Source organism: uncultured Pontibacter sp., from assembly GCF_947499215.1.
GTDB lineage: Bacteria > Bacteroidota > Bacteroidia > Cytophagales > Hymenobacteraceae > Pontibacter.
Genome location: NZ_CANMNI010000002.1, coordinates 687,937 through 918,622 on the forward strand (window position 1 = coordinate 687,937; position 230,686 = coordinate 918,622).

The following is a 230,686-nucleotide window of genomic DNA, read 5'->3' on the forward strand; positions in this document are numbered from 1 at the left end:
CTGTTTGGCATACCGGCCATTTGGGCCACATGTATACCGAAGCTGTGCTCGCTACCGCCCTCTACTAGTTTGCGCATAAACAGGATCTTGCCCCCCGCCTCTTTCACCGACACGTTGAAGTTTTTCACACGCGGAAAGTCCTCGGCCAATTGGTTGAGCTCGTGGTAATGCGTAGCAAAAAGCGTTTTGGACCGGAACTTCGGGTGGTTGTGCAGGTGCTCCACAATGGCCCATGCTATGGAAATGCCGTCGTAGGTACTCGTACCGCGGCCAATTTCGTCCATCAGCACTAGGCTGCGGTCCGAGAGGTTGTTGAGAATGCTTGCCGTCTCTGTCATCTCCACCATAAAGGTCGATTCGCCCTTCGAGAGATTATCCGAAGCGCCCACGCGGGTAAAGATCTTATCGATGATGCCGATATTGGCAGCTTCGGCCGGCACAAAGCAACCGATCTGCGCCATCAGCACGATCAGGGCCGTTTGGCGTAGCAAAGCACTCTTACCGGCCATGTTCGGACCTGTGATGATGATCACCTGCTGCTCTTCGTTGTCGAGGTAGATGTCATTGGGCACGTACTCCTCCCCCAGCGGCAGTTGCTTTTCGATAACCGGGTGGCGGCCTTTCTTGATGTCGAGTACATGACTGTCGCTCACCTCTGGCTTCACATAGTTTCCAGCCACAGCTATACCTGCAAAAGCACTCAGACAGTCAATCACGGCGATGACTTTAGCGTTTTGCTGTATCTGCCCCACGTAGTCCATGGCTTGCAACACTAATTCGTTGAACAGGCTGAACTCAATGGTATAGATGCGCTCCTCCGCATTCAGTATCTTCTCTTCGTAGGTCTTCAACTCCTCGGTGATGTAGCGCTCGGCGTTTACCAGTGTCTGTTTGCGAATCCAGCTGGCCGGCACCTTGTCTTTGTGGGCGTGTGTAACCTCGAGGTAGTAGCCAAACACCTTGTTATAGGCGATTTTCAGAGAGCTAATACCCGTATTCTTTACCTCTCGTTGTTGCAATTGGGCCAGATAGTCTTTACCCGAAAAAGCGATCTGCCGTAGTTCGTCCAGTTCCTCGTTCACGCCGTCGTTGATCATGTTGCCCTGATTGGTGAGCATCGGAGCATCCGGCTTCAGGATGTTCTTGATCTCTTCACGCAGCCCATCGCATGGGGCCAACTGATCAGCCAATTTCACAAGAGCAGGTATACCGCTGGCGGCCAGCATTTTCTTGATCGGCTGGATCGCGTCTAGTGCTTTGGCCAGCTGCATCATCTCCCGCGGGTTCACACGGCGCACGGCTACTTTGGAGATAAGTCGCTCGAGGTCGTTGATTTGCTTCAGGTGCAGATATAGCTCATCGAGCAACTCGCTGTGCTTGGTCAGGGCCTCTACCGTGTCTAGGCGACGCTTGATTTGCACCACATCCTTCAGTGGTAGCACCACCCATTTTTTGAGCAAACGGGCACCCATTGGCGTGGTGGTCTGGTCGAGTATTTGGATCAATGGCACGCCATCCTGATTTTGTGGATATACCAGCTCGAGATTGCGCACGGTGAAGCGATCGAGCCATACGTACTTGTCCTCCTCCAGTCGGGAGATGGTGGCAATGTGGCTGATCTCGTTGTGGTGCGTTTCGGAGAGGTAATGCAGAATCGCACCTGCTGACGTAATCGACTCCTGCATCCCTTCTATACCAAAGCCTTTGAGTGAGGTCGTATTAAAATGCCGTGTCAGCGACTCGTAAGCAAAGTCGTAACTGAACACCCATTCTTCGAGGGCATAGTAACGGAAGTCGGGACCATAGCTCTGAAAGAAAGTCTCTTTCTCACGCTTGCAAAACAGCACTTCCGCAGGCGCAAGACTTTGCAGCAATTTGCCCACGTAGTTCTTGTCACCCTGCGCCGTGATGAATTCGCCTGTGGAGATATCCAGAAAAGAAACCCCAGCCTCGGTTTTGCCGAAATGTATGGCTGCCAAGTAGTTGTTGCTGCGCCGCTCGAGCACTTGGTCATTGAAAGACACGCCAGGTGTTACTAGCTCGGTCACACCACGCTTTACGATGCCTTTCACCGATTTCGGATCTTCGAGCTGGTCACAAATGGCGACACGCTCCCCGGCACGCACCAGTTTAGGCAAGTAGGTATCGAGGGAGTGGTGTGGAAAACCGGCCAGCGCCGTCTCAGAGCTTGAGCCAGCACCACGCTTGGTCAGCACGATGTCCAGTATCTTGCTCGCCCTCACGGCGTCTTCGCCGAAGGTTTCGTAAAAGTCCCCTACCCTGAATAGCAACAGCGCTCCCGGATGTTTCGCCTTAATGGCATTGTACTGTTTCATCAGTGGGGTTACTGTGCCGTTGTCTCCTCCTTTCATACCTGTATATTTTTGGTGGGATATGATCCCGGTTAATCTTTATTGTAATGATATTACCATGGCGCGAGCGTCCACGCTCGTGACTACTATTGTGGGGCCTCTGGCCCCCTTGGGTTTATACCGCAAGTTTAGCGGAAGCGTAACTTGTGGTTATACTAAGGCCAGTTTGCAACTGGCGTAGTGGCGGCTATAGTGTTTGGCAACTACGCTTGTTTTATAGCTTGGCTTGGCCAGCCGGGCTTCACTTTTTTCCTTGATGAAAAAAGTAAGCAAAAAAATCAAGACGATTTTAAACTCGCTGACCGCTCTTGATAGGGGGCCCCTTCCCCCAACACAAAATCGTCGTTGGTGCACCGGGCACAGCTACATGCTTTGTAGGCTCAGTTAGAGTTACTTGACAATGCGTGCAAGTGGTATGTATGGTCTGCGCTACAGGGCTTATACCTATGCAGTGGCAACTATGATTCCCCGCCTAAGACAAGGCGGGGTTAAGGGCGGTTGGACCCAGCATTGCAAAATAATTGTATCAGCTACGGAGCTTTAGACAGAGCAATGACGGAAAGTCCCCTCCTCGGAGGGGCAGGGGTGGGTTAATCGTGCACAAGAATCCTTAAATTCCCAAAATCCTGTAAATCCTGATTCAGACAGCCCTTTCTTTGTACCTTTGCCCCAACACCTATCACCAACATCCCAATGCGCAAACTTTCCATGGACGACCTCAACCGCGACTCGGTTGAAGAATTCAAAAATAAGAAAAAAATACCGTTAGTCTTGGTGCTCGACAATGTGCGCAGCCTCAATAATGTGGGCTCTGTTTTCCGCACAGCCGACTCCTTTATGGTGGAGAAGGTATACCTCTGCGGCATCACCGGCACACCGCCGCACCGCGACATCGAGAAAACGGCCCTTGGTGCTACTGAGTCAGTAGACTGGGAGCATGTACCAGATACACTCGAACTGGTGAAGCAGCTGAGAGCGCAGGGATATAAGGTCGGTTCGGTGGAACAGGCCGAGAATAGCCTTAAACTAAACGAGTTTATACCTGAAGCGAATCAGCATTATGCCTTGGTGCTCGGCAATGAGGTGTTTGGCGTGGAACAGGAAGTCATCAACCACTCTGATTTCGTGCTCGAGATTCCGCAGTATGGCACCAAGCACTCGCTTAACATCTCAGTAGCAACAGGCGTGGTCGTGTGGGATTTCCTGAGTAAAAGTATGTCCTAAATGAGAGGTCTGAAGTACTAAATATACTTGAAGGGGAGCTGATGAACAGTTCCCTTTTCTATTTCATAAAAACCTTCTTGTCCCGATAGTTTCCGCCCCAGAATCTCATTCGTCCCGACACTTTTTCAAAATAATCCACTTCCCTTTTAAACCTTTACGCTCACTGCCTGTCCTACCTTTGGCTAAATTGTTGAAGCCGGGGCGAACTGTGACTTTCCCAGATGGAAGAAACGGCTCCCCCCGGCACAATTTTTCATCGCTCTAATCTGCCGCTTCTCACCCTGAAGCAATTCAGCGCTTTTATCTCTCCGTATATAAAATTATGAGAACTCGTACTTTACTATTTCTAATTCTATTCCTTTTCTCCCTCTCCAGTTCTATTTCAAGCGTTCAGGCACAGGACCAGCCTGCACAAGCTACCACCACCCGCGGTAAGGTTTCCGGCACCGTGCAAGACGCCGACGCTAAAACACCTCTTGGCTTTGCCAACGTTGTTTTGCTCACCGCCCGCGACTCCAGTCTCGTAACCGGCGCCACCTCCGATATGGATGGCAAGTTTGAGCTCGACCGCGTTCCGCAGGGGCAATTTATTTTGCGCATTTCTTCGGTAGGCTATCCAACCCGATTTATACCTAATATCAGAGTGACAGACACTGACAGCAACATCCGCTTGGGTACTATACCTGTCAAAGGCGGTGCCACGCAACTGAAAGAGGTACAGATTGTGACTGAAAGGCCCATGATGGAGTTTGAGCTCGACAAGAAGGTGGTGAACATGGAACAGAACATTGCGGCACAGGGCGGCAGCGTGGCCGATGCCATGCAAAACGTGCCTGCTGTGGATGTGGACATCGACGGTAACGTGAGTTTGCGGGGCAGCTCTAATGTGACCATACTCGTAGACGGCAAGCGTACGGCGCTGTCTAACCTCACCCTCGACCAGATTCCCGCCAGCATGATCGAGAGCGTGGAGCTGATCACTAACCCTTCCTCCAAGTATGACCCAGAGGGTACATCGGGTGTGATCAACCTGATCCTAAAGAAAAACATGAAGCCCGGCTTTAATGGTACGGCCACCGTGAACATCGGTACTTACGAGAACTACAACAGCTCGCTCAACCTGAACTACCGTCACTATAAATGGAACTTCAACGGCGGTTACGATTTCCGCAGAAGCTACCGTCCGGGTGTTCGCAACTCTTTCCTGACCAATATCGAGGAGGGTACATTCCGGAAGGATATCGGTCGCAATCACCGCACCGACATTTCGCACAACTTCCGCTTCGGGGCAGACTATTACCTGAACCCGAAGAACACGCTTTCCGCTTCCATGCTTTACCGCACCGGCGACGAGCGGGGTTTTAACAGCATCCTCAACCGCAACTTGGATAGCGATATGGACCTCACCGGACTTAACCTGCGCGAAACACGCGGCACTGAAGACGATGGCGTGATGGACTACAACCTTGGCTACCGCCGCACCTACGACCAGAAAGGACGCGAGTGGAGCGCCGATCTGATCTATACCGAGCGCTTCAGTGATGAAGTGGATAATATCATGCAGCTCCGCACACTTGATAAAGGGGTACCAGTAAACCGCATGAACCAACAGCGTGTTACATCTGATGACGTTACCCGCCGCATTGTGGCACAGTCAGATTACGTGCACCCTATCAGCGAAGACAGCCAATTTGAGGGAGGCTTCCGCAGCAGCTTTCAGTTGCTCGACAATGACAACAAGTTTTTCAACTTAAACCCCGAGACCAATCAGTGGTTGATTAATGACACCATTACCAACCACTTTGTATATGACGAACAGGTACACGCTCTTTATGGCAACTACAGCAACAAAATAGGCACTGTGAGTTTTCAGGCGGGTTTGCGTGCTGAACAGACCTTTACCAAATCGGACCAACGCGCACAGGAGAGCCCCCCTTTCCGCAACGATTACTTCAGCCTTTTCCCGAGTGTGTTTGTGACCAAGGACTTCTCGCCCGACAGCAAAGTGCAGTTCAGCTACAGTCGCCGCATTAACCGCCCACGCGCTTGGTCTCTTAACCCCTTCATTGACTACTCCGACACGCTCAACATCCGTTTTGGTAACCCGGAGCTGTTACCGGAGTTTATCAACTCCTATGAGCTGGGCTACCTCAAGTACTGGGATAACTCTTCGTTCAACACCACGGTATTCTACCGCCGCACCAACGACCAGATTCAGCGTTTCCGCACCTTCGACGCGGCCTCTGGTGTAACCTCAACCACTTTCCTAAACCTTGCCAGCGGTTCGTCATATGGCGTGGAGCTGGTGGGCACCTACAATCCGTTTAAGTGGTGGCGCCTTAATGCCAGCGTGTCGGGCTTTAGAGTGGAGCTAAACGATGCCGGTGGCGATACCGAGCTCAGCAACGACCAGTGGACTTGGAACTCCAAGCTCAACTCAAACATGACAGTCTGGAAAGACCTTGCCATACAGGTATCGGCGAATTACCGCGCCCCGATGGCTAATATACAAGGGCAGATGCAGGAGATGTACGCCGTAGACCTTGGCCTGAAAAAGGAAGTGCTTAATAAAAGAGGCACCATTACGTTTCGGGTATCTGACATCTTTGATACAAGGGAGTTCAACTTTGAGAGCTTCGGTCCGGGGTTTGAACAAACGCACAACAACAAGCGCCAGACGCGCATCGCCTTCATCGGCTTCACGTACCGCCTCAACAGCGAAGACAGCGAGCGCGAGCGTCGCCAACGCGAAGAGCAAGGTGGCGGCGATGATGGTTTTGATTACTAAGTACTCATCATGTACAAATACAAGCCGGGGAGTAATCTCCGGCTTTTTTTATACCTGCACCGCTCGGGTTGGGAACCGCTATACCTTATCCCACGCTTCTCCGTATCTTAGACCGAACCAAAAACTACTTCAACATGACCGCTCCTGCCCGCCTGCCTATCATAGACCTGCACTGCGACCTCTTGGTATACCTGTCAGACGTACCCGGTTCGGCCATCGACAATGTGGCCGAGATTGGTTGTTCGCTGCCCGCGCTCACACAGGGCAACGTCAGGCTGCAGACGATGGCTATTTACTGCGCCACCGCGCCGGGCAGCACCAAATACGCCCATTTGCAGGCCGAAATTTTCCATAAACTGGCCACTGACGAGCGCAGCTGCTTAACAGCGGTAAAGGATGTCGAGTCTCTACACAATGCTCTGAGCGGCAAGGGCGATATTGGCATGATCGCCTCCATCGAAAACGCCTCTGGCTTTTGCGAGGAGGACGAGCCGTTGGAAGACGGCTTTAAGAAACTCGAGAAGATCATCGAAGCGGTAGAGCGGCTTTTGTACATTAGCTTCACGCATCACTTAGGCAACCGTTTCGGGGGTGGCAACTCGACGGACCAAGGCATTACCCGCGACGGCAAAATGCTACTCGACTACATGCACGGCCGCCGCATCGCCGTAGACCTTTCCCACACCAGCGACGCCCTTGCCTTCGACATCCTCGAGCACATCGACCGCGAGAGGCTGGATATCCCCATCATAGCCAGTCATTCTAATTTCAGACCGGTATGGGAGCATAACCGCAACCTGCCTGACGAACTGGTGCAGGAAATCATTCGCCGAAAGGGACTGATCGGCATGAACTTTCTACGCGCCTTCGTGAACACGGGCGAACCGGACGCACTCTTGCAGCACATCCGCTACGGCTTCGAGAAAGGCGCAGAAGATGCCATCTGTTTCGGAGCAGATTACTTCTATACCTCCGACTTCCCCGACCCGACCCGAGTGCCTTTTTACTTCCCTGAGCACGAACAGGCCGGCACCAGCTACACCTATTTGCTGGAGCGCCTTCTAGAGCACCTAACGCCGCAACAGCTTGAGAAACTTGCCTACCGAAACGTACAGCATTTTATAGAGCGGATTTGGGCTTAACCACTGCTCTCATAGCACTGATTTTACAGCTCCTCGCAATGCTTTCTTGGCGAAAATCTTGCGCTAAAAATTATATTTATTATATTTAAAGTGGGCTATATAATTGTTGCTGAAAAGGGTATTTGTTGTTATAACATACCTCTCTTTTCGATAAGCCTGTCACCTTATAAGCATTTTATTATGAAATTCATTGGACTCTTTCTATTAATCATCGGCTTGGCATCGGTCGTGCTCGGCTTTTTAGACTATAATTCTCTGTTGCTCAACTGGGTAGACAACTGGGGAGAGAGCATTGGGTGGGGTATCAGAATAGGTGCAACAGCACTTGGGGGCCTTCTATACTTTGTTTACCGACACCAAGATTAGGGTCCTTCACCCACTTTCTATATAGAAAGTTTGCCATGTGCCGAAAAACTGCGTATACGCAAAAGCAGCGACTGACTGAACCATAACAAAAGCCGACCACGCCATGGACACTCCGCAGTACTCTCCATATTATATACAAATAAACGAGCTCTACATCGACTCGGTCGTGACAGACGATACGGAGTTTATCACCCTCTGGTGTTTTACGGTGCTCGACGATGAGTATAAGTTCATCTACCTCGGCTGTGACTTCACGCAGTTTAACCAGATTCTGATTGGGGCTGGCGACAAAGGCAAGGAGATCGCGCTGCACATGGCCAACGTGCTCAACAGCGAGCATGAAGCCCCTACACTGGTTCCTATAAAAGAGCAATTCGGCGATTACCTCGAGCTAACCGGTTTCGACCTGATTGTGTATGAGCCGATGGCTGTGGATGATGAACTGGAAGATGAGTACGACGATGATGATGACTTGCCGCTGGAGCAACTCTTGGGCGGAGGAAGCAAGCGCTCTGATAACACCTCGCAGAAGTACCTGATCTACCAGCTCGACAAGCTATACCCTTCCAAGATCTTTGAGCCCGAGAAGCTGCAGCGCGAGAACCTGACCGAACAGTTTGAAGACGATTCACTAGAACTCGCACAGCTGTATTACGACTACCTCAATGCCTCCGAAAACGGCTACAGCGAGTGCGAAGCCCGACAGGTGGCCGGACTGGAACGTGACCTCTTCTTTAGGATGGCGCGCAAAGCCGCCGACCTCTGGAGCTAGTTTATACCTACCCTTTAGTTTTCCCCTCGCGCAGAGTCATACTGACCGGCCAACTGCAGGCGTGCCCGCAATTGTAGCTGCATTTCGTTTACCCAGTTTCTGATTTCCGCCTCTTCTGAACGCAAAAGCATTTCTTGGTAGTGATCAAGCTGCGACTGGTGCGACGAACTGATGTATTGTCGATAGCGCTCGTCGAACTCCACATCAGGCAGTTTCCTGAATTCCTCAATTGTAGTCCTGTCAGCTGCCCCTAGTGAGTCGGGCAGACTGTTTTGCAGCCCTTCGGCGCTGGCAACTTGCCGCAAGTTTTGCTGCGCTTCCTCATAAAAGGTTAGCATTTGATTTGCCAGTGCTTTCACATCCTCGTTTTGCGCACGCGCCACAGCCAATTTGGCTAATTCCGCTTGCAGCATGTTAGTGCTGGCGGCATAGTCTACAAAGGCTGCGCTGCGGCTCATCTCCTGCACAACAGGGGGTTTGCCGTCTTGTAGTTTCGTATCCGTTTCGGCATTGTCGCTGCAGGCAATCATCATCAGGAAAAGTAATCCGCAGACAAGGGTTAGTACTTTGTCGGTGAGCATAGGCAAGGGCGCGTAAGGTGTTCGTAGATAGCTATACCGTACACCCCACCCCACAAGTTATGCCATACCTGTAAAAACATTTAAAAGTGCAGCAATGCCTTTGTCCGTTGCAAAAAGATTTAAAAGCGATAGGACTTGCGCACCAGCGTAAGGTTGCTTTCGCGGCCTTGCTCCGGCACCACATGGGCAGGCATGGGCTCGCTGATGAGTTGCTGTGGCAGGCCGATGCTCACATCATACAGGTATAGCTGCAGGCCACTACTCTGTTTCAGCCGCACCTCTAACTCTACCTCCTTGGAGTCAGGCAACCCATGCACTTTGGCAAAGTATACCGGTCCTTGCGCTGTTTTCATAGGACCCAATGCGAGTTGTTCCCCATTAAGGGTAGCGCCCAACATACCGCCTTCCTCTGTTGGCTGTAGCACCATGTCCAGATGGGCTGCCCCTCTCGGTGAATGCAGGCGCAGGGTCAGTATCCGCTCGCCGGGCGCTATACCTTCGTTTACAAGTCGGGCGACAGGCACTTCCACAGGTAGAAGGGCTGCCTCGTTTTTCAGATACTGCCGTGCTGCCATGGGGTATATTTCGGTAAGGGCCCCTGTGCTTGGCTTCGGGAAAAATTGTTTGTTCCAGTCGTCGGTGCGCTCGTAGGCCGAGGCCCATACCGCCACGCTGTCGTCGGCGTTGAGGTAGTAGCTCACGTGGCTGTGCAGCGGCTGTGTTTCGCTTGGCTTTTCCGCCTCAATAGCCCGGAACAGCTGTATGCCGCCCACAAAAAGCAAGAGGCCCGGCAAGAGCGGCAGTGCGCGCCAACCAAAGCTGCGCTCCACTACGATCAGTACAGGTATGGCCAGTCCGGCAAGCAACAGCAGCATCCCCACCATCGCCACCGGCATCTGCAACGCGAACACCACGAAGAGAAAACGGACAAGCGGCATCAGCATAAAAATGGCGGGCACTATACCTGCCAGCAAAACCAGCACATATGCCCAACCAACAGGTTGGTGGTGCAGCTCTTTGAGGAAAATAAAAAGCAAAGCCACCAGACAGAAAAGCAGCGGAAACATGAACAGGTAGGCTGCCGCCGGCACCAGTACAAACGCGACAGCCATCAGCAAAAACCAGTGCAGGCAGACACCCACAGCCAGCGCAAACACCGACATCCAGCGCAACAAAAGCCAACAAAGCAAAAGAAATAAGCCGAGCGCCAGCAACAGGTAGCCCATAAAAAAATGGCCATCGCCGTATACTCCGTTCATCTCATGGCTGTAAGGCAGCATGCCTTTCACAAAGTTGTTGAGCGGAAAGAACAGGCCTGAGATTATAGCTGCCACCAGTAAAAAGCCCATGAAACCACCGAGCAGCTGCAGCGCGGAGAAGGCTTTCTTGCGCAAGCCCATCACGATACTGGCCAGCAGGAGCACAGTGGTAAGCCCCGCCCAAAGGATGTTCATGCCGGTCGGGTACTGCACCAGCCAACTGCCTGCCGGATTGAAGAAAATCTTGTCCTGCGCCTTGGTGTTGTCGAGTGATACATTGCCCAGATGCCGCACCAGCCCCAGCATGTTGCTGCCGTGGTGCTGCAGGCTGTTGCGGTCCAAGTTCTCGGGCGAGTCGGTCATTTTGTGGTAGTGCACAAAGCCGTCAATAAAGGCCGAGTTCACACCCATATACCCGGCATCGCGGAACACAGTAAAGTCGGTATTGTTGGGCAGGTTGCGGTATACCTCGTACATCATGGAGCTGGCAAAAGGGTATGGAGCTGCCTCCGCAAATTGCTCCACAATCCAGCCGTTTTCGGGGCTTATCTCGAAGGTCATGCTCGGTCCAGCGTTGCCGCGCGCCTCCACATTCACGACCACACCCACCTCCTGCGCCCACGGGTGTTTCAGAAAAGCCTTAGCCCCATACAGGCCATACTCCTCGCCGTCGGTCATCAGAAAAATAACGTCGTGCTGCAGCGGCTCGCCCATCTGCAGGGCACGGGCCGTTTCGAGCATGGCGGCTATACCTGCGGCATCATCGCCGGCACCGGGGGTGTTGGGTTGCGAGTCGTAGTGCGCCATCACCAGCACGGCCTTTCCGCCCGGCTGTGCGCCTTTGAGTCGTCCCAACAGGTTATAGACATAGCCCACGTTGCTGGCATCACCCACCGGGTTCACGACTACCGCTTCCTGTACCTCGGGCTGTAGCCCGAGTATCTCCATCTGTTTCAGCAAATACCGCCGCGCTTCCGCATGGCCCGGTGTGCCCATCGCGTGGGGATGGTTAGCCACTTTTCGCACATGCGCCATGGCCCGTTCCGCTGAAAATTCCGTGTCGGGCGCATCGGCTGGCAGGGCCTCGGGAGGGCTCATCAAACTAATGCTGTACATACTCAGGCCCACAAGGGCTACCAGCAAAAACAGGGCTATGACATAAGGACGATTGGACATGGCAGGGGCTAGCGTGATTCTGTAGGGTAATATAGTAAATTCCTATATCTATTTTCCTTTTGCCTATTTTCTCTAAAAGTTCAGGCGAGAAAAACTAGTTATATAGGTCCATTTCAAATAACATTGAAACATCATGATTACTTTTTAGCAAAGTGCGGCAAAACCTATAGGCTAGCAAAACAAAAGCCCCGGCAGGTGTACCTGCCGGGGCTTTTGCATAGAAATTAATAAGTTGATTTAGCGAGAAGGGTCACCCTCGGGCAGCACTTCGTTCTGGCGAAGGTGCACTGGGTCGGTTTTCTTGCGCAGTTTCAGGTTGAGCATTTCCACCATGAGCGAGAAGAACATCGCGAAGTAGATGTAACCTTTCGGGATGTGCTGGTGCAACGCCTCCACCACCAGCATAAAGCCGATGAGGAGCAAGAAGGAAAGCGCCAGCATTTTCACGGTAGGGTGCTTGTTCACAAAGTCGCTCACGTACTTTGCGAAGATCAGCATAATTCCCATGGCAATAATCACAGCAATAACCATCACAATAATCTCCTGTGCCAAACCAACTGCCGTCAGGATGGAGTCGAATGAGAACACGATGTCGATAAGGATAATTTGCACGAGCACTTTGCTCATCGTCATAGTACCTTTCCCTGCATTGTGCCCCTCTTCTTCGCCCTCGAGCTTATTGTGTATCTCGGTTACAGATTTAGCCAGCAAGAATAGACCTCCGGCAAACAGAATGATATCGCGCCACGATACCGGGAAGTCCTCCTCGGTCAACGGCAGGTTGATAGAGAAAATCGGGTCACTGGCACTCACTATCCAAGCGATGAACATCAGTAGGATAATGCGGAAAACCAGCGCGAGTGTTATGCCGATGTTGCGCCCTTTAGCCTGTTGCTCTTTGGGTAGCCGGCTTACAATAATAGAGATGAATACGATGTTGTCGATGCCGAGCACGACCTCCATAAAGGTCAGCGTCAGCAAACTTATCCAAGTATCTGGATTAGCGAATATATCAAGCATAAGGTATAAGGTGAGTTAGGTGAGGGCATTACGACTTCATATTGACGTACTGAAGGGGCATGCCTATTTCTTCGGCGTTTGTACGCAAAAGAGCGATCACTTGCTGCAGATCATCGATTTTTTTGGCAGTCACCCGGATGGTTTCATCCATCATGGCAGCTGACACTTTCATCTTGCTGTCTTTGATCAGCTTCATGATTTTTTTGGAAGTCTCCTTGTCTATGCCAGCTTTCACTTTAATGTCTTTTTTCACCATCGCACCAGAAGCATAAGCCTCTTTGGAGAAGTCGAGGGCGGTAGCGTCAAGACCCTGTTTCACCATTTTGCCGATGAGCACGTCCTCGGTGTGCTGCAGGCGCATGTCGTTCTCCATGGAGATTTTCACTTCGTTATTTTTCTTGTCGAACTCCAGCGAGCCTTTGGTGTCGCGGAAGTCATAGCGGTTCATAATCTCCTTGCGGGCCACATTCACCGCATTGTCCATAATCTGCGGATCTACTTTGCTGACGATATCGAAAGATGCCATAGTTTGTCGGGTTAGGTTTAATGATAAGGTTTACACGATTTATAACCTGCAAAGTTATTTATTGAATCGTTGATTGCTAATTGTTGGTTGTTTTTGTTGGATTCGCTGAATAGTTGAATTGTTAAATAGTTGATTGTTCATCAGTAAATTGTTGCTTGTTGATTGATAATTGCTGGTGACTGGTTACTAAATTGCCTCGCTGAAGCGCCTACAGATTTTTATTGGCAATCTGTCTCAAACGATGCACTCAAAATCTCCTCTTCAGAGGGGCAGGGGTGTGTTTTCATGCTACCCTATTTAACAGTCACCAACCAGCAATTAATAACTTAAATGCAAGTCATAGAACCCGCTACTCCGGAACAATTCAAACAGTACTACCAATTGCGTTACGATACCCTGCGCAAGCCTTGGGACCAGCCTGAAGGCAGTGAGCGTGCCGAAGACGATGAGCAGGCCATCCACGCCATGCTGGTAGACGACAACAACGAAGCACTTGGCGTATGCCGCCTGCACCTGAACACACCACAGGAAGGGCAGATCCGGTTTATGGGGGTACGGGCCGACAAACAGGGCAAGCGCCTTGGCGACCAATTGATCAGCTACCTCGAAGACCGCGCCCGCAAGTTAGGCGCTACCTCCATGACCTTGCAGGCCCGCGAGAATGCCGTAAACTTTTACCGCCGCAATGGGTATGAAGTAGTAGAAAAAACATACCTGTTGTTTGGCTCCATTCAGCACTACAAAATGGCCAAGCAACTGTAACACGTTGCAAAAATGGCTTTCACGAAAAAGAAAAAACTTGTACTAACTGCAGGCGCGGTGTTGTTCGGCGCTTTTATCATCAGCAGTTGCAGCAGCACGAATGCCCCACTTGAGACAGTGCCGACCGTGGATCTGGAACGCTACATGGGCAAGTGGTACGAGATCGCCTCCATCCCGCAGCGCTTCACCAAAGGCTGCCAATGCACCACGGCCGAGTATAAACTCAACGCCAAAGAGGGTTATGTGGAGGTATATAACTCCTGCCTGAAAGAAGGCAAAATAAGCGATGTGAGCGGAAAGGCTTTTCCGGTGGAGGGGAGTAACAACAGCAAGCTCAAGGTGCAGTTTTTCTGGCCCTTTAAAGGCGACTACTGGATTCTGGAACTCGACCCGGATTACCGCTACGTGATGGTAGGTTCACCCGATCGCGAAAGCCTCTGGTTTCTTTCCCGCGCCCCGACCATGGATGATGCTACTTATGCCAGATTAGAGCAGTTGGCCAACACCAAGGGTTTTCCGGTGGAGCAATTGCAAATGACGGAACAGCGTTGTGATTAATAGCCGCGCCACAGACCCGTCGTATCCTCTGCATCAGCTCTTTCGGCAGGTATAGGCGACTCTTGCAGCACCGGGTCATCCTCTTTATTAAACCTCTCTGTCCTGAATAGGAAAGCGACCAAACCCAGCACGAACAGAAAAGCGAAGGGCACGACTAGGTTGCGGTAGAAGAAATCGCGGAGGGGCTCGTGCAGTTTTCGGTAGCGCCTGAGGTATAGGAACAGGAGTACCCCCACCAGAATATACATGGGCAGCGCCACAAAAAAGACAAGTTGCCAGCCATACCAGTTTTGGTAGCGGAAAATAAGCGCCACAAAACTCATCACCAGCGAGAGGCTACTGATAGCGCCCAGCAGGGCCAGCCAAATATTGGAGATAATGTAGAAAAAGGACAGCCCCACCTGCACCAAGAAGAGCAGCAAAAGTACGGCCATCGAAAACACAAACACAAAGCTGCCCCCCGTGATGCCGAAAAACTTCATGACCACGCCCACCACCGCCAGTCCCATGGCCACATAAAGCACCATGGTGAAGGACTGGATAAAGGCTGTGAGCTGGTCACGCACATTGGCAACCAACGATGGTCTATTATCTTGATGAAGGGCTTGGCGCTCAAATGTCATGGGGCTACATAGTATAGATGTCTTTTATTCTTGTTTACGCATTTCCTGCCGCCGCATGGGCATTTGGTCGATTATTTTGAATATCTCCTCCATGGGCACAGGCTGCTGGCTGCGGTACTTCTCCAAGCCGTCTTTTCCCAGCAAGATCAAGGTATAGGCACTGTCTTCTACATCGAATTTTGCTAGTAATTCCTTTCGTTGTCCGGCATGTTTACCGAGTGGAGTGAGCTCCAGCACCATCAAATCCCGCTCTCGCATACCTTGCATGTTTCTGCCTATTTCACCACTCTGCTCGCTTAAGTGTGCATTATTTTGATCAGGTGCGAAGATCAACAGCACGCGGTTTTTCCATTTGTATTCTTCTATTCGCAAAGTTTCTTGTGTTTGTGCATGAGCTATAACAGGTACTAAAAGTACTAGACAAAATCCAGTGATATACAATTTTAGATGTCGCATATTCTTAATACGTAGCGCCAGTATTACAGGGTATAATTAGGCGTTAATCGACCTTATTAAACAATTCATCTATTTTTTTGAATATACTTTGGATCGCATGAGATGAATCTAAAAATAATTCCACTACCTTTGCGCCCTGAAAAGTACACGCAACCACACCCACACAAAATAAAACCATGAAATACAGAGCGTTAACCGCTTACACAGCCTTATTTTGGCTACTTTTTTGCGCTGCCCCACTCACAGCCTTGGGTCAGCAGCTTTCTCAAACCATCCGTGGCAAAATCATCGACAAGGAGTCTCAAGAACCCCTCATTGGGGCCACGGTTGCCATCCTCACCACCGACCCACCGATGGGTACTACCACCGATGTAAGCGGCAGCTTTCGCCTCGACAAAGTACCAGTGGGCCGCCATACCCTGCGCATCAGTTACCTCGGCTACGAAGAGCAGGTGCTACCCGAGTTGCTGCTCGGTTCTGGCAAGGAATTGGTGCTAAACATCGGCCTGAGCGAATCCTTCAAAAAACTGCAAGAAGTGGTCATCAACGCCGAGCAGCAAAGTAAGGGAAATCCGCTCAACGAGATGGCCATGATCTCTTCCCGCTCTATTTCGGTGGAGGAAACCAAGCGCTACGCCGCTAGTGTAAACGACCCGGCCCGTGCCGCCCAGAACTACGCCGGCGTGGGCATCAGTCAGGACATGAGCAACGAGATTGTGGTGCGGGGCAACTCGCCGCGTGGTGTGCTCTGGCGCGTGGAAGGAATTGAAGTGCCCAATCCGAGCCACTTTGCAGAAGAAGGTGCGGCCGGTGGTGCCGTGAGTATCCTGAGCGTGAACATGCTCGATAACTCCGACTTCAACACAGGCGCTTTTCCTGCCGAGTATGGCAACGCCCTTTCTGGTATATTCGACATCCGTCTACGCAACGGTAACAATGAGAAACGCGAGTATGCGCTGCAGGCAGGTATACTGGGCGTAGACTTTGCCGCCGAAGGCCCTTTCAAGGCAGGTTCCAAAGCCTCCTATCTAGCCAACTACCGCTACTCTACCCTCGCCATGCTCAATAAGATTGGCGTAAAAATTTCGGGTGATGCCGTTCCGGTTTTCCAAGATTTCTCCTTCAAGCTATACCTGCCAACGGCCAAAGCCGGCTACTTCTCTTTCTGGGGATTGGGAGGACTGAGCGAGCAGAATGTGAAAGCAGAGCGTGACACTGAGCAGTGGGAAGGCTACCTTGACCGCTTCGACGACCGCTTTCAGGCGCGCATGGCTTCTTCGGGACTCACGCACATCCTGTTCTTGGGCAAAGACGACTACATCGAGTCCACACTCTCTTTCTCCACGAGTGGCAACAAGGTATGGGTCGACTCGCTACAGGCAGACTACACGGCTATCCCTTTTTACCGACATGATTTCGCGCAGCAGGCTACCCGTTTCTCGTCGCTCTACAACCGTAAGTTTAACAACCGCCATACCTTGCGCACAGGCTTTATCCTGAGCCAACTGGGTTACGACTCCTATGCAGGCGGGCGCAACATTGAGTATGAAGAAGGCGAATTTGTGAACCAGCGCGGCAGCACGCAAATGGCACAGGCCTATGCGCAGTGGAAGTACCGATTCACCGAGCAACTCACACTCAACACCGGCCTGCACAGCCTGTACTTTGGTTTAAACGGCAACACCGTAATAGAGCCACGCATGGGTTTGAGATATCAGGTAAACGCCGCCAAGTCTTTTAGCGCCGCCTTTGGTCTGCACAGCCGCCACGACGCCCTGACCTCCTACTTTGCACAGCAGCGACAGGAGGACGGCAGCTATACCCAACCCAACCGCAAACTGGGCTTTACCCGCGCTGCGCACTATGTGCTGGGCTATGACCAGATGCTGCGCGAAGACCTCCGCCTGAAAGTGGAGACCTATTACCAGCACCTTTTCAACGTGCCGGTGAGCGCTGCCGAAAACGGCACCTACTCTGCCCTGAACTACGAGCGAAGTATCAGCCGCGAGACCTTGGTGAACGAAGGTACTGGTCGCAACTATGGCGTGGAGATGACACTGGAGAAATTTTTCACGAACAACTACTACTTCCTACTCACTTCATCGCTTTACGACTCTAAGTATACCGTGAACGACGGTATCGAGCGAAGCACCCGCTTCAACGGCAACCACATTGTGAACCTGCTAGCCGGCAAGGAATTTAAGGTTGGCCGCAACAAGCAAAACTTGATTAGCCTGAACGGAAAAGTGATGTGGGCCGGCGGCAACCGCTATACCCCGATTGATCTGGAAAAATCGAAAGAACTGAAGTATGAGGTGCTCGACGTGGCCAACCGTTTCGGGATACAGACACCTGACTATTTCCGCTCCGACATCCGGGTGAGCTACCGCAAAAACAAACCGAAGGCCAGCTACATTCTGTCGCTCGACATCCAGAACTTCACCAACCGCCAGAATGTGTTCGGCGTGCAGTACGACCGCATGAAAGAAGAAGTGGTCACCCGCTACATGGTGGGTATGCTGCCGATCCTGAATTACCGGGTAGAGTTTTAGTGCCTATCTAAGCTGTGAAAACAGGGGTCAGGTGTATAACCTGACCCTTTTCATTTTCTTCCAGCATAAAAGGAGTCGACTGCCTGATACAATAAGGTATCGCCAACTTCATTGTGTAGCAACAAAGCTTTCTTTTGCTTGTCAATTATAAATGTTTCAGAGGCCATTGGTTCGCCGGTGTCGCGCTTAATAGCCCCATTCAGGATAATCAGTTTAAAGAAGAGAATGAAACTGACAACGGCAATGGCATGGACCAAGAGCGCTCCTTTGTTATGCGTATCGCTTGGTTTTACAAATACACCGATCAACCGCCTGATCAGCAGCACAGCGCCTATCACCAAAACCAACAACCCCACCAAGTGATGAGCCGCAGGTGCGTGTGCGTACTCCCAGCCAAAAAGTAGGTAGGTGACCCAGACCAGCGCAAAACCGCCTGCATAGTAAGCGAGTCCACGTGCTATACCTGTTGCAAACTGCTTTTCGATGCGCATATGCTTTCTATCACTAAATTTTTATCTCGGACAGGTCGCGCAGTTCTGCCTGCAGGTCTTGTGCTATCTGTTGCATCTCTTGCATAGCCTGCTCTTGTGTTTTGCGTTGCAGCAGGTGCAGTTTCACGTTATCCGAGAGTTTGATGTAGCCATCGTATTTCACAAACTGAAAGGTGCTCATCGACCCCCTCGACTCGCTGACTTGCCTGTAGTTGTTCTTCTTCAGAAAAAGGAAATCGATACCGGGCAGCGGTAGCATCTTACCGATAGTTATACCTGCAAAGCGCACTCCTTCCCGATAGCGCATGCGCTCCAGATCAAACTCTGTGCGATAGTGCGTAAAATGTGTGATAAGGGCAGTCGGGAGAAAAACATAGGCAGCTACCGAGCCGTTTACAATCATGGTTATCGCTAATACAGTTGTGATCCAGCCAAAAGCCCGGGCGCTTGTGCTGAAATAATGACCTGTATTATAGCTATGTAGAGTTGCTGCCATAGGCTTCTGAAATGATAGTCAAGATAGGGCTTATTTCTGAGATACCCGCTCCCGCTTCGGCACAATTAACTCTCTGTCTTCGTCATACAATCCCACCAGTACGCTGTTGCCTTTGTCATCTACTCTAAGCCCACCATACTCCGCTTTTTCAAAAGTCTCGGCTTGGCCTTCTTCAAAAAAGTAAGACTCTGCACCTAGGTTGAGCGACCAGTTTCCTTTGCTATACCTGAGCAGTATCTCGTCAGGGTGCAGCGGTTCTTTTTCGCTTTGGTAACGCACCAGTTGTGCAACGTTCTGGGAGTCGAGCTGCACGACGGCATAGCCGCGATTGGGCAACTTCTCCTGTTCCTGCGTCTGGCTAATGGCGTAGCTGAGCACCATGTAGTCGCCCTGCATCAGCGAGCGCGGATCTACCGGGGCCAATTCGAGCAGCACCAGTTGGCCCTCTTCCAAGATCTCTTCCTTTTCCACCACCGACAGGTTAAAAAATGCCAGCACCGCCACTAGGTTGACCAGCACGACAATGCTTTTGAGGTTACGCTTCATGGCTTCGCAGATAACGGTTCAACAGGTATAGGCCACCTAAAAACAAGGCACCCGTGAGCACCAAGACCCCTGACTTAGCCAAAAGTGTCATGTTCAGGTCATAATAGTAGAGCACTAGAAAGTAGGCCAACGCTAGCAGCCCCACCCAAAAGCCTGTTTTATGACCGATGTAAAAACTGGATAGCACCACCAGCAAAGCGCCCGGCACCGACGGCGCCAGCACAGTCGGCAGTAACACCACCGTGCAGCAGGTATAGAAAATAGCCAGCGTCTTCTGATCCTTCACTCCACTTTCGCGCAGCACACGGTGTAACAACAGCAGCAAACAGCCGATCAAAAACAAGCCCGACAGCCAGAAATGGGTAATGCTGGTGGAGAGCAATTTCTGATGCACAAACAGCACCAACGTGTTGATTAGGGAGAAGATCAGCCCCATGCGAACCGGCCCGAAAACCAGCGCAAAGCGCCGCAACAAGGCCAGCAGCTTTGCTTCGAAGAGACTGATGAAGGTGAGCATACCTGCCAGCACCACGATCAGGGCATGCGACAGGTTGTATATCTTGTGTATAAAAATCAGGCTCAGCAGACTGCCGTTGAGCACCAGCACCGAAATGAACACAAAGAGGCTGCTCTTGGAAAAGACCAGAACGAGCGTTGAAGCTATACCTAAGACCACTGCCACAGCTGTCGTGTTTTCGGACAGTACTCCGGTACCGATTGCCAGTAACACGTAGCCGGCAATGTTTAGCGACACGCCAATGGCCTCTGCCGTAAATGTCTTCTCGATACGCACAAGCGCCTCTGCCCCTACCAGAAAACCAAGGCCAAAAATAAGCATGCCTATACCTGAGCTGTAGAGTCCGGCTGTCATCAGGAAACCTAGCAAGGTAGACAAGGCCAGCATGCCGCCCAAAATGGTAAGTAATTTAACAGGCCAGCGCTTGAGCAGCGAAGTCGAATGGGCTACTTCCGTGGTGATGGCAGCTTCGTCGTAGCTGAAGTCCGGTTGCTCCTGCGCGATCTCCTGCAGCAGGGTTTCGAGTTGAAGTGGTTCTTTATCGGCCATGCCACTGTCGGTTAAGTTTGCCCAAATACTGAATCAGTAAGGTAATGCTGCCCACCACAAAGAGTGTGGCCAGCAACAGCATAATCTCCGGCACGTTCTCCCCGATCCGCACTAGGATGGCCGTCACCACCGCTATCCCGCTAAAGGGCAGGGCCGTTAGATAAAAGATATCGCGCACCTTTAGGCCGTAGGCGATACCTGCGCCATACATAGCCACGCCGAGCAGATAAGCCAAGCCGTAGTCGTAATCTATACTTTCGAAAAGTGCTGAGACCATGCTGATGGTGATGACGGTGATTGCCGCCAGCCCCACCAAGCGCGGGAACCAGCGATGCTGTATACCTACGCGCCCTTTAGTCGCTAGGACTTCCCAAATAACAACTGCCGCTGCATTAAGGATGAACAGAATATCCATCACCACCGCAAAGGACCAGTGTGTGGCGACCTGCTGGGTATAGAGCACGAAAGTGGTGTTGAGTAGCACGAGGAAAATGAACCAGAGCGGTTGAAACCTTGCCACAACAACCCACAGCACCACGCACATCGTCCACCCCAAGAAAAAGTCATAGGCATTGGCACCGGTCTGGTAGATCTGGCCGAACACGGCAAAGAGCACGCCGACCAGCATGGTGCTGGCCGTAAGTAGCACATTCTTCACCGTGCCGCTGAGTTTGGTAAACACAGCCGCAAACGTCACCGCCAGTATCAGCAACTCGATCATACCCAACTTCACGAACTTGTGCATGTCGGCCCAGTTGTAGGCGAAGAAGAATATAATGCCCGAGATCAGAAAGCTGCCCCCTAGCGCCAACAGAAACAGCCGGACAAACTTCACCCAGTCCTGCGGCCCGGCGTATACCTGCTCTTTTCGGAGCCAGTCGGCTATACCTTCCTCGCCCCAGTTGCTGTGCCTAGCGATGCTATAGATGATTTCGCGTGAGAGGTGTGGTTTCATAGAATCAATTGAAAAGATGCTGTCATTCCAGAATGGAGGCCGATACGTGTTGAGTCTGTTGTAAAGCGGTTTTAATAATACAGCTCTGCATCTTGCTTTGCAGGTAGTTCTCTGCCTAAACTGTCACGGGTATTTTTCTGCACCGCAATCGCAGCGAAAAGGCTTAGTAAAAACGACATGCCGTAGAAGCCTTTTTCGCTCAGGAGCAAGTCTGCATTCCAAAGCCCCACTGTCAGCAGCACGATCGCCAACATGGTAGAAAACCAGCTAAGTCCGTAATAGATGTTGGTAACTGGTATACCCTCCAGTTGGTCGCGCACGCTTTTCTGAAGCGAGATAGCTGAGAATAAACCAAACATTAAGATGGCAAAATAATAGCCCTTTTCGTTCAGCAGCATATAGGCGTTCCACAGTCCGATGAGGTAGGCCGTAATACCAGTAAGTAAGGTAGCCCAAGAGGCTGCTACAAATGCGTTTGATGGTTTCTGATTCATTTTTCTTTCTTGTTAAGTTATGAATCAAAGGTATTGCAGCCCCTAAAACTTTCTTTTGACAATTGTCAAAAAAGGAAGTCTATCAAACCTGACTTCGAATCCTGCTCAGCGTTTCCTGGCTTATACCCAAGTAGGAAGCAATTTGCCCGAGCGGGATTCGCTGCAGAATATGGGGCGAGGTTTCCATGAGCTGTTCATACCGCTCCCGGGCCGTCTTGAACTGCATGGCCATCAACCGCTCTTCCAGTCTGATGTAATACTGCTCGTTTATAATCCGCACAAGGCGCTCCAAGTCATGGTGCTGATCGAACAGCTGGTGTAGAGCTTCAGAGCTAATTCCCCACATGGTGGAGTCTTCTAGGACCTGTATGTTTTCTATACCCGGCTTTCGGGAAATGAAACTGTAAAAAGAAGTAATGAAATTGTTTTCGAAGCCAAACCAATACGTCACTTCCTTCCCATCCAGATTATAATAACCGCGCAAACAACCCCGCTCTAGGAAGTACAGCTTATTGCATATCATACCTTCCCGTACCAAAAACGAATTTCTTGGAATTTCAACCCGCGTTAATGCCTTGGAAAGAGCCTCCCATGCTCCTGAAGAAATAGGGTGGTACTGCGATATGCAATTATACAATGTGTTCATTTCGAGGCTCTTTTACTTTGGTGTGGAGTTAGATTTTTTTTGTTAAAATGCTACCTTACAATCGTAACAGTACCTCTGTACCGATCCTTCGCGAAGGGATGCTCTAGCATATAAAAGTATACTCCTTCCACCAGCCCCCAGCCGTCCCAGTCGTTGCTGTATCCATCCGAATGATAGACCTGCTTCCCCCATCTGTTATAGACCTGTAATTTCCACAGATCTGTAGTGAGCCCCTTTATGTGAAACGAGTCATTGAGGCCGTCCCCGTTTGGTGTGAAGATATTCGGCACTACCAGTTCCGGCAGCGGCTCTACGAAAACATCATCTACAAAATAATAAGCTCGATAAAAGAAGGTATTCCCCTTCTCCCTTACCACTTCGGCTGTGGTGGAGGCCGCATCATAGAAGTTGCCGATAATGAGGTACCTTGCCGGGGACTGCGCCACAAACACTCCCTGCACCAGTACCCACTCTTCCTTATTTTTTATAACTCTTGTTTCGTTCACCTGCGGCACAAAGGGAAGAACGCTACTGGTGGGCTCATTCACAAAAGTGTCCGAGAAATACATGCCCAGGTTATTGATAGCTACCCGGGAGCTGTCGGCCAGGGAAACCCACATGCCGGTGAAGTAGCGCTGCCCAGGCACCAAAGGCTCAGAGAGCGGCACCTGCAGGTATTCACGGGCATTAGGATGTGAACCAGAAGACTCCTGTGCGTATAGGATATAACCTGCCATAGAGGTGCCGGTGCGGGGCATCTGAGAGCCCTTCGAGAGCCAAAAAGTACTTGACGTAGCGTGGTTGGCACAACTGGTTGGAATCTGTGTGCTGAAGACATCAGAAGTACCAAATGTCGGCAGCGTCCAGTGCTTCAGGATTTCAGGCATCATTGCTTGGCTGGAGACTATGCCGCAAAACAGGCTCTCGTACTCCTCAAAGCTGGGGTTAAGCACTAGGTTCTGAGCTGTGAGAGAAAATCCCGGTGTGCCCCACATTAGTAATAGTACTAATAGGTTATGCAAGCACCATTTTCTCAGTAACTCTTTCATGACAAGCAATTTCTAATACATGAGGAAATATTTTATCCCCTTGTAAGTTTGCAATAAATATGACTATGTTTTTAAAATGAAGCTTTCCCTAATACTGAACTAACTATAAAAAAATGTTTCTGCAGGCTTTAAGTTTGGAAATTATAGTAAATGGAATTTAGCTGAGCACTTAACTCATTCAAAATCTATTTCGATTTTGAACTTTAGCATAACGGACTTGGCTTTGCGGTGGCGCAGTTAACTTATAGAATTTGTTGGGCATTTGTTTTTATTCTTTCTGTACCCACTTATTCTGGATAAAACCCTAACTTCTGAAAATACGAAGTAGTACATCAGGCCCTATTACAAGAAAGCTTTTCTCCTTGTATTTAAAAACTGCTATACAAGAGAACTGACAAAGTACAGGATAGAATAACCAGCAGTTAATTTTCACAATTATAACTATAGCTAAAGGTATCCGTCGTGCTCTTGTCAAGTCTTGTGCTGGTCTCTCGAGTAGTGTAGCCGTCTGAGTTGTATTCAAATATGGAAGTATAGGAATTTTGTTTAGAAACAGAGCCATCTGGTCTGGTTTTAGTGAGCTTTGTAATATTGCGGTAGTAAGGATATCCAAGGCTTTCCCCAAACACAACATCATTAATAAAAGGCAGGGCCTCAATAAAAGCACGGTTTCTACTATCGTATTCCAGCGAAATTGACTCAACAAACGTTCCTGCTGGTCTATAGTGCCTAGCTGTGTGCATCAGTCCATTGCTGTATTCATACAACCAAACTTCAGTCGTAGCAGCTGGTTCAGTAATGGTTACGCTTCTTAGTTCTGTTGGGGAGCTATATTCATATGTTTTGGTCTGCAACTCCTTTGTAAGACGATTACTTCCCTCCTCTTTCCCAAATGTAGTAACTCTTGTAAGTAATCCTATAGCGTTATACTCATAAGTAGTATAACTATCTAATTTGTCATAAACGTAATAAGTCCTTCGGGATATTTTGTTTTGCGAGTTAAACTCAAACGACTCCTTAATGTAAACTCCTCCATCAGTAAAGGATGTTTCCATTCCAAGCAGCGTTCCATTTTCATCATAAAGGAACTCTTGAAACCTCCCTCCGCCATTATTTCTGACATCAAAAGTGACCATTCTGCAGACATCGTTATTTAGAAACACCGGCTTCACATCTTCCTTGGAGTCACATGAAACAAAAGCCAAGAGTAGGCATAAGAGTAGTAACGTCTTCATTTATTGAATATTAATATTTTATGAAATTTTATACGTATTATTTCAATATATTCAATATGTTCTACTAAAGAATTTTATAAAGCACATCATTTGCTTGCTTAGTGAAAATTAAATATTAGCTAATACATTTTCAGGAAATACTGACAGCCTGAGGGTAAACTTAGATTTGATATAGTGTCGCTCCTTATTCTGACTGTTCTCTGTCCATTTTACGACTATCCGATAGCTTCTTTCTCCAATGAGGTAATGTTTTTGCTTTATACCCATCAGCTTAATGTGGCATCCCCAACAATTACTCTGCCTCAATCTCAGAGGTACTGTTAGACATGCAGCGGCCACCTCCTATTCAAGTTGGTAGTCGATTGAAATCTTTCTGTAAACAATGTCTATCATTTTCACAGCTTCCATATTTAAATTATGTCCAACACTACCTCGAAAGCGTAAACATACGCTTATCTGTATATTATCAAACATAGCGAAATCCATTTATTTATCAACCTTACTATCTAGCATTTTAAGCACTACTACCTTGACTTTTAATCAGGCAGCTATACCTTTGACCTAGCCAAACCCGGCGCTATACCTGTGGAAACGAAACAGCAAATAAAAACCCGCATCGCCCCGACCCCCAGCGGCTATCTGCATCTGGGCAATGCGCTGTCGTTTGCTATTACGTGGGCGCTGGCACGCAAGCAGCAAGGCATCGTATTGCTGCGCATCGACGACCTCGACAATGCCCGCTTCCGCCCAGAGTACCTGCAGGACATCTTCGACATGCTCGACTTCATGGGCCTTGACTACGACGAAGGGCCGCGTAATCCACAGGATTTTCAGGAGAACTACTCCCAGCTTCTAAAGCTACCGGCTTACCAGGCGCAACTCGATAAACTGGTGCAGCAAGGGATGGTGTATACCTGCCCGTGCTCCCGTACTCAGATAGCGGCCTTGTCGCCGCAGGGGCTATACCCGCTCACCTGCCGCGAGGAACAGTTGCCGCTCGATACGCCCAATGCCGCTTGGCGCGTCCGTATACCGGAGGGCACAGTCATCTCGTTCAAAGATCAGTTGCTCGGCAATTGCACCGTCGCATTGGCCCTCGAAATGCCCGACTTCGTGGTGCGCCGCAAAGACGGTATACCTGCCTACCAGATTGCCTCGATCGTAGATGACTTGGCTATGGGCGTGAACCTGATCGTGCGGGGCGAGGACCTCATGCTCTCCACGGCGGCACAGCTTTTCTTGGCGGAGCACACCGGCGCCACCGCCTTCACCAATGCAGCTTTTGTGCACCACCCACTCATCGTAAGTGAGGGCAACAAGCTCTCCAAATCGCACGATGCCCTCTCGCTCACCGAAATGCGCAAAGCGGGGCTTACCTCTCAACAACTCTGGCAAAAGCTGGCTGAGCTGCTCGGTTGGCAAGACGCAGGTGTAACAGACGCCCAAACTTTCCTCAGGAGGTTCCATCTCAAAGACCTGCCACGGCACATCGCACAGGTATAGCAAGCGCCTCTTTGTAGCGCCTCGGCTTTTCTTTCGTATAGAGAGAAAACTGCTCAAAAAGAGAAAGCCGCGAACCCTATGCCTTCCTATAATCGAAACAGAAGAACTTCCTCACGAAATTTACGCGTCTCCACAACAGGTGGTGCCAGCACACAGGGCGCCGGTCAGCCAAAAGGCTATACCTCCACTGTCACCCGCAGAAACCTGCGAACCAAAACCCGCAGAAGAAGAAAGCCCGCACGGGGTTCGGCTGTGAAGGGAGCCCAGAACCGACTTCGCAATTTCCGACAGGCCTCAATCCTAGCTGTGGCCATTACCGGTTTTATTTTGATGATGTTTGCGCCAAGCGAAGCAGGTCTTGCGCAGGACAATGGCCCAGACTCCGTGGCCGTGGTGGAGGAAGTGGCGGTTGAGGAACTGGTGCCCGGCGATACTGCTTCAGAGGCTGTTGTCCAGAACGGCTCCACCAAGGAAGCTACCGTGGAAGCCATTGGCGCGCTGCAGGGCCTATGGGACAGCTTCATGTTCAACCTGCCCAAACTGCTAATAGCCTTTATCACACTAGTCCTAGCTTGGCTAGTCGTACGCATGGTGCGATCTATCCTGCAGCGTTACATCGGCAAATGGCAAAGCTCGAGCGCAATCATTTCGCTCGTTTCTATTGCAGTATGGCTACTGGCTATTGGCGTAGCCCTCAGTGTTGTGGCTGGCGACATTAGGGCATTGGTCGGATCTTTTGGTCTTATTGGTTTGGCCCTATCATGGTCGCTGCAAACGCCCATCGAGAGCTTTACGGGCTGGCTTATGAACTCCTACCAAGGCTACTACCGCGTAGGAGACCGCATCCGGGTGGGCGAGGTCTTCGGCGACGTATACCGCATCGACTTCCTCACCACGACCGTTTGGGAGATCGGGGCACCCTACCAACCGGGCTTCGTGCAGGCAGAGCAGCCCACCGGCCGCTTGGTGACTTTCCCAAACAACGAGGTGCTAACAGGTACGATCATCAACCTTACCGGCGACTTCCCTTATGTTTGGGACGAGCTGGATGTAGGCGTGGCCAACGAGTCGGATGTACCGCTTTCCATGGAAGTGCTGGAAAGCGTAGCGCTGGGTTTGCTCGGCGACTACATGAAGGCGCCCGCCGCCTCCTACTCCCATCTCCTGCAGCGGGCCGGGCTGGACGATGCCGTGCCGGACAAGCCGCAGGTGTTCGTCTCCATGACTGAATCTTGGACAAACGTGACCATCCGCTACTTGGTGGGAGCACGCGAGCGGCGCAAGTGGAAAAGCGAACTCACACTGCGCATCACCAACGAACTGAACAAGCCGGAGTACATTGGCAAAATCATTCCGGTATACCCTCGGCAGCAGGTGCAGTTCATCAATCCCCAAGGTGTGCCTGTTCAGGCAGATCTAACTGACAAAGACAGATCGAAAGAATAACCCATGCGCGTACTCTGGAACTACCTGCAGCCCCATCGCGGACTGGTTGTACTCTCGCTTTTGCTGGCCGGCATCAGTCAGGTGCTGGCGCTTGTCGACCCGATCATTTTCGGAAAGATCATCGACGACTACGCCACACCGCCCTTCACCATGAGCAGCGAGGAGCGTGTGGAGGGAGCGCTTTGGCTGATGCTGCTGGCTGTGGGGGTCGCGCTGCTCTCCCGTTTGGCCAAGGCTTTTCAGGAGTATTTCACCAATCTGGTCGTGCAGAAGTTTGGTGTGCAGATCTTCAACGACGGTCTCAAGCAAACACTCAAACTCTCTTATCAGGAATACGCCGACCAGAACAGCGGCGAAACGCTTTCTATTTTGCAGCGGGTGCGCCGCGACACCGAGCGCTTTATCAACTCCTTTATCAACATCCTGTTTTCTTCTTTGGTCGGTGTGGGTTTCTTGATCTGGTATGCCATCACGAAGCACTGGGCGCTGGTGCCGATTTTCATCATCGGGATGGTCGTGCTCGGCGGACTCACCAGTTTGCTCAGCGCCAAAATCAAAACCATGCAGCGCTCGATTAACAGAGCTACAAACAAAATGTCGGGTGTGATCACGGAGTCGCTGCGCAACATTGAGCTGGTAAAAAGCCTCGGACTGACTTACCCGGAGATACGCCGCCTGCGCGAGCATACCGAACGGATCTTCACGCTGGAGATGGCCAAGGTAAAGCGAGTCCGCACCCTTTCTTTTCTGCAAGGCGCAGCGCTCAATCTGCTTAAACAGTCCATCCTTTTCACGCTGCTTTGGCTAATTTTTCGGGATGTGCTCACCACAGGCGAACTGATTTCCATGCAATTTATCTCGGTGAGCATTTTTGGGCCGCTGCAGGACATGGGCACCATCATCCTGACCTACCGCGAAGCCGAGGCCTCGCTCCACAACTTCGATGAGCTCATGAACAAACCCGTGGAGACCCGACCCGAATCGGCGATTGACGTGGGGCCGCTGCAGCAACTGCGTTTCGAGGATGTGGTGTTCCGGCACAAGGGTGCTCCGCAAAACTCCGTGGACGGTATTTCCTTTGAGGCCAACACCGGTGATACCATTGCCTTTGTGGGGCCGTCGGGCTCGGGCAAATCCACCTTGGTCAAGCTGCTCGTGGGGCTCTATGTACCCGTGAGCGGCGAGATATACTTTAACGGCACTCCTGTACGGGAAATTTGGCTAAACGAAGCACGACGGCAGCTGGGCTTTGTGACACAGGAGACCAACTTGTTTTCGGGCACCATCAAGGAGAACCTGCAGTATGTGAAACCGGACGCAACTGACGAAGAAGTAATCCGGGCCATGGAAAAGGCATCGGCCACCACTCTGCTCAGCCGTTCCGAGCAAGGCATCCATACCCAGATCGGGGAAGGCGGACTGAAGATGTCAGGTGGCGAGAAGCAGCGACTTTCCATCGCCCGCGCCCTCATCCGTAACCCGCGTCTGCTCATTTTCGACGAAGCCACCTCCGCTCTCGATTCCCTCACGGAAGAGGAAATTACGGCCACGGTAAAAGAGATTTCAGCCCTTCGGGAGCAGATTACCATTCTGATTGCTCACCGCCTCAGCACGATCATGCACGCCGATACTATCTATGTGCTGGAAAAAGGAAAGATCGTAGAGCAGGGCAACCACGCTGAACTGGTCGAGCAAAAAGGGCTTTACTACGCCATGTGGCGTCAGCAGATTGGGGAGCGCAAGGTGGAGTTGATCCGGTAGAGGTATAGCCTGCAACCTTCCTGCTGCGTGCACGGTATGCAAAGCAACACACTAAAACAGAACATTATACCTATGAAACTATACCTACCTGCAATCGCCGCCTTACTGGCCCTCGCTTCCTGCGGCTCCGACTCCGCCGACGGTAACTATAACCGCGCTGCCGATGATGAACTGATCGAAAGTCAGGTCGACTCTGACACCAAAGCCTCAATCGACAGTGTGGCCCGCGCCACCGACGAGGGCGCCATCCTGCACCCGCTACCCGATACGCTTACCAGCCTATTGCAACAACGGCAGCCGCAAGCAGAAGTGGCAGTCCTCACCGACAATGCCATGTCGAACAGAACAGCACAGGTAGACAATCCCGTATATCTGCGCGGCAACCTGAACGGCAATCGTAATCCCGACTATGCCGTGCAGGTGCTTCAAAACGACTCCATCCACATCTTGGCTTTTCTGGACTACGGCACCCCGCAGGTCCGCGAAATGAAAGTGGCGGCCTACCCATCGCAGCAGTTGAACGACCGCAGGTATAGCTCCCTGCAGCTTAAACTCGCGCCGCAGGACTCACTGGTACGCAACCCGCGTCAGCAGCAGTTTACTAATCTTAAAACCGACGGTGTGTCCGTAATAGACGGCAATCGTACCACGCTCTACCTGTTGCAGAACAACCGATTTATACCTTTCGACGCACGCCAGTAAGGTATAGCGCTGGCTTATTCGTAAATTGCCGGCGCTATACCTTTCTTTTGAACCTGTTACTAGTTTATGCCTGCTCCTAAGTCCGACAAACCTGTTCCATCGCTTACACCGCAAATCGCCACTCCAGACCAGCGCAGGCTAAGTCAACTGCAGCAGGAGTTTAACAAGAAAGTAGCACAGATAGAGCAGCTGAAGCAGGAGCTGGCCACACGGCGCGACAGCATGGATATCGCCCAAAAGCGTATCGAGAAGGAACTGCGGCCCATCATCATGCAACAGGTAGCACAACGGGCGGAGTTGGCCCATCTGTTGGACGATGCGTTTGCATTGCCGCTGTTTAGTTTCAGGGAAAAAGAGAAGCTTGCCCTGCTGATTGTCGATATCGCCCTAGACCTGATCCAGAACTACGAGCGCAAAGACTTGATAACCCTGCACGACAGGTATGCTGAGGTTGCCTACGCCGAGCGCGCGGCTTTTGTAGCAGAAGAAGAGGATTTAGCTGAAGAAGGTATAGCTAGCGAGGAAGAAGAAGCTATACCTGACAACTGGGATGACCTCGATGACTTTGAGCGCATACAGGCCCAACTGGACCGTGAGGAGGAAGAACGTGAGCGGGCCAAGCAAAACCGCCAGAAGGGCCGCAAAACCAAAGCTCAAAAGGAAAAGGAGGCCAAAGCAAAAGCCGAGCTCAGCAGTATCAGCAAGGCCAGCCGCCGCGTGTATACCGACCTCGCCAAGCAACTGCACCCCGACAAAGAGCGTGACGAAACCAAGCGTGCTTGGAAAGAAGAGGCCATGAAGCGCGTGACGCAAGCCTACCACCACGACGACTTCTTCGAGCTGCTGCGCCTGCAAATGGAGTTCCTGCAGGAGCAAGGCCAAGCACTCGACAAATTGCCTGACGAGCAGCTACAGTATTATATCAAAATCCTGAACGACCAGCTAAGCGACTTGCAGGCTGATCTCAATGGTTTCATCTTTGGCCCTAACGCCATCTTTTTTGACCGCTTCTGCGGTAGCCCGAAGCAGATGAACCAGAAGTTTAAACAGGCGAAGGAAAGCTTAACCTACGAACTGGAACAGCTGAAACAGAATTTGCGCGTGCTGCAGGACCCCGTACAGATAAAGGTTATTCTAAAATAAAACAGCCGCTCACTTGTCTCTATGACCTATGAGCGGCTGTTTTATTTTACTTTACCTGCTATTTAAAAGACACTACGGCCAAGTCAGCCAGCTCCATCCTCGACTGCAGTAGTATACCGTATTTCGTTTTTAAGTCTTCCTTTGCTTGGATAAAATCGCCTTTGGGAAGTTTGAAGTTATACTTGCCCGACTCTAAGAGTTTTCTTTCCGACACAAGCATCACCTCAAAATCTGTTTCGATCGCGCTTACTAACTCTCCTAACGTTACGTTTTCGAACGTGATATCCTCAGGATTGCGCATAACAGTAGACTTACCAATGTCTGCCACAGCATTGGCCGCCAGCAGGCTGGTGTCGGCAATCGCCACATCCCAAGCATCCATTTGCTGAGAGCGGTAGGTTACATCAAACTTGTACACCTCTTGCAGCTGCTCTAGCACCAGCTGTTTGTTTTGCTTTATGTCTTCGGCAGCATTATGGGCTTTAAACTTCAAGTTTATCGCCGTGTGCTGATGTCTGGTTTTGTCAAACTCCACTAATGACTCTTCTTTATCCAGCAAGGCCAGAATAACATTATGCAGCTTCTGATTCTCAAAACCCAACGAGTCTTTACCTATATGTTTAGAGGAAACTGCGTTTTGGTCATGAAGCGCGTGCTCCTCTACTTGTAGGGTATAGGTTTCGTTTTGGATATGCAGTTTTTCATCTAATATGCCCATCGTCGCTAGCGCCAACCCAAAGAACAGTGCGTTGTGACCCGCATGCAGGAAATAGCCCCAGCGAAAACCGTGCTTTACACGCATATACCCCAGCAGCACACCTGCAATTATCTGAGGCGCAATTAAAATTGGGATAAGTAACACAGCCGCCGATGCGTAGTCAAAATCAGTATAATTGGTAATGTGAATAAGCCCAAAGACAAAGGCCATCAGGTAAAAGAAAACGCCGTATACCTTACCCCATGCCTTCTTCAAGAAGCCCGCTATTGCGTCGGCGTTTAGCGCGTACAGCACCAGCGCCATACCCAACACGACCCATACACCAATGGCTCCTTCTAAAGGCAGCAGCGAGTAGGCCAATACGCCAAGTGCAATGGCCGCCACGAAAGCCAGCAGGGCCATGTAGCCGCTTTTAAACCGCAGGCCGTAGCGGAAAACTAGCTCTTCCAGCAAAGGTATCGCCAGTACGCCCAATAGGAGAAAGGCCCAGATCGGAAGTGACCGCATCATTTCTATCACGGCATGGTTATTACTCGTGTGCCAGCCCAGCCACTCTACCAGCTGTATTACACCCATTATAGCAAAGGTGAGCACCACATCTATCAGGAGCACATACAGCAGAATGCGCAGTTTGTAGGAGTTACTATTTACAGCAGCGGGCTGGTCCTTTGGGTTCTTTAGGAATAGCCAAATGTCGGAGGCAGTTTGTTTTAACTGAAGCTTAAATGAAGGAAGCATAACTAAATATTAACAACGATAGACTAACTAAAGTCTAAATATATAAAAATATAGCAATATCCTTTTTTTCATTTATAAACTTTTGTTTTAGCGATAGCTATACCTTCAAGTAGTCTTCCATCACATCAATTACCTCTAGGGGTGAACTTAGGTTGGGGCAATGGCCTGTCGCTTTCAAGTTGACAAGTGTTGAGTTTTTGATTGTCCTGTGCACATAGGCACCTACTTCGGCTGGGGCAATTACATCCTCGGCACACTGCATGATCAGCGATTCGGTTTGTAGATTTGGCAAGTCGGGTCGGTTGTCTGACAGGAAAGTAACCTGCGCGAAGTGTTTTGCAATGTCAGAGTCCGTATCGCAGAAGCTTTTGGCCAGTTCTTCTCCCAGCGAAGGATTGTTTGGGTGCCCCATGATCAAAGGGGCAAAAGATTCTGCCCAACCCACATAATCCTGTTTCATGTAGTCTAGCATGGTGAGCACATCTGCACGGTCGAAGCCTCCGATGTAATTCCCGTCGTTGATATAGCAGGGAGAAGGTCCGATTAGAATCAGCTTTTTGAAGAGTGTCGGATCTTTGATGGAGCTGAGCACTCCCATCATGGCGCTAACAGAGTGCCCCACGAATATGACGTCATGCAGATCTAGTTCTCGGCATATTTCCACAATATCGGCCGCATAGCCCTCCAACGTATCATACTTATTTCTATCGTAAGCGGATAGGTCAGAATCACCGGCTCCTACATGGTCAAAGAGCACAATTTTGTATTTCTGTTGAAAAGCGGGTGTAACAAAGCGCCACATGTTCTGATCGCAGCCAAAGCCATGCCCGAACATGATCGTCTCCTCCCCTTTCCCAAAGACCTTTATATTATTTCGCTTGATCACATCCATCACATCCTGCTATAAGTATTCCGGCATTACTCCGCTCCATCGGTATAGCCAAAATCCCCTATTTTAGCCAACCTAGTATACTTATACGAATTTTTAATGTGATTAATTCAAACTAATTTGTTCAAGTCAGTAGTTGAAAGGGTGCTAAACGTGTGAAAGGGGAACTGTCAGATCTTTTATCTCGGTCTGCAATTCCTGTGCAAGAGGCTCTATTCTTAGCACTGCGGTCTCTTTCTTGCCATCACATGAAAGTAAGATCTTGGCACCGTCCTCTAACCACAAGTAGCTATCGAACGAAGTAGAAACGGTGGGTCGCCAAGAACGGTTTACATCAGAAGTAGTGGTTCTGTTCTTCTTTAGAAAGATGCACTTCGTGCCGGAGTATGGCTCTCTGGTGCCAACAGTATGCCCTAGTATATTCACTCCTATGCAATAAGTGCTGTTGTACAAATCGATTTCAAGGCACTTATACTGGACCAGTGGAAAAATCCCGAACAGAATCATGAGGACACCAACCACGGGATAGATTGAGAATATCCATACGCCCCCAGCGATGATGATGATAGCATAAACTTTCGTGCTGAAGCCAGCGGGGTCAGTTAGTTTATAGCGTAGTAAAGGTGTTTCCATCGTTACATAAGGTATAGGTTTTGTATGAGAGAATTAACTAGCATGCAGTTTGAATGAAGCCTGACCATATCACCATTTTCCGCTTTTCTCAAACTGGAGGTGTTATTAGGCACGATGTGCTATTTATAGCCTATAACTCGTATAGATAAAACTGCCAATACAGAACAGCCATATACCTGCTACAACAATAAAGGATAGCCACGCAGACTTTTGCTTTTCCGCCACAGACATTCTTTCGAATTTTTTGAAATACCATAGGTATCTATCATTTCGGAACAGGATAAAATACCCGCACCCTAGCGCTACAAAAAACATAAGCATGAAGTGCTCTATCTCTAAGTAGAACTCTTGCCTTAAAAACCCAGAAATAAAATTGATAGACCCATAAGTCAACAGGAAAAATATAATATACATGTGCCCCCCAGAAAGAATGCTATTTGGTCCTTTCTTTGGATCATTTAAAGCTTTTAGCACAGCACCTTTCGAATCTGCAACCCCTCTCTTCCTGTAACTCTCTTTTACCTTCTCATTTTTTAGAACTAAAAGTAGAGGGTAGTTAAAAAAGGATTGCGTACTCCGCTCAAATCTGAAAAGATTGTAAAATATTAAATTCCAGAACCTTGTCATTTCAATTCAATTTGAAAAGATTAATATGAGAGTTATGCGCAGTATTCTTTATAAGTAAATTAAAATTAATCAGTTTGCAAAATTCTTCCCCCAACCTGCCTCTGCTAGTGCGAGCTTGCAGCTTGTGCTTTATTCAGCAGTTTAGAAACACGGGCTGAAAGCTCGCGTTAGCCAGTAGATTATAGAACCTCCCCGCAACCTTCTCCCCTCTCTCCCAGTTCTGATAAGACGTTAACTTGTTTATCTTTGTAAAATAACAACCAGCAGAACACGACTATCGAAAAGTCCTGTGTTCTGCCTTTGCTGTTTTGTGACGTTTTGAACTGAATGAAAGTAACTGATTTTTTAGAGCTGTACCGACTCGATGGCGTGGTGCAGACCATTGCCGAGCGACTTAAAGCCGATAAACCCTACCGCTTGCAGCTCAAAGGCATGGCCGGTAGTCTGGATGCCGTGATGGCCTCGGCAGTCTATACCTTACACCCGCAGCACCAGCTTTTCGTTTTGCACGACAAAGAGGAGGCGGCCTATTTCTATACCGACCTCAAAAACCTGCTCGGTGACGAAAAGGAGGTCATGCTGTTCCCGACGTCCTACAAGCGGCCCTACAGCTTCGACGACACCGAGAACGCCAACATCCTCATGCGGGCCGAGGTGCTCAACCGCCTCAACACTAAGTCCGAAAAGGGCGAGTTGATCGTGACCTACCCCGAGGCGCTCACCGAAAAAGTGATTAACAAAAAGTCACTGGTGGAAAACACGCTGGGAGCCAAGGTAGGCGAAAAGCTTGATGTGAATTTCCTGAGTGATATGCTGGCCGAGTATGGCTTCGAGCGGACGGAGTTTGTGTATGAGGCGGGCCAGTACGCCGTGCGCGGTGGCATTGTGGACGTATTCTCTTACGCCAACGACCTGCCGTACCGCATCGAGCTTTTCGGCGATGAGATAGAAAGTATACGCTCCTTTGACCCCGATACACAGCTGTCCGTGGAGACGAAGAAAAGCATCTCGATTATACCAAACGTGCAGACTAAACTGCTGCAGGAAACACGCGAAGCTTTCCTCGAATTCGTGCCGAAGAACACCGCCATCTGGTTCAAGGATGTACGCCAGACACTGGATGTGGTCGACGAGTATTTCGACAAGGCTTCTCAGGCTTTTGACAAACTGATGGCGGGCAGCGGTGGTACTCAGATCGTATCAGATCCGGAACAACTTTTCCAGACGCAGAAGCAGTTCAAGAAGCTGCTAGAGAAGTTCAGCATCGTGGAGTTTGGAAAACGCTTCAACTACAAGGACACGGAGGTGTTGCAGCTGCAATCCAAGCCACAGCCTTCATTTAACAAAGATTTCAACCGACTGGTAAAAGACCTGCACGAGCAGCAAAGCAAGGGCTTTGTGAACATCATCGCCACAGACTCTCCACGCCAAATCAACCGCCTCACTACCATCTTCGACGAGCTCGACCACGACATGCGTTTCCAGCATTTAGGAATTTCGTTGCGCGAGGGCTTCATTGACGAGCAGCTCAAGATCACCTGCTATACCGACCACCAGCTATTCGATCGCTTCTACCAGCACAAAGCCAAAGAGGGCCGCTCCAAAACCAAGGCGATGACGCTTAAAGAGCTGCGCACCCTGCAGCCCGGCGACTACATCACGCACATGGACTACGGTGTGGGCCGCTTTGCCGGTTTGGAGAAAGTGGAAGTTGGAGGACGCTTACAGGAAGCCATCCGATTGGTATACCGCGACGACGATTTGCTCTATGTGTCCATCCACTCGCTGCACAAGATCAGCAAGTATAGCGGCAAAGAGGGCGGTCCGCCGACCATGAGCAAACTGGGCTCGCCGGAGTGGGAGAACAAGAAAAAGAAAGTAAAGAGCAAGGTAAAGGATATCGCCGCCGAACTCATTCAGCTGTACGCCAAACGCAAGGCAGCGCCGGGCTATGCCTATACCCGCGACGGCTTCCTGCAGGCCGAATTGGAGTCTTCGTTCATTTACGAAGACACGCCCGACCAAGGCAAAGCCACCGAGGACGTAAAAGCAGACATGGAGCAGCCACACCCAATGGACCGTCTTGTGTGCGGCGACGTGGGCTTCGGCAAAACCGAAGTAGCGATACGGGCTGCCTTCAAAGCGGCCTGCGACGGCAAGCAAGTGGCTGTGCTCGTTCCGACCACGGTATTGGCCATGCAGCACTTCAAAACCTTCCGCGACCGACTGGAACAATTCCCAATCACGGTAGATTATATTAACCGTTTCAAAACTGCAAAAGACATTAAAAACACTTTGCAGCGCGTGGCTGAAGGTAAAGTGGACATCCTGATTGGCACGCACCGCATCGCCAGTAAGGATGTGAAGTTCAAAGACCTCGGCTTGCTGGTGATAGACGAAGAACAGAAGTTTGGGGTGAAGACGAAGGAGAAACTGAAAGAGATGCGCGTGAATGTGGATACCCTTACGCTCACCGCTACCCCTATACCTCGTACCCTGCACTTCTCCCTGATGGGTGCCCGCGACTTGAGTGTAATCGCCACACCGCCGCCGAACAGACAGCCAGTGAAAACCGAATTGCATGTGTTTGATGAGGTTTTAATCCGGGACGCTGTGGCTGCTGAGTTGAAGCGGGGCGGGCAGGTGTTTTTTGTGCACAACCGCGTAAAAGATATCGAGGAAATCGCCAACATGATTCTGAAACTCGTACCCGACGCCCGTATCACGTATGCCCACGGACAGATGGACGGCGAGACGCTGGAAAAGCGCATGATGAAATTCGTGGAGGGCGAGTACGACGTACTCGTGTCAACCAACATCATCGAGTCGGGTCTGGATATACCGAACGCCAACACCATCATTATCAACCGGGCGCACATGTTCGGTTTGTCAGATTTGCACCAGATGCGTGGCCGAGTGGGCCGCTCCAACAAGAAGGCCTACTGCTACCTGCTCACACCACCAGTGGCTGGTCTACCGACCGACGCCCGCAAGCGACTGAGCGTGCTGGAGGAGTTCTCTGATCTGGGTGAAGGTTTCAAAATCGCGATGCGCGACCTCGACATACGGGGGGCCGGCAACCTGCTAGGCGGTGAACAGAGCGGTTTCATAAATGACCTCGGTTTTGAGATGTACCACCAAGTGCTCGACGATGCCATCAAGGAGCTCAAAGAAACCGAATTCCGCGACCTGTTCCTGAAAGACAATCTGGCTGAGTTTGTGGAGCCCGTGCGCGACTGTAACATCGAGACGGATATGGAGGTGCTTATACCTGACTGGTATGTGGGCAACATTTCGGAGCGCCTCAGCCTTTACAGCAAACTCGACAGTACCAAAGACTTGCAGGACTTAGAGAAACTTCGTACCAGTATCGTGGACCGCTTCGGGCCATTGCCGGAAGAGGTACAGAAGCTGGTGGAGATCGTGAAGCTGCGCTGGCAGGCACAGCAGTTGGGCTTCGAGAAACTCACCATCAAAAAAGAAGTGATGAAAGGCTACTTGCCAAGTGAGAACAACGACGCCTACTTCCAGTCTGAGACCTTCGGCAACATCCTCAAGTATGTGCAGCAACACTCGCGCCGCTCCCGCCTGAAGGAGGCCAAGGATAAACTCATCGTAATTGTGGAGGACATCCAGAGTATAGCGGATGCCCGCGAGGTGTTTGAAGGATTTGGTGTGAAAGCAACGGCTACTGCCTGAGAAATAAGTAGTTCTTTTTAAATCAAAAAGCACGGGATACGCAACAGGTTGTATCCCGTGCTTTCTTTATTATCCCCGACACCAGTCTTACGACCCGCGAAAAGGAATATAGCCATAGTCCGAAACATTTATCTCTCGGAAATTAATAACAAAGGAAGGATTTTGATATAATTTTGCTATTTTAGAAGCTTTCCTCGCTACGAAGACTCAACTTAGACTTAATTCATTCCTGTGCATCCCAAAATCGCCACACCCCCTCCTATGCTTGAGCCAATTTTCCGGGCATTGCCGGGGCTATACCTTGTCCTGTCGCCTGAACTTATCATCTTGGAGGCAACGGATGCTTTTCTGAAACAGACATTCATCAGCCGCGACTATGCTATCGGACAGCACCTGTTCACTGTGTTTCCCAATAATCCGGATAACCCACAGTTAGACTCCGAGGCAGCGGTGTTCAAGGCACTGCGTCATGCATTGGAGCAAAAGGAACCCTACAGCATTGAGGTGCTGCGATACGACTTGCCTTCGTCACTTGAACAGAAAGATGGCTTTGAGGAGCGCTATTGGGGTTCTACCAGTGTACCTATTCTTGATGAGCAGGGCGAGGTGCAGTACCTAGTACATGAGGTGCATGACATCACCGAGAAAGTACTGAGCAAGCGCATGCGGCAGCAAAGCCAAGAGCAGTTAAACCTGCTTACAAGCGCTACCAAGGCTGTAGCTTGGGAATACGACATTGTGCTTAACCGCATGACTTGGGGCGAAGGGCTGCAAGAGATATTCGGCTATACGCCACAGGAAATGGGGCCCGGCGGTGAGTCATGGGACTCGCGTGTGCATCCCGAGGATTTTGAACGCGTACAGAAAAGCATACAGCAGGCCTTAGACCAGCAACATGCCACTTGGACAGGCGAGTACCGCTTCCAGAAAGCTGACGGCACTTATGCCCACATTCTAGACCAAGGTTATACTGTTTATGATACCGAGGGCAAGCCGATGCGCACGATTGGCTCTATCATCGACATCACCCAGAGCAAGGACACCGAAAAGGCGCTAAAGGAAAGCGGTGCGCGCTTTCGTCACCTGCTGGAGGTACTACCCCACATGGCTTGGACGGCCTCTCCGCAAGGTAAAGTCCTGTTTTTTAACCAGCACTGGTACGCCTACACCGGTATGCGACAAGGGCAGACAGAAGGCTGGATAAACGCGATCCACCCGGAAGATTCCGCCATGGCCCTTACTTGCTGGCATCAGGCAGTGGCCGGTGGCGAAAGTTTTGAGATTGAATACCGCGTCCGCAACCATTTCGACGGCACATACCGCTGGTTCTTGGAGCGTGGCCTGCCTATGCGTGACGCCGCAGGCAACATCACACTCTGGATCGGTACGTACACAGACATCGAAGATCAAAAACAGCAAAGCGAAAGCCGCGAAGATGAGCGCCTCGAGAATTTGCTGCGTCTCTCACCCGTGCACCTGTGCGTGCTGCATGGCCCCAACCACGTATGCCAGTATGTTACGCCGGGAGTATACAAACTGTATGGCAACCGAAACTACGTAGGCCGCACCGCCCGCCAGCTCTGGCCAGAACTAGAACCGCTTGGCTTCTTCCACATGCTGCAGGAGGTATATACCAAAGGCCGCGCCGTATACATCAATGAGTTTAAAGCAACTATTGATCACAAATTGAATGGTAATCCGAGCGATGCCTACTTTAACTTTAAGTACCAGCCTATATTCGACAGTATAAACCAAGTCGAAGGCATCATGATTTCGGCGATAGAGGTGACAAATCTCGTAAAAGCTAGGCTACGGGCCGAAGCGCTCGCCAGAGGTAAATCCTGATACGACTTGTATTTTGTCTTTTCTTTAAAACAAAAAAAGGCCTAATTTGTAAAAGAACACAAACCACAAACTATGAAATCTGTAAAGACCATACTGCTGATAGACGACGACGACACCACCAATTACCTGAATCAACGCCTGCTGTCTCGCATGGAGGCGGCGGATGACATACGGGTCGTTACCAACGGTGAGGAGGCGCTAGACTACCTGAATAAGGCTTTTAGCGGAGTGGAGAACTACCCGAAGCCCGACCTTATCTTTGTGGATATCAAAATGTCGGTAATGGACGGATTCGAGTTTCTGGATGAGTACCAGCGTTTTGAAGAAGAGAAAAAGCTGCGCACTGTCATGCTGATGCTCACCTCTTCGGCTAGTTTTTACGACCTCGAGCGCCTCAAAAAATATCCTGAGGTACGCAAGCACTACTCCAAGCCGCTGGCAGAGGCCGATGTGCGCGAAATCATGGAACAGTACTTCTAATCCCAAACAGGAAATGCAAGTAGAGGAGACGCCTTATGACAGGGCGTCTCTTTTTTTATACCTGTGCCCCAGCAAACTATAGCCTCTGTAACCCGTAAAAAATAACGCCGCCGCATGCGGTCATTTTAACAGAGTATAACAGAACAAAAAATAAAACCATGGAAAAAAGAGAAGAAAACTATGGCAGGCCTGGGGATGAAAACCAGCGCATTGGCCGTGAGCTATACAACAAAGACAGAAACAGTGAAGAGCAGCACCCGACTCAGCGCTACGCCTACAGAGGCGAAAATGAGAGAAAGTGGGACGAAGGCAATTACTTCCATACTGGACCAAGCCCGAGAGGAGCGCAGGATCGCGACCGTCAGGCTGAAAGCGGCCGCCACTACACCGGCAACAGACCGGCCCCTTACCAGAGCGACCGCGGCTCCTACCAGAGCGGCCACTATGGCAACCGCAGCGAAAGTCCCTACCGCAATGAGAGCCATTACCTAAATCATGGTTCCAGAGGGCAGGGAAGCGGAAGTCAGCAAGCCTACCGTCCGTCAATGGGCAGCGGTTCGCAGCCGGGCAACTACAACGAGCCCCCTACCTCGCAGGACAGCCTGTGGCGTGAAGGCCCGGGATCACGCAGCCGCTACAAGGAAACCGACTACCGCTACGGTAGCGGATCGCACAACTGGTATAGCGAAGGCCGTTACTCTCCTGACCAAGAGCCGGAGAGCCAAGACAAGCGCGGGTTCTTTGAGCGTGTACGCAACACTTGGGACGACATCATGCACTCTGATGATCCGGAATACCAGCCACACAACCGCTACGACTCTGAGCGCCGCGCCGAACAACTGAGCAGTCGCCACCGCTATGGCTCTGAGCCATACCAAGACAGAAATTTTGACCGCGGCTATGAGGGCGGTCCGCGCTGGGCAGACGAGACAGACTCCGGTCACGATAATTATTACAAAGATTCTGACAGAAACCAACGCAACCGCAGATAATGCGTATAGCAGTCTGATTAGGTTACTTTGGTAGTAGATTAGTAATTGAGGGCAGCCCACCAGCTTTGGTGGGCTGCCTTTTTTATTTGGGGAAAAGCCATTTTTTCTGTATCTTCTGCCTTCACAAGTTATTACTGGCCAATCCATTGGCAATTTACTTCGCTTCGTCCGCACCTATGTCGGCACGCTGTCAGCGCCCTTGCGCCCGGCCAACATGTGTATAAAGCAGAGGACGGTTTTTGTCAGTTTCTTTATACCTGACGACCAACATCAGCCCTTTGCTCCCGTACATTAAAACCCGACATGCTGGGCAAGACTTCGTTACCGGGCCTGCTGCGGCATGAAGCTTTAGTTTTTCACTTAACAGGAGGAAAAAAGAAATGCATCACGAGGAAGAAGAAAGACACCACGATAGAACACGTCGCCGTCACCCACGCCACGAAGAGCAGCAGCAAAACTTCAGAAGCCGTTGGGAAGAGCCGAGGCCTTTTATGCATGACCGGGAAAGGATGCAGTACGAAGAGGAAATGCGAGAACGCGCAGAGCGGGAGCGGCACGAATACAGGCACCAACAACAGGAACGGCAGCATACAGAGGACATCAACCGTCACCAGCACGGCTTCTCCGACGAACATCATGCCATGCGCAGAAGAGATGAGCAGCGCGAGTGGCGCGATGGCAATGATCGCTACTCACCGGAAAACCAGCATGCACGTGACCGTTGGCAGCAGCCAGAGCACCAGCCGCCCTTACGGGAGCAGCGCCGCCGGCAGCAAAGCCGACGCGATGAAGACTGGGAAGAGCGCGGCTGGTAGCCCGCTTTCCCATTTAAAATCGTTTGCGGAATCCGGCCCCGAACGACACCAACTCCGGTATGCCGGGAACCAGATTGAGTGACAGGTCGTATTGCCCGGTAAGCTGGTAGTTGTATTCGAACTCACCTCCATACCAGTAAAATTTGTATTGCCAGTCGCCGCTGCGGTTGAAGTAGCCATCGTCTTCGTAGCCTTGCAGCCGGTTCCAGTCGCGGCGATACACCAGCGTAGGCCCGAAGCCACCGTTAAGCGAGTGCCGTCCGGCTTTAAAGATCTGCCCCCGCCAGCCCAAGTGCGTGAAGCCCGCCAGCGAAGAGGCACAATCCGAGTACAGTCCCTGCTCTACTCTAATGCTGATGACATCGCGCACCACAAAGCGGTCATATCCGACTATACCTCCAAAATTCATCACGAAAATACCTCTCTCATCGAGCCTGTTTTTGAACAGCTCCGGGTAAGGCGTAGCGCGCAAATGCGCTGACAGGCCGAAGAACTTCACAGTAAAAGCATTCTTGTAAAGCGGGTTATCCTGTGCTCTTCCTGAGAAAGAGAGGCACAGACAGCAGATGAGTAAAAGTATAATTCGTAAACAGTGCGTCATATACTTACCTATATACAGCTGAAAGCGCATTTGGTTAAACTCTTGTATCTTTGTGACTTCATGATTGATTCCCTTGACACCTTACTGGAGCAAGTGCGCGCCTGCCAGATATGCGCCGACCAGCTGCCGCTTGGCCCCCGGCCCGTGCTGCGGGCGACCCCATCGGCGCGGCTACTCATCGTGGGGCAGGCACCCGGCACCAAGGTGCACGCCAGCGGCATACCATGGGATGACCAGAGCGGAAAACGCCTGCGCCAGTGGATGGGGATAGCACCGGAGGTTTTCTATGACGAGCGCCAAGTGGCTATTATCCCGATGGGTTTTTGCTACCCCGGCAAAGGCAAAAGCGGTGATTTGCCGCCCCGCCCTGAATGTGCCCAGCACTGGCACCAGCAGTTGCTCCCGCTACTTCCCAACATTCAACTTACCTTGTTGGTGGGCAAATATGCGCAGGACTACTTTCTGGGGCCTACTGCCAAACCCACATTAACCGAAACCGTAACGCATTGGACGGACTACCTGCCCAAGTACATGCCCTTGCCACACCCCTCGCCGCGCAACCAGTTTTGGCTGCGTCGCAACCCTTGGTTTGAGCAGGAGGCCATCCCTGAATTGCAGCAGTTGGTGGCGCAGGCGCTTCACTAAATTATACTTGCCGTCTTCCTCATAAATGCTATCTTCGTTTCTTAGCCCAACCCTTACGCTATGATCAACTACCCAAGCAGCAAACTCCCTGATGTCGGCACAAGCATATTTGCCGTGATGTCGGGTCTGGCCAATGAGCACCAAGCCATCAACCTCTCGCAGGGCTTCCCGGACTTTAACTGCCCGGAAGAGCTGATTGCCCTCGTGACCAAGTATATGCAGGAAGGCTTTAACCAGTATGCCCCTATGCCCGGCATGCCGGTGCTGCGCCACAAGATCAGCGAGAAAACGGAGAAGGTATACGGTTACCGTCCCGACCCCGATCAGGAAGTGACGGTGACCTCCGGTGCTACCGAGGCCCTGTTTGCCGCGATTATGGCGGTGGTGAAGTCAGGCGACGAAGTGGTGGTGCTGGAACCGTGCTACGACAGCTATGCGCCTGCCATTCGGTTGGCCGGGGGCATCCCGATTTATGTGCCGCTTGCCCTGCCGGACTTCCACATCGACTGGGATTTGCTCAAGAAGAACATCTCGCGCCGCACCCGCATGATTATCATCAACACGCCGCACAACCCGACCGGTGCTGTGATTCCGCGCGAGGATCTGGAGAAGCTGGCCAGCCTCACAGACGGCACCGACATCCTCATCATGAGCGACGAGGTATACGAGCACATGGTGTTTGACGGGCAGGAGCATGTGAGCGCTTTGCAAATCGAGTCGCTGCGGCAGCGGGCCTTTGTGATCTCCTCTTTCGGAAAAACCTACCATACCACCGGTTGGAAGATCGGTTACGTGGTGGCGCCTCCGGCCCTGACTGCCGAGCTCCGCAAAATGCACCAGTTCATCACTTTCTGCTCCGTTACGCCGCTGCAACTGGCTATCGCCGACTACATGGACAACGAGGAGCACTACCGCTCCCTCCCCAACTTCTACCAAGCCAAGCGCGACTTGTTCTGCGAGTTGGTAAAGCCGTCGCGCTTCGAGCTCATCCCCTCAGCCGGCACCTATTTCCAGCTATTGAAATACGACGCCATCTCGCAAGAGCACGACCTCGATTTCGCCAAGCGACTGACCAAAGAAATCGGCGTAGCTTCTGTGCCGGTATCGGCTTTCTACCATAACAAAACCGACCACCGCTATCTGAGATTTTGCTTCGCCAAGAGCGAGGAGACGTTGAGGCAGGCGGCGGAGCGGTTGGTTAAGTTGTAGCGTCGTTGTTCGTTAAGCGTTGTTCGTTTTAATCATTCATCATTATTCACTGATCATTACTCCTTCATCAGCACATCACCACATTAAAAAATTAGCACATTAAGAAAATGGATCTCCGCGTTACCATCATCCAAACCACCCTGCACTGGCAAGACGCTGAGGCGAACCGCCAGATGTTCTCTGAGAAACTGGCGGCGACCCAACCTGCGACAGACCTGATCGTGCTGCCGGAAATGTTCACGACTGGTTTCAGCATGGACGCTGCCGGACTGGCGGAAGAGGCAGACGGCCCTACGCTGCAATGGATGAAGAAGGAAGCGGCAAGGCACCAAGCTGTGCTAACCGGCAGCGTGATCGTGAAAGAGGGGGAGAGTTATTACAACAGGCTCTATTGGGTACTCCCTGACGCCACGTACGAGCACTACAACAAGCGCCACTTGTTCCGGATGGCAAAGGAGCACCATACCTATACCGCTGGCAAAGAAAAGCTGTTAGTGGATTTGAAGGGTTGGAACATCTGTCCTTTGGTGTGCTACGATTTACGTTTTCCGGTTTGGAGCCGCAATACCCATAGCCAGTACGATCTCTTGCTCTACGTGGCAAACTGGCCGAAGCCCCGCGCCAATGCTTGGAGCACCTTACTACAAGCCCGTGCCATTGAAAACCTGAGCTATGTAGTGGGCGTGAACCGGGTGGGCACTGACGGAAACGGGCACCCTTATTCCGGCGATTCAGCCATTATCCATCCCAAAGGATATCACTTACTGCAGACGCATGAGGTCGAAGGTGTACATACCATCACGCTCAGCAAACAGGGGCTTACTGATTTCAGAGAGGCTTTCCCGGCGCACCTCGACGCCGACGACTTCACCCTAAACTAATTTAGAAAGGAACTGCCGCAGCGCTTCTTCGTCGGATAGCAAGGTATAGGCTATACCGGTGCGGGCCTGCAGCATGCGGAGCAAACGCGGCTGTTCGCCCAACAACAAGATGTGGCGCTGTGCCTGCGGCTGTAGCAACTCTTCAAGCACAGGCATCAGGCGGTTCAGTTCTCCCTCCCCTGCCTTTACACACACTACCGTATCCGGGTTTTCCTGCAGCAAGCGTACAGCATATTGCTGCAGCACGGCGTCCGACTGCGTGTCCACATCAAAAACAGATATAGCCGGGAAGCGCTGTCGCACCTGTGTCAGGATGGGTTGCTCGAAAATGCTCGCCTCTGACAAGTCGATCAACAAAAAAGCCTGCATTACTGAATGACCAATTTGCGGGTTTCGTGCTGCCCGTCGCGGGAAGTGGCGCGGAGCAGGTATACGCCGGCTTTGAGGTGGCGCAGCGATAAGGTATGACGGCGGTTAAAGCTGCCTGTCTCTTGGTATACCTTCCGGCCGATCATGTCGTGTATCACCAAAATAACCGGCTCATCGGCCCGTACCTGCACCGGTTCCTGCGAACCGGCCGCTGGGTTCGGGTATACCTTGAGCCCCAGTTTATCCTGCCCTGTATTTGGATTGGCAGCGTTGCCGCCTGTTTGCTCCAACAGGTATAACCCGCCGCCTTGCGTACCCACGGCAAGGTATAGCTGATTCGGGCCTCCCATTTCCGCCACGGCCAGACTCAGTCCGCGACCTAGGCGTGTGGCCTGCACTTGTTTGGTCAGCTCATTCTCCAGCAACTCAGTGGTGGCTGTAAAGTCGCCGTTCAGGTTGTCCTGAAAATCAGGGTATACACGCAGTGTGCCGCTATCATCTACAGTGAGCAAATCAGCTTTGCCGTTGCCATCGAGGTCAGCCACGGCAGGCGACAAATTGCGGCGCAAGAAGTTGAAGTTGATTCCTCCCAAAGCCTGTTTCTCCAGTTCGAAGGTATTGTTACCTGTGTTTCGGAAATACTCCAGTGCCCCGCTTGACTTGCCGACCAGTATATCCAGCAGACCATCGCCGCTTACATCAAACAAAACAGGCGTATCGCCATCGGCCAAGGTATGGAGCACTTGCAGGTCTAATTGCAGGTTGGCACCTCTAAAGTCGTAGGGCTGGCCGGCAGCCGCGGTGTTGAGCACATAACTGATTCGGTTCGTGCCACCCTGTGCTAAGCGGTAGGTGAGCACGAGGTCAGGTATACCATCGCGGTTAATGTCGGCGAAGGCAGGTTTAAGGGCCTGCATACCTTGAAAGGAGAGCGTCAGGTAGTCATCGGTGACAAGATAGAAAGCAGGCTCAGTGGCGGTGCCCACATTGCGGTAGTAGCTGAGGCTGGCCACAAAGCGGCCATTGTGGTGCGAACGGTTGTTACCGACCAGCATATCCAGCAAACCATCCCCGCTGATATCGGCAAAAACGGGAAAAGCGCCCTCACCCAAGTCGATCATCTGCGCTTGCAGGAAATCATCCTGTACAAAATCAAAGGCGGGATTGTCAGCCGTGCCGGTGTTGCGGTATAGCCAAACCGAGCGCTGCAGCTCCAGATCGCCTTCGTTTTCGTTGCTGTTCGGGGCCACGAGCAGATCAGGTATGCCATCGAAAGTCACATCCTCATAATAAGCAGCCGGGAAAAGTTTGAAGCTAGTAGCCTTGGTGCCAGTCGGGAAAAGCGGATCGAAACTCTCCATGCGGGCCAAGGTTTTGGTGCCTTTGTTTTCCATCTGCACGAGGTTTTCGCAGGCCACCCCGCCCATCACGAGGTCTTTCACGCCGTTACCATTCAGGTCGATGGCCAGTAGCGAAGAGCCGTCGTGACCCGTGTGCAGCGGCGCGGCCAGACGGCACTGTATCCCGAAGCCGTAGTTGTTGCAGCCATCGCACTCAGTGATCTGCCCCCACCAGTCAGAGCCGAGCGAGAAGCGCAGCGTACCGCAAGCGAGTCCTTCCTCTATCTGCATGTTCTGGTAGTACTCCAAGGTATAGCCGCCCGAAAATTCTGTGAGCAGTACGTCTAAGTCACCGTCTCCATCCATGTCCACAATGGCGGGTATGTCGGCGCTGTTCACCTGCATGTTGATGTTGCTGTTCCCATTGCGACTGCGGTAAAAAAGGGCGTCCTCGGCCAGCGTGAATTTCGGAAACTTGTCATTGCTCGCCTCCTGCCGGTATACCCGTATACCCAGCGAGGTGCTGGTGAAAATATCTTTCAGCCCGTCGCAGTTGTAGTCGCGCAGGAGCACCCAGTTTTCCAACTCCTCCGGAAACATGGCCTCGTACTCCGGCGCATAGGCATAGCGCCACTGGCCTTGCTCCTGCACCGCCAGATAGGTATAGACTTTGCGCAGCATGCGGTCGAAGATGAAGAGGTCCTCGCGGCCATCTTTGTTCAGGTCGATGGTCGAGAACTGGGGCGTGTTGAGTCCGCCGCTCCACGGGTTGAGCAGGGGGCGGGTGGGCGTCACTACCGACACATCGGTGCGCTGCCGAAATCGCAGCGGCTCTTGTGCCAATGCTGCAGTTATGGCAACAAACAGGAAGAATAAGGAAAGCAGGTAACGCATAGGTAGTTTGGCAATCAGGTTGTTGCTTTTGCCGTTTTGGGTGTATATTGCCAAGGCGGCACAAAGCTATACCTTAGCTCTTTTCAAAGCCGTTGATATTCAAACTAAAATTAAGCATTTCATGCCGAACAGCATTGACTTTCTTTACCAAAAATACCTCAAGTGCCGCCATGTGAGCACCGACTCCCGCGCCCCGCAGGACCAGAGCTTATTTTTTGCCCTGAACGGACCTAATTTCAAAGGAGCCAAGTTTGCGCAGGGCGCTTTGGACAAAGGCGCCAAATACGCCGTAGTGGACGACCCGGCGCTGGCTTCTGACAACGTGTTTGTGGTGGAAGACACGCTGCAGACGCTGCAGGACCTCGCCCGCCACCACCGCCGCCAGCTGAGCATACCCGTGATCGGCATTACGGGCAGCAACGGCAAGACTACGACCAAAGAGCTGATCTATGCGGTGCTGAGCCAGCAGTTCAACACGCTCTATACCCAGGGCAACCTCAACAACCACATCGGGGTGCCGCTTACCTTGCTGCGCCTCAAGCCCGAGCACGAAATGGCCATTATTGAGATGGGCGCGAACCACATTGGCGAGATCGCTTTGCTCAGCAGCATTGCCGAGCCCACGCACGGCATGATCACCAACATCGGCAAAGCGCACTTGGAGGGCTTCGGCAGTCTGGAGGGTGTGGCCCGTGGCAAGAGCGAGCTCTACGTGCATTTGCTTGAGCACGGCGGCACCGTGTTTGTGAACACCGGCAACGAGCACCTGATGCGCATGAGCCGCCGCATCGAGCACAAAGTAACCTACCCTGCCCAAGGCGACTATTACCACAGCGAATTGCTGGAGGCCTCGCCTTATGTGGTGTACAAAGACGAAGAAGGCCACGTGGTGAACACGCAACTAGTGGGCAGCTACAACTATGAGAACATGGCCGCGGCCGCCTGTATTGGCAAGTTCTTCGGCGTGCCGCTGGAGAAAGCTAACGCAGCCATCGCCAACTATAGCCCCGTGAACAACCGCTCGCAGGTGATGCAGAAAGGCAGCAACACGTTGATACTGGACGCCTACAATGCCAACCCGACTTCTATGGCGGCGGCTATCCGCAACTTCGGCGGCATGAACGCGCCCCGCAAGGTCGTAATTGTGGGCGATATGCTGGAGATGGGTACCGAAAGTGAGGCAGAGCACAAAGCGATCGGTGAGATTATTGCAGAACAGAACTTTGAGACTGTGTTACTCTGCGGGCCGGAAATGAAACACGCCTTTGAAGTTGACAGCAACTTCCATTACTTCGCTACAAAAGCCGAGCTGCAAAGCTGGCTAGAGGCTAATCCGGTTTCGGAGAGCTATGTGCTCGTGAAAGGCTCAAGAGGTATGGGGTTGGAGACGCTGGTGGAGGTGTTGTAGTCTTTTACTTTTTTGAATTCGATAAGAACCTCGATAGGCAAACAAATTGCCTATCGAGGTTTTTTTGGATCAATATTTGTATATTAAAGTTTTCCTATATAAACTTATTCTAACCCTATCACCCATTTCCTATGAAGATTAAAGCTGTACTCTTTATCCTAATTCCTCTGTGCTTGCCAGTTAGCGTCTGCTCAATCGCAGGATTCTGCTTATTCTCGTCATTCTTTAGGTATAATCACCAGTCCAGTACTTAATAATATTTTCTCCTCTAACAGGGAGTTACCGGTGGGTATAATTTACAAGTATCAACTAACACCTAACTCAGCTATTAGAACAACTATTTTAGGCTCGTTTAATAATTATAAATTCACTTCTAAGTTCGGATCGCCTGATAATTATAATAAAAATTACACCCTCTATTCCCAATTTTCTATTGGATATGAAAGGCACATTCCATTAAAGAGTAGTTGGATGGTCTACTATGGAGCTGAAACAGGTCCTTTAATGCTCCGAGAAGTTAAAAAAGAATTGAGTTTTATACCTTCAGATGTAGGTGACACACAATATACCTTAGACGTAGTTGACGAAACACGCGGTATTTTTCTACGCCCTTTTCTAGGCATCACTTATAAAATTAGTAATCGATTTTTCATAAATACTGAAACGGCCATCGTAGCACAACTCCAGCGCCGTGAATTTAATTCTGTAATAGCGACACGACATATGTCTTCTGGAGAAACACTATCTGGTTATAGTGAAAATGGCATTTGGCACGAGAACTCCCTCAAGTATCAACCGATCTCCAACGTATCACTGCTGTTGAGATTCTAATTATTATACCTCCCTCAAAACGGAGAATTAAAATCCTTTAACAGCGGCAGCACCTCATCTTTAGGTGATACCAGCGGCCCGGCTATACCCCAGTCTATACCCAGTGCCGGGTCGTTCCAGAGGATGCCGCCTTCGGATGGCTGGTGATAATAGTTGGTGCATTTGTAGAGGAAGCTGGTGTTGTCTTCCAAAGCCACAAAGCCGTGGGCGAAGCCTTCCGGAATGTAAAACATATTGTTTAATTCGGCATCCAGCACACAGCTCACGTGCTGCCCGTAAGTAGGCGAGTCTTTGCGAAGGTCTACTGCTACATCCAGCACCTTGCCCGAAGCGACACGCACCAGTTTGCCCTGTGCATAAGGAGGCTTCTGGAAATGCAAGCCGCGCAGCACGCCCTTCTTCGACACCGACTGGTTGTCCTGCACAAACACCGGATTAATACCGAAGGGCTCGAACATCTTGGCGCTGTACGTTTCCATAAACCAGCCCCGCTCGTCGCGGAACATGCGCGGTATAAATTCGATCAGGCCTTCGATGTGATAGGTTTTATGCTCCATGGATGGTATTGGGGGTATGCTATAGCTTGTGAATACGGGCGGCAAGTTAGGTCTTTTCGCCCTTCTTCTGAAATTTTTCACCTAACTTGCACTTGCTCCGCATGCTTCTATTGCGTTATACCTAACGCCTTTCAACCGGGGCCGGGGCCAATTACGTACAAAGACGCAAGCCGAAAATCAGGCTGATAAAACCGCTACGCTTAACATCTGAAAATGGGTAAACAAAAATATTACGAAACCGCCAAGCCGCAGGAAACTGCCATACTGGTGGCCGTGCCCGGTTACAAACAAACCGACGAACAAACCAACGAATACCTCGACGAACTGGCCTTTCTGACCGAGACGGCCGGTGCCGTGAGTATGAAACGCTTCGTGCAGAAACTCGACAAGCCCGACACCCGCACCTTTGTGGGCAGCGGCAAACTCGAAGAAATACAGGCTTATGTGAAAGAGCACAACATCGACATGGTGATCTTCGACGACGACCTGAGCCCCTCGCAGGTGCGCAACATCGAGCGCGAACTGCAGGTGAAAATCGTAGATAGGAGCTTACTGATCCTCGACATCTTCGCGCTAAGGGCGAAAACGGCCCAGGCGCACACGCAGGTAGAGTTGGCCCAGTACCAGTACCTGCTTCCCCGCCTAACCAACCTCTGGACTCACCTTTCCAAACAAAAAGGTGGTATCGGTATGAAGGGTCCGGGTGAAACCGAGATCGAGACTGACCGTCGTATCGTGCGCGACAAAATCTCCTTGCTGCGCGACCGGCTGGAGAAGTTCGAGAAACAGAACTTCGAGCAGCGCAAGTCCCGTGCAGGCATGGTGCGTGTGGCACTGGTAGGGTATACCAACGTGGGCAAATCCACACTCATGAACCTGCTCTCCAAGTCCGACGTGTTTGCAGAGAACAAGCTCTTCGCGACCGTAGACGCAACAGTGCGCAAAGTCGTGCTCGATAATATTCCGTTCCTATTGTCCGACACAGTAGGGTTCATCCGCAAGCTGCCGACCAAACTGATCGAAGCCTTTAAGTCCACGCTCGACGAGATCCGTGAAGCCGACCTATTGGTGCACGTGGTAGATGTATCGCATCCCTCGTTCGAAGACCACATTGCGGTTGTAAACGACACCCTGCTCGACATCAACTCAGCTGACAAACCGGTGTTGCTGGTGTTCAACAAGATTGACCAGTACCTAGAGCAGCGCGAGCAGGAAATGCAGGAAGAAAGCGGAAATGATGAGGAGGGGGAACATAAGGTGCGCCCTTCCATCGAAGACCTGAAAGCCACCTACATGGCGAAAATCCACGCCCCGGCACTCTTCATTTCGGCCACCAACCGTATCAATATCGACGAGTTGCGTGCCGAGCTGCAGCGCCGTGTCGCCGAAATTCATTTCGAGCGCTATCCGAATAACGTATAAACGGCTTTTTGCTGTATCAGAAAGGGAGTGGTCCAATGAGGGCTGCTCCCTTTTTGTTTTGGGCTCCGATTGGGACAGTCCTCCGCTAGTCTCGCTATACCTGCAGTCGTCACCGCTGTACCCACACCACGCAGCAGATCGCTACCTAAACAACCGACGGACACAGTTCCGCGATCCCTTTCAAAACAATTTTGCGCTCCTTTCAGTAAACACCAACCATAGCGACCGCACTATGTAACAAGCGGCCAGCTATGCTTTTCTGAAAGAGAACACCTTATGAAAACCTTGTATATCATGCGTCATGCGAAGTCCAGCTGGAAGTTTGAAGAGCTGAGCGACCATGACCGACCACTGAACAAACGCGGCCGCACTGACGCCCCCCTGATGGGACAGGAACTGGCTGCTAACAATGCCAAACTGCAGCTCATTCTGTCGAGTCCTGCGGTGCGGGCTATTACCACCGCTACGCTCGTGGCGCGTGAGCTGGAATACGATGCTGACGATATTGTAGTGGAGGACAACATGTATGGCGCCAGCGCCGATGAGTTGCTTGAGATAGCCCGCGAAGCACCCGCCGACGTGGACAGCATGCTGATGGTGGGCCACAACGAACCCATCTCGGAGTTTGCCAACATGCTCTCGCCCAAGCACATTTCCAGTATGCCAACCGCCGGCGTGGTGGCCCTGCGCTTCGACTGCGCCAGCTGGCGCGACATCAAGCGCGACAATGCCGTGCTCCTGTTCTACGACACACCAAAAAACCACAAATAACACAGCACAGCGGTGCAGCAAGGTATACCAACATCCGGCTGCACCGCATTACACCTTTATCCCCCCGCGTTCCGCACCGGACGCCACACCAGACCATGGAAACTAATACTGAGAATAAAAAACCAACAGCCACGCCCTTGATCAACCGCGAGCTCAGCTGGTTGGCATTCAACTACCGGGTGCTGCAGGAAGCCAGAGACCGTACCGTACCCTTGCTGGAACGCATCAAGTTTATGGCCATCTTCTCGGCCAACCTCGACGAGTACTTCAAGGTGCGTGTGGCCACGCTCAAGCGCCTGATCAAGCTCAAAAAGAAGACCCGCGATAAACTCTCTGAAGACCCCGCCGACACCTTCGAACAGGTGATGCAGGAGGTAAGACGACAACAGGAAGAATTTGGAGAGGTTTTCAGAGAGGGTATACTGGCCGATCTGCGCCAGCACCACATCAACCTCCTCACCGAAAACGACCTGAACAAGGAGCAACAGAAGTGGGTGCAAGAGTACTTCGCCGAGCACTTACAGCCACACATCCTGCCGCTCTTGCTCGACGATACCGAAACACACTTTTTCCTGAAGGACCAGACGGTATACCTTGGCGTGCACCTGTTTGAACCCAAAAAGAAAGACCTCAAGCCGGAGCGTTTCTCGATGCTCGAGATACCTACCAAAAAGCACGGCGGACGCTTTGTAAAGCTGCCTACCGTGGGGGATGAGCGCTATGTGATGTTTGTGGATGATGTGATCCGTTTCTGCCTGCCGATGCTCTACCCCAACTATACCCGTTTTGAGGCGCATGCCGTGAAAGTATCGCGCGATGCCGAGCTGGATATTGAGGAAGAGGTGTCTGGCAGTCTGATGGCCAAGATCCAGAAGAGTCTGAAGAACCGTGAAACGGGTTATCCGGCCCGCCTCCTCTTCGACCCTGTAACACCCAAACCCACCCTCGATGCGATCATGGCGCATACCGGCATTTCGGAAGATGAGTTGGTGGAGGGCAGCAAGTACCACAACTTCCGCGACTTCTTCCAGTTCCCCGACTTCAACCTGCCGGACCTGAAGTACACGCCGCAGCCCACACTCGTGCATCCGCTTCTGGAGAAGGAAGAGAGCCTGATTGCCGCCATGAAAAAGCAGGACTACATGGTGCACTACCCCTACCAGTCCTTCGATTACGTGCTGCGCCTCTTCGACGAAGCCGCCAAAGACCCTAAGGTGACCGCCATGAGCGCCACCCTGTACCGCGTAGCCGACAACTCGGCCATTGCCAAGTCGCTGGTGAAGGCTGCCAAAAACGGTAAATTAGTAACCGTAGTCGTGGAGCTGAAAGCGCGTTTCGACGAGGAGTCGAACATCTTTTGGGCGGGCAAACTGCAGAAGGCCGGCGCCAACGTGATACTGGGTCTGCCTGACCTTAAGGTGCACACCAAACTAGGCCTGATTACCCGCAACGAAGACGGCAAGCTGGTAAACTACGCTTACCTGAGCACGGGCAATTACAACGAGGACACCTCCAAAATATACGCCGACCACGCCCTCTTTACCTCGCACAAGGAGATTACGCAGGACGTGGAGCAGGTCTTCAACTTCTTCATCGACCGCCAGCACGACAAGAAGTTCAAGCGGCTGCTGATGGCCCCCATTAACATGCGCGACCGATTCGTGGAGCTGATCAACCGCGAGATAAAGCATGCCAAGCAAGGCAAGCCAGCCTCCATGATTCTCAAGATGAATGCCCTACAGGATGAGCGCATCATCAAAAAACTGTACGTCGCCAGTCAGGCTGGTGTGAAGATTGAATTGTTGGTGCGCGGCATTTGCTGTCTGGTACCGGGGGTGGAGGGGCTGAGCGAGAACATCCGGGTACGCAGCATCGTGGACCGCTACTTGGAGCATGCCCGTGTGTACATCTTCCACAACAAGGGCAAAGAAGAGTACTACGTGGCCTCCGCCGACTGGATGACCCGTAACCTGAGCCGCCGCGTGGAAGTGGCTTTCCCACTCCTTCAGAAGGATCTCATTAAGGAAGTGCGCACCATCATCGACCTGCAGCTTGCCGACGATACCAAAGCCCGCGACACCGACAACAACTATGTAGAGCAAGTAGCCCCAACCCATACCCGCTCACAATACGCCACGTACGAGTACCTGCGCGGCTTGATTCCGGGAGGTATGGAACCGGCAAAGCAACCGAAATAGGCTAACCCTTGCATTACATCAAAAAGGCCCGACTCGCTATACCTGCGAGTCGGGCCTTTTTTAATTAGCTATACTTGATCTCTATCTGTTCCGGCTGCGCTCCAGCAGCTTGCGGGGTGGCACGGCATAAAGTTCTATACCTATATAGCCAGCTCCGGCCAAGTTGTTTGTGATGAGCTCGTCGCGTGAGCCTACCACATCGAAGGCGCGGTGGCGGTAGTACTGCCGGAATCCGCCTTCCACGGCAAACCACAGAAAGTCGTAGATCTCCTGCTCAAGCCGCAACAGACCTTTGATGTCGGTGCGGCGCAGTTCGATGTCGTTGAACTGCGAGAGCGGCGGCTCATCGGCAAAGAGGTTGTAGCTGGCGCCTTCTATCCTATACCCGGTGTAGAGCAGCGTTTTCTCAGACACATTGTAGCGCACCCGCAGGTTGGCCGGGAAGATAGACTCCACTCCCCAGCGGTCGTTGAAGGTGCGGTTGTACATAATGCCCGGATAGATGCGCCGCCGCCCGAAGGTATAACCCAACTGCAAGCCTACCCCCCATGCAAAATCAGGGGTTCTTTTCCAGCCATAGGCAAGGTCCATAGTGGTTTTCAGGTAATCGGATATGTTGATGTTTTTGCGGTTGTAATCGCCGTTCAATTCGCCTTTTACCCGCACCAGCATAAACCGCACATCGTCAAAAGAGTGCAGGAAAGCCAACTGCAGGCCCAGACTCGTCAGGTTTTTGTCCGCTAGGTTGCGGTACAGGCTGTAGGATGCCGGTGTGACGTCCTCGAAGTTAAACTCCTCCAGCTTGTGGTCTATACCCAGAATGAGTTTGTTGTTGGGCTTGTTCATTACCGGGGCCAGCGCCCGCACAAAAAACTTATTATGCCGCCGCACACGCGCCCGGCCGTTGCCCACCTCCGGATTGTCGGACTCCGACTCCATGTCGAACTGGGGCAGGCGCTCGTAGCCAATCACAATGCCCCGGCTCCTACCCATGCCCCGCACGCCCGGACTAGCGTAGTCTATCGTTTGCTTTTGTACATCACTTAGGTCTCTTCCGGTTTCCTGAGCCAATGCTTGCTCTCCGATCAGGAGTAGAGGAATTAAAAGTAATTTTGGTATGGTCAATTTCATAGTTTGCAGCAAATTTTAGAGGCGGTAAAAGCAAAAAGTGCCACTCCTCGCGGCACTTTTTGCTATACGTTTTTAGATGCTTTTAGAATAAAAAGCCGAAACTTAAGTTCCAGAGCCGTTCCACATCGCCTTTGGCATAGGTTAGGACGATCACGTTTTTCTGCATGATATCGGCCCACACACCGCCACCCACGCCGGTATGCATGTTACGCAGGAAGCCACTGCGATCATCGCCATCGTAGTACACACGGCCCACGTCATATAGGCCCAGCACGCCCAACTTGCCCGGTGTCAGGTATAGGTTGAAGTCGAAGAGCGCCAGACGGGCCTCGGCGTTGGCGAAGATGTAGCTACGGCCGGCAAAACGGGTACGGCGGTAGCCGCGCATGTTGTCCATGCCACCTAGCGTATTGGCCTGATAGAAGCGGAAATCGCCAAAGTTATGCGCCGCTCCCAGTCGACCCGCCCACGTGAGCTGAAACGGGAAGTTAGGGCTGAGGTAGAAAGCGAATTCAGAACTCACATGGGTATAGCTAAGTCCTTCGCCATCGGTTTGTTTGTTGTAGCTGATGCGGTTGTGCGAGCGCATACCAATGCGTGGGTTTTTCTGATTACCCTCTCCCAGCACATCCAAGTCAGCAAAGGCCCTCACGCCTACATAGTGCTGTGACTCGAATCGGTTTTCCTCAAAATCGTAGGTACCCGGCTCCATGCGTCCGTTCAGCGCCTCGTTTACCAAAAAGGTCTCGCTGTCGGAGTTCACCACCCGGAAGCGGTCGTAGGTAGGCCCTATGCCTATCTTGAAGAAAGGCGCCAAATTGTTGTTGAGCGTTGCGCCCACGTTGACCCGCTTGAAACGCACACGGTAGAAGGAGTCATCGAGTCCGTCCTGTTGGCGGGTATCGTTGCCGTATCCGTAGAAATTACGCTGGTACTGCGGGCCCTGTATGGCGGCATTCACGCCGATGTTCCAGTTGCCGAACACCTGCCGGATATCGCCGGCATAGCGCACATTAAAGGAGTTGGTGAAGAAGGCGTAATTCCCCTCCAGTATGTGCTCTGCCGCATAGGGTGAGTTGCGGAACTTGTGTGTGCGGGCAATCACACCGCCTCCCACAAACAGGCCATCATCCACGTTGTATTCAAACGAAAGCCTTGGGCCCAGATAGGGCAGTTTACGGTTGTCACGGTCGTAAAAGTTCACGTCCGGACTGATGCTGGTGCGGTCTTTTGTTTCAGGCCCGAAGTTGAACACGTTGCCTTCTTCTGTGTCATACACGACGGTATGCTTCTTGATGCCGGCTACACGCGAATTATCCGTGATGACGTCTTCATCGTTGCCACCGATAATGCGCACCACGATACCTTCGTCAACTTCCCCGTTCACTTCGAACATATCTTTGCCACGCTGGCCGTAGAGGCGCAACTCTTTGGTCTCGGAGGTATAGAAGGTGCGTTTGTAAAGTGTGTCACGTAATTCGCCCTCTTTGTTGATCTTGTATACCGTCAGGTGTGTTTCTTCATCATTGATCCGATTCACGACAAAATGCTCATGTTTATCGCTGCCGGCCACATCCACCATTGTAGAGATGTGCTCATAATAGGCTTCGGCTGCCTGTGGCAGCTTGTCGCGGCGTGAGCGGAGCTTGGCTTTGATCTCTTCGCCAGAAATGGCTTGCACTTCTTTTGGCCACTGGTTAATGGCCTCCTCGATGACCTGATCGGTAACACCGGCTTTTATCTCTTCGGCAAGTCGAATCCACTCCTGCCGCGTGATGGCTGGCGTGAAAGTGCGGTCGATGGTGAGGGCACTCAGGTTAAGGCCCACAATGTCGCGGAAGTCGTGGTCGAAGTTCTGGACGTTGCGTACCCCCCACTTTCGGGTGGCCAGCCAAGGTATAAGGCCGTCCGCTTTGAAGAACACTTGGTCGCGGTCTTCCGGAATTGGTAAGTATACCTTGCCGCTGTCGGTCTTTTCTTCTTTCCAGCGCCACTGTCCTTCGTGGCGGTCCCAGTCGCCCACCAGCATGTCGAACAGGCGGGCGCGCACAAACTCCTCTTGGTTTACCTTGTTGTCGTTGTCTTGGCGCAGTTCCTTCAGCACCTTGTCGGTACCTACCAGATTCTCGGCAAAGCCCAGACTCTCTACATCTTCGTGGTTCTCGTCGGCGTCTTCTTCCAAGAAGGCCAGTGTGTTGCTGAACTCATCCATGTACTGGCGCAAGTAGGGCGTCTGTGGGATGTACACCAGCTTCGGGTTTGTGTGAAACACTCCAGCACCATCGGCCAGACGCGGTATAGCCAATGCGCCATAAGGGTGCTGGGCTGATATCTGGTCCTGTAACAGGGCCTTGGCGGCGGTTTGGCGTAAGTACTCTGGCAGAGCCATGGTCGGATCCTTGTCGACAGTGCGCAGGGTATACTCGCGGGCGTCCGGGTTGCGCACTTTCAGAGAGGCTGTTTGTTTGCCACCGCCTTTTTGGTAGGGCGTGAGGCCACCCATTTCATTGCGCATATCCAACAGGGGCACCTCTACGGGTGTGGACCACTCGCGGCGGTAGTGCTCCCCCAGCAAGGAGCGACGAAGCCCCTTAGCGGTGTATTCGTCGTTTGCCGCCACCACGATGGTGCTGTCGGCATAGTTGGTATCATCCACCACAGCCTCTCTTTTGCGGCGCGGTTCTTTGGCGTAAAGCGGCGTCCGGAATGTCATGGTGCCTTCGGAGCCATCTCCTTCCGGCGTCCAGTACTCTACCCAAGCCTCACCGTTTTCATAGTACATCAACTTGGCAAAGCCTTTTACTTCGTGGGTGTACATGGCCGCTCCGCCCGGCTTTACGTGCTGCGTCTTACAGCCCGACCCGCTCACGATGTGGGCTAAGTTGTTGTGCTTGTAGTGTTGCAGGGAGTGCTCGTGCCCGGCGGCATACACGATGTTGTCATACTTATCGAAGACGTTGAGCAGACCCTCGACGTAAGCGGTGTAACGCGGATGCGGAATGTCTTGCAGGATACCGCCGTATTTGCGGGCGAAGGGGTAGATAGAGCCGATGACCGGCAGCGGCAGGTAGATCCAGTCGCGGAGCATGGTAAGCGGGAAAACGTGGTCCTTTAATGTGAAGAAGCCACCATGGTTACCTCTTGTGAACAGGGGGTGGTGTGCCACCACGATTATGTTGGAGCCTTGGTGCTTTTCGATAATGTCTTCCAGCTTTACCAGTAAGTCGGCTTCGGTAGAGGCCCAACAGTTGCTACCGGCTCCATAGGGGCGCTCCCAAGGGTGCAACCACCACTCCGAATCAAGGGCGATGAGAACCACATCGTCGCTTATCTTCACCTCGTAAGGTCCGGGGCATGCATCGCCGGGCACGTAAAAATCACCGCCTACCACAATGCCCTCTTCGGTCAGGTATTCGTTCACGTAGTTCTGCTGGCGTACTACATACTCTACCCCGCCACGGCCACTGTGGTTCCAGTCATGGTTGCCGGGTATCATGTATTTCTCGCCCTGATAACCCCGCAATACGTCCAACTGGGCATTCAGTCGCTTCTCCGATATCTCCCGGTCATAGCGGCCCGGCTCGGGCAGACCATTGTGATACACGTTGTCACCCAGAAAGACAGTGGTACTTTGGGCTCCGGCCTCATTCATCTGCTTTTTCATCAGTTTGAGCGATGGCTCTTGTTGTTCCAGATCGGGGGCGCCTACGTCGCCGATCAGGAACACGGTGTACTGCAGTTTATTGTCAGGCTTGGGCTCGGTTTGCTCCCAGTTTAGTACATCGCGGCTATAGTAGGGTTTTTGGGTAGCGCAGGCTTGCAGGAGCACCAATAAAAAGCCTACGGCAAAGATCCGCAGGATAGAGGGTACTAGGTGAATATGGTTTTTCATAAGGTTGTGGGTACTAGTCGTCCGACTCGGAAAGACAACGGTTACAAGGCAGAGTACATATCAGAAGTTATGGGCGCCGCCCTCAGGACGGAACTGCATCAAAATACGGTAGTGGTTTAGTTTGCTGCATAGTGGTTGGATATCGCCAAAGTCGCAGGAGCGGCCGGGCTGAGAATGATAACGTATAGCGTCTATATTAAGTTATTGCTTTACTCTATAGTACGGCAAGCCCTGCAAACCGGCTCCTTTTAACAAAAAGTGTTTTTAACCGTAACCGCAGATTGAATACTAGCACCACAAATAACAGCCACCACACAGATGCAACCAAACCGCGAAGCCCTGTCCGGCAGGCTAACCACCGATATGGAAGATCAAAACATCGTTAAGCAAGCGAGTGAGTACGTATTCAGGCTTTTTAAGGAACAGCTGTCTAAAAAGCTTGTCTACCACAACTATAAGCATACCTTCGAAACCGCCAACGAAGCCCGGCAACTGGGCGAATTGTACGACCTTAGCCCTGAGGAACTGCAGGACCTCGAACTGGCCGCATGGTTTCACGACACTGGCTACGTAACAGCCTACGACGGCCACGAGGAAGAGAGCGTGCGCTTCGCCACCTCATGGCTGCAGGACAAAAACTACCCACCGGAGCGCATCACCCGCATCACCGATTGCATTATGGCCACTAAGCACGGCACCAAACCGGACACCTTGTTGCAAGAGGTCATCATTGATGCCGACATGGCCAACATCGGCAAGGAGACTTTTTTTGCCACGGCAGAGCTGCTGCGCGTGGAATGGGAAATTTTTAAAGAGAAGTTTTTCACGGATCAGGAGTGGGCGCAGTTTCAGATGGAGTTTCTGCTTTCCACGACCTTTTATACAGCCAAGGCTCAGCACAAGTACGCTGAGCAACTCGGACTGAACATACAGGAGCAGCGCACCCAACTGCAGAAAGAGTCAAAGAAGCTGAAGAAGGAGGAAAAGGAACACCGCGAGACATTGGCACAGCCGAAGCGCGGTATCGAAACCATGTTCCGTAACACCTACCGCACCCACCTCAACCTAAGCGCCATCGCCGACAACAAAGCCAACATGATGATCAGCCTTAATGCCATCATCATGTCCGTCATCATCACTTACCTGAGCACCAAAACCTCCATTACAGGGGCTGAATTTGCGCAGCATCGCTCGTTGCTTATACCTGTCGGTATGCTCCTGCTCACCACACTGGGTTCGGTGATTTTTGCCATTATCTCGGCGCAACCCGAAGTCACAAGTTTCTCTTTCAATAAGAAGAAGATAAACAGCAAAAAGGTGAATCTCCTATTTTTTGGTAACTTCACGAACATCCCTCTGGAGGATTTCCAAAACGGCATGCACGAGATCATGCGAGACAAGAGGTCGCTCTACACCAACATGATTACCGACATCTATTATTTAGGCGAAGTGCTGGACCGCAAGTATAAAATCCTGCGCATTTCCTACTCTATTTTCATGGTGGGGCTAGTGCTCACCGTAATCGCCTTTGGCATATCGATAGCGCTTTATGATGCTCCCCTCGTTGACCCGGCCCCGACCGAGACTTCAAGCCCAGAGGCTTCAAACTTGTAAATAGGGGGAATTAAGTTAAATTTGTGAAGCGTGCCAGTCTGGCTGTACCTGTCAGTGGTTATTCCTGAATACCCGGCCCTGTAGTTCAATGGATAGAATAGGAGTTTCCTAAACTCTAGATTCAGGTTCGATTCCTGACAGGGCCACGATTTAAAGTATGTAAGTTTATATTGGCTTTTTTAAACACCCCCTTATCTATTGGCTTCCCGTAATAATAAGAAACTGAACCACTTCGTTATAGCACTATATTTTCGAAATTATATTTTATTACCTATATTGGAGCTGAAGCCACTCCTGTATACCATGAAAACAACCTTGTCAATTAGCTTATTGGCGATCTTTGCCAGCCTTGCAGCTTGCAATAGTGAGCGGAGCGGCATAGAGGTCGACGGCTCAGAGGCCACCATGGCCAGCGAAACAGGTGCGCCGGCTCCGCTTGGGCCGGATGTGATGTTCGCTACCAAACCCCTAATCGGTGGCGAAGTTTATAAGACGGCCAGCTTTCAGGCCACCAGCCTTGTGCACTTTGATACTGCCCAACTCATTCAGGTGCTCGACACTTCGGATGTGATCTTTGTAAAAGCCCGGGTGCAGCGCGACACGGCCTCCTATACCGGCTTCGTGTCCAAAGCCATTTTACCGGAATAAAGTACCTCCGTATAAAACACAAAAGGCCGCTCTGTTTGCAGAGCGGCCTTTTGTGTAATGCCTATATGATTACTTCACCACAACTCTTCTCACAGAGCTGTAGCCATCAGCTTCAATCTTCACGTAATACAATCCCTTGGCGAGCCTTGTTAGGTCAATCGTCTTGCTTGTCTGAATATCAGAGCGGCTCAGTACTTCATGATAGATTTCATTACCAATCACATTGATGATGCGCAGCTCTACCTGACTGGCCTCCATGTTGGTAAACGAAATGGTAAAAACCCCGTTGTTGGGGTTAGGGTAAATAGCAACCTCCTTATCCTGCTGTTCTAAGGCCTTGATATTGCTCCCAGACTGCGCCGCCGCAGGCTCGCGCACTTGGCCTTGTGCCATCAGGGTGGCCATACAGATAAAAAAGGTAAGTATAAATTGTTTCATATTGAAAATTAGCGTCTTGTTCCTAGTATTATATACAAAAGTTGTTCCATATTGTTAACGTCCTGAACAATAATTTGTTCTTGCATTTTACACCCAAAATGGAATGCTTTCACCAAATATCAGAAAGTTTTTTTGTACTTTAAAAATATAGCCTGTCATTTATGGAGATAGCCGTTATCGGGGGAGGCCTTGCCGGACTGACCAGTGCCATCGCATTGGCCGGAAAAGGACTGTCTGTAACGCTCATCGAAAAAAAATCATACCCCTTTCACCGGGTATGCGGGGAGTATGTTTCCAACGAAGTGCTCCCCTATCTGCAGTCCATCGGAGCTGACCCTGCGCCGCTCCAGCCAGCGACCATCTCGCGTTTTATGCTCACCTCCCCAAAAGGAGTCACGCTCGAATCGCCGCTCGACCTTGGGGGTTTTGGCGTGAGTCGCTATGCCTTGGACCAGCACCTGTACCAGATTGCGCTATCGCGGGGTGTGCAGGTGCGGCAACATACTACGGTGCAGGATGTGCAGTTTACAAATAACCGTTTTGTACTAAAACTCTCGAGTGGCGACAGCATGGAATCGGAGGTGGCGTTGGGGGCTTTTGGCAAGCGCAGCGCACTCGACCGGCAACTCCAACGTTCCTTCTTTGCGAAGCGTTCGCCTTACATCGGGGTGAAGTACCACCTGCGTCTCGACATGCCCACCGACCTGATCGCGCTGCATAATTTTGAAGACGGTTACGCCGGCATTTCGGCTATAGAAAACGGCCGCTACTGTTTCTGTTACCTGACCACCCGCGAGAACCTACGCCGGCACGGCACCATACCTGCCATGGAGCAAGCCGTGCTGCAGAAGAACTCACACCTGCGACGCATTTTCTCAGAAGCGGAATTTCTGTACGAACAGCCGGAGGTCATCAACGAAATCTCATTCGCCACCAAAACCTGCGTGGAGAACCATGTGCTCATGTGCGGCGATGCGGCCGGTATGATCACGCCCCTTTGTGGCAACGGTATGGCGATGGCCATACATGCGGGCAAGCTGGCCGCCGAGCAAGTGTTCGTATACTTTGAGAACGGCCGCGACCGACAGGCCCTAGAAGCCGGCTATACCCACGCATGGAGAACTCAGTTTGAGCGGAGACTACAGGTGGGCCGCACGGTGCAGCGTTTGTTCGGCAGCCCTTTGTTATCGGAAGTGGCGGTGGGCACGCTGCGGCACATGCCGGCTGCCGTGCGGCTGATTATGCGACAGACTCACGGGAAGCCATTCTGATCGCTTATATCTTAAAACGGCCGCATCCGTACTTATTTCCATACCTGTACCGGTGAATCTTTTTTCGGGGATAGGCTAAACTTACAGCACCCCCGCCTGTTGTCGCTATACCCGTCGTGGCAAAGCAAGGCAGGCAAAGGATTTACATGAAACAAACGCTACACACTCCAGCTTATGAAAAGCTATATATGCGGCATCGGCACGGCTAACCCGCCAAACAAAATCCCGCAGATGCAGGTGGCCGACTTTATGGCCGCCGCGCTGCAGATGGATGCACAGGACAGCCGCAAACTCAAGGCCCTTTACCGCGTGTCAGGTATAGGGCAGCGCTACAGCGTGCTCGAAGACTTCACCCGACAGAACGGCGACTATACCTTCTTCCCCAACACCCTCGACCTCGAGCCCTTCCCTACAGTGCAACAGCGCATGGACGTATACCGCAAGCATGCCCTCGACTTGTCGGAACAGGCCGTGCGCAACTGTCTGGAAAACCTGAGTGAAGTAACGCTGCGGGACCTCACGCATCTAATCACGGTGAGCTGTACCGGTATGTATGCGCCGGGCCTCGACATTGAGCTGGTAGAGCGACTCGAGTTGAACTCCTGTGTGCAGCGTACGGCTGTCAATTTCATGGGATGCTACGCGGCTTTCAACGCCATCAAACTGGCCGACGCCATCTGCAAAGCCGACCCGAGCGCAAGGGTGATGCTGGTGTGCACCGAGATCTGCACCATCCACTTCCAGAAGAATCCGGAGCAAGACCACTTGGTGTCGAATGCGCTATTTGGCGACGGCGCGGCGGCAGTGCTCATGCAGGGCCAGCCTTGTCCGGAGGTGAGCCTCGAACTGCAGTCTTTCCACTGCGATCTGGCTCCGGCTGGTAAGCGCGAAATGGCATGGCACATCGGTGACACGGGCTTTGAGATGACGCTTTCCTCCTACGTGCCTGACCTTATCAAAAACGGCATCAAACAACTAACCGAGCGTTTGCTGCAAGGGCTTCGGACCACGGTTTCGGAGATCAAACTGTTCGCCATACACCCCGGCGGGCGCCGCATACTCGAGGTGATAGAACAGGAGCTGGGTATGACGCGCGACGACAATCGTTTCGCCTACAAGGTGCTGCACGAGTTTGGCAACATGTCGTCCGCCACGGTGCTCTTTGTGCTCAAAGACCTGATGGCGAGCCTGACCACACAGGAAAAAAACGAGCCAGTGCTGAGCTTCGCTTTCGGCCCGGGCCTGACACTGGAATCGATGCTACTGAAAGTGCACTATGCTGAAGCGAAGGTCTAACCAGCCCGAACTGATGGATGACCTCAGTTTGTCGGGGGATGAGCTGCGGCGCAACCTCGAAGAGCTCGAAGTAATCAACACATGGCTGGGCGGGTATAAGGTGGTACTCGACGCACTAGAAAAACTCTTGGCTGGGTATACAGGTCCGCCCCTGCACATTGCCGACATTGGCTGCGGAGGCGGCGACACACTGCGGCACATTGCCAAGTGGGCCCGCCGCAAAAACATTCAACTGCAACTCACAGGTATAGACGCCAACGATTTCATGGTACAGTACGCTAGGCAGCGCTGCGGCGGATTTCCTGAGATCAAGCTGAAGCAACATGATGTGTTCTCGGAGCGATTTCAGCAAGAGCAATACGACATTGTGGTTTGCAGCCTGTTCTGCCACCACTTCACCGACGAACAGCTCGTGAGCATGTTTCGGCAGTTGCACCGGCAGGCAGGTATGGCCGTCATCATCAACGACCTGCACCGCCACTGGCTGGCCTATCATTCTATCAAACTGCTCACCCGCTTTTTCTCTGATTCCTACCTTGTTAAAAACGATGCGCCGCTTTCCGTCTGGCGGGCTTTCCGAAGAGAGGAATTACAACGGTTGGTGCAAGAGGCGGGTATAGACAGGTATAGCCTGCGCTGGATGTGGGCTTTTAGGTGGCAGCTCCTTTTGAAAAAAGCCTAACAATTAGTATCTTAACAGGGTATGATTAGTTATGGCTGGCTTTTGGCAGGTATAGCCAAAAGCCCTGAACATAAACCCGATGACATGAACAAAAGCACGCTTAATTTCTGGATTCTCTTTACGGTTTCCATTATCCTTTCAGCGCTTATCATTTCTATTTTCATTAAAGTGCTAAAAGTGGCCCTTTTCGTGATACTGGTGCTCGTTCTGGCCCCGATCATCTATATTGTGCTCAAGCTGCTGCTGCCGGGTGCGAGGGGCAAAAGCGAAGACGATAAGCTGAAGTCCCGACCTTAACCACAGGCTAAAAGAAGAGTTGCTGCGCCAGCCTGAAGGTATTGGCGTGCGCCTCCACGATGTGCGCAATCTGTTTGGAGTAGCCTCCGCCCATGCTCACCGTGACAGGTATACGGTTGCGTGCGCAGGCATCCAGCACCATGCGGTCGCGCTCTTTGCAGCCGGCTATGCTCATCCCCAGTTTCCCCAGCTTGTCAGTTGCCAGCACATCCACCCCCGACTGAAAGAACACGAACTCTGGCTCCTGTTCGTCCATCAGCCGCGGCAAATGTTCCCCGAGCAGTTTCAAATAAGTCTTATCGTCCGTACCCTCAGCCAATGGCACATCCAGATCGGATTTTTCTTTGTGGAATGGGTAATTATGCCCGCCATGCATGCTGAAAGTAAAAACCCGTGGCTCATGCTGGAAAATCTGTGCTGTGCCATTGCCTTGGTGCACATCCAGATCTACGACCAGCACCTTTTTAATGCCCTTGTACTTGAGCAGGTGATTGGCCGCGATAGCGATGTCATTGAGTAAACAGAAGCCCTCTCCCCTGTCCGTAAAGGCGTGGTGCGTACCCCCGGCTATGTTCATTCCGATGCCATACTCCAGCGCAAACAGCGAAGCCTGCAGCGTACCGTTCATGATCACGATCTCCCGCTGCACCAGCTCCTTAGACAGCGGAAAACCTGTTTTTCGGATTTCTGACGGGCTAAGTTCTAGTTGGCGCAGACGGTGCCAATAGATGGCGTCGTGGGTGTCGAGGATGTATTGCTCTTCGAGTGGCTCGGGGGCGAACAGGTTGTCTTGGGTAATAGTGCCCTCGTAGAGTAATTGCTCTGGTAACAGATCGTACTTGGCCATCGGGAAGCGGTGGCCTTCGGGCAGGGAGTGGGCAAATATCTCGGACCAAGCAATTTTAAGCATAGTGCAAAATTAACACTTATACACCTAGTCTGGTTTATCCACGGCAAGATTTCACCCTCAAAAAGACTGCCTTACAAACTCCTGTCTTGGTCTACTCCCCTCCACCTGCAGACCCTATGTTTACACTATTTATACCTGATTTTCAGTGCAATTATCAAAAGACAACATTATGTAAAACGGTCTTTGCACAATGGTGCATAAATTCATGTAACCCTATATTCCAGTAAGCTTTCCCCCATTTTGGATGTGGATAAATGTGGATAACTATGTTGATTGGTGTGAATTATCCACCATTTGCTGTTAACTCCCTGTTAATTTCAGGTAAATTTGTTCACAATTTCATAATGGCACGCTCTAAAATGCAAAAATGAGGCAAATGTTTACCTGCCTCTTTCATAAGAGCAAATCAGGCATTTTCATTGTTTTCTTTTACCACAAGATGGCCACCATCACAAAGCGCTACTTAACCAGTCCTGTTTTCAAGTTAACATTTGAGGCACGCTTGCACCAGAAAAAACTTACAGATGTTACTAAGCTAGGCCTCTGAGAAGTTTATGCAACATTTCTATATGAAAACCGATATATAGAAACTTAATCAGAAGTGGCTAAAAAACTAGTTAGCCTTATTAACTCGACAAAATAAAACCATGAAAAAATCGATACTCATTTTATTATCACTCTTTCTTACGTGGAGCGCCTATGCTCAATCAGACGCATCTGGTCCGTCTGCGGGTCAGCAGAACCACAACCTGTTTAGCGGCACAGGCTCTAACTCTGGATTTGGCATAAAAGGCGGTGTGAACTTTGCTACCCTGCGTGGCAGCGACAAAGATATACTAGGCGACTTTAGCGGTCTGACCACCTTTCATGCCGGCGTCTATACCCAGTTCTCACTGGGCAATACCTTTTCCATTCAGCCCGAGGCATTGTATTCTCGCAAAGGCATCGAGCGCAACGACTCCACTTTCCGCTTCGATTACCTCGAAGTTCCTATTCTGGCTGTATTTAATATCACTGAAAATGTGAGCGTGCACCTCGGTCCGCAGATTGGCATTCTTATGTCGGCCAAGGAAGATGACACGGAGGTGAGCATAGAACCACTGAACACCTTTGCCTATGGTGTAGCGGCTGGTGCCGAAGCGCGACTAAGTATTTTTAGGCTGGGCGCCCGTTATAACCTAGGCATGGAGGATTTGCGCAAAGAGAATAATCTGGGGCAGAGCATCAATCAGGACATCAAGCACGGCGTGTTTCAGGTGTACCTTGGGGTCGGGTTTTAAGGCATTGGCACCAAATACCTTGTAGCATAGAAAGGGCCTCATACAGGCCCTTTTTTTATGCATTAGCCTTACTGGCATTGGATCTTTTTCAGCCCTTTGCCTGATTGGCCCGTATTTTATAGTGCTGAATACCACGCGTGTACCGGACAGGTACATGGCCTATACTTATGAATACGTACAAGAAATATCCGTTTTACTCCCTGCTTTGGGCCTTGCTGGCGCTGACCGGTATGGCTTGCGATACGACTATAAAAACCGATGAAGCCGAAATAGGGGCCGCCGTACGCGCCTTCAGTCCGGGCATTCCTGACCAGATCTATAAAGTGGATACTGCCAAAAGCACCGTGACGTGGATCGGCGCTAAAGTTACCGGTCGGCACAACGGCATAATTGAGATAAAGGAAGGCACAATTACCCTGCACAATGGCGTGGCGCATGGCGGCAAGACGGTGTTCGACATGACCACCGTGCGCTCAGAAGACAAGTCCATTGACGAGGCGGGCAACACGAAACTCACAAAGCACCTGCGCTCCGAGGATTTTTTTAATGTGGAGCAGCACCCGACAGCCACGTTTCAGATCACTTCTGTCGTTCCTTTCGACAGCACTGAGCGACAGGACGCACCCGAACCGGCCGTGAATACCAAAAAGCTGCGCATAAAGGACCCAACGCATAAGGTAACAGGCAACCTGACGATAAAAGGCATAACCAAAAGCATCAGTTTCCCTGCCAAGATCACCCTCGAGGATTCGCTTCTGCGGGCCAAAGCCAATTTCAACATCGACCGCACCCACTGGCGACTTACCTATGGGGCCGACGAATCATTGGGTAATAAGACGATTCGCCCGGCTGTGAATATTGGACTAGACATAGTGGCACAGCGCCAATAACCTAAAAGGCAAACACTTATCCCCATGTTTGCGTTACAGCAATTGTACTGTTCCTGTATTTATTCATCCCTGTTTATGCTAAACCTCACCCGTAATACGTTCCTACACAAACTATTTGTGAGCATATTATGAGAAAATACCTTTGCCTGTTACCTCTATTGCTGCTTTGCCTCTCGGCCAGTGCGCAGGGCAGCGGCACGGAAACGTTTAACTTACGACAGGCAGAGACGCTTAAGTTTGGCATGCTGGCGCTCGGTGCATGGGCGCTAATCAATATCCTGATCAGTAGCATCAAACTCACCAAGTCGTCGCGAAACAAGCGTTACTTTTTCCAGATGAACATCTACTGGAACATTGTAAACATGATCATATCGGGCGGTTCGCTTTACTTCCTTCTTTCGACAGACCCCACAGCCCGCACACTGGCCGAGAGCATCGATTTCCATTACTGGTACCTCAAACTTTTATACCTGAGCATTGGTCTCGATCTGGCTTTCCTGATGCTGGCGGCCTACCTGAAAGAGTTGTCTTTGAGCTCTCCCAAAGCCGAACAGTATTTGGGCTGGGGCCAGTCGATTACGCTGCAGGCACTGTTTCTGCTAGTGCTCGACATTACCTTGGTCGTGTTGCTCGAGGGGCCAAGTGAGGAGCTTCTCAGACTGGTGCAAGGTTAAGGTATAGCCACAAAAAAACCGCCGTGCCATACCTTGTGAGGTACAGCATGGCGGTTTTTATTTTATGTTTGATTAGCGCGGCTCGTGGCGGCCTTCGGCAAATTCCTCTATAATTTTTTTGTTGAAGGCAGGTATGTCGTCCGGGTTGCGGCTCGTCACCAAGCCATTGTCCACCACCACTTCCTGATCCACCCACTCGGCGCCGGCATTTTTCAGGTCGGTCTTCAGGGTGTGGTAGCTGGTTACTTTCTTGCCCTGCAGCTTGCCGGTTTCTATCAGCGTCCAAGGGCCGTGGCAGATGGCGGCTACCGGTTTGCCACTTTCCATGAACCTGCTCACGAAGCTCACCACCTTCTCGTCGGCGCGCAGCTTGTCAGGGCTCATTACGCCGCCGGGCAGCAAAAGGCCGTTGTAATCGTCGGCGTTCACGCTGCCGATGGTTTTGTCGACTTTAAACTTGTCGCCCCAGTCTGTGTGGTTCCAGCCTTTCACCTCCCCTTCTTTCAGGGCGATGATGTGGGTTTCGGCACCAGCCTCTTCCAGTGCTTTTTTCGGCTCAGTGAGCTCTACTTGCTCAAATCCATCTGTTACTACTATCGCTATCTTTTTTCCTTCCAGTTTATTCGCCATTCTAAGTTCGTTTTTATAGTTTAACATTCGTATAGTTGTTTATTCAAAACGATTTAGAAGTCAAATTGTTAGAAAGGAGCAACCGCAATAGGACTGTTCCCCGTTTCGTTATAAATCTATGACCATATACCTGAGACAACTTATCTTACTCTTAGCCCTTGGCTTGCTCACCAGCACGGCGACGCTGGCCCAAGAGGTAAGCACCATCAAATTTGACCAGTTGCAAGAGCTGCGCCAGTCACCGCACGACACACTGTACGTCGTAAACTTCTGGGCCACGTGGTGCAAGCCCTGCATCAAAGAGATGCCTTATTTCGAGGCCGCTCACGCCCAGTACAAAGACCAGCCCGTGCGGGTGATTCTCGTGAGCATGGATGCGGTGCAGGACATGGAGAAGCGCGTGATGCCTTTTGTGCAGAAGCGCAACCTGCAGTCGCGGCTATACCTGCTCGACGAGCCGGACGGCAACACGTGGATAGACCGCATCGAGCCGAAGTGGTCGGGCGCTATACCTGCCACCATGTTCTTTAATAACAAGCGCGGGCAGTACGAGTTTATAGAGCGCGAAATCTCCGAACAGGAATTACAGGAACTGATCACCAAGTATAAACCATAACCTATTACTATGAAGAATAACCGAATACCGTTTCTTTACATGGCCTGCCTGCTGTTGGTGGGCGTGCTGATGGCAGCCATGCCTGCCATTGATAACCCCGGCTACCAAGTCGGTGATACGGCCCGCGACTTTACGCTGAAAAACGTGGATGGCAAGATGATTTCCATGGCTGACTACAAGGACGCCAAAGGTTTTATCGTAACCTTTACCTGCAACACTTGTCCTTACTCAGTGGCCTACGAAGACCGCCTGATCGAGCTGCACAACAAGTATGCGCCACAGGGCTACCCGATCATTGCCATCAATCCGAACGACGTGAAGGTGTCGCCAAAGGATTCTTATAAAGACATGCAGGTACGTGCGAAGGAGAAAAATTTCCCTTTCCCTTATGTGTATGACGAGACACAGGAAATAACCAGAGCCTACGGTGCCACCCGCACGCCGCACCTGTATGTGGTGCAGAAGCAAAAGGACGGCAGCTTTAAGGTAGCCTACATTGGCACGATAGACGACAACTCACGCGAGCCGGAGAAGGTACAGAAGAAGTACGCCGAAGCTGCCCTCGACGAGTTGGTAGCGGGCAAAGCAGTAAGCCAGCCAAACACGAAGGCGATCGGTTGCACTATTAAATGGCGCGAAGCATAAGTTCTAACTTTCTTTTCTGACATCAATAGGTAAGGGCAGCTCGGTCGGTTTGATCGAGCTGTCCGCTTTTTGGGCCACAGGTATGTGCATCTCCCCTTTCAGGCCGGCAATACGGGCCTCCACCTCATACTTGTTGTTGTAGTAGCCCACCCGCATCGACTCCCGCAGGTATAGCCACAGAAAGCGTACATAGCCGTGCTCCTGAAACTGCCGGATGTGACACAGTTCGTGCGCCACCCAGCCTTTGTCGCGTAGAAAAGACTCTCGTCGCACACCGCTCAGGTGGATCGTCTTGCCCAGTACCATGGCCACATTGCTGCTCTTGAGCACCATGCGGGCAATGCGGGCGAAAGGCGAATTCTCAACAATCTTATACTCCATTTTTTGTAATGCTTATCCCTGAGTAATGAGCTGTAAGGGTTACGTTCCAAAGCTCACAATCGGGTGAATATACCTTGCTTAAAAGTGAACCTACCCCCGTTCTCCGTGAGCATCAGCAATTTACTATATTGCCAGTTAAGAAAATTGTAGCTATTTTTGTCACTTCGTTCGGCAGTTTTATACTTGCCAAACAGGTTGCAGGGTATAAAATGCACGACAAAACCCATACCCCTCTACAACCATAAGGTGACAAAGTTTACCACTTCGGTGGTAGTAGAACATGCTAAACCCTATGACAAAAACAATCATACTGAGCGTACTGGCCTTTATATCCATCGCTCTTTCTTTCTTCTACGAAGTAGAAACGCCTGAGTCGCAACCGGCCGAAACAGAAACAGCCGGTCTTTTGCTTTACCCGGTGCAGACAGGCGAAGACATTGCCAAGGCGCTGGAGCTCTCGGTGCCGCTGGACCTCAGCGAACCCATCGATTCCTCGTTTTACAAGCGCTACTCCCGCAAGTTGGGCCTTAAGCTCGACTACAGCGAAGACAAGGACCTGCTCGAAACCGTAACCAAGTGGCTAGGCACACCATACAGCTATGGCAGTAGTTCTAAAAGAGGAACTGACTGCTCTGGCTTCGTAACCCGCATTTACAGCGACGTGTATGGTGTTGACCTGAGCCGCAGCTCCCGTTCTATGTTTGACGATGTTACCCGCATCCGCAAAGACAGTGTGCGCACTGGCGATCTGGTGTTCTTCCGCCGCGGTCCTAAACAGCCGATCTTCCATGTGGGCATCTACCTCAAAGACAACAAGTTTATTCACTCTGCCACAAGCGGCGGCGTAATGGTTAGTTCTTTGAAAGAGCCTTACTACCGCAACTACTACTATGCGGCCGGCCGCGTGGACTAAAACCATACCTTCGAAACATATTTGGAGAACGGGTTGCAGCATATGCGCCCGTTTTTTCGTTTACTATATATAACAAAATTACTTGCGACAAGGTATAGGAAGGTTGTTCGGAGTTGAGCAACTTGCGCCCGGTTTGGCGGGCACTCTCAGCAAGCCGATACCTAAAGCACATACACACCCTATGACAGAGCAGAATACTGAAAACCAGCAACAACAGCGTCCGGACGGGAAAACCATTTCCCAAAGCCCGCTCTTTAAAAACATACTCAAGAAGGCCGAGAAATATTTAGAGCACCCTTCGCAGGTGGTGAAACTTCTGAACGATGCGTTTAAGAAAGCCACCGCCAAGAAAAGCCTCGGCACCATAGCCGCCGAAGTATGGGAGAGCTTCCAAGTACTTTCGCAAATGATCAAGGCGGCCGTAAACGGCGAGTACAAAGGTATACCGAACACGACCCTTGTGGGCGGCATTGCCGTTATCCTATACTTCTTAATGCCGATCGACCTGATTCCGGACTTTATACCTGTGATCGGTCTGTTGGATGATGCTGCTCTGTTGGCTTGGTTCATGTCGAGCATCACGTCTGAGCTCGACCGCTTCAAAGAGTGGGACACCGAACGTCAGGCAAACCAGAAGCCGGTACACATGATGGAGCCGCACCACGCCGACAGTTCCTTCGGTACGCCGAAATACAGCGACCAGCCTGCCGGCACCACCGATGTTCACCATGAAGGCACGGCACATGCTTCGCAGGGGCACGGCGCAGAGGAGACAGGTCACCATGAGCCTATTGTGCGCTCCTCCACCACCGACAGTAGCCGCGTACCAAAAGACCCGCACGACGACATACCGGAAGGCGGCAACATCCGCTAAACCTAACAACAGCAAAGAATATAAGAAAAGCTACCCTCCGGGTAGCTTTTTTGCTTTTAGGAACCTCCTGCAAATGGTCTTAAAACGGCTTTATAAACTGCATAACATAGCTTAAAAAAACACATAACATCTGCACAATATAGTACTATTTAAATACAGAAATTTTAAAAAAATCAGACAAAAGCCGCCTCACTATTAGTTTCTTAAGGAATTTATTTTCTATATTTGGACAGATGATTTTGTATTTTAACTTTTAGCCAAGGTGTCTTCATCATTTCTACGACTAACATCCGTTAATCTTCACATCGACGGAATCGGGAAGGTTCTGATCGAACGAAGCGACAAGGCCAAGCGCCTGAGCATCAGTGTGCGCCCGATCAAAGGTATACGTGTAGCGGTGCCGCCGCATATCAGCTTCGAAAAGGCAGAACAGCTTATTTATACCAAAAGCGACTGGATAAAGGAGCATCAGGCACGCATGAAGCAACAGGAAGCCCGTGTGACCATGTACGATGGCAACACCGACTTCAAAACGCGCAGCCATACCTTGCGCCTGCTCACCCATGCCCAGTACACTATGCGCTGCGTGATCGAGAACGGTTATATCAACGTGTTCTATCCGGCCTACAAAGAGGTGCGCGACAGCGACGTGCAGAAGTTCATTCGCAAATCCATTGAAGAGGCCTACCGCAAAGAAGCCAAGACATATCTTCCGGAGCGCGTGAAGTATTTTGCCGATAAGTTTGGTTTCGACTACCAGAACGTGTTTATCAAAAATGCAAAGTCGCGTTGGGGCAGCTGTTCACACACCAACAACATCAACCTGAACCTGCACCTCATGCGCCTGCCCGACTCGCTCTGCGACTACGTGATCCTGCATGAGTTGGCCCACACCATCGAGAAGAACCACGGACCGGGATTCTGGTCGCTGCTCGACAAAGTTTGTCCGAACTCCAAAATGCTGGACAAGAAACTGAAAGCTTACCGTATCTCCATTTACTAACAGAAACTGCCTATCGACAGAACGCTTACTACCACTGAAAACTTACTGACAATAACATGCGCCACAAGCGCCATCGCTCACACCGCATACGTAAATAAGAAATAAAAAAGCGGCCGAGGTATAAACCCCGGCCGCTTTCATTTTTATGCGTTTTACAAACACTATCAGCTGGCTTCGCGCACCGCATGCGACGCTACAAAGTCCACAAAATCGCCCACGGTATTGATCGGCACCTCATCCGGAATAGTGATCTGGAAGTTTTTCTCCAACTCCAAGATTATATCCACTACATCCACTGTGTCGAAACCGAAATCTTTCTCCAGCCTCGCGTTGGCTTGCAGGCGGGCCGGTCTTATCTCTTTGGTTTTGCTAATGATGCGGATAACCTCGCGCTCAATAGCCTTATCAGCTGTTGCAATCATATATTTATAGGGTGTATTCTCTCACTACTTTTCCATTTACAGGCACCTCAGTTTCTTCCTGAGGTATAATTTTCACGCCTCCTGCGGGCTTTCTCTCTCCTTTTACTTTGGCTCTGATTCTTTCATTGAGCAGGTACATCACCGGCACAATCAAGAGTGTAATGATGGTGGCAAAACCCAGGCCAAAAATGATGGTCCATGCCAGCGGCCCCCAGAAAGCGGCACTATCACCCCCCATAAAGAAGTTCGCTTTGAACTCCGTGAACAGGGTGTAAAAGTTCAGGTTTATACCTAACGCCAGCGGTATCAGGCCTAGTATAGTTGCTGTCGCCGTTAGCAATACCGGGTTCAGACGCGTCTTGCCTGCTTCCACGATCGCCTCTTTCAGGTCGCGGCCTTCTTCTATCAGCATGTCAGTGAATTCCACGATCAGGATACCGTTTTTCACCACAATACCTGCCAGCGCCACAATACCCACACCGGTCATTACCACCGACACGTCCATTCCGAAGATGGAGAAGCCCAACAACACGCCGATGATACTGAACAGCACCTCCGACAGAATGATGAACGGCTTCGAGATGGAGTTAAACTGCGTCACCAGCACCAAGAAGATGATCAGGAAGGCCGCCACCAGTGCGATCATCAGGAAGTTGGCTGTTTCTTCCTGCTCCTCCTGCTCTCCACCCATGCTGATCTCAAAGCCTTCCGGCGTTTCGAAATTCTGCAGCGCGCTTCCGATGCTCTGCACCACTTCGTTTGTGTTATACCCATCCAGCACGTTCGACTCTAGCGTTACCACCCGCTTCAGGTCCTTGCGCTTGATACCACCGTATGAGGTACCGTACTCAATGCTCGCCAGCGACGAGAGCGGGATCTGGCGCACCTGTCCGCTATTCATGTCACGATAGGTGATGCGCATACCCATCAAGGCATCAATATTTTCGCGGTAAGGCTCTGCGTAGCGCACCTGTATGGGGTACTCCTCTTCGTCGAGTTTGAACTTGGAGGCTTCGTCGCCGAAGATGGCCGTGCGCATTTCCATACCTATCTGTCCGGTGCTGATGCCTTCGCGGTTAGCGCGCTCCCGATCGATGTTGATGATGATCTCCGGCTTGCTGTCTTCCAAGTCGCTGCGGAGTTCTTCTATACCGCCAATCTGCTGCTGCTCTATGTAAGTCTGTACTTGCTTCGAAAGCGCCACCAGTTGTTCAAAGTCTTCGCCGGCTATCTCAATGCTGATCGGCTTGCCCACCGGCGGACCATTCTGCTCTTTGTCAACCGTGATGTTGGCGCCCGGTATACCGCGCACCACATCGCGTATTTCGTTCATGTACTCCTGCGTGCTGCGCTCGCCAGACCGGTATTGATACTCAACAAAGGCTACGGTAACCTTCCCTAAGTGAGATTGTGCGGTCACACTGCGGTCGTTTTGGTCGCCGGCACCAATGGCGACATTGGAAATAACCGATTCCACATCAGTGTTCTCATCGCCGATTACCTGATAGATGCGCTTCTCCACCTCCTTCGTAACCGAGTCAGTCACAAGCTGATCGGTACCGACCGGCATACTGATGTAGGTATACACAAAGTTCGGATCGGAACTAGGGAAAAATTCTACTTTAGGCGGAAACAGAACTGTTATCACGACCGAAAAAATCAGTAACAAAATTACTCCTACAAACACGAAAACAGGTCTGAATCCAACCAATGTCCAGCGCAAAAGGCGCTCATAGCCCCGCATAAAACGCGGTAGGGTCGTGTTCTGGAAACCATGAATCATCGGGCGGAACACAAAACGGTTGAGCAGCACCAGCACCACAGCCAGCATGATCAAGTTCGCTGTGCCGTACCAACCAGCCATGTAACCTACTACTGCTACCAGCGCAGCACCACCTATCAGCAACCAGAAGTTACGGCGGGCACGCGGCGCGATATCTGCCTCCTGCTCATGCTCTTTCTTCATGAAAGAAACCGCAAATACCGGGTTTATGATAAAGGCCACCAGCAATGATGCCATTAGCGTTACGATGAGCGTGATCGGTAGGTAGAACATAAACTTGCCCACAATGCCCGGCCAGAAGGCCAGCGGCAGGAAGGGCGCCACCGTGGTAAGCGTACCGGCCAACACAGGCACAAAAACCTCACCGGCTGCCAGTTTAGCCGATTTGAATACTCCTAAGTTGGACTGGTGCAGGATACGGTGCGTGTTCTCGATCACCACAATGGCATCGTCCACCACGATACCCAAAGCCAATAGGAACGAGAAGAGTACGATCATATTGAGTGAGAAACCCAGCACCGGCATCAGCATAAAGGCGATGAACATGGAGATCGGCACCGACAAGCCCACAAAAATGGCGTTAGTCGTACCCATGAAGAACATCAGGATCAGGGTCACCAGCACAAAACCGATGATAATCGTGTTGATCAGGTCGTTCAGGGTATGGCGCGTCTGAGTGGACTGGTCGCCTGTGATGGTAATTTTGAGGTCGGCTGGTAGCACGGAGGCCTGCATTTCCTCTACCATCTCGTGGATGTTGTCTGAGGCCTGTATCAGGTTCTCTCCACTACGCTTGATCACGTTGAGCGTGATAACCGGGGAATTGTCCAGACGGGCAAAGCTTTCCTGCTCTTCAAAACCTTCTCTTACCTCAGCAATTTCTTTTAGCTGTATGTTAGCGCCCGTCAGCGATTTTACCACAATGTCGCCGATCTTGTTTGGGTCAGTATACTGCCCAACCACACGCACCGAGCGTTTTGTTTCGCCTACCGAAATATTGCCGCCTGACACCGTTACGTTTTCAGATGCAATGGCACGACTAATGTCTGCAAAAGTTACCTGCGCCACCTGCATCTTATACAGGTCCACGTCCACCTGCACTTCCTTGTCGAGGGCACCCACCATATCCACGCGGGTAATCTCGGGCTGCGATTCAATGCGGTCCTGTATGTCTTCGGCGTAATTTTTAAGGCGGTCGAGGCTGTAGTTGCCCGACACGTTGAGGTACATGATCGGGAACTCGGAGAAGTTCACCTCCTGCACGTCCGGGTCTTGGTCGAGGTCAGTTGGCAGATCGGTACGGGCTTTGTCCACAGCGTCCTTCACCAACTGCTTCGCCTCCACCACATCCACGTCGGTGTTGAACTCCACCGTGATCATGGAGAAGTCCTGAATGGAGTTGGATGTTACCTCCTTCACCCCAGAAATAGCCTTCAACTGCTTCTCGATGGGGCGTGTAACCAAGTTCTCGATATCGGAGGGCGAGGTGCCCGGGTATACCGTGCCCACAAACACCGTCGGGATGACGATGTCGGGGAAGTTCTCTTTTTGAAGCGTGATGTACGAGAATATACCCCATACCGTGATGATCAGGGTAATGATGTAGATACTCGTCCTATTATCAATGGACCAATTGGTCGGCTTGAAATATTTCATATTCTGCTGCTTAAAAGATTATTGCTGCGCGATACTTTCTTGGTTGAAAACAACCGGCTGCCCCTCGTTCACACTCTGGTATCCTGCTGTAATGATGTAATCCTGCGCTGTTAGGCCTTTCAGCACCTCTACCTGACCTTGGTAGTTCACACCAGTCTCCACCTCTTTGCGGGTAGCCACATAGCGCTCGCCCTGTTTTTGGGCCACGTACACATATTGCGAATTTTCGTCGCGCTGCACCAAGTTGACAGGTATAGTGATGGCGTCTTCTTTGCGATAGTCCTGTATGCGCACCACCGCCACCAAGTTCGGACGGAGCTCAACGTTCACGTTTTTCGGACGGAGCTCGACCATAAACGTGCGGCTGCTTGGGTTGATAAAGCGGCTCACCACATCCACAGTGGCTGTTATTTCCTCATTCAGGTCAGGGAAGCGCACACGGGCCTCGTCGCCTTTGCTGATTTTTGCCAAGTAAGCTTCCGAAACCTCCGCCACGATCTTAGTGCCATTGGTGTTCACCACCCGGATGATGCCCACGCCCGGCGCCACGGCCTCTCCGGCATTCGGGATCACGTTGTCTACCACGCCGCTCACAGGCGCCTTTATATTGTACTGGTCGCGCTGCTGCTGCAGGGTGGCGAGGTTACGCTCCAAAGCCTCTTTGTTATTTTTGGCTGTCAGGAACTGCATCTCCGTGCCGATCTTCTGGTCCCAGAGGTTTTTCTGGCGCTCGTAAGCTACATTAGCCAACTCCATACGGGTGCGTACCTCGGCAATGTTCTGCTCCAGCACCTGCGCGTCTATTGTCGCCATGGTCTGGCCTTTCGTTACTTTGTCGCCGCGCTTCACGCGCATGCTTGTCAGCACACCCGGTACTTTGGCGCTTACCAGCACGTTTTGGTCGAAGTCCACACGGCCCTGCACTTCTAAGTAGTGACGGAACGTGTCCTGCTGCACCTGCGCCACGGTTACCGGCACAGTCTTCTTCTCAACCGGACCACCCTTTCCCTCTGCCTTTAGCTCCGCTTCCAGTTGTGCGATTTGCTCCTGTAGCTCGGTCTGCTGCTTCTTCAGGTCAGCCAGTTGCGCCTCTTTGTCGTTGCCTTGGTTGCAGGCGGCAAGGCTTAGGAACAGGGCCAGCGATGAAACTCCAAATATCTTCTTCATAATAAGTCGTGCGTAAATCTTTTTCGGGTGTTTTATTTTGTCAATAGGGTGCCGGTGGCTTTGTCGAGGTTCACTTTCGCGATGAGTGCGTCGTACATGGCGGCGTAGTAGTTGGTCTGTGCTTGGCGCAGGTCCGTTTCGGCGGTCACAACCTCTAAGTTAGAGCCCACACCCTCCTGAAACTTGATCTTGGCAACGCGGGAAATCTCTTCGGCCAGTTCTAGATTCTCGCGCTGCGATGCCAGCACGTCGAGTGAGTTGGTCAGGTCAGTAGAGGCCTGCTCCAGTTCCAGATCTATACCCTGCTCCAGATTCTCAAAACCAAGTTTGGTGTTTTCGAGCGTCAGGCGGGACTGCTGTACTTGGTAGTGCTTGCGCAGGCCGTCGAAGATCGGTACCTGCAGACCTAGCCCCACATAGGCAAAGTCGAGCCAGTTGCGACTACGGGTCATCTCGCTAAAGTCATTGTTGGCGGCCAAATAGCCGTAACGACCATTCAAAAATAGTTTCGGCAGGTAACCGGAGCGGATGTTTCGCAGGTTCAGCATGGCAAGGTCGCGCTGCGTTTCAAGCATGGAGTATTCGATGCGGTTGCTGTAGTTAAAGCCGTTGCGATCCGTCTTGGCCATATCCACCTGCACTTCGCTCAGGCTGTCTGTCAAGATCAACTCTTCTTTCTGCGGCATACCCATCTGGAACTTGAGCAGGTCTTCGCCCAAAATGAGCAAGCGCTCGGTCTTCTGCTTTTCTACTTTCAGGTTGTTGTAAGTCACCCGCAGACGGTCCACATCCAGTTTTTCGGCCACGCCATTGTCGAACATCACTTGCGTTTGCTTCAAGAGTGTGTCGAGGCGGTAGAGGTTCTGGTTGAGGAGCTCCATGCGCTCCCGGCTAACTAGCACACTGTAATAGGCTTTTGTCACCTGCTCAACTACTTCTATCTCAGTTTGCACCGTTCCTTTTTTGGACAGTTCGGTATAGGTCTTAGCTGCCTTCAGGCCGATCAGGTAGGAGCCGTCGAACAAGAGCTGGCTGGCTGTGATCGCGGCGTTACCGGTATACTGCGGCGTAAACACCACGGGCACGAAGGTGCCCGGCTCCGGCGAGTTTGGGTCGTCCGGATCCTGAAAAAACTCAGCCGGCAGGAAGCTCTTCTGCTGAATAACGTTCTTGCCCAAGTCGGCGGCTGCATTAATCTGGGGTAAGCCCATCGCCCGGATCTCCCCTACTTTGGCTTTGTCAATGTCTTGTTGGTTGCGGGCCATTTTTAGGTTGGCACGGTTCTGCAGGGCATACTCTATACTCTGTTGCAGACTAAATGCCTGCGGCGACCCTTGCGACAGCACCTCTAAAGGGCTTAGCAAGACAAACAGTGCCAGTAACAGGCTGATGTGTTTTTTCATAATTGGAGAGGTGTGAACGATTATTCTTCTTCAGTAATTTGCTTGTAGTCGTTGATCATCTTGTGTCCTTTGAGCGTGGCAATCCCGAGCATAAAGTACTCGAGGCTGGCCGTCTGCACATGCAGCAACTCAAATTGGAAGCGCGGGAAAAGGGTTTCATCAAAAGGCACCTCGATTTGGGCAAGGCGAAGGCGGGCGATCACCTCTACGTCTAGGTCTTGACGGAACAGGCCTTCAGAGATGCCACGCTCGAGGTTATCCTTTATCCGGTGAAGGAAGTCATGGCTCTTGTACTCCTGCCACTTTTGCCAAGCATTGGCATGGTACTTCTGCAGGTCGTAGAAAATGCCGGGGTGAATGCTGGCGAAGACCCGGCGCGTGGTCTTCATGATCGCGAAAAGCTCTTCGATGGCATTGGGCGCCTCTTGCTTGCATCGCTCACAGTCCGCATCCACTGAGGTCAGGTAAGAGTTGATCGCCCAAAACACAATCTCGTCTTTGTTGCTGAACCACTTGTAAATGGTCTTCTTCGACATGGAAAGGTGCTGGGCAATGTCGTCCATAGAGGAACCCTTGATGCCACGGCGACAGAAAAGCTTAAATGCCTCTGCTGCGATCCTGTCTTTTACCGATGGTTGTACTGTCGTTTCCATTTTCATAATTCCGGGGCAAAACTACGGAAACGTTTTTTATCCCGAAAGTTTCCGCAAGTGTTTAACAGAATTATTTAGTAAATGTTCAGACTTTCAGGGCGAGTTAAAATCTGCCTCAAGTGTGGCAAATTTGACAGGTTTTTGTAAGGGAGAAAAACAAATTAGACGAACAGGGCAAAAGCTGATTCAGACGCTTGCATTTTGACTTCAAACAGCTAAAACCATATCCATAATCAGATAAATTCAAATATTTACATAGGGATAAGCGATCAAATGCCCAGCACACCTCGCAAGCGGGTATAGCCGCTCTTGCTCAGAGGAATGCGCTCGCCGTTGCGCAGCAGGGCCACATGGCTGTCTTTCTCAAAGGGCTCAATGCGCGTGAGCTGCGACAGGGCCATTATATATGAGCGATGCACCCGCACGAACTGCTTTGGATCCAGTGCTTTTTCATAATAGCCCATGGTTTTCTTCTTTAGGAACACGCCGTCTCGGGTATGGATCTTCACATAGTCATCGTAGGCTTCTAGGTATAGCACATCTCCTACAGGTATAATCCGGATGTTGTTGCCTGCCCTCACCACAATGCGGTGCTGCTCTTCAGGTTGTTTGCCAGTAGCTTCGTCCAGCGCGGCGCTTGCAGGTATAGCCTTTGCCACTGTCTGGCTCTGCAACCACTTGCGTATGGCCGCATCAAAGCGCTCCTTGCTGAAGGGCTTGAGCAAATAATCCACGGCATTGGCCTCAAAAGCTTTGATAGCATACTCGTCGAATGCGGTGGTGAAGATAACGCCGGGCGCCTGTTCCACCAGCTCCAGCATCTCGAAGCCATTGATCTTGGGCATCTGGATGTCGAGGAAGATCAAGTCGGGCTGGTGCTGCATGATGGCCTTTACGCCCTCGAAACCGTCGCCGCACTCCTGCACCACCTCCAGTTCGGGGTATGCTTGCAGGTACTCGGCCACAATGCTGCGGGCCAGTGGCTCATCATCTATTATCAGGCATTTTTTCATAGTGCTGGGGTATCTGGATGGTGGTAGTGAACTGATGGTCTTGTTGTGAGGTGCGCAGCAGATCCTGTCTGGCATAGAGCAGGTATAGCCTGCGCTGAATCGAGTCGAGCCCGAAGCCGGTGCCTTTGCGGGGCTGGCTCGTGGCGGGGTCGTAAGGGTTTTGAGTGGTGATGGTCAGGTAGCCGTCAGCGGCAGTGGCTTTTACTTTGATGGCCGTCTCCCCTACTGTATCGTAGAGCCCAAACTTGATGGCGTTCTCCACGACCGGCTGCAGCAACAAAACAGGCAGCTTCATGTTTTGGCTCTCCTCTGTGGCCTCTACCTCTACCTGCAGCCTGTGCCCGAAGCGCACCTTCTCAATGTCAAGGTAAAGCTGCAGTTGCTTCAGTTCCTCACCTAGCGGCACCAGTTGGTTGTTGTCCTTGCGCAGGGTGCCGCGCAGAAAATCCGAAAGCTGTTGTACCATCGTGCGGGCCTGTTCGGGCCTGCTCACCGCCAATGCGCTGATGGAGTTGAGGCTGTTGAACAAAAAGTGCGGCTGCAGTTGCTGGCGCAGGTTGTAGAGCTCGGCTTCGCGGGCCAGCTTTTCGGTGGCGGCTTTGCGCTTCTCGGCCTCCTGCAGCTCACGGGTATAGAACCAGAGCCACGTCAGGAGGAGCATCAACAGCAGCATCAGCCAGTTAAAAGCCACCCGAACGGCTAGGGTACTGTTCACGAAACTCAGGTAAGGCGCATTACTTTCGAACAGGGTATGGGCGCTCCAGTAGAAGATGGTGGCGCTTATACCTGCCAGCCCGAGGCTCCAGCCCAACAGGTAGCCTGCCTGCCGTAAGCTAGGTTGGTAGTAGCGCAGACCCGTGCCCATGGCATAGCCACCAATGGCCAGAACCAAATTGGTAAGCAAAGCATCCGTTACAGTGATGCGCCACCCGAAGCCCGTCGGCCACAGTACCAGTGCCTGTACCAAGGACCAGAGCAAAGCCCAGCCGAGGTATAGCAGCCCCAAGCGTACCTGTGACGCCACCCCCTCCATTAGTAGCTCTTAATGCTTAGGCCGCCAAAAAGGGTAGTACCTTTTAGGATCAGCACCTTGTTCGGGTCGTATCCCTGTGGCAAACTAGGGCGCTTGTCGTCGATACCGCCCAGAATGGCCACCATTTCATCGGACTTGATCTGCCAGTGCGGCGGCACGATCAGAGTGGTGCCCCCAAAGATCTGGGTTGCCTCCAGCACAATTGGGTGCTGAATGTCGGCATGCATCAGGTTGAGCTCGGTGCCCCCGAAGACACTCACCACTTCGCCTCCCTTGAAGTTCTTAGAGACGATGTTTTTTTTTATGCCGCCGAGCACCGCTGTGCTGTCGATGTGGTCTTCAGGTCCACCTGCCGTGTAGCCCTGAGCTCCGTCATAGCCACTGGAGGTATAGGTTTCATTGCCGGTGTAGTCGGTATAGCCGCCGGGGTAGGCGCCATTCACAGGATCGGTGTAGTAGCCGGGGGTTTCTTCTGGCCGAGGGTTAGTGCCTGAACCAACTTGGTTTTCCCAAGGGTTGCGCTTTTTAGGTCGCACCATTAGCCATACACCTAAGCTAATAATAAGTGCAGGCCAGAAAAAACGCTTAAGACTGATATTGTCAATATAATAGTAGTCAAGCATGAAAAAGACGCCTATCACTACTAACACCAGCCAACCCGGCTTCCGGAAAGAGTTTTTAATACCCAAGAATATACCCAGCGCGATCAGGAGCATTGGCCACGAGAAGAAGCCCGGCGGAAAGAACATAATATTCAGTTTTGCGACCAATAATAGTAGGCCCACTAGAAGTAGAAAAGTACCGGCCATTTTGCCGGAACCGCCGCTTTTATAATCTTGATTTTTCATGGCTTTATTTCGCTTTAGTTTTAAGATCTGTACCAAAGGTATAGGATGGCTTGGCACAACTCAATGGCTATTAGGCTACCCCCGGACAGAAGTCGGTAAACGACCGTTTTGCGTCGGTAAAGCAAATTAGGATTTTAATTTGAAACATTTACCGACTGTGGTTTATCATCCCCCTGCCCCTTCAAAGATTAATTCTGTTAAGTTTTACCGGAAACTGTCCCCTAGAGGGGACTACAGGGGTGTAAAACCGGTAGCAAAAAGCTTATGCTAAATGCCAACACCCCTCTTCGAGCTTCGCTCGCAAGTTTCGAACTCACTTGTCCTCAAGGAGAGAATTTGCTAGAACAAAACGACCCTGCATTAGGAGGAGCAAGATAGGTGTTGGTTTTTTGATCGATAAATTCGTCACTGGCATTACACCCCTATAATACCCTCAAGGGGATAGTTTTTCCTAGATCTTTTTAGCCCTATCTTCAAATGGAGCACAAGACAGACCTTATTTATCAAATCAAAACATCCGCAGACATTTCGCAAATTATTATCTTTGCATACTATGGTTGAGAATATACAGAGAGTAGCACAAGAGATAGAGGCAGCGCAGCTTGGGAGCGCTGCCGAGTTGGAGCAATTCAGAATCGCTTACATTGGCCGCAAAGGTGCCATCGCCGCCCTTTTCGATGACCTCAAATCAGTGGCGCCAGAGCAGCGCCGTCAGGTGGGTCAGGAACTGAATCAACTCAAGAACCGCGCACAGACCCGCTTTGATGAGGCGCAGGAGCAGTTGGCCAATGCCTCGACTGGTTCTGAAGCCGAAAACGCTTTTGACTTTACGCTACCTCCTATACCAAATACACTTGGCACCCGCCATCCGCTTTCATTGGTGCGTGCCGAGATCGTGCGCATCTTCGAGCGCATTGGCTTCAACGTAGCCGACGGTCCGGAGATCGAGGACGACTGGCACAACTTCACGGCCCTGAACTTCCCGGAGAACCACCCAGCCCGCGAAATGCAGGATACTTTCTTCCTCAGCGAAGATCGTGACAAGCTCCTCCGTACCCATACTTCCAACGTGCAGGTGCGCTTGATGGAAAACAACCAGCCGCCGCTGCGCAGCATCATGCCCGGACGCGTGTACCGTAACGAGGCCATTTCGGCCCGTGCGCACATGGTGTTCCAGCAAGTGGAGGGCCTTTACGTAAACAAAGGCGTAAGCTTCAAAGACCTTAAAGAAACGCTTTATTACTTCGCCAAGGAGATGTTCGGGCAGGAGACCAAGATCCGCTTCCGTCCGTCATTCTTCCCCTTCACAGAGCCAAGCGCCGAGATCGACATTTCGTGCCTCATCTGCAAAGGTGAGGGCTGCAACATCTGCAAGCAGTCCGGTTGGGTAGAGATTGGCGGCGCCGGTATGGTAGACCCGAACGTGCTCAGCAACTGCGGCATCGACCCGGAGGTATACTCCGGATTTGCTTTCGGTATGGGCATCGAGCGCATCACCATGCTCCGCTACCAGATCCGCGACCTGCGCCTGTTCACTGAAAACGACGTGCGCTTCCTTCGCCAGTTTAAAGGGGTTATTTAATTGATGATTGTTTATGGCTGATTGTTTGGCTTCGCCAGCTTCAGCATTCCTCACGATTAGTGAAACAGTTCTGATCTGCGGTTTTTAAACAATCAACTAACTATTAACAATCAAGACTATGAACTTCGAGGATATCAAGACGATCGGTATAGTAGGTGCAGGCACGATGGGCCAAGGCATTGCGCAGATCTGTGCGCAGGCAGGGTATAAGACCATCCTGTTCGACATCAATGCGCAGGTGCTGCAGAAAGCCGAAGCCACCACCGTCAAAAACCTCGACAAGGGGATAGAACGCGGCAAACTGACGGAGGCTGACAAACAAGCTGCCTTAGAGAATTTGTCTTATACCGGCGATACGCTGCAGCTGAGCTGCGACGTTATCATTGAAGCGGTGGTAGAACGCCTCGAAGTGAAGCAGAGCATCTTTAAAGATTTGGATGCGGTGAACACACCGAATACCATCTTTGCTTCCAATACCTCTTCTATACCCATCACCCAGATTGCAGCCGGCATACCAAATCCAGAGCGTGTGGTGGGCATGCACTTCTTCAACCCGGCCCATATCATGAAGCTGGTGGAAGTGATCTCCGGAGCCGCCACCTCGCCGGAAGTGGCCAAAACGATCAGACAGCTGGCTTTGAAACTGGACAAAAAACCGGTAATGGCCAAGGACTCACCGGGCTTTATCGTGAACCGGGTGGCACGTCACTTCTATGTAGAAGGGTTAAAGTTGCTGGAAGAAGGTGTGGCCGACGCAAAAGGCATTGACCGCCTCATGCAGGCCAGTGGCTTTAAGATGGGTCCCTTCGAACTGATGGACCTGATCGGCGTAGACACCAATTACTCTGTTACCTCCTCTATGTTTGAGGCTTTCCATTATGACCCGAAATTCAGACCGAGCCGCATACAGCAGCAGAAAGTGGACGCTGGCCACCATGGCCGCAAATCCGGCAAAGGCTTTTACGATTACCAGTAAGCTCCTGTGCCTGTTGGCCCTGTTGCTGCTTGCCTCCTGCAACGACAACAACCAAGGGCCGGGGATACCCAATGTGCCGGTGAGCGAACAGATCAACGTGAACAGCCAGCTGTATCCACGCTTGCGGCAAGACGGGGGCTACGCTTATCTGGACGGAGGTTACAAAGGCATCATCGTAGTGCGCCAGAATGCCAACCTATACCTTGCTTTTGAGCGGGCCTGTACCTACGACCCGACGGCGGCCTCACCCTGCGGCCGTGTGGAGGTTGACCAGTCCAACCTGTTCATCATAGACTCTTGCTGCGGCTCCCAGTTTAACTTTCAGGGTGGTGTGATGACCGGGCCGGCCGTTTATGGACTTAGGCAATACCGAACCGCACTGGACGGCTCGTTGCTATACATCACAAATTAATTTTTTTAGATTGATTCCCAGAAATTTACGCTTTTAAAGAAGATTTTTTTTGGACAGGACTTGCATAATCTCAAAAAGCACCGTAATATTGCATCATAATTCAACGGCAGCACAACGCCAGCGAACATAACCGAAACACTCTTCCTTAGCTCAGTCGGTTAGAGCATCTGACTGTTAATCAGAGGGTCCCTGGTTCGAGCCCAGGAGGGAGAGCTTGAAAAAAGCCGCTTACAGGTAAAACTGTTAAGCGGCTTTTTTTATTTGCGTACCTCTTCCGCCTCTAGCACATCCTCTACATACAACTCCTGCACGATTACCATCAACACGGCCAATATCGGCGCGGCCAGCAATAGTCCTAATGCTCCCAACAGCAGGCCAAGCAGCACTTGAAAGAACAGCAGCAAGGCTGGCGGCAGGTCAACTGTCCGTTTGAATATGATCGGGGTGAGCACGTAGCTCTCTACCATCTGGATGGCGCCATATATCAGGATTACATATAGCGCCATCTGCCCGCCTTCCATCAGGCCGATGAGCACGGCCGGCACTCCCGCCAGCCAAGGACCAATGTTGGGCACGAATGCGAAAAGAAAGGCGATGAAGGCCAATGCGAATGCCAAGGGAAGTCCTATGAGACTATAGCCAATGGCGGTGCTGACGCCAATCATGGTCATAGCCAGCAGCATGGCCACTAACCATTTCCGTAGGGTGTCATAGCATTTGTGTAGCACTTCCAGTATACGTGTTCGCTTATGGACCGGGAATAGCTTTGTCAGACCATGGGTATAAAGGCTTGGACTCGAGGCTAGGAATAGGGCTGTGATGAGCACTATCACAAAATCGGCAATAAAACCAAGCGTGGTGGAGAAGGCACCGCCAATACTGGAGATGAGGTCCTGCTGCTCTGGGATGGCACTTTTTAAATCTTCAGGCAGTGCCTTCTCAACACGCTCGCCCCAGCCCCGTTCGCCCAGCCAGTCCCGCAACTGCTCAACGGACTTAGGCAGGGCTTCACGCATCTGGCCTACCTGCTCTGTCATGGTAGGCGCTAACAACCAAAAGGCCCCCACAAGCAACCCGAAGAAGAAAATCACTGACAGCAACAGTGCTATCCACCGCTTCATTCCTGTCTTTTTTACCACCCACTCCGCCATGCCGCTGAAGAGCACGGCAAGTAGAATACCCGAAAACACCAGCAGAAAAAAGTACCCTTGGCTTATTAATAGGTAAGCGAGTAGAACGATAAGTACCGCCGCCGCAAAACGCTTGATAAAGGTGTAGAAATCTATCATGAAGTAATTGGTTCGTTATAAACATGAAGACATTTTCATGTGTTTACTCATCTGGAGCACCTTAGGTTAAGGAAGTTGTGTGGATACTCCTCAGCCAACCCACCCCTTACAAGCTAACCTTTTCGCCAAAAAGCAAGTATCTGATATATATGACAATATCGTCATATTAGCCAGTCGGCTTTACTTCCGGAGGGATTTATAGTTGACTACGCTATAACTGATAAATCTATAAACTATGAAAAATATAAGGCTATACCTGCCAATCCTATTCGTATTTATGGCGCTGACAATGACCAGTTGCGACGTCATTGCCGACATCTTTAAAGCCGGTATGTGGACCGCGCTCATCATCATCGTCCTGATTGTGGCCCTTGTAGGCTGGCTGTTCAGCAGATTCAGACGGTAAGCTTAATACCTAACACAAAAGAAAAGGGAGCCAAATGGCTCCCTTTTTGATTTTTTACTTGCTGCTTCGCTTCGGCATGGTCCCCAGTATATAGTCCCAAAGCGGAGATGACACGCCGTAGGCCACGTTGGGGTCTTTGTAGTGGTGAATGCTGTGATGGATCCAGAGTTGCTTCAGAAAGTTTTTAGGTGGTGCATAGGCGTGTACCGCGTAGTGCACGAACAGGTATAGCGCATAGCCAAACAACATACCAGCCACTACACCAAATACAAACTGTCCGAAAATCAGCTTGAACACAAAGAAAAGGAACGAAGCGATGAAAAGGCTCACGATGGGTGGCATGGCTAAGCGCTCTTTGTCTTTTGGATACTCGTGGTGGTTACCGTGGAAAGTATACTGTATGCGTTCCTTCATGGGTGTATCCGTATCCATGTGGAACACGAAACGGTGGGCACTGTACTCCATCAGCGAGAAGATAAGCCAGCCCAGTAGAAAAAAGCCGATCGCCTCCAGCACATTGATGAAACTGTACGTGATGCCATAATAGATCAGACCGATGGCAATAACGATAAAGATGGAAATAGGCAGTGCGATGTGTGTACGCGTCAGTCTTTCCAGCACAGGGTTCTGGAATATCTGGGCTTGTCCTTTGTGATTAGGTTTCATAGTCAGGTTTTGCTAAAAACGGATTTCAACTGCAAAATTAGTTAAAATATTAGGTATAGCGTATGTATTTATCCGCTGCAATACATAAGCGGTAACGAGGAGTTTTTGTTATGGTTTAACTAACGATTCTAATCGTTCAATGTTATACCTTTTTCCCGATACCGTATACCTAGCCTGCTTGTAGAAACCTATGCGTGTAGCTAATGTTTTGACTATGAAATCTTTTAGCTCCGCTTCATTTTTTTGCGCGAGAAGAGGGCGTAGTGTGAGATCTGTTACAATCAAACGCCGCGTGAGTTCCTGCGCCGGCACATCCAGAAAAATGCTCGTACCCTGCTGGTTGATAAAAGTCATGTTGTCGAAGAAGCAGGGGGTGCCGCCGCCAGTAGCGACAACAGCTTTATCAAATTCTCTCACCACTACCTCCAGTGCCTGACGTTCTTTCTGTCGGAAAAACTCCTGCCCACCTTCCTCAAACAACTGCGCAATGCTCCTGCCTTCCCGCTGCTCAATGTACTCGTCGAGGTCCACAAAGGCATAGCCCAGCCGCTCGGCCAACTGTCTACCTAAGGTAGTCTTGCCGGCTCCCATCATACCGATCAGGAAAATGCGCTGTGTGTTCAAAGCCAAGGTATAGAGAGGATTCTTACAGCAAACTCACCAACTCCGACACTTCTGGCGTGTCGTTGTGGTGCCACAAGCCTTTTACGGTACCGTCCTGCAGCAGCATGGTGCCGGGGTTGGAGCGCATCATGGTCTTGAGCACAGTGCCGTCACCGAAAAAATAGGGAGCGGCCAAACCAACTTCGTGGCGGAAGGCCTCAAACTCCTGACGACCCGACGAGGTGATTACCACCGGCGTTATACCTTGCTGCTCGGCCTCCTGCACCAGTTGGTTTATCTGATCGATGTTACTGCGGTCGGCTTTCTCTACGTTATGCACGATCACCAGCAGTTTGTTGCCGCTCAGGATCTCCGACGTGAAGTCGCCCTCATCGTTCCACACGTTGAAGTCGGTGATCTTCGGGCCGTCCTCCGGATTGATGGCAACCATCTCTTTGAAGGTATAGTCATCGCCCATCGGGTACTCCTCAAACTCCTGCTCTTCCCCGTCTTTCACCATCACATACTTATAGCGCAGTGGTGCCGATGGCTTCATTAGCGCAGGTATGTTGTTGCCTATTTTATAAGCGCGGAAGTCGACATAAGGCAGGTGCTCGTAGGCGTACCAACCGATGCCTACCGAAATTAAAGCAGTGAGTGCTGTTACAGCAGCTCCAACTTTCGGCTGTACCAGCGGCTGCAGGTAGCGTTTATTAAGAAGCAGCCAAACGATCATCACCAGCAGCACGATGTCTTTGGTGAACGATTCCCAAGGCGTAAGCTTAATGGCATCGCCGAAGCAGCCACAGTCAGTCACTTTATTGAAGTAGGCTGAGTAAAAGGTCAGGAAGGTGAAGAACACGATCATGGCCAACAGCAGCCACAGCACTTCCTTGAGCTTCCAACGGATAAGCAGCGCCACGCCCAGCACGATTTCGGCCGCACTCAGGAAGATGGACAGAAACAGCGCCGCCGGCACCAGCGACAGGAACACAGGCGAAATGTCATGGGCGAATACCTCGAAGTATTCTTCCAGTTTAATGGCCGTCCCCACCGGGTCGTTGATCTTGATCAGGCCCGAGAAGATGAACAGCACCCCCACAAAAAGCCAGAAAAATTTGGTGATATATCGCATAATTGACCTCCCCCCTGCCCCCTCCTAAAAACAGGAGGGGGAGAAGAATATGTTAGATGATTTATACAGAAATTAAAAACTCAATGCCTTAAACGTGTGCATTGCAATGTCATCCCTAATGCAATAAGAGAGCTGATTGCTTAATCATTCAGATTTCTAGCTTCTCTCGAAATGACAGAAAATATACCTTTCAGCCAATTTACCTTTACCCCCCTCCTGTTTTTAGGAGGGGGCTGGGGGAGGTTACTCCGCAAAGCCTGACTTAATCAGCGCGAACACGGCATAGTTGATCATGTCGCGATAGTTGGCTTCTACGCCTTCTGAGATTAGGGTATGGCCTTCGTTGTCTTCGATCTGCTTGGTGCGGTAGAGCTTCATCAGGATGATATCGGTGATGGAGCTCACGCGCATGTCACGCCACGCCTCGCCGTAGTCATGGTTCTTGGCGTTGAGCAGCTTGATGTTCTCCTCAATGTGGGCGGTGTATAGGCGCTCCACCTCCTCTGCCGAAAGCGTCAGCTCGTCACTCTCCTGCAGTTTGAGCTGCATCAGCGCAATCACGCAGTAATTGATAATGCCCACAAACTCGTCGCGGATATCATCCTCCACCATTTGCTTACCCTTCTCCTGAATGGAGCGGATACGCTGCGCCTTGATAAAGATCTGATCGGTGATGGACGGCAGGCGCAGCACGCGCCAGGCGGTGCCGTAATCTTTGGTCTTCTTGACGAAGGTATCTTTGCAGCGGTTTACTACCTGATTATATTCCTGGAGTGTTTGACTAATCAACTTTTTAGCTTTAATTTTAAACGATTGACAGATACGCCAACATTGGAATCGAAAGATAAGTTTTTTCGAAAGAAAAGTACACTTAACTGCCGCGGAAAAATCCTTTCGCTGGATATGCCGCTAGTCATGGGCATCCTCAATGTTACGCCTGACTCCTTTTATGCGGGCAGCCGCCTCAGCTCTCTTGACGAAGTAGTACACCGTGCCGAAAGCATGCTGGGCAACGGTGCCGACATCCTCGACTTGGGAGGTTATTCCTCCCGCCCGGGCGCTGCGGACGTATCGGTAGCTGAAGAATTGGACCGGGTTATACCTGCTATCGAAGCGATTATACAGCATTTTCCGGAGGCCGTTATTTCAGTTGATACCTTCCGGGCAGATGTGGCCGATGCAAGTATACAGGCAGGCGCCTCTATCATCAACGACATTTCGGGTGGCAACTTAGATGAAGCCATGTTCGAAACCGTGGCGCGAATGCAAGTGCCTTACATCCTCATGCACATGCGCGGCACACCACAGACCATGAACAGCCTGACGGACTATAATGACCTTGTGCTGGATGTAATCGACGAGTTGCAGGCGAAGGTGGCGCAGCTAAAAAATTTGGGTGTGAATGACATCATTCTGGACCCGGGCTTCGGTTTCGCTAAGACCGTAGACCAGAACTTTGAGCTAATGCACCGCCTCGAGGAACTTCGCATACTCGAGCTGCCGTTACTAGTGGGAGTATCCCGCAAGTCCATGACCTACAAGTATCTGGGCATCGACCAATCTGAAGCACTGGCCGGCACAATAGCACTCAACACCATCGCGTTAGGAAAAGGCGCCGACATTTTGCGGGTACACGACGTAAAAGAAACTAAACAGACTATTCAACTATACACGAAAGTAGCGCATTGATTCCTTTATTTACACTGGGTTTTTTGGAGATTGAGTTGCTGGATGTACTCGACATCCTGCTCGTTACGGTATTGCTGTACCAGCTCTACAAGCTCCTGACCGGTAGCGTAGCCCTCAAAATTTTCTTGGGACTTCTCTCCGTATACCTGCTATACCTAGTGGTAAGGGCGGCAGGCATGGAGTTGCTCAGTATCATCCTCGGCCAGTTTATGGGTGTGGGTGTTCTGGCAGCCATCATCGTGTTCCAGCCTGAGATCCGACGCTTTCTTTTGCTCATCGGTAAAACCACCGCCTTTAACAACGACCGCCTGTTCCGTGGCTTTCCGTGGCGCCGTGAGCAAGTGGACAAACTCAGCCTCACTCCTTTTATAGAAGCCGCCAAATCGCTGGCCGCCAAGAACACGGGTGCGCTGATCGTATTTGCCAAAAGCTCTGAATTGAAATATTACGCCGAGTCCGGCGACTTGATCGATGCCGTAATCTCGAAGCGTCTGCTGATGTCGATCTTTAACAAAACGAGTCCGTTGCACGATGGCGCCGTGATCATCTCGGGCAATCGCATCAAAGCGGCACGCTGTATTTTGCCTGTAACAGAGAACAACGAGATACCAGCCTCCATGGGTCTGCGCCACCGCGCCGCCATCGGCCTCACTGAAGTAACCGACAGTGTGGTGCTCGTTGTATCGGAAGAGACCGGCCAGATTGCGCTCGTTCGTAATGCCGAGGTATACCGCAATCTTTCCTCCGCCGACCTTCGCGTAAAACTCAACCAGTTCCTGTTCGACACAGACCAGAAACCAGCCGCCGCTCCGGCTCCTGCCGAGAAGTCGGTGAGTGCAGCCTAAGATATATATCGCACTAACAGCAAAGCCAGCCTTTTGGGGCTGGCTTTTTCATTTACCATCAATACAGGTATAGCCTAAAGCATTTCCTAAAGTTGTTCGGTCTCACCCCAAAGTGTGGAATACATTCCCCATTTACAGTTCCCTTTCCACAGGTTGCATAAAACGAAACAATATTGCAACCACCTTATAATCAACAATTTAAAACAAATGTCAGGTTTTGGCACGGTTATGCCAATAGGGCTTTGCGAAATCAAATAGTTAATCTAAACTAAACTGACATAACATGAAAAAAGCAACTTTTTTAGCAGCCGCCATCGCCCTTCTTGGATTCACATCAATCGATGCCAACGCACAAGCCGCACAGGCTGCTGAGCAAGCTCAGACTCAAACTCAAAACGATAATAAAGAGAAAGTTACCAAAGACCAACTTCCTGAGCCTGTTAAGGCTGTGTTGGATCACGAAGCTTATAAAGAGTGGACTGTAGGTGACATCTACAAAGTGAAGCCAGCTGAAGGTGCAGCCGATGCGAAAGTGCTTTATGAGATCGCTCTGACGAACAAGGAAGGTCAGACTGGTACGATCACCCTTGACGAACAAGGCCAAGACGCCTCTAAAGAACAAGAATAGCCAAAGCGCATTTAAGATAAATACTTAGAACTATGGAAAGGGCCTCTGCTTAGCGGAGGCTTTTTTGCGTCTATACCTTGCTTCTCCTACTCCAAAACACCCAATAGGCCAGCAAGCCAAACACAGGCACTACCCACAGCACAACCATCCAAAGCAGACGCTCCGTCAGGTTATAGTTTGTTTTGAAGATCAGGTGCAGCAGCGAGAGCACCACCAGTACGTAATAGGCGGCCACCAGTAGGAAGATGGAGCCAAAGATGGGATCGTTTCCGATGAAGCAAAATAGCATAGATTTAGCTTGATGTTGAGGAGAAGTTAGCTTACCCAAAAAGAATTTGGCTGACAAACCAAGTCAGATAGGCTAGTGCAGGGGCGCAGAGCAAAAGCACCATGCCCAAGTTCACGCGCACCCACTGCGGGTTAAGCATCATACTTAGGTAAGCTTCCGCTGAAAGCAGTATGGAGAAGTAAAAGGTGATCTGCAATAGGGTACCGGTTAGGTTAACTTCACCCCGTATACCTGCCGTGGCATAAGCCAGAAATGATATAACCAGCCATGCGAGCACGGTACTGAGCAGCAACTGACCAGCTTTTACTTTAATGTTGTTCATAGGTATAGCAGGTATAGGTATCAGTGATGATGACAAGATATAAAAAAAATAGCCGCTCCCATAACAGAAGCGGCTATTTCTATACTAGTATAAAGTTGGGCTTATTTGATAACACCCAGCTCTTTGCCCACTTCTTTGAAAGCGGCGATACACTTGTCTAGGTGTACGCGGTCGTGCACGGCAGAGAGCTGTACACGGATACGAGCCTGTCCTTTTGGAACCACCGGGTAGTAGAAACCGATCACATAGATACCTTTGTCGAGCATGCGGGCTGCGAACTCCTGCGCCAGCGGTGCATCGTAGAGCATAACCGGTACAATCGGGTGGTCGCCTGGCTTGATGTCGAAACCGGCCGCCGTGATCTGCTCACGGAAATACTTGGTGTTCCACTCCAACTTGTCGCGCAGCTCAGTGGTAGAGCTCAGCAAATCCAACACTGCGATGGAAGCGCCCACAATAGACGGAGCCAGCGAGTTGGAGAACAGGTATGGACGCGAGCGCTGACGCAGCATGTCGATGATCTCTTTTTTGCCTGATGTGAAACCACCCATGGCGCCGCCTAGCGCTTTGCCCAGCGTACCTGTGATAATATCGATCTGGCCCATCACGTTATGGTACTCGTGCGTACCGCGACCGGTCTTACCCATAAAGCCCGAACTGTGGCACTCATCCACCATAATCAGGGCCTTATACTTGTCAGCCAGCGCCACGATCTTGTCAAGTTGCGCCACTGTGCCGTCCATGGAGAAGGCGCCGTCAGTTACGATGATGCGGTGCTTGGTGCCGGCATTCATGGCTTCCTGCAGCTTGGCCTCCAAGTCTTCCATGTTGTTGTGCTCGTAGCGGAAACGCTGAGCCTTGCACAGACGGATGCCATCGATGATGGAAGCATGGTTCAGCGCATCCGAAATGATAGCTGACTCAGCGTCGAATAAAGGTTCGAACAGACCGCCGTTCGCGTCGAAAGCCGCTGCATACAGGATGGTGTCTTCAGTACCGAGGAACTCAGAGATTTTACGCTCCAGTTCTTTGTGAATGTCTTGGGTGCCGCAGATAAAGCGCACCGAGCTCATGCCGTAACCGTGGGTGTCGATGGCATGCTTGGCCGCCTCTATCACCTTGGGGTGTGCCGACAGGCCTAGGTAGTTATTGGCGCAGAAGTTCAGCACATGGTGCATCTGTGTGGTATCGATGTCAGCGCCCTGCGGGGTGGTGATGATACGTTCTTGCTTATACAAACCTGCTTCCTTGATCTCGGCAAGCTGCTGTTCTAAGTCTGGTTTTAACGTTTCGTACATGGGTTATCTTCGTTAAGCTGTTACTTGTTCTATAATACGGGGCAGGTATAGCTTCTGCCCACTTTGTTTACTTTTCTGTTTTGGGCGGCGGACGGCGCATGATTGGCCGGGGCCGTGGTGGCTTAGGTTTCTCGTTTTGCTCTTCCGGCAAAGTGGATTCGCCAACTGATGGCTTAGCTGTTAAACCTGCATCTGAAGGAGCTTCCTGATGAGCCTTATTGACCTCCGGTTCCGCTGTCTCTCTCGGCGCTGTTTCCTGCGGAACTGTGAGCGGAGCCGGTCTGCGGATAATTGGCCTCGGACGTGGCGGTTTGGCTGGCTGTTCTATACCTGACTCCCCTGCCGGTGCATTCGCTGGCGTTTTTTCTTCCGCGGGCACCTCTCCTGCTGCTGGTGCTGTCTCAACTCCATCTGATGCAGGTTTTGCCTCTTCCGGTTCAGACGCCGGGGCCGCTGGTTTGGCCAGTGCCGCCGGGCGCTTGATCACAGGCCTAGGCCGTGGTGGTTTTGATGTGTCTGCCGTTGGCTGCGCCGGGTTTTCCGCGTCAGCAGTAGGCTGTGGCGCATCCGGAGCAGGCGGTTTATCACCTGCATCAGATGCGCTTGGCTCCTGCGCTGGTTTCTGCAAAGCCGTTGGCCTTTTTATAATCGGTCGAGGGCGCGGAGGCTTTGGCGCTTCTGCAGGAGCCGCACCGCTCGCTGGTTCTATACCTGTGGTTGGCGCTTCTGCTGGCTTCTCTCCTTCCTGTAGTTTTTCTCCTTCTTGCGACGGCTTTTGCAGCGCTGCGGGGCGTTTGATGACCGGTCTCGGACGAGCAGGCTTCGGCGCTTCCGCTGATGCTTCATTGGCCGCATCGGACTGCTCAGGTATAGCATTCTCTTCCTGCTGCCGGGCGGTTGGCTGTTCGTCTGGCTTTGAAAGCGCAGCCGGACGCTTGATCACCGGTCTGGCTCTTGGCGCGGCAGGCTTGCCAGCTTCTTCGGCCGGCTTCTCTGCAGCAGTCGCTCCCTCTCCTTCCACCGGCGGTTTCAAAGCGGCTGGTCGGCGCACTACCGGTCTTGGTTTAGGTGCTGCAGCAGGCGCAACTGACTTTTCCTCAGTTGTTTCCTGTGGAACATCCGTTGCGGTAGGTACAGCAGTCGGTGCCTCTGGTTCAGTTTTAGGTATAGGAGCGGTGGCGCGTCTTGCGGCTGGTCGCGGGGCGGCCGTGGTAGTCGGCTTTGGCACGTCTTCTTCGCGCAGATGGTATCGCAGTCGCACGTCGTTGAGCATCATTTTCACGGACACATAAAAGCTGTTAGGGTGCATTTGGGCATACATGTTTTCCCAAACCCTGTAACGGGCCGGGTCTTCAGCCGCAAAGGCCTCCCTGTTGATTCGCTTTTTTACCAGATACTCTTCAAACGTCATATAGCGCTGACCGTGTCCTATACCTGCAAAGGTACGGAAACGAGCCTGAATCATTTTCCATATCAGCCTGATCAACCTATGTCGCATACCTGCAACGGCTATCGGCATGACAAATATAAGAAAATCGGACTCCTGAAACAGGTACGCATTATTTCTATTTTACCATTGCATTACTTAATCATTAAATCTGCTCACGCCTATTTCAGTACCCGATCGACCGCCATACCTTTGGCCCAAGGTGAAAATATTAGGTTAAGATTAGATTAGTTGAGAGCGAAGCGCTTGCCATTGGCAGGCGTTTTCTTTTTGAGACAAATGACCAGTTATTCATGCATTGAATCAGGTGAAGCAGCCATGTGGCTGCGCTGAGGCTAATCCTCAGTTGCCAGAGTTGACTCATCCATAGAAGCATTGTGAATCTTGTGCTTATATTTTCAGGATTGCCCTGAAATCGGTTACTTTGTGCAAATAATTTACTCTGACTATGGCAAACACAAGTGACACGGTATTGGTGATTGGCGCCTGCGGACAACTTGGCTCTGAACTCACCCTCGAGCTTCGCAACATGTATGGCGGGTCTAATGTAGTGGCAGCCGATATTACGGCGCCCAAACAGGCTGACCTCCTCGATTCAGGCCCATTCGAGAAAGTGGATGTGCTGGACACAAATGTACTGGCCGAACTGGCTTCTAAATATAAATTCAAGCAAATCTACCACTTGGCGGCTGTGCTGTCGGCCACTGGCGAGAAGAACCCGAAATTCGCTTGGAAACTGAATATGGACGGCCTCTTCAATGTGCTGGACCTAGCCTTGGAGCATAAAGTGGAGAAAGTTTACTGGCCAAGCTCCATTGCCGTATTCGGACCGAACACACCGCGCCAGAACACGCCGCAGCATACCATTATGGACCCGAACACAGTGTATGGCGTAAGCAAGCAGGCCGGTGAGCGCTGGTGTGAGTATTATTTCGAAAAATACGGTCTGGACGTGCGCAGCTTGCGCTACCCTGGCCTGATCGGTTACAAAGCTCTACCGGGCGGCGGCACCACCGACTATGCCGTTGATATCTACCACAAAGCCTTGGAAGGCGAAACCTACGAGTGCTTCCTGAGTGAGAACACTTACCTGCCAATGATGTACATGCCGGATGCCCTGAAGTCTACCTTGGATCTGATGCACGCCCCGGCCGAGCAGGTGAAAGTGCGCAGCTCTTACAACCTAAGCGCGATGAGCTTCTCGCCTGAGGAGATCGCCGCCTCCATCCGTAAGTTTATACCTGACTTCAAGATTACCTACAAACCGGACTACCGTCAGCAAATCGCCGACTCGTGGCCACAGAGCATCGACGATAGCGCCGCCCAGCAGGATTGGGGCTGGAAGCCTTCCTTCGACCTCGACGCGATGACCGAGGACATGCTCCTCAACCTGAAGAAGATGAAGGAAGAGCAGACGCTGGCGTAAAAAAACGTTGCAGAAGTATTCAAAAAAAGGGCTAGCACCAGACAGGTGCTAGCCCTTTCGCTTTCTGTAATTTGGCTTCCGGATAGCCTAATGTAACTATATCTCCTAACCTATGTTTTGCACAAAACGTCTATACCTTACAAGCACCTTGTCGCATACCTGCCAAAGGCTTGCGGATCTCAAAACTATGAAACATGACTGTAACTGATATAACTGACAACCAGCTGCGACAGCTGATATTTGATAAAGAGCGCGTAATCGTAAAATTCACTGATCCGGCCTGCCCTATTTGTAAGGTGCTTTCCCCCTCCTTCCGGAGGCTCTCCCTAGAACCCCAATACCAAGAGATAAGCTTTGTGCGCATGGACGCGAGTGAGAACCCTGTTTCGAGTCAAGAGGTTAAGCTGACTGGTACACCTTTCTTTGCGACTTACCAGAAAGGAACAATTCAGGAGTGCGGTATTGTTGACACCGAAGAAGGCATCCGTGCCATGCTCGTTCGACTTTTGCAACCTGATAAACAAGCTACCTGAGTCCACTGACTAAGCAGGAGGTACAAGCAGACCGCAAAAGCCGTAATTTGCGACAAAATATATAAGGCTATACCTCGTGTTTCGACTCACTACCCTTCAGCTGGTTTTCTTGGTTTTTATTTTAGGAAGTCTGCTCACTTTTCAGGCATGCTCCAGCACAGCCCGGCTCACTACTACCGCTCCTCCGGTAAGTGTCGCCACTGCGCCTGCCTATCAGCCTAAGCTCTCTTCCATCAGCATACCCATCTCCATCCCGCTATCGACTATTGAGGACAAACTGAACCAAGAACTGCAGGGGACGCTCTACAAAGACGACAACTTAGACGATGACAACCTAATGGTAACCGTGCTCAAAAAAGGGCGCATGACCATACAGGCCGATAAGGACAAGCTATACTTCAGTGTGCCGCTGCAAGTATACGCCAAAGGCCGTTGGCAGTGGGAGCCCTGCAAGGCCTGCCCTTCATTCAGCAAATCCGAAGCGACTTCGTTTGATATGGTGGTGAAAGCGGAGAGCCGCTTCGGTCTTTCCGAAGACTACAAAATCAACACGATCACGAGTAGTAACTTTGAGTGGGGCAATACCAAACCCTACATTAATCTAGGACCGCTCAAGATCGGACTGGCTCGTTTTATAGAGCCTGCCATGAAGCAGCAGATGAATGTGATCGCCAGACAGCTGGACAAGGAGATTCAAAGCCGTCTGAATTTGCGGCAGTATGTAGCCGACACATGGGTGCAGATGCAGCAGCCCGTAAAACTGGACGACAACCTGAACGCTTGGCTGAGTGTGGCACCACAAGAAGTGCGCATGGCGCCGCTCTACGCACACAATGGCAGCTTCCATACCCGTTTGGGTATTACCTCTTATATGCAAGTCACAACCGACGGCAAACCGCAAACGCAACTCAACCGCAACCTGCCCAAACTCATCATCGACAACCACCTGCGCGACGACATTCAGATTGGACTCACCGCCACAGTGCCTTATACCCATGCTAGCAGCCTAATGCAGCAACAGGTGGCGAACCAGACATATAAGTTTGACGACGGGAAAAGCCAGATCACTGTGAAAGACGCCGCCATCACACCAAGTGGCAGCCAGCTAGTGCTGATGCTCGATGTGGACGGAAAAACCAAGGCAGGCCTTTTCACTAAAAAACTGGTGGGTAAGGTATACCTGCGCGGCACGCCTTATTACGATACACAAACCGCCTCCATCAAACTCCGTGACATAGACTACGATCTGGAAACGAAAGACATGCTGGTGAGCACGGCCAGTTGGCTGGCTAAAAACAAGTTCAAAGACATGATCCAAAGCCAAGTGAGCATACCTGTACAAACCCAACTGACCGATGTGCGCAACATGCTACAGCATACCCTGAATCAGTCGGGTCGCATGCACGAGGCGGTACTATTGCGCGGGGCTGTCAACGACTTGGAGCTGGAAGATATATACCTGACCCCTACCGGTATAAAAGCCCTTGTAAACGCCCGCGGTAGCCTAACCGCCACCATTGACAAACTGTAGTCAGCTTCACTTTTCTAACCTAACATTTATCGCTGCCGTATCAAAAACCTATCTTGATACTGACAACGCGATATGACGAAATCTATAACCAGTAAAATCCTTCCGCTCACTAAATCGACCTTCAATGGGTTTCTGGAGAGTGGGGCACTATTGCTCGCTGCGGCGCTGGCCTTTAACGCCATCTTTTCCATTCCGCCCCTGTTAATTATCATTATACAGGCAGCGGGATTTTTTTTAGGGGAAAAGGCTGTTTCGGGTGAGCTCTCAGCGCAGATATCAGAAGCTATAGGCCCCAATGCAGCAGAAGAAATTGAGACCATTATTCAGAACGCGGCTGTGAGCGAGGGAGGCGGTATTGCTTTCTGGATCGGTATAGGCACGCTTATTTTTGCCTCCACTACGTTTTTTGCTACGCTGCAGGAGTCGCTTAATCGGGTATGGAACGTGAAGCCGAAGCCAACAAATGGCATTGTGAAGATGTTGAAGGTACGCATGTTCTCATTTGGCATCGTGTTGAGCATCGCTCTGCTGATGCTTGTTTCACTCTTGCTGAGTGCCGTCATCTCTATCTTGAGCGATTACCTCCGCGACATCTTCGACAACTACTTGCAGTTTATTTCTCCTGATGTGCTGTACTTCCTCATCAAGGCGATGGACTTTATACTGTCAGTCGGTATTATTACCGCCTTGTTCGCCCTTATTTTTAAATACCTGCCAGATGCCTTTATAAAGTGGAAAGACGTATGGGTCGGAGCCCTGATCACAGCTTTGCTTTTCACGATCGGTAAGTTTCTCATCAGCTGGTTCATCAGTACCAGTGACCCGGGCTCGGCTTACGGTGCGGCGGGCTCTATGGTCGTTATAATCGTCTGGATCTACTACTCTTCGCTTATCGTACTGTTCGGTGCAGAGTTTACACAGCAGTACGCCAGTGAGTTTGGAGAGGAAATACGTCCGAAAGAGCACGCCGTGCTGTTCAGAGAGCAGGAAATAACCAACAACCCACACGACATTTCGAGCGGAAGGCCAAGGCCTGAGGGCCGGTTTAACAAAGCCGGCTAAACGACAAAATAAGCTAAAGAAAGAAGGGCCTCCGCTATGCTATAGCGGAGGCCCTTTTTTTAGTAAGCTTCTATATTAAGCTGGTTGTTTCTCTTTTACGGCTAGCTGTCCGCAGGCGGCGTCAATGTCTTTGCCACGGCTGCGACGCACGTTCACCTGCACACCACGATCAGCGAGGTAGTAGATGAATTTCTCCAGACGCTCGTCGGCCGTGTTCACGAAGTCAGCGTTCTCAATCGGGTTGTACTCGATCAAATTTACTTTGCAAGGAATGATCTTTGTGAAGCGCAACAGTTCCTCTGCGTCTTGCAGCGAATCGTTGAAGTTATCAAACACGATGTACTCGTACGTCACCTTACGGCCCGTCACTTGGTGGAAGTGCTTCAGTGCATCTGTCAAAGCCTCTAGTGAGTTAGTCTCATTGATCGGCATGATCTGGTTGCGCTTCTCATCATTTGCCGCGTGCAGTGACAAGGCGAGGTTCGCCTTCACACCGTCATCGGCCATCTTCTTGATCATCTTGGCGATGCCTGCCGTGCTCACCGTAATGCGGCGCGCGGCCATACCCAAGCCATCGTGCGCCGTGATGCGCTCAATGCTCTTCATGACATTGGCGTAGTTAAGCATTGGCTCGCCCATACCCATGTACACAATGTTGGTGAGTGGCTGGCCATACTGTTGCATGCTCTGCTCGTTGATGCGCACCACCTGATCGTAGATTTCGGCGGCATCGAGGTTACGCACGCGGTCCATGTAGCCCGTGGCGCAGAACTTACAGGTAAGCGAGCAACCTACTTGGCTACTCACGCAGGCGGTCTTGCGCTCGTCGTGCGGTATCAGCACACCCTCTACAATATTGCTGTCATAGAGCTTGAAAGCAGACTTGATAGTGCCGTCGTTGCTGAGCTGCTTGGTAGCCACCTGCACCGCGTTAATGGCAAAGTGCTGGTCCAGCTTTTCGCGCAAGGCCAAGCTCACGTTGTTCATCTCCTCAAACGACTGGGCCGAGTGTTTCCAGATCCACTCATAGACCTGCTTGGCACGGAAAGCTTTTTCGCCCTGCTCTACCAACCATGCCTTTAAGTCGTCCAGCGACAGCTTACGGATATCCTTCTTGTTCAGTATATTAATGTCTGCAATCAGTGTCATACTGCAAAATTACAAAAATACTTAGGCTTTAGTTTCAATCCGGGCCTTTACTTCGTCGGGCAATGCCATTAATTTTCGCTCTTGGTAGTTGAAGCACAACATACCGGTCTTGGCACGGGCCACTTCCTTGCCATCTTGGTTGAGCACGTGATAGGTAATGTCAAAGCCATACTTGTGTATATCGTCAAAAGCGAGCTTCAGTGTGAGCACGTCGCCATAGAAGCCTTCGCCCTTGTACTCGATTGCCACATCGGCCATGATGAGACTGGCTCCGCCTAAGTCCAGCTCGGTATAGCCGAAGTGGCGCAGCAGCTGCAGGCGGGCTTCGTGCAAAATAGAGAGCAAGGCATCATTACCGAGGTGGGCACCGTAATTAAGATCCGTGATGCGGACAGGTATGGCCGCCTCAAAAGAGACGTGCGCAGGTATAGCTACTTTTATTCGGGGCATACTTAGTTGTTGACTACTAATTGTTGATCGTTGATTGTCGCGAAACCCAGCCTAATCTGAACGGGTATAGCTTTGCTTTCAGTTCTAGTGCTTATCAATTTATCCTTTTAATCAAGAGAGATTATTCATTACTCATCATTCATTAATAATTCATAATTCCTCATTCTTAATTCTTCATTATTGTTGCGGACAGGCCAAAGCATTGCTTACATTTGTAAAGTAAATAAATAATCATGCATCTCGAAATCAGGCAGACCAAAGACGGCTCCAACACCCTGTATGTGCCCGAACTGAACGAGCACTACCACTCGGTGCATGGCGCTTTGCAGGAGTCGCAGCATGTCTTTATTAAGCACGGCTTGGAGCATGTGCTCAATCTCCGCAAAGACATCAAAATACTGGAAGTTGGCTTCGGCACTGGCCTCAACGCCATCCTCACCTACCCTTTTGCCCTCGCTCAGAAAGCATTCATTCAGTACGACACGCTGGAGAAGTTTCCGCTGGGCATAGACGTGGTGGAACAGCTTCATTTCGACAAAGTAATCCTGAACCCCGAACTGCAGGAGGTGTTTATGGAACTGCACAAAGCCCCTTGGAATGAGCCGGTGGATGTGATCCCCTACTTCACACTTCAAAAGATACATGAAACGCTCGAAGAGTTCGTGGCACCGCAAGCCTACTACGACCTGATCTACTTCGACGCCTTCGCGCCGGAAAAGCAGCCGGAGCTTTGGTCAGATGAGATGTTTGCCAAGCTTTATAAAGCGACCCGACCGGGCGGCGTGCTGGTGACTTACTGCGCCAAAGGCTCTTTTAAGCGTAGCTTGCGTGCAGCGGGCTTTGAGGTGGAGGCCCTGCCTGGCCCTCCGGGCAAGCGTGAGATGACGCGCGGCCTTAAGCCTGTCGAGTAAAACCTTTTCCACAGATTTCGGTTGAGGTATAAACCGAACCGATTATACCTCAACAAGAAATACATCATGAGCACAAAAAACAGGGAAAGCGAATTCTATCATCTATCCGCCACATCACTGCAGGGCAAAGAAGTCAATATGGAAGACTTTAAAGGCAAAGTAGTGTTGGTGGTAAACACGGCCAGCAATTGCGGTTTCACACCACAATACGAAGGACTGGAAGAGCTGTACCGAAAGTACAAGGACAATGGTTTGGTAGTGCTGGGATTTCCCTGCAACCAGTTCGGCAACCAAGAGCCGGGCGGCAAAGAAGAAATTGAGCAAGGCTGTATGGTGAACTACGGCGTGAGTTTCCCGATGATGGAGAAAGTGGACGTAAACGGCAACAATGCGCACCCTGTGTTCAGATACCTGAAGTCAGAACTCGGTGGACTACTGGGTAGCCGTGTGAAGTGGAACTTCACCAAATTCCTGATCGATGCCAATGGAAAGCCCGTGAAACGCTTCGCCCCCATCACCAAACCAGAGAAAATAACACCGGATATAGAACGCCTATTAGAAAAGAAATAAGCGTAAAAGGTGCTGCAAAATCATCTGCATAACAAATAGTATATCAACGGGTTATGATTTGCTCACCTTTGCTCCAAAAAACTAATCAGGCTACCTTATACGCTGGATGCCAGCTTTAATTAGTCACAACTTATTTGTACTGAGCGTTTTAAAACAGGACTCTGTATTAATAAAGTATAAACTAGTCGTATATAAGTTATTTTCACTATATTTTTTCATGTCGCAGCCAGAATAATTGTTTTATTTCTGGAATTAAGTCTTATTTTGCATTGTCTATTAGCAATGAAAGCAAATCAACAGGACCACATGAAGAAATTATTACAAAAAGCAGTTAAGCCTTTGGTAACTCCATTTAAGGCGAAGTATGAAGTAGTGTGCACGACGTATCAGGTGATACCTGGCTTGCCGGTAAACAAACATGAGTCGAAGCACAAGTTTGAAAGAGGCGCAGTACTGGAGGCCCGCGAGTTTTACGCCAAGGTGATCTCTTCTGAAATGACACGCACTATGGCTCCTGTAGAGGTGCAGCTGCGTAAGATCTACCTCGGTGGCAGAACCATTGAGCAGGCCGAGTTCGGGCCGGTGACTCATTTAAAGAGTCTCTCTAAAGGAAAGAAAAAGAAGTAATAGCATTTGCAACAATATAAAGCACAGGCCCTCTTGGATGATCCGGGAGGGCCTGTGTTTTTTGCACCTTTGCGTACCCTCCAATTCAATATAGGAAGGCGCTAATAAACATCCCGCACGCAAATGCGTAATGCTGAGCATACAAGATGCTACTATTTAGAATAAACAGATCCGCTGCCATACCTCACTCTTAGCACCCATGAAAGACGCAGCGAAAATAACGCTTCAGGCACTCGGCACCTTTGCCGTGCTGGCCACCGCTCTGCCACTACTAGACGCGCCACAATGGTATGTGCGGGTGTTTGACTATCCGCGCATGCAGTTACTTGTGCTTGCCCTGCTCGTATTCGTACTATACCTATGGCTGGGCACCCGTCACCGTAAGCGAGACAAGTTGTTGCTGGTTTCGCTGGCAGCAGCCATTGTTTACCAAACCTTTCAGATCTACCCCTATACCCGACCGGCGGCTAACCAAGTGAAGCGCGCGGATGTAGACGCGCCAACTGACTCCAGACTAAGTATACTGGTGGCCAATGTGCTGATGGAAAATGAAAGCTATGGCGAACTGATTCGACTTACACAGGAAAAAGAGCCGGATATACTCTTGTTGCTTGAGTCAGATTCGGCTTGGCAACTCGGCATGCAGCCAGCCACACAGGAATATCCATACCGGGTGGAAGTGCCGCTAAGCAACACCTATGGCATGCACCTCTATAGCAAGCTGCCGTTGCGCCAGCAAAAGGTGAGCTACTTGCTGGACGACGACATTCCCTCCATCAAGACTTTTGTGCAGTTGCGCAACGGTATGTGGGTGGAGCTGCATAACGTGCATCCCAAGCCCCCTGTACCCACCGAAGACCCGAACTCAAGAAAACGTGACGCCGAGATTGTGCTGGTTGCCCGTGATATTGAAAGCTCCCAGTACCCGGTAGTAGTGGCAGGTGACTTTAATGACGTGGCTTGGTCACGCACTACCAAGCTGTTCCAAGAAGTAAGCGGCCTGCTTGATCCCCGGATTGGACGTGGATTTTATAACACGTTCAATGCGAAATACCCAGTACTGCGCTGGCCCTTGGACCATATTTTTCACTCAGACCACTTTAAACTGGTACGTATCGAGCGGTTGCGCAATATTGACTCCGATCACTTCCCAATCTACATTGAGTTAAGCTTTGCTCCGGAGAATGAGTATGAGCAGGAGGAACCAAAGGCCGACGATACGACACAGGAGGAAGCAACCGAGACAATTCAGGAAGGCAAGCAGGAAGCTATCGAAGAGAAATGATCACGCTGGCCAAACCCCTTCGGGCATGACGGCATAGTCCAGCGGTACGTCATAAATATTGGGGTCAGCTATGCGCTCCACGGGTGGCTCCAGCGATAGCCCTATCTTGATTACATCGGGGCGGCAGTCAGCCAGAAAGCGATCGTAGAAGCCCTTGCCATACCCTACCCGATGGCCCTGCCTATCAAAAGCCAGCAAAGGAATCAGTACTACGTCTACCTCGTTAGCATGCACAATCTGGGCATCTTTCGGCTCCGGTATACCCCACGCATTTTCCACCAGCACCGACTCTTCGGTCAGGTGGTGATGGGTAAGCACGTTTTGTTCAGCATCGGTCACGGGCACGACCACCCGCACCTCAGGATGCTCCAACCGCAGCCGCTCTATGATGGCCCACGTATTCACTTCGTTGTTTTTGATGATGGGCAAAAACACGTGCACCGTCTGCCCTGCTTTGGGCGGGAAATGCTTGAAAAACAAATCGGCAATGTGCTGGCTCCGAACGGCCACTTCGTCGATGGACAGGGCCCGACGGCGTTGCAGCATGGTTTTGCGCAGCTCGGCTTTATGCATTACTCCTCCTCCAGTATCGTGAACTTGAACTCCAGCGGATCAAAAGCCTCCACCAGCGCAGGTATAAAGTTCGGGTGATTGGTCTGATACGAGAGTAGGTTATCCTGACGCTCCTGCAGACTGCCGTTCGGGAAGAGCTTGTCTTTCAGGTTCTCGAGCTGTTTGAAGGTTTGCTCGTGTTTGCTGTCGCGGGCTTTGGAGAGTTTCTTCTCGAGCATTTGCAGCGAGTTACAAGCTTTTTGCTGTTCGGCCGCCACAGCCCGCATCAGTGTCGGGTCTATACCTTCGGCAAGCTCCTCTACCTGTTTAAATGCCTTGGCCACGGCATCGCGCTGGGTCTCTAGGTTTATTTCGGCATCGTGCAGCTGCGACGAGAGTTGCTTTTTGAGCTCTTGGTAATCCTGAAACAAGTCAAGCGGCTGCAGGCCTAGCTTGTGCATGCGGCTGGCGTTAGGCTTGCTGATGTAAAGCGCCGAATTGCGCAGCATGATGATCGGGAACGTAACTTGATAAGCTTCGAATACTTTGCGCAGCTGGAACCAGTATGCCACCTCGGCACCGCCGCCAATGTAGGCTAGGTTTGGCAACACCATCTCTTCAAAAAGCGGACGCAGAATCACGTTCGGGCTGAAGCGCTCCGGGTGCTGCTGAAGTTCTTGCAGCATTTCCTGTTCTGTAAAGCTGATGTCCGTGTTGAGCACTTTATAGGTATCATCGGCCTGCACAATTCGCCCCCTTATGCCCTCCTGCAAATAAAACAGGTTGATCTCGCGCGAAAACACCTGCGGCTTATACCCCAGTTGCTCCAATTCTGCGTTGGCCTCTTCCACCAGTTTATTCGACAACTGCTCGGCAAGCTCTTTCTCCACCACAGGTATAAGCGCCTTCTTGAGTTCTTTGTGGTCGCCATCGATGCTCACCAAGCCATACTCCCCAAACAGCGCATGCGTGATGGCACGCGTCGCGTCGGCCAGTGTTTTGCTGTTACGGTAAGCCTCTTCAAAAATCGGGAAAGCCTCCGGCAGTTCTTCCAGCACCTTGTCAAGTCCGGCTGTTGAGAAGCGGCCCACGGCCCCAGTTTGCTCCGACTCCCAAGCATAGCGCTTGCCAAATAGATTGAAATGGTTGATCTCCGCGAAATCGTGATCTTCGGTGGCCATCCAGTACACGGGCACAAAATTGTAATCCGGGTAAGCTGCCTGCAACTGCCGGCAGGTGTTAATGGCCGTTACAATCTTATACACAAAGTATAGCGGACCTGTGAAGATATTGAGCTGGTGCCCTGTAGTTACGGTATAGGTGTTGGGCTGCCGCAACAGTTCCAGACTTTGCTGCACTGCGGGATGCACATCGGCTACGGAGCCATATTGCTCCCGCAAAGCCTGATACAAGGTGTGGCGCTGGGCTTCCGTGAATTGCTTCTCTTTGATTTGTTCGCCAAAAGCCTCCAGCGTCGGGAAGCGGTGATAGAAAGTCTGCAGCTTTTCGCTTTGGGACAAGTAATCGGCTATTGTTTGGGAGAAAGCGCCCGTGTCGGCATACGCTACCTTCGTTATTTTCATATCAGTTACTTCCATCTGCTATTCTTTGTGGCCTGCGCTGTGCGGCTATACCTGCACGGTATAACCACGCACCTGCGCCAATGTTGCGTCACAAAGTACGTGTTTTTTATTTTCGATATATAGCTGATACGATAGAAAGCCGATATAAGGGGACGGAATCAAATTTTTAGATCGCATACCCTTGCGCTTTCATAGCCATGCGATGATCTTTGCGTATAAGCACTTGGGCAAATAGCTGCTTATTCGCCGTTATCAATCTACCCCTCCGAGGAGGGGAACAGGCCACTGCTAGAAAAATCCCCTCTTGGGAGGGGCAGGGGTGAGTATACATGCACAGGATAGCTAGCCTGTAAATGCATTAGCTCCGAATTCAGAACTTAAAACTTAACCGTAAATATTGTATGGGATTACTAAACGGATTGATGGGTCATGCCTCGGCGGTGCCTGTAGAGAAACTCACCAAAGAATTTCAACCGATACTGCTCGACGATGAAAACATTGAAAAGGCTTTCCGCCTGATTCGTGACATGCTCGTGTTTACGAACAAGCGGCTGATTGTGGTGAATAAACAGGGTCTTACCGGCTCTAAAATTGAATATCAGAGCGTGCCTTATAGTAGCATCAAGATGTTTTCGAAAGAGAGTGCGGGTATGCTCGACTTCGACGCTGAACTAAAGATCTGGCTGACGGGTGAGGCCACTCCTACCATTAAGCAGGAGTTCCGAAAAGGCGACAACGTGAATGAAGCTTACAAGGTACTGAGCAAATATGTCTTGAAATAATAAGCTACCAGACTTCTAACGCCTGCTTATACTTATTCATTCTGCAAGAGACTAGAGGCTGCTTCGGCTCACATCATTTTACTTTACTAAAGGCTTCACAAAGTAAAAAGCCCCACAGGCTATACCTGTAGGGCTTTCAATATTTCTATCTTTTAGCGCTTAGAGAACTACTTCTCCGTACAGGTCGAAGTCTGAAGCGTCGGTGATTTTCACGTTGGCAAAGTCGCCTAGGCGCACGTACTGACTGTCGGCTGGCACGAGTACCTCGTTGTCTACCTCAGGGGAGTCGTACTGGGTACGGCCCACGAAGTAGCCGCTCTCTTTGCGGTCGAACAGCACTTTGTTGGTCTTGCCCACTTTCTCTTCGTTCAGTTCTACCGATATACCTTGCTGCAACTCCATAATGGCATCGGCACGCTCCTGCTTCACCTCGTCCGGCACATTGTCCTCTAAAGTATGGGAATGCGTGTTTTCTTCGTGCGAGTAAGTGAAAATACCCAAACGCTCAAAGCGGGTTTCTTCTACCCAATCGTATAGCTCTTGAAAATCCTGATCGGTTTCACCTGGGTGGCCGGCGATAAGCGTGGTACGCAAAGCGATGTCTGGCACACGCTGACGAATCTGGTCCACCAACTCGATGGTGCGGCGCTTGCTGATGCCACGGCGCATGGTCTTGAGCATGTTGTCCGATACGTGTTGCAGTGGCATATCCAAGTACTTGCAAATGTTCTCGCGCTCGTTCATCACGTCAAACACCTCCATTGGGAACTGCGAGGGGTAAGCGTACTGCATGCGGATCCAGTCTATACCTTCCACATCCGACAGGTTACGAAGCAAATCCGCCAGCTTGCGCTCGCCGTAGTGCTGCAAGCCATAGTAGGTCAGGTCCTGTGCAATCAGGATCAGTTCTTTCGTACCCATGCTAGCCAGTCGCTTAGCTTCGCGCACCAGATCCTCAATCGGACGGTCCACGTGCTTGCCGCGCATCAAAGGGATGGCACAGAAAGAGCAAGGCCGGTTGCAACCCTCGGCTATTTTGAAGTAAGCGTAATGCGAAGGCGTCGTGATGAGTCGTTCACCGATGAGTTCGTGCTTGTAGTCAGCCTCCAGCTTTTTAAGAAGCTGCGGCATCTCCAGCGTACCAAAATAGGCGTCCACTTGCGGAATCTCTGCTTCCAGAGAGTCTTTGTAGCGTTGCGACAGACAGCCCGTTACGTATAGCTTGTCGATCTGCCCTGCTTCCTTGGCTTCGGCGTAACGCAGTATAGTGTCGATGGACTCCTGCTTGGCATTGTCGATAAAGCCGCAGGTGTTCACGATGATAATATTTGAATCGTCTTTTTCAGACTCGTGCGCCACGTCAAACTCGTTGGCACGCAACTGCCCCATCAGCACTTCCGAATCCACTAGGTTTTTAGAACAACCCAGTGTGATGACGTTTACCTTGTCTTTCTTTAAACTTCTTACTTTCACTTATCTATGTATTAGCGCGATAATTCCCAATCATTCAAAACCAATGCGGCTGCGCATTAGTTCGTTTGGGCAAATGAACTGCAAAAGTACAACATGTTTAGGTAATAAAAGAACGGCACGCTGTAGTGTGGTTGGTTTTGTTTGGGATGGAGGTATGCACGACAGCCAGATGCACCGCTTAGTGGGGTTGATTAGCCGCCATTGAAGCGAACCATTTGGCCGCAGCTGCGCTTCCCTTCATCAATTCAACCGCAATAGGCAGATCGTAATTGCTTATAAGAAGTTTGATTACCTGCAACAGGTTATAATCCCACAGGTAGTCCGTCGATTCCAGAATGGCGATATTACGCAAGGGGGTATTGGGGATGTGTTGAATGAAACGGGAAATGACTTCTTCGGTGAGCACGCCACCGGCCGGGGTTCCCGAGTCCACTATGAGGTTGCTCACGTTCTTCTCCACGATCGTGCTAAACAAAGAAACCATGGTCTCTTGAAACTGGCCTGACTCTACGCTCAGCTCATCCGACCATTTCACACTCATGATACCGGTGTTTTCCTCATACACCATCGTCATCATCTTGTCATCTCTTTCAGCCATAAACATACCTTCATTTAAGAGTAAGCCTTTTTAAGTAAGGTTGTTTATAGCTTTTGCAGATGTAGGTTTACCTCCTGTTCAGTCTTTGTAGACTATACAGATGGTTTTCTGCAGGATAAGGTTTTTTCAAGTGTATTGCAAAGTGGCCAGTAACCGCAGAACAGATTAGTAAAATGCGTTATAGTTAACCAAAAACTCTACGGTAGTTACTTCGTCCTCTTGCACCTCCACCGGAAAGATGTTCATGTCTCCGTCGAAAAGGTTGGCAAACAGTCCGTCTTCCTCTTTTGTGAAGAGGCTATACCTGCCGGGCTCCAGTCGAACAGCAAAATTGCCGTTAGCGTCTGTCTTTACTTGTGTAATCAGCTTGGTCTGAATCGCGGTATGGAAAACACCGTCTTTGGATGTGGTTTGTGAACTGTTAGTCAGTTCGTAAATGTATACCGTGCGCTCCACGCCACGACGGCCGCTGCTAGTTGGGGCGTCCGGGGATGGCATTTGGTTGCCAGCTTCCCAGAGTATTTGCCCCTTTATACCTTGTTTTATCTGCATCTGCTGGCCTGTTTGCGTTTTCAACTCCTGCTGCGTTTCTTGCGCTTCGCCCTCCTGTCCTGACGTACCTTGAGTACCATTACAAACAGTCAGCAACAGCGACATCCCTATCAACAGCAATTTCCCCATACAGATAACAGCAAATATCTATTTGCGGGAGAAGAACGACTCCACGAACTGGTTCTTGTCGAACAACTGCAGGTCTTCAATCTTCTCGCCTACCCCGATGTACTTCACCGGAATCTTAAACTCGTCTGATATACCGATTACCACACCGCCTTTAGCCGTACCGTCCAGCTTTGTAATAGCTAGTGCTGTCACATCGGTAGCTTTGGTGAACTCACGTGCCTGAAGCAGGGCGTTCTGGCCTGTACTGCCATCAAGTACCAGCAACACCTCGTGCGGTGTGTCTACCGTGATCTTCTGCATCACACGCTTGATTTTCGAAAGCTCGTTCATCAGGCCCACTTTATTGTGCAGTCGACCTGCTGTGTCGATGATCACGACATCCGCACCAATATCCACACCTTTCTTTACGGCATCATAGGCCACAGAGGCTGGATCGGTGTTCATACCATGCGAAATCACCGGCACGCCTACACGATCGCCCCAGATGATCAGCTGATCCACGGCGGCGGCACGGAACGTATCAGCGGCTCCCAGCACGACTTTTTTGCCGGCTTTATGAAACTGCGATGCGAGTTTGCCGATAGTCGTGGTTTTACCCACGCCGTTCACACCTACCACCATGATCACGTAAGGCTTTATACCTGCCGGCAGATCAAAGTTAGCGCCGTCACCGGCACGGTTTTCTCCGAGCAAGGCGGCAATCTCTTCACGCAGAATTTTGTCAAGTTCGCTTGTGCTCACGTACTTGTCGCGGGCCACACGCTTCTCAATGCGGTCAATGATCTTCACCGTCGTCTCTACGCCCACGTCCGCATGCACCAGAATTTCCTCCAGTTCGTCGAGCACCTCCACGTCTACCGTGGATTTACCAACGACTGCTTTGCTCAATTGCCCGAAAAAGCTGGTTTTGGTTTTCTCAAGACCTTTATCGAGCGATTCTTTCTTCTGCTCTTTGCTGAAAAAGTCAAAAATTCCCATTTGCGTGTTTTGTAGGGTGAGACTATCTCGGTGTGATACGGTAATATACTAAAAAAGTCCCAGCAAAGGGACTTTTTCATGTATTCTATCTATGTATAGTAGAGTAGGCTTAATTACTTCTTAAGGAACTCCTGTACTTTGTCAACAGGCACCATCTCTTCTTTAAAGCTGTAAGCACCAGTTTTTGGAGACTTAACGGCTTTGATCACTTTTGCCCAATCTTTACCTGTAGCGGTCTTTAGGGTTGCAACTACCTTCTTAGCCATGGTTATTTAATTTCTTTATGTACAGTTACTTTTTTCAACACAGGGTTATACTTCTTAAGCTCTAAACGCTCAGCAGTATTCTTTCTGTTTTTGGTAGTGATGTACCTTGAAGTTCCAGGCATGCCAGTCGCTTTATGCTCTGTGCACTCCATAATTACCTGGATTCTATTACCTTTTGCTTTTTTAGCCATCTCAACAGTAAATTTTTATTTAGGACTGCAAATATACAAGCTTAAATCTCTAATTACAAACAAAGTATAAATTTTTCTGCAGAAGCTTTTTCAAGGCTCTCGCAGACAGGCTTTATACCTTGCCTGTAGACCATTTAATCCAGCCTTGGAAGCTTAAAACCATCCAACGCGCTGGGCTGGGCCATTGTTTTCTCTATTTCCTCTACTGTGCGCGGTGCCTGTTTCGACAGGTTTTCCCATCCCTTTTCGGTAATCAGAATGTCGTCTTCTATACGCACACCAATACCCCACCACTTCTTGTCGCAAGGACTGCCCTCGGGTATGTAAATGCCCGGCTCTACCGTGATTACCGTGTTCGCTTGGAAAGGTCCGAAGCTGCCACGATCGTGCACATCGAGTCCCAGATAATGGGAAGTGCCGTGCGGGAAATAGCGCTGTGCCTCTGCTCTGTTCTTAATGACTCCTAGCTTCACCAATCCTTCGGCTATGACTTCCTGCGCGGCTTGGTGCGGTGCCCCAAAAGCGTTCCCCACCTTGCATTGCTGAAAACCAGCTTCCTGCGCCATTAGCACCAGTTCGTAAATGGCCTTTTGTTCTTTCGTGAACTTGCCGTTGGCAGGTATGGTGCGGGTCACGTCGGCGGTATAGCCCAAATACTCGGCACCCACATCCATCAGCACCAGTTCCTGACCCGGAATGGCTGGTTTGGCGCTGGAAATATAATGCAGCACACAGCCATTGTTGCCGGCCCCTACTATGCTCGGGTAGCCCACGTGCTGGGCGCCGTACTTCTTGAAAACAAACTCGTGTATACCCTGCACTTCCATCTCAGACATGCCCGGCTTCATGGCTTTCATCACCTCGATTTGCCCGATAGCCGACATGCTCACGGCTTTTCTCAGAAGCTTGATCTCCTCCTCGGTTTTTACTTCCCGCAGTTGGTCCAACACTTGGTCTAGCGAGAAAGCGTCAAGCTTTTGCTTAGGTATAGCAGCCACGGCTTTGGTGCGGGCACGCATGTCTTTGGCCTGCAGATAGCCCTGCAAGGCCTTGTCGCTTTGCAAAGCAGGCTCCCGTTGTGTGGCTTCCTGTATATAGGCAGCCACCCCTTCGGCCTGCGCCAAGCCATGCTCTCGCACAATGCCATACAGCATGCTGCGGGTAGCGCTGAAGTTCGCAGGGTAATTTACCTTCGTTCTGAACTGCCCAAGCAAACTGTACAGGTCGGCTTCGTCAGCGGCATCATCGCGCACATCGTGCGGCAATTCCCTAATCAGGATGTGCTGCAGGTTGGCAGTATCGAGTTTGAAGCCAGCGAAGTCAGTATTGGCGAGCGTGGCTATACCCAGCTCTTTTGCAGCGCCATCCACTCCCAGTCGCTTGCCGTTCCAGAGTTCTTCCATCTCGTCGCCGGGTTGCACGAAGAGCACTTCCTGCACCTGCTTGCCGTTCACGTTCTGCGGGCTCTGAAAAAGCAAAAGCACCGCGTTCGGCTCTTTATACCCCGTGAGGTAGTACAGGTCCGGATCGGGATGGTAGTAAAAGTCTACGTCGTTGGCGCGGTTGCGCACGGGACTGGCAAAAAGAACGGCAACGGAGCGAGGGGGCAGCTGTTGCCGCAACACCTCTCTCCGTTGCCGGTGAAACTCTTTATCTAAAGTATCAGATGGCTTTCCCGAGCCTGCGTGCGGTTGCGCTGCTGCCGTAAACGACAGCCAGACTAACAGTGCACACAGCCGGAAGGCTGCCATTAGTACATAATGTAGCCCTGCTCAACAGCCTTCTTCAGTACTGCAGAGATGCCGTTCTTGTTGATTGTTCTCAATGCTGAAGTTGATACTTTAAGGGTTACCCAAGCATCTTCCTCAGGGATGTAGAAACGTTTCTTCTGAAGGTTCGGATAGAACTTACGCTTTGTCTTATTGTTAGCGTGAGAAACGTTATTTCCTACTTGTACTCTCTTTCCGGTTAAATCGCAAACTCGTGCCATCTTGTATTTTCTTCTAAATTATTTCAATAGGGGTGCAAATATCTACAAAAAGATACAGAATGTCAAAGGCATAGCAGATAATTTTAACAAAACATGCTCTAATATAGCTGCTAAGGCCCTTTAAACAGGTTGTTTATACTTTACCCGTGTTCTTCGCCTCGTCCTCTTTCTTCTTTTTTGTAAAGCCATAGGGGCAGTTTCGGCAGGCATTCTTGCAACAATACCCGCGCTTGAGCAAGTACTTTGCCGTTAGCACCATCAGGCCGCGCTCAAAGTAAAAATCCTCTCCTTCCTTCAGATCACTCACTACTATACTCCTTTTCGAATGCCAAATATCGGCAATTTAAAGCCGTTCACCAAAAATTCACCTTCACCCTCCTCCCTTGCGCATGCCATACGTTAAACAATTTGATGCCCCTTATTGCGATTTCACAACCTATAATCATAAGCCATGTCCCGTTTCAACAACTTAAGCGAGGCCGTCAACGTGTTGCGTTCCCGCGGTTTTGTGAATACCTTTAGCATACAGCACCAGCGGGTATACTGCTCCGAACTAAGCAAGTCCATCTCCCCTGCCCAGCTCACTCTGCTCGAGCGCTATGTCGTGCCCTCCCCTGCCGTACAGAGCGGCGAAGAAGAGGTATACGGTTTTCGGACAGATGACAACCAATTGGGTATCATGACCAACATCTATGCTGAGTACGACCCGGAAGGCTTTTTCTCTGTGTTCAGACAATGCCTGAAAGGCGGAGCCGGGCACGACTAGCCTCGATCTCCTACAAAACTATAATTCAGGCTGTTTTTGCTATATTTACAACCAATCATCAGAATCCCGGTAAATATAGGTCCGGAGCCGCAGCCTGTGGCGCAGCTCTGCCCTTTTCCGGACAACAGCTTTAAATCTATAAACTATGAGCACGCTATCCATCACCTCCAGCCAACAGGCTATCGAAACAGAAGACAAGTACGGTGCCCACAACTACCACCCGCTGCCGGTGGTGCTGAACAAAGGCGAAGGCGTACACCTCTGGGACGTAGAAGGTAAACGCTACTATGACTTCCTGTCGGCCTACAGCGCCGTGAACCAAGGCCACTGCCACCCACACATTATCAACGCCCTGATCGAGCAGGCGCAGCAGCTCACGCTTACTTCCCGCGCCTTCTACAACGACAAGCTAGGTATAGCCGAGAAGTACATTTGCGAGTTGTTTGGCTACGACAAATCGCTTTACATGAACTCCGGTGCCGAGGCCGTGGAGACCGCCATCAAACTGGCCCGCAAGTGGGGTTATCTGAAAAAAGGAATTGCCTCGCACAACGCCGAGATCATTGTGGTGGAACGCAATTTCCATGGCCGCACCACGGGCATCATCTCCTTCTCCACCGACCCGGATTCCACCAAAGGCTTCGGACCGTATATGCCGGGCTTCAAAGTGATACCTTATGATGATCTCGAGGCGCTGGAAACGGCCCTGAAAGAAAACCCGAACGTGTGCGGTTTCCTTGTGGAGCCAATACAGGGCGAAGCGGGTGTCGTGGTGCCACAGGAGGGTTACTTAGCCAAAGCGCATGCGCTTTGCAAAGAGTACAACGTGCTGCTCATGGCCGACGAGATTCAGACAGGTATAGCCCGTACCGGCAAAATGCTGGCCAGCTACTACGACGACGTGAAAGCAGATATCCTGATTCTGGGCAAGGCCCTTTCGGGAGGTGTGCTGCCGGTGTCTTGCGTACTGGCAGATGACGACATTATGCTTTGTATACAGCCGGGCGAGCACGGTTCTACTTTTGGCGGTAACCCGATGGCCGCCGCGGTAGCCATTGCCGCTTTAGAGGTAATTAAAGAAGAGGACTTGGTAGAGAACGCTTATAAGTTGGGCGAGATCTTCCGGGACCGCATGAACCAACTCAAGGCCAAGCGCCCGGAAGTGGTAACCCTTGTAAGAGGTCGTGGCTTACTAAACGCCATTGTGATAGAGCCGGCAGCCGATGGCCGTACCGCTTGGGACGTGTGCGTGGAACTGAAGGAGAACGGCCTGCTCGCCAAGCCAACGCACGGCGACATTATCCGTTTCGCTCCGCCACTGGTGATGACCGAAGAGCAGCTGCACGAGTGCTGCGATATTATTGACAGAGTGGTGATGAACTTCTAAGTCAGATATACCTGAAACAAAGTATGAAAGGCGAGGCTGTAGCGGCTTCGCCTTTTTGCTTTTTATTCATCTCTGTCCTGCAGTTCTGACTGAAATTCGGTAGCTTTAGTATAACAACAGCTTTGAAAACATGACAAAATCAGACCAAACTAAACCTATCGTTATTTTCTCCGGCGACTTTCACCGAGCAGCCGTCATAAAGAATATGCTCGAAAACCACGGTATTTATGTCTTTATGGAGAACGAGCACATGGGGAGCATTGCTCCTTTTCAGGTGGCTTCCGGTGGCTTCAACCCGGTTAAGCTTATTATTTCTGGCCATGATGAACAGGAGGCAAAACGGCTGCTGGAGGATTTTGACCGGGGCGACTCAGAGAACGTGGAGTAGTATTTCTAATTCCTCCGTATAAGCCGTACCTTTGCCGTATACCTATTTTGAAGCATTTTAGAGCAAGCGCTATACTATGATCACCAAAAGACCAAGACGAAACCGCTATAACGAAGTCATCCGCAGCATGGTGCAGGAAACCGCACTAGAGCTGAACGACTTCATTTTTCCGCTTTTCATCATAGAGGGGCAAAACCAGAAAATAGAAGTGAACTCCATGCCGGGCATCAACCGCTACTCTGTTGACACGCTCCTCGACGAGGTAGCCTCTTGCGTGGACCTCGGCATCAAAGCTTTCGCCCCTTTCCCGAGCATCCCGGAAAACCTGAAAGACAAGTACGCCAAGGAAAGCGAGAACCCAGACGGCTTGTTCCCAAGAGCCATTCGCGAGATCAAGAAGAACTTCCCAGAGGTAGTGCTCATGACCGACGTCGCAATGGACCCCTACAGCTCTGACGGGCACGACGGCATTGTAATAAACGGTGAGATTGTGAACGACGAGACATTAGAGGTACTAGGTAAAATGGCGCTCACGCAAGCGCAGGCCGGCGCCGATATTGTAGGCCCTTCGGATATGATGGACGGTCGCGTAGGGCACATCCGCCGCGTGCTCGACGAAAACGGCTTCCACAAAGTGGGCATCATGAGCTATACCGCCAAGTATGCGAGTGCGTTCTACGGCCCGTTCCGCGACGCCTTGGACTCAGCCCCGAAAATGGGTGATAAGAAAACCTACCAGATGAACCCGGCTAACAGCCGCGAGGCTTTGATAGAAGCTGCGTTGGACACCGAAGAAGGTGCCGATTACCTGATGGTGAAACCTGCATTGGCTTATCTGGACATTATCAAATTGCTGCGCGACAACTCACACCTACCCATCGCCGCCTATAATGTGAGCGGGGAATATGCCATGGTGAAAGCCGCAGGACTGAAAGGCTGGATCGACGGAGAAAAAGCCATGCTGGAGAGCTTGCTGAGCATTAAGCGGGCCGGGGCAGACATCATTCTTTCGTACTTCGCAAAAGATTTTGCGAAGTACCTTAAAAAATAATTCCTCCTTTACATTATATAAAAAAGCGCCTTGGCATTCAACCGAGGCGCTTTTTATTTAACACAGGATATAGTATGGTTAAACTCTAATTTATTGCAAAATATTGCATGCACTTTGAACAACTTTGCCTTTAATTCACTTTTAGTTATATTGGTGATTCTAAACTTCTACCTATTACTATTTTTATGAGACTATTGAGCCTATGGCTGACGGCCACGGCCTTGTTAACGGCTACCGCAGGTATGGCGCAGGAGACCGGTATATTGAAAGGTCGCGCTAATGTGCAAGAGTTGGGCCGTATTGCGGCGGAAGAGGACCAGAACTATAAAGCCAAAAGAGCCACCGCCATTGCGCTTGCCAAAAAGAATGGGTGGGAAATAGAAAAAACCTACAAAGACGGTACTCATATTTCGCTGCAGGGGCTAGATGCCACAGGCATGCCTGTCTACTACATCACCTATAACAATAGCTATGCAGCTGCTACAACCCGAACCGACCAGTTATGGGCCGGTGGAAGGCTAGGCTTGAACCTAAGTGGTGCTGGTGATGCTGTATCTGAAAAGCTGGGAGTATGGGATGGCGGCCTAGTGCGGGAGTCTCATATTGAGCTGCGCGGCCGGGTGGAACAGATGGACAATGCCACAAAGCTTAATGACCATGCCACCCACGTAGCGGGCACTATGATCGCTTCTGGCCATAACGCCCTAGCCAAAGGTATGGCCTTCGGGTTTAAGAAGCTGCAAGCTTATGATTTCAATAACAATACCGCCGAGATAGCTGAAGCGGGCAGAATGGAAATGCTGGTATCAAACCATTCTTATGGCACGATTGCCGGATGGCGCTACAACTCAGAGCGGAAAGGAACGAATGAGGACCCATTCTGGGAGTGGTGGGGTCACCCTTCTATAAGCGAGACCGAGGACTATAAGTTCGGGTTTTATGATGAGACCGCTGTTAGTTGGGACCGCATTGCGTATAATGCGCCTTATTTTCTGATCGTGAAGTCTGGTGGTAATAACCGCGGCGAAAGAGGACCGGAAATCGGAAAGCCTTTTATGAAGCGCAACGCCAGCGGCTCCTTCGTACTGGTGCCACAACGCCCTGCCAATATGAGCAGTAACGATAGCTACGATGCCATATCTACTTACGGCAATGCCAAAAACATACTGACAGTAGGAGCTGTAAGCGCAATTACTGGGGGGTATAAACAGCCCACAGATGTAATCATCTCTTCTTTCAGCAGTTTTGGACCTACCGACGATGGACGCATTAAACCAGATATTGTAGGTAATGGCGTATCGGTACTTTCCTCTACTAGCGGAAGTGACAAGTCTTATAGCGCACTAAGTGGCACCTCGATGGCGGCGCCGAACGTATCGGGCACACTACTGCTCCTGCAGGAGCACTACTCTAATCTGAATAAAGGCAAGCTAATGCGTGCCGCCACCCTAAAAGGCCTTGCTATACACACCGCCGACGAAGCCGGCAGCGCCCCGGGTCCTGATTACATTTTCGGCTGGGGGCTGCTTAATGCTGAACGTGCTGCCAACGTAATTTCCAATAAACAGAAAACGCATCTTATCAGTGAAAACAGCTTAGCACAGGGGCAGACCTATCGCCTTGACGTTGTTGCGTCGGGCACGGGCCCGTTAACGGTTACCATTTCTTGGACTGATCCTGAAGGAACAGCACATGCAGCAACTACCAGCAACCTGAATAATCGCGCTCCGCGCCTTACAAATGACCTCGATTTGCGTGTTTCTCATAAAGGCACGACTTCCCTACCATGGACCCTAGACCCTGAAAAGCCCTCAGATGCGGCTAAGCGCGGCGATAACATTCGCGACAATGTAGAGCAAATCCTTATTCCTAATGCTATACAAGGCGAAACATATTCGATTACCGTTTCTCACAAAGGCACCATGCAAAAGGGGCCGCAAGCTTACTCTTTATTAGTAAGCGGCATAGGAGGCCAGACTTATTGTGCCAGTGCGGCGACTTCTGATACTGGTTCCCGCATTACAAAACTCGTATTTAACGGTATTACAACAACCTACGATGGCTGCTCTACATACCGCAATCAAATGGAATCAATTCTTGGTTTTGAGCCTAACCAAACCAAAACTCTTTCTTTTGAACTTGGATCATGCGGAGCCAGTACGGGTAAGATAGCTAAGGTATATGTAGACTGGAATAGGAATGGCAGCTTTACGGATCCGGGCGAGGAAGCGGCCGTATCAAATGTGATTAATGGTACAGCTGTATTTGAAGCGTCAGTTACAGCACCGGCAAACGTAGAGATTGGCATGAGCACCCGCCTCCGTATCGTTATGGTGGAAACAGCTGATGCCAGTACAATCATGTCTTGCGGCACTTATTCCCGAGGTGAAACTCAGGACTATGCGGTGCAGTTCGTAAAGCCTAGAATAGATATCGCAGTGCTTGATGTAAACCCAGCTGGCGCATCTCTGTGCGCAGGAACTAGTCAACGGTTTTTGGTTAAACTTTTGAACAATGGCTTAAATACTCTCACTAATATCCCAGTTACCTTACGTGTTCTTAAGGGCGGCACAGAGGTTGCCACCCTAAACGGCACTTATTCCCGTTCGCTAAGCGCAAATGCATCAGATGAGCTAGTGCTGACCGGTAACTTCGAAACAGAGGCCGGAGCGACTTATGAACTGATCGCCACCTCAGGGCTTGCAAACGATGCCATATCAAGTAATAACCAAGCTACACAATCTTTTGCTGTAGCCCCCCCCACTGAGGCACCGCAAGTAGTGGCTACACGCTGTGGCAATGAACCGAACTATACTCTGACTGGAACCGGTGACGGGACTATCTACTGGTATAGCTCCGCGACCAGCAGCACTCCGATTGCCGCCGGCAATAGTGCGAGAATCACGGCTGCCGCTGCTGGCACTACAGTTTATGCCTCCCTAAACGACTTTTCCGCTACTGTAGGACTATCAGCTAAAACCCAAGGTAGTGCTGGTAATTATCATCAGTTCACACCAGATGTTATTGTTTCGACAGGTGCTCCCATGGTACTCGAAAGTGCCCGACTCTATATTGGAAACTCGGGCAAGATAACGTTTACCGTTTATGACACTGATGGGGCCCCTGTATCGGTTAGAACACTGAACGTAACTGCTACACGCACTACCCCGGCTGCAGGAGAGCAGCCAGACGACCCTAATGACCAAGGTGAGGTGTACAACCTAGGTCTAGTACTACCTGAAGCGGGCACTTATAATATTGGAATTACTTATGAGGACGGCGCAACTATTTTCAGAAACAACGCAGGTGTTAAGGGCTACCCATTTGGTGTTCCCAATGTGTTCACTATCAATGGAAACACAGCTAATAACCCATCTTTCTACTATTATTTCTATGACTTACAAGTAAGGGCAGTTGGCTGCAGCAGCCCGCGCGTAGAGGTACCACTTGAAACAGGTACGCCTATTGCTATGCCGATGGTAGCACGTGAAGGCCTTAGTTTGAAATCAAGTGCCACTTCGGGCAACCAATGGTTCCTTGATGGCAAACCTATACAAGGAGCTACCCAGCAGACCATTACGCCGATCTACAGTGGAGACTATAGCGTTCAGGCCCAGTGGAAAGGCTGTGTCTCTCCTATGTCTGAGAGCTATACCTTCGCTTACCAAGCGGATGGTCGCGAACTGAAGAAGGAGCTCGTAGCCTCACCTAACCCAAGCAGTGGCATCTTTAAGATACAGTTTGAAACAGAGCAGCGAGAGGACCTGCTTTTAGACGTAACAGATATGATGGGCAACTTGATCTATACAGGCAAGGTAGAGCGGTTCAACGGTTTCTATGAGTCTACCATTGACATCTCTAACCGCGCTTCGGGAATTTACCTGTTGCGTGTGCGCTTTGGCGGCCACACCCATATCCAGAAACTGGTGGTTCAACGCTAATAAGAAGGTATACCTGCCTAATAAAAAAAGCCCTGGTCACAAACCGGGGCTTTTTTATATACCCAAGCTTTGCGGCTCATTTCATAAAAAGCCCTAAGCATCGTATGCACCAGCCAGATGCTCTATTTTGCCATAACGCTTGTATTGCCTATCTTCAGCATAGCAAACAATAAGACAAAGACTATGAAAAAATTACTACTCGCTATGGGCGTGGCGTTTACATTCGCCTCCTGCACCCAACAGCCACAGGCCAGCAACACATCGACCGCTGATACCGAAGCCACCACGCAGCAGGAAACTGCCGCCCCGCAGTCACCGGTTACGGCTACACAGCAGGCTTTCTTTGCTGAACTGAGCAAACTTTGTGGCAAGAGTTTTAGAGGTGTAGCCGTATTCCCGGCCGATGGTAAAGACCCTTTTGCGGGCAAAGAGCTGACTATGCATGTGCAGGCCTGCTCCGACACTACTATCCGCATCCCTTTCCACGTGGGGGAGGACAAATCGAGAACATGGGTAATCCGCCAGATGGAAGAAGGCCTGCAACTGAAACATGACCACCACCACGAAGACGGCACCCCGGACGAAGTGACCATGTACGGCGGCATTGCCATGGACACGGAAGACGCCAGCACCATGCGCTTCCCAGCCGACGCTCATACCGCCCAGCTGATACCTGCGGCTTCTACTAATGAGTGGAATCTGGTGCTCAGCCCCGATGGCCGCACGTTCAGCTATATCCTGAAGCGCGACAACCAGCTTCGGTTTCAGGCAGACTTCGATTTGACCAAGCCGCTTCACTAAGGCGCAGATATAGATATACCTTAGGATTAACTCCTGTAATAGTTCTTTCTAAATGGGTCTGTTACTTTTTCAAAACCAGCTATTTGGGGGGAAATTTGCTAGAATGAACTAGCCCTGCCCTTTTAGAGGATGAACCACTCCTCCTATTTCTTAAATCAGGAAGGCCCGAAGCTGCAACAGCTCCGGGCCTTCTCTTTGTTAGTATTACATACTTAGGATTTCGAAAATTGCTTCTTTAGCACTTGATAGTCGATGAAGTAGAGCACACGTACTGACAGGCTATTGGTCTGCGGACCTGTGATGGTACGGGTAAAGTTCTCGTGGTAGCGCGGCACAATATCGCCTTGACTCTCCAGTATCGAGTTTTTCCACATAACGCTGATTTCGCTCCCCGGTGCAAACCACCACGAGTAAATCATATCCACGTTGAAAGTGTTGAAGTTGATGTTGTGGTTTGGCAATTCATCATCCGTGAAATAGCCGCCCTGCGGATAAGTATCAGTCAACAACTCCCCTTTGTCTCCGAGTTTAAAAAAGCGGTTATACTCGGCCTTAGACCAGTAATGCCGCGCCCGAAGCGACAGCGACATGCGGTTGTTGAAGATGTATGAACTGGTGAGTTCATTAGACACCGTATTCACGTCGCGCAGGCCGAAAATGATGTCGTGGCTTTTGTCTATAACATTATCTCGAGTAAAGTGGTTGGCATAACCCATGTCATCGTGGTTGATGTTACGGTTATACCTGTAAACGAACATCAGCTTGTCGTTGACACGGTAACGCGGCGCAATGGAGTAGCTGAAGTTCTGGCGGTCGTGCTCATCGAAGGTGCGGTAGCTGAGCTCTACATCCAATGCCAACTTCTTGCGGTAGTCTGATGAAATCCAAGTGCCGATGCTGCGGTTCACCGGAAAGGTATAGTAGCGCCCATTTACACGTGGCTCAAAAAAGTCGTATGTCTCGACAGGCTCTAAGTTAAAGAAAGTGCCCATGCTCAGGAAGTTGCGAAACGTGCCGCTTACCCTACCGTAAATCACGAAGTTCTGAAAATCGTCGGGCTTATACCGGCGACTGTAGGTGGCGCCCAGCTGGGTATTCATGTTGAGCAATTTCCAGAAAGGCTGGTAAATGTTATACCTTAGGTTCAGGTCTTCGTCCACGGTGTTGCGAATAAAGTTGATGCCCATGTCGTTTGGATCGTAAGTGTCGGACTTCATGGAGTGCGTAAACCTGTACTGGAAATTGCCGCTCACTTTGCCTCCACCGATTCTGTACATGTGCCCCAGCTGCGCGTCGCCGGGGTAATACTTCTGACTCAGGGCGGCACTACCGTCTACGGCATACTTGTTACCTTTATTGGCCACCCGAAAGAGCATACCCGTCAAATTGGCGTCGTAGGTGCTGCCCTCACGCAGTACGTTGGTGTTCACGAGCGTCACAAAGGAGTTGTTCTTCAGCGACTGATCCAACACCAAAATGTTGTAATTGGTAAGCGGCTGTGTCTCTTTCTGGAAGCGGTTGCCTTCGCTGTCTTCGAGCGTAGCATACTGCCGGCCCACAATGGCATTGAATAAGCCTATACCTAGGCCAGACTGCGTGCGGCCTGATATCTTGGTGCCGTTCAGCATCTTGGTTTCACGCGGATTTTCGATCACGATGTTACCTTGTTCCCGCTCTGCGTCTGCATTCAGGAAGTTGATAGGCATCCCCCCAATACGCCGCGAGTACAGGAAGCCACCTTTATTAAACAGCTCCGTGCCTTCCATAAAGAAAGGCCTATATTCGTTGAACTGCACCTCAAATGGCGACAGGTTGAGCACTTGGTTATCGGACTGCACCTGACTGAAATCAGGTATAAGCGTCATGTCGAGCGTAAAGGCATCATTTATGCCGTACTTCACGTCCATGCCACCACTGAAGTTCACATTGTTCTCATAGTGCACGCTCCCGTCGCCGTTACGCGCCGGGTATCTCTCGGCATAGCTCGACACGTAGGGCGTGAGCGAGAGCCGCAGCGGGGCCTCCACATCTTTCAGTCCTCTAAGTTTGCCAAACTGGTTCATGAATCCGTTGATGGCGGGGTCTACGTGGTTCCAGAAGTAGCCTTGTCGTGTGGACTGCCGGTTGCGCATGAAGTTAAGCCCCCAGAGCTGTTCCGGCTTGCTACTGAAGCGGAGTGCTGAGTAAGGTATGCGCATCTCGGCCACCCAAGAGTTACCCTCCAACTTGGCACTACTCTCCCATACGGCATTCCAAGTAAAGTCCTCGCCATTAGATGAATAGCGAGCGTCGAGCTGCACTCCGGCTGGCGTTATGAAAAAGCCAAAGCCGTTTATCTGGTCATTGTAAGTGTCGAAAAACACCCCAAAGAAATCGGTGTTGCCAAAGTCGTCGCGTTTGCCCAGTTGTCTGAAAATGCTGTCGGGTGATACGTCGTGCATGATGGCTCCCACGTAAATAGACTCATCGTCGTAAAGGACGCGCACTTGAGTGGGGTGCACTTCTTTCGGACCGGGAGTTGGTCGGTTCTGTATAAAATTTGTCGCGATCTCGGCTTGCTGCCAAATCACCTCGTCCAGCGAGCCATCTATCTTGATAGGTTCTGTGATACGAAGCGCCTGCAGTTGTTTTACATTAGCAAAGACGGGAGTTTTCTTCTCCTGCCCCCATACCTGTTGCTGCGTCAGTACAGCCAACAGCAACATCATCATCCGCACAAAAACAGGTTTTGGTAAACAGTCATTCATAAAATAGAAAAAGCAGTCAAGGTGAGTGTTTATACAAAGGTATAGAATAGATGCCCCCGAGACCACAATAGTTGCTTTTGTATACCAACAAAACGGCTAACAACAGAGGCAAAGGGGTGGACTGGCCTTTTTATTCGATAAAACAGCGGAAACAAAAAGCGCCATACCCAGATTTCAGGTATGGCGCTTCCACAAAAGCTGAATCGGGTTTACAAGTCCTCTTCGCGCACCAGCATCAGCACAGCCGACTGAGGCACAATAAAGTACTTCTCGCTCATGTAGTTAATTTCGATGGCGTCGCGCTGCAGGTAGATAGCGAGGTCGCCCTCCTTTATCTGAAGCGGCAGGTAGCGCACCTGTTCCTGTTCCTCGTCGCCGAGCACTTCTTCATCAAAGCCATAGTCAGTCGGCATCGGGTAGCCGGGGCCCACTTTCATCACGTAGCCTTCCTGCACCTTCTCTTTTTCCTGCACGCCGGGCGGCAGGTATAGCCCGCTCTTGGTTTGCTCCCGCGAGCTCTTCGGTTTGATCAGCACCCGGTCGCCTACAATAATGATTTTTTCCAGTTTGTTGCTTTCTGAAATTCTCATGGTTAAGGTCTGCATAATTAAATTGGGTCTGCGGTCACTTTAAAGCGCATGGCCGCCTTAATGGCAACATCGCGCGTAATTGGCTTACCGATCGATGCCCTTGTTCTAACCGTGTACGTTTCTCCTTTGATATAATTGTCCAGCTTAGCATTCGTCGATTGCAGTTCGATGGAATTGACGCCCTTCGGCACCTCGTCCAGATAGGCAATCTTCGTCTCCTCCCCTTTTTCATTGCTCAAATAGATCTCGATGCTGCGCAGAAAATCAAAGTTCTCGTCATTTGGTTCTGCGATAGTGAGCGTCAGTCTATTAAGGCTCACGTCCTTCACCAGTTCGGCGCGGGTTTGGTTGTTCTTGAACGTCTCCGAAGAGTTCGTCTTCACAGGTATAGGCGACAGCGGCATCACCACGCCTATCGGGAAACTAGACTCAATGCGGATGGTTTCTTCCTGATCGATGTAGAAGGTAAGCAGATCGTCTACCTTGTCGCAGGATGTTCCTATAATGGTGAGCAGCACAAGTGCCGCCAACAGCATTTTCTTCATAAAAGGGTGAAATTTAAAATACTCTCTGTTAATTCATTTAATACTGCACAGGGCTAAAAAAGGAGAGCAGCCTTGCGGGCTGCCCTTCCTAAATGCCTGCACAGAGTGCAAAATTAATAAAAATGACTGAGAGTATAAGCCTAGTCAAACATGTCGGCGGCGCGGGTCGTATCCGGGCCGTTCTCTAGCCAGCTCATCGGGTAGTTTTTATCCATCAGGCCAGCGGCTTCCTCGGTCAAGTAGAGCGGCTTGAACGTGTCGATCATCACAGCGTACTCGTGCGTCTCTTTCTTACCGATGCTCGCCTCCACTGTGCCCGGGTGCGGACCATGCGGTATGCCGCCCGGATGCACTGTAAACGAAGCCCTGTCCACACCTTTGCGTGACATAAAATCGCCGGCCACATAGTAGAGCACCTCATCGGAGTCTACATTGGAGTGATTGTAGGGCGCAGGTATAGCCTCTGGGTGGTAGTCGAACAAACGCGGCACAAAGGAACAAATCACGAAGTTGTTCGCCTCAAAGGTCTGGTGCACGGGAGGTGGCTGATGGATGCGCCCGGTTATGGGCTCGAAATCATAAATAGAAAGCGCATACGGGTAGAAGTAGCCATCCCAACCCACCACGTCAAACGGGCTGAAGTCATAGTAGTACTGGTGCAGCATACCGTCTTTCTTGATCTGCACCAAGTGGTCGCCACCCTCGGTATACTCGATCAGTTCGTGTGGGGCACGGATGTCGCGCTCACAAAACGGCGAATGCTCCAACAGCTGACCAAAGTGGTTGCGGTAGCGGCGCGGCGTTTCGATCGGGCTAAACGATTCTGTAATCAGCAGGCGTAATGGCCCGTCGTTGAAATGGAACTGGTGGATGATGGTGCGCGGAATCACGATATAATCGCCTTCCCGGAACTCCAGTTTGCCCATCTGCGACAACAAAACGCCACTGCCTTCGTGCACAAACACTACCTCGTCGGCCTGACCATTTTTGTAGTAGTAGTCCATCTTGCGCTCCGACGGATTGCAAATGCTCACGGCCACATCGCTGTTCATCATCATGGTCTTACGAGCGTTCAGATAGTCAGTGCCCGTTACAGTCAAGTCGAGTGTTTTCAGGTGGTGCGGCGCCAGCTTTATACCTTCGGCAATTTTGGGCGCGTAAGGTATTGGCTCCTCGATGCGGGTGATGCGCGTCGGCGGATTCTTGTGGTATAGCAACGATGACAGGCCGCTGAAGCCCAGCGTACCTACGAGCTGTTCGGCATACAGACTGCCGTCCTCCTGCCTGAACTGCACATGGCGCTTCTGCGGGATAGTACCTAATTTGTGATAGTAAGCCATTCCTTCTTTTTGGTTATGGTTTTCAGAAGCCACCCTGTCGGGCGCTCCTTATTATTACAAGTATACTATTCTAATTGGTTATACGCCACCTTTAGCCAAACGCTGAGCCCGACCGAACTGGCGTAGGGATTCCTGAAACTCCTCATCCTTCTCATGCAGTATCGGGAAGAAGCCCGGATTACCGTATACGCTGCGGCCGATAAACGCTTTCACGTTATTGCGCAGCAAGCCCTGCGAACGCTTGTACTGCGCTTCGTCATACTTCACCTCCGACTGCGCTGCCATGCGCATCAACTCCTTCATCATCTTGTCCGACACGTTAAAGGACTTGATGAACTTATCCATTGACATTTTCTCGAGGTCTTTACGATTGTCATTATAATAGGCCAACGCATACTCCCGAATTACGTTTTTGCTGTACAGCTGGCTCAGCAGTTCTGACAACTCAGTAGTGTCGCGTGGCACAAACACGTCTGGCATAATACCGCCGCCGCCATACACCACACGGCCCTTGCCTGTCTTGTACTTGAGCGAATCCACGAACAGACTACTGTCCGGATGGAAGTACTCACCGTTCTCGAAGCGCTGCAGCATGTCTTTCTGGTAGTCGTCGGTGCCGGCTACATAAGGTTTCTGGATAGAGCGGCCGCTTGGGGTATAGTAGCGCGAAATGGTGAGGCGCAGCTCCGAACCATCATTTAGTGGAATCGGCATCTGCACCAGTCCTTTACCAAACGAGCGACGGCCCACAATCAGGGCGCGGTCGTTGTCCTGCAGGGCACCGGCCACAATCTCGGAAGCAGAGGCGCTGCCCTCGTCCAAGAGCACGATCACAGGTCCATTCTCAAAATCGCCTTTAGTGCGGGCAAATGACTTGGAGTCGTAGCGGGTGCCTTTTCCATCGGTATACACAATCATTTTATCACCCGCTATAAATTCATCGGCCATGCGCGTGGCATGGTCCATGTAGCCGCCTGGGTTGCCGCGCAGGTCCAGAATCAGCTGTTGCATACCTTTCTTCCTAAGGCCTGAAAGCGCCACCTTAAACTCGTCGAAGGTATTGGAGGCGAAGCGGCTCACTTTAATGTAGCCCGTATTGCTGTTCACCATGTAGCTCACGTCCACCGATACGGTCGGGATCTTGTTACGGGTAATCGTAAAATCGAATGGCTTTTTATTGTTTTTGCGCAGTACCTGTATCTTCACATCAGTGCCCTTTGGCCCACGCAGGCGTTTGAACACCCCCTCGTTGGTAATGCCGGTGCCGGCTACTTTCTCGCCATCCACTGTAATAATCTTATCGCCGGCCTGTATACCCGCCGACTCAGAAGGCCCTCCACTCAGGGGCGTAATGACATAAATCGTGTCCTTAAAAATATTGAATTCCACGCCTATACCTTCAAAATCGCCTTCAAGATATGAGCGGGCCATAGCCAGATCAGCCGCCGGAATGTAAGAGGTATGCGGATCGAGTTTCTCGAGCATTTTGGTGATAGCGTGGTCGGTGAGCTTTTCGGTGTCCACGGTGTCTACATAGTCGCGGTCGATATAACTGAGCACATCGCGGAACTTCAGGTAGGCACGTGCGGTACTCTGCGGATTATTATCGGAAGGGGAAAAGGTATTCGCGCCTATCAGTACCCCCACGATCAGGGCCAAGGCGATGTAAAGGGGCAAGCGCACCTGAAAAAGCGTGTTGCGGGGTTTGCCCTGCCCTGTCGCTTCCGGCTCCTCCTGCTGGTTGTATTTAATTTCTTCGCTCATCTCGATCTCTATAAACGGTTAAATATAAAGCTAAGCGGGCGCTTTTGTGCAGCTTTATGGAGATAAATATTCACGCTTCGCTATGCAAGGCTTCTTTATTAAGTATACCTGCATGTAGTACAGCTTGTTATTCTTTAAACAAAGCTTTGGTCGGGTTTTATTCCATTTTAGTATAAAATAATACTTTTACAGGCTGCTTTCGTCCATGCGCCATGCATGCCCGACCTTAAAATCCGAATTAAATCCTTTAACTTTGCAGTCTGAATGTAAAACGCGATCAACCAGCGGGGACAGGCACAACGGGAGAGCGAAACGGCACTATGGCGAGAATTCTAGGTATAGATTATGGCAACAAGCGGGTGGGGCTGGCAGCGACAGACACGCTCCAGATTATCGCCTCGCCGCTTGAGACTATACACGCCAAAGATGTGCTCACTTACCTGAAAGCCTACACCCAGCGCGAGCCGGTAGAGGCCATTGTGGTGGGCATGCCCCGCCGCTTGACCGGTGAGGCCACCGACGCAACACCACACGTAATCGGTTTTGTGCGTAAGCTGCAAAAGGAGTTTCCGGGTATACCGGTGCATACTGTGGACGAGCGCTTTACCTCCAGTATGGCCCAGAAAGCAATGCTGGCCGGCGGACTTAAGAAGAAAGACCGACAGGACAAAGGCACCGTGGACCGCGTAAGTGCCGCCATTATTTTACAGTCGTATTTAGAAAGCAGAGCAATATGATTTACCCTATCACCGCCTATGGCGACCCGGTGCTGAAAGAGCCAGCGCAGGACATTCCGAAAGACTACGAAGGTCTGAACACACTTATCGAAGACATGTTTACGACCATGTACCATGCGCATGGCGTAGGACTGGCTGCCCCGCAAATCAGCAAGGGCATTCGCTTGTTCGTAATCGACTCGGAGCCGATGATGGACGAGGGAGACGAAGGAAAGGGCGTGAAAAAGGCCTTTATCAACCCGGAGATAGTAGAGGAAGACGGCGACGAGTGGGGCTTTGAGGAAGGTTGCCTGAGCATACCGGGCGTGCGCGAAGTGGTATACCGCCCGGAGCGCATCGTAATTCGCTACTTCGACCAAGACTGGAATGAGCATACCGACACCTACGACGGCATGACGGCCCGCGTGATTCAGCACGAGTACGATCATATCGAAGGCATTCTGTTTACCGATCACTTGTCTGGCCTGAAGAAGCGTCTGATCAAGAACAAACTTACCAAGATATCAAAAGGGGAAGTGGACGCGGACTACCGCATGAAGTTCCCGGTGAAGCGATAGGTTATACCTTAGCATAAAGCAAAAGCGCCTGCCCCAGAAATGAGGCAGGCGCTTTTGTTATACCTTGAAGTGTCATTCGATTTACTCCACCCAGCTAAACAGACGACTCCAGCGAATTTTATCGAACAGATCCGCTTCCTCATCTACCGACAACCATGTGAACAGGGGTTTGCCTACAATGTGGTCTTCCGGCACAAAACCCCAATAGCGGGAGTCGAGGGAGTTGTGGCGGTTGTCCCCCATCATAAAGTAGTAGTTCTGGCGGAAGGTATAGCTTTTCGCTTCCTGACCATCTAGGTACAACTTGCCGTCACGCACTTCGGCGTTTTCGTTTTGCTCATAGCGTAGGATGATTTTCTCATAAAGTGGCAGCGTTTCAGGTGTGATGGTAATTGTAACGCCCTCTTCAGGGATGTAGAGCGGGCCGTAATTATCGCGGTTCCAACCGTGACTGCCAAAGATGCCCGGCTCTGCCTCCCCGACTTGCATTTGCTGTAGCTCTACTTGCCCAATAAAATCGAGTGAGGCCAGCGCCTTTGCCTTGGCGGGTGTCGTATGCAGCACATAGCCGCCCTGCACTTGGTATACGTCTGTGATATCACGCTCTTGGAAGAACTTTGTCTGCAGCACCTTATCGGTTGTCACAAAGTAGACATACTGCATGTTCTCCGGGTTATCGAGCGGTTGGCCGTTCAGGTATACTTGCCTGCCACGAATCTCGATCGAGTCACCGGCTACACCTATGCAGCGCTTCACGTAGTGCGTGCGTAGGTCTGTGGGGTGTTCCCCTTCGTCGGGGAAGTTAAATACCACGGGGTCGTTGCGCTTAATCTCGGAAAAGCCGGGCAAACGAAGCGGCCTAAATTGTAAGGCATCGGAATAGGCTGGAATCTCTGTGCCCCAGATGGTCTGGTGCGTGAGCGGCACCTGCAGCGGCGTTATGGGCGTACGGGAGCCGTAGTGCAGCTTGCTCACAAATAGGCGGTCGCCCACCAGCATCGACTTCTCCATAGAGGAAGTAGGTATGGCATAAGCCTCAAACGTAGCCCAGCGGAAAAGTGTGGAAACCACCACCGCAAACATCAGGGCATTTCCCCATTCGCGCAAGGCACTTTTCTTGGCTGGGTTCTCGGCCGATTTTTTCTTCCAGAGTTTTAGCTGCATCATCTAAGCATAGTAGGTTCACTATACTTTAACTGTATTAAGGTTCAGCAAATTATACTTTTTACTAAGAAAATTATCGGGCTAAGCCTTATAACATGCACAAGCTTGCATAGCCGTTACTCGCAGCATTTATTTCTACTTCAAAGAGCAAACGAGATTTAGACGGAAATAGAAACTTGAGTGAACTCAGCTCTACCTCAAAAGCTGCAGCGTTCTTTCGTCTTCTTCTCCATTATAATATTTATCGAGCACGGCCTTAAACACCGGATCAGCACCGGGCACCGCTGCAAATAAGGTCATGCTGGAGCGTAGTTTCAGGTCGTCGGGGTTTCCTAAAATCTGGTTGGCGGTTTTACCCTCCAGTCCCAGCATAGCCTTGGAGATTTCGACCAGCCGTGTCCCTAGCACAGGTTGCTGCAGGTATAGCTGGGCTTCCTGCAGGTCTTTGATGGCATAGAAGCGGGCAGTTTCACTGTAGCCTAGGCCCTGTATTTGCGGAAAAATAAACCACATCCAGTGACTACGCTTGCGACCACTTTTTATCTCGGAAAGCGCCTGCTCGTAGCTGGAGGCTTGGGCCTCTAGGAATCGTGTCAAGTCTGATGTGTTTTCTGTGCGCATGTTTTTCAAGTATAGTCTATTCCTTTAACACTCCTTTACGAAAGCATGCGTGACTTACAATATACAAATTCCCCAATTCTCCGTACACCGCAGGTATGGCTTTCCGACAAATCGCTGTACTGCTTCTCTTTAGTTTCTTGCTACCTATCACCGGGTATGGCTGGGGCTTTTTCGCGCACCAGCGCATCAATCGGCTGGCCGTGTATACGCTGCCGCCCGAGATGGTGGGCTTCTACAAGAAACACATCCGCTACATTACCGAAAACGCCGTGAATCCCGACCGCCGCAGGTATGCCGTGGTAGGCGAGGCACCGCGTCACTACATCGATCTGGATGTGTACGGCGACAGCGCCCTTTATAGGATGCCTCGCTACTGGCAAGAGGCCGTGGAGCAATACGGTGAAGACACGCTCATGGCGCATGGCATCGTGCCGTGGCACATCAACCGCATGAAGTTTCAGCTTACGCAGGCTTTCAAAGACCGTGACTTGGACCGCATCCTGCGCCTCTCTGCTGATATGGGCCACTACATCGCCGATGCCTGCGTGCCACTGCACACTACCCACAACTACAACGGACAACTGACCGGGCAACGCGGTATACACGCCTTTTGGGAAAGCCGACTCCCCGAAATGCTCTCCGATAACTACGACTTTTTTGTAGGTCAGGCGCAATACATCGAACGGCCACAGCTCAAGGCTTGGGAACTGGTTGCCAGTGCACACTTGGCCCTCGACTCGGTACTGCGCTTCGAGCGGGAACTCACGCAGGAGTTTGACGAAGAAAAGAAGTACAGCTACGAAGTGCGCGGCAACCTGACCACGCGGGTATACTCCAGAGAGTTCTCGGAAGCCTACCACCAGCGGCTGAACGGGCAGGTGGAGCGACAGATGCGCCTCGCCATCCACACCGTGGCCAGTTACTGGTTTACGGCTTGGGTAGACGCGGGCCAGCCCGACTTGCGCCAACTGGGTTCCACCTTGTCGGCAGAGGAACTGGAACGACTGCGCATGGAGCTCAAGGAATACGAGCAAGGCCCGCACCTGCCGCGCGAAGAAGGTGAAACCCGCCTGCATCGAAACACGTGGATCTCAGGGCGCAAAGAGTAACGCTGCTATTCTCCCCAAGGACTAACACTCTTTACTGACGTCTATACAGCAGTGGACGGGTGCCGTTATGCAAAGGATATAAAATTCCCTATCTTGCCTTAGCATTACAACTCTTTCTATGAACTATATCGATACTCTCTTGAAGCGCTTCTTGCTTCTCTTGGCACTGGCAACAGTGGTTAGTTTGCAGGTCTCAGCCCAGCAAAACACGGCCGCTACCCTGCAAAAGCTCGACGCCTATTATCAAAAAGCGCTCAAAGACTGGGATGTGCCCGGCATGGCCATCGCCATCATCAGGAACGACTCCGTTATATTTGCCAAAGGATACGGCGTGCGCGACCTCAAAACAGGCGGACAGGTAGACGCCAACACGGTGTTCGGCATCGCTTCCAATTCAAAAGCCTATACCGCTGCCGCCCTTGGCATACTCGTGGACGAAGGCAAACTCAACTGGAACGACAAAGTAACGAAGCACCTCCCTTGGTTGCAACTCTACGACCCTTACGTAACGCAGGAGCTCAACATCAAAGACTTGCTCAGTCACCGCGTAGGCTACCGCACCTTCAGCGGCGACCTGCTCTGGTACAACACCACTTATAGCCGCCGCGAAATTCTGGAGCGTGCTCGTCATCTCCAGCCAGTCTATGGCTTCCGAGACGGTTATGGCTACTCCAACCTCATGTTCATAGCCGCTGGTGAAGTGATAGAAGCCGTGTCTGGCCAGAAATGGGAAGACTTCATCAAACAGCGCTTTTTCACGCCGCTGGGTATGAAACGATCCTATACCTCTGTGAATGAACTGACAGGCAAAGACAACATCGCCTCTCCGCACGGCTCCGACGAAAAGCACAAACCCTATCCGACCACTCTCACCGCTTGGGACAACTGGAACCCGGCGGCAGGAATTTTCACCAGCGTGAACCAGCAAGCCCAGTGGTTGCGCCTGCAACTTAACCGCGGCACCTACAAAGGCCAGAAAATTTTCAGTGAAGACGCCAGCCGCATGATGTGGACCGCACACAACGCCATGCCTGTTTCTAAGCAAGCAGAAGCAAACGTACCCTCCACACACTTTTCAGCTGCTGGTCTGGGCTGGATGATGAACGACTACGAAGGACGGAAAATACTGGCTCACGGCGGTGGCCACGAGGGCATGAACAGCCGTACCGTGCTGGTGCCAGAAGAGAACCTCGGCATCGTGATCCTGACCAACAGCATGAGCAGCATTATGTCGCCGCTGGCAAACTATACCTTAGACCAGTTTTTAAGGGTGCAGAACGGACGAGACTGGAGCCAGTTCTCGCTAGACAACATAGCCAAATCTCGTAAAGCACAGGAAGAAGCCGCCGCTAAAGTCGCTAAAGAAAAAACACGCAAGAGCAAGCCGACCATGGATCTTGAAGCCTACGCTGGTACATATAACAGCCCGCTTTATGGCGATGCCACTATCACAGTGCAGAACAAACAACTCGTGTTGGATTTGGCCCCTGCCCCAGCCTTGGGCGGCAAGCTCACACACTGGCAGCACGACATTTTCAATTTGGAGTGGAAAAACAACTTTGCCCTGCTTACGCCAACTAGAGTGCGCTTCATTGTGGGCCTTGATGGTAAAATAGCGGAAATGCGACTAGATGCCAATAACCCCGATTTCCACTTCAGCGAGCTTGAGTTCAGAAAGATAAAGTAAGTTGTACCTCTACACGCAAATCGGGCCATACCTTCTGCAAGGTATGGCCCGATTTGTTTTGTGAGTTAGACTAACTTAATAAGCTACAACCACTGATATAATGCTTACAACGGCAAAATAGCCGGCAATTACAATATAAGCGAGTGCATCTTCATCGTAGTAAAGTTTTTTCATGAGTGACAACCATTTAAAAAGTGAGAAAAATTTTAAATAACCTTTGGCCGTCGTTGTCTTTATTTACGGATTAAGCACTCAAATGTTGTACTTTATAAAAGCTAGATATTATTTTTTATATATAAATATAGGTATATTAATAAGTAGCTAATACCTAAACTCTTATGATCAAACGATATTTCATAAATTCTAAAAGACAACTAGTATTTATAAGAATATTGACATTACTGTTTTAAATGTCTTTAAAGCCAAAAGGGCTACACTTGTGGAGTGTAGCCCTTTTGGTAAGATATGTTAGCAAGCTATTTATGCTACTGCTACTAGAATACTGCTAATTGCACCTCCAAGTACAAAGTAAACAGCAACAATTACATTAGCCATTGATTCGTTAAGAGTAAATTTTTTCATGACAATAGAAGGTTTTTAGGTTTAGGTTAGACTTTATATCGGTAAGCATAAAAAAATTCACTTCCTTAAAGACATATCCACATTCTTTCCGGAAGACGATGCAAATAAATATCAAATAATTTTAACTCGCAAATAATTGAATATAAAATTTATTTAATGTAACAATATCGATGCAACATCGACGTTATAACGACTTTTTTTATTACAACGCACAGTATGATTAATAACCATTAAGCCAACACGCAGTACAAATAGTACAATTAAAAAATTTCTAAATTTTTTTTATTAAATTTTCTCAGAATTAAGTCCAATACCCACAAAAACAAAATCCCCTGTTAACCAAACAGTTAACAGGGGACTATAATTAATCTGGAAATCGCTGCTTAAAAACGAGTTACATTTTGTTATACAAGTTTTTTGTAACGGATACGCTTAGGCTCTGTGTCACCCATGCGCTTCTTCTTATTTTCTTCGTAATCGGTATAGTTACCTTCAAACCAGTATACCTGCGAGTCTCCTTCAAATGCCAGGATATGCGTACAGATACGGTCTAGGAACCAACGGTCGTGCGAGATGATCACGGCGCAGCCGGCGAAGTTCTCTAGTCCGTCCTCCAGCGCCCGAATCGCATTTACGTCCAAGTCGTTGGTTGGTTCGTCAAGCAGCAAGAGGTTACCGCCTTCTTTCAGCGTCATGGCCAAGTGCACGCGGTTACGCTCCCCACCTGATAGCTTCTCCACTTTCTTTTCCTGATCGCCACCTGAGAAGTTAAACTTGCTTACGTAGGCACGGGAGTTTACTTGACGGCCTGCCATCAGCATGTGCTCCGTTCCCCCTGAGATCACCTCAAACACTGACTTTGTTGGGTCGAGGTTGGCGTGCTCTTGGTCTACATAAGAGATCTGCACGGTAGAACCTACCGTAAAATCGCCTGCATCCGGTTTTTCCTGACCAGTGATCAGCTTGAACAAAGTAGTCTTACCGGCACCGTTCGGACCTATGATGCCCACAATGCCACCCTGCGGCAAGGAGAAGTTCAGGTTCTCAAACAACAGCTTGTCGCCATAAGCCTTGCTGATATTGTGTGCCTCAATAACCTGCGCACCCAAGCGCGGGCCATCTGGTATAAAGAGTTCCAGTTTTTCTTCTTTCTTAGAAGCTTCTTCGCCAGCCAGTTTATCATACTGGCTGATGCGGGCCTTCGATTTGGCATGACGGGCTTTCGGAGCCATGCGCACCCACTCCAACTCGCGCTGCAGGGTTTTCTGACGCTTGCTCTCCGACTTTTCTTCTTTCGCCAAGCGAGCAGCCTTCTGCTCCAGCCAGCTGCTGTAGTTGCCTTTCCAAGGAATACCCTCGCCACGGTCCAACTCTAGGATCCAGCCAGCTACGTTGTCCAAGAAGTAGCGGTCGTGGGTTACAGCGATCACGGTGCCTTTGTAGTGCTTCAAGTGCTGCTCCAGCCAATCCACCGACTCGGCGTCCAAGTGGTTGGTAGGCTCGTCGAGCAGTAGCACGTCAGGCTCCTGCAATAGCAAGCGGCAAAGGGCCACGCGGCGCTTCTCACCACCCGACAGGTTGCCGATCACGGCCTCTTCCGGCGGTGTGCGCAGGGCATCCATGGCGCGCTCCAGTCGGTTGTCCAGTTCCCATGCGTTTAGCTGGTCCAGTCGCTCCTGTACTTCGCCTTGGCGCTCGATGAGTTTGTTCATCTCATCGTCGGTCATCTCCTCGGCGAACTTCATGTTAATCTCGTCAAACTCCTTCAACAGATTCACAATCTCACTCACGCCTTCTTCCACTACTTCGCGCACGGTCTTGGTCGGGTCCAACTGCGGCTCCTGCTCGAGGTAGCCCACGGTGTAACCCGGCGACCACACCACTTCGCCGCGGATCTCTTTGTCCACACCGGCGATGATCTTAAGCAGGCTCGACTTACCGGAACCGTTCAGACCCAGCACGCCAATCTTGGCGCCATAGAAAAAGGAGAGGTAGATATTTTTAAGTACTTGCTTCTGAGGGGGGTAGATTTTGCTTACCCCAGCCATGGAGAAAATAATGGTTTCGTTGCTCATTTTGCTGTAAATCAGTTTGGTACTGCTCGGGCGCAGTAAATTTCAATTCTAAAAAAGACGGATTAAAAGGGGCTTGCTAAGGTATACGTGCCCTTTTTGTCAATTATTTATGCCGCCAAATACAAATATCGTAAAAATTCATGCATTTATGCTTCACAAAAGTGCTTTGAAATCACTAAACTTGTAGAAAAACTGTATGGGAGAAGTGCGTTCTGACTTACCTGTGCACCGAGTCTGGTTTTTTTGGTGCCGGCGATCCTTCTTATTAGGGGAAGCCAAAACGCTACCAACCGACTTGCGTATGCTAAGGTTAGTCTAAATTTCGCGCCTTTATCTCTTTTATGTTCCGATTCTAACCCGATCCTTAAATGGAAAACAACGATCTATTGGAAGAAGCCCAGAAGTATGGCTTTATTCAGGACCAAGAAGTATGGCTGAAAGCTTTTATGACCTACCCTGACCGCAAGGTGGGAGAAGTAAAAGAATCAGAAGAAGACTCTCTGGTTTACTTCGCGAAGCGTTTTAGCATGTTCAGCGACAAAGTAAACGCCCTGCTAGAGCGCATTGCTACTTCCGAAAACAAAGGCTCTTTCCTGATGAAAGTGCTACATATGAAAGACCAAGTTGGCAACTATGACGCCCTTGGTGACTTCGAGGCCATCTACCATACGCTGAGCAAAGCGGAGGAAGAGATCAACGAGACGATCAAGCAAAATCGCGAGAAAAACCTTAGCATCAAGATAGGGCTTATACAGGAAGCGGAGGCACTGCAAGACAGCATAGACTGGAAAGAGACCTCTGACAAAATGAAAGACCTGCGCGCCACTTGGATCAAGACTGGCCCGGTTGAGAAAGAGCTGACAGACGAGATAGAAGAGCGTTTTAAAACTGCGCTTGAAGCCTTCTTCGAACGCAAAAAATCTTTCTTCAACGACAAGAAGACAATGCAAAACCGCACTTACGACAGGTATAGAGACCTGATCGCAAAGTCGGTGGCACTGCAGAACTCAGAGGAGTGGGAAGCCACTACTGCTAAACTGAAGGACTTGCAAACCCAATGGAAGCAAATAGGTGGAACACTGCCACGCGCCACGACCAATAAGCTTTGGACAGAGTTCAGAAAAGCGCACAACCACTTTTTTGAGCGCCTGAAGGTAAAAATCACGAACGAGAAGGCTGAGTCTAAGGACAAGTACTATGACACTAACCTTGAGCGCAAGCAGGATTTGGTTAGCCAAGCCGAGCAACTGCTGCAGCACCACAGCCTGAATGATGCGGTGAAACGCGCGAAAGAGCTGCAGGCCGAGTGGAAAAAGGTGGGCCCGGTGCGACCAGACGTTTCTGACGCCGTGTGGGAGCGCTTTATCAAAGCCTGTGACCGCGTGTTCGAGATGAGTAGCTTGGAGCACTACATCCGCAAGCGCCAGCAGAACGCCAATGAAACTTACAGCCATGAAGACGGCTTGAACGCCCGTATAAACGCCCTGCGCGACTTCATCAAGTCCGACCGCCAAGAGCTAGAGGTACTGGAGACGAACTTAGACAAACTGAGCGATGCGCCTAGCAATGAGGCCTTCCGCAACATGCTGCTCGGCAAGATCCGCAACTTCAACCGCAAGATCAAAACCAAGCAGACCCTGATCGAAATGTTTCAGGAGCAGCTAAGCACAATCAATAAATAGAAAAATACAGATTTAACTATATAAATTAGGGAAGCGCCTGTTTCGAATGCGGCAGGCGCTTTTTATATTTACCTACAGCCTTACCAAGGCAGATAAGGGCAAATGCAGGGCGTCAAAATAATTTGACACAAAATGAACATTTACCATGTATTTGCGTTGTTTTGGTAAAAACAATCACAAAAAGCAATAAATATTTCAAAAAAATTTTTGTTTGTGAATTAATTCATACTTTTGCGAACTTATTTTTTCAACGCCATTTAGATTAAGGAGACACATACTATGTATTGGACACTGGAATTAGCATCATACTTGGAGGACGCACCTTGGCCAGCCACTAAAGACGAGCTGATTGACTACTCTATCCGCTCAGGCGCACCTATGGAAGTGGTAGAAAACCTGCAGGCTCTGGAAGACGACGGGCAGCCGTACGAAAACATCGAAGAGATCTGGCCGGACTATCCTACCAAGGAAGACTTCATGTTTAACGAAGACGAGTACTAATTAATGATTAATTAGATAATGAATAATGAGTAATTGACTTCATATTATTCATTATTCACTATTCATTACTCATTGAAAAACATCATTGAAGTAAAAAATCTGGTTGCGGGTTATGAGCATCGAACTCTGATCCGCAACCTTTCTTTTTCTGTGCCTGCCGCATCGTTTGTGGCTGTTATCGGGCACAATGGGGCCGGCAAAACGACGCTTTTTAAGGCTTTTCAGCACAAAGTGCCTTACGAGGGGCAATTGCTGGTACACGATCAGGACCTGCGCAAAATTAAAGACGCGGCCGCATCCGGCCTCCTTTCCTACCTTCCCCAAAAGAATATAGTAGCCTTCTCCATAAAAGTGATTGACTTGGTGGTGATGGGGCTGTTCCGCCACAAAGGTTTTTTTGATGACTATACCGCCCAAGATTACGAGCAAGCGGCCGACATGCTGGAGAAGCTGGAACTGGCTCATTTAAAAGAGCAGGATTTCACAACATTATCAGGAGGGGAACAGCAGATGGTATGGCTCGCGCAGCTTATGCTACAGGACGCCTCTATTATTCTGCTCGACGAGCCCACGCAGCAGTTGGATGTCTACTATAAGAAGCGGGTCTTCGCACTTCTGCAGCATTGGGTGCAGAACCAAGGCAAAACGGTGTTCTGTATAACACATGACCTACACAACCTGCTGCCCATGCAGGGCTTTCTGCTCAACCTGTCCAAACCGGATCCTGTTCTAGAGCCTATTTCTGAATATTCAGTGCTGAAGAATCAGGATTTCTTGGAGGCGGGACGCCCTGTCTATTAGTTATTCCGCATTAAACTGTTTTACAAGCACTTCGGCCAACATGAGGTCCTCTGGCGTTGTGATTTTGATGTTGGCATAGCTGCCTTCCACTAGCGTTATACCGGTGCCCAGTTGCTCTACCACCGAGGCGTCGTCGGTGAAGTGTGGTTGCTCCGGCTGTTCGTAAGCGGCTCTTAGTATACTTGCTTGGAAGCATTGTGGCGTTTGAACCAGTTTATACCTGTCACGTGGCACGGCACGGCTACCTGTTTCTGTCAATTCCCGAATGGAGTCTTTCGGTGAAACCGCCACCACTGCCGCCCCTGTCTCGGCGGCGCTTTCAAAGGCAGCCGCTATGGTTACTGCACTCACAAAGGGGCGCACCCCGTCATGCACAGCCACCAAAGCCTCGCCGTGTACTGTATCCAGTCCATTTTTCACGGAGCCGAAGCGGGTCTTACCGCCCTGCACCGTCATATGGAAAATCTGAAACTTATGCTGCTTGCAAAGCTCCCGCCATACCTGCAGCTGGTCCTCCGGCAACACCACCACGATCCGGATATCAGGATTGTAGGTATAAAAGCGTTCGATAGTGTGCATCAAGATAGGCTTACCCGCCAGCTCGATGAACTGCTTGGGCAGGCTGTGCTGCATGCGGCTGCCGCTTCCTCCGGCCACGATGATGGCATATTGTGTTAGGTTTTGTTTCATAGGCTCAATCAGGTATAGAGAACGCATCCCAAAGGCTGCAAATAAAGCAAAAAGCCCCGACTTTAAAAGTCGGGGCTTTTCTATACCTGAGCTTTATACCTGATTAGAGAATCAGCATCACGTCACCGTAGCTGAAGAAGCGGTACTTCTCTTTCACAGCCTCCTCATACGCTTTCATCACAAGCTCGTAGCCACCAAAAGCCGCTGTCATCATTAACAGGGTGCTCTCTGGCATATGGAAGTTGGTTACCAGCGCATTGGCGATCTTGAAATCGTATGGAGGGAAGATAAAACGATCCGTCCAGCCATCATTTGGCTTCAGGCGGTTGCTCGCCGACACCGATGACTCTAGCGCACGCATGGTCGTGGTACCAATGGCGCATACGCGCTTCTTGTTATCAAGCGCCTTGTTTACCATTTCAGCTGTCTCTGCTGGTACCGAGAAGTTCTCTGAGTCCATTTTGTGCTTGGTCAGATCTTCCACATCCACCGGACGGAAAGTGCCCAGACCAACGTGCAGGGTCAGTGGGGTTACATCCACGCCTTTAATCTCAAGGCGCTTCAACACCTCTTTCGTGAAGTGCAGACCAGCAGTTGGGGCTGCCACAGCACCTACGTTTTTGGCGTATACCGTCTGGTAGCGCTCTTTGTCCTCTGGCTCGGCCTCACGCTTGATGTACTTTGGCAGTGGGGTTTCACCTAGTTCGTTAATGGTCTTGTAAAACTCCTCATCCGGACCGTCGAACAGAAACTTGATGGTACGGCCACGGGAAGTGGTGTTGTCGATCACCTCCGCCACTAGGTCACTTTCTCCGAAGTAGAGTTTGTTACCCACACGAATCTTACGGGCCGGGTCTACCAGCACGTCCCACAGGTGGATGTCCTTGTTCAGCTCACGAAGCAGAAACACTTCGATCTTAGCGCCGGTTTTCTCTTTATTACCATATAGGCGGGCTGGGAATACTTTGGTATCATTCACAACCATTACATCACCCTCGTCAAAATATTCTAGGATATCCTTGAACACGCGGTGCTCAATTTTACCGGAGTCGCGGTGCACTACCATCATACGCGATTCGTCGCGATTCGGAGATGGGTGTGTGGCTAGGAGGTTTTCGGGGAGGTCAAACTTAAATTCTGATAACTTCATACTTTTTATATTACGGTATAAATCGTGCTGACTAAGAACGGCTCTGGGCTGCATCCGCGGATTTTTAAAAAAAATCAGGCATGCTTACCCATGATACAACAAAAAATCAAGCCGCAAATTTACTTAGTTTGCCCGAAATATTCTTACTTTTAAAAAAATTACTTTGCCAATCGCCAAACTATGATCTACCTACGTCTAATAGTCGAAAGTTTTCGCTTTGCATGGCAGGCCCTCCGGTCTAACCTGCTTCGCACGATTCTCTCTCTGTTGGGCGTCACCATTGGCATTTTCGCCATTATTTCGGTATTCACGCTGGTCGACTCCCTTGAGCGCAATGTGCGCGACAGTATGAGCTTTATCGGTGATAAAGTGCTGTATGTGGAGAAATGGCCTTGGAGCTTTGGTGGGGAGTACCCTTGGTGGAAATACTTTAAACGTCCGCAACCCAACACGCACGAGTTCAAGCTGCTTGACCGCAACCTAGCCAACGATGCAGGGGTGGCCATCTTTGCCAACAAAGGGCGCAACCTTTTCAAGCACCGCAACAACAGTTTCAAGGACGCAGGCCTGATCGGGGTTTCTTACGACTACAACAAAGTGACAGAAATTCCGGTTGCGGAAGGCCGTTACTTCATCCCGCAGGAGGTGGATGCCGCCCGCAACGTGATGATTATTGGTGATGAAGTGGCCAACACCCTCTACCCCGGGCAACCGGCCATCGGGCAGGAGCTTCGGGTCAGCGGCCACAAGTTTACGGTGATCGGTGTGATGGAGAAGCAGGGCGAGAGCCTTTTCGGGATGCCCAACTTCGACCAGATGGGCGTTGTACCTTACGCCACCTTTAGCAAGATGTACGCGACAGGTCCCAATGGCATCGGCTCGACCATTGCCGTGAAAGGTCGCGAGGACGACCCGGGGCTGCTGGAACTGGAGTATGAGGTGCGCGGCATGATGCGTAACATTCGGGGGCTAAAACCGCGAGACGATGATAGCTTCGCGATCAACCGGCCCGAAATGGTCACACAGCAGATAACAGGTCTGTTCCAAGTGATCGGTTTGGCTGGCTGGGTGATAGGGGGGTTTGCAATTCTGGTGGGCGGCTTCGGCATTGCCAATATCATGTTCGTATCCGTGAAGGAAAGGACCAATATCATCGGCATTCAAAAATCACTTGGCGCCAAAAACTATTTCATCCTATTTCAGTTCTTGTTTGAGTCAGTATTTTTGAGCATTATTGGCGGCGGTATCGGCGTCTTGCTTGTGTTTCTGCTCACCCTCATTCCGCAGGACATGATGAAGATATCGCTCTCGGTAGGCAACATTATACTGGGACTGGGCGTATCGGCGGTCATAGGCATGCTCTCGGGGATTATTCCGGCGGTACTCGCTTCGAACTTAGACCCTGTGATTGCGATTCGCTCCAAATAAAAAAAGACACAACCGTGGCTGCATAGTTTTCTTCTCCACGCTGCAGCCGCACACCCTTAAAATTATTTATCCAGATGAAGGCGCCTCACCGTGAGTGCGCCGCAGGAGGCCTGCCTCCTGAAGAAGACGAAAGAATTATGACAAAGCTTAGAAAGACAAGCAGAACAAAACTCAACGATGAGTCACACAACAGCGGCAGCGGACAGACCATTCTGAACCCGGACGTTAACGAAAATAAAGCCAAATCCATTACCGACCTGCGCGAGTCTGGCCAAGTACAGGCCCCACCTGCCTCTGAAGAGGATGTGAAAATCAGACAGGCTTTTGTAGACAAAGACTGGAACGAGATTAAGATCGCCGACTCTTGGCAGATCTTTAAAGTGATGTCTGAGTTTGTGGAAGGTTTCGAGAAACTGGCCAAAATCGGCCCTTGCGTTTCCATCTTCGGATCGGCCCGCACCAAGAACACCCACAAATACTACGTAATGGCCGAGGAGATCGCCGCCAAGCTGGTGCGTCATGGTTATGGCGTAATCACAGGCGGTGGCCCAGGTATTATGGAGGCTGGTAACAAAGGCGCGCACTCTGAGGGCGGCAAGTCCGTGGGTCTGAACATACAGTTGCCGTTCGAGCAGTTCAACAACATCTACATCGACTCCGACAAGCTCATCAACTTCGACTACTTCTTTGTGCGCAAGGTAATGTTTGTGAAGTATGCGCAGGGCTTTATCGTGATGCCGGGTGGCTTCGGCACACTCGACGAACTGTTTGAGGCGATTACCCTAATCCAGACTAGAAAGATCGGTGCTTTCCCAATTGTATTGGTGGGCCGCGAATTCTGGGGAGGCCTGTTCAAGTGGGTAGAGGACGTGATGCTGAACATGGAAAGCAACATCAGCCCGGAGGACATGGACCTGATCCACATCGTGGACGATGCCACCGAGGCCGTTAAGGTGATCGACGAGTTCTACAGCAAGTACCTGCTGTCTCCGAACTTTTAACCGGAACTATACCTATAAAAAAGCGGACTCCCGAAACGGAGCCCGCTTTTTTGCTTTATATGATTCAAGACTTGACAAGTGTAGTTCGCCTCTTGGCTCCTCTATACCTTCAGCCTTTCATAACCGTACATAATAGATAAGACTGAGGCCTATGTCAGACGCAGACAAAGAAACCATAAAGAAGCTCAAGAAGAAGCTCAAAGTGCAGGAGCAGAAGAACGCCGAGATTCGGGACCACATGGCGGCCGAGCGTACGATCTTCGCCAACGAGCGCACGCTGATGGCCTACCTACGCACCGCCATGACCATCTCAGTGGGCGGTTTTGTGGCGATCAAGCTTTCTGATGACCTGTACCTTGAGATTATCGGAGTCATTTTGATTCCGATTGGCATCATACTGGGCATTTACAGCTTTGTAAGGTATAGGAACAAGCAGCGCATCATTGAAGGGCATCACCAAGGCTACTGCCCGACCAGCCACGAGCACGAACAGGCGCACAACGAACTGCCACAACCCGGTGAGAATGGCAAGCAGACTCCACCGTGACATACCTCAGCTAGAAAGCCAAATTGGGGGAATACTCCTACGCTTAGTTTCGTATATTTCACAAAAATAGCAGACCATGCAGGCGACGGAACATGAAGAAATAGAAAAGCTTCGGAAAAAGCTCAGGAAACTCGAAAAGAAAAACTCGGAGATACGTGACGAAATGGCGATACAACGTACCATCTTCGCCAACGAGCGCACGCTGATGGCCTACCTACGCACGGCCATAGCACTTATTGCAGGTGGTTTTGCCGCCATTAAGTTTTCACAGCATGTATACATGGAGTTGATCGGTCTTACGCTGCTGCCGCTTGGAGTAATATTGGCCATATACAGCTTTGTTCGCTATCTTAACAAGCAGAGGCTAATCAAACGCCACCGGCAGGACTACTCTCCGACCAGTCATCATCACGAAGAGCTTTATGAAAAGCAGATCTCACGCTACGGAAACGTGGATTGAATTATGGCCTAAGGATAATCGCTAAAAGCTAAACCATTTAGCGCTGATTGCTGTTAAGAAGGGTTGGCATCTTCGGGTTCGGAGACGCTGATATTTTTGTACCTTTGCTATTTAAAATCAAGCATTCCTGAATGGCTTTTAATCAAGCGCAAGACACAGCAACCGGCACCGCCACTGCCCTCTCCGAAAACGGAGAAACCCAGCAGATCGAAGTATACGGTGCCCGCGAACATAACCTCAAAAACATTTCCATCAAGCTGCCCCGCTACAAGCTGGTAGTCTTTACCGGCATCAGTGGCTCGGGCAAGTCTTCGCTGGCGTTCGACACCATTTACGCCGAAGGACAGCGCCGCTATATGGAGACCTTCTCGGCCTACGCCCGCTCCTTTATGGGCGGACTGGAGCGCCCTGATGTGGACAAGATCGAAGGCCTGTCGCCGGTAATCTCTATTGAGCAGAAAACCACGAGCCGCAACCCGCGCTCCACAGTGGGCACCATCACCGAGATCTATGACTTCATGCGTCTGCTCTGGGCCCGTACTGCCGAGGCGTATAGCTATGTGACCGGCGAGAAAATGGTGCGTCAGAGCGACGACCAGATCGTAAACCATATCTTGGAGAACTTCGACGGCAAGCGCATTGTGGTGCTGGCCCCGGTCGTGAAAGGCCGTAAGGGCCACTACCGCGAACTCTTCCAGCAAATCCGCAAGATGGGCTTCATCCGCGCCCGCGTGGATGGCGAACTGATGGAGATCGCGCCGAAGATGCAGGTGGACAGGTATAAAATCCACGACATTGAGATCGTGATCGACAAGATCGTGGTGAAGGAGGAAGACCGCTTCCGTTTGTCAGGCTCTATCCAGAATGCGCTGACGCACGGCAAGGGCACGGTGCTGATACTGGATACCGACGCTGATAAGACGCATTTCTTTTCCCGCCACCTCATGGACCCGGCCACAGGTATAGCATACGACGATCCGGCTCCGAACTCCTTCTCGTTTAACTCGCCTTACGGTGCCTGCCCGGTGTGTAACGGTTTGGGTGAGATACAGGAAATCACAGAAGAATCGGTTATACCTGACAAAAGTCTGAGCATTCGCCGCGGCGGTATAGCCCCACTCGGCGAGTACCGTGATATCTGGATTTTCAAGCAGATCGAGGCGCTCTTCAAGCACTTTAGGGTATCGGTTTCGACGCCGATTAAAGACCTGCCGGAAGATGTGCTCAAGGTATTGCTCTATGGTCTGGAAGAAGACCTTGAAGTGAACACCAAGAAGGGTAACTATGTGGTGGAGTTTGAAGGTATCGTCAACTTCCTAAAAGGGCAGATGGAATCGGACTCTGACAACATCCGCTCTTGGGTAGAGGACTTTGCTCAGACAACTACTTGCCCGGAGTGTAGCGGGTATAGACTGAAGAAAGAGTCCCTGCACTTCAAGATTGCCAATACCAACATAGGTGAGCTCTCGGTGCTCGACATCAACAAACTGGCCGCTTGGTTTGAGGGTGTGGAAGACCGCATGAACGAACGCCAGAATGTGATCGCGCGTGAACTCCTGAAAGAGATTCGTAAGCGCATCGGCTTCCTGCTGGATGTGGGCTTGGACTACCTGAGTCTGCACCGCCCCGTGAAAACCCTGTCGGGTGGTGAGAGCCAGCGTATACGCTTGGCTACGCAGATCGGTACGCAGTTGGTGGGCGTGCTCTACATCATGGATGAACCGAGCATTGGTCTGCACCAGCGTGACAACGAGCGCCTGATCAAAGCCCTGCAGGACCTCCGTGACTTGGGCAATTCCATTATTGTAGTGGAGCACGACAAGGACATGATTATGCAGGCTGACTATGTGGTTGACATTGGTCCGGGCGCAGGTATACACGGTGGACAGGTGGTAACCGCCGGCACGCCGGAAGACATGATGAAAGCTGGCACCACCACCGCCGACTTCCTAAGCAACCGCAGAGGTATACCGGTGCCGCGTGTGAAACGCCCAGGGACTGGCGAAATCCTGAAACTAAAGGGTGCCACCGGCCACAACCTGAAAAACGTGACACTGGAGCTGCCGCTTGGCAAAATGGTGTGCGTAACCGGCGTATCGGGCAGTGGCAAGTCCTCGCTCATACACGACACGCTCTACCCGATCCTGAACACGCATTTCTTCCGGGCCAAACGTGATCCGCTGCCTTACAAAAAAATTGAAGGACTGGAACATATCGACAAGGTGATCGAGGTGGATCAGTCCCCGATTGGCCGAACGCCACGCTCTAACCCAGCCACCTATACCGGTGTGTTCACGGACATCCGCACCTTGTTTGCGCAGTTGCCGGAGGCTAAGATCAGGGGTTATTCTCCGGGCCGTTTCTCTTTCAACGTGAAGGGTGGACGCTGCGAGGCTTGCGAAGGTGCGGGTATGCGTACCATTGAGATGAATTTCCTGCCAGATGTGTACGTGCCTTGCGAGGTCTGCAAGGGCAAGCGCTACAACCGCGAAACGCTGGAGGTACGCTTTAAAGGCAAGAGCATTACCGACGTACTGGATATGACCGTGGAGCAGGCCGTCGACTTTTTCGAGAGTCAGCCGCGTATTCTCCGCAAGATTCAGACGCTGAACGAGGTGGGCTTGGGCTACATCACCCTTGGCCAGCAGGCCACTACCCTATCGGGTGGTGAGGCACAGCGCGTGAAACTGGCCACGGAGCTTTCGAAGAAAGACACCGGCAAGACGCTTTACATTCTGGATGAGCCAACGACCGGTCTGCACTTCCAAGATATCGAGCACCTGAGCGAGGTGCTGCACAAGTTGACTGACAAAGGAAACTCGGTGCTCATCATCGAGCACAACTTGGACCTGATCAAGATAGCTGACTGGATCATCGATATCGGGCCGGAAGGCGGCGAGGGCGGCGGTAGCATTGTGGCTGCCGGTACACCGGAAGATATCGTGAAGAAAGGCAAAGGCTATACCGCCCGCTTCCTGAAGGAGGAGCTAAAAACGAGCCATTACCGTGAGAACGGGCAGGTTTAATAGGTATAGCTTGGCACACATAAAGAGACCGCTTCCAATATTTGGCAGCGGTCTTTCTTTTTATATGCTTCCCAGCCTGTCTTCCAACTCTTCGGCTTGTTGCAGATGCTGTCGCAGGAGCGGGAGTTGTTTGGAGGCGAACTGTTTTACTTCCATCACTTTGGCATTCTCAGCCATATCTTCGTAGCGTTTCAACAATTGGTTATGCTCTTCGCGGGTACGCTTAATATAAGCCAAGTCAAAGCCTATACCTGTTTCACCGCTCACCTCGTCGTATACCTTCTGATGCGAGTTGCCTAACTGAGTAGGAACCACGAACTCACGCTCTATGGCAATGTGTTGTAGGTCTTCCATCACCCGATTGTGGCCGTTGCTCATATCTTGAGCCATCTCCTTTACCTCTGGGCTCACAGCTCGCTCTAAAGCCAGTTGTCCCAGTTGCGCGTGAAGCATATTGGCACTGGTTGCCTCAGCCACAAAGAGGGCATCATTTTTCATACCTTGCATGCCCATGGCCTCGAACTGCTCCACACTTTGGGAAGCGGCCTGCTCTATGCTATCGTCTCCGCCACAAGAGGCGCTGCCCAGCAACAGTATAAGGCTGGCTATATACACTGTAAATTTCCGAGTCATACAGATAGGTTAAAATAGGAACATCTGCAACCATAGTGGCTGCAGATGCTCTAAGTTAGTATTTTTTAAGAAAAATCAGCGTGATCAAAGCGAAATGCTTATTGCTGCAGGCCGTCTTTAATCTGCTGTGCACGCTGGTGGTGTTCGCGCAACTTAGGAAGCGTCTTGCTGGCAAAGGCCTTCACATCTGCGTCCTCATAGTTTTCGTCTTCAGCCACATCTTCGAACATGCTGATGTCATTGTCATGCGCGCTTACTATTTTATCCATGTAATCTCTGTCAAACTCAGCTCCCTGCTTTTCACGCAGTTCACGCATGTGGTCCATGTGATCACTGCTCATGCTGTCAGGCAGTGTAATGTTTTTGCTGGTAGCCATTGTACGCAGCTCATCGTTCGCGGCTGTGTGGTCCTTCACCATCATGCTGGCAAACTCTTTCACCTGCGGATTGGTAGCACGCTCCTGCGCCAGTTTGCCTGCCTCTACTTCCATCATGCTGCTGCTGGCTGCTTTTGTCATAAACTCAGAGGCCTCTACTCTAGGCTCCTCCATGGCAGTGTCCTCGAAGCGCTCTTCTGTTTGCTCCTGTGCTTCTTCTACACTGTCGGTACCAGAACCACCACAGGCCATCATGCCAAACATAAGGGCACACGCCAATAATCCTGTTGTTGTAATTTTTTTCATAGTATTGGTTTCTTTATAAATATTAAAATAGTTTGAACAGATTGGTATACGCCCTTACGCTAATGGAGTTATATTCTGTGCTTTTAATATAAAGGAGGCGATCTAACGGAGGCTGTTTTCTGCAGGAGCGATCACGATTTTTGCCTGCATTTTGTATAGTAGCCATATATTCACAACTATCTCATACATAAAACGCTATAAAACTGAAATATCCCAAACCCTTACCTCCGCTATACCTTATGAAGCCACAAAACGCTCCGTTTTTACTCATAGCACTACTATTTTGCATTGCTGTGCCTAGTGAGGCTATCGCGCAGATAGAAGAGCAGGAAAAGGAAGACCGCGCGGAGATGATCAACATTGACCGCGACCATGACAGAGTACTCAAAATACACCCGCTACATTACGGCGAAATCTTTGTGTCGTATGAGAAAGTGCGCGCACCCAATATCAGCAATGAGTTTGGCCTGAGTTATTTTTATAAGCTGCACATGAAGGGGGATGGCTGGTCAACGAACATAAAGGATGTGATGGGCATTGGCATTCGCATGAGCCAGCGCTACTATACCTCTAAAAAGAAAAGGGCACCGTTCGGCTTTTTCCACGGCCCTATGTTCAGCTACCGCTTTATTGTTTTTGAGCGCAATGTGTTCGACCTGCCTGATCTGCCGCCTAGCGACCCGGATTATCGGTTTGTAGGCCGGCTATACCAAAACGCACTGGACCTGAGTTACCACTTGGGCTACCAGTTTCAGTTAGGCCAGCACTTTACTACCGAGCTCTCCGGCGGACTTGGCGGTCGTGTGAAGTTTGCCATTGCCAGAAATGGCGGCGACCTGATCGAACAGAACATCATCGGCCACGTGGTGCACGCCGACGAGGGGGCCGTTTTCTCGGTTGGCCCTTCCCCTCAGTTGAACTTCTCGATCGGCTACTCTTTCTAGTTACTTGTTGATCTTGTTGAGCACGCTGTAGGACATCAGTTTGCCGTTTCGGTAGGTTTCAGACTTTATCCAACCGGTGCCGGGCACAAACCATTCCACTGTCTGCATGCGGGTGCCGGGCATTTTCATACCCATGGCGCGGGTCTGCACTTCCATGTCTTGGTTTATTTTAAAGCCTTCGAAGGTGCCCGCCGGAACTTCCATGCGCTCTCTGTCGCCCACGGTGCGGCCTGTCACCTGCATGGTGATCGTGCTCATGTTCTGACCGCTGCTTTTATCCACTACATCGATGGTGAAGCTGCCATCTTTTAGCTTTTGGCCGGGCGTGAGTGTGGCTGGGTAGTCCATGTGGTCGCCCTGCATTTTCACCTCCATGTTTTGGTAGGCCCCCATCATATCCGGGTTCATGAGCGAGCGCATATCTATCCAAATGGAACCATTCTCGCAACCTACCTGATAACTGCCTTCGTTGGCCATCTTTCCTTTGTTGTCATACATCTGGGTGTGGACGGTGGCCTCCGACTTGTCGCCATCCCGCCGCACATCGGTTACTTTGTAAAGCACCCGCCCCGTCAGTTTATTGCGCTGGTTATAGTTGAGTATTTCGTACTCAGCGTTTTCCGTGAGGAGCATGTAGTTGTTGCAGTCCTGCGCGTTGCCACTCACCGGCACGAACAGTATCGCTACAAGCAGTGTGATAGAAAGTATGAGGTCGCGGTTTTTCATGATCTTATACAAACAAATCCTAGATGTTATATTATAATTATACTCATACCTGTCTTCATAAGACTGCCTTAACCGAAAATCTGTGCAAAGGGGCACAAGTATGGTGTAAACTTTCCAAAACACAGGGTATAAAAAAAGCCGGGTACAAGTCCCGGCTTCTCTGAAGTGCTTAATAGGTATAGCGACTAAGCACCTGTAAAGTTTGGCTTGCGCTTCTCGTTAAAGGCAGTCACGCCTTCTTTGTAATCGGCAGAGTTGCCTGCTATTTTCTGGCAATAGGCCTCATAGTCAAGCATCTCGTCGAGTGTGGAGCTGAAGGACTTATTGAGCATTTTCTTCATCATCCCAATGGCTTTGGTTGGGGCCATAGCATAGCGGGCGGCAAGTTCGGCTACGGCTGCGTCCAGTTCTTCCGGTGCTACAACCTTGTTTACCATACCTAGTTGCAAAGCTTCCTCAGCGCTCACTTTGGAGCCCAGCGTGCTCAGCTCAAACGCTTTGAGCGAGCCCACCACACGTGGCAAAAAGAAAGAAGAACCTGAGTCAAGTACCAGTCCCACGTTCACGAATACCTCAATCATGCTGGCGGCGGTGGAGGCTACCACCATGTCGCAGGCCAAGGCAAGCGAACAGCCGGCACCAGCTGCCACACCGTTTAACTTACAGATGATCGGCTTTGGGAGGTTGCGCATGGCCCGGATGATCGGGTTATACCTTTTTTCGAGCGACTCCGACAAGTCACGCTTATCGGCGCTGGCAATGGCTTTGAGATCCTGTCCGGAACAGAAGGCTCTGCCGGCACCCGTCAGGACAACCACACGCACACTGTCGTCGCGGGTCACCTGCTTCAGAGCGTCCTGCAGTTCGTAGCTCTGCTTGTCGTTAAAGGCGTTGAAAACATCGGGGCGGTTCAAGGTGATGGTCGCAATACCATCCTGCACGTCGTATAGCAAACACTCGTAGTTCATGTTGTCGTTTGTTTAGTAGAGATAACCAAAGGTATAGATAATCGACTTGAAGAGCAAAAACGGCTACAGGGCGATAAAACCAGCCATCAGGACCAAGATCAGACCAGTCGCAAAACCGGTATAGGCCTGCGCCGGGGTATGGGCATGCAGCGCCAGTCTCGCCGAGAGCACCGCCCCCGATACCAGAATCACCAACACTATGGGTGAAAGCAGCCCTGCATCGGGCATTAACTTATTTATCAGCAAAAGCACACCCAGCGCCCCTCCCAGCCCGATACCATGTGCACTGATCTTCCAGAAAAAGGACACGAACCAAGCCAGAAAAACGGAAGCCGTGATCACGCCCATCACGAAATAGAACAGCTGGTCGAACACCGGTTCGGTATAGAACAGGTAAGTGGTGACCGCATAGCAAACGGCGGTAAATAAAAGTGGTTTGCTGCGCTGCTCCCTCCGGTCGATCTCATAGGAGTCGATAAAACCAGTCCGGAACATAGCGTACGCCCCCAGCCCGGGCACCATAAACGTCGTGAAAAAGATCATGCTCAAGATGATCCATCGGCTCTGCATCGGAAATGAGAGGGAGGCAACTGGCAGAAAATAAAGAATGATGACGAACAGATAGGTTGGCATCAGCAGTGGGTGAAACGCAACTGATAAAAAACGGGCGAGGGAGCGGTTCAAGTAGAGTTTGGCAGTTTAAGAGTTTGGAAGTTGAGGAGTTAGAAAGTTTGGAAGGCTTCACTTTTAGGGACAGGTCGCGACCTGTCCGAATCGTGTACCAATTACCTGCTCACATCGAACATCAATCAATTATCAATCAGCAATTCAACCATTTAACAATTCAGCCATCTAATCATTTAAAGCTCCTTCCGCAGACGGGCCACAGGTATGTTGAGTTGCTCGCGGTATTTAGCCACAGTGCGGCGGGCAATGTTGTAGCCTTTTTCGTTGAGGAGTTTCTCGATCTTCTCGTCAGAGAGTGGCTTGCGCTTGCTCTCCTTGTCAATGATCTCTTTGAGAATATGCTTCACTTCCCGGCTGCTGGCGTCCTCACCGGAGTCGGTGGCAATGCCTTCGGAGAAAAAGTACTTGAGCGGATAAATGCCGAACTCGGTTTGGACAGCTTTGCTGTTGGCCACGCGGCTCACGGTACTGATGTCCATCCCGATCTCTTCGGCAATGTCCTTCAAAATCATCGGACGCAACTTGCTTTCGTCGCCTTCCAAAAAGAACTCGTGCTGGTATTTGATGATAGCCTCCATGGTGCGTAACAGCGTGTTCTGGCGCTGGCGTATGGCGTCAATGAACCACTTGGCCGCGTCAAGCTTCTGTTTCACGAAAGTTACCGTCTCCTTCAGCTTCTTGTCCTTCTTGTCTGACTTGTCATAAGCGTCGAACATGTCGGCGTAGGAGCGGCTGATGCGCAGATCCGGGGCGTTGCGGGAGTTGAGCGAGAGCTGCAACTGTCCGTTCTCATTGGTCAGGATGAAGTCAGGTATGATGTACTGCACGCGCGTCATGCCGGCTCCGCTTCCGCCCGGTTTTGGGTTGAGTTTGATGATGACGTCAATGGCCTTTTTCAGCTCTTCTTCCGATACGCCAAACTTCGACTGTATTTTTTGGTAATGTTTCTTCGTGAATTCCTCAAATGACTCCTTGATGATGCGCTCGGCCAAATGCGTGATTTCGTCCTGCTCGCGGCGCTCGAGTTGCAGCAACAAGCACTCAGGCAGGTCGCGGGCCGCTATACCTGCCGGGTCGAAGGTCTGGATCATGTGCAGCACCTGCTCAATCTCCTCCTCCGTCGTCATAATGTTCTGCGAAAAAGCAAGGTCGTTGGCAATAGAGCTTAGTTCGCGGCGGATGTAGCCGTCGCTATCGATGCTGCCGATCAGCTGCATGCCGACGCTGAACTGCTTGTCATCGAGCTCCAAGAAGCCCAACTGGTCCATGAGGTTGTCGGTGAGCGAAGAGGTCATGGCAATGGGCATCTCACGGTCATCGTCGTCACTGCCGCCGCGATCGCCCTGCATCTTGTAGCCGCTTATCTCGTCGTCGTTCAGGTAGTCGTTGATGTCGACATCGTCTTTTCCGTAATCGTCGTCGCTGTCGTAGTCGTCTCCGCTGTCGGTGTCGCTATATTCTGTGTCGGCTTCCTCGCGGCCTTCTTCGAGGGCGGGGTTTATCTCCATTTCCTCTTTTATGCGTGCTTCTAGCTCAACAGTAGGTATCTGCAGCAGCTTGATAAATTGTATCTGCTGCGGCGATAACTTCTGGGATAAGAGTTGTCTTAAATCGAGTCGCTGCATAGTGGGTGAAAATGTATTCTGGCGCCTTTTGGTGCACCTCCAAATTTAGGATAATTTTACTCGCATTTACAAAAAAGGTTAAAATATCGTTACTTTGAGGGATTATTGGAAATCGGGTCCTCTTGCCATGCCAGATATAGTCTGTAGACTTGCTACAGCCCTTTGTCCGAGCCGGTTAAGCCATCCGATCCATTCGCGGTACGGTACCTGTTTCTGCCTTTCACGAGGTCAGTAATTTATATCGTAACGCATAAATCGATCAGACATATACGCTACTAGAAATAACATGCAACGCACGAAAGTAAAAGAACTACTAACTGGTGCCGAAGAAGGCAAAGAGGTATTATTGAAGGGCTGGGTACGCACCAAGCGCGGCAACAAGTTTGTGAACTTCATCGCCGTAAACGACGGCTCCACGATACAGAACCTGCAAGTAGTGGCCGACGCAGAGAAGTTTGGTGAAGAGTCCCTGAAAGACGTGACCACCGGCGCTGCCGTTGCCATTACCGGACAGCTCGTGGCTTCGCAGGGCAAAGGACAGGCTTTTGAGATTGTGGCTAACACCATCGAAGTGCTTGGCAAAGCCGATCCGGAAACCTACCCTTTGCAGAAGAAAGCCCACTCACTGGAGTTTTTGCGTGAGATCGCCCACCTGCGCTTCCGCACCAACACCTTTGGGGCGGTGTTTCGCGTGCGCAACACGTTGGCTTTTGCCGTGCACAAGTTCTTCAACGAGAAAGGCTTCGTGTACATGCATACGCCGATCATCACGGCTTCTGATGCTGAGGGAGCTGGCGAAATGTTCCATGTAACCAACTTCGACCTCGAAAACCTGCCACGTACCCAAGACGGCAAGATCAACTACGAAGAGGACTTCTTCGGTAAAGCAACCAACCTGACCGTATCTGGTCAGTTGGAAGGCGAGCTGGCGGCCATGGCCTTCAGCGACATCTATACCTTCGGCCCGACATTCCGTGCTGAGAACTCGAACACGGCCCGTCACTTGGCCGAGTTCTGGATGATCGAGCCGGAGATGGCTTTCCATGACCTGAAAATGAACGCCGACCTAGCGGAGGAGTTTATCAAGTATATCATTCGCTACGCACTGGAGCACAACCGCGAGGACATTGAGTTCCTAGGCCAGCGCCTAGTGGAGGAGGACAAAGCCAAACCACAGAACGAGCGCCAAGAAATGACTTTGCTCGAGAAGCTGGAGTTTGTGGTAAACAACAACTTTGAGCGTGTAACCTATACCGAGGCGGTTGACATTCTGATGAACTCACCTGCCTACAAGAAGAAGAAATTCCAGTACGAGGTATCGTGGGGCATCGACCTGCAGAGCGAGCACGAGCGTTACTTGGTGGAGAAGCACTTCAAAAAGCCGGTGATCGTGACCGACTACCCGAAAGATATTAAGGCCTTCTACATGCGCCTCAACGACGACGGCAAGACCGTGGCCGCCATGGACATTCTGGCACCGGGCATTGGCGAGATCGTGGGTGGTTCGCAGCGTGAGGAGCGTATGGAGATTCTGGTGGAGCGCATGAAGGGCGTGGGTATTGAAGAGGAAGACCTGTGGTGGTACCTCGACACCCGTCGTTTCGGTGGCTGTCCGCACGCCGGCTTCGGTCTGGGCTTTGAGCGCATGGTGCAGTTCGTGACAGGTATGGGCAACATCCGCGACGTAATTCCGTTCCCGCGCACGCCGAAAAACGCAGAGTTTTAACAGAGGCTATACCTATAAAACAGAGAGCCCGGCTATTCCTTAGTCGGGCTCTTTTTTTGGCTAGAAATTTGCTATCTTTCATAAGATAAATCCCTTATACATTTCATCTTATGCGATATATAATTCTAGCCCTGCTCCTGCTCGGTTTTACGGCCTCTGAGGTGCGTGCCCAACAGGAGTTCGCAAATCTGGACTTGCCTTTGCGCCGCGCCGAAGACTTGGTGTCGGTAGCGGATGGCGATGGCAATGTTTGCCTCTATTTTTTCCAAGGCGGCAGCCTGCACTTCAGCCTTGTTGATGCCACAGGGCAGACCGTGGCCACACAGGAAATCCCCTACCGAAACAACCAACAGCCGCAGGTGCTGGGCACCCGGGTCACCGACACGGAGTTTGTGTTTTATAGCCGCTATGTAAACGGCAACAAAGAGTTTGTGCGTCCCTTTGCCGTGAACAGGTATAGCGGTGCTTTCCGGAGCATGCCTGATGTGCCGCTACGCAAAGAGAGAAACGAAACCTTTATGGGGGCCTTTGCCGATGCGGACCACTTCTACATGCTTTATTCTGATAAGAAAGAGAACCTGATTCTGTACCGCGAGCTCGACGAGTCTTATTACGAGAAGAAGACCTTCCCGACGGCCGACATGCCGCGTACCCGCACCCGGCATGAGCGACAGGATGAACTGATCTTCGTGCACCCTGACTTGGAGCGAACCGTGTTTGCCGGGCAGCATCGCAGCAAGATCTATACCCGAGGCGACAAGATCTACATGGTATTCGATGGCTTTTACCTGCGCGGGCAGGGCAAGGAAACCACGACTGAGATCCTGACGCTGGACTGGCCGACCGGACAGACGGAATACCGCACCCTGCCGGCGCTTCCCTACAAGTTAAAGTCAAACTTTAACTCCTTCTTACATGGTAACACCTTGTTTCGGGTACTGCTCGACAAGGAGCAGTTTAATCTGACGGCTTATGACTTCAACACGCTAGCTCCTATTAAGGAGTATAACTACACCGCTGAGCAGGAGATCGACATTAAGGCGACGCCTGTGCATCAGCGAGGTGCCGGTGCACTTTTCTCGTCTGGCAACAGTGTGATTGAGAAAACCTCTAAGGTAATGCGCAACCTGTCTACCGGCAGACCGGCCATTACGGTAGATGCCTTCAATGACAGCACGCTGCAACTGACTATCGGTTCCTACCAGCCGCCAAGCCGACGCAATCCACATGGTGGTGACCCGGGGCGCCTAGTGCGCACACCAGACCGGTTGGTACAGACTTCGCGCGGGCTATACCTAATGCCGGGTCGCTGGGTGCCAGCCTATACGCTGCCGTACAGCTACAACATGTTCCCGTATAACCGCTACTATTACGATCCGTTCTTTACCAGAACAGGGGAACAGGTGGGGCCGGGCACTAGCACGTACTTCAGAGCTGTGTTGGATAGTGAGACTTTAGATAAAGTAGCTTTGGCCAAAACTGACAGCACAGCCGCCACCGTGCAGGATAAGATTGAGGCGTATGAGGAAGAGCTAAAGCAAACGCCAGAGTTTAAAACCCTCTACCGCTACGGCACCAACAAGCTGCACTACGGTTACTTTGACAGACGCAGTAAAACGTTTAAGATCATGGAGTTTACCCAAAACTAGGATATACAAAAAGGGCTTCGCTAAAAATAGCGAAGCCCTTTTTGTATGCTCGGAGACTGCTATTTACAGCCCCATCATTTTCTGTATTTTGGCCTGGACGGCAGGGTCCTGCTGGTAAGCCATCATGATCTGCTCATAGCGCTCCATCGTCATACCGTCTTTCTGGATAGCAGTCTGCATATTCTTCTCAATTTCAGGCTGCATTTCCATCATACGCTGTATGGACTTGTTAAAAGCGGCTTTTTCCTCGGCTGTGCCTTCGGCTTCGGCCAGTTTCTGCTGCTGGTGTGCCTGCGCCAACTCGTTAAACTTGTCAACGCTCAGTTTCTCTTCTTCCAAAATAGTCATCATGGCCTGCTCACTTTGCTGCTGCAGGTCCATCAGTCGGGTGCTGGCATCTACAAACAGCTTAATGTCAGCGTCAGAAATAGCTTGGGTTTGCTGCTGTGGTGCTTTTTGCGGTGTGGCTTGCTGAGCCTCAGCATTTCCGCCAAAAGCCACCATACCTATAACAAGCCCTGCCACGGTAGTAGCTTTCAGTTTATGGATAAGGTTCATAAAAATCGGGGTTAAAATTGATGAAATGATTAAAAGAGTGGGATAATCCGATTGACAATAAACTATACCTCTTTTCAGGAAAATAGTTGTAGGTCAATCGCTTTTCACGGCACAGGGTACAATAACCATACCTAAAGCAGAAACTACACCTGCTGTGCCTGATACCCCTTTAGCTTCTCTTTTTTCACCAGCTGTTTCTCAAGCAGCTTCTGCACCTCGGGCTTGTTGTAGTCCTCCACGGTTTTGATGTGCTTCATCACCTTTTTCATGATCTTTTCCTGCTCACGGCCTGTCTCCAAGGCGTAAGAATAAGGGAGGTCAGTGAAGGTCACCATGGAGTAAAGCGGGATCCACTTGTCGGGGTATTGCTGGTTGATCTTTCCTTCGATCTTTTTACGGAGCAGGAAGCGCGGGTCGGCAACTTTGTCGCGCATCTCAATGAAGTTCATCACGGCCAAGTCGGCAATAGCATCGGCGTTGGGTTTGCGGCTGCACTCGAACTTTTTGAACAGTTGCTCCCAGTCACCGTCAAACGTATCCAGCATCTGGTCTAGCACCGTGATGTCTTCGAAGCCCGCATTCATCCCCTGTCCGTAGAATGGCACCACCGCATGGCAGGCATCGCCTATCAGCAAGGCTTTGTCCTCATAAGACCACGGAAAGCACTTCACCGTCACCAGCGAACCGATTGGGTTGGAGAAATAGTCTTCGGCTAAGTCGGGCATTAACGGCACAGCGTCCGGGAATGTCTGCATAAAGAAGTTGAGCAGATCGTCGTCCGTTTTGATGCTCTCAAAGGAAAGCTCGCCTTCGTAAGGGAAGAACAGGGTACAGGTAAAGCTGCCGTCGATGTTGGGCAGGGCGATCATCATGTACTTGCCGCGCGGCCAGATGTGCAGGGCGTTCTTTTCCAGTGCCCAACCGCCATCTGCCGTGGCAGGTATAGTAAGTTCTTTATAGCCGTACTCGAGGTAGCTTTGGGAATAATTGTAGCGTTCGGTTTTCTGCATGGCGTTGCGCACCATCGAGAAAGCGCCGTCGGCGCCGAAAAGCAGCTCGGTGTGCAACTCTTCCGTCTTGCCAGTTGCGTGGTTGCGCAGCGTGGCTTTGCTTTCGCGCAGATCCAAGTCGAGCAGTTGGCGATTGAAGTGGTAGTTGATATCGGGGTTTGGCTCCGACAGGTCCATCAGGGCGGCATTTAAACCCGCACGGGAAACTGAGTAGATGGACTGCCCCTCTTTGCCATAAGGCTGAAACGTGAGATTGCCTTGCTCGTCGTGCATCATGCGGCCGTGCATCGGTATGGCCACTTTGCGCACGGCCTCTTCTATACCTATACCGCGCAGCGCCTTAAAACCGCGGTCGCTCAAGGCGAGATTGATCGAACGGCCACCATCGAGCAGGGTCTTGCGCATATCCGGCCTGCGCTCGTAGATGTCCACTTTGTGGCCGCGCTTGGCTAGGTATAGCGACAGCAGCGATCCAACCAGTCCGGCGCCCATGATGGTGATGTTCTTTCTCTCGGTCATAGTTTTTCAGGCAAGGCTTCTTGTTCTGTAAAGAAACGTTTTCCAATCGGGAAAGGCAATACTCGGCGGCAATATAGCTTAGCCTACAATAGTACGGAAAGTCAGGTTGATGCGGGGTGCAATATCACGGCTGGTTTTGGGGAGCTGGTGCTGCCAATGCTGTTGTGTGGTGCCCTGCATGAGTAGGAGACTACCATGCTGCAGGGTGAGCTTCACGGTGGGCAAGTCCTTACGCCTGCGGTGCCGAAAAGCAAAGCCCCGTTCCCCGCCAAAGCTGACAGAGGCTATACCTGCACCGAGTGTTTTTTCGTCGTCGGAATGCCAGCCCATGCTGTCTTGCCCGTGGCGGTAGTAGTTGAGCAGCACACTGTTATACCTGTCGCCTGAGGCGGCCTCTATCTGTTCCTTCAGTTCTAACAGCACAGGCAGCCACGGCTGGGGGGCGTTGTAGAGCCCCGAATAGGTATAGCTTTTGTCGCCGTACCAAGCTGTGAGCCTTGGCAAGGGTAGTTGCTTGCCAAACATTTTGATCTCTTCCTGTTGCCAAGTCACCTCCTCGATCAGCCGCTGTAGGTATAGGTCACTTTCTTCTTTTGTGAAAAAATGTGGCGCATAGTATACCTCCGCCTCGGGCATGTCGAGCTGGGTGAAGCTATCGCTATTTCGTATCATTTTCTTTTCTAGTCTCCTCCCTGTCGCTATCGTTTTCTTGCCGAACTTCCTCTTTCTCGTCTTTCTCCACTTTATGGCTAAACATCTCGGCTACCTTTTTCGCAGAGTCTTTGTAAGGCTCCAGTATGTACTCCGCGCCCTCTTCTTTCAGGATTTTCACCGTGTCATCGTTCTTGGCGGTTACGGCGATGCGGCCCTCAAAATTCTCGTGCCGGAGCAACTTCATCAGGGCGATGTTTACTTTCACATCCGATATGGTACTGATTACGTTAGACACTTTCTTCACAGGTAGTACTTCACCCAAATCGGGGTCCTCGGCATCGCAGTACACGGCATTCAGATCTTTTTCAGTCCAGTTGTTCACCAAAGCGGGGTCTATGTCGGCGCCAATGTAGGTGAGGTCGCGCTCCTGTAGGGCGGTAGCAATGCGCTTCCCGTAGCGACCCAGCCCGAAAATGAGCACATCCAGTTTTTCGGTATCATCTTCCAGCTCTTTTGGCTGTGAGGGTTTCTTCTTTTCAAATACGTCTAGCATCGGCGAGAGCCAGTCAAAGAGTTGATCTGAGAACATAATCATGTAGGTAGAGAGCGTGATGGTGATGAGTCCGACCAGCGTTACCAGCCCCAAGGTTTCTTGGTCAATGTGCCCTACGTCCATACCCATGTTGATGAGGATAAGCGAGAACTCACTGATCTGGGCCACGGTAAGGCCCGCCTTAAAGGAGGTGCGCTTGTGGTAGCCCATAATGCCCATGATGATGAGCACGATGATCGGGTTGCCAATGAGCACAAACACCGAGAAAATAACCGACGGCATGATCTGTTCGCCCATCAGCCCTAGGTTCAGTTGCGAACCCAAATTGAGGAAAAAGAACAGCAAGAGGAAGTCGCGCACGCTAGTCAGGCGGCCGCTGATGACTTCGCGGTACTGCGTAGAGGCCAGCGATATACCTGCTAAGAAAGCGCCTACCTCCTTGCTGAAGCCCAGAAAATCGCCTAGCGCGGCCAGCAAGATGGCCCAGCCAATGGAGAAGAGCACCAACAGCTCCTGCGAGTCGGCGAGTTGCTTGGTGAGCTTTGGGATTACGTACTTCATGAGCACGGCCACCACTGCAAACATGGCGATGCCTTTGCCGAAGACGAAGACTAGGTCCATCCCCACCGAGCGTTCCGAGTCAGAACCCAGCGCCGAGAGCACGATCATCACGATCACCACCACAATGTCCTGCACAATCAGGAAGCCTAGCGCAATCTGCCCGTGCAGCATGTCGATCTCTTTTTTGTCGGAGAGCAGTTTGACGATGATGATGGTACTCGAAAACGTGAGCGCCACGGCCACATACACCGACTCCAGCCATTCGAATCCCAGCGCCATGGCAATGCCAAAGCCAAAGACGGAAGTGAAAATCACCTGCCCGAGCCCCGTCATCATAGCTACTTTGCCCGTCGACTTGATCAGGTTGATGTCCAGTTTAAGACCCACCACGAAGAGCAGTATGGCAATGCCCATCTCGGCGAGCAGATCTATCTCGTGCTCGGAGTTGAGGATGTTGAGCACCGACGGCCCCACAAGTATACCTACCGCGATAAACGATACGATAAGCGGCTGCCGCAGCACACGTCCAATGGCCCCGGCCACAGTAGCCAGAAAGATGATAAGGGCAAACTCGTAAAATTGGTTGTTGATCAGTTCCGATAGATCCATAGTTCGATTTAGTTTAGGGAGCCAGCATCATTGTCGCTTACTATACCATCGTTATGAAATGGCAGGTATAGCGGCACTCTGACAGAAGCTCCTGACAATTGCTCTTGGCGTCGGAACCCTCCTTAGGTTATTTCATCTGGTACTTCGTCGGGCGCCAAAGGTTCTATTCCTTCTTTCTTTCGCTCCACGTCTAGCTTCCGCATTGCCCGGGAGGCAGTAACGCCGTGCAGCATGATCGAAACCATCACAACAAAACCTACTACAGACCAAAGTTCATTCGCTTCCTTAAAGTCATACTCATTCAGGGCAAACGACAGGTAATAGAAGGAGCCTATGCCCCGAATACCAAAAAAGGAGATGGCAACTTTTTCTCTTACAGTAGATCGGGTGCCGATGAGACTGGGCAATGTCGTCAGCGGCCTGATGACAAACAAGAACGCTAGGCCTATTAACGCACCCTGCCAAGTGAGGTGGTCCAGCAGCCCCGAAACGATACTACCGCCAAACAAAATGAGCAGGATCACCATAACGATGCGCTCTATCTGGTTGATGAAGTCGTGCATCTCGGTGTGGTACTCGTCTTCCTCCTCGTAACTGCTCATAGTAAGAGCCGTTACGAATACGGCGATAAAGCCATAGCCGTGCACAAACTCGGTGAATCCATAAGAGACTAGCGTGGCAGAGAGCGCCAAGAAGCCTTCGTTTGCCTTCGGAAATTTGGAGATTTTAGGTAACTTGAATATAAGGAAGGCCAGCGCCCAGCCTATGGCATAGCCCATTGCCACTCCCACCACAATGCGGTAAATCAGGTCCCGCATCACCCACTCTGCAAACCAATCCGGGTTGCTGCCCGCTGAAACCGCCAGCACAACAGCCAGCCAAGTAAATGGAAAGGCAGACCCGTCGTTCAAGCCGGCCTCTGACGTTAGGGAAAACCGGACTACGTCTTCTTCCTCATCATCCGGTGGGCCTACCTGCACCTGTTCCGCCAGCACGGGATCGGTAGGTGCCAGCACGGCACCCAACAGCACAGCCGCTGCGATGGAAAAACCCAACACACTCCAACCCAGAAAAGCCAAAGCCCCAATACATAATAACATGGTGATACTCACCAACCTAAGCGGTATGCGCCAAAGCTTGAGGCCAAATTTACGCCTGATTTTAAGCCCAGTGCCCATCAGCGAGATGATCACGCTAAGCTCCGTGAGGTGTACGGCATACTTCTCCCCTCTTATAGGATTAGGGGAGGGCAGTTCGAACGGCACCCAGTACACAAACATGCCCACCAACAGGAATAGAATGGGATAGGAAATAAACGTCCGCTCGGTAAGGCGCGGAATCCAAGCCATGGAAAGAGCCGCCACGCCTACCACTGATATAGCTATAACATATTTATCCATCCTGCATTTATATACTCCCAAGCCGGATCAGGCTTTTCAACAATAATTGAATAGCCTCCCTATCTATTGAGGCGTTAAAACAATAGGCATACAGTTGAGTATGGCCCTTTGTTGCGTCTTCAGATAACGAGCTTTATAATAAACCTTGAGAAATCAGATAACTTAGAACAGTTTCAGATCGCCTTTGGCAACGCAGTTTGGGGCATGCCCTTGTGGTGACTGCAGCAAGCCAGCATGAATCTTCCCTACATTGGCAGCACAATCAACGGAACAGAGGCATCGTACACCAGCTCGTTTATCAGAAACCGGCGAAAGACTTGGTTGGTGAAAGAGCGGGAGCCTTTCTTCACGACTAGCATACCGTCGGTATGAGCATCCATGTATTGCTTCAAGGTATAGAAAGCGTCTTCCCCCTTAAATATCTCGATGTAAACTTCTCGCTCGCCATGGTACTGTTTCCGCAACTCCTCTAAGTAAGCGGTGGTTTGTTTCATACTGTCTTTTTTCGAAACCACAGACAAGAAACGGATGTGCTTGATCTTGTCACCAAACAGGTGGAGCACCTTGTCAAACTCTTCCGTGTTGAGCTTGTACTTATAATAAACACTCACATATAGCGTATCGGGCGACATGTTGAAAAAGTGCTTGGGTACAGCCACCACCACGTTGTTTGTCTCGTCCATCACCCGAATGGCCATACTGCCTATAAATATTCTTTTCAGGAAGCCCGTGCCTTTCAGCCCCACAAACACTACGTTGTAGTAGTATTCGCTCAACAGTCGCTGCAACGTAAAAATCACGCTTTCGTCGGCTACGTGATAGCTAATGTGGCGGGTGTCGGGCAGATGCTGTATGGCAAATCCCTTAAGTCTGTTCAGTGCTTTATCGGTTTCATACTTGCTTATCTCGTCGCGGGTGCTACCATCGGTAAGGGCGGGCGCCATGATCACAGGCTCGTGCAAAAGCAACACATCAGCGGCCATGCTGTCGGCCCAGTGCTTGGCCAGCTGCAGCTCGAACTTGGAGTAGGAAGAAAAATCGATCAGTACGATAAACCGTGCTTTCATCGGCCGGGGTTTTAGCGGTATACCTGTGCCAACGACGGCACCTATACCTGTAAGCTACGAAAAAATACGGCGATCGTATAGCATGATTGGTTGCCATTCTAGGCTTATCTTTGTAGCTTTCTACTTAAGCAATCTTATTTCTATTGAAAGTATTAGAAGAATCTTTAGTCTGGTTTAGCGACGCCGCATGGGGTATGCCCTTGTTGATATTACTGATGGGCGGTGGCTTTTACTTTATGTTCTACTCGGGCTTCCTGCCCTTCCGTTACCTGCGCCACGCCATCAACGTGCTGCGCGGCAAATACGACGACCCCGATGATCCGGGCGATATCAATCACTTCGAGGCGCTATCGGCTGCACTGGCGGCTACCGTAGGTATGGGTAACATCAGCGGGGTGGCGGTGGCCATTGCCATTGGCGGACCGGGTGTACTGTTCTGGATGTGGGTGAGCGCCTTTGTGGGCATGGCCACTAAGTTCTTTACCTGCACGCTGTCGGTGATGTACCGCGGCCACGATAGCGTAGGCCACCTAGAGGGCGGACCGATGTACGTGATCGAGACAGGCCTCGGCAAGAAATGGAAGCCACTGGCAGCTTTCTTCGCTGTTGCGGGTTTGTTCGGTACACTACCGATATTCCAAGCCAACCAACTCACGCAGGTGATTCGCGAAGTTGTACTTGAGCCCAATGGCTTCACAACTACCGATCTGTTTTATACCAACCTCACCATCGGGCTTGTGCTCGTGTTCATCACCTCGCTGGTGATTTTTGGAGGTATACAGCGCATTGGTCATGTGGCGGGCAAAATGGTGCCGGGCATGGTGGTGCTCTATATGCTAGCCGTATTCTACATCATGTTCGTCAACTACACCGCTATACCTGACGCCTTTGCCTTGATCTTCAGAGATGCTTTCTCGGCACAAACCGTGCTGGGCGGCGCTGTGGGTGCGATCATCATAGCGGGCGCAAGAAGAGCGGCTTTCTCGAATGAGGCAGGTATAGGTACGGCCGCCATGATGCATGGTGCCGCTAAAACCGACGAGCCCATTCGTGAAGGGCTGGTAGCCATGCTTGGTCCTTTTATTGACACGATAGTAGTGTGTACGCTCACGGGCTTGGCCATCATCCTGACTAACACGTGGCAAACATCCGACGCCAGCGGCGTAACCATGACGGCCACTGCCTTTAACAATGCTATGCCGGGGTTCGGCAGCTATGTGCTGGTGGTGTGTGTAATGATTTTTGCGTTTACTTCGCTGTTTTCCTACTCTTACTACGGCACCAAGTGCTTCAGCTACCTCTTCGGCGCGAAGTACAAGCACTACTACAACTACTTCTATGTAACGACCATCGTGTTCGGTGCCACCGCCACTATTACCGCCGTTATCGCCCTTATCGACGGCATGTACGCCATGATGGCTATACCTACCATGGTGTCGGCGCTATTGTTATCGCCTAAGGTAAAGGCTGCGGCAAAAGATTATTTCAGGAGAATGAAGGAGTTTAGGGAAGAAGTGGAGAAAGTGAAGGAGGTTAGGAGTTAGAGAGTTTGGGGGTGAGAGTTGACGCGATAGAGAGGTATAGCACTGGGGATAAGCTATGCTGGGGAATCGCCGCCTTATGCATAAATAAATATAGATTATTCTGAATATTTCTAAATTGCCGCTTCTATTCTTTAGCGAACTATCTCAACCCCAACCCCATGCAGCACATCGAAACAGAGATTTTAATTAACGCGCAGCCAGAAAAGGTATGGGCTGTGCTCACCGACTTTGAGAAGCATCCTACATGGAATCCGTTTATCAAATCCATTGAGGGTGAGAAATCGGTTGGAAAGCAACTGAAAGTGTTTATTCAGCCACCAAACGGAGGCGGTATGACGTTTAAGCCTGTTGTGCTGACTTACGATGTGAACAAAGAATTCCGCTGGAAAGGCAAGCTGGGTATAAGTGGCATTTTTGACGGGGAACACTACTTTCAATTGATTGACATGGGGGAAAATACCACCAAGTTTATTCACGGCGAAAAATTCAGCGGCATCTTGGTTTCACTTATGGGCGGTGCGCTCAACAAAACTAAAGAAGGCTTTCAGTTGATGAACGAAGCGCTCAAAAGGGAGTGTGAACGGATGTAAAATGAGAAATCCCTTATACTTTCTCTTAGCGTTCTCCTTGCTTAATGCACACCTCTCTTACGGTCAGAAAGGCCTGAACAAAGCCGATTATTTCATTTTACTGGATAGCAATAACAGTATTTCTATCAATTCTTTCACTGACAATAAGATTACCAAACAGGCAAGTTTTCGCATAAATAAGAAAGCCATCTATGCTACTGATGGACTTTCTCAAATAGCAATAGTAGATACTTCAAAGAATAGAGTTGTCATTCATAACTTTAAAAATGAAATACTTGTCGATACTATAATCCCGTTTAAAATAGAATCGAAATCGCTATTCCTAACACAAGAGAATCTTTTCATAGGCGGGCAATTTGGCAGCGAACTTCTTGTTCAGTTCAATTTGGATAAAAAAGAATGGCACTCCCTGCACATTCCTACGGAAGTGCTATATCCGGGCAAAGCCATAGACGACATCGTGCTGGATGGCAGTATGCTTTTGGCTATCGACAACCTCATCATGCCTAAGTATATTTTATATTATCAACTTAGGAACTCTTCCAAAGCCGAATATGCACATTCAGTTCAGCTGAAACCGAACGGAACTTACGAAAGTATCCATCAAGGTAGAATTACGGATAAATATATTGGCCTGATTTCAGGCACATTCAGTGGTGATATTGGCCGTTCAAATCATATCGCTATTTATGATAAGCGCGATATGACCAGAAGCTTTGCCATCTCTGTCAATCAAATGGAAAAAGGGTATCACACCTTTGATGATGTTGTGATTGTAGGTGACAAAATCATTATTGCTAGCAAAGAAAAAGGGCTGGGACAGTTTTTAATCAGGCCACAGTATTTCAAGACTGAAGAAAGGCGCTTTGGTAATTTTAATGAAACCATAAGCCCCTCAAAGATTCAATACAGAAAATCAAAAAAACAAACTATCGCAAAGCTGACGCTTATACCACAGACAGATAAGGTTGTTGTAACATACGAGAGCACTTTGGGAAAGTACAGCCATGAGATTTTAAGCCAATAATTACTGTGCTACTAGCTTTTTGATTGTACAGTATACTTCCCCTATTATTACTCCAACCCTTTCCTCAACGACACAATTCGCTGCAGTTCGGTTTCGCTCTCCTGTCCCTCATTGGCATTGTAAAACCGGGTGGTTGGGTAGGCGAAGCGAATGTCTGATGTGGCCAAGAACTCGGTGAGCACGTCTTCCCAGATCTTGTTCTCGCTTTCGCGACGGCCGTTGAGGTTGCAGAGGTAGCGCACCGTAAGCTGTATGCCGTTTTCCTGTACCTTGGTGAACACACGCGGCTCGAAACTGCGGTAGAAAATCAGGTGTTGCTGGGCCTCTATCCGCACGCGCTGCTCTAACTCGCCCGTTAATTTCTCTGTATGGCGATCTCCAATCTCCTGCAGGATGGCTTTTGCTTTCTGCCAGTTGCTCTCGAAGGTAACCCGTACCTGCACCTCGTGCCACAGGAAAGGAAACCCGTAGTTATAGTTAACCAGCCCTTGCGTGAATACCTGACTGTTGGGGATATGCACCACGCGGCCCGTGGCCTGTTCAGAGTCCACCCATTCGCCTAGTTCGTTTATCGTGAACTGGAAGAACGCGATGTCGATCACGTCGCCGGTATAGAGGCCAATTTTAATGCGATCACCTACTTTAAAGGGGCGCTTCCAGATGAGGAAAACCCAGCCCATCATGTTCAAGATCGGGTCACGAAGCACCACGACCAAACCGACCGAGAAGATACCCAGAAACGTGGTGATGGACCTGAAGCCGTCGAACCAGATGTTGGCCAGAAAGATGATGCCGAGCCCCGTTACGATGTAGTTGGTCGTCTTCTTCCACTGGTACAGTTTGCGGGAGTCGGTCTGTTGCCGCGAAGCCAGCCGCAACAACACCCGGCTGATGATCCAAAGCACCAGCAAGGTCACCAGCGACTTTACGATGTTCTCCTGTATGGCAGCCGACAGGTTGAGGTTCTCTTCTATCCAGTATTCTATCTTGCGCATATCGCTTATTTCTTATGCTAAAATCGTAAAAAGAACGCTCTTTCTCAAGCTTCCTGACGGGCAGCTTCCAGTTGTCTTACACGCCACGGACTGCCTACAATCCACAGGATATCATTTTCTTCTATCACCAACTCCGAGTCGGGGTTGAGCATACGCTCGCCCTTCTTTTCTATACCTACAATCAGGCCTTTCGTTTTCTCGCGCACCCCCGATTCACGCACGGTCTTTCCAAGCAACATGGACGCCTCCGACACCACCAGTTTCTGAAGACTGACTTCCTCTCGGGTCGCTTCGCCATTTTGGGCAGGTATGAGTTCTTCTTTTATAAAATCTCGAAAGGCGTCTACCTGATCATCCGTGCCGAATACGTAGATTTTATCGCCGGGGAATATGCGTTCGTTTCGGGTGGGGGCCATAATAGTGCGGCCATCCCGCTCAATTACGGCCACGTTCACACCATACCTTTCGCGAATCTCCAGCTCAATCATACTTTTGCCTACTACCACGGCATTTGGCGACACTTCAAAGCTGGTCAGGTGTGCGTCCCATGGCACCAAGGTATGCGTCATTTTGCTGGCCGCTTCTATCTCACGGGCGTTCAGGTTCGACATGAATCGGTCCTCGATTCGGGTGTAGAAGTTCTGGATACGCTGCGAGAAAAGTACCAGCATGCCGATAATAAACAAGCTGCCCACAATGGCCACCTGCACCGAGAGCACCTGATTAAGCAAAAAGCCAATAAATAGAATGGCTATACCTACCCTGGTAAACTCCAGCACAATAATTAGGCTGCGGTAGTTGCGGTTGGCCCAGATGCGGCCCTGCGCCTCTTTTTGTGGATGGTACACAGCCATGGCCCACAGGAAAGGTGCCATAAACACCAATGTAATCGCCACCGTTGCGATCCCGCCCCATACCCCGTTGATGAAATTCTCGGTGATGAATGGGTATAGGAAATTGCCCGCCGATAAGACAATCGCAATCAGGATGACCGAGTAGACCACCAGGTTGATGACATAAGACCGTAGCAAGATTTTCCAGTCGCTGGCCGTGCTGATGGTCTGGGCACCCGAGCTATACTCGTTCAGCGACACGATCCACTTTTCCGGCAACATCCGCTCCACGCTCTTGTAGAGCGGCTCCGACATTTTGATCATGTAAGGCGTGGTAAAAGTGGTAATCGCCGACACCGCCACGGCCACTGGGTATAGGAAGTCGCTGGTCACGTTTAGCGTGAGGCCCAGCGTGGCGATGATGAACGAGAACTCCCCAATCTGCGACACGCTCATACCTGACTGGATCGACGTCTTGAGCCCCTGTCCCGCTATGAGTCCGCCGCCCGTTATACTGACCATTTTGCCGACAAGCGTTACCACCGTAATGATTGCGATGGGTCCCGCATACTCCAAAATCATGGCGGGGTTAATAAGCATACCTACCGACACGAAGAAGATGGCTCCGAAAAGGTCTTTCACGGACATCACCAAGTGCTCGATCTTTTCGGCCTTGGTGGTTTCGGCAAGGATAGAACCCATGATGAATGCGCCCAGCGCTGGTGAAAAGCCCACCTGCGCAGCCAGAATCACCATCAGGAAACAAAGTGCGATCGAGACGATGAGCAAGGTCTCGTCGTTCATCAGTTTGCTTGCTTTCCGGAGAAGCGTAGGTATAAGAAAGATGCCTGCCAAGAACCACACCACCAGAAAAAAGGCGAGTTTTAGCACGGCCTGCAGCATTTCGGTGCCGGCAAATTGTTGACTCACGGCTAAGGTCGAGAGCAAAACCATCAAGAGAATGGCCACAAGGTCTTCCACGATCAGCACCCCAAACACTAACCCCGCGAAGCGCTGTGATTTCACACCCAACTCGTCGAAGGCCCGAATGATGATGGTGGTGGACGAAATGGAAAGTATACCGCCAAGGAAAATACTATCCATTGTACTCCAGCCGAGCATCTTACCGGAGAGATAGCCTAGCAGGAGCATGACTACCACCTCTACACCAGCCATAATGGAAGAGGCTCCCCCGACCTTTACCAGCTTCTTGAAACTGAATTCCAGCCCAAGGCTGAACAACAGGAAAATCACTCCTATTTCGGCCCAAACGTTGATATTCTCCGTCTCGACAACAGTCGGAAACAGATTGACGTGTGGCCCAACGAGCAAGCCTGCAATAATATAGCCCAGCACAAGCGGCTGTTTCAGCTTTTTGAATAGCAATGTAGTGATACCGGCAGCGCCAAGTATCAGCCCCAAGTCCATTACTAAATGGGGAAGGTGTGTCATATTGAATTTGTTTTACGCTTCAAAGTATAAGTAAAATTGCGGTTTTACGCTACCGCTATGCTAGTCGATACGGCAAACACTAGAAATGACAATACGAGCGAAGTACCGTATATGACGACCGCATTGATTCTGGATTTCTTGCCGACATACCAAAAAAGGCCGAGCCGTGGGTATACAAGACCTGTTATCAGGCCCAATATGGAAAGTAAGGATATAAGTACTGAAAAATTAACCATGATACCATACAGAGATAAAAAGGATTCAGAACAGCCAGCCTATACCTTCCCCGAACCTGAGGCAGGAACAGACTAATCGCTGTGCTGAAAATTTTGGAAAAGGATAGGTATAGCAACTGAAGAAGAAAGGCTTATACCTGAAGAAAAGGGTCGTTTCATTCTGAGGCACACTCAAAACTTTCTGTCATTCTGTGAAGAAACTTGGTTGATGAGTATCAAGCCTATACTACTTGCAATGGTAGGGGCACTCGCTTCCAAGGTCCCCCGAAACAAGTTCGGGATTTCCAACTTACAGAATGACAATAAAAGTAAAATGAAACGTTATGCCCGACTAAGGAGCGTTGGGCTGTATGGTAATGGGGAAAAGCTGGGTAATAAGCTCGGCACCCGCAGCATGGGGTGTATAGACAGGCAGATCGTCGGTGGGTGGTGCAAAAGCGAACAACTGGAACACACACCTGAAAAGCTGTAGCGGACTCAGTACGATAGAAGAAGCGGTGTTAGCATCCAGAAAAACCTGCACGGCCTGTTGCTTCACCGAAAAGTCGTCTTGCTCACCGGATACAGACTTCAGACTGGAAGCGACTTCAGCCGCAGAACCTTTCACCAGAAAACTGTAAACCGCTAGCTCGTGCCCGGGCAAAGTGAGCGCCCAGAGCAACATCACCCACATCAGTGGGTATTTTAGGTAGCGTCTGATGGTTCCGGTAAATGACATATCAGAACAAATCTAAGGTTTTTGGGGCAAAGTGCTGGCAGGAAATTTGAAAAAGCCTCAAGTCACTTCGTAGCCCAGCACTTCATTCACGCGGGTGAGTTCTTCATCGTTGTCGGTCATCACATAAAGCACGTCTTTGGGCTGCAACACCGTAGCTCCATTGGGTGTCACGAATTTACCGCCGCGGTTGATGAGCACAATCAGGGCGCCTTTGGGGAAGCGCAAATCCACCAGCGACCTGCCCACTGCTGGCCCTTGATCGGGCACTTCGATTTCGGTGAGTTCGTTTTTTTGGTCATATCCCATCTCGATATCGAACTGGTGCTTCTTGAGTTTTTTCTCCTGTTCACTTAGGTTAAGCCATTTTGCAACAGGTGTGAGTGTGGTGCCCTGTAGCATGACTGAGGTGAGCACGATAAAAAACACGATGTTGAAGATCATCTCCGACTTGTCTATACCTGCCAGTAAGGGATAGGTGGCAAACACAATCGGCACGGCACCCCGCAAACCTACCCACGACACATAAAGCTTGTCCTGCACGGTGTTCTTAAAGAAAGCCATGCTTAGAAACACACTAATAGGGCGGGCCACAAAAATCAGGAAAAGCGAGATGAGAAGTCCTACCCCAATAACAGGCACCATGTGCGAAGGGAAAACGAGCAAGCCCAGCGTGAGGAACATCAGGATTTGCATGAGCCAGGCCACGCCGTCATAAAACTTGGTGAGGCTGCGTTTGTGGATGAAGTTGCGGTTACCCAGAATTACAGCCGCCACATACACGGCCAGAAAGCCGTTGCCGTTAATCAGGTTAGTGAAGGCATAGGTAAAGATGACCATCGCCAGCGTGAGCGCAGGGTATAGCCCTTCCTGCTCCAGTTTTATGCGGTTGATCACCCAAACCATCACGCGCCCCATCACAATGCCCATTACAGCACCAATGCTCATTTGCATGAAGAACATAGGCACGAGCTGCCAGATAGAAGCCCCTTCGTTGGTGATCAGGAAAGTGAAGCTGACGGTCAGGAAGTAGGCCATCGGGTCGTTACTGCCTGACTCGAGTTCAAGCGTAGGCCGAAGGTTGTTTTTAAGGCCGATGTTTTTGGAACGGAGTATGGAGAACACCGCCGCCGCGTCGGTTGACGAGACAATAGAGCCTAGCAACAGCCCTTCTAGCAAAGTGAAATCAAGCACCAGTGTGGCAAAAGCGCCCGTAAGCATGGCCGTAATGAAAACGCCGGCCGTCGATAGCGTAACACCCCGCCAGAGCACGGGTTTTATGCTCTCCCAGCGGGTATCCAAACCACCTGAAAATAGGATGATAGTCAAGGCCACCGAACCCAGCGACTGTGCTGAGCGGGAATCATCGAAATAAATACCGCCTATACCTTCTGACCCAGCCAGCATGCCCACCGCCAGAAAAAGAATAAGCGCAGGTATACCGAACCTACCCAGACTTTTGCTGATGATAATGCTTAGGAACAGAAGAATAGAGACGCCAAGTAATATGTCTTCGATGGTGAATCCCATAGGTATAATTTAGGAAGCGCCTTGTTTATGTATATAGAGCGGAGAAGTGACCACCTTGCCTCCCCTCCGCTCTATTCTCTATACCTATACCTCCTAAATGCCACTTGGGTTAGCAGTGTCCTTCCAAGCAGGCGTGCAGTATTTCGGAGAAACGGTATACCTCTTCGAAACTGTTGTAAAGCGGCGTAGGCGCGACACGAATCACGCTTGGTTCGCGGAAGTCCACAATAATGCCGGCTTCCATCAGCTTGTCGAACAGCTCGCGAGCGTTTTGCTTCACGAGTAATGATATCTGGCAGCCGCGGGCCTGCGGGTCGCGTGGCGTAATCATTTCGAGCACGTCTTTGCTTACCTGCACATCGTTGATCAGGTACTCCAAATAACCCGTCAATTTCTCGCTCTTGGCACGCAGGTTGGCCATACCTGCCTCGTCGAACAGCTCCAACGAAGCGCGGTGCACTGCAAAGTTGAGTATTTGTCCGTTGCTCAGCTGCCAGCCTTCGGCGCCTGTCATCGGTATAAAGCCTTTCTTCATCTGGAAACGCACGCTTGCGTCGTGGCCCCACCAACCCGCAAAACGCGGCAGATCTGGGTTGTTGGCGTGGCGCTCGTGCACAAACACGCCCGAGGTGCCGCCCGGACCGGAGTTGAGGTACTTGTAAGTACACCACACGGCGAAGTCCACGTCCCAGTCGTGCAGCTGCATGGGTACGTTGCCAGCGGCGTGCGCCAAGTCAAAGCCAACCACAGCGCCCACTTCGTGGCCTACTTGGGTAATGGCCTGCATGTCATATACCTGCCCGGTGTAATAGTTAATGCCGCCCATCATTACGAGTGCTAGTTCCTCACCGTGCTCGCGGATGCTTTGCAGGATGTCTTCGGTGCGCAGGGTATGCTCGCCCTCGCGCGGGAACAACTCGATGATGGCCTCCTCCGGGGTATAGCCATGGAACTTCACCTGCGTTTCGAGCGCATACTGGTCCGACGGGAAAGCACCGCCCTCCATGATAATTTTAATGCGCTTGCCTTCGGGTCTGTAAAACGACACCAGCATGAGGTGCAAGTTCACAGTGAGTTGGTTCATGATGACCACCTCCTGCGGCTTGGCACCCACCACGCGGGCAGCGCCGTCGGTAAGCAACTTGTGGTAGTTAAACCAAGGCTCTTCGCCTTTAAAGTGGCCTTCTACTGCGTAGTTGGCCCACTTATACATCTCGTTGTCGATGTACATCTGCGCCGACTTGGGCTGCAAACCGAGCGAGTTGCCACAAAAGTAAATGGCGTCCTGCCCGTTTACCTGCGGAAAGTAAAAGCGGTCTTTGAAATGCTTAAGCGGATCGAGGTTATCTTGTTCCTGCGCAAAGGCAAGGGTATTCTGGTAGTTCATTTTTCTGGTGCGGGTATAACATGTAAGGCACAGCCCGCAAAAGGCCATGCGCTATGATGCTGCAAGATAAGAAAATGAAGAGGAAATTGAGGAATGGGTTAGGCTATACCTAAGGCATTGGTAAGGTAAAGGCTATGCGACGCGTTGCTTCCATTCGGGTAACTCTATCAAGAAATTCGAACATATACCACTTGCTTTAACCACCGGATGAAAAAGCTTTTACTGCGTATCGGGATGTGTGATTTTGAAAGCACTTCACATTTAGACCTATCAGCCAAAAAACACAAAATATCCAATCACTAAGACAACCCCTACCAATAAAAAAGTAATCGTCTTAACTACTTTCTTAAATGTGCTTGCCTCTTGCCTAACCCATTTTACTCCAACTACATCGGCAAGCCATAATAAAACCCCTGATACTAATTCCATAGTAACTTTATTTAGTTTGGTTGATCACTCCATTGAATTAAGTTGATATACGACTAGTCAAGTACTTCATCTTGCATAACCTAATGTATATAACAAGCTGCTACACCTTCGCCTTAGAAACTCCCGGCGAGTCCTTCACAAACAGGCTCTTCTCCAGATTCAGCCATTCCAGTGCCGTGCCGTGCAGCATGCGGTCTTTGGTGGCGCGGTCGTAGGGCATGGATTCGATGAGTTTGCCGGGCTCGAGTTCGCCGAGCGGGAAAGGGTAATCAGTACCTAGGGCAATGCTGTTGGCGCCTACCAAGTTCACGAGGTAGTCCAGCGCCTGCGGGTCGTGCACGAGTGAGTCGAAGTAAAACTTGCCGAGGTACTCGCGTGGGTTCACGTTGTTGTCGATGGCGCACAGGTCAGGGCGCACCTCGAAGCCATGCACGATGCGGCCAATAGTAGCCGGGAAGGATCCGCCGCCATGAGCAAAGGCGACACGCAGCTTTGGCAGTCGCTCGAGCACGCCGCCAAAAATCATGGAGCAAATGGCCAGACTGGTTTCGGCGGGCATACCTACCAGCCAGGGCAGCCAGTATTTGCTCATCTTTTCCTTGCCGTACATGTCCCAAGGGTGCACAAAAACAGCTGCACCTAATTCCTCTGCAGCCTGAAAAATCGGGAACAGTTCGGGCGCGTCCAGATTCCAATCATTGATGTGCGAACCGATTTGTATACCTGCCATGCCCAGCTCTTTCATGCAGCGCTCCAGCTCTTTAATGGCCAAAGTCGGGTCTTGCATAGGTATAGTACCTAAGCCGATAAAGCGGTCGGGGTAGTCGGCTACTATGCCCGCGATATGGTCGTTGAGCATGCGCGACAGGTCATAGGTATGCTCGGGCTTGGCCCAGTAGTTGAACATAACCGGCACCGTACTTAGCACCTGTACGCTCACTTGGTGTTGACTGCATTCGTGCATGCGCACCTTGGGGTCCCAGCAATTGTCCTGTATCTCGCGGAAGAACTTGTCGTCCATCATCATGCGGGCGCAGCACGGTTTGTGATGCTCGAGCCTAACGAAGCCGCCATACCCATAACGCTCCCGCAAATCAGGCCACGTAGCGGGCAGGATATGCGTATGAATGTCAATCTTGAAGGGATTGTTTTCGGTAAGTATAGGCGATGTAGGCTTCTGGTTTTGCATGCTGGTAAACGAACGGAAATGCGGCTATACGGAGTACGGCCAAATGGAGCAATCCAACAAGATACACATTTTATAGATTATACCCATGAATTACGCCGGCTTCACCGGCGGCTGCAGCACCTCGCCGCACTTCTTGCAGGTACGCAGGTCTTCATTATCCCAGAAATTACCCATAATCACAGGCAGTTGCTTAACAATATCTGTCACTTCTGTGAAATCCTCGTGCAGCTTGTTGCCGCAGTTCTCGCAGAACCACATGAAGCCGTCTTTCTCCCCCTCGCGGCGGTAGCGCTCAATCACCAGACCGACCGTATTGGCGGGGCGCTGCGGAGAGTGCGGCACTTTTGGCGGCAATAGGAAAATCTCGCCTTCCTTGATGGGAATATCCACCGGCTTGCCGTCCTCGATAATTTTCAGCACAATATCGCCTTCCACTTGGTAGAAAAACTCCTCGCCCTCGTCGTAGTGATAATCCTTGCGGGCATTGGGGCCGCCTACCACCATCACTATAAAGTCGTCGTTGCCTTTATATACCTGTTGGTTGCCCACGGGTGGCTTCAGCAAATGGCGGTGTTCCTCTATCCACTGTTTGAAATTGAAAGGTCGCTGTATAGCCATAGTTCTATCGGGTTAGGTTGATAGTTTGAATGTACGAAAAAGTAAACAAAAATGGTAGTTTAAGGTATAGCTCCACCTGCCGTGCAAGTTTAAAGCCTTTTGCGTACTTTTAAGCTATGAACTTAGACCTGACTGATAAAAGAGCCATCGTGTGCGGCAGCACGCAAGGTATAGGAAAAGCCATCGCTATAGAACTGGCGCAACTGGGTGCCAGCGTGACACTGGTAGCCCGCAACGAAGCTAAGCTACAAGAAACAGCCCAATCACTGGACAACAGCAAAGGCCAGCAACATGACTACCTCGTGGCCGATTTCAGTAAGCCGGAAGAGCTGGTGCAGCAACTACAGGTATATCTGCAGCAACACGAGCATGTGCATATCCTCGTCAACAATACCGGCGGACCAGCGGGCGGACCAATCGTAAATGCGAAACCAGAAGAGTTTCTGAGCGCTTTCAACATGCACCTGATCAACAACCACAATTTGGCGCAGGCAGTTATTCCGCTGATGAAAAACGCAGGCTACGGCCGCATTATCAACATCATCAGCACCTCCGTGAAACAGCCGCTGCAAGGTTTGGGCGTATCGAACACCATACGAGGTGCCGTGGCCAGCTGGGCCAAGACCATGGCCAACGAGCTGGGGCAGTTCGGTATCACGGTGAACAACGTACTCCCTGGCGCTACCCGCACGGGTCGTCTGGAATCCATCATCGAGAACAAAGCGAAAAAGACAGACAGCGCCGTGGATAAGGTAGAAGAAGAGATGATGTCCGAAATCCCAGCCCGCCGCTTCGCCGAACCCGAAGAAGTTGCCGCAGCGGCCGCGTTTCTGGCTACGCCAGCCGCAGCTTATATCAACGGTATCAATGTGCCGGTTGATGGGGGTAGGACGGGGAGTTTGTAAGTGATCAAGTGAAATGGTAAAGCTCTTTGTAATTGTCTTCCTTAACGTGGGCTTCGTGGCAGCTCTATTAAGCGTTTCCAGATTTTATAAAGTTAGATTAGAAGATTATCTCTTCAATCTGATATGCCTAAATCTGGTGGTCGCTCTGATGTACACCAGCAAGTATTTCGATTTACTCGTGGAGTATCCTATGTCAGTTAGGTTCTTTGTGCCACTTGCAGTTGTTTACATCATAGCCGAGCCTTTCAGAAAGTCCATCTTAAAAAAACTTAGAGTTTCGATAGAGAAGTTTAGGCGGTAAAGGTTTCGGAGCGAGGGCTTGATAAAACAGAAAAAACATACCTTTTATAAAAAAATAAACCCCAAAAACTCCCCCTCCTGTTTTTAGGAGGGGGCTAGGGGGAGGTAACATGCAGCACATACATAACTACATAGACGGCCAGTTGGTAATGCCTGTGGCGGGGCAGTACATCGACAACTACAACCCAGCGTTGGGCAAAGTATACTCGCTTATACCTGACTCTGATGAACAGGATGTGGAACAGGCGGTGCAGGCGGCTCTCAAGGCTTTCCCGGCTTGGTCAAACACGCCTGCCGAGAAGCGGGGGCAGATTATGATGCGCATAGCCGACCTCATCGACCAAAATCTGGACAAGCTGGCTGAAGCCGAATCCATAGACAATGGCAAGCCGCTGAAGCTGGCGAAGTCGGTGGATATACCTCGGGCGAGTAGCAATATGCGCTTTTATGGAACGGCCATTCAGCATTTCGCTTCGGAAGCGCATTACATGGAAGGCACCAACGCCATCAACTATACCGTGCGCCATCCGCATGGCGTGGTGGGCTGCATTTCGCCTTGGAACCTGCCGCTATACCTGTTCACATGGAAGATTGCCCCTGCTCTTGCTGCCGGCAACTGTGTGGTGGCCAAGCCATCGGAAGTCACACCCATGACGGCTTACATGCTCTCGGAAATTTGCATTGAGGCCGGACTACCGGCGGGTGTGCTCAACATCGTGCATGGTTACGGCCACAAAGTAGGCGCTGCCATGACGGCCCACCCGAAAGTACCGGTTATCTCTTTTACAGGTGGTACGGCCACAGGGCGCACCATTGCAGCTACAGCGGCCCCGATGTTCAAAAAGCTGTCTTTGGAACTAGGTGGCAAAAACCCGAACATTATCTTCGCGGATTGCGATTTCAACAACGCCCTGCATACTTCCATTCACTCCTCTTTCGCCAACCAAGGGCAAATCTGCCTCTGTGGCTCCCGCATTTTCATTGAGCGTCCGCTGTACGAGAAATTCCGCGACGCTTTTGTGGAAAAAGTGAAGGCCATGAAAGTAGGCGACCCGATGGAAGAAGGTTCGAAAATGGGCGCGGTGGTATCGGAACAGCATATGCAGAAGGTGCTCTCTTACATCGAGCTGGCCAAACAAGAGGGCGGCACTATCCTCACCGGCGGACACCAGGTGCAGGTTGAAGGACGTTGCCAGAACGGCTGGTTTATCGCCCCGACCATCATTGAAGGACTGCCCTACAACTGCCGTACCAATACTGAAGAAATCTTCGGCCCAGTGGTCACGCTCATGCCTTTCGACACCGAAGAAGAAGTCATCCGATACGCCAACTGCACCGACTACGGCCTCTCCGCTACCATCTGGACGCAGAACCTGCAACGCGCCCACCATGTCGCGCATCAGGTACACGCCGGCATCATCTGGGTAAACACGTGGCTTCTCCGTGACCTCCGCACGCCTTTCGGCGGCATGAAGAATTCGGGTGTGGGACGTGAAGGTGGTTTTGAAGCGCTCAGATTCTTCACCGAACCACAGAATGTTTGTGTGAAGTTGTAGAGAAATTCTTTTCCCACCCTGTCATTTCAAAAGAAGCTTTTGAGCAAGTTGCACAGCACAGCTACCTGCAACGGGTTTCTTTTGAAATGACGGATATACCCATATTAAGTGTAAAGAAGAATGAATAAAATAAAGACAGGACTTATTGCGGTAACAGCGACTGTGCTTTTGATTTTACTAGTGCTTAGGATTATCAGCGTTAAAAATGCTGAAAGCCATGGTGTATCATTAGATAGGGAACTGGCGAAAGAAAATGGCTTTTTTGCAGCAGAATACACACCAATTAAAACTAAAGTATTAATTGGTGATTCCTTAGAGTTCATACTTGGTAGCGCATGGATTCATGAACCTATCAAAGTGGAGCATCGATTTTTCATCTTTAACAGCTACTATGCAAAATCACCAGTAGGAGAGCTGAACTGGAAGTATACAGCAGGTAACATAGACAGTGGTCTCGTGCTTACCGTCGCAAAGAATGATACGGTATTAAATGAAATGTTCTTTGCTAAAAACGAGTTACCTCAGTTAAAAACCTATTCCCTAGAGAATCAGCTGGTCGATAAAGAAGGTAATCATTTTAATTTAGCAGATTACACAGACGTCGATACGGTGAGGCTTTATGTTAAAAAAGCAAGTATTGTACCTGACCGACCTATAAGCTCAGCTACTGAGTCAGAATACATTTTATATAAAATCAAGTTGCATAAGGAGCCCGTTGATTCGGTACTTTTTGTCAAAAGGAGATAAAACTTCTGCGCTCAGCAGAGCGCAGGCATCATGTTCTGCTTGTGTCGCACACGTTTTCTGCACCAACCCGTTAGTTTAAACCCAACCCTTTCCCCCATCAAAAGAGTATGGTTATATAGAACCGTATACTCCTGATGACCAGCCACAAACAGCCGAAAAATAGTCAGTCTTTGGATATCCTAAACAGATTAGGTATAGCCGAAGAAGAATGGCGTGCGCAGGGTATAGCCACCAAAACCCTAGTAGCTATTTATTACGATTTCCTGCAACGAAAATCAGAACTGATGGATGTAGCCGAATTAACGGCCAGCGTCATGCAGCAGATCCCGCAAGTGCATGCCGTTAGGTATCGGGTAAAGGACCCTTTGCACCTGCTCCGAAAAGTCATCAGAAAGAAATATGAATACCCTGACCGTACCATTGATGAGCACAATTACGTGGATTGGATTAACGATTTGGCAGGGGTGCGGGTGCTATACCTGTATAAAGAATGCTGGCGCGAGGTGGGCAGCTTTATACAGGATACATGGGAGTTAAAGCGGGCGCCAATTGCATACATCAATGCTGAGACTGACACAGCTACCGCGCAAATGTTTTCGGAGGCCGGCTGCAACATCAGGCACCACGACCAAGGCTACCGGGCCGTGCACTATGTCATTCACTCAAACACCAAACGCCAACGCTATTTTGTTGAGATACAGCTGCGCACACTTTTCGAAGAAGGATGGAGCGAGATAGACCATAGCATACGCTACCCGGATCATACCTGCGGCGCCACTATCAGGGATTTGCTGACCATTCTGAATCGCCTTACAGGTCAGGCCGATCAGATTGCTTCTTTTATCAAAACTGTGCTGGATAAGGCGTATACTTCTCAACCACTTACTCAACCGGAGCAGACTCAACTTCTGGATCAACTGCACAACCTGCCCATCGGTCCGAAAGAAAAGCGCCGATTGCAGATGCACGTCGAACAGATGCTGCGAAGAGCCAAGTAAGGACAATACATCTTATCCTATTGCTTTCTGTCCGGCACAAGATTATGCGCCGCCAGCTTCCACTCACCTTGCTGCACTTTCCATACCTTGAGGTAATATCCTGTTTCGCCCGCTTCATTGCCACGGGTATAGCTGCCGTAGGTATAGGCCATGTCTGCTGCTGGCGAAATATCGTGCCCGAGGGTGGTATACGTAATGTTGGAAGCTGGCTCTATGCTCAGCTCTTTATACCTGACCGGGTATTGCCCGGCACGGTAGACCAACGTCTCGTTATGGTAGGGCTGTACTTCTTGCTCATCGAGTTGCTGTAAGTCTTGGGACGCTCCTTCAGATGCTTCCGTCTTCGGTGCGGATTGGTATACTTCTGTTTTTATTTGCTCAACCGGGTAAGAACTCCCGTGGTCGATGGCTACTTTCCACTGCTCGTCCCGCTGCTTCTTCCACACGGACAGGTAAAAGCCGGCTCCTGACGGCTGTTCATCCGAGGGGTTGGACCTTAACTCGTAGGGTCCGGTGGTATAGCCCCAGTCAAGTGAACTGGAGATATCGGCATAGGCAGGGTACCAAGAGAGCCGGGCTGTGCTCTCCGGCCGGCTGCCATAGCCTTCCTTGCCATTCATCGGCTCCGGCAGAAACACGATAGCATCATCAGCCAAATACTCAAGGAAAGCAGCCCGTATACCTTTCTCAACGGACGCAGCGGCAAAGCTGCGCTCTGCTTCTACAAGACTGTCCAAGGCTTTGTCCCGGTTTGTTTCTGAACCCTGAAAGGAACAAACTATCAGCAGCAAGGACAGTAAAAGTAACTTCTCCATAGTGAGCATTTTAGACCACCTAAATTTAGCGGATATCATCACTGAACCTGCAACTGGTCACTTATTTTATAAGCCTATTCACTTATAATTTACCTCCACCTAAATAGAAAGGCCCACCATTACTGACGGGCCTTTCTATTATTACAGGTATGAATTTATACCTTATTGGTTCTTCTCAGAAGTCGGGTTGATCAGGTTGCGCTCCAAGAAGTCGGTCATCATTTTGAAGCGGTGCAGGCTCGTGATGCCGCCACCCACGCCGTGGTTACGGTTCGGGTAGTAGAAGCTCTCGAACTGCTTGTTGGCGCTGATCAGGGCATCTTGCATGGCCACCGCGTTCTGGAAGTGCACATTGTCGTCACCGGTTCCATGGATGAGCAACAATTCACCCTGCAGCTTGTCAGCGAAGAACAGCGGTGAGTTGTCGTCGTAGCCAGACGCATTTTCCTGTGGTGTTTTGAGGTAGCGCTCGGTATAGATGGTGTCGTAGAAACGCCAGTTCGTAACCGGAGCCACCGATATACCGACACGGAACACGCCGTTGCCTTTGGTCAGGCCCAGCAGCGTCATGTAGCCGCCGTAGCTGTGGCCCCAGATACCGATGCGGTCTTTGTCCACGTACGGCTGATTGCCCAGCCACTTGGCCGCTTCAATCTGGTCTTCGATCTCGTACTTGCCAAGGTTCGCGTAAGTCACTTTCTTGAACTCAGCGCCACGGGCACCTGTGCCGCGGTTGTCCACGCTCACCACAATAGCACCTTTGTTGGCCAGCACTTGGTACCACAGGTAGTTGGCACCACCCCAACTGTTATTCACCGTCTGCGATCCCGGACCACCATACACGAACATCAGCACCGGGTATTTCTTCTTCGGGTCGAAATCCGTTGGTTTGATCATCCAGCCGTTCAGCTGCGTGCCATCCGGCGTCTTCATGGTGAAGAACTCCTGCTTGGCGATATCATACTGAGCGAGTGTGTTGCGAAGCTTCTGGTTGTCTTCCAGAATCTTCACCAGTTTGCCGTCTTTGGCAGTGTGCAGGCTCACGGTAAGCGGAGTGTTGGCAGCGGTGTGGTAAGCAAGAAAATACTTGTAGTCCTTGCTCATGTTCACGTTGTATGTACCTGCCTCAGTGGTCAGGCGCTTCTTCTTTTTGCCTTTGCTGTTGATGCTGTACAGATGGCGCTCCAGCGGCGATACTTCTGTGGACATATAGTATAGCACGTCGCTCTTCTCATCAAAACCGATGAAGTTGCTCACTTCCCAGTTACCCTTCGTGATCTGGCGCACCAGCTTCCCGTTCATGTTGTACAGGTATAAGTGGTTAAAGCCGTCCTTTTCAGAAGAGTGAATGAAGTTCTTGCCGTCTTTCAGGTAAGTCAGGTCGTCGGTAATGTCGATGTAAGCTTTGTCTGTCTCCTTCAATACCACGTTGGCTTTGCCCGTTGTTGCGTTGGCATGCAGAATTTCCAGCGTGTTCTGCAGACGGTTCATCTTTTGGATGGAAAGCAGGTTGCTGTCGTTCGTCCACTTGATGCGTGGGATATAGATATCGGCCTCGTTGCCAGTGTCCATCTTCACGGTCTGGCCATTACCCACGTTGTACACCGACACGGTCACGGCAGAATTAGCCTCACCGGCCTTTGGGTACTTGAACTTGTAATCCTGCGGGTATAGTTCACCCCACATCTGCATGTTAAACTCCGGCACATTGGTCTCGTCGAAGGTATAGAAGGCAATCTTAGAGCCGTCCGGTGACCAATGGAAGCCCTGCGCAAACGAGAATTCCTCTTCGTATACCCAGTCTGCATAACCGTTGATGATGGAGTTGAACTTGCCCGTGTTGGTGATCTGTGTCTCCTTCATGTTGCTCAGATCCACAAAGAACATATTGCCTTCGCGGGCGAAAGCCACACGCTTAGCATCCGGTGAGAAAGTGGCGTACAGCTGCTTGCCGCCATTGCTCAGCTTGGTCAATTTCTTCGAGGCGATGTCATACACATAAAACTCAGCCTTTGAAGAGCGACGGTAGATTTGCTCTTTTTCTGTAGCGAATAGTACCTTCTTTTCATCTGAGCTAAAGGTATAGCTATCGAACTTGATCGGCTTATCGCTGCCTTCCGGCTTCAGGTCCTCCCCTTCGATGATCGTGTTCACCGGCTGGCCCGTGGTCACGTCGTAGCGCACGATGTCGGTCACGCCGTTTTTTTCGTCGGCCACCTGCGAGCTGTAGTAGCGGCCATCGTTCATCCAGTTCACGCCATACACCGACTTAGGCGAGAAGGTGCCTTTGCGGTAGATGTCCTCCAGCGTAATTTCTTTTTTCTGCTGCGCCTGCGCTACAAAAGCGAAGCACAAAAGAACTACAGCCAGAAAATTAGTTTTAAGGTTGATATGCATGTGTTTAAGGGTTGTTAACGTTTAGTTTGCTAATTTATCAGAATAATGTGGTATTGCCATACCCTGTCGCCAAAACCATACCGCCTGCAGGTATAGACACAAAAAAGCGGCAGCCCTTTCGGAATCTGCCGCCTTTCTGAAAACAGGAAAAAATCTTTAGAAGTTATAACCGAGGGTTAGCATCACCGTGCTCTGCTTATTCTCTATATCAATAACCGGCTCTCCTCCCCCTGAGCTGAACACATAAGGAGAATAAGGACTCTCCATCTTGCTGTTCACGTAAGCTAGGTCAAGATAATAGTTCTTCAGCCTAAGACCTGCGCCAAGGGTATAAGAACTAACAGAACCATCCACACTTGAATTGCTGTAAGGATCGCCCGAATGCGCATAGCCCGCTCTCACTCTAAAAACCTCATATCGGCCCTCTGCTCCAATTCTATAGTTTACCGCAGACTGGAACGTGTTCTCAATGCTATTGTTGATGTTGGAGAAATAATCGCTCGATGAACTCATATTATCTCTTTCCGAGAAGCGCATGTTAGTATAGTTCACATACTCCACATCAGCTGTAATAAAGCCGTACTTGTTGATGAAAAATGCCACGCCACCCGTTGCTCGAAGCGGGGTTGTCAACCGATAATCAAACTCACCGGGAAAAGTCGCCTCCGAAATCGTTTCAGATTGCAGTGTAGTCGGGTTCAAAGTAGTTGCTGAAAGCGCGCTCTGATAGGTGTCACTAAACTGGTAAAACGTAGGCGTTTGCAGGCTCACGCCAAGCCGCAAGGCATCCGTTGGCCTTGCGATCAACCCTAGTTTTAGATTGATGCCTGTGCCGCGCGACCTAAACTCGTCACGAAGCGCCAAACTGTAAGGGCTTTCCACATCAGGGTTGCCATTTTCGTCGAATGTAGCCACATAGTTGCCTGACTCTTCGAACAGACTCTCCTGCTTGAAATCAGTAGTCACGATGCCCATGGAAGCACCTAGGTAGATTTTATCCCTATAGCTTGTACCCGCGCCTATGTCAATCTGACTCTGGGAGCCGCTGCGCTGCACACGCTCCTGCTGGTTACTGTTTCCGAAGGTGAGCAGTTCTCCCGCATACTGGATACCATTTGCGTCTTCAAACACATCTATCAGGAATGTCCCGTATGCCAAGCCTGAAAGGGTCTGTATGCCAGCATCATACTCAGCATCGAGATTCTGCAGCAAAGTTTGCCCTGCATTCAGTGGTCTGCCATTTGCCAATTCAGCAAAGTAACTTGGAATTGCATTAAAGTTATAATACAAGTTATCTCTATAGAAATTATCTGGATGCACTGTTGGTTCAGACCTGTTCTGGTATGAGAAGGTTTCATTGAAGTTATTCAACCTTGTAAACCCTATGCCGAACGTAATGCCTTTCCAATCGCTGCCTTCATTGCCCGTACTTCTGCTAGGCAGCACAACCCCCATCTGCGGGATTACGAACCGGCTTTCCTGCTCCGATGCCTGCCCAACATTTGAGAAAGTGCCTGCATCCATAGACTGCTGTCCCAAGCTAAAACTAAACTCTGACCTTCTGAACATACCCAAGCCTGCAGGGTTGGAGGCAATTGTAGAAATGTCTGCACCAAGGGCAGTTTGAGCGCCTCCTATACCTTGTATGCGTGCGGAGCCGGTCAGGCCAAAACGGGTATAGCGCAGTGCATCTGTTTCGTTTTGGGCAAAACCCGTTCCGCCCCAGCCCAGCATAAGTGCTAGGCTGGCCGAAACAATCTTATAAAATTTCATAGTTTAGGTGTTTGTGATTAGTTGCCTCCTCTGGTCGGTCGGCCACCGCCGCTTGAGTTAGTTCGTGCCGGAGGACTGGATGTGCCGGAACTTCTAGTTGGTGGTGAATAGCTTGGTTGCGAACGCTGCACCGGCTGACTGCGCTGATAACTTGGCTGAGAACGCTGCACTGGCTGGCTGCGCTGATAACTTGGCTGCGTGCGCTGTACCGGCTGTATTCTTTCTTGGCGTTGCACAGGTCGCTGCTGTATGCGTTGCTGACGCTGGGCAGGCTGCACACCACCTTCTCTGGCCGGGTTAATACGCTGCACTGGCTGCTGGTTAGCAGGCTGTCGTCTAGATGGTCGGGCTGGTAAAGCCTGTCTTCCCTCCACCTGTCTTGACTGCTCACCTCTTATCTCGCCTGTGCCTGTAGTACGACCAGTTCTACTTGGACGGGCATAATCCACGCTTTGTGTAGCGCGCTGCTCATCCGTTACGGATTGTGTTCTAGCTGGTCGTCCTGTCACTCGATCAGGATTGCCTGTAACAGGCACACCACTACGTCCTTCTCGCGGTCCATACTGCACTTGGCGCGGCTGCACCACAACTGGGCGGTCATATATAAAGCGGTTACCGCCATAATAACCATGGTTATAACCATGATAAAAACCGGCATAGTAGTTATTGTGTGGCCACCATCTGTTACCCCAGAACGGGTCATACATACCATAAGGATGTCCCCAACGGTTCCAACCACTACCCCATCCATAACTCATGTTAATACTCACCATCATGCCACCTCTTCTTGAAAAGAATGGGTCATACATGAAAGGGTCGTAATATGAACTCATAAACGGATCGTAGAAAAACGGATCGTGAAATGCGTTATAGCGGTTCATGCGACGCACGTGAGCCGTTGTCCAGTAAGGGTCTACGTAAGCATAGTTAGGTGTATTCCAAGTAGCCTGTGGCCGATAGGTACGACCGTCGTAGTATTCATCCGCATAATAGTCTTCGGTCACGTCACCGGTAGCGGACTGAGCACTTTGCGTGCTCTCACCGGTGGGAGCATACTGCTGCTCCGTAGCCTGTGCCTGTGGCTGCACGTACTCCGTTCGGTCTGATGAGCTGTAGTACATATCATCATACTCCGTGGACTGCATTGCCACCGGGCTGCTGCATCCCACTGCGAAAAGTGCAATTACAGGGGCTATTGCGTGGTATATGTTAAAATTTTTCATGGCCTGCTGTATATATTAATGCTTCTATATCAAAGATATAAACACAATAGCGCAAAACCTTATCAATAGTATAATATATTAACGTAATTTTGGGCTGGAATGATATTAAATCTTCTCTATGTGGAAAGCAATATTCATTCCAAAAAGATTCACAATTACAGATATACAATAAATATTTTTCAAAAATGAGCAAAGGGCTGCCAAAAAGAAGCGAAGACTACTCCTTATGGTATAACGAGCTGGTGAAAAAGGCCGGTCTAGCGGAGAACTCCGCCGTCCGCGGCTGTATGGTGATCAAGCCATACGGATTCGCCATCTGGGAAAAAATGCAACGTGTGCTGGATGACATGTTTAAGGCAACAGGTCATGAGAACGCTTACTTCCCACTGTTCGTGCCCAAGAGCTTATTTGAGGCCGAGGAGCAGAATGCCGAAGGCTTTGCCAAGGAGTGTGCCGTAGTAACACACTACCGCCTACAAACCGACCCTGACAAGCCCGGCAAACTGCGCGTGGACCCTAATGCTAAACTCGAGGAAGAGCTAATTGTTCGACCAACATCGGAGGCAGTAATTTGGAACACCTACAAAGGCTGGATCCAAAGCTACCGCGACCTGCCTTTGCTCATCAACCAATGGGCAAACGTGGTGCGTTGGGAAATGCGTACACGCTTGTTCCTGCGCACGGCCGAGTTCCTGTGGCAGGAAGGCCACACTGCCCATGCTACTGCCGAAGAGGCCATTGCCGAAACCAAACAGATGCTGGAGGTATACGCCACCTTTGCTGAGCAATACATTGCCCTGCCGGTTATCCGCGGGGTAAAAACACCAAGCGAGCGCTTCGCCGGTGCCTTGGACACCTACTGCATCGAAGGTCTGATGCAGGACGGCAAAGCCCTGCAGGCTGGAACCTCGCACTTCTTGGGACAGAACTTCGCCAAGGCATTTGATGTGAAGTTTGCCACCAAAGAAGGCGGCCTAGAGTATGTATGGGGAACGTCTTGGGGCGTGAGTACGCGCTTGATGGGAGCGCTCGTGATGGCGCACTCCGATGATGAAGGCTTGGTACTGCCTCCGAAACTGGCACCTATCCAAGTAGTGATCGTGCCGATCTATAAAGGCGAGGAGCAACTGGCGCAGATCAGCGAGAAGGTAATGCAGCTTAAGAAAGAACTTGAGGCGAAGGGTATCAGCGTGAAGTTCGACAACCGTGACACCGAGCGCCCTGGCTTTAAGTTTGCCGAGTGGGAGCTGAAAGGCGTGCCAGTACGTCTGGCCATCGGAGCCCGCGACTTGGAGAACGGCACTGCCGAAGTAGCCCGTCGTGATACCAAAGAAAAGAGTACACAGCAATTCGACAGTCTGGTAACCTACATACCTGCCTTGCTGGACGAGATTCAAGAGAACATCTACAACCGCGCCTATACCTTCCGGGAAGAGAACACAACCAAGGTGGACAGCTACGAGGAGTTTAAGCAGGTGCTCGACACCAAAGGCGGCTTTGTACTGGCCCACTGGGATGGCACACCAGAAACGGAAGAGCGCATCAAAGAGGAGACAAAGGCGACTATCCGCTGCATCGCCCTCGATACGCCAGAAGAAGACGGTGTGGACATGATCACCGGCAAGCCATCAAAGCAGCGCGTATACTTCGCCAAGGCTTACTAGGCCGACCGCTATACCTTCCCCTACAAAGGAAGCCGTGAAAATCAGGAGCCATTTCCCCCGGGAGATGGCTCTTTTGTTTTAGGAGAAGTATAAATAAGTATAAAATGGATTTGAACAGGTAATTGAATCGTAAAATCACTATATTTACTCAAACCAGCACATAAACCTTATGCTTTTAGACTGGACTACAGTAGTACTGCTCATTGGCATCGGGCTTGTCCTGATCATTGTTGAGCTCATCTTTGTGCCGGGGGTTACCATCGTAGGCATACTGGGCTTTATACTTGTCGCGGTCGGCATCTGGATAAGCTACGCCGCACTGGGTACTGAAACAGGCCACTTGGTTCTGGCAATCTCCGTGCTTGCGGGAGGACTGGCGCTGTTTTACAGTTTCCGGTCGGATGCATGGTCGCGGTTTGCGCTTAAGGGCAGTATCAAAAGCCGGGTGAATGAGGAAAGCCCGCACCTGCTGGAGGTGGGAGAAGAGGGCAAAACCATTTCAGCGCTTCGTCCGCAGGGTACGGCCATTTTCAAAGAGCGGCACCATGAGGTGCAGACTACCGGACAGTTTCTGGCGCCTAACACACCTGTACGCATCATTAAAATAGTAGCCAATAAAATCACAGTAGAAGCAATTACCTAAAACAAGCCAATGGAAAACCTTTCAGTCTTATTTCTGATAGCAGGCGGCATCATCCTGCTGCTCATCTTTTTGTACTTCGTGCCTATCAGCCTCTGGATCACGGCCCAGTTCTCCAATGTGCGGGTTGGCCTCGCCGAGTTGGTGTTCATGCGCATCCGTAAGGTGCCGCCAAGCCTCATCGTCAACTCCATGATCAACGCCACCAAGGCAGGTATAGACATCACCACCGCTGAACTCGAAACCCACTACCTTGCCGGTGGCAACGTGCCGAACGTGATCAAAGCACTTATCTCGGCTGACAAAGCCAACATTCCACTTTCCTTTAAGCAGGCTACCGCTATCGACTTGGCCGGCCGTGATGTGTTTGAGGCCGTGACCACTTCGGTTAACCCCAAGGTGATTAATACGCCAAACGTGGCCGCCGTGGCGCAAGACGGTATTCAACTGATTGCCAAAGCCCGTGTGACGGTGCGCGCCAACATCATGCAGCTGGTGGGTGGTGCCGGTGAGGAAACCATTCTGGCGCGTGTGGGTGAGGGCATCGTAACCTCCATCGGTTCTTCCGTATCGCACAAAAGCGTGTTGGAAAATCCTGATATCATCTCGAAACTGGTACTCCAGAAAGGACTCGATGCCGGCACTGCCTACGAAATCCTTTCGATTGACATCGCTGACATTGATGTGGGCGAGAACATCGGCGCAAAGCTTCAGATTGACCAAGCTGGTGCTGACCTGAAAGTGGCGGAGGCCAAAGCCGAAGAGCGCCGTGCCATGGCCGTTGCCGTGGAGCAGGAAATGAAAGCCAAGGCGCAGGAAGCCCGCGCATCCGTGATAGCGGCTGAAGTGGAGATTCCGCAGGCTATCGCGGCGGCCTTCCGCAGCGGCAACCTCGGCATTATGGACTACTACAAAATGCAGAACATACAGTCCGACACCGACATGCGCAACTCTATCGCCAATCCTAGCCAAGGCGGCCCTAACAAGCCAAAGGAATAGCGACTAACACTAATCAGAAAAGCAAAGCGCCCGTGACGAATGCCACGGGCGCTTTTGTTTATTACCTTAACTCAGCCGGAATCCTAGCTCTCTTTCAGCGTGATGGTGCGGGTCACCGTATTGTAAGGACCCGGTATAACTGCGCCGGCGTTGTTGATCAGTTCCAGTTTGATTGTGTTCTCTCCCATTGGAAGACCTTCGATGATGTGCGGCATCCACTTATCCAGAACGAATTCGTTGCCATTGATGGTGGCGCGCACCTTGTTGCCAGTAGTTGACAGGTCGGTGTTCACAAGGTAGAAATCCAGCATAATGCGGCGCGTGTCGCTGCCCACGTACTCACCCTTCGGACGGCTGTAGAACATGTGCTGTCCCTTCATATCGAACTCCATCTGCTGCTGGGGCCTGCCTACTGTGATCATGCGCAGGTCATAGGCGCCTCTGTGCTTCAGACTCTCATGGTAAGAACGTGATATAAATGAAAGCACCACATGCTGGCCTTCTTCCAATTCTTTGGTAAATGAGGTTTCGTAGTGAGCCGTGTATGGCTCATTGTCCACGATGTTGTGGATGTGCTGCCCCTCCTGTGAATTTGCCATAAACTCAGCGTTGGAGTGTGGCGTCATGCGGGTCAGCTGGAAGTTCGACAAATCATACACAAACTCCACTGGGCCGGGCTGTACCACACCATTGGCTGGAGGCGTATTCAAACGCAACTGTGACTCCGGGTATTTCTGTGAATCGTCGAATGCGAATACGCGCAGACCGCCTTTGCTCATTACCGCACCTGTAGGCGTAGGGCCTGAGGCTGTGGCAGTAGCGGGAATGCGTGTTTCATCGTCCTGCGTCTGACGTGCCGTATCACAAGAGGCGAACCCCAACATAAGGGCTGAAGCAAGGAGTAGGTATGTTTTTTTCATCTAAATAGGGTTTGGATTAGCAAGTAGCCAATGTACTGATTTTATTTGTATATTGCGCACTACGTGATATTTACGTAAAAGTATACAAAAAAGACTATATGAGCGAGATTTTGTTTGATGAAGTGCCTTCATTGGACTTAGCTGATTTTACATCGGGAGACGAAGGGCGCAGAGCACAGTTTGTGCAGAAGTTAGGAGACGCTTACCAGAACATTGGCTTTATTGCCCTGAAAAACCACGGCCTGAGCGATGACCTGACAGAGAGGCTCTATGCAGCCGTGAAGAAATTCTTCGCACTGCCTGACGAAGTAAAGCAAAAGTACGAGAACCCAGAACTGGCAGGCCAGCGCGGTTATGTAGGCAAAGGCAGAGAGAAAGCCAAAGGCTTTAACACGGGCGACCTAAAAGAGTTCTACCACGTAGGTCAGGACCTGAACGGCATTCCGGACAGTGACCCGATCAAAGAGGAATACCCGGCTAACATCTGGCCATCCGAAGTACCGGAGCTGGAGGAAGTTACACTGGAGGCTTACCGCAAGCTGGAAGCCGCTGGCAAAGAGGTGTTGCGCGCCATTGCCCTTCACCTTGGGCTAGAGGAAACTTACTTTGACGAGAAAGTGAAGTATGGCAATAGCATCCTGCGCCCGATCCACTACTTCCCAATCGAAGACCCGGACAAGGTGCCTGCTGATGCAGTGCGTGCCGCCGAGCACGGCGATATCAACCTAATCACGTTGTTGATGGGTGCTAGCGCCGACGGCCTGCAAGTACTGCGCCGCGACGGCAAGTGGATCCCGATCACAGCCCTGCCAGAGCAGGTGGTAGTGAACGTGGGCGACATGCTGGCCCGCCTAACTAACAACAGGCTGAAGTCGACCATCCACCGTGTGGTAAACCCGCCACGCGAGCTGATGAACACTTCCCGCTTCTCTATTCCGTTCTTTATGCACCCGCGTTCTGAAATGGACCTGACTTGCTTAGAGAGCTGCATTGATGAGCAAAATCCAAAGGCCTACCCAGATGCCACCGCAGGTGAGTACCTGAACGAGCGATTGGTAGAACTCGGACTGAAAAAAGCATAAACCCAATTTGCTAACAAAGAGAGAGATGGTGCCTGCACTGTCTCTCTTTTTTTGACCTACGGCATGAGTCTGCGCTACTACATCTTTCTGAAAGACGTACTATTGCTTGCCCTGACTGCATTTGGGGGGCCGCAGGCGCATATCTCCATGATGTTCCGGCTGCTGGTAGAAAAGCGACGCTATCTGACCGATCAGGAACTGATCGAACTGAACGCCCTTTGCCAGATCTTGCCGGGCCCCACCTCCACCCAGACCATTACGGCCATCGGCTTTCGCATAGGAGGCCCTAACTTAGCATACCTGACCCTGCTGGTATGGTTGCTCCCCGCCTCCACCATTATGGCGGCGGCGGCAATAGGCATCTCCTACTTGCAGGCCAACGATATTTCACTCCAGTTTTTGCGCTTTATCCAGCCCATGGCGGTAGGCTTTGTCGCCTATGCCGCCTATGCCATCAGCATCAAAGTGGTGCAGACCAAGCTGGCCGTTGGCATTATGGTGGTGTCGGGCATACTGGCGTACTTCTTCCACTCTCCTTGGGTGTACCCGTTGCTCTTGATAGCCGGCGGCGCCATCACGGCACTGCGGTTTAAGCAGCACCCCCAAGAGAAAGACAAAAAGCTCAAAATCCAGTGGGCTAACTTTCTGCTTTATGTAGGAGTGCTCATCACAGCGGCGGTGCTCGGTGGGGCCACCTCATCGCTCCCGATCAGGCTGTTTGAGAATTTTTATCGAAATGGCAGTCTGGTGTTTGGCGGTGGTCAGGTGCTGATACCGCTCATGTTTACCGAATTTGTGGATTTTAAGCAATACCTGACGGCCGAGGAGTTTCTATCAGGCTTTGCCATTGTGCAGGCGCTTCCCGGCCCCGTCTTTTCATTCAGCTCCTTTATCGGGAACTTGGCAATGCGCGAGCATGGCGTATGGGGCCAGTTGCTAGGTTCCTTTGTCGCCACGGTCGGCATCTTCCTACCCGGCACCTTCCTGATATTCTTCGTGATTCGCTTTTGGGATGACCTTAAGAAGTACCGCGTGGTGCGGGCCTCGCTTGAAGGTATAAGCGCAGTAAGCTCCGGCATGGTGGTAGCGGCGGCCATTATGCTTTACAGACCCATCGATAACACGCCGCTCAACTTCGGTATTGTCGTTGCGACCTTTGCCTTGCTGCTTTTCACCCGCATACCCGCCCCTATCCTGATCTTGGTTGGTTTTGTGCTAGGCTTTATTTTCTAAGGGCTAATAGGTATACAGCAAAAAAGCTGCCCGTGCATTAAAACAGGCAGCTCCTTATTACGCCAACTCATTCGTTGCAATTGTTTGGTTGCTACTGCTTGAAAGTCTTCTCTTTCAGCAATCCCATTAAATACTCCCCATAGCCGCTCTTTCTGAGAGGTTCCGCGGCTTGTCTGAGCTGCGCGTCGTCGATGAAGCCCATGCGCCAAGCCACCTCCTCGACGCAGCCGATCTTGAGGCCCTGCCGCTCCTCGATCACCTGCACGAACGTGGCCGCCTGCATCAGCGACTGGATCGTGCCCGTGTCGAGCCAGGCCGTTCCGCGGTTGAGCACGCCCACCTTCAGTTTGCCCCTTCGCAGGTACTCTCTGTTCACGTCCGTGATCTCGTACTCGCCCCGGGCGCTCGGCTCAAGTGCCTTGGCGATGGCCACCACCTCGTTGTCATAGAAGTAGAGGCCCGGCACGGCGTAGTTTGACTTCGGCTCCGAGGGCTTCTCCTCGATGGAGACGGCCCTGCCGGAGTCGTCGAACTCGACCACCCCGTAGCGCTCGGGGTCCTGCACGTGGTAGGCGAAGACCACGCCCCCCTCCGGGTCGGCGTTCCCGCGCAGCACCGAGCCCATGCCCGATCCGTAGAAGATGTTGTCGCCGAGCACGAGGGCCACCTTGTCCCCTCCGATGAACTCCTCGCCGATCACGAAGGCCTGCGCCAGCCCATTGGGCGTCTCCTGCGCGGCATAGCTGAAGCGGCAGCCGATCTGCGAACCGTCGCCCAAGAGGCGCTCAAACAGGGGCAGATCGTGCGGGGTGGAGATGATCAATACCTCGCGTATGCCGGCCAGCATCAAAGTGGAGAGCGGGTAGTAGATCATGGGCTTGTCGTAGACGGGCATGAGCTGCTTGCTCACGGCCAGCGTCAGGGGGTGAAGCCTCGTGCCGGAGCCCCCGGCCAGAATGATGCCTTTCATGTTTTGGTTGCTAATGGTTGATTGCTGATTGCTTTTCCCGCAATGCCACAATCTGTGTTTCCTTAAAAACTGTCATTGTCACCGTGCCTTGGGCTGATGCTGTGGCTGAGTGCTGGCTTATCTCAGCAATCAGCAATTAACAATTCGCCCCTACCGGTGCTCGTACTGCTCGCGGTAGTAGTCGCGGTAGTGGCCCGAGGTGACCTCTTCCAGCCACTGTTCGTTCTCCAGATACCAGTCCACGGTCTTTCTGAGGCCCTGCTCGAAGGTGACGGAGGGCGCCCATCCCAGCTCCGACATGAGCTTGCTCGAGTCGATGGCGTAGCGGGCGTCGTGGCCGGCGCGGTCTTTCACAAAGGTGATCAGCTTCCGCGACGCGCCCTGCTCCCGGCCCAGCCTCTCGTCCATCACGTCGCACAAAAGCTCGATGAGGTCGATGTTGCGCCACTCGTTCACGCCCCCCACGTTGTAGGTCTCCCCCACTCTGCCCCGGTGGAAGATCGCGTCGATGGCCCGCGCGTGGTCCTTGACGTAGAGCCAGTCCCGCACGTTCTCCCCCTTCCCGTACACGGGCACGGGCCTTCCCTCCTTGATGTTGTGGATGGCCAGCGGGATGAGCTTCTCGGGGAAGTGGTTGGGGCCGTAGTTGTTAGAGCAGTTGCTCAGTTTCACCGGCAGCCCGTAGGTGTGGAACCACGCCCGCACGAAGTGGTCCGAGGCGGCCTTGGAGGCCGAGTAGGGCGAGCGCGGGTCGTAGGCCGTGGACTCGGTGAAGAGCCCCTCCTCGCCCAGCGAGCCGTACACCTCGTCGGTGGAGACGTGGTAGAAGAGTTTGCCCTCAAAGTCCCCCGCCCAAGCGCGGCGGCAGGCCTCCAGCAGGTTGACCGTGCCGATGACGTTGGTCTGAACGAAGGCCATGGGCCCGGCGATGGAGCGGTCCACGTGCGACTCAGCCGCCAGATGGAGCACCGCCCCGAACCGGTGCTCGGAGAAAATCGACTCCAGATAGGCCGCATCAGTGATGTCGCCCTTGAGGAAGGTGTAGTTCTCCCGCCCCTCCACATCCGCAAGGTTCTGCAGGTTGCCCGCGTAGGTGAGCTTATCGAGGTTGAAGACGTGATAGTGCGGGTAGGACTCCACAAACAGCCGCACCACGTGCGAGCCGATGAAGCCGGCCCCGCCGGTAATCAGTAGATTCATAACTATACCCGCTCTGATGTTTTATGTAAATGCATTTGCCAGTCCCAAGCGCTCTGCATGGCTTCCTCCAGCGTACTGGTGGTTTTAAAGCCCAGCTCTTCTGTCGCCTTGGTCACATCGGCGTATATTTTCGGCACGTCGCCCGGACGACGCGGTCCAATCTTAAAGTTAAGTTTCTCGCCAGTGGCACGCTCAAAAGCCTGCACCGCCTCCAGTACTGTATTGCCTGTGCCGGTGCCGACATTGAAGAACTCTATATTCTCCGCTTTATCAGAAAGTAGTCTGTCAATAGCCACCACGTGTGCTTTGGCAAGGTCTACCACATGCACGTAGTCGCGGATGCAAGTGCCGTCTGCGGTATCGTAATCGTCACCGAAAATAGTCAGCTCTTTTCGTATACCTGCAGCCGTCTGCGTGATGAAAGGTACGAGGTTGTTCGGAACGCCCAGTGGCAACTCACCTATCTTAGCGGACGGATGGGCTCCAATCGGGTTGAAATAACGCAGAGCGATGGTATGCATGCCACTACCGCTAGTCGCCAAGTCAGTTAGAATCTCTTCGCAGATTTTCTTGGTGTTGCCGTATGGAGAGTTAGCTTTTTGAACAGGTGTCTGTTCCGTTACCGGCAGTTGTTCCGGTATGCCATACACGGTGCAGGAAGAGGAAAACACCAGTTTGTTTACCTTAAACTCCTCCATCACTTGCAGCAGTGCTACCAGTGAGCCAATGTTGTTGTGATAGTACTTGAGCGGCTCGGCCACCGACTCTCCCACTGCTTTGTAAGCCGCAAAGTGGATAACACCGGCTATTCCCGGCTCCTCTTCGAATACCCCGCGCAACGCTGCCGCATCGGTGCAGTCGATGCGATGGCAGGTTACTTCTCTACCCAGAATGTCCGCTATACCTTGTAGGGAGCGCTCCTCAGTATTAGAGAAATTGTCGATGATGATGGGCTCATACCCTGCCTCTACCAGCTCTACCACGGTATGGGAGCCAATATAGCCAGCCCCGCCGGTTACTAATATTTTCTTCATGTGATTTGTTCTCAAGCTTTTAATCAGCTTTCTTTTATGCGTTCTGTATAGGGTGTGCTTCCGGTTTCAGAAAACAAACAACCTTATCATTTACGGCAGCTCAGCGCCGCACAATTCATTAGTACAACAAAAATATAATATATAAATGTAAATACTGAGCGTATCAAAAACCTGTTGCCGTTCTGCAACAGCAGTTTCACGATATCCCTTTCACGATTCGGTTCTTATTGAAAAGGTCCTGCACGACTTCCGCATGCGAGAAACCAGCCTGTAACAGCTGTTGACGCACCTCCTCCCCATACTGCTCATTAATTTCGAAGTATAGCCGGCCGCCATTTTTCAACAACTCCGCTCCTGCCTCCGCAATGCGTTTATAGTACTTCAACGGGTCCTCATCAGGCACGAACAACGCCAGATGCGGCTCATAATCCAGTACGTTGGGACGCATGAGGGCCTTCTCCTGCTCCATCACGTAAGGCGGATTGCTCGTGATAATGTCTAACGAATGTGGTGCTATACCTAGTATCGGATCGAAGACATCCTGCTGCAGCCACGCCACGGGAAGTCTCAATTGACGGGCATTGGTACGCGCCACCTTGAGCGCTCCTTCCGACAATTCGAGTCCGTATACCTTGTCGGCCTGCAGGTTTGCCGCCAAAGCAAGCGGTATACAGCCACTCCCGGTGCAGATGTCCAGCACTTGCAATCCTTTCAGTCCTCTATGCTCCCGCACCACGAGATCCACCAACTCCTCTGTTTCCGGGCGGGGAATCAGCACCCGCTCGTCTACCTGCAGATCCAGCCCATAGAAGTGAGCCACGCCTAGCACGTACTGCACCGGCTCCTGTTGCTTTAGTCGCGCTACCACTTCCTTTATCTTTTCCTCCTTCGCTGGCTCCACCTCCTCTTTCTGATCCAACCTAAGTTGCACCCGCGACTTTTGCAGCACATGTTCCAGCACGAGTTGCGCAATAGCGCCTGCCTCCGGTTCGGGATAGGCCGCCTGTATGTTCTCGCGTATGTATTGGGCAGTCTGCTGGATGGTCGCCACGGGTATAATTGTTTTGTGAATTTAGGTACCTTTGCAAAAGTAAAATTTTATTGCGTATAAGTCACAATTGACCGGATAAGGCTTGCTAAGGCAGCGTTTTTTTGACTGGCTATACCTAACTTTCTAACTCCTGAACTTGAACGACGAGCTCTACATGCGCCGCGCCCTAGAACTGGCCAGATTGGGCAGTGGCTATACCCACCCCAACCCCATGGTGGGCTGTGTGGTGGTATACGATGGACGCATTATAGGCGAAGGCTGGCACAGGGCGTACGGTGGTCCGCATGCGGAGGTCAATGCCATTGCCAGCATAGAAGATAAGCATTTGCTTCCCAAAAGCCGGGTATACGTCACGCTGGAGCCCTGCTCACATTTCGGCAAGACACCACCTTGTGCGGACTTGCTCATTAGCAGTGGCGTTCGTGATGTGGTGATCTGCAATACCGACCCCAACCCCCGCGTAGCCGGTCGAGGCATCAAAAAACTGTTCGATGCCGGTGCGCAGGTAAAAGTCGGTGTGCTGGAGGAGGAAGGATTGGAACTGAACAAGCGCTTTTTCACTTTCCATACCCAAAAACGGCCTTACATCCTACTGAAGTGGGCGGAGTCGGCGGACGGTTTTATCAGCGGCCCGAACAATAGGCAGGTACAGATCAGTGGGCCTTTGTCTCGGAGACTGGTGCACAAGTGGCGCTCGGAGGAGCAGGCGATCATGGTGGGCAGCCACACGGCCGCCTGCGATAACCCGCGCCTCGACACTCGCTTGTGGCCCGGGCACAATCCGCTGCGTGTTGTCATAGACCGTAAGCTACAACTGCCTACCCATCTGCACCTGTTCGACAAAAGCCAGCCGACGGTGGTCTATACCTACCTGCAGCAAGAACAGATGCACGAGAACCTGCAATTTGTGCAGCTGCGCGAGGAAGAGCCGTTTTTAGCACAGGTGATGCAAGACCTGCATGAACGCAATGTGCTTTCACTACTGGTGGAGGGAGGCACTTACCTGCTCAATAGCCTGTTAAAGGAAAACCTCTGGGACGAAGCGCTTTGTTTTAAAAGTAAAACGCGTGTATTGGGGGATGGCACCGGAGCCCCGATCATGGCGCAGGGCCAGTTGCTGGAAGTGCAGACAGTTGGCTCCGACCAGCTTTTTCATTACCGAAACAACCTGTCAACATTACATATTTCTTAACTTTGATGTGCGCGGACTATTTGGCGACACCCTCTCTGAGTCACACAGATGCTCTATGGCAACCTCCTCAATCTTCCGCTCATTTCTCAACAAATACCTTGCAACATGGCTGAATCACTTATAGTAGACCAGAATCTTAGTAAAGAAGAAAAATACAAAGCACTTGTACCGCAGATTGAAGCGCTGGTGACAGGCGAAACGGATCTGATCGCGAACCTGTCAAATATGATGGCGGCACTGCACCACGGCATGGGTTTCTTTTGGGTGGGCGTGTACTTTAACAAAGAAGGGCAGCTGGTACTCGGACCGTTTCAGGGGCCGATCGCCTGCACCCGCATACCTTACCACAAGGGCGTTTGCGGTGCCTGCTATACCCGCCGCGAAACCATTCTGGTGCCGGACGTAGAGGCTTTCCCGGGACACATCGCCTGCAGCGGCGACTCTAAGTCAGAGATTGTGATCCCAGTAATTAAAAACGGAGAAGTGAAGCTCGTGCTCGATGTGGACAGCGATAAACTGAACGATTTTGACGAGGTAGACCAGAAATACCTCGAGCAACTTATGAAGCTGGTGGAAAGCTGGTACTAGTTTTTAGCATATCGATAAAACGCAAGGGCCGCTGCAGTTTATACCTGCAGCGGCCCTTGCGTTTTTATTACTAAGCGTCTAGTAGTTCTTATCTGACGCTATGCTTACCCAAACAAAGTAGGTGGCGCTGTTTTAAGCTGAGCGATGACGGTCTGGCCGCCTTTTGTCTTCTGGCCGAGCTCTACTTTCACTTCGGTGTCCAAGGGCAGAAAGATATCCACGCGCGAGCCGAACTTGATGAAACCGAACTCCTCCCCTTGGCTTACTTCGTCGCCCTCGTTCACGTACCACACAATACGGCGCGCCATCGCGCCGGCAATCTGGCGGAACAGCACCTCAGGACCGGCAGTGGACTCCACCACCACGGTCGTACGCTCGTTTTGCGTGCTCGACTTCGGGTGCCATGCCACAAAGTAATTGCCCGGATGGTATTTGAAGTAGCTCACGATGCCTGACACCGGGTTACGCGTTATGTGCACGTTGATCGGCGACATAAATATGGAGATCTGCTTGCGCTTGTCTTTGAAGTATTCCGTTTCCTCTACCTCTTCGATCACCACCACTTTGCCGTCGGCAGGCGCTACGATCAGATCTTCGTGCAATAACAGGTTGCGGTAAGGGCTGCGGAAAAACTGCAGAATGAGCAGGAATAGAACGGCTGAAACACCGGAGAAAATCTTATTGAAGGTATTGTTATCTGCATTGAAAGTGTAGAGTAACAGATTGAGTACCAACAAAATCAATAGTGTGAAAAATAAAATCCTTCTTCCTTCCTTGTGAATTTTCATCCGTGAAAACTAAATGCTACAGGTCATATATAACTTATAATAGCCCATCCAGTTTCGTAGATGGGCTATTATCTGCTTCAAAAATATATAAACTTTCGTTTATTTTAATAAAAATCTTCGCTTAGAAACCGCCGCGATACTTATACGTCATGGCCACTTTGTCAATCGCCACGATGTAGGCAGCTATACGCATTGGCACGTTGTACTTCTGCGAGGCAGCGTATACACGTTCAAACGACTCGTTCATGATGCGCTCGGCACGGGTGTTCACACGCTCCAACGTCCACTTAAAGCCCATACGATTCTGCACCCACTCGAAGTAAGATACGGTCACACCACCAGAGTTTGCTAGGATATCCGGTACTACCATAATGCCTTTTTCGTTGATGATGTTGTCAGCTTTGTAAGACGTAGGTCCGTTGGCACCCTCCACAATCAGGCGGGCCTGAATCTGGTCTACGTTCTTAATCGTGATCACATCCTCCACGGCAGCTGGCACAAGCACGTCTACTTTAGAGATCAGAAGCTCGTCGTTGCTGATCTTCTCAGCGTTTTTGTAGCCTTCTAGGCGACCGTTATTGTTGTTCTTATACTCGATAGCCTCTTCGATGTCGATGCCTTTGTCGTTCCAGTAAGCACCGCTCACGTCGCTCACACCCAGTATCTTCACACCGCGCTCGGCCATCAGCTTGGCAGCCCAGGCACCCACGTTACCGAAGCCCTGCACTACTGCCGTAGACTTAGCTGGGTCCATACCCAGTTTCTCCATGGCAGCCATAGCCGATACCATTACCCCGCGCCCAGTTGCCTCTACGCGGCCCAGTGAGCCACCCAGTACCAATGGCTTGCCTGTAACCACAGCATGCACGGTAGAGCCTTTTGTCTTCGAGTATTCGTCCATCAGCCAGGCCATCTCGCGCGGACCAGTGCCCATGTCAGGAGCAGGTATGTCTTGGTCAGGGCCAAAGGTATCAATCAAAGCCTGCGTATAGGCTCTGGTCAGACGCTCCATCTCACCAGCTGACATAGAGTAAGGGTCACAGATGACGCCTCCCTTGGCACCACCGTATGGTATATCTACAACAGCGCACTTCCAAGTCATCCAAGCGGCTAGGGCCTTCACCTCGTCCAAGAACACGTCTGGAGCGAAACGGATACCGCCTTTAGACGGACCAAGGATAGTAGAGTGAATCACGCGGTAACCTTCAAACACACGCACTTTGCCGTCGTCCATCGTTACAGGCACGTTCACGATCACCTGACGCGTTGGAGTCTTAAGGACATTGTAAACCTCCTCATCCAGCCCAAGTATCTCTGCCGCGATATTAAAACGCGACATCATCGATTCGAAAGGATTTTCTCTATCCTTAATCGGTGCAGGCTCTTTGTATAACATCATTTTAAGTTTGTGAATTAATCAGTGATTAACAATTACGCGGTAAAGTTATGTAATTATTAATTACACACACCTACACCAGAATCAACAATAATTTAGAAAATTTTAAGGAACGCAACAATGAAGGGAATGACCATGATCAGGCTGTCGAAACGGTCTAAAATGCCGCCATGGCCGGGTAGCAGCGTACCGGAGTCTTTTACGCCTAGGCTGCGTTTCAGCAGCGATTCTGCCAAATCACCCAGCACTCCGAAGATCGATACAATAACGGCTATACCTATCCACTGGTACAGCTCTAAGTCATGAAATACAACGGCCAACCCCCAGCCGACCAATACGGTCAGCACGGTGCCGCCAATCCAACCCTCCCAAGTCTTACCCGGTGATACGCGCTCTAGCAGTTTGTGTTTGCCAAAGTTCTTGCCCGCAATGTAGGCACCCGTGTCAGCGGCCCAGATTAGCAGCAAAAGCCCAAGGATAGGTTGCCAGCGATACTCCCCCTGCAGGTGCCCCAAGAGTTGCAGCAGCGAGAAAGGCACGGCGATGTAAAGCACACCCAGTATGGTAAAGGCGATATTGGTAAACGGCTGCGGCTGTTTGCGGTACAGCTCGAGCACGAAGGTCAGGAAAAGAACAGGCAGCGCAAGGTATAGCAGTTCCGCTGGCATGTATTCCTTGTCTATCAAAAATATGGAGATAAAAATACCCGCCGCCAGTAAGACCCCAAGCGTTTTATTCGGCTTTATACCGGCCGCACCCGTCAGTTTGTAAAACTCCAGCGTGCCGAGCAGGGTGAGCCCCAGAAAAAGCAGCAGGAAGGTCCACTCACTGAAGATGATGCCACCAATGAAAAGGGCTGCCCCCAATACTCCTACGATTAGGCGTTGCTGTAAATTACTAAGGGCAGATATCTTTGTGCTCATCGGTATGCATGTCGGCAGGTATAGCCGGGTGGTTAGTCTTGGATTACTGGTTTTGGCGCTCCTCCGCAGCCTCGGCAATACTTTCGGGGCGTGTGGGCGTGAGCATAAACTGCTTGTAAAGGTAATAGATTACAGCAGCACTCAATACAGCCGATATCAAAATGGTTAGGATCGGCATGGCCTCCGTCGATTCTATATTATAGTCGATGGCGCCCGTCTGCTGCAGGTATAGCAAAAACACCGTGAAACCGTTATTGAAGAAGTGCGCCACGATCGGCACCCAGATATTGCCCGACCACAGGTATAGGTACCCGAACAAAGCACCTAGCAGCATGCGCGGCACAAAACCGAAGAACTGCACGTGTATGGTGGAGAAAATGATAGCCGCCACCCAAACCGCCACGTGCGCATTGCCCGACCAGCGGTGCACCTGCCGCTGCAGAATGCCCCTGAACACCAGCTCCTCGCCGATAGCTGGTATAACAGCAATCACCAGCAGGCCTGCAAAAAGACGTGGCAGCGAGCCGAAGTTGGCGATGATCTTGGTCAGTTCCGCCAGTTCGTCCTCCTTGGCCCTAGCCCACTCCTCGAAACCCGACATAAAATCGGGCAGGTCTAGCTTGGCGTTCCAGTTGATAACAAGGGAGTTGGCCGGCATTATAAATACGATAAGCAAACCCGCCAACAGGAGTAATGTAGGTAAAGGAAGTTTTTTCCAGTTAAGGTAGTGATCAATATTCACCTTCATGAAGCGCAGCATCAGCAGGGGCGCCACTACAAAAGAAGTAAACTGCACCAGTCCCTGAAATATCAGCAAGGCGTCGGCTCCCTCCGGATTGGCAGCAGGATCAGCAAGAAGGTTGGTGATGTCCAGCACCTCTATTCCAAAAAGCGGGCTTATGGCTATAAACAACATACTGGCCACGAAATAGCCGATGAGCATGAACCCTAGCAGTAGCAGCAGCACAAAAAACGGGTGCCTGCCTTCGGAGATGAAACCTTTCATAGAGAAGATTAGGTTTAATTGACGTAAATTTACGTGAAATTTTAACTTTTGCTTTGGTAAAGATAGCGAACATAGAACTAGGCGAGTTTCCGCTGCTGCTGGCGCCGATGGAAGACGTAAGCGACCCGCCTTTCCGAAAAGTGTGCAAGGCCAACGGTGCAGACCTGATGTATACCGAGTTCATCTCTTCTGAGGGTCTGATACGTGACGCCGCCAAAAGTGTGCAAAAACTCGACATTTTTGACTACGAGCGCCCCATCGGCATTCAGATTTTCGGCTCCGACATCGACTCGATGCGCGAAGCCGCCATTGTGTCGTCGCAGGCCGGCCCTGACCTGATCGACATTAACTACGGCTGCCCGGTAAAGAACGTGGCCTGCAAGGGTGCTGGTGCCGCACTGCTGCGCGATATCCCTAAGATGGTGAAGATGACCGAGGAGATTGTGAAAGCCACGCACTTGCCTGTTACCGTGAAAACACGACTGGGGTGGGACGAGAACACAAAATACATTGTTGAGACTGCTGAAAGACTGCAGGATATCGGTATCAAGGCGCTGAGCATACACGGCCGCACCCGCGTGCAGATGTACAAAGGCGAAGCCGACTGGAGCCTGATTGCGGAAGTCAAGAACAACCCGCGCATGCACATCCCGATCTTCGGCAACGGTGACATCGACTCTCCGCAAAAGGCGCTAGAGTATAAGAACAGGTATGGCGTAGACGGCATTATGATCGGCCGCGCCTCTATCGGTCACCCGTGGATCTTCAACGAGATCAAACACTACATGGCCACCGGCGAAGTGCTGGCACCACCGACGCTGGAAGAGCGTGTCGAGGTTTGCCGTCAGCACTTCACGCACTCACTGGAGTGGAAAGGCGACAAGTTGGGCATCTTCGAGATGCGCCGCCACTACACCAACTACTTCCGCGGCCTGCCGCACTTCAAGCCCCTGCGCATGAAACTGGTGCAGTCCGAAGACATTCAGGAAATTTACGACACGCTGGACGAGATTACCCAGACGATGGCATATGAGGAAGTTTAAGAGTTAGAACTCTTGCTATAAAATTTAATTCAAGGAGTTAGTGTCCAGCATGTGTGTTGAGACATTAACTCCTTTTATCTTTGTAGATTATTTTCTGATAATCTGAACATGAAAAAGGTGGTTGGTTTACTGGGTCTGCTGATAGTAAGCACTCTTATTAGCTGTACACCAGCAAACGAGATAAGTTATTCTTCATCCAGCAATTACCTTACAGCTTATCATAGAACAAACCAGCGAGTTATCATTGGACATGCGGGATTATTTTATCGGTCGGTAAACAGGTATACTATCCATTTAAAAAGCACGGACAAAACGAAGTACAATTATACTGACATACAGGTGGGCAAAAATAATGGCAATGTAGTACTCACCGATGGATACATTGAATTCATAGGCGACAACCAAGTAAAAATTGCCCTTTTATATGATGAAAATGGTTTAAGCAAATCACTCCCCATCAACGGACGACATAAGCTAAAGAAATAGCCTGCTTTACTCTTCCAGCAATTTAGCTCCTCAACTTCTTAACTTTCTACTTATCAAAACATCTCTCGCTCCCGCTCAGGAAAAAACAGGCACGCCGCCACTGGCTTGGTTCCTGCTCATCATACTGGCCTTGATTTGGGGCACGTCCTTTATCCTCATTAAGAAAGGCCTAGTCGTGTTCAGCTCCAATGAACTGGGCGCTATCCGGATTGCTATCGCTTTCCTGACGCTTTCTCCTTTTGCCATCAAGCACCTCCGGCAGGTAGAGCCATACCGCTGGAAATACCTACTGGGCAGCGGCCTGCTGGGCAACCTGTTCCCGGCTTTCCTGTTCGCCTACGCCGAGACGCAACTGGCCAGCGGACTGGCCGGCGTGCTCAACTCCCTCACCGCACTCTTCACACTGCTGGTGGGCGCCATTTTCTTCCAGCAGGCCATTACGTGGATGCGCATGCTTGGCATTATCATCGGTATTGTGGGCACGGCGATTCTCATTTTCTCGGGTGGCGACACCAACATGGATAATACCTTCTATGGCATCTACATCGTGATCGCCACGATTTGCTACGGCGGCAGCGTGAACATCATCAAACATCGCCTGCAGGGCATGAAACCGCTGGTAATGTCGAGCATGGCGCTTCTTACAGTGGGGCCGCTGGCTATTGCCTATATGTTTACAACGGATGTGGTACCGAAACTCCAGAGCACGCCGGGTGCTTGGGAGGCCTTTATGTACATCGCCCTTCTGGCTGTTTTCAGCACGGCTGTAGGACTGGTACTCTTTAATAAACTCATTCACATGAGCACCACGCTCTTCGCGAGTTCCTCCACCTACCTTATACCTATTGTCGCGCTCATGTGGGGCGTGCTGGATGGCGAGGTGATCCACCTGTGGCATTATATAGGTATGGTGATCATTTTGGCGGGGGTGTTTATCGTGAACCGGGCAAAGTAAGCAGGCACAGGTCACACCATAAGACAGACTTCCAACGCATACCAACCGCTTCTGCATGCAATTTGCAGGAGCGGTTTCCTTTTATATCACTGTCTGCACAATTCATTATTTTCTAATCTCTCAATTATTTGCTTACTTAAGGGTTTATAAACTCCGATCCCACAACTCCATGAGGTTATTCCAGACCCTTCTGAGTCTTATGATGCTGTTCTTTCTGTCCTTTCAGGCGGTAGCGCAAGAAGACAGCACTGAACTAGCTATAGAAGAATTTAAGCTGCAGGCTGTCAACGACACAGCCTTCACGCTGCGGGCCACCAACGAATCAGGCAACTTAGTCAAGTATAGCGGGCCATTGCCGGTGCGGATTAACGGGAACCTGCAAGATGTTAGCTTCACAGAAGGAGAAGCTCGCTTTTCATTGAGCGAGAAAGCCAATCTGGTGCAGGTTAGCGCCAACGTCGGTACCCACACCATTGCGCGGCTCTACCGCCTCGATGCTGAAGCTGAGCATGGCGTGAACGAATTCCCGATGTGGCTTTCTATACTACCGCCGCTTATTGCCATCATTCTGGCCTTGATCTTCAGAGAGGTGCTGCTGGCTTTATTCGCCGGCATCTGGGTAGGCGGTTTTGTGATTTATGGTATGTCAGTCAAGGCCTTTTTCACAGGATTGCTAGCAGTAGCCGACACTTATCTGGTCAGTGCCATGACTGACACGGATCACATAGCCGTTATCCTGTTCTCGATGCTGATAGGCGGCATGGTAGCCATCATCTCCAAAAATGGGGGCATGGCCGGTGTAGTTAACCAGCTTTCCCGCTATGCCCGTTCGGCCAAAAGCACGCAGTTGGTGACGTGGATACTCGGTATAGCCATCTTTTTCGACGACTACGCCAACACCCTGATCGTGGGCAATACCATGCGCCCAGTGACTGACAGGCACCGCATTTCCCGCGAAAAGCTGGCTTACATTGTGGACAGCACAGCCGCTCCCGTGGCTGCCATCGCCTTCGTGACAACTTGGGTGGGCGCTGAGTTGGGCTACATCAAAGATGCCGCTACATCATTAGGTATAGAGGAGGGCGCTTATTCCCTTTTCTTTCATTCGCTCGAGTACGCCTACTACCCGGTCTTGACGCTGGTGTTCATGCTTATGCTGATTCTGATGGACCGCGACTATGGACTCATGTACAAAGCCGAAAATCGCGCCCGTACAACCGGCGCCGTCAGCAAGCAACGTCCCGACAGCCGCAGCGAAGCAAAACAGCAACAGGAAATGGCTGAGTTCGAAGCAATAGACCCAGAACGTAGCCGTGCTTTCAATGCACTTATACCTGTGCTCGTCGTGATTTTCGGTACCGTGATCGGCCTGCTCTATACCGGGTATAACGCTGACACTTGGGCAGACGCCAGCATTGGCTTCTTTCGCAAACTCTCCATAACCATCGGAGATTCCAACTCTTATACTGCCTTAATCTGGGCCTCTCTGTCGGGGGTGGTTGTGGCTATTGCCCTAACAGTAAGCCAGCGCATTATGAGCCTTTATGAGACGATGGAGTCGCTGGTGACAGGCTTTAAGACGATGCTGCCAGCGATGCTGATCTTGGTACTGGCGTGGTCGCTGGCGCAGGTTACAAAAGAGCTTTACACAGCCGAGTACCTCACATCGCTTTTCTCGGGCAACGTATCGCCCCGCTGGCTTCCAGAGATCACGTTCTTCTTAGCCGCTATTATCGCTTTCTCCACCGGATCGAGCTGGGGCACGATGGCGATCTTGTACCCTTTGATGCTGCCAGCCGCTTGGTATGTGAGCCAGCAGCATGGCATGAGTGTGGAAGAGACCATGCCGATTATGTACAATGTGATATCGGTGGTGCTGGCCGGTGCCGTGTTTGGCGACCACTGCTCTCCTATTTCAGACACCACCATCCTCAGTTCTTTGGCCTCAGGCTGCAACCACATCGACCATGTGAAAACCCAATTGCCTTATGCCGTCACGGTGGCGCTGGTGGCGAATCTGGTATGCACCAGTCTTTCTAGCTGGGGCGTGCATTGGTTTCTGGTGTACCTGATAGGAGCCGCGCTTCTTTGGGGGGTTATTAAAATATTCGGGCAGAAAGTGACGCGAGAACCCGAACTTGCTGAAGTTAGCTCTTAAGAGCTTCTACTAAATCTAACACAGAGAAGGCTGCTCAACACGGGCAGCCTTCTCTGTAAAATAGCCTCTCTAAAAATCCAGCCGATAAAAATCATGCGCTACGCTTCGGGCGCCGTAGCTTTCTTTATTGCTCACAAGACCTTCATTCAGGTATTGCCCCTGCTGCTCGGTGGAAATGCCGAAGCTGAAGTATTTTTTTTGAGGGTATACCTGTGTCAGTAGGTAGTCTGTTAAATAGTCCAGAGCGGCCAGCTCGCGACCTCGGGCATTTGAGCCTATGTATTGGCTGTGCACGACAGTGGCCGACTCAAACAGTACCATGCCAGCAACCATTTCCTGCTCTTCAAATACAGTATACAGTCTGATGTTCTCAGGGAAGCTTTCTCCTAACCGCTTAAGCTCCTGTGCCGTATGGACGGGCTTGAGCTGGTACTTATCACCTAGCAACTGGCTGACTAGCTGCATGTATGCCTCGTAGTACTGACTCTCACGTACCTCTAAGGCATAATTGGCAGCCTGTTTTATTTTTCTTTTGCGCAGCTGGGTATAAGGCAGCCTGTTTTCCAAGGCCACTACGGAGTTTAGGGCACGCTGGCACAGTGTGGCTCCACTGCGGAACAACGCATACAAGTCTTCCTCGGCAGGCAGTTGGTGATAGATATGCGGAATGGCTTTGTAGTAGAGTGATTGAAAGCTGTGCTCTTTAGAATAGGCAGTCATCGCCTCGAAAATCAAGAGCATAAGCGGGGCTTTCATACCTGCATCGCTCACGATACCGCCATAGCTCAAACCAGCGTGGGAATGCAAGACGCCACCAAGGGCATTTGCCGGCAGCAACGCCACCAATTTGCCTCTGTAGTAAAACAACAGAGAGTGGTCTTCAAACCGATCGGCATGATAATCCATATAGTCACGCTGCAGCATAAACGTGCCATTCTTGGAAGCGCGTACGAACGCGTCCCATTCCGGCTTATACCTATCGCTATACCTGACTACTTCCACCATCTTCTATTCATGCGCAATCCGATACAATGCATCAGGAATCACGACTTCCAATTAAACTATGACAATCTATCTAAAGGAAAATTCAAGCCGCTCACTCAAGATTCAGCATTTATGACTCAGAACTCCTAGCCTACCTGTTAAGCACGATCCTAAAGGTACTGCCTTTCCCGATTTCAGAGGATTTGACATACAGCCTGCCCCGATGGTAGTTGTCGATGATGCGTTTGGCCAAGGCCAGACCCAAGCCCCAGCCACGTTTCTTGGTGGTATAGCCCGGCAAGAACACACTGTCCATTTTGCTTTTGGGTATACCCTTGCCCGTATCGCTTATATCGAGTGCTATCTGACTTTTGCCCAACAAAGACAGCTGCAGTTTAATGCTTCCGCGTCCCTCCATGGCGTCCACCGCGTTTTTGCAGATGTTCTCGATCACCCAGTCGAACAGGGGCACGTTCACCTTAGCCGTAATTTCAGGTGCGAAATTGGATACCACTGTAAAGTCCACTTTGCTGGAGATGCGGTTCTGCAGGTAGTTGATGGCATTCTCGGTTACCTGCAGGATATTTTCATCGCGCAGCAAGGGCACGGAACCGATGTTAGAGAAGCGTTCCGTAATGATTTCCAGCCTTCGGATGTCTTTCCAGAGCTCGGCCGTGATGGGTTCGTTCTCAAACTTAGGGCTGGATTTCATGTACTCGTACCATGCCATGAGCGACGACAGTGGCGTACCCAACTGGTGAGCGGTCTCTTTGGCGAGGCCCACCCATACCCTGTTCTGCTCCGCCTTGCGGGAGTAGCTAAACGCGAAATAGGCCATGAGCGCAAAACACGCGATAACCAAAAGCTGCACATAGGGGTAGTAGCGCAGCTGCGAAAGCAAAGCGGAGTCTTTGTAGAACACGTAGTTCTCGGAGCCCTCCGCCCAAGGCACGACAATAGGTATGTGCTGGGCCTTCATGCGGGCTATTTCCCGCTGCAGCAGTTCGTTTTTCCGCTTTTCTGAAATGTTTTCAGGCAGATCGATGTTCTTAAAATCGAGGATATTTTCGTACTCATCCGTTAGGATAACCGGAATGGTGTGATTGGAGGAGAGGATCTCTTCTTCTATAAAAACAATGTTATCATCACTTGGAGCATTGATCATGTAGCGCAGGCCTTTGGCGTAAAGTTGTACCAATTCCTGCTCACGTTCAGACAATTTGCTCACTAATACGTTAGTGTACGTGATGGTGACCGCCCCAATGAAGAGCGCGACAATAACAACAAGGAACTTTATTCTGTTCTTTTGCGAGTAAATGGGAATCATGCGGTGAGCGCGAAAATTATCTGAAATTAGTATAAATTAATTAATAAGGGCAAGGAAGTTTCATTTTAATAATCATTACAGTAATTTTGCACTTTAGTATTCCGAACGTAAATTATGCTTCAGAACTTTAAAGCAATCAGCCTGTCATATAAGAAAGCGCCGCTGGATATCAGGGAACTGATTGCCTTAGACGAGAACTCGTGCAGGCAGTTTCTTCAGACGCTGAAAAGCTTTATTCAGGCTTCTGACATATTGGTGCTCTCCACCTGCAACCGCACCGAAGTGTATTATAATGCCGATGTCGATTACTCCACTGAAATTGTGAAGCTTCTTGGCATTACCAAAGGCATCGACAACATCTCCCAATACCTTGACTATTTTACCATCCTTAACGAGCACAACGATGCTGTGCAGCATTTATTTGAGGTGAGCATGGGTCTTGAGTCGCAGGTGGTGGGCGATATGCAGATTACAAATCAGGTAAAGCAGTCCTACCAATGGGCCGCAGACAACGACACCGCCGGTCCGTTCCTGCACCGCCTGATGCACACCATCTTCTTCACGAACAAGCGTGTGGTGCAAGAGACTGCCTTCCGCGACGGAGCCGCCTCTACCTCCTATGCCGCTATCGAGCTGATAGAGGAGCTGACCGCCGACGTGGTAGCCGAACCGAAAATACTGGTGGTTGGCCTAGGAGAGATTGGCGCGGATGTATGCAGACACTTGAAAGATAAAGGCTATGAGCATGTGAAAATCACAAACCGCACGCTTACCAAAGCCAAGCATTTGGCTGATGAGTGCGGCTTGGAAGTGCTCCCGTTTGAGGATATCGTGCAGGGCTTGAAAGAAGCTGATGTGATCATCTCTTCTGTTGCGCGTGAGACACCATTCTTCACCAAAGAAATGATCCAGCGCCTAAACGTGCTCACGTTTAAGTTCTTCATTGACCTGTCTGTACCGCGAAGCGTGGAAGCCGAAGTGGAAGCCGTGCCGGGCGTGCTGGTGTATAACATCGACACGATCCAGAACAAGGCGTCCGCCGCACTGCAACAGCGCATCAACTCAGTACCAAAGGTAAAAGCCATTATAGAGGAGTCAGTAGAGCAGTTTAATGACTGGTCGAAGGAGATGATGGTGTCTCCTACCATCAACAAGTTGAAAAATACCCTTGAGACCATCCGCCAAGAGGAGATGGCCCGCTACATGAAAAAGCTTGGCCCGAAAGAAGCCAAACTACTGGATAGTGTTACCAAGTCAATGATGCAGAAAGTTATCAAGCTGCCTGTACTGCAGCTGAAAGCCGCCTGTAAGCGCGGTGAGGCTGAAACACTCATTGACCTTTTGAACGACTTGTTTGATCTGGAAAAGCAACCTACTGATTCCCATTAAAGGTATAATCTTATACAATATTGAAAGCTGACCTAAAAAGTCAGCTTTTTTTATGCTTAAACTTGCAACATATAACTATTTAATTATATCTTTGCACATATAAATATTCAAATAACTTATTTGATTTAAATAGCCACTCGCACATAGTGCTTGCCGGAAAAACAAGAACCGATCCGAGCTACGAGAACAACAAGACAGAAAAACATCCTTATTACATTGAAATGAAAAACATCTCTACGCTACTCACTTTTGTTTCTGTTGTTCTGCTTCTCAGCTCCTGCACTAGTCACTCTTTTATGCTGACAGAGCGCGATCTGGCAAACGATGGAGTACACCCTATTCAGCAGGCTGAGTTCAAAACAGTTGCTAATAAGTCTAGCGAGGTTAATGTTGACGCAAACGCCAAGTGGATGGCTGCTTCTAGACCGCATGTAGTATCCACATCGGAGCGTATAGCCCGCCGCACCGAAGCCGTGGAGCTTTCTGCCGCTACCACTGTAGAAGGGCACGAATTGCTGAAACGAGAAGTGGGAAAGGCCATGAAGAAAGAAAAGTCAGCTCCTAAGTCTAGCACGCGCAAAGAAAAAACCAAAAAACAGCAGAAGGCTGAAGGCAAAGTCCTACTCTAAGCCTAACCCTCTCCTTTCTTGGTCTCACCTATCCCATTGTAGGGTATAGAACCTGTTTCCAATACTCCGTGAACAGCTAATTTAATTTAGTTAATAAAAAAGCCAAAGGTCCCCGCCAGCTTCATAAATTGAAGGGAGCGGAGACCTTTGGCTTTAGGGTAAGTGCAATTCCCGGTACCAGCGGTACCGATAGTCTAAGGCTTAAATATCAATGCAACATTCTTCCAGACAATCAATCACATCGATTAATTTCGGGATAGCAAGAGAGTAATAGATTTTAGTACCAACCTTAAAAGAGGAGAGCACACCTTTATCCTTCAGCGTGATAAGGTGCTGAGAGGCAATAGCCTGCGGAAGGTCAAGGTACTTATATATCTCCGTAACAGTCATTTTATCTTCCTTGCCAAGCAAGTCCACTATTGCCAGTCTTTTCGGGTGTGCCAGTACTTTCAGCATGGCTGCCGCCTTATCTATTTTTTTAGATTCAATTCGAGACAACAAACTTTTCATAATTAAAAAATATACCTAACAGTTTCTACATACATTTAAACAATACAATTCATATTAAGATATATACGGCAATAGCGACATTTGGCTGATATACCTTCAAATGATTTTTAAAATTTTCTTCTGAAGGCACTCATAACACAACACACTCCTTGTCAGACACATCCTGTAATCTGAATTGAATAGGTGTACGTAGAAAAATTAAAATTGGATATATAAAATACTTAATGTTAATAGATTACTATATGTGCATGTACAGATTGTGCACATCCACGAAACCACACATTTAATATACTCCCCTCTTTTAAGATTCTTTGTCAGAACCGTCTTTCAGATAATACTACGAATATAGTGCAAAACATATTGTGTGGGTAGTCCTAATCCATTTGGGCATCTATACCTTTCTGTAAGCTCTGAGGTATTTTTGTACCTTTGCGGTCTGTAAACCCTTAACGACTAACAAACGCATGAAAGAGCTTCTCGAAAAATTTGAGAATAAACGCCCTGAGATAGTATTTGAGTGGAAAGACGCTGAAACTGAGGCCGAAGGCTGGGTAGTGATTAACTCCCTGCGTGGTGGTGCGGCAGGTGGTGGAACCCGCATGCGCAAAGGCTTGGACAAACGTGAGGTAGAATCACTGGCCAAAACCATGGAAGTGAAATTCACCGTTTCAGGTCCGGCCATCGGCGGTGCCAAGTCCGGCATCAACTTTGACCCAAGCGACCCTCGTAAGCGGGGTGTGCTGGAGCGTTGGTATAAAGCGGTCATTCCATTACTTAAAAACTACTATGGCACAGGCGGTGACCTGAACGTAGACGAAATACATGAAGTAATTCCGATAACAGAGGACTATGGACTGTGGCACCCGCAGGAAGGCGTTGTAAACGGACACTTTAACGCCACAGAGCCCCAGAAGATAAACAAGATCGGGCAGCTGCGCCAAGGTGTGATTAAGGTGATAGAAGACCCGGCGTATACCCCCGAAGCGGCGCGCAAATATACCGTGGCTGACATGATAACCGGCTATGGCGTGGCCGAAGCGGTATGCCACTACTATACTATCTGGGGCGGTTCGTTTGAAGGAAAGCGTGCCATTATACAGGGCTGGGGCAACGTAGGGGCTGCGGCGGCTTTCTATCTGGCCTCTAAAGGCGTCAAGATTGTTGGCATCATCGATCGCGTGGGTGGTTTGGTAAAAGAAGAAGGCTTTAGCTTTGAAGAGATTCGCAATTTGTTCTTAGGTCGCCAAGGCAACACGCTATATGCCGAGAATTTGATTCCATTTGAGGAGATAAACAACCGCATCTGGTCGCTTCCTGCTGAGATATTTATACCTGCAGCCGCGTCCCGATTGGTTACCCGCGGCCAACTTGGGCAAATGATCGCCAGTGGTTTGGAGGTAATTTCCAGTGGCGCCAACGTGCCGTTTCAAGATCCGGAGATTTTCTTCGGACCTACAGGCGAGTTCGCCGACCAGAACATCTCTGTTATTCCTGACTTTATCGCCAACTGCGGCATGGCCCGTGTATTCGCCTACCTCATGGAAGATGAGGTGGAAATCACGGACGAGGCCATTTTCCATGACATTTCCAGTATCATCGGGCAGGCGCTGGAGAAGACGCATACCAAGAATCAGGCAAAGACCGAAATAGCCAAAACCTCTTTCGAGATAGCCCTAAGCCAGCTGCTATAACAAGTATTATGGAAGAACTAAGAGACTTTCTTTCTCAGGAGTTTCTGGGCAACAGGGTATCGGCTTACCTATGGGCGGCCGGCATCTTGCTGTTCGGCTTTATTTTCAAAACACTTCTTTCCAAGCTCATCACCAGCATTATTTTTAAGCTGGTAAAACGCTTTGCAGACGAAGAAGGCCAAGTTAGCTTAAAACGCTTCCTGATTCAGCCACTTGAAATGGTGGTCTTTCTGGTGTTTCTGTTTTTTGCGGTTAATGTACTGGATTATCCTGTCGGATTTGGCGGCCCGATGTTGCAGTTGCTGCTGTTCCGTATTTACCAGATCTTCATCATCGCTGCCATTACGTGGGTAATCACACGTTTTGTTGATTTTGTAGGGCTTATATTTCAGCGCAGGGCATCCCGCACAGCCTCTAAACTTGACGACCAGTTGGTGCCTTTCTTCATCGACTTCCTGAAGGTGATGATTTACATCTTCGCTTTTCTGGTGGTGCTCGGATCGGTGTTCAGCGTCAATGTGGCTGGCATGGTCGCTGGCCTCGGTGTCGGTGGTTTGGCTATTGCCTTTGCCGCCAAGGAGAGCTTAGAGAACCTGCTTGCCTCCTTCACTATCTTCTTAGACCACCCCTTTGTTGTGGGTGATTTGGTAGAGGTAGACGGCATAACAGGCGTTATTGAAAAGATCGGCTTCAGGAGTACACGAATCCGCACACTGGAGAAAACGTTTGTGACCGTGCCCAACAAGAGCATGATCGACAAACCGCTCAATAACTTAAGCCTTCGCACCTTCCGCCGTGTGCAGTTCGACGTGAATCTTACTTACGATACCACCTCCGCCCAGATCAAAGCCATCACGACGGAGCTGCAGGAGTATATCGATAACCACCCGCAGACGAATCAGGATGGCCGTATCCGCTTCCAGAACCTTGGGGCAAGCTCAAAAGACGTGATGGTACTGTACTTTGTAGAGGCCTTGGACTGGAATGATTTCATCGATATAAAGGAAGAGGTGGCCTATAAGGTTGTGGAAGTGGTCGAGAAGCACGGCGCTGACTTTGCCTTCCCGACCCAAACGCTGCATCTGTTTAACGAAAGCAAGAAGGCGACTCCAAAACCACCCGAAACAGCGCATTTCCCATCCACTGATTTCCAGTAGGTATAAATAAAAAAGTCGGAGAAGCTCCGACTTTTTTTTCACCCTTATATTTTCATACTGTGCTGGCTTACCTCTCAAGATTGTATCTTAACAAGGGGGCTCACAGTTCATCTCATTTCTATTCCCAAAAATCAACACAAATCATTATTGTAATTTTGATCTCTTTAACGGTCAATGTATGGTTGGGTTATACAACAAACAGCATTTTTTTAACAAAGCAGACACTTTCACCGGTAAACACCGGTTAACAAAGGATGTAAGTAAAATATAATTTTTACAATACTCCTGTCAACCACCCCGTATCTAGCAAAATTGTTAGCGATAAGTAAGAAGGAAAATCGCAAAAGAAGGGGTTCAAGGCAACGACTATTCCGGGCCTAATCGAAGTCAAAGTACTCGCCTTCCTGCAGCTCTACTTTCTTCTCCTGCTTTACAGGCTTCTTGCCGCGCAGCAAATCCTTTAGCACCTGTCCTTCCTGTTTGAGGTCTGTTTTGATCTTCTCCCGAACACGCTCGTTGTCGTAGGCTATCTTAAAGTCGCTCTCCTTGCCCTTTAGCGTCAGAAACAGCATGCTGTTGCCGGCATCGGGGTCTTCTGCCACCACACCGTAAACCGCGTCCCTGTCAGGACGGCTACTCTTAAGCAATGGCAACTTTATGCGGTAGTCCATATCCTGATCGAAGGTATGCGTGCCCGCTATCGACATAGTTGGCATAGCCGAGAGGTTGGAGCGAATGTCCATTTCAGGTATAAAGATCGTGCGTTGCTGTATCCAGAAGTTGTTGCTCAGCTCTGCAAACTTCATATTAGCCAGCTCCGAGCGTTTCACGAAGGCCGACATCTTCTGCATGGGTTCAAAATTGATCAACTGTCCATCACGCACGGTAGCGGCAATCTCTGCCTGCATCAGGTCCGTTTTGGTGTTCAGTTGACTGTCGAAGTATACTTCCGATACAATGTTGGCCGTGAGTTTGCCGCGCAGGTGCCTGTCTACGATAAAGTCTTGCCCGAAATTCTCGAACACATAGAACAGGCTGTCCACGCTCATGTTGCTGAGCTTGGTAGCAGTGTTTACTTTAATGTGGTCACGGGTGCGTGCATCAAGGTTGCCTCGCACGGCAAAGTTGCCTCCGATAGCGTTAAATGATATGTTAGGCGTCGAAATCACTTGATTGCGCAGCTTCACCTCTCCCTTGATGTGCTCCCCTTTAAAGCGCCTGAATTTAGCCTTCCGAATAGAAGCACTCAGATCGAAGGCGATATCCGGCGATACGTTAAACTTGTAGGCAGATGCTCCGCTGGCATTTCTGGCTTCTTCCGGGGTATTCAGTTCTTCGCTCAGCAATTGGTCGAAATCGAGGTACTGGCTGTTGAAATCGGCCTCTACCAAGAGGCGCTGTTTGTCGAGCAGGAGCCACGCCATCACATTCCGGAACATCCCGTTGAGCACGAAATCAGAGTTGCCCAACTGCCCCTTGAAGTCAGACACAGCCACATCGTTCTTCTTGAAAATAAAATTGCCATGCAGCCCTTTGAGCGGCATCGGCAGCTCTTTTAGGTTAAGCGCCACATTATGCAGCGTCACGTCTCCGCTTGTATTGAGGGTACTGTTCCCCGGCTTTGCTTTAAACTCCTTCAGGTTTCCGGCAAAGACGATGTGCACGTCAGCCAAGCCGCTCCCACTGCGAACTTCGTCTAGCTTGAGCAAACCTACTACATAGCCAACATCCAGCATCCCTTTCGCGCTAAAGGCCAAATAAGGGTTGTCGAAGTTGCGGTAGGTCAGGCTCCCGGAGAAGGGCCGCTTGTTCAGCACACCTTCGAGCTTTTTGAGCTCCAGTACCGAAGTGCTGGCATTCTGTTTGGCACCGTTTGTAAAGTAGCCTTCTAGGTTAAGACTTTCTACTTTCTGTTTGATATCCGGATGATAGAAAGAAGCATTGCGGCAACCAAACTCGAAAGCCACCTGCGGATTGTCTCTGGCTGACACTTTACCCTTCACCGTACCTTTAAAGAAAATATCGCCTTCGCTGCGGTATTGGCTATACTCTTTGGTTATATGCTGTGGCAGCAGAGAAAGCAGCGACTGTATGTTGGTATCCTTTCCCTGCAGTCGCAGGTCAAGCTCCGTAGGGCCGCCATACGCAATGTTCCCTCCCACTTCGTAGGCAGCGCCCTCCACTTTCACAACCGACGGCTGCAGCGCGATGGTATGCGCATTACGATCGATCACTAAAGCGGTACTCAGGTCTACATGCTTGTCTTTGAAATACTCCCCCTCCCCAATCCGGATCGCGCTTATGGTAGCGTCACCGGTGGCCTCTAGGTCTATTTTATCAGAGGTGATGGTCATGGCCGCCACGAGTTGCTTTGCGTCAGCCTGAATGTCGTGGTTGAGCTGCAGGTCGGTGTAGCGTACCGCCACGTTACTCAGGTTTATCTTCTCGAGGTTGAAAGCGAAATCCTCGGAAGCGGCGGTGGTATCGGTCACAAGGATGTGGTAGTTGGGCTTTCCATCTTTCAGCACCCGTACATGTAGCTCGCCCTCCTCCATGTACAGTTGCTTCACGCTATACCTGCCCCGGATAATGTCGAACACGCTGAAGGTAAAGTATAGCCGCTCGGCCTTCGCCAGTGACACGTCGCTATCCGGTATACCTTCTATTACATTGACCTGATTGAGGGCCACGGCCACTTGCGGGAACTTCTCGAAGAGCGAGAGCGATATTTTGGCGACTTCTACCTTAGTTTTGATGTGCTTATTGGCCTCGGCCACAAAAAGACCAATGATTTTATCTTGATACGCATACACCAAGCCCGCGGAAATGCCAGTAATCGCCACTGCAGCAATGGCGATATAAAATAGCACTTTTTTCACAACACGATTTCGTCCCAAGAGAAAGTTCAGATTTTAAGCATCTTACAAAAGCTAAAGGTACTGCAGTAATTACAGGCGAACAATAGGCACCACGGCTTGAAAAAAAATTTTAAGATTTTTTTTCTGAATGTTTTGCAGTTTCAAAAAAACACCCCATATTTGCATCATCAAACGGGGACAACAGGTCAACGAAACGATAAAACGGGGTGTTAGCTCAGCTGGTTCAGAGCACCTGCCTTACAAGCAGGGGGTCACTGGTTCGAATCCAGTACGCCCCACAAAAGGACAACGTAAAAGTTGTCCTTTTTTTATGTCCATACTTTTCTGAAAGCCCTGATTTTCACGGCTATACACCAGTCTATTTTACAGGCCTCCTAGCGTCAATCCTACGTAGTGAAGCTATGCAAAGCAAGAGTTGAATTTGCCCTTGAGTGAATAGTTTTCTATAGCACTCAACAGTCATACCCCATCCCTTCTACACTCACCTTTTTAAACTAACGAACCAGTCGCTGAACATGGTATGAATTCCCCAGCTAGTTGGTGGCGGTTGAGTCTATCTGGCTTTATCAGATATACCCCTTGGCCAATTCATTCAATTGAATATGGGTATCAGATGCTTTACTTCTTCCTGAATCCCTCTCCGAAAAATTCCAGTATCTCTGCAGGATAAATAAGGGTGACTCATAAAAATCATAAAAGGCCATACCCTCTTGGGCTGGCCTGCGTCTAATTTTTCTAAATACTTTTGATTTATCCTTTAGAGAGGAACTCCTGATGCAAGGCGAGCACCTGCGGGATGATGAGTTGTTTCTCATCATTGTAGACAACATGCTGGGCCCGGGCTATCTTCTCCTCCTCGCTCAGCTGTTTGGCGATAATGGCTTTGATGTCGGCTTCCGTGCGGTGGGTATCGCGCTTGAGGAGTCGCTTCAGACGCACGTCCAAGGGGGCCGACACCACTATGATCTCGTCCAGCTGCCGCCAAGATTCCGATTCAAACATAAGCGCCGCCTCTTTGATCAGGTATGGCGCACTGGCATTGGCAGCAGCCCAGCGCTCAAAATCGGTACCTACGTGCGGGTGCACCAAGGCATTGAGTTGGTTAAGGCGTTCTTGGTTGTTGAAGACAACAGAAGCGAGGTAAGTGCGATTTAGCTGCCCCTGTGGGGTATAGGTTTCCTCACCGAAAGCTTCCTGTAGTTCTCGCTTCAAGGCTTGGTCATACTGCATCACCCACTTGGCGCGCGTATCGGCATCGTACACGGGTATACCCAGCACATCGAACATACGGCACACAATGGTCTTGCCCACGCCTATACCTCCGGTTACACCTATTTTCAGCATGGAGTTAACTATCTTTCTAATGTGGCTTTGATGCGCTCTGGCCAAAGCGTAATGTTGCGGGCTCCGGCAGGCTTCTGTACCAGCTCAGGCACGACAGTTGAATCCAATCGGTTATACCTAGAGAAATCGACTACCGCCTTAAATGCGTCCGAGTTGATAAAAGCACTGGAGTCTTCAAGCGCCAGATAGCGAATCAGGACAACCTGTGGGCGCAAGGTTACTTCTGTTCTCAACGGTACGTTTACCAACTCAGGTGTCACCTGCAGTTCACGTTGTTGCAGCGGTTTTACCCGCACCGCAACCGTTGCTTCACTTATATCAGCCTTCACCATCGACTTGTTATCGTACTCAATGGGCACTACTATCTTAGCTGACTCAGTTAGGTTGGTAATAGGCAGACGCAACAGGAAGGGGTCTGGAAGGCTGTCGACCATGGAGGATGGCCCTTGAAAGGAAATAGTATCAGGAGAGATGCGGACCGGGCGCAACATGGCATGCCGATCATCGGTTACTCTTTGTTTCGGGTCGAGCTTGAGTGGGATGCGCCGCGTCACTCTTGTATTGAAATCGAAGAACAGCGTATCCGTTACCACGAAATTCAGCTGCAAACCATCCATGGCATTTACCAAAGCGGGGCGCAGGGCAGATCCTAACAGATAGTTGTTACGGGGCAGGTTGCGGATGTATACCTCGGCAGGTTGTACTTCTACCTTCAGCGACTTGCGGAGCAATTTCCAGCCTTTGCCAGTCACATTCACCATCACTTCCTCTGGCAAGGGCTTGATAGGCACAAGGCGCTGGTCGCTGTACACGAAACGCACCGGGTAGGTGGTTTGGGTAGAATAGCTTTTGTTAAGGGCATTGAGCAGCCAGAAAGTAGAGGCTGCCACAAAACAGAGCACTACAATTCTCCAGTAGTGCTCTGTTTGGGGCTTAAATGGCCTTACAAACCATAAAATGATATTTCGGGCTTTCTCAAACGACAAGGTTTCTTATCCTTATTTCACTTTTGCAGTAGCTTCCAGCGAGATAGCGGATTTCTCGAACACAAGGCGTATACCTTTGTCTACCTCTATCTCTACGGTGTCATCGTTTACTGCTGTTAAACGACCATGCAGTCCGCCTATTGTAACAACTTGCATGCCTTTGGTCAGCTCTTCACGGAATTTTTTCTGGTCCTTGGCTTTCTTCTGCTGCGGACGGATCATGAAAAAATAGAAAACAAGGATAATAGCGCCGAACATTAACAGCTGAGGCAGCATGCCCCCGTCTGGTGCGGCTTGAAGGAATATCGTTTGCATAAAAAAGGTTGTACTCTTATTAAAGAGTGGTTCTTAGTTGAGTCTTACCGGGCCATCAGCGCCCGCAGTTGGTATGCTAGAAGAGGCTACATTGCCTTTCATAGACACTCGCATGATGTTCGGCTCCGTGTTAGCACGGATAGTCACCGTAGGCGACTGCTGTCCAGGCTTGTTTCTGCTGTCGAAGCGTACTTTCACTTGGCCTTCCTCACCCGGTGCAACAGGAGTTTTAGTCCAGTCAGGGGCGGTACAGCCACAAGAAGCCGAAGCACTCTCGATGATCAACGGAGCTTTACCCGTGTTGGTAAACTTAAAGGTATGCTCTACCACTTCACCTTCTTTGATAGTACCAAAGTCATACTCAGTTTCTTGGAAAGACATCACAGCGGCGTTCTCGGCATTGGCAGTTTGGCCAGTAGCCACCACGTTCGGGTTTTCAACTTGCTGTGGCTGTGCTACCGCTGCGGTTGTTTCAGCAGTAGTTGCCTCTGAATCTGTCGTGTTGTTCTGGTCGCAGCTGGTCACTGTCATGGCAGTGCCAAGTGCTAGGGCTAATAAGAAATTCTTTTTCATATCAGGTAAACAGCTTTAAGCTTAATTATAGTTTCGAAATGATGTTTTGAGCAAATTCCATCGTGCTGGCACTTCCGCCCAAGTCGCCTGTGCACTGCTCTCTGTTAGCAAGTGTCGCATCCAAGGCTTTCTCTATGCGCTCGCCCTCTTCTTTCAGATCGATGTGGTGAAGCATCATGATGGCAGAGCGTAATAGGGCTGTCGGGTTTGCTTTGCCTTGACCGGCAATATCAGGAGCAGAACCGTGTACCGCCTCGAAGATAGCCATGTCGTTGCCGATGTTGGCGCCGGAAACCACACCCAGACCGCCTACCAGACCAGCGCACAGGTCAGACAGAATATCGCCGAACAGGTTGGTGGTTACGATCACATCGAACTGCTCTGGCTTAATTACCAGCTGCATGCACATGTTGTCGATAATCTTGTCGTCGTACTGGATGTGCGGATATTCTTTCGCGATCTCGCTAGCCTCACTCAAGAACAAGGCGCCGGCGCTCTTCAGGATGTTGGCCTTGTGCACCGCTGTTACTTTCTTGCAGTTGTGCTTGTTGGCATATTCGAAAGCAGCACGTACAATCTTGCGGCAACCTACACGCGTCAAGCGGGCCACAGAGTCAGATATCTGCAAGCGCTCGTCGAACATCTCTAAGCCAGAGTACAGGCCTTCGGTGTTCTCGCGGAACAGCACCAAGTTTACGTTCTCGAAGCGGGTATTCACGCCGGGCGTGGTTTTGGCGGGACGCACGTTGGAGTACAGGTCGAACATCTGGCGCAGCTGCACATTGATGCTCTTAAAGCCTTTGCCTACCGGCGTGGTAATAGGGCCTTTCAAAGCCACTTTGTTCTTCTTTAGTGAGGCTATTAGTGTAGACGGAATCAGTTCACCAATCGAATCGAAAGTGGTCTGTCCTGCATTTTCCTCTTCCCAAGTCACAGGCACGTTAGCTGCACTAAATACGGCTTTAACTGCTTCTGTGATCTCTGGTCCTATCCCGTCGCCGGGAATCAGTGTAATTTCTCTCATGGCTATATTTCTTTCCTGCTATTGATCTCGTTGATAAGTGAATCCACATCGCCCAGAAGCTTCTCGGCTTTGTCCTTGGCATCCTGTATCACACGCTGGCCTTCAGACTTGGCGCTTGTTGTTACCAAGTTACGGTCTTCCACCAGTTCTTCCAGCAGGTCTGAAAGGGTATCACGGTATTTTTCCAGTCGGTAGCTCAGCCAGCTGCGCGTCTCTCTGCCTTTTTCGGGGGCAAACAGAATGCCTGCCACGGCTCCCACAGCGGCGCCTGACACAAAAAACAGTATATTGCTCGTCTTCTTACTCATAGGGTTATCTATATACTTATATATTGGGTACGTAATTTCCCCCTTTTACGATATAACAGCCTTTTTAGCCGTTATATACTTTATTTGTTGTCGATAAGACCACGACCTGACTTGCGTATGTCGCCCTTAGTGGTCAGCTCCTGCGCCATCTTATCCAACACACCGTTCACAAACTGCTTGCTCTTTGGCGTGCTGTATAGCTTGGATATCTCAATGTATTCGTTGATGGTCACTTTGACAGGTATGCTTCTGAAGATGTGCATCTCACAAAGCGCCATTTTCAGGATGATTTTGTCCAGCAGGGCCACACGCTCCACATCCCAGTTTTTCACGCTTGCGGCAATCATAGCCTCGTACTTCTCGTCGTCCTGAAGGGTCTGGTGAAAGAGTTCCTCGAAGAAAGCTTTATCGTCTTCCCAGTTAGCAGAAAGGTCCAGCAATACCGGCTCCTCTTCTGTCTCTTCGCCAAACATCTTAACAGTCTTGTTAACCAGGCTTTTCACAATGGATTTGTTCTCCACCCAGTTCAAATCCTGCTCTTCAAACAAAGATTGTAAGTTTTTTTCTTTAAAAATAATGTTTTTGAAAATATGTTTCACCACTTCCAAGTCCTCCTCAAGGGTGGGCTCAGGCAGTGCCAAGTAGTTCAAAAACACTTCATCCTGCTTCAGAATGTTTTTATAAACCGCGCGGATTTCGCTGATGTCAGAACC

General features: G+C 50.7%; 212 protein-coding genes and 3 tRNA genes (2 of these 215 running past the window's edge). 102 read left to right on the forward strand and 113 right to left on the reverse strand.

Features of this window, described 5'->3' with window-relative positions:
- Nucleotides 1-2,372, reverse strand: the 5' portion of a protein-coding gene (gene mutS, locus Q1A04_RS11080) for a DNA mismatch repair protein MutS (protein ID WP_299705425.1). 259 nt of this gene lie to the left of the window's left edge; only the first 2,372 of its 2,631 coding nucleotides appear in the window; it begins with the start codon at nt 2,370-2,372; its stop codon lies beyond the left edge, outside the window.
- 693 nt (nt 2,373-3,065) lie between these two features.
- Here mutS and Q1A04_RS11085 point away from each other — a divergent pair.
- From Q1A04_RS11085 to Q1A04_RS11105, 5 genes are all read left to right on the forward strand, one after another.
- Nucleotides 3,066-3,596, forward strand: coding sequence for an RNA methyltransferase (locus Q1A04_RS11085; protein WP_299705428.1), 531 nt, complete (start codon nt 3,066-3,068; stop codon nt 3,594-3,596).
- A gap of 322 nt (nt 3,597-3,918) precedes the next feature.
- Nucleotides 3,919-6,384 carry an outer membrane beta-barrel family protein gene (locus Q1A04_RS11090; protein ID WP_299705430.1) on the forward strand — a complete coding sequence of 822 codons (2,466 nt, stop codon included), beginning with the start codon at nt 3,919-3,921 and terminating at the stop codon, nt 6,382-6,384.
- Nucleotides 6,385-6,518: 134 nt separating this feature from the next.
- A complete protein-coding gene (locus Q1A04_RS11095; protein ID WP_299705433.1) occupies nt 6,519-7,526 on the forward strand; it encodes a membrane dipeptidase in 1,008 nt (335 codons plus the stop codon).
- Nucleotides 7,527-7,706: 180 nt separating this feature from the next.
- Nucleotides 7,707-7,892 (forward strand): hypothetical protein, encoded by a 186-nt coding sequence (locus tag Q1A04_RS11100; protein ID WP_299705436.1) that lies wholly within the window; start codon nt 7,707-7,709, stop codon nt 7,890-7,892.
- 103 nt (nt 7,893-7,995) lie between these two features.
- Nucleotides 7,996-8,664 (forward strand): hypothetical protein, encoded by a 669-nt coding sequence (locus tag Q1A04_RS11105; RefSeq protein WP_299705438.1) that lies wholly within the window; start codon nt 7,996-7,998, stop codon nt 8,662-8,664.
- A gap of 14 nt (nt 8,665-8,678) precedes the next feature.
- Here Q1A04_RS11105 and Q1A04_RS11110 read toward each other — a convergent pair whose 3' ends face one another.
- The 4 genes from Q1A04_RS11110 to Q1A04_RS11125 form a co-directional block, all read right to left on the reverse strand.
- Complete coding sequence (locus Q1A04_RS11110) at nt 8,679-9,245, reverse strand: DUF4142 domain-containing protein (RefSeq protein WP_299705441.1); 567 nt, start codon at nt 9,243-9,245, stop codon at nt 8,679-8,681.
- Between the two features lie 119 nt (nt 9,246-9,364).
- Nucleotides 9,365-11,680, reverse strand: a complete 2,316-nt coding sequence (locus Q1A04_RS11115) for a M20/M25/M40 family metallo-hydrolase (protein ID WP_299705444.1) — start codon at nt 11,678-11,680, stop codon at nt 9,365-9,367.
- Nucleotides 11,681-11,917: 237 nt separating this feature from the next.
- The gene (locus Q1A04_RS11120; RefSeq protein ID WP_299705446.1) at nt 11,918-12,700 is read right to left on the reverse strand and encodes a TerC family protein; all 783 of its coding nucleotides are present in this window, start codon (nt 12,698-12,700) and stop codon (nt 11,918-11,920) included.
- Between the two features lie 28 nt (nt 12,701-12,728).
- Nucleotides 12,729-13,226 carry a YajQ family cyclic di-GMP-binding protein gene (locus tag Q1A04_RS11125; protein WP_299705448.1) on the reverse strand — a complete coding sequence of 166 codons (498 nt, stop codon included), beginning with the start codon at nt 13,224-13,226 and terminating at the stop codon, nt 12,729-12,731.
- A gap of 330 nt (nt 13,227-13,556) precedes the next feature.
- Between Q1A04_RS11125 and Q1A04_RS11130 the strand changes: the two genes are divergently transcribed.
- Entirely contained in the window at nt 13,557-13,988 is a 432-nt protein-coding gene (locus Q1A04_RS11130; RefSeq protein ID WP_299705450.1) for a GNAT family N-acetyltransferase, read from the forward strand.
- A 12-nt stretch (nt 13,989-14,000) separates the two neighbouring features.
- Entirely contained in the window at nt 14,001-14,546 is a 546-nt protein-coding gene (locus Q1A04_RS11135; protein WP_299705453.1) for a lipocalin family protein, read from the forward strand.
- On the opposite strand, the gene Q1A04_RS11140 is transcribed toward Q1A04_RS11135, so the two are convergent.
- Together Q1A04_RS11140 and Q1A04_RS11145 are read right to left on the reverse strand one after the other, a co-directional pair.
- The gene (locus Q1A04_RS11140) at nt 14,543-15,169 is read right to left on the reverse strand and encodes a hypothetical protein (protein ID WP_299705456.1); all 627 of its coding nucleotides are present in this window, start codon (nt 15,167-15,169) and stop codon (nt 14,543-14,545) included. The two genes, Q1A04_RS11135 and Q1A04_RS11140, sit on opposite strands and share 4 nt — an antisense overlap.
- 24 nt (nt 15,170-15,193) lie before the next feature.
- Nucleotides 15,194-15,541: a DUF4174 domain-containing protein gene (locus Q1A04_RS11145; RefSeq protein ID WP_299705459.1), complete on the reverse strand. Its 348-nt coding sequence runs from the start codon at nt 15,539-15,541 to the stop codon at nt 15,194-15,196.
- Between the two features lie 260 nt (nt 15,542-15,801).
- On the opposite strand from Q1A04_RS11145, the gene Q1A04_RS11150 reads away from it, so the two are divergent.
- Nucleotides 15,802-18,177 carry a TonB-dependent receptor gene (locus Q1A04_RS11150; protein WP_299705462.1) on the forward strand — a complete coding sequence of 792 codons (2,376 nt, stop codon included), beginning with the start codon at nt 15,802-15,804 and terminating at the stop codon, nt 18,175-18,177.
- Nucleotides 18,178-18,227: 50 nt separating this feature from the next.
- Here Q1A04_RS11150 and Q1A04_RS11155 read toward each other — a convergent pair whose 3' ends face one another.
- From Q1A04_RS11155 to Q1A04_RS11195, 9 genes are all read right to left on the reverse strand, one after another.
- Complete coding sequence (locus Q1A04_RS11155) at nt 18,228-18,668, reverse strand: hypothetical protein (protein WP_299705465.1); 441 nt, start codon at nt 18,666-18,668, stop codon at nt 18,228-18,230.
- Between the two features lie 13 nt (nt 18,669-18,681).
- Complete coding sequence (locus Q1A04_RS11160; protein ID WP_299705468.1) at nt 18,682-19,164, reverse strand: hypothetical protein; 483 nt, start codon at nt 19,162-19,164, stop codon at nt 18,682-18,684.
- A 30-nt stretch (nt 19,165-19,194) separates the two neighbouring features.
- A complete protein-coding gene (locus Q1A04_RS11165; protein WP_299705471.1) occupies nt 19,195-19,710 on the reverse strand; it encodes a GDYXXLXY domain-containing protein in 516 nt (171 codons plus the stop codon).
- Nucleotides 19,700-20,776: a DUF4401 domain-containing protein gene (locus tag Q1A04_RS11170; RefSeq protein ID WP_299705474.1), complete on the reverse strand. Its 1,077-nt coding sequence runs from the start codon at nt 20,774-20,776 to the stop codon at nt 19,700-19,702. The genes Q1A04_RS11165 and Q1A04_RS11170 overlap by 11 nt, the downstream gene beginning before the upstream one ends.
- Nucleotides 20,766-21,731, reverse strand: a complete 966-nt coding sequence (locus tag Q1A04_RS11175; RefSeq protein ID WP_299705477.1) for a DUF2157 domain-containing protein — start codon at nt 21,729-21,731, stop codon at nt 20,766-20,768. The genes Q1A04_RS11170 and Q1A04_RS11175 overlap by 11 nt, the downstream gene beginning before the upstream one ends.
- 71 nt (nt 21,732-21,802) lie before the next feature.
- Nucleotides 21,803-22,225 carry an inner membrane protein YiaA gene (yiaA, locus tag Q1A04_RS11180; protein WP_299705479.1) on the reverse strand — a complete coding sequence of 141 codons (423 nt, stop codon included), beginning with the start codon at nt 22,223-22,225 and terminating at the stop codon, nt 21,803-21,805.
- 82 nt (nt 22,226-22,307) lie between these two features.
- Nucleotides 22,308-22,871, reverse strand: a complete 564-nt coding sequence (locus Q1A04_RS11185; RefSeq protein ID WP_299705482.1) for a Crp/Fnr family transcriptional regulator — start codon at nt 22,869-22,871, stop codon at nt 22,308-22,310.
- A gap of 50 nt (nt 22,872-22,921) precedes the next feature.
- Nucleotides 22,922-23,761 carry a gliding motility-associated C-terminal domain-containing protein gene (locus tag Q1A04_RS11190; protein WP_299705485.1) on the reverse strand — a complete coding sequence of 280 codons (840 nt, stop codon included), beginning with the start codon at nt 23,759-23,761 and terminating at the stop codon, nt 22,922-22,924.
- A gap of 581 nt (nt 23,762-24,342) precedes the next feature.
- The gene (locus Q1A04_RS11195; protein ID WP_299705488.1) at nt 24,343-25,155 is read right to left on the reverse strand and encodes a hypothetical protein; all 813 of its coding nucleotides are present in this window, start codon (nt 25,153-25,155) and stop codon (nt 24,343-24,345) included.
- Nucleotides 25,156-25,740: 585 nt separating this feature from the next.
- Between Q1A04_RS11195 and Q1A04_RS11200 the strand changes: the two genes are divergently transcribed.
- The 5 genes from Q1A04_RS11200 (at nt 25,741) to Q1A04_RS11220 (ending at nt 31,710) form a co-directional block, all read left to right on the forward strand.
- Nucleotides 25,741-26,658: a glutamate--tRNA ligase family protein gene (locus tag Q1A04_RS11200; RefSeq protein WP_299705491.1), complete on the forward strand. Its 918-nt coding sequence runs from the start codon at nt 25,741-25,743 to the stop codon at nt 26,656-26,658.
- Nucleotides 26,659-26,736: 78 nt separating this feature from the next.
- Nucleotides 26,737-28,104 carry a mechanosensitive ion channel domain-containing protein gene (locus Q1A04_RS11205; RefSeq protein WP_299705494.1) on the forward strand — a complete coding sequence of 456 codons (1,368 nt, stop codon included), beginning with the start codon at nt 26,737-26,739 and terminating at the stop codon, nt 28,102-28,104.
- A gap of 3 nt (nt 28,105-28,107) precedes the next feature.
- Entirely contained in the window at nt 28,108-29,865 is a 1,758-nt protein-coding gene (locus Q1A04_RS11210; RefSeq protein ID WP_299705497.1) for an ABC transporter ATP-binding protein, read from the forward strand.
- Between the two features lie 72 nt (nt 29,866-29,937).
- On the forward strand, nt 29,938-30,567 hold the full coding sequence (locus tag Q1A04_RS11215; protein ID WP_299705499.1) for a hypothetical protein: 630 nt from the start codon (nt 29,938-29,940) through the stop codon (nt 30,565-30,567).
- A 66-nt stretch (nt 30,568-30,633) separates the two neighbouring features.
- Nucleotides 30,634-31,710: a J domain-containing protein gene (locus Q1A04_RS11220; protein WP_299705502.1), complete on the forward strand. Its 1,077-nt coding sequence runs from the start codon at nt 30,634-30,636 to the stop codon at nt 31,708-31,710.
- A 58-nt stretch (nt 31,711-31,768) separates the two neighbouring features.
- On the opposite strand, the gene Q1A04_RS11225 is transcribed toward Q1A04_RS11220, so the two are convergent.
- The 3 genes from Q1A04_RS11225 to Q1A04_RS11235 form a co-directional block, all read right to left on the reverse strand.
- A complete protein-coding gene (locus Q1A04_RS11225) occupies nt 31,769-33,166 on the reverse strand; it encodes a CPBP family glutamic-type intramembrane protease (RefSeq protein ID WP_299705505.1) in 1,398 nt (465 codons plus the stop codon).
- A gap of 97 nt (nt 33,167-33,263) precedes the next feature.
- Nucleotides 33,264-34,058, reverse strand: coding sequence for an alpha/beta hydrolase (locus tag Q1A04_RS11230; protein ID WP_299705507.1), 795 nt, complete (start codon nt 34,056-34,058; stop codon nt 33,264-33,266).
- Nucleotides 34,059-34,202: 144 nt separating this feature from the next.
- Complete coding sequence (locus tag Q1A04_RS11235; protein ID WP_299705510.1) at nt 34,203-34,688, reverse strand: hypothetical protein; 486 nt, start codon at nt 34,686-34,688, stop codon at nt 34,203-34,205.
- Between the two features lie 954 nt (nt 34,689-35,642).
- On the opposite strand from Q1A04_RS11235, the gene mfd reads away from it, so the two are divergent.
- The 5 genes from mfd (at nt 35,643) to Q1A04_RS11260 (ending at nt 43,146) form a co-directional block, all read left to right on the forward strand.
- Nucleotides 35,643-39,014: a transcription-repair coupling factor gene (mfd, locus tag Q1A04_RS11240; RefSeq protein WP_299705513.1), complete on the forward strand. Its 3,372-nt coding sequence runs from the start codon at nt 35,643-35,645 to the stop codon at nt 39,012-39,014.
- Between the two features lie 261 nt (nt 39,015-39,275).
- Complete coding sequence (locus tag Q1A04_RS11245; protein ID WP_299705516.1) at nt 39,276-40,859, forward strand: PAS domain-containing protein; 1,584 nt, start codon at nt 39,276-39,278, stop codon at nt 40,857-40,859.
- 72 nt (nt 40,860-40,931) lie between these two features.
- The gene (locus Q1A04_RS11250) at nt 40,932-41,339 is read left to right on the forward strand and encodes a response regulator (RefSeq protein WP_299705519.1); all 408 of its coding nucleotides are present in this window, start codon (nt 40,932-40,934) and stop codon (nt 41,337-41,339) included.
- A gap of 158 nt (nt 41,340-41,497) precedes the next feature.
- Complete coding sequence (locus Q1A04_RS11255; RefSeq protein WP_299705522.1) at nt 41,498-42,331, forward strand: hypothetical protein; 834 nt, start codon at nt 41,498-41,500, stop codon at nt 42,329-42,331.
- A 380-nt stretch (nt 42,332-42,711) separates the two neighbouring features.
- A complete protein-coding gene (locus Q1A04_RS11260) occupies nt 42,712-43,146 on the forward strand; it encodes an acyltransferase (RefSeq protein WP_299705524.1) in 435 nt (144 codons plus the stop codon).
- A 13-nt stretch (nt 43,147-43,159) separates the two neighbouring features.
- Here Q1A04_RS11260 and Q1A04_RS11265 read toward each other — a convergent pair whose 3' ends face one another.
- A complete protein-coding gene (locus tag Q1A04_RS11265) occupies nt 43,160-43,747 on the reverse strand; it encodes a hypothetical protein (RefSeq protein WP_299705526.1) in 588 nt (195 codons plus the stop codon).
- 60 nt (nt 43,748-43,807) lie between these two features.
- Here Q1A04_RS11265 and Q1A04_RS11270 point away from each other — a divergent pair, with 60 nt between their 5' ends.
- From Q1A04_RS11270 to Q1A04_RS11280, 3 genes are all read left to right on the forward strand, one after another.
- The gene (locus tag Q1A04_RS11270; protein WP_299705529.1) at nt 43,808-44,392 is read left to right on the forward strand and encodes a uracil-DNA glycosylase family protein; all 585 of its coding nucleotides are present in this window, start codon (nt 43,808-43,810) and stop codon (nt 44,390-44,392) included.
- A 60-nt stretch (nt 44,393-44,452) separates the two neighbouring features.
- Nucleotides 44,453-45,601: a pyridoxal phosphate-dependent aminotransferase gene (locus Q1A04_RS11275; protein ID WP_299705532.1), complete on the forward strand. Its 1,149-nt coding sequence runs from the start codon at nt 44,453-44,455 to the stop codon at nt 45,599-45,601.
- Between the two features lie 107 nt (nt 45,602-45,708).
- Complete coding sequence (locus Q1A04_RS11280) at nt 45,709-46,482, forward strand: amidohydrolase (RefSeq protein WP_299705535.1); 774 nt, start codon at nt 45,709-45,711, stop codon at nt 46,480-46,482.
- Here Q1A04_RS11280 and Q1A04_RS11285 read toward each other — a convergent pair.
- Nucleotides 46,474-46,851, reverse strand: coding sequence for a hypothetical protein (locus Q1A04_RS11285; RefSeq protein WP_299705538.1), 378 nt, complete (start codon nt 46,849-46,851; stop codon nt 46,474-46,476). The genes Q1A04_RS11280 and Q1A04_RS11285 overlap by 9 nt on opposite strands.
- Nucleotides 46,851-49,139: a T9SS type A sorting domain-containing protein gene (locus Q1A04_RS11290; RefSeq protein ID WP_299705540.1), complete on the reverse strand. Its 2,289-nt coding sequence runs from the start codon at nt 49,137-49,139 to the stop codon at nt 46,851-46,853. Before Q1A04_RS11290 ends, Q1A04_RS11285 begins: the two co-directional genes overlap by 1 nt.
- Nucleotides 49,140-49,206: 67 nt before the next feature.
- Here Q1A04_RS11290 and murF point away from each other — a divergent pair, with 67 nt between their 5' ends.
- Nucleotides 49,207-50,493: a UDP-N-acetylmuramoyl-tripeptide--D-alanyl-D-alanine ligase gene (gene murF / locus Q1A04_RS11295; protein ID WP_299705543.1), complete on the forward strand. Its 1,287-nt coding sequence runs from the start codon at nt 49,207-49,209 to the stop codon at nt 50,491-50,493.
- A gap of 471 nt (nt 50,494-50,964) precedes the next feature.
- Nucleotides 50,965-51,324, forward strand: a complete 360-nt coding sequence (locus Q1A04_RS11300) for a hypothetical protein (RefSeq protein ID WP_299705546.1) — start codon at nt 50,965-50,967, stop codon at nt 51,322-51,324.
- Between the two features lie 14 nt (nt 51,325-51,338).
- Here the strand turns inward: Q1A04_RS11300 and rfbC are convergent, their stop codons facing one another.
- Nucleotides 51,339-51,881 (reverse strand): dTDP-4-dehydrorhamnose 3,5-epimerase, encoded by a 543-nt coding sequence (rfbC, locus tag Q1A04_RS11305; protein ID WP_299705549.1) that lies wholly within the window; start codon nt 51,879-51,881, stop codon nt 51,339-51,341.
- Nucleotides 51,882-52,094: 213 nt separating this feature from the next.
- Here rfbC and hflX point away from each other — a divergent pair, with 213 nt between their 5' ends.
- From hflX to ppk1, 3 genes are all read left to right on the forward strand, one after another.
- Nucleotides 52,095-53,303 (forward strand): GTPase HflX, encoded by a 1,209-nt coding sequence (hflX, locus tag Q1A04_RS11310; RefSeq protein WP_299705552.1) that lies wholly within the window; start codon nt 52,095-52,097, stop codon nt 53,301-53,303.
- A gap of 276 nt (nt 53,304-53,579) precedes the next feature.
- The gene (locus Q1A04_RS11315; RefSeq protein WP_299705554.1) at nt 53,580-54,074 is read left to right on the forward strand and encodes a histidine phosphatase family protein; all 495 of its coding nucleotides are present in this window, start codon (nt 53,580-53,582) and stop codon (nt 54,072-54,074) included.
- Between the two features lie 95 nt (nt 54,075-54,169).
- Nucleotides 54,170-56,272 (forward strand): polyphosphate kinase 1, encoded by a 2,103-nt coding sequence (gene ppk1, locus Q1A04_RS11320; RefSeq protein ID WP_299705557.1) that lies wholly within the window; start codon nt 54,170-54,172, stop codon nt 56,270-56,272.
- Nucleotides 56,273-56,353: 81 nt separating this feature from the next.
- Here the strand turns inward: ppk1 and Q1A04_RS11325 are convergent, their stop codons facing one another.
- Both Q1A04_RS11325 and Q1A04_RS11330 read right to left on the reverse strand, forming a co-directional pair.
- The gene (locus Q1A04_RS11325) at nt 56,354-57,403 is read right to left on the reverse strand and encodes a DUF6268 family outer membrane beta-barrel protein (RefSeq protein ID WP_299705560.1); all 1,050 of its coding nucleotides are present in this window, start codon (nt 57,401-57,403) and stop codon (nt 56,354-56,356) included.
- Nucleotides 57,404-57,485: 82 nt separating this feature from the next.
- The gene (locus Q1A04_RS11330; protein ID WP_299705563.1) at nt 57,486-61,295 is read right to left on the reverse strand and encodes a metallophosphoesterase; all 3,810 of its coding nucleotides are present in this window, start codon (nt 61,293-61,295) and stop codon (nt 57,486-57,488) included.
- A 318-nt stretch (nt 61,296-61,613) separates the two neighbouring features.
- Here Q1A04_RS11330 and Q1A04_RS11335 point away from each other — a divergent pair, with 318 nt between their 5' ends.
- The 3 genes from Q1A04_RS11335 to Q1A04_RS11345 all read left to right on the forward strand — a co-directional run bounded on the left by Q1A04_RS11335 (nt 61,614) and on the right by Q1A04_RS11345 (nt 63,557).
- Nucleotides 61,614-62,909 carry a Pycsar system effector family protein gene (locus Q1A04_RS11335; RefSeq protein WP_299705566.1) on the forward strand — a complete coding sequence of 432 codons (1,296 nt, stop codon included), beginning with the start codon at nt 61,614-61,616 and terminating at the stop codon, nt 62,907-62,909.
- A 74-nt stretch (nt 62,910-62,983) separates the two neighbouring features.
- Nucleotides 62,984-63,055, forward strand: a tRNA-Arg gene (locus Q1A04_RS11340).
- A gap of 157 nt (nt 63,056-63,212) precedes the next feature.
- Nucleotides 63,213-63,557 (forward strand): hypothetical protein, encoded by a 345-nt coding sequence (locus Q1A04_RS11345; protein WP_299705569.1) that lies wholly within the window; start codon nt 63,213-63,215, stop codon nt 63,555-63,557.
- 69 nt (nt 63,558-63,626) lie between these two features.
- Here Q1A04_RS11345 and Q1A04_RS11350 read toward each other — a convergent pair whose 3' ends face one another.
- Nucleotides 63,627-63,995 (reverse strand): T9SS type A sorting domain-containing protein, encoded by a 369-nt coding sequence (locus Q1A04_RS11350; RefSeq protein WP_299705572.1) that lies wholly within the window; start codon nt 63,993-63,995, stop codon nt 63,627-63,629.
- 161 nt (nt 63,996-64,156) lie between these two features.
- Here Q1A04_RS11350 and Q1A04_RS11355 point away from each other — a divergent pair, with 161 nt between their 5' ends.
- The 4 genes from Q1A04_RS11355 (at nt 64,157) to Q1A04_RS11370 (ending at nt 67,541) form a co-directional block, all read left to right on the forward strand.
- Nucleotides 64,157-65,266: an NAD(P)/FAD-dependent oxidoreductase gene (locus tag Q1A04_RS11355; protein WP_299705575.1), complete on the forward strand. Its 1,110-nt coding sequence runs from the start codon at nt 64,157-64,159 to the stop codon at nt 65,264-65,266.
- Between the two features lie 174 nt (nt 65,267-65,440).
- On the forward strand, nt 65,441-66,562 hold the full coding sequence (locus tag Q1A04_RS11360; protein WP_299705577.1) for a type III polyketide synthase: 1,122 nt from the start codon (nt 65,441-65,443) through the stop codon (nt 66,560-66,562).
- Nucleotides 66,543-67,244, forward strand: a complete 702-nt coding sequence (locus Q1A04_RS11365) for a methyltransferase domain-containing protein (protein WP_299705580.1) — start codon at nt 66,543-66,545, stop codon at nt 67,242-67,244. The genes Q1A04_RS11360 and Q1A04_RS11365 overlap by 20 nt, the downstream gene beginning before the upstream one ends.
- Nucleotides 67,245-67,265: 21 nt before the next feature.
- Nucleotides 67,266-67,541 (forward strand): hypothetical protein, encoded by a 276-nt coding sequence (locus Q1A04_RS11370; protein ID WP_299705583.1) that lies wholly within the window; start codon nt 67,266-67,268, stop codon nt 67,539-67,541.
- A gap of 7 nt (nt 67,542-67,548) precedes the next feature.
- Here the strand turns inward: Q1A04_RS11370 and Q1A04_RS11375 are convergent, their stop codons facing one another.
- Entirely contained in the window at nt 67,549-68,451 is a 903-nt protein-coding gene (locus Q1A04_RS11375; RefSeq protein ID WP_299705586.1) for a histone deacetylase, read from the reverse strand.
- Nucleotides 68,452-69,098: 647 nt separating this feature from the next.
- Here Q1A04_RS11375 and Q1A04_RS11380 point away from each other — a divergent pair.
- From Q1A04_RS11380 to Q1A04_RS11390, 3 genes are all read left to right on the forward strand, one after another.
- Nucleotides 69,099-69,731 (forward strand): porin family protein, encoded by a 633-nt coding sequence (locus Q1A04_RS11380; RefSeq protein WP_299705589.1) that lies wholly within the window; start codon nt 69,099-69,101, stop codon nt 69,729-69,731.
- 167 nt (nt 69,732-69,898) lie between these two features.
- Complete coding sequence (locus Q1A04_RS11385; RefSeq protein ID WP_299705592.1) at nt 69,899-70,621, forward strand: YceI family protein; 723 nt, start codon at nt 69,899-69,901, stop codon at nt 70,619-70,621.
- Nucleotides 70,622-70,749: 128 nt separating this feature from the next.
- Nucleotides 70,750-71,295: a hypothetical protein gene (locus Q1A04_RS11390; protein WP_299705595.1), complete on the forward strand. Its 546-nt coding sequence runs from the start codon at nt 70,750-70,752 to the stop codon at nt 71,293-71,295.
- Between the two features lie 72 nt (nt 71,296-71,367).
- Here the strand turns inward: Q1A04_RS11390 and Q1A04_RS11395 are convergent, their stop codons facing one another.
- Nucleotides 71,368-71,925, reverse strand: coding sequence for a type 1 glutamine amidotransferase domain-containing protein (locus tag Q1A04_RS11395; RefSeq protein WP_299706991.1), 558 nt, complete (start codon nt 71,923-71,925; stop codon nt 71,368-71,370).
- Nucleotides 71,926-72,043: 118 nt separating this feature from the next.
- Between Q1A04_RS11395 and Q1A04_RS11400 the strand changes: the two genes are divergently transcribed.
- Nucleotides 72,044-72,541 carry a TlpA disulfide reductase family protein gene (locus Q1A04_RS11400; RefSeq protein ID WP_299705598.1) on the forward strand — a complete coding sequence of 166 codons (498 nt, stop codon included), beginning with the start codon at nt 72,044-72,046 and terminating at the stop codon, nt 72,539-72,541.
- Between the two features lie 9 nt (nt 72,542-72,550).
- A complete protein-coding gene (locus Q1A04_RS11405) occupies nt 72,551-73,186 on the forward strand; it encodes a thioredoxin family protein (protein ID WP_299705600.1) in 636 nt (211 codons plus the stop codon).
- 3 nt (nt 73,187-73,189) lie between these two features.
- Here Q1A04_RS11405 and Q1A04_RS11410 read toward each other — a convergent pair whose 3' ends face one another.
- Nucleotides 73,190-73,567 (reverse strand): hypothetical protein, encoded by a 378-nt coding sequence (locus Q1A04_RS11410; RefSeq protein ID WP_299705603.1) that lies wholly within the window; start codon nt 73,565-73,567, stop codon nt 73,190-73,192.
- Between the two features lie 292 nt (nt 73,568-73,859).
- Here Q1A04_RS11410 and Q1A04_RS11415 point away from each other — a divergent pair, with 292 nt between their 5' ends.
- The 3 genes from Q1A04_RS11415 to Q1A04_RS11425 all read left to right on the forward strand — a co-directional run bounded on the left by Q1A04_RS11415 (nt 73,860) and on the right by Q1A04_RS11425 (nt 76,357).
- Entirely contained in the window at nt 73,860-74,480 is a 621-nt protein-coding gene (locus Q1A04_RS11415; protein WP_299705606.1) for an NlpC/P60 family protein, read from the forward strand.
- Between the two features lie 181 nt (nt 74,481-74,661).
- Entirely contained in the window at nt 74,662-75,354 is a 693-nt protein-coding gene (locus Q1A04_RS11420) for a YkvA family protein (RefSeq protein WP_299705608.1), read from the forward strand.
- Nucleotides 75,355-75,616: 262 nt separating this feature from the next.
- Nucleotides 75,617-76,357, forward strand: coding sequence for a SprT family zinc-dependent metalloprotease (locus tag Q1A04_RS11425; RefSeq protein ID WP_299705612.1), 741 nt, complete (start codon nt 75,617-75,619; stop codon nt 76,355-76,357).
- Between the two features lie 164 nt (nt 76,358-76,521).
- On the opposite strand, the gene Q1A04_RS11430 is transcribed toward Q1A04_RS11425, so the two are convergent.
- The 8 genes from Q1A04_RS11430 to Q1A04_RS11465 form a co-directional block, all read right to left on the reverse strand.
- Nucleotides 76,522-76,779: an acyl carrier protein gene (locus Q1A04_RS11430; protein WP_299705615.1), complete on the reverse strand. Its 258-nt coding sequence runs from the start codon at nt 76,777-76,779 to the stop codon at nt 76,522-76,524.
- 4 nt (nt 76,780-76,783) lie between these two features.
- Complete coding sequence (locus Q1A04_RS11435) at nt 76,784-80,218, reverse strand: efflux RND transporter permease subunit (protein WP_299705618.1); 3,435 nt, start codon at nt 80,216-80,218, stop codon at nt 76,784-76,786.
- A gap of 18 nt (nt 80,219-80,236) precedes the next feature.
- Nucleotides 80,237-81,385: an efflux RND transporter periplasmic adaptor subunit gene (locus tag Q1A04_RS11440; protein WP_299705621.1), complete on the reverse strand. Its 1,149-nt coding sequence runs from the start codon at nt 81,383-81,385 to the stop codon at nt 80,237-80,239.
- Between the two features lie 32 nt (nt 81,386-81,417).
- Nucleotides 81,418-82,788: a TolC family protein gene (locus tag Q1A04_RS11445; protein WP_299705624.1), complete on the reverse strand. Its 1,371-nt coding sequence runs from the start codon at nt 82,786-82,788 to the stop codon at nt 81,418-81,420.
- 20 nt (nt 82,789-82,808) lie between these two features.
- Nucleotides 82,809-83,441 carry a TetR/AcrR family transcriptional regulator gene (locus tag Q1A04_RS11450; protein WP_299705627.1) on the reverse strand — a complete coding sequence of 211 codons (633 nt, stop codon included), beginning with the start codon at nt 83,439-83,441 and terminating at the stop codon, nt 82,809-82,811.
- Between the two features lie 269 nt (nt 83,442-83,710).
- Entirely contained in the window at nt 83,711-84,454 is a 744-nt protein-coding gene (locus Q1A04_RS11455) for a response regulator (RefSeq protein ID WP_299705630.1), read from the reverse strand.
- Nucleotides 84,429-85,487 (reverse strand): histidine kinase, encoded by a 1,059-nt coding sequence (locus tag Q1A04_RS11460; protein ID WP_299705633.1) that lies wholly within the window; start codon nt 85,485-85,487, stop codon nt 84,429-84,431. The genes Q1A04_RS11455 and Q1A04_RS11460 overlap by 26 nt, the downstream gene beginning before the upstream one ends.
- Nucleotides 85,487-86,335, reverse strand: coding sequence for a hypothetical protein (locus Q1A04_RS11465; RefSeq protein ID WP_299705636.1), 849 nt, complete (start codon nt 86,333-86,335; stop codon nt 85,487-85,489). Before Q1A04_RS11465 ends, Q1A04_RS11460 begins: the two co-directional genes overlap by 1 nt.
- Nucleotides 86,336-86,888: 553 nt before the next feature.
- On the opposite strand from Q1A04_RS11465, the gene pheS reads away from it, so the two are divergent.
- From pheS to Q1A04_RS11485, 4 genes are all read left to right on the forward strand, one after another.
- Nucleotides 86,889-87,917, forward strand: a complete 1,029-nt coding sequence (gene pheS, locus Q1A04_RS11470) for a phenylalanine--tRNA ligase subunit alpha (RefSeq protein ID WP_299705639.1) — start codon at nt 86,889-86,891, stop codon at nt 87,915-87,917.
- Nucleotides 87,918-88,035: 118 nt separating this feature from the next.
- Entirely contained in the window at nt 88,036-88,893 is an 858-nt protein-coding gene (locus Q1A04_RS11475; protein ID WP_299705642.1) for a 3-hydroxyacyl-CoA dehydrogenase NAD-binding domain-containing protein, read from the forward strand.
- Nucleotides 88,853-89,305, forward strand: coding sequence for a hypothetical protein (locus Q1A04_RS11480; protein ID WP_299705645.1), 453 nt, complete (start codon nt 88,853-88,855; stop codon nt 89,303-89,305). Before Q1A04_RS11475 ends, Q1A04_RS11480 begins: the two co-directional genes overlap by 41 nt.
- Nucleotides 89,306-89,444: 139 nt before the next feature.
- Nucleotides 89,445-89,518, forward strand: a tRNA-Asn gene (locus tag Q1A04_RS11485).
- Nucleotides 89,519-89,562: 44 nt separating this feature from the next.
- Here the strand turns inward: Q1A04_RS11485 and Q1A04_RS11490 are convergent.
- Nucleotides 89,563-90,594, reverse strand: coding sequence for an AI-2E family transporter (locus Q1A04_RS11490; RefSeq protein WP_299705648.1), 1,032 nt, complete (start codon nt 90,592-90,594; stop codon nt 89,563-89,565).
- A 235-nt stretch (nt 90,595-90,829) separates the two neighbouring features.
- Between Q1A04_RS11490 and Q1A04_RS11495 the strand changes: the two genes are divergently transcribed.
- Entirely contained in the window at nt 90,830-91,000 is a 171-nt protein-coding gene (locus Q1A04_RS11495; RefSeq protein WP_299705651.1) for a hypothetical protein, read from the forward strand.
- Nucleotides 91,001-91,054: 54 nt separating this feature from the next.
- Here Q1A04_RS11495 and Q1A04_RS11500 read toward each other — a convergent pair whose 3' ends face one another.
- The 4 genes from Q1A04_RS11500 to Q1A04_RS11515 all read right to left on the reverse strand — a co-directional run bounded on the left by Q1A04_RS11500 (nt 91,055) and on the right by Q1A04_RS11515 (nt 94,193).
- Entirely contained in the window at nt 91,055-91,666 is a 612-nt protein-coding gene (locus tag Q1A04_RS11500) for a sterol desaturase family protein (RefSeq protein WP_299705654.1), read from the reverse strand.
- A 108-nt stretch (nt 91,667-91,774) separates the two neighbouring features.
- The gene (locus Q1A04_RS11505) at nt 91,775-92,296 is read right to left on the reverse strand and encodes a shikimate kinase (protein ID WP_299705657.1); all 522 of its coding nucleotides are present in this window, start codon (nt 92,294-92,296) and stop codon (nt 91,775-91,777) included.
- 16 nt (nt 92,297-92,312) lie between these two features.
- Entirely contained in the window at nt 92,313-93,404 is a 1,092-nt protein-coding gene (locus tag Q1A04_RS11510) for a BT_3928 family protein (RefSeq protein WP_299705660.1), read from the reverse strand.
- A 243-nt stretch (nt 93,405-93,647) separates the two neighbouring features.
- The gene (locus Q1A04_RS11515; RefSeq protein ID WP_299705663.1) at nt 93,648-94,193 is read right to left on the reverse strand and encodes a DUF1599 domain-containing protein; all 546 of its coding nucleotides are present in this window, start codon (nt 94,191-94,193) and stop codon (nt 93,648-93,650) included.
- A 42-nt stretch (nt 94,194-94,235) separates the two neighbouring features.
- Between Q1A04_RS11515 and folP the strand changes: the two genes are divergently transcribed.
- The 3 genes from folP to Q1A04_RS11530 all read left to right on the forward strand — a co-directional run bounded on the left by folP (nt 94,236) and on the right by Q1A04_RS11530 (nt 96,566).
- On the forward strand, nt 94,236-95,093 hold the full coding sequence (gene folP / locus Q1A04_RS11520; RefSeq protein ID WP_299706994.1) for a dihydropteroate synthase: 858 nt from the start codon (nt 94,236-94,238) through the stop codon (nt 95,091-95,093).
- Nucleotides 95,090-95,938: a diadenylate cyclase CdaA gene (gene cdaA, locus Q1A04_RS11525; RefSeq protein ID WP_299705665.1), complete on the forward strand. Its 849-nt coding sequence runs from the start codon at nt 95,090-95,092 to the stop codon at nt 95,936-95,938. Before folP ends, cdaA begins: the two co-directional genes overlap by 4 nt.
- 283 nt (nt 95,939-96,221) lie before the next feature.
- Entirely contained in the window at nt 96,222-96,566 is a 345-nt protein-coding gene (locus tag Q1A04_RS11530; RefSeq protein WP_299705668.1) for a hypothetical protein, read from the forward strand.
- A gap of 70 nt (nt 96,567-96,636) precedes the next feature.
- Here Q1A04_RS11530 and Q1A04_RS11535 read toward each other — a convergent pair whose 3' ends face one another.
- The 4 genes from Q1A04_RS11535 to Q1A04_RS11550 all read right to left on the reverse strand — a co-directional run bounded on the left by Q1A04_RS11535 (nt 96,637) and on the right by Q1A04_RS11550 (nt 99,973).
- Entirely contained in the window at nt 96,637-96,855 is a 219-nt protein-coding gene (locus tag Q1A04_RS11535) for a PLDc N-terminal domain-containing protein (RefSeq protein WP_299705671.1), read from the reverse strand.
- A 31-nt stretch (nt 96,856-96,886) separates the two neighbouring features.
- Nucleotides 96,887-97,177: a hypothetical protein gene (locus tag Q1A04_RS11540; protein WP_299705674.1), complete on the reverse strand. Its 291-nt coding sequence runs from the start codon at nt 97,175-97,177 to the stop codon at nt 96,887-96,889.
- Between the two features lie 101 nt (nt 97,178-97,278).
- Nucleotides 97,279-98,475, reverse strand: coding sequence for a glycine C-acetyltransferase (gene kbl / locus Q1A04_RS11545; protein WP_299705677.1), 1,197 nt, complete (start codon nt 98,473-98,475; stop codon nt 97,279-97,281).
- Between the two features lie 67 nt (nt 98,476-98,542).
- Nucleotides 98,543-99,973 (reverse strand): hypothetical protein, encoded by a 1,431-nt coding sequence (locus Q1A04_RS11550; protein WP_299705680.1) that lies wholly within the window; start codon nt 99,971-99,973, stop codon nt 98,543-98,545.
- A gap of 397 nt (nt 99,974-100,370) precedes the next feature.
- Here Q1A04_RS11550 and Q1A04_RS11555 point away from each other — a divergent pair, with 397 nt between their 5' ends.
- The 4 genes from Q1A04_RS11555 (at nt 100,371) to Q1A04_RS11570 (ending at nt 104,474) form a co-directional block, all read left to right on the forward strand.
- Nucleotides 100,371-101,348 carry an L-threonine 3-dehydrogenase gene (locus tag Q1A04_RS11555; protein ID WP_299705683.1) on the forward strand — a complete coding sequence of 326 codons (978 nt, stop codon included), beginning with the start codon at nt 100,371-100,373 and terminating at the stop codon, nt 101,346-101,348.
- A 194-nt stretch (nt 101,349-101,542) separates the two neighbouring features.
- A complete protein-coding gene (locus Q1A04_RS11560) occupies nt 101,543-101,881 on the forward strand; it encodes a thioredoxin domain-containing protein (protein ID WP_299705686.1) in 339 nt (112 codons plus the stop codon).
- Nucleotides 101,882-101,990: 109 nt separating this feature from the next.
- Nucleotides 101,991-103,412, forward strand: coding sequence for a DUF4403 family protein (locus Q1A04_RS11565; protein ID WP_299705689.1), 1,422 nt, complete (start codon nt 101,991-101,993; stop codon nt 103,410-103,412).
- A 72-nt stretch (nt 103,413-103,484) separates the two neighbouring features.
- The gene (locus Q1A04_RS11570) at nt 103,485-104,474 is read left to right on the forward strand and encodes a YihY/virulence factor BrkB family protein (protein WP_299705692.1); all 990 of its coding nucleotides are present in this window, start codon (nt 103,485-103,487) and stop codon (nt 104,472-104,474) included.
- Between the two features lie 75 nt (nt 104,475-104,549).
- Here Q1A04_RS11570 and rlmN read toward each other — a convergent pair whose 3' ends face one another.
- Together rlmN and Q1A04_RS11580 are read right to left on the reverse strand one after the other, a co-directional pair.
- A complete protein-coding gene (gene rlmN / locus Q1A04_RS11575) occupies nt 104,550-105,623 on the reverse strand; it encodes a 23S rRNA (adenine(2503)-C(2))-methyltransferase RlmN (protein WP_299705695.1) in 1,074 nt (357 codons plus the stop codon).
- 21 nt (nt 105,624-105,644) lie between these two features.
- Nucleotides 105,645-106,073, reverse strand: coding sequence for a thioesterase family protein (locus tag Q1A04_RS11580; RefSeq protein ID WP_299705697.1), 429 nt, complete (start codon nt 106,071-106,073; stop codon nt 105,645-105,647).
- A 233-nt stretch (nt 106,074-106,306) separates the two neighbouring features.
- Between Q1A04_RS11580 and mnmD the strand changes: the two genes are divergently transcribed.
- From mnmD to Q1A04_RS11600, 4 genes are all read left to right on the forward strand, one after another.
- Nucleotides 106,307-106,984, forward strand: coding sequence for a tRNA (5-methylaminomethyl-2-thiouridine)(34)-methyltransferase MnmD (gene mnmD / locus Q1A04_RS11585; protein ID WP_299705700.1), 678 nt, complete (start codon nt 106,307-106,309; stop codon nt 106,982-106,984).
- 66 nt (nt 106,985-107,050) lie between these two features.
- A complete protein-coding gene (locus Q1A04_RS11590) occupies nt 107,051-107,554 on the forward strand; it encodes a glutathione peroxidase (protein ID WP_299705703.1) in 504 nt (167 codons plus the stop codon).
- A gap of 306 nt (nt 107,555-107,860) precedes the next feature.
- Nucleotides 107,861-108,181, forward strand: coding sequence for a hypothetical protein (locus Q1A04_RS11595; protein WP_299705706.1), 321 nt, complete (start codon nt 107,861-107,863; stop codon nt 108,179-108,181).
- 199 nt (nt 108,182-108,380) lie between these two features.
- Nucleotides 108,381-109,466: an endonuclease/exonuclease/phosphatase family protein gene (locus tag Q1A04_RS11600; RefSeq protein ID WP_299705709.1), complete on the forward strand. Its 1,086-nt coding sequence runs from the start codon at nt 108,381-108,383 to the stop codon at nt 109,464-109,466.
- Here the strand turns inward: Q1A04_RS11600 and Q1A04_RS11605 are convergent, their stop codons facing one another.
- Together Q1A04_RS11605 and bshC are read right to left on the reverse strand one after the other, a co-directional pair.
- Complete coding sequence (locus Q1A04_RS11605) at nt 109,467-110,039, reverse strand: 5-formyltetrahydrofolate cyclo-ligase (protein WP_299705712.1); 573 nt, start codon at nt 110,037-110,039, stop codon at nt 109,467-109,469.
- Nucleotides 110,039-111,601 carry a bacillithiol biosynthesis cysteine-adding enzyme BshC gene (bshC, locus tag Q1A04_RS11610; RefSeq protein ID WP_299705715.1) on the reverse strand — a complete coding sequence of 521 codons (1,563 nt, stop codon included), beginning with the start codon at nt 111,599-111,601 and terminating at the stop codon, nt 110,039-110,041. The genes Q1A04_RS11605 and bshC overlap by 1 nt, the downstream gene beginning before the upstream one ends.
- A 401-nt stretch (nt 111,602-112,002) precedes the next feature.
- On the opposite strand from bshC, the gene Q1A04_RS11615 reads away from it, so the two are divergent.
- The gene (locus Q1A04_RS11615) at nt 112,003-112,383 is read left to right on the forward strand and encodes a PH domain-containing protein (RefSeq protein ID WP_299705718.1); all 381 of its coding nucleotides are present in this window, start codon (nt 112,003-112,005) and stop codon (nt 112,381-112,383) included.
- A gap of 159 nt (nt 112,384-112,542) precedes the next feature.
- On the opposite strand, the gene rimO is transcribed toward Q1A04_RS11615, so the two are convergent.
- The 9 genes from rimO to Q1A04_RS11660 all read right to left on the reverse strand — a co-directional run bounded on the left by rimO (nt 112,543) and on the right by Q1A04_RS11660 (nt 118,867).
- Nucleotides 112,543-113,856: a 30S ribosomal protein S12 methylthiotransferase RimO gene (rimO, locus tag Q1A04_RS11620; RefSeq protein ID WP_299705721.1), complete on the reverse strand. Its 1,314-nt coding sequence runs from the start codon at nt 113,854-113,856 to the stop codon at nt 112,543-112,545.
- 178 nt (nt 113,857-114,034) lie between these two features.
- Entirely contained in the window at nt 114,035-114,454 is a 420-nt protein-coding gene (locus Q1A04_RS11625) for a hypothetical protein (protein ID WP_299705724.1), read from the reverse strand.
- A 165-nt stretch (nt 114,455-114,619) separates the two neighbouring features.
- A complete protein-coding gene (locus tag Q1A04_RS11630; protein WP_299705727.1) occupies nt 114,620-115,135 on the reverse strand; it encodes a carboxypeptidase regulatory-like domain-containing protein in 516 nt (171 codons plus the stop codon).
- Between the two features lie 18 nt (nt 115,136-115,153).
- Nucleotides 115,154-116,113, reverse strand: coding sequence for a signal recognition particle-docking protein FtsY (ftsY, locus tag Q1A04_RS11635; protein WP_299705730.1), 960 nt, complete (start codon nt 116,111-116,113; stop codon nt 115,154-115,156).
- 113 nt (nt 116,114-116,226) lie between these two features.
- Entirely contained in the window at nt 116,227-116,379 is a 153-nt protein-coding gene (locus Q1A04_RS11640) for a DUF4295 domain-containing protein (RefSeq protein ID WP_007652248.1), read from the reverse strand.
- A gap of 2 nt (nt 116,380-116,381) precedes the next feature.
- The gene (rpmG, locus tag Q1A04_RS11645) at nt 116,382-116,570 is read right to left on the reverse strand and encodes a 50S ribosomal protein L33 (protein WP_007652246.1); all 189 of its coding nucleotides are present in this window, start codon (nt 116,568-116,570) and stop codon (nt 116,382-116,384) included.
- A gap of 134 nt (nt 116,571-116,704) precedes the next feature.
- Nucleotides 116,705-118,321 carry an aminopeptidase P family protein gene (locus tag Q1A04_RS11650; RefSeq protein ID WP_299705740.1) on the reverse strand — a complete coding sequence of 539 codons (1,617 nt, stop codon included), beginning with the start codon at nt 118,319-118,321 and terminating at the stop codon, nt 116,705-116,707.
- The gene (gene rpmB / locus Q1A04_RS11655; RefSeq protein WP_018476578.1) at nt 118,321-118,560 is read right to left on the reverse strand and encodes a 50S ribosomal protein L28; all 240 of its coding nucleotides are present in this window, start codon (nt 118,558-118,560) and stop codon (nt 118,321-118,323) included. The genes Q1A04_RS11650 and rpmB overlap by 1 nt, the downstream gene beginning before the upstream one ends.
- Nucleotides 118,561-118,693: 133 nt before the next feature.
- A complete protein-coding gene (locus Q1A04_RS11660; RefSeq protein ID WP_299705743.1) occupies nt 118,694-118,867 on the reverse strand; it encodes a DUF5522 domain-containing protein in 174 nt (57 codons plus the stop codon).
- A 144-nt stretch (nt 118,868-119,011) separates the two neighbouring features.
- On the opposite strand from Q1A04_RS11660, the gene Q1A04_RS11665 reads away from it, so the two are divergent.
- From Q1A04_RS11665 to Q1A04_RS11690, 6 genes are all read left to right on the forward strand, one after another.
- Nucleotides 119,012-119,326, forward strand: coding sequence for a hypothetical protein (locus Q1A04_RS11665; protein WP_299705746.1), 315 nt, complete (start codon nt 119,012-119,014; stop codon nt 119,324-119,326).
- Between the two features lie 145 nt (nt 119,327-119,471).
- Nucleotides 119,472-120,713 (forward strand): ornithine--oxo-acid transaminase, encoded by a 1,242-nt coding sequence (gene rocD, locus Q1A04_RS11670; RefSeq protein ID WP_299705749.1) that lies wholly within the window; start codon nt 119,472-119,474, stop codon nt 120,711-120,713.
- Between the two features lie 130 nt (nt 120,714-120,843).
- The gene (locus Q1A04_RS11675; protein WP_299705752.1) at nt 120,844-121,101 is read left to right on the forward strand and encodes a DUF2007 domain-containing protein; all 258 of its coding nucleotides are present in this window, start codon (nt 120,844-120,846) and stop codon (nt 121,099-121,101) included.
- A 76-nt stretch (nt 121,102-121,177) separates the two neighbouring features.
- Nucleotides 121,178-122,152, forward strand: coding sequence for a porphobilinogen synthase (gene hemB, locus Q1A04_RS11680; RefSeq protein WP_299705755.1), 975 nt, complete (start codon nt 121,178-121,180; stop codon nt 122,150-122,152).
- Between the two features lie 185 nt (nt 122,153-122,337).
- Nucleotides 122,338-126,093, forward strand: coding sequence for a S8 family serine peptidase (locus tag Q1A04_RS11685; protein ID WP_299705758.1), 3,756 nt, complete (start codon nt 122,338-122,340; stop codon nt 126,091-126,093).
- 183 nt (nt 126,094-126,276) lie between these two features.
- Nucleotides 126,277-126,894 carry a hypothetical protein gene (locus Q1A04_RS11690; RefSeq protein ID WP_299705761.1) on the forward strand — a complete coding sequence of 206 codons (618 nt, stop codon included), beginning with the start codon at nt 126,277-126,279 and terminating at the stop codon, nt 126,892-126,894.
- Nucleotides 126,895-127,106: 212 nt separating this feature from the next.
- Here Q1A04_RS11690 and Q1A04_RS11695 read toward each other — a convergent pair whose 3' ends face one another.
- The 5 genes from Q1A04_RS11695 to Q1A04_RS11715 form a co-directional block, all read right to left on the reverse strand.
- Nucleotides 127,107-129,641 carry a DUF5916 domain-containing protein gene (locus Q1A04_RS11695; RefSeq protein ID WP_299705764.1) on the reverse strand — a complete coding sequence of 845 codons (2,535 nt, stop codon included), beginning with the start codon at nt 129,639-129,641 and terminating at the stop codon, nt 127,107-127,109.
- Between the two features lie 209 nt (nt 129,642-129,850).
- Nucleotides 129,851-130,231, reverse strand: a complete 381-nt coding sequence (locus Q1A04_RS11700; protein WP_299705767.1) for a co-chaperone GroES family protein — start codon at nt 130,229-130,231, stop codon at nt 129,851-129,853.
- Between the two features lie 17 nt (nt 130,232-130,248).
- On the reverse strand, nt 130,249-130,776 hold the full coding sequence (locus Q1A04_RS11705) for a hypothetical protein (protein WP_299705770.1): 528 nt from the start codon (nt 130,774-130,776) through the stop codon (nt 130,249-130,251).
- A 140-nt stretch (nt 130,777-130,916) separates the two neighbouring features.
- Nucleotides 130,917-132,116, reverse strand: coding sequence for a homogentisate 1,2-dioxygenase (locus tag Q1A04_RS11710; protein WP_299705773.1), 1,200 nt, complete (start codon nt 132,114-132,116; stop codon nt 130,917-130,919).
- Nucleotides 132,117-132,194: 78 nt separating this feature from the next.
- Nucleotides 132,195-133,880, reverse strand: a complete 1,686-nt coding sequence (locus Q1A04_RS11715) for a S41 family peptidase (protein WP_299705776.1) — start codon at nt 133,878-133,880, stop codon at nt 132,195-132,197.
- Between the two features lie 320 nt (nt 133,881-134,200).
- On the opposite strand from Q1A04_RS11715, the gene ruvX reads away from it, so the two are divergent.
- Both ruvX and def read left to right on the forward strand, forming a co-directional pair.
- Complete coding sequence (gene ruvX, locus Q1A04_RS11720) at nt 134,201-134,617, forward strand: Holliday junction resolvase RuvX (RefSeq protein WP_299705779.1); 417 nt, start codon at nt 134,201-134,203, stop codon at nt 134,615-134,617.
- A complete protein-coding gene (gene def / locus Q1A04_RS11725; protein ID WP_299705782.1) occupies nt 134,614-135,174 on the forward strand; it encodes a peptide deformylase in 561 nt (186 codons plus the stop codon). The genes ruvX and def overlap by 4 nt, the downstream gene beginning before the upstream one ends.
- Before the next feature lie 81 nt (nt 135,175-135,255).
- Here def and lepB read toward each other — a convergent pair whose 3' ends face one another.
- A complete protein-coding gene (lepB, locus tag Q1A04_RS11730; protein WP_299706997.1) occupies nt 135,256-136,338 on the reverse strand; it encodes a signal peptidase I in 1,083 nt (360 codons plus the stop codon).
- A 192-nt stretch (nt 136,339-136,530) separates the two neighbouring features.
- A complete protein-coding gene (locus Q1A04_RS11735; protein WP_299705784.1) occupies nt 136,531-136,959 on the reverse strand; it encodes a DUF1810 domain-containing protein in 429 nt (142 codons plus the stop codon).
- A gap of 95 nt (nt 136,960-137,054) precedes the next feature.
- Between Q1A04_RS11735 and Q1A04_RS11740 the strand changes: the two genes are divergently transcribed.
- Nucleotides 137,055-138,068 carry a zinc dependent phospholipase C family protein gene (locus Q1A04_RS11740; RefSeq protein ID WP_299705787.1) on the forward strand — a complete coding sequence of 338 codons (1,014 nt, stop codon included), beginning with the start codon at nt 137,055-137,057 and terminating at the stop codon, nt 138,066-138,068.
- Between the two features lie 118 nt (nt 138,069-138,186).
- Nucleotides 138,187-139,755: a serine hydrolase gene (locus tag Q1A04_RS11745; protein WP_299705790.1), complete on the forward strand. Its 1,569-nt coding sequence runs from the start codon at nt 138,187-138,189 to the stop codon at nt 139,753-139,755.
- Between the two features lie 986 nt (nt 139,756-140,741).
- Here the strand turns inward: Q1A04_RS11745 and ettA are convergent.
- Nucleotides 140,742-142,412: an energy-dependent translational throttle protein EttA gene (ettA, locus tag Q1A04_RS11750; protein ID WP_299705792.1), complete on the reverse strand. Its 1,671-nt coding sequence runs from the start codon at nt 142,410-142,412 to the stop codon at nt 140,742-140,744.
- A 368-nt stretch (nt 142,413-142,780) separates the two neighbouring features.
- On the opposite strand from ettA, the gene Q1A04_RS11755 reads away from it, so the two are divergent.
- The 3 genes from Q1A04_RS11755 (at nt 142,781) to Q1A04_RS11765 (ending at nt 145,396) form a co-directional block, all read left to right on the forward strand.
- Nucleotides 142,781-144,094, forward strand: coding sequence for a DUF349 domain-containing protein (locus Q1A04_RS11755; protein ID WP_299705795.1), 1,314 nt, complete (start codon nt 142,781-142,783; stop codon nt 144,092-144,094).
- A 279-nt stretch (nt 144,095-144,373) separates the two neighbouring features.
- A complete protein-coding gene (locus tag Q1A04_RS11760; RefSeq protein ID WP_007652164.1) occupies nt 144,374-144,595 on the forward strand; it encodes a DUF2795 domain-containing protein in 222 nt (73 codons plus the stop codon).
- A 72-nt stretch (nt 144,596-144,667) separates the two neighbouring features.
- Nucleotides 144,668-145,396 carry an ABC transporter ATP-binding protein gene (locus Q1A04_RS11765; protein ID WP_299705804.1) on the forward strand — a complete coding sequence of 243 codons (729 nt, stop codon included), beginning with the start codon at nt 144,668-144,670 and terminating at the stop codon, nt 145,394-145,396.
- Here Q1A04_RS11765 and Q1A04_RS11770 read toward each other — a convergent pair whose 3' ends face one another.
- Nucleotides 145,397-146,086 carry a 2-C-methyl-D-erythritol 4-phosphate cytidylyltransferase gene (locus Q1A04_RS11770; protein ID WP_299705807.1) on the reverse strand — a complete coding sequence of 230 codons (690 nt, stop codon included), beginning with the start codon at nt 146,084-146,086 and terminating at the stop codon, nt 145,397-145,399. It abuts the gene before it with no gap.
- 103 nt (nt 146,087-146,189) lie between these two features.
- Entirely contained in the window at nt 146,190-147,236 is a 1,047-nt protein-coding gene (gene queA / locus Q1A04_RS11775) for a tRNA preQ1(34) S-adenosylmethionine ribosyltransferase-isomerase QueA (protein ID WP_299705810.1), read from the reverse strand.
- 180 nt (nt 147,237-147,416) lie between these two features.
- Here queA and Q1A04_RS11780 point away from each other — a divergent pair, with 180 nt between their 5' ends.
- The 5 genes from Q1A04_RS11780 to uvrA all read left to right on the forward strand — a co-directional run bounded on the left by Q1A04_RS11780 (nt 147,417) and on the right by uvrA (nt 153,698).
- Nucleotides 147,417-148,664 carry an ABC transporter permease gene (locus tag Q1A04_RS11780; RefSeq protein WP_299705813.1) on the forward strand — a complete coding sequence of 416 codons (1,248 nt, stop codon included), beginning with the start codon at nt 147,417-147,419 and terminating at the stop codon, nt 148,662-148,664.
- A gap of 137 nt (nt 148,665-148,801) precedes the next feature.
- The gene (locus Q1A04_RS11785) at nt 148,802-149,665 is read left to right on the forward strand and encodes a TIGR00730 family Rossman fold protein (protein ID WP_299705816.1); all 864 of its coding nucleotides are present in this window, start codon (nt 148,802-148,804) and stop codon (nt 149,663-149,665) included.
- Between the two features lie 151 nt (nt 149,666-149,816).
- Nucleotides 149,817-150,212, forward strand: a complete 396-nt coding sequence (locus tag Q1A04_RS11790; RefSeq protein ID WP_299705819.1) for a DUF202 domain-containing protein — start codon at nt 149,817-149,819, stop codon at nt 150,210-150,212.
- A gap of 76 nt (nt 150,213-150,288) precedes the next feature.
- Entirely contained in the window at nt 150,289-150,672 is a 384-nt protein-coding gene (locus Q1A04_RS11795) for a DUF202 domain-containing protein (RefSeq protein WP_299705822.1), read from the forward strand.
- A gap of 131 nt (nt 150,673-150,803) precedes the next feature.
- Entirely contained in the window at nt 150,804-153,698 is a 2,895-nt protein-coding gene (gene uvrA / locus Q1A04_RS11800) for an excinuclease ABC subunit UvrA (RefSeq protein ID WP_299705825.1), read from the forward strand.
- Between the two features lie 60 nt (nt 153,699-153,758).
- Here uvrA and Q1A04_RS11805 read toward each other — a convergent pair whose 3' ends face one another.
- Together Q1A04_RS11805 and Q1A04_RS11810 are read right to left on the reverse strand one after the other, a co-directional pair.
- Nucleotides 153,759-154,331 carry a DUF4142 domain-containing protein gene (locus Q1A04_RS11805; RefSeq protein ID WP_299705828.1) on the reverse strand — a complete coding sequence of 191 codons (573 nt, stop codon included), beginning with the start codon at nt 154,329-154,331 and terminating at the stop codon, nt 153,759-153,761.
- 98 nt (nt 154,332-154,429) lie between these two features.
- Nucleotides 154,430-155,014: a DUF4142 domain-containing protein gene (locus Q1A04_RS11810; protein ID WP_299705831.1), complete on the reverse strand. Its 585-nt coding sequence runs from the start codon at nt 155,012-155,014 to the stop codon at nt 154,430-154,432.
- Between the two features lie 239 nt (nt 155,015-155,253).
- On the opposite strand from Q1A04_RS11810, the gene Q1A04_RS11815 reads away from it, so the two are divergent.
- The gene (locus Q1A04_RS11815) at nt 155,254-155,958 is read left to right on the forward strand and encodes an ABC transporter ATP-binding protein (protein WP_299705834.1); all 705 of its coding nucleotides are present in this window, start codon (nt 155,254-155,256) and stop codon (nt 155,956-155,958) included.
- Here Q1A04_RS11815 and Q1A04_RS11820 read toward each other — a convergent pair whose 3' ends face one another.
- From Q1A04_RS11820 to rpoN, 4 genes are all read right to left on the reverse strand, one after another.
- The gene (locus tag Q1A04_RS11820; RefSeq protein WP_299705836.1) at nt 155,959-156,684 is read right to left on the reverse strand and encodes a hypothetical protein; all 726 of its coding nucleotides are present in this window, start codon (nt 156,682-156,684) and stop codon (nt 155,959-155,961) included.
- 185 nt (nt 156,685-156,869) lie between these two features.
- Nucleotides 156,870-157,652: an enoyl-CoA hydratase-related protein gene (locus Q1A04_RS11825; protein WP_299705839.1), complete on the reverse strand. Its 783-nt coding sequence runs from the start codon at nt 157,650-157,652 to the stop codon at nt 156,870-156,872.
- A 63-nt stretch (nt 157,653-157,715) separates the two neighbouring features.
- The gene (locus Q1A04_RS11830; RefSeq protein ID WP_299705842.1) at nt 157,716-158,336 is read right to left on the reverse strand and encodes a hypothetical protein; all 621 of its coding nucleotides are present in this window, start codon (nt 158,334-158,336) and stop codon (nt 157,716-157,718) included.
- Between the two features lie 176 nt (nt 158,337-158,512).
- The gene (gene rpoN / locus Q1A04_RS11835; protein WP_299705845.1) at nt 158,513-159,964 is read right to left on the reverse strand and encodes an RNA polymerase factor sigma-54; all 1,452 of its coding nucleotides are present in this window, start codon (nt 159,962-159,964) and stop codon (nt 158,513-158,515) included.
- Between the two features lie 286 nt (nt 159,965-160,250).
- On the opposite strand from rpoN, the gene asnS reads away from it, so the two are divergent.
- The gene (gene asnS / locus Q1A04_RS11840; RefSeq protein WP_299705848.1) at nt 160,251-161,690 is read left to right on the forward strand and encodes an asparagine--tRNA ligase; all 1,440 of its coding nucleotides are present in this window, start codon (nt 160,251-160,253) and stop codon (nt 161,688-161,690) included.
- A gap of 110 nt (nt 161,691-161,800) precedes the next feature.
- Entirely contained in the window at nt 161,801-163,339 is a 1,539-nt protein-coding gene (locus tag Q1A04_RS11845; protein WP_299705851.1) for a hypothetical protein, read from the forward strand.
- 63 nt (nt 163,340-163,402) lie between these two features.
- Here Q1A04_RS11845 and Q1A04_RS11850 read toward each other — a convergent pair whose 3' ends face one another.
- The 6 genes from Q1A04_RS11850 to Q1A04_RS11875 form a co-directional block, all read right to left on the reverse strand.
- Complete coding sequence (locus Q1A04_RS11850) at nt 163,403-163,897, reverse strand: DUF4168 domain-containing protein (RefSeq protein WP_299705854.1); 495 nt, start codon at nt 163,895-163,897, stop codon at nt 163,403-163,405.
- Nucleotides 163,898-164,040: 143 nt separating this feature from the next.
- The gene (locus Q1A04_RS11855; protein WP_299705857.1) at nt 164,041-165,426 is read right to left on the reverse strand and encodes an NAD(P)/FAD-dependent oxidoreductase; all 1,386 of its coding nucleotides are present in this window, start codon (nt 165,424-165,426) and stop codon (nt 164,041-164,043) included.
- A gap of 78 nt (nt 165,427-165,504) precedes the next feature.
- A complete protein-coding gene (locus Q1A04_RS11860) occupies nt 165,505-166,098 on the reverse strand; it encodes an alpha-ketoglutarate-dependent dioxygenase AlkB (protein WP_299705860.1) in 594 nt (197 codons plus the stop codon).
- Nucleotides 166,085-167,803 carry a cation:proton antiporter gene (locus Q1A04_RS11865; RefSeq protein ID WP_299705863.1) on the reverse strand — a complete coding sequence of 573 codons (1,719 nt, stop codon included), beginning with the start codon at nt 167,801-167,803 and terminating at the stop codon, nt 166,085-166,087. Before Q1A04_RS11865 ends, Q1A04_RS11860 begins: the two co-directional genes overlap by 14 nt.
- Before the next feature lie 122 nt (nt 167,804-167,925).
- Entirely contained in the window at nt 167,926-169,203 is a 1,278-nt protein-coding gene (locus Q1A04_RS11870; RefSeq protein WP_299705866.1) for a sodium:proton antiporter, read from the reverse strand.
- Between the two features lie 245 nt (nt 169,204-169,448).
- Complete coding sequence (locus Q1A04_RS11875) at nt 169,449-170,270, reverse strand: universal stress protein (protein WP_299705869.1); 822 nt, start codon at nt 170,268-170,270, stop codon at nt 169,449-169,451.
- Nucleotides 170,271-170,413: 143 nt separating this feature from the next.
- Between Q1A04_RS11875 and Q1A04_RS11880 the strand changes: the two genes are divergently transcribed.
- From Q1A04_RS11880 to Q1A04_RS11890, 3 genes are all read left to right on the forward strand, one after another.
- Nucleotides 170,414-171,814, forward strand: coding sequence for a sodium:alanine symporter family protein (locus Q1A04_RS11880; protein ID WP_299705871.1), 1,401 nt, complete (start codon nt 170,414-170,416; stop codon nt 171,812-171,814).
- Nucleotides 171,815-171,972: 158 nt separating this feature from the next.
- Nucleotides 171,973-172,404 carry an SRPBCC domain-containing protein gene (locus Q1A04_RS11885; protein WP_299705874.1) on the forward strand — a complete coding sequence of 144 codons (432 nt, stop codon included), beginning with the start codon at nt 171,973-171,975 and terminating at the stop codon, nt 172,402-172,404.
- Nucleotide 172,405: 1 nt separating this feature from the next.
- Nucleotides 172,406-173,431, forward strand: coding sequence for a hypothetical protein (locus Q1A04_RS11890; protein ID WP_299705877.1), 1,026 nt, complete (start codon nt 172,406-172,408; stop codon nt 173,429-173,431).
- 47 nt (nt 173,432-173,478) lie between these two features.
- On the opposite strand, the gene Q1A04_RS11895 is transcribed toward Q1A04_RS11890, so the two are convergent.
- From Q1A04_RS11895 to Q1A04_RS11930, 8 genes are all read right to left on the reverse strand, one after another.
- On the reverse strand, nt 173,479-174,426 hold the full coding sequence (locus Q1A04_RS11895) for a mechanosensitive ion channel family protein (protein WP_299705880.1): 948 nt from the start codon (nt 174,424-174,426) through the stop codon (nt 173,479-173,481).
- Nucleotides 174,427-174,470: 44 nt separating this feature from the next.
- Nucleotides 174,471-176,711 (reverse strand): cation:proton antiporter, encoded by a 2,241-nt coding sequence (locus tag Q1A04_RS11900; protein WP_299705883.1) that lies wholly within the window; start codon nt 176,709-176,711, stop codon nt 174,471-174,473.
- A 567-nt stretch (nt 176,712-177,278) separates the two neighbouring features.
- Nucleotides 177,279-177,665 (reverse strand): hypothetical protein, encoded by a 387-nt coding sequence (locus Q1A04_RS11905; protein ID WP_299705886.1) that lies wholly within the window; start codon nt 177,663-177,665, stop codon nt 177,279-177,281.
- Nucleotides 177,666-177,722: 57 nt separating this feature from the next.
- Nucleotides 177,723-179,192 carry a potassium/proton antiporter gene (locus Q1A04_RS11910; RefSeq protein ID WP_299705889.1) on the reverse strand — a complete coding sequence of 490 codons (1,470 nt, stop codon included), beginning with the start codon at nt 179,190-179,192 and terminating at the stop codon, nt 177,723-177,725.
- A 109-nt stretch (nt 179,193-179,301) separates the two neighbouring features.
- Nucleotides 179,302-180,579 carry a kynureninase gene (gene kynU, locus Q1A04_RS11915; protein ID WP_299705892.1) on the reverse strand — a complete coding sequence of 426 codons (1,278 nt, stop codon included), beginning with the start codon at nt 180,577-180,579 and terminating at the stop codon, nt 179,302-179,304.
- A 270-nt stretch (nt 180,580-180,849) separates the two neighbouring features.
- The gene (locus Q1A04_RS11920) at nt 180,850-181,008 is read right to left on the reverse strand and encodes a hypothetical protein (RefSeq protein ID WP_299705895.1); all 159 of its coding nucleotides are present in this window, start codon (nt 181,006-181,008) and stop codon (nt 180,850-180,852) included.
- Nucleotides 181,009-181,108: 100 nt separating this feature from the next.
- Nucleotides 181,109-182,197: an amidohydrolase family protein gene (locus Q1A04_RS11925; protein WP_299705897.1), complete on the reverse strand. Its 1,089-nt coding sequence runs from the start codon at nt 182,195-182,197 to the stop codon at nt 181,109-181,111.
- A 90-nt stretch (nt 182,198-182,287) separates the two neighbouring features.
- Nucleotides 182,288-182,815, reverse strand: coding sequence for a 3-hydroxyanthranilate 3,4-dioxygenase (locus tag Q1A04_RS11930; protein ID WP_101444347.1), 528 nt, complete (start codon nt 182,813-182,815; stop codon nt 182,288-182,290).
- Between the two features lie 116 nt (nt 182,816-182,931).
- On the opposite strand from Q1A04_RS11930, the gene Q1A04_RS11935 reads away from it, so the two are divergent.
- The 4 genes from Q1A04_RS11935 to Q1A04_RS11950 all read left to right on the forward strand — a co-directional run bounded on the left by Q1A04_RS11935 (nt 182,932) and on the right by Q1A04_RS11950 (nt 187,321).
- Nucleotides 182,932-183,720, forward strand: coding sequence for an SDR family oxidoreductase (locus Q1A04_RS11935; protein WP_299705908.1), 789 nt, complete (start codon nt 182,932-182,934; stop codon nt 183,718-183,720).
- Nucleotides 183,721-184,130: 410 nt separating this feature from the next.
- Complete coding sequence (locus Q1A04_RS11940) at nt 184,131-185,576, forward strand: aldehyde dehydrogenase (RefSeq protein WP_299705911.1); 1,446 nt, start codon at nt 184,131-184,133, stop codon at nt 185,574-185,576.
- A 120-nt stretch (nt 185,577-185,696) separates the two neighbouring features.
- Nucleotides 185,697-186,323: a hypothetical protein gene (locus Q1A04_RS11945; protein WP_299705914.1), complete on the forward strand. Its 627-nt coding sequence runs from the start codon at nt 185,697-185,699 to the stop codon at nt 186,321-186,323.
- A 134-nt stretch (nt 186,324-186,457) separates the two neighbouring features.
- Nucleotides 186,458-187,321, forward strand: coding sequence for a RelA/SpoT domain-containing protein (locus tag Q1A04_RS11950; protein WP_299705917.1), 864 nt, complete (start codon nt 186,458-186,460; stop codon nt 187,319-187,321).
- A gap of 17 nt (nt 187,322-187,338) precedes the next feature.
- Here Q1A04_RS11950 and Q1A04_RS11955 read toward each other — a convergent pair whose 3' ends face one another.
- From Q1A04_RS11955 to Q1A04_RS11970, 4 genes are all read right to left on the reverse strand, one after another.
- Complete coding sequence (locus Q1A04_RS11955) at nt 187,339-188,136, reverse strand: hypothetical protein (protein WP_299705920.1); 798 nt, start codon at nt 188,134-188,136, stop codon at nt 187,339-187,341.
- A gap of 162 nt (nt 188,137-188,298) precedes the next feature.
- Nucleotides 188,299-190,533, reverse strand: coding sequence for a S9 family peptidase (locus tag Q1A04_RS11960; protein WP_299705923.1), 2,235 nt, complete (start codon nt 190,531-190,533; stop codon nt 188,299-188,301).
- A 156-nt stretch (nt 190,534-190,689) separates the two neighbouring features.
- Entirely contained in the window at nt 190,690-192,306 is a 1,617-nt protein-coding gene (locus tag Q1A04_RS11965) for a hypothetical protein (RefSeq protein WP_299705926.1), read from the reverse strand.
- 17 nt (nt 192,307-192,323) lie between these two features.
- The gene (locus tag Q1A04_RS11970; RefSeq protein ID WP_299705929.1) at nt 192,324-193,529 is read right to left on the reverse strand and encodes a hypothetical protein; all 1,206 of its coding nucleotides are present in this window, start codon (nt 193,527-193,529) and stop codon (nt 192,324-192,326) included.
- 185 nt (nt 193,530-193,714) lie between these two features.
- Between Q1A04_RS11970 and proS the strand changes: the two genes are divergently transcribed.
- The 3 genes from proS to floA all read left to right on the forward strand — a co-directional run bounded on the left by proS (nt 193,715) and on the right by floA (nt 196,832).
- Entirely contained in the window at nt 193,715-195,193 is a 1,479-nt protein-coding gene (proS, locus tag Q1A04_RS11975) for a proline--tRNA ligase (RefSeq protein ID WP_299705932.1), read from the forward strand.
- Nucleotides 195,194-195,362: 169 nt separating this feature from the next.
- Nucleotides 195,363-195,836, forward strand: a complete 474-nt coding sequence (locus Q1A04_RS11980) for an NfeD family protein (protein WP_299705935.1) — start codon at nt 195,363-195,365, stop codon at nt 195,834-195,836.
- A gap of 9 nt (nt 195,837-195,845) precedes the next feature.
- Complete coding sequence (gene floA / locus Q1A04_RS11985) at nt 195,846-196,832, forward strand: flotillin-like protein FloA (protein WP_299705938.1); 987 nt, start codon at nt 195,846-195,848, stop codon at nt 196,830-196,832.
- 83 nt (nt 196,833-196,915) lie between these two features.
- On the opposite strand, the gene Q1A04_RS11990 is transcribed toward floA, so the two are convergent.
- Entirely contained in the window at nt 196,916-197,752 is an 837-nt protein-coding gene (locus tag Q1A04_RS11990) for a hypothetical protein (RefSeq protein WP_299705941.1), read from the reverse strand.
- 98 nt (nt 197,753-197,850) lie between these two features.
- On the opposite strand from Q1A04_RS11990, the gene Q1A04_RS11995 reads away from it, so the two are divergent.
- A complete protein-coding gene (locus Q1A04_RS11995; protein ID WP_299705944.1) occupies nt 197,851-198,834 on the forward strand; it encodes a 2-oxoglutarate and iron-dependent oxygenase domain-containing protein in 984 nt (327 codons plus the stop codon).
- 63 nt (nt 198,835-198,897) lie between these two features.
- The gene (gene chrA, locus Q1A04_RS12000) at nt 198,898-200,067 is read left to right on the forward strand and encodes a chromate efflux transporter (RefSeq protein WP_299705947.1); all 1,170 of its coding nucleotides are present in this window, start codon (nt 198,898-198,900) and stop codon (nt 200,065-200,067) included.
- 91 nt (nt 200,068-200,158) lie between these two features.
- Here the strand turns inward: chrA and rfbA are convergent, their stop codons facing one another.
- The 4 genes from rfbA to prmC all read right to left on the reverse strand — a co-directional run bounded on the left by rfbA (nt 200,159) and on the right by prmC (nt 204,322).
- Nucleotides 200,159-201,037: a glucose-1-phosphate thymidylyltransferase RfbA gene (gene rfbA, locus Q1A04_RS12005; protein ID WP_299705950.1), complete on the reverse strand. Its 879-nt coding sequence runs from the start codon at nt 201,035-201,037 to the stop codon at nt 200,159-200,161.
- 150 nt (nt 201,038-201,187) lie between these two features.
- Complete coding sequence (rfbB, locus tag Q1A04_RS12010) at nt 201,188-202,237, reverse strand: dTDP-glucose 4,6-dehydratase (protein WP_299705953.1); 1,050 nt, start codon at nt 202,235-202,237, stop codon at nt 201,188-201,190.
- Between the two features lie 2 nt (nt 202,238-202,239).
- A complete protein-coding gene (gene galE, locus Q1A04_RS12015) occupies nt 202,240-203,271 on the reverse strand; it encodes a UDP-glucose 4-epimerase GalE (protein ID WP_299705955.1) in 1,032 nt (343 codons plus the stop codon).
- Between the two features lie 196 nt (nt 203,272-203,467).
- Nucleotides 203,468-204,322, reverse strand: coding sequence for a peptide chain release factor N(5)-glutamine methyltransferase (gene prmC, locus Q1A04_RS12020; protein WP_299705958.1), 855 nt, complete (start codon nt 204,320-204,322; stop codon nt 203,468-203,470).
- A gap of 136 nt (nt 204,323-204,458) precedes the next feature.
- On the opposite strand from prmC, the gene ribD reads away from it, so the two are divergent.
- Both ribD and Q1A04_RS12030 read left to right on the forward strand, forming a co-directional pair.
- Nucleotides 204,459-205,514 carry a bifunctional diaminohydroxyphosphoribosylaminopyrimidine deaminase/5-amino-6-(5-phosphoribosylamino)uracil reductase RibD gene (ribD, locus tag Q1A04_RS12025; RefSeq protein WP_299705961.1) on the forward strand — a complete coding sequence of 352 codons (1,056 nt, stop codon included), beginning with the start codon at nt 204,459-204,461 and terminating at the stop codon, nt 205,512-205,514.
- Nucleotides 205,515-205,619: 105 nt separating this feature from the next.
- Nucleotides 205,620-206,102, forward strand: a complete 483-nt coding sequence (locus Q1A04_RS12030; protein WP_299705964.1) for a GAF domain-containing protein — start codon at nt 205,620-205,622, stop codon at nt 206,100-206,102.
- 104 nt (nt 206,103-206,206) lie between these two features.
- On the opposite strand, the gene Q1A04_RS12035 is transcribed toward Q1A04_RS12030, so the two are convergent.
- The 4 genes from Q1A04_RS12035 to Q1A04_RS12050 form a co-directional block, all read right to left on the reverse strand.
- On the reverse strand, nt 206,207-206,890 hold the full coding sequence (locus Q1A04_RS12035) for a phosphatidylserine decarboxylase family protein (protein ID WP_299705967.1): 684 nt from the start codon (nt 206,888-206,890) through the stop codon (nt 206,207-206,209).
- A gap of 121 nt (nt 206,891-207,011) precedes the next feature.
- Complete coding sequence (locus tag Q1A04_RS12040) at nt 207,012-208,286, reverse strand: Glu/Leu/Phe/Val dehydrogenase (RefSeq protein ID WP_299707000.1); 1,275 nt, start codon at nt 208,284-208,286, stop codon at nt 207,012-207,014.
- A 95-nt stretch (nt 208,287-208,381) separates the two neighbouring features.
- A complete protein-coding gene (locus Q1A04_RS12045; protein ID WP_299705970.1) occupies nt 208,382-209,209 on the reverse strand; it encodes a phosphatidate cytidylyltransferase in 828 nt (275 codons plus the stop codon).
- A gap of 43 nt (nt 209,210-209,252) precedes the next feature.
- Entirely contained in the window at nt 209,253-210,215 is a 963-nt protein-coding gene (locus Q1A04_RS12050; protein ID WP_299705973.1) for a CPBP family intramembrane glutamic endopeptidase, read from the reverse strand.
- Between the two features lie 53 nt (nt 210,216-210,268).
- Between Q1A04_RS12050 and dusB the strand changes: the two genes are divergently transcribed.
- From dusB to Q1A04_RS12070, 4 genes are all read left to right on the forward strand, one after another.
- Nucleotides 210,269-211,258: a tRNA dihydrouridine synthase DusB gene (gene dusB / locus Q1A04_RS12055; protein ID WP_007659498.1), complete on the forward strand. Its 990-nt coding sequence runs from the start codon at nt 210,269-210,271 to the stop codon at nt 211,256-211,258.
- Between the two features lie 108 nt (nt 211,259-211,366).
- The gene (locus tag Q1A04_RS12060) at nt 211,367-211,744 is read left to right on the forward strand and encodes a hypothetical protein (protein WP_299705976.1); all 378 of its coding nucleotides are present in this window, start codon (nt 211,367-211,369) and stop codon (nt 211,742-211,744) included.
- A gap of 112 nt (nt 211,745-211,856) precedes the next feature.
- Nucleotides 211,857-212,699, forward strand: a complete 843-nt coding sequence (locus Q1A04_RS12065) for a DMT family transporter (protein ID WP_299707004.1) — start codon at nt 211,857-211,859, stop codon at nt 212,697-212,699.
- Between the two features lie 169 nt (nt 212,700-212,868).
- Nucleotides 212,869-214,857 (forward strand): Na+/H+ antiporter NhaC family protein, encoded by a 1,989-nt coding sequence (locus Q1A04_RS12070; RefSeq protein WP_299705979.1) that lies wholly within the window; start codon nt 212,869-212,871, stop codon nt 214,855-214,857.
- Nucleotides 214,858-214,926: 69 nt separating this feature from the next.
- On the opposite strand, the gene Q1A04_RS12075 is transcribed toward Q1A04_RS12070, so the two are convergent.
- Complete coding sequence (locus Q1A04_RS12075) at nt 214,927-215,862, reverse strand: GNAT family N-acetyltransferase (protein ID WP_299705982.1); 936 nt, start codon at nt 215,860-215,862, stop codon at nt 214,927-214,929.
- 130 nt (nt 215,863-215,992) lie between these two features.
- Nucleotides 215,993-217,168, reverse strand: coding sequence for an ATP-binding protein (locus tag Q1A04_RS12080; protein WP_299705985.1), 1,176 nt, complete (start codon nt 217,166-217,168; stop codon nt 215,993-215,995).
- Between the two features lie 114 nt (nt 217,169-217,282).
- Here Q1A04_RS12080 and hemA point away from each other — a divergent pair, with 114 nt between their 5' ends.
- Both hemA and Q1A04_RS12090 read left to right on the forward strand, forming a co-directional pair.
- Nucleotides 217,283-218,557, forward strand: a complete 1,275-nt coding sequence (hemA, locus tag Q1A04_RS12085; protein WP_299705988.1) for a glutamyl-tRNA reductase — start codon at nt 217,283-217,285, stop codon at nt 218,555-218,557.
- Nucleotides 218,558-218,703: 146 nt separating this feature from the next.
- Complete coding sequence (locus Q1A04_RS12090) at nt 218,704-219,186, forward strand: hypothetical protein (protein WP_299705991.1); 483 nt, start codon at nt 218,704-218,706, stop codon at nt 219,184-219,186.
- Nucleotides 219,187-219,387: 201 nt separating this feature from the next.
- Here Q1A04_RS12090 and Q1A04_RS12095 read toward each other — a convergent pair whose 3' ends face one another.
- Entirely contained in the window at nt 219,388-219,696 is a 309-nt protein-coding gene (locus Q1A04_RS12095; protein ID WP_076421268.1) for a metalloregulator ArsR/SmtB family transcription factor, read from the reverse strand.
- 464 nt (nt 219,697-220,160) lie between these two features.
- On the opposite strand from Q1A04_RS12095, the gene Q1A04_RS12100 reads away from it, so the two are divergent.
- Both Q1A04_RS12100 and Q1A04_RS12105 read left to right on the forward strand, forming a co-directional pair.
- Nucleotides 220,161-221,387: a Glu/Leu/Phe/Val dehydrogenase dimerization domain-containing protein gene (locus Q1A04_RS12100; RefSeq protein WP_299706003.1), complete on the forward strand. Its 1,227-nt coding sequence runs from the start codon at nt 220,161-220,163 to the stop codon at nt 221,385-221,387.
- An 8-nt stretch (nt 221,388-221,395) separates the two neighbouring features.
- Nucleotides 221,396-222,544, forward strand: a complete 1,149-nt coding sequence (locus Q1A04_RS12105) for a mechanosensitive ion channel family protein (protein WP_299706006.1) — start codon at nt 221,396-221,398, stop codon at nt 222,542-222,544.
- Nucleotides 222,545-222,921: 377 nt separating this feature from the next.
- Here the strand turns inward: Q1A04_RS12105 and Q1A04_RS12110 are convergent, their stop codons facing one another.
- Complete coding sequence (locus tag Q1A04_RS12110; protein ID WP_299706009.1) at nt 222,922-225,423, reverse strand: AsmA-like C-terminal region-containing protein; 2,502 nt, start codon at nt 225,421-225,423, stop codon at nt 222,922-222,924.
- 203 nt (nt 225,424-225,626) lie between these two features.
- On the opposite strand from Q1A04_RS12110, the gene Q1A04_RS12115 reads away from it, so the two are divergent.
- Nucleotides 225,627-225,701 (forward strand) — tRNA-Val (locus tag Q1A04_RS12115).
- 472 nt (nt 225,702-226,173) lie between these two features.
- On the opposite strand, the gene coaE is transcribed toward Q1A04_RS12115, so the two are convergent.
- The 7 genes from coaE to nusB form a co-directional block, all read right to left on the reverse strand.
- On the reverse strand, nt 226,174-226,767 hold the full coding sequence (coaE, locus tag Q1A04_RS12120; protein ID WP_299706012.1) for a dephospho-CoA kinase: 594 nt from the start codon (nt 226,765-226,767) through the stop codon (nt 226,174-226,176).
- Between the two features lie 8 nt (nt 226,768-226,775).
- The gene (locus Q1A04_RS12125; protein WP_299706015.1) at nt 226,776-227,753 is read right to left on the reverse strand and encodes a hypothetical protein; all 978 of its coding nucleotides are present in this window, start codon (nt 227,751-227,753) and stop codon (nt 226,776-226,778) included.
- A 12-nt stretch (nt 227,754-227,765) separates the two neighbouring features.
- Nucleotides 227,766-228,068 (reverse strand): preprotein translocase subunit YajC, encoded by a 303-nt coding sequence (gene yajC, locus Q1A04_RS12130; protein ID WP_299706018.1) that lies wholly within the window; start codon nt 228,066-228,068, stop codon nt 227,766-227,768.
- Between the two features lie 33 nt (nt 228,069-228,101).
- Nucleotides 228,102-228,641, reverse strand: coding sequence for a DUF1573 domain-containing protein (locus Q1A04_RS12135; RefSeq protein ID WP_299706021.1), 540 nt, complete (start codon nt 228,639-228,641; stop codon nt 228,102-228,104).
- A 25-nt stretch (nt 228,642-228,666) separates the two neighbouring features.
- On the reverse strand, nt 228,667-229,665 hold the full coding sequence (locus tag Q1A04_RS12140) for an isocitrate/isopropylmalate family dehydrogenase (RefSeq protein ID WP_299706024.1): 999 nt from the start codon (nt 229,663-229,665) through the stop codon (nt 228,667-228,669).
- A gap of 2 nt (nt 229,666-229,667) precedes the next feature.
- A complete protein-coding gene (locus Q1A04_RS12145) occupies nt 229,668-229,973 on the reverse strand; it encodes a YtxH domain-containing protein (RefSeq protein WP_299706027.1) in 306 nt (101 codons plus the stop codon).
- Between the two features lie 80 nt (nt 229,974-230,053).
- Nucleotides 230,054-230,686 carry the 3' portion of a transcription antitermination factor NusB gene (gene nusB / locus Q1A04_RS12150; protein WP_299706030.1) on the reverse strand. 507 nt of this gene lie beyond the right edge of the window, so only the last 633 of its 1,140 coding nucleotides appear in the window; its start codon lies off the right edge, out of view; its stop codon occupies nt 230,054-230,056.

What these genes read in the sequence shown, in the direction of transcription:
- Q1A04_RS11085 (WP_299705428.1), top strand. Translation starts at nt 3,066, where the DNA reads ATGCGCAAACTTTCCATGGACGACCTCAACCGCGACTCGGTTGAAGAA.
- Q1A04_RS11090 (WP_299705430.1), top strand. Translation starts at nt 3,919, where the DNA reads ATGAGAACTCGTACTTTACTATTTCTAATTCTATTCCTTTTCTCCCTC.
- Q1A04_RS11095 (WP_299705433.1), top strand. Translation starts at nt 6,519, where the DNA reads ATGACCGCTCCTGCCCGCCTGCCTATCATAGACCTGCACTGCGACCTC.
- Q1A04_RS11100 (WP_299705436.1), top strand. Translation starts at nt 7,707, where the DNA reads ATGAAATTCATTGGACTCTTTCTATTAATCATCGGCTTGGCATCGGTC.
- Q1A04_RS11105 (WP_299705438.1), top strand. Translation starts at nt 7,996, where the DNA reads ATGGACACTCCGCAGTACTCTCCATATTATATACAAATAAACGAGCTC.
- Q1A04_RS11110 (WP_299705441.1), bottom strand. Translation starts at nt 9,245, where the DNA reads ATGCTCACCGACAAAGTACTAACCCTTGTCTGCGGATTACTTTTCCTG.
- Q1A04_RS11115 (WP_299705444.1), bottom strand. Translation starts at nt 11,680, where the DNA reads ATGTCCAATCGTCCTTATGTCATAGCCCTGTTTTTGCTGGTAGCCCTT.
- Q1A04_RS11120 (WP_299705446.1), bottom strand. Translation starts at nt 12,700, where the DNA reads ATGCTTGATATATTCGCTAATCCAGATACTTGGATAAGTTTGCTGACG.
- Q1A04_RS11125 (WP_299705448.1), bottom strand. Translation starts at nt 13,226, where the DNA reads ATGGCATCTTTCGATATCGTCAGCAAAGTAGATCCGCAGATTATGGAC.
- Q1A04_RS11130 (WP_299705450.1), top strand. Translation starts at nt 13,557, where the DNA reads ATGCAAGTCATAGAACCCGCTACTCCGGAACAATTCAAACAGTACTAC.
- Q1A04_RS11135 (WP_299705453.1), top strand. Translation starts at nt 14,001, where the DNA reads ATGGCTTTCACGAAAAAGAAAAAACTTGTACTAACTGCAGGCGCGGTG.
- Q1A04_RS11140 (WP_299705456.1), bottom strand. Translation starts at nt 15,169, where the DNA reads ATGACATTTGAGCGCCAAGCCCTTCATCAAGATAATAGACCATCGTTG.
- Q1A04_RS11150 (WP_299705462.1), top strand. Translation starts at nt 15,802, where the DNA reads ATGAAATACAGAGCGTTAACCGCTTACACAGCCTTATTTTGGCTACTT.
- Q1A04_RS11155 (WP_299705465.1), bottom strand. Translation starts at nt 18,668, where the DNA reads ATGCGCATCGAAAAGCAGTTTGCAACAGGTATAGCACGTGGACTCGCT.
- Q1A04_RS11160 (WP_299705468.1), bottom strand. Translation starts at nt 19,164, where the DNA reads ATGGCAGCAACTCTACATAGCTATAATACAGGTCATTATTTCAGCACA.
- Q1A04_RS11165 (WP_299705471.1), bottom strand. Translation starts at nt 19,710, where the DNA reads ATGAAGCGTAACCTCAAAAGCATTGTCGTGCTGGTCAACCTAGTGGCG.
- Q1A04_RS11170 (WP_299705474.1), bottom strand. Translation starts at nt 20,776, where the DNA reads ATGGCCGATAAAGAACCACTTCAACTCGAAACCCTGCTGCAGGAGATC.
- Q1A04_RS11175 (WP_299705477.1), bottom strand. Translation starts at nt 21,731, where the DNA reads ATGAAACCACACCTCTCACGCGAAATCATCTATAGCATCGCTAGGCAC.
- yiaA (WP_299705479.1), bottom strand. Translation starts at nt 22,225, where the DNA reads ATGAATCAGAAACCATCAAACGCATTTGTAGCAGCCTCTTGGGCTACC.
- Q1A04_RS11185 (WP_299705482.1), bottom strand. Translation starts at nt 22,871, where the DNA reads ATGAACACATTGTATAATTGCATATCGCAGTACCACCCTATTTCTTCA.
- Q1A04_RS11190 (WP_299705485.1), bottom strand. Translation starts at nt 23,761, where the DNA reads ATGATGCCTGAAATCCTGAAGCACTGGACGCTGCCGACATTTGGTACT.
- Q1A04_RS11195 (WP_299705488.1), bottom strand. Translation starts at nt 25,155, where the DNA reads ATGAAGACGTTACTACTCTTATGCCTACTCTTGGCTTTTGTTTCATGT.
- Q1A04_RS11205 (WP_299705494.1), top strand. Translation starts at nt 26,737, where the DNA reads ATGCCTTCCTATAATCGAAACAGAAGAACTTCCTCACGAAATTTACGC.
- Q1A04_RS11210 (WP_299705497.1), top strand. Translation starts at nt 28,108, where the DNA reads ATGCGCGTACTCTGGAACTACCTGCAGCCCCATCGCGGACTGGTTGTA.
- Q1A04_RS11215 (WP_299705499.1), top strand. Translation starts at nt 29,938, where the DNA reads ATGAAACTATACCTACCTGCAATCGCCGCCTTACTGGCCCTCGCTTCC.
- Q1A04_RS11220 (WP_299705502.1), top strand. Translation starts at nt 30,634, where the DNA reads ATGCCTGCTCCTAAGTCCGACAAACCTGTTCCATCGCTTACACCGCAA.
- Q1A04_RS11225 (WP_299705505.1), bottom strand. Translation starts at nt 33,166, where the DNA reads ATGCTTCCTTCATTTAAGCTTCAGTTAAAACAAACTGCCTCCGACATT.
- Q1A04_RS11230 (WP_299705507.1), bottom strand. Translation starts at nt 34,058, where the DNA reads ATGGATGTGATCAAGCGAAATAATATAAAGGTCTTTGGGAAAGGGGAG.
- Q1A04_RS11235 (WP_299705510.1), bottom strand. Translation starts at nt 34,688, where the DNA reads ATGGAAACACCTTTACTACGCTATAAACTAACTGACCCCGCTGGCTTC.
- mfd (WP_299705513.1), top strand. Translation starts at nt 35,643, where the DNA reads ATGAAAGTAACTGATTTTTTAGAGCTGTACCGACTCGATGGCGTGGTG.
- Q1A04_RS11245 (WP_299705516.1), top strand. Translation starts at nt 39,276, where the DNA reads ATGCTTGAGCCAATTTTCCGGGCATTGCCGGGGCTATACCTTGTCCTG.
- Q1A04_RS11250 (WP_299705519.1), top strand. Translation starts at nt 40,932, where the DNA reads ATGAAATCTGTAAAGACCATACTGCTGATAGACGACGACGACACCACC.
- Q1A04_RS11255 (WP_299705522.1), top strand. Translation starts at nt 41,498, where the DNA reads ATGGAAAAAAGAGAAGAAAACTATGGCAGGCCTGGGGATGAAAACCAG.
- Q1A04_RS11260 (WP_299705524.1), top strand. Translation starts at nt 42,712, where the DNA reads ATGCATCACGAGGAAGAAGAAAGACACCACGATAGAACACGTCGCCGT.
- Q1A04_RS11265 (WP_299705526.1), bottom strand. Translation starts at nt 43,747, where the DNA reads ATGACGCACTGTTTACGAATTATACTTTTACTCATCTGCTGTCTGTGC.
- Q1A04_RS11270 (WP_299705529.1), top strand. Translation starts at nt 43,808, where the DNA reads ATGATTGATTCCCTTGACACCTTACTGGAGCAAGTGCGCGCCTGCCAG.
- Q1A04_RS11275 (WP_299705532.1), top strand. Translation starts at nt 44,453, where the DNA reads ATGATCAACTACCCAAGCAGCAAACTCCCTGATGTCGGCACAAGCATA.
- Q1A04_RS11280 (WP_299705535.1), top strand. Translation starts at nt 45,709, where the DNA reads ATGGATCTCCGCGTTACCATCATCCAAACCACCCTGCACTGGCAAGAC.
- Q1A04_RS11285 (WP_299705538.1), bottom strand. Translation starts at nt 46,851, where the DNA reads ATGCAGGCTTTTTTGTTGATCGACTTGTCAGAGGCGAGCATTTTCGAG.
- murF (WP_299705543.1), top strand. Translation starts at nt 49,207, where the DNA reads ATGCCGAACAGCATTGACTTTCTTTACCAAAAATACCTCAAGTGCCGC.
- Q1A04_RS11300 (WP_299705546.1), top strand. Translation starts at nt 50,965, where the DNA reads ATGGTCTACTATGGAGCTGAAACAGGTCCTTTAATGCTCCGAGAAGTT.
- rfbC (WP_299705549.1), bottom strand. Translation starts at nt 51,881, where the DNA reads ATGGAGCATAAAACCTATCACATCGAAGGCCTGATCGAATTTATACCG.
- hflX (WP_299705552.1), top strand. Translation starts at nt 52,095, where the DNA reads ATGGGTAAACAAAAATATTACGAAACCGCCAAGCCGCAGGAAACTGCC.
- Q1A04_RS11315 (WP_299705554.1), top strand. Translation starts at nt 53,580, where the DNA reads ATGAAAACCTTGTATATCATGCGTCATGCGAAGTCCAGCTGGAAGTTT.
- ppk1 (WP_299705557.1), top strand. Translation starts at nt 54,170, where the DNA reads ATGGAAACTAATACTGAGAATAAAAAACCAACAGCCACGCCCTTGATC.
- Q1A04_RS11325 (WP_299705560.1), bottom strand. Translation starts at nt 57,403, where the DNA reads ATGAAATTGACCATACCAAAATTACTTTTAATTCCTCTACTCCTGATC.
- Q1A04_RS11330 (WP_299705563.1), bottom strand. Translation starts at nt 61,295, where the DNA reads ATGAAAAACCATATTCACCTAGTACCCTCTATCCTGCGGATCTTTGCC.
- Q1A04_RS11335 (WP_299705566.1), top strand. Translation starts at nt 61,614, where the DNA reads ATGCAACCAAACCGCGAAGCCCTGTCCGGCAGGCTAACCACCGATATG.
- Q1A04_RS11345 (WP_299705569.1), top strand. Translation starts at nt 63,213, where the DNA reads ATGAAAACAACCTTGTCAATTAGCTTATTGGCGATCTTTGCCAGCCTT.
- Q1A04_RS11350 (WP_299705572.1), bottom strand. Translation starts at nt 63,995, where the DNA reads ATGAAACAATTTATACTTACCTTTTTTATCTGTATGGCCACCCTGATG.
- Q1A04_RS11355 (WP_299705575.1), top strand. Translation starts at nt 64,157, where the DNA reads ATGGAGATAGCCGTTATCGGGGGAGGCCTTGCCGGACTGACCAGTGCC.
- Q1A04_RS11360 (WP_299705577.1), top strand. Translation starts at nt 65,441, where the DNA reads ATGAAAAGCTATATATGCGGCATCGGCACGGCTAACCCGCCAAACAAA.
- Q1A04_RS11365 (WP_299705580.1), top strand. Translation starts at nt 66,543, where the DNA reads ATGCTGAAGCGAAGGTCTAACCAGCCCGAACTGATGGATGACCTCAGT.
- Q1A04_RS11370 (WP_299705583.1), top strand. Translation starts at nt 67,266, where the DNA reads ATGATTAGTTATGGCTGGCTTTTGGCAGGTATAGCCAAAAGCCCTGAA.
- Q1A04_RS11375 (WP_299705586.1), bottom strand. Translation starts at nt 68,451, where the DNA reads ATGCTTAAAATTGCTTGGTCCGAGATATTTGCCCACTCCCTGCCCGAA.
- Q1A04_RS11380 (WP_299705589.1), top strand. Translation starts at nt 69,099, where the DNA reads ATGAAAAAATCGATACTCATTTTATTATCACTCTTTCTTACGTGGAGC.
- Q1A04_RS11385 (WP_299705592.1), top strand. Translation starts at nt 69,899, where the DNA reads ATGAATACGTACAAGAAATATCCGTTTTACTCCCTGCTTTGGGCCTTG.
- Q1A04_RS11390 (WP_299705595.1), top strand. Translation starts at nt 70,750, where the DNA reads ATGAGAAAATACCTTTGCCTGTTACCTCTATTGCTGCTTTGCCTCTCG.
- Q1A04_RS11395 (WP_299706991.1), bottom strand. Translation starts at nt 71,925, where the DNA reads ATGGCGAATAAACTGGAAGGAAAAAAGATAGCGATAGTAGTAACAGAT.
- Q1A04_RS11400 (WP_299705598.1), top strand. Translation starts at nt 72,044, where the DNA reads ATGACCATATACCTGAGACAACTTATCTTACTCTTAGCCCTTGGCTTG.
- Q1A04_RS11405 (WP_299705600.1), top strand. Translation starts at nt 72,551, where the DNA reads ATGAAGAATAACCGAATACCGTTTCTTTACATGGCCTGCCTGCTGTTG.
- Q1A04_RS11410 (WP_299705603.1), bottom strand. Translation starts at nt 73,567, where the DNA reads ATGGAGTATAAGATTGTTGAGAATTCGCCTTTCGCCCGCATTGCCCGC.
- Q1A04_RS11415 (WP_299705606.1), top strand. Translation starts at nt 73,860, where the DNA reads ATGACAAAAACAATCATACTGAGCGTACTGGCCTTTATATCCATCGCT.
- Q1A04_RS11420 (WP_299705608.1), top strand. Translation starts at nt 74,662, where the DNA reads ATGACAGAGCAGAATACTGAAAACCAGCAACAACAGCGTCCGGACGGG.
- Q1A04_RS11430 (WP_299705615.1), bottom strand. Translation starts at nt 76,779, where the DNA reads ATGATTGCAACAGCTGATAAGGCTATTGAGCGCGAGGTTATCCGCATC.
- Q1A04_RS11435 (WP_299705618.1), bottom strand. Translation starts at nt 80,218, where the DNA reads ATGAAATATTTCAAGCCGACCAATTGGTCCATTGATAATAGGACGAGT.
- Q1A04_RS11440 (WP_299705621.1), bottom strand. Translation starts at nt 81,385, where the DNA reads ATGAAGAAGATATTTGGAGTTTCATCGCTGGCCCTGTTCCTAAGCCTT.
- Q1A04_RS11445 (WP_299705624.1), bottom strand. Translation starts at nt 82,788, where the DNA reads ATGAAAAAACACATCAGCCTGTTACTGGCACTGTTTGTCTTGCTAAGC.
- Q1A04_RS11450 (WP_299705627.1), bottom strand. Translation starts at nt 83,441, where the DNA reads ATGGAAACGACAGTACAACCATCGGTAAAAGACAGGATCGCAGCAGAG.
- Q1A04_RS11455 (WP_299705630.1), bottom strand. Translation starts at nt 84,454, where the DNA reads ATGAAAAAATGCCTGATAATAGATGATGAGCCACTGGCCCGCAGCATT.
- Q1A04_RS11460 (WP_299705633.1), bottom strand. Translation starts at nt 85,487, where the DNA reads ATGGAGGGGGTGGCGTCACAGGTACGCTTGGGGCTGCTATACCTCGGC.
- Q1A04_RS11465 (WP_299705636.1), bottom strand. Translation starts at nt 86,335, where the DNA reads ATGAAAAATCAAGATTATAAAAGCGGCGGTTCCGGCAAAATGGCCGGT.
- pheS (WP_299705639.1), top strand. Translation starts at nt 86,889, where the DNA reads ATGGTTGAGAATATACAGAGAGTAGCACAAGAGATAGAGGCAGCGCAG.
- Q1A04_RS11475 (WP_299705642.1), top strand. Translation starts at nt 88,036, where the DNA reads ATGAACTTCGAGGATATCAAGACGATCGGTATAGTAGGTGCAGGCACG.
- Q1A04_RS11480 (WP_299705645.1), top strand. Translation starts at nt 88,853, where the DNA reads ATGGCCGCAAATCCGGCAAAGGCTTTTACGATTACCAGTAAGCTCCTG.
- Q1A04_RS11490 (WP_299705648.1), bottom strand. Translation starts at nt 90,594, where the DNA reads ATGATAGATTTCTACACCTTTATCAAGCGTTTTGCGGCGGCGGTACTT.
- Q1A04_RS11495 (WP_299705651.1), top strand. Translation starts at nt 90,830, where the DNA reads ATGAAAAATATAAGGCTATACCTGCCAATCCTATTCGTATTTATGGCG.
- Q1A04_RS11500 (WP_299705654.1), bottom strand. Translation starts at nt 91,666, where the DNA reads ATGAAACCTAATCACAAAGGACAAGCCCAGATATTCCAGAACCCTGTG.
- Q1A04_RS11510 (WP_299705660.1), bottom strand. Translation starts at nt 93,404, where the DNA reads ATGCGATATATCACCAAATTTTTCTGGCTTTTTGTGGGGGTGCTGTTC.
- Q1A04_RS11530 (WP_299705668.1), top strand. Translation starts at nt 96,222, where the DNA reads ATGAAAAAAGCAACTTTTTTAGCAGCCGCCATCGCCCTTCTTGGATTC.
- Q1A04_RS11535 (WP_299705671.1), bottom strand. Translation starts at nt 96,855, where the DNA reads ATGCTATTTTGCTTCATCGGAAACGATCCCATCTTTGGCTCCATCTTC.
- Q1A04_RS11540 (WP_299705674.1), bottom strand. Translation starts at nt 97,177, where the DNA reads ATGAACAACATTAAAGTAAAAGCTGGTCAGTTGCTGCTCAGTACCGTG.
- kbl (WP_299705677.1), bottom strand. Translation starts at nt 98,475, where the DNA reads ATGTACGAAACGTTAAAACCAGACTTAGAACAGCAGCTTGCCGAGATC.
- Q1A04_RS11550 (WP_299705680.1), bottom strand. Translation starts at nt 99,973, where the DNA reads ATGCGACATAGGTTGATCAGGCTGATATGGAAAATGATTCAGGCTCGT.
- Q1A04_RS11555 (WP_299705683.1), top strand. Translation starts at nt 100,371, where the DNA reads ATGGCAAACACAAGTGACACGGTATTGGTGATTGGCGCCTGCGGACAA.
- Q1A04_RS11560 (WP_299705686.1), top strand. Translation starts at nt 101,543, where the DNA reads ATGACTGTAACTGATATAACTGACAACCAGCTGCGACAGCTGATATTT.
- Q1A04_RS11570 (WP_299705692.1), top strand. Translation starts at nt 103,485, where the DNA reads ATGACGAAATCTATAACCAGTAAAATCCTTCCGCTCACTAAATCGACC.
- rlmN (WP_299705695.1), bottom strand. Translation starts at nt 105,623, where the DNA reads ATGACACTGATTGCAGACATTAATATACTGAACAAGAAGGATATCCGT.
- Q1A04_RS11580 (WP_299705697.1), bottom strand. Translation starts at nt 106,073, where the DNA reads ATGCCCCGAATAAAAGTAGCTATACCTGCGCACGTCTCTTTTGAGGCG.
- mnmD (WP_299705700.1), top strand. Translation starts at nt 106,307, where the DNA reads ATGCATCTCGAAATCAGGCAGACCAAAGACGGCTCCAACACCCTGTAT.
- Q1A04_RS11590 (WP_299705703.1), top strand. Translation starts at nt 107,051, where the DNA reads ATGAGCACAAAAAACAGGGAAAGCGAATTCTATCATCTATCCGCCACA.
- Q1A04_RS11595 (WP_299705706.1), top strand. Translation starts at nt 107,861, where the DNA reads ATGAAGAAATTATTACAAAAAGCAGTTAAGCCTTTGGTAACTCCATTT.
- Q1A04_RS11600 (WP_299705709.1), top strand. Translation starts at nt 108,381, where the DNA reads ATGAAAGACGCAGCGAAAATAACGCTTCAGGCACTCGGCACCTTTGCC.
- Q1A04_RS11605 (WP_299705712.1), bottom strand. Translation starts at nt 110,039, where the DNA reads ATGCATAAAGCCGAGCTGCGCAAAACCATGCTGCAACGCCGTCGGGCC.
- bshC (WP_299705715.1), bottom strand. Translation starts at nt 111,601, where the DNA reads ATGAAAATAACGAAGGTAGCGTATGCCGACACGGGCGCTTTCTCCCAA.
- Q1A04_RS11615 (WP_299705718.1), top strand. Translation starts at nt 112,003, where the DNA reads ATGGGATTACTAAACGGATTGATGGGTCATGCCTCGGCGGTGCCTGTA.
- Q1A04_RS11625 (WP_299705724.1), bottom strand. Translation starts at nt 114,454, where the DNA reads ATGGCTGAAAGAGATGACAAGATGATGACGATGGTGTATGAGGAAAAC.
- Q1A04_RS11630 (WP_299705727.1), bottom strand. Translation starts at nt 115,135, where the DNA reads ATGGGGAAATTGCTGTTGATAGGGATGTCGCTGTTGCTGACTGTTTGT.
- ftsY (WP_299705730.1), bottom strand. Translation starts at nt 116,113, where the DNA reads ATGGGAATTTTTGACTTTTTCAGCAAAGAGCAGAAGAAAGAATCGCTC.
- Q1A04_RS11640 (WP_007652248.1), bottom strand. Translation starts at nt 116,379, where the DNA reads ATGGCTAAGAAGGTAGTTGCAACCCTAAAGACCGCTACAGGTAAAGAT.
- rpmG (WP_007652246.1), bottom strand. Translation starts at nt 116,570, where the DNA reads ATGGCTAAAAAAGCAAAAGGTAATAGAATCCAGGTAATTATGGAGTGC.
- Q1A04_RS11650 (WP_299705740.1), bottom strand. Translation starts at nt 118,321, where the DNA reads ATGGCAGCCTTCCGGCTGTGTGCACTGTTAGTCTGGCTGTCGTTTACG.
- rpmB (WP_018476578.1), bottom strand. Translation starts at nt 118,560, where the DNA reads ATGGCACGAGTTTGCGATTTAACCGGAAAGAGAGTACAAGTAGGAAAT.
- Q1A04_RS11665 (WP_299705746.1), top strand. Translation starts at nt 119,012, where the DNA reads ATGTCCCGTTTCAACAACTTAAGCGAGGCCGTCAACGTGTTGCGTTCC.
- rocD (WP_299705749.1), top strand. Translation starts at nt 119,472, where the DNA reads ATGAGCACGCTATCCATCACCTCCAGCCAACAGGCTATCGAAACAGAA.
- Q1A04_RS11675 (WP_299705752.1), top strand. Translation starts at nt 120,844, where the DNA reads ATGACAAAATCAGACCAAACTAAACCTATCGTTATTTTCTCCGGCGAC.
- hemB (WP_299705755.1), top strand. Translation starts at nt 121,178, where the DNA reads ATGATCACCAAAAGACCAAGACGAAACCGCTATAACGAAGTCATCCGC.
- Q1A04_RS11685 (WP_299705758.1), top strand. Translation starts at nt 122,338, where the DNA reads ATGAGACTATTGAGCCTATGGCTGACGGCCACGGCCTTGTTAACGGCT.
- Q1A04_RS11690 (WP_299705761.1), top strand. Translation starts at nt 126,277, where the DNA reads ATGAAAAAATTACTACTCGCTATGGGCGTGGCGTTTACATTCGCCTCC.
- Q1A04_RS11695 (WP_299705764.1), bottom strand. Translation starts at nt 129,641, where the DNA reads ATGAATGACTGTTTACCAAAACCTGTTTTTGTGCGGATGATGATGTTG.
- Q1A04_RS11700 (WP_299705767.1), bottom strand. Translation starts at nt 130,231, where the DNA reads ATGAGAATTTCAGAAAGCAACAAACTGGAAAAAATCATTATTGTAGGC.
- Q1A04_RS11705 (WP_299705770.1), bottom strand. Translation starts at nt 130,776, where the DNA reads ATGAAGAAAATGCTGTTGGCGGCACTTGTGCTGCTCACCATTATAGGA.
- Q1A04_RS11710 (WP_299705773.1), bottom strand. Translation starts at nt 132,116, where the DNA reads ATGGCTTACTATCACAAATTAGGTACTATCCCGCAGAAGCGCCATGTG.
- Q1A04_RS11715 (WP_299705776.1), bottom strand. Translation starts at nt 133,880, where the DNA reads ATGAGCGAAGAAATTAAATACAACCAGCAGGAGGAGCCGGAAGCGACA.
- ruvX (WP_299705779.1), top strand. Translation starts at nt 134,201, where the DNA reads ATGGCGAGAATTCTAGGTATAGATTATGGCAACAAGCGGGTGGGGCTG.
- def (WP_299705782.1), top strand. Translation starts at nt 134,614, where the DNA reads ATGATTTACCCTATCACCGCCTATGGCGACCCGGTGCTGAAAGAGCCA.
- lepB (WP_299706997.1), bottom strand. Translation starts at nt 136,338, where the DNA reads ATGCAGCTAAAACTCTGGAAGAAAAAATCGGCCGAGAACCCAGCCAAG.
- Q1A04_RS11735 (WP_299705784.1), bottom strand. Translation starts at nt 136,959, where the DNA reads ATGCGCACAGAAAACACATCAGACTTGACACGATTCCTAGAGGCCCAA.
- Q1A04_RS11740 (WP_299705787.1), top strand. Translation starts at nt 137,055, where the DNA reads ATGGCTTTCCGACAAATCGCTGTACTGCTTCTCTTTAGTTTCTTGCTA.
- Q1A04_RS11745 (WP_299705790.1), top strand. Translation starts at nt 138,187, where the DNA reads ATGAACTATATCGATACTCTCTTGAAGCGCTTCTTGCTTCTCTTGGCA.
- ettA (WP_299705792.1), bottom strand. Translation starts at nt 142,412, where the DNA reads ATGAGCAACGAAACCATTATTTTCTCCATGGCTGGGGTAAGCAAAATC.
- Q1A04_RS11755 (WP_299705795.1), top strand. Translation starts at nt 142,781, where the DNA reads ATGGAAAACAACGATCTATTGGAAGAAGCCCAGAAGTATGGCTTTATT.
- Q1A04_RS11760 (WP_007652164.1), top strand. Translation starts at nt 144,374, where the DNA reads ATGTATTGGACACTGGAATTAGCATCATACTTGGAGGACGCACCTTGG.
- Q1A04_RS11770 (WP_299705807.1), bottom strand. Translation starts at nt 146,086, where the DNA reads ATGAAACAAAACCTAACACAATATGCCATCATCGTGGCCGGAGGAAGC.
- queA (WP_299705810.1), bottom strand. Translation starts at nt 147,236, where the DNA reads ATGAAGTTATCAGAATTTAAGTTTGACCTCCCCGAAAACCTCCTAGCC.
- Q1A04_RS11780 (WP_299705813.1), top strand. Translation starts at nt 147,417, where the DNA reads ATGATCTACCTACGTCTAATAGTCGAAAGTTTTCGCTTTGCATGGCAG.
- Q1A04_RS11785 (WP_299705816.1), top strand. Translation starts at nt 148,802, where the DNA reads ATGACAAAGCTTAGAAAGACAAGCAGAACAAAACTCAACGATGAGTCA.
- Q1A04_RS11790 (WP_299705819.1), top strand. Translation starts at nt 149,817, where the DNA reads ATGTCAGACGCAGACAAAGAAACCATAAAGAAGCTCAAGAAGAAGCTC.
- Q1A04_RS11795 (WP_299705822.1), top strand. Translation starts at nt 150,289, where the DNA reads ATGCAGGCGACGGAACATGAAGAAATAGAAAAGCTTCGGAAAAAGCTC.
- uvrA (WP_299705825.1), top strand. Translation starts at nt 150,804, where the DNA reads ATGGCTTTTAATCAAGCGCAAGACACAGCAACCGGCACCGCCACTGCC.
- Q1A04_RS11805 (WP_299705828.1), bottom strand. Translation starts at nt 154,331, where the DNA reads ATGACTCGGAAATTTACAGTGTATATAGCCAGCCTTATACTGTTGCTG.
- Q1A04_RS11810 (WP_299705831.1), bottom strand. Translation starts at nt 155,014, where the DNA reads ATGAAAAAAATTACAACAACAGGATTATTGGCGTGTGCCCTTATGTTT.
- Q1A04_RS11815 (WP_299705834.1), top strand. Translation starts at nt 155,254, where the DNA reads ATGAAGCCACAAAACGCTCCGTTTTTACTCATAGCACTACTATTTTGC.
- Q1A04_RS11820 (WP_299705836.1), bottom strand. Translation starts at nt 156,684, where the DNA reads ATGAAAAACCGCGACCTCATACTTTCTATCACACTGCTTGTAGCGATA.
- Q1A04_RS11825 (WP_299705839.1), bottom strand. Translation starts at nt 157,652, where the DNA reads ATGAACTACGAGTGTTTGCTATACGACGTGCAGGATGGTATTGCGACC.
- rpoN (WP_299705845.1), bottom strand. Translation starts at nt 159,964, where the DNA reads ATGCAGCGACTCGATTTAAGACAACTCTTATCCCAGAAGTTATCGCCG.
- asnS (WP_299705848.1), top strand. Translation starts at nt 160,251, where the DNA reads ATGCAACGCACGAAAGTAAAAGAACTACTAACTGGTGCCGAAGAAGGC.
- Q1A04_RS11845 (WP_299705851.1), top strand. Translation starts at nt 161,801, where the DNA reads ATGCGATATATAATTCTAGCCCTGCTCCTGCTCGGTTTTACGGCCTCT.
- Q1A04_RS11850 (WP_299705854.1), bottom strand. Translation starts at nt 163,897, where the DNA reads ATGAACCTTATCCATAAACTGAAAGCTACTACCGTGGCAGGGCTTGTT.
- Q1A04_RS11855 (WP_299705857.1), bottom strand. Translation starts at nt 165,426, where the DNA reads ATGACCGAGAGAAAGAACATCACCATCATGGGCGCCGGACTGGTTGGA.
- Q1A04_RS11860 (WP_299705860.1), bottom strand. Translation starts at nt 166,098, where the DNA reads ATGATACGAAATAGCGATAGCTTCACCCAGCTCGACATGCCCGAGGCG.
- Q1A04_RS11865 (WP_299705863.1), bottom strand. Translation starts at nt 167,803, where the DNA reads ATGGATCTATCGGAACTGATCAACAACCAATTTTACGAGTTTGCCCTT.
- Q1A04_RS11870 (WP_299705866.1), bottom strand. Translation starts at nt 169,203, where the DNA reads ATGGATAAATATGTTATAGCTATATCAGTGGTAGGCGTGGCGGCTCTT.
- Q1A04_RS11875 (WP_299705869.1), bottom strand. Translation starts at nt 170,270, where the DNA reads ATGAAAGCACGGTTTATCGTACTGATCGATTTTTCTTCCTACTCCAAG.
- Q1A04_RS11885 (WP_299705874.1), top strand. Translation starts at nt 171,973, where the DNA reads ATGCAGCACATCGAAACAGAGATTTTAATTAACGCGCAGCCAGAAAAG.
- Q1A04_RS11890 (WP_299705877.1), top strand. Translation starts at nt 172,406, where the DNA reads ATGAGAAATCCCTTATACTTTCTCTTAGCGTTCTCCTTGCTTAATGCA.
- Q1A04_RS11895 (WP_299705880.1), bottom strand. Translation starts at nt 174,426, where the DNA reads ATGCGCAAGATAGAATACTGGATAGAAGAGAACCTCAACCTGTCGGCT.
- Q1A04_RS11900 (WP_299705883.1), bottom strand. Translation starts at nt 176,711, where the DNA reads ATGACACACCTTCCCCATTTAGTAATGGACTTGGGGCTGATACTTGGC.
- Q1A04_RS11905 (WP_299705886.1), bottom strand. Translation starts at nt 177,665, where the DNA reads ATGTCATTTACCGGAACCATCAGACGCTACCTAAAATACCCACTGATG.
- Q1A04_RS11910 (WP_299705889.1), bottom strand. Translation starts at nt 179,192, where the DNA reads ATGGGATTCACCATCGAAGACATATTACTTGGCGTCTCTATTCTTCTG.
- kynU (WP_299705892.1), bottom strand. Translation starts at nt 180,579, where the DNA reads ATGAACTACCAGAATACCCTTGCCTTTGCGCAGGAACAAGATAACCTC.
- Q1A04_RS11920 (WP_299705895.1), bottom strand. Translation starts at nt 181,008, where the DNA reads ATGGAATTAGTATCAGGGGTTTTATTATGGCTTGCCGATGTAGTTGGA.
- Q1A04_RS11925 (WP_299705897.1), bottom strand. Translation starts at nt 182,197, where the DNA reads ATGCAAAACCAGAAGCCTACATCGCCTATACTTACCGAAAACAATCCC.
- Q1A04_RS11930 (WP_101444347.1), bottom strand. Translation starts at nt 182,815, where the DNA reads ATGGCTATACAGCGACCTTTCAATTTCAAACAGTGGATAGAGGAACAC.
- Q1A04_RS11935 (WP_299705908.1), top strand. Translation starts at nt 182,932, where the DNA reads ATGAACTTAGACCTGACTGATAAAAGAGCCATCGTGTGCGGCAGCACG.
- Q1A04_RS11940 (WP_299705911.1), top strand. Translation starts at nt 184,131, where the DNA reads ATGCAGCACATACATAACTACATAGACGGCCAGTTGGTAATGCCTGTG.
- Q1A04_RS11945 (WP_299705914.1), top strand. Translation starts at nt 185,697, where the DNA reads ATGAATAAAATAAAGACAGGACTTATTGCGGTAACAGCGACTGTGCTT.
- Q1A04_RS11950 (WP_299705917.1), top strand. Translation starts at nt 186,458, where the DNA reads ATGACCAGCCACAAACAGCCGAAAAATAGTCAGTCTTTGGATATCCTA.
- Q1A04_RS11955 (WP_299705920.1), bottom strand. Translation starts at nt 188,136, where the DNA reads ATGGAGAAGTTACTTTTACTGTCCTTGCTGCTGATAGTTTGTTCCTTT.
- Q1A04_RS11960 (WP_299705923.1), bottom strand. Translation starts at nt 190,533, where the DNA reads ATGCATATCAACCTTAAAACTAATTTTCTGGCTGTAGTTCTTTTGTGC.
- Q1A04_RS11965 (WP_299705926.1), bottom strand. Translation starts at nt 192,306, where the DNA reads ATGAAATTTTATAAGATTGTTTCGGCCAGCCTAGCACTTATGCTGGGC.
- Q1A04_RS11970 (WP_299705929.1), bottom strand. Translation starts at nt 193,529, where the DNA reads ATGAAAAATTTTAACATATACCACGCAATAGCCCCTGTAATTGCACTT.
- proS (WP_299705932.1), top strand. Translation starts at nt 193,715, where the DNA reads ATGAGCAAAGGGCTGCCAAAAAGAAGCGAAGACTACTCCTTATGGTAT.
- Q1A04_RS11980 (WP_299705935.1), top strand. Translation starts at nt 195,363, where the DNA reads ATGCTTTTAGACTGGACTACAGTAGTACTGCTCATTGGCATCGGGCTT.
- floA (WP_299705938.1), top strand. Translation starts at nt 195,846, where the DNA reads ATGGAAAACCTTTCAGTCTTATTTCTGATAGCAGGCGGCATCATCCTG.
- Q1A04_RS11990 (WP_299705941.1), bottom strand. Translation starts at nt 197,752, where the DNA reads ATGAAAAAAACATACCTACTCCTTGCTTCAGCCCTTATGTTGGGGTTC.
- Q1A04_RS11995 (WP_299705944.1), top strand. Translation starts at nt 197,851, where the DNA reads ATGAGCGAGATTTTGTTTGATGAAGTGCCTTCATTGGACTTAGCTGAT.
- chrA (WP_299705947.1), top strand. Translation starts at nt 198,898, where the DNA reads ATGAGTCTGCGCTACTACATCTTTCTGAAAGACGTACTATTGCTTGCC.
- rfbA (WP_299705950.1), bottom strand. Translation starts at nt 201,037, where the DNA reads ATGAAAGGCATCATTCTGGCCGGGGGCTCCGGCACGAGGCTTCACCCC.
- rfbB (WP_299705953.1), bottom strand. Translation starts at nt 202,237, where the DNA reads ATGAATCTACTGATTACCGGCGGGGCCGGCTTCATCGGCTCGCACGTG.
- galE (WP_299705955.1), bottom strand. Translation starts at nt 203,271, where the DNA reads ATGAAGAAAATATTAGTAACCGGCGGGGCTGGCTATATTGGCTCCCAT.
- Q1A04_RS12030 (WP_299705964.1), top strand. Translation starts at nt 205,620, where the DNA reads ATGGCTGAATCACTTATAGTAGACCAGAATCTTAGTAAAGAAGAAAAA.
- Q1A04_RS12035 (WP_299705967.1), bottom strand. Translation starts at nt 206,890, where the DNA reads ATGAAAATTCACAAGGAAGGAAGAAGGATTTTATTTTTCACACTATTG.
- Q1A04_RS12040 (WP_299707000.1), bottom strand. Translation starts at nt 208,286, where the DNA reads ATGTTATACAAAGAGCCTGCACCGATTAAGGATAGAGAAAATCCTTTC.
- Q1A04_RS12045 (WP_299705970.1), bottom strand. Translation starts at nt 209,209, where the DNA reads ATGAGCACAAAGATATCTGCCCTTAGTAATTTACAGCAACGCCTAATC.
- Q1A04_RS12050 (WP_299705973.1), bottom strand. Translation starts at nt 210,215, where the DNA reads ATGAAAGGTTTCATCTCCGAAGGCAGGCACCCGTTTTTTGTGCTGCTG.
- Q1A04_RS12060 (WP_299705976.1), top strand. Translation starts at nt 211,367, where the DNA reads ATGAAAAAGGTGGTTGGTTTACTGGGTCTGCTGATAGTAAGCACTCTT.
- Q1A04_RS12070 (WP_299705979.1), top strand. Translation starts at nt 212,869, where the DNA reads ATGAGGTTATTCCAGACCCTTCTGAGTCTTATGATGCTGTTCTTTCTG.
- Q1A04_RS12075 (WP_299705982.1), bottom strand. Translation starts at nt 215,862, where the DNA reads ATGGTGGAAGTAGTCAGGTATAGCGATAGGTATAAGCCGGAATGGGAC.
- Q1A04_RS12080 (WP_299705985.1), bottom strand. Translation starts at nt 217,168, where the DNA reads ATGATTCCCATTTACTCGCAAAAGAACAGAATAAAGTTCCTTGTTGTT.
- hemA (WP_299705988.1), top strand. Translation starts at nt 217,283, where the DNA reads ATGCTTCAGAACTTTAAAGCAATCAGCCTGTCATATAAGAAAGCGCCG.
- Q1A04_RS12095 (WP_076421268.1), bottom strand. Translation starts at nt 219,696, where the DNA reads ATGAAAAGTTTGTTGTCTCGAATTGAATCTAAAAAAATAGATAAGGCG.
- Q1A04_RS12100 (WP_299706003.1), top strand. Translation starts at nt 220,161, where the DNA reads ATGAAAGAGCTTCTCGAAAAATTTGAGAATAAACGCCCTGAGATAGTA.
- Q1A04_RS12105 (WP_299706006.1), top strand. Translation starts at nt 221,396, where the DNA reads ATGGAAGAACTAAGAGACTTTCTTTCTCAGGAGTTTCTGGGCAACAGG.
- coaE (WP_299706012.1), bottom strand. Translation starts at nt 226,767, where the DNA reads ATGCTGAAAATAGGTGTAACCGGAGGTATAGGCGTGGGCAAGACCATT.
- yajC (WP_299706018.1), bottom strand. Translation starts at nt 228,068, where the DNA reads ATGCAAACGATATTCCTTCAAGCCGCACCAGACGGGGGCATGCTGCCT.
- Q1A04_RS12135 (WP_299706021.1), bottom strand. Translation starts at nt 228,641, where the DNA reads ATGAAAAAGAATTTCTTATTAGCCCTAGCACTTGGCACTGCCATGACA.
- Q1A04_RS12140 (WP_299706024.1), bottom strand. Translation starts at nt 229,665, where the DNA reads ATGAGAGAAATTACACTGATTCCCGGCGACGGGATAGGACCAGAGATC.
- Q1A04_RS12145 (WP_299706027.1), bottom strand. Translation starts at nt 229,973, where the DNA reads ATGAGTAAGAAGACGAGCAATATACTGTTTTTTGTGTCAGGCGCCGCT.